Origin of the sequence: Propionispira arboris (assembly GCF_900109225.1) — a bacterium.
Classification (GTDB): Bacteria; Bacillota; Negativicutes; order Selenomonadales; family Selenomonadaceae; genus Propionispira; species Propionispira arboris.
In genome coordinates this window covers 230,685-422,799 of the sequence record NZ_FNZK01000001.1, presented here as the reverse complement: position 1 = coordinate 422,799, position 192,115 = coordinate 230,685, and the positions used below count along the sequence as shown (strand labels likewise).

167 protein-coding genes, 5 tRNA genes, 1 rRNA gene, 1 pseudogene and 3 riboswitches (1 of these 177 running past the window's edge) are annotated in these 192,115 nt (G+C 38.5%); of the genes and pseudogenes, 24 read left to right on the top strand and 150 right to left on the bottom strand.

Features of this window, described 5'->3' with window-relative positions; translation table 11 throughout:
- From BMY14_RS01895 to BMY14_RS01865, 7 genes are all read right to left on the bottom strand, one after another.
- A 16S ribosomal RNA gene (locus BMY14_RS01895) occupies window positions 1–298 on the bottom strand; the annotation flags it as partial.
- Between the two features lie 74 nt (window positions 299–372).
- A tRNA-Gly gene (locus BMY14_RS01890) sits at window positions 373–447 on the bottom strand.
- A gap of 549 nt (window positions 448–996) precedes the next feature.
- Window positions 997–1,082, bottom strand: a tRNA-Tyr gene (locus tag BMY14_RS01885).
- 13 nt (window positions 1,083–1,095) lie between these two features.
- Window positions 1,096–1,172 (bottom strand) — tRNA-Arg (locus BMY14_RS01880).
- 61 nt (window positions 1,173–1,233) lie between these two features.
- A tRNA-Ile gene (locus tag BMY14_RS01875) sits at window positions 1,234–1,309 on the bottom strand.
- A gap of 10 nt (window positions 1,310–1,319) precedes the next feature.
- A tRNA-Gly gene (locus BMY14_RS01870) sits at window positions 1,320–1,394 on the bottom strand.
- A 185-nt stretch (window positions 1,395–1,579) separates the two neighbouring features.
- A complete protein-coding gene (locus BMY14_RS01865; protein ID WP_245741207.1) occupies window positions 1,580–2,959 on the bottom strand; it encodes an amino acid permease in 1,380 nt (459 codons plus the stop codon).
- Between the two features lie 228 nt (window positions 2,960–3,187).
- Here BMY14_RS01865 and BMY14_RS01860 point away from each other — a divergent pair, with 228 nt between their 5' ends.
- Entirely contained in the window at window positions 3,188–3,817 is a 630-nt protein-coding gene (locus tag BMY14_RS01860) for a YigZ family protein (RefSeq protein ID WP_091828679.1), read from the top strand.
- A 56-nt stretch (window positions 3,818–3,873) separates the two neighbouring features.
- On the opposite strand, the gene BMY14_RS01855 is transcribed toward BMY14_RS01860, so the two are convergent.
- From BMY14_RS01855 to BMY14_RS01790, 14 genes are all read right to left on the bottom strand, one after another.
- Window positions 3,874–4,287, bottom strand: a complete 414-nt coding sequence (locus BMY14_RS01855) for a VOC family protein (protein WP_019552102.1) — start codon at window positions 4,285–4,287, stop codon at window positions 3,874–3,876.
- A gap of 116 nt (window positions 4,288–4,403) precedes the next feature.
- Window positions 4,404–5,813: an SGNH/GDSL hydrolase family protein gene (locus BMY14_RS01850; RefSeq protein ID WP_091828678.1), complete on the bottom strand. Its 1,410-nt coding sequence runs from the start codon at window positions 5,811–5,813 to the stop codon at window positions 4,404–4,406.
- A gap of 120 nt (window positions 5,814–5,933) precedes the next feature.
- Entirely contained in the window at window positions 5,934–7,193 is a 1,260-nt protein-coding gene (locus BMY14_RS01845; RefSeq protein ID WP_091828674.1) for an NAD(P)/FAD-dependent oxidoreductase, read from the bottom strand.
- A gap of 211 nt (window positions 7,194–7,404) precedes the next feature.
- A complete protein-coding gene (gene rpoN / locus BMY14_RS01840) occupies window positions 7,405–8,769 on the bottom strand; it encodes an RNA polymerase factor sigma-54 (protein ID WP_091828673.1) in 1,365 nt (454 codons plus the stop codon).
- A gap of 87 nt (window positions 8,770–8,856) precedes the next feature.
- The gene (locus BMY14_RS01835) at window positions 8,857–10,140 is read right to left on the bottom strand and encodes a hexokinase family protein (RefSeq protein WP_091828672.1); all 1,284 of its coding nucleotides are present in this window, start codon (window positions 10,138–10,140) and stop codon (window positions 8,857–8,859) included.
- Between the two features lie 118 nt (window positions 10,141–10,258).
- Window positions 10,259–10,639, bottom strand: coding sequence for a VOC family protein (locus BMY14_RS01830; protein ID WP_091828671.1), 381 nt, complete (start codon window positions 10,637–10,639; stop codon window positions 10,259–10,261).
- Window positions 10,640–10,710: 71 nt separating this feature from the next.
- Complete coding sequence (locus BMY14_RS01825) at window positions 10,711–12,597, bottom strand: ABC-F family ATP-binding cassette domain-containing protein (RefSeq protein ID WP_091828670.1); 1,887 nt, start codon at window positions 12,595–12,597, stop codon at window positions 10,711–10,713.
- Between the two features lie 107 nt (window positions 12,598–12,704).
- A complete protein-coding gene (locus BMY14_RS01820) occupies window positions 12,705–13,373 on the bottom strand; it encodes a cytochrome b/b6 domain-containing protein (protein ID WP_091828669.1) in 669 nt (222 codons plus the stop codon).
- Window positions 13,374–13,388: 15 nt separating this feature from the next.
- A complete protein-coding gene (locus BMY14_RS01815; protein ID WP_091828668.1) occupies window positions 13,389–13,700 on the bottom strand; it encodes an iron hydrogenase small subunit in 312 nt (103 codons plus the stop codon).
- Window positions 13,701–13,717: 17 nt separating this feature from the next.
- Window positions 13,718–14,932: a [FeFe] hydrogenase, group A gene (locus BMY14_RS01810; protein WP_281246410.1), complete on the bottom strand. Its 1,215-nt coding sequence runs from the start codon at window positions 14,930–14,932 to the stop codon at window positions 13,718–13,720.
- A 695-nt stretch (window positions 14,933–15,627) separates the two neighbouring features.
- Window positions 15,628–16,959: a hemolysin family protein gene (locus BMY14_RS01805; RefSeq protein ID WP_091828664.1), complete on the bottom strand. Its 1,332-nt coding sequence runs from the start codon at window positions 16,957–16,959 to the stop codon at window positions 15,628–15,630.
- 69 nt (window positions 16,960–17,028) lie between these two features.
- Window positions 17,029–18,189, bottom strand: a complete 1,161-nt coding sequence (locus BMY14_RS01800) for a DEAD/DEAH box helicase (protein WP_091828662.1) — start codon at window positions 18,187–18,189, stop codon at window positions 17,029–17,031.
- A 41-nt stretch (window positions 18,190–18,230) separates the two neighbouring features.
- Entirely contained in the window at window positions 18,231–20,513 is a 2,283-nt protein-coding gene (locus BMY14_RS01795; protein ID WP_091828657.1) for a DNA topoisomerase 3, read from the bottom strand.
- A gap of 28 nt (window positions 20,514–20,541) precedes the next feature.
- Window positions 20,542–20,916 (bottom strand): YkvA family protein, encoded by a 375-nt coding sequence (locus BMY14_RS01790; protein ID WP_091828654.1) that lies wholly within the window; start codon window positions 20,914–20,916, stop codon window positions 20,542–20,544.
- 227 nt (window positions 20,917–21,143) lie between these two features.
- Window positions 21,144–21,315, top strand: a riboswitch (Lysine riboswitch).
- Between the two features lie 95 nt (window positions 21,316–21,410).
- Here BMY14_RS01790 and BMY14_RS01785 point away from each other — a divergent pair.
- Window positions 21,411–22,664, top strand: a complete 1,254-nt coding sequence (locus tag BMY14_RS01785) for a diaminopimelate decarboxylase family protein (RefSeq protein ID WP_091828652.1) — start codon at window positions 21,411–21,413, stop codon at window positions 22,662–22,664.
- An 89-nt stretch (window positions 22,665–22,753) separates the two neighbouring features.
- Here BMY14_RS01785 and pfkA read toward each other — a convergent pair whose 3' ends face one another.
- From pfkA to BMY14_RS01685, 20 genes are all read right to left on the bottom strand, one after another.
- Entirely contained in the window at window positions 22,754–23,713 is a 960-nt protein-coding gene (gene pfkA / locus BMY14_RS01780) for a 6-phosphofructokinase (protein WP_019552087.1), read from the bottom strand.
- A gap of 278 nt (window positions 23,714–23,991) precedes the next feature.
- Window positions 23,992–24,807, bottom strand: a complete 816-nt coding sequence (gene manZ, locus BMY14_RS01775) for a PTS mannose transporter subunit IID (protein ID WP_019552086.1) — start codon at window positions 24,805–24,807, stop codon at window positions 23,992–23,994.
- A 32-nt stretch (window positions 24,808–24,839) separates the two neighbouring features.
- Window positions 24,840–25,640 (bottom strand): PTS mannose/fructose/sorbose transporter subunit IIC, encoded by an 801-nt coding sequence (locus tag BMY14_RS01770; RefSeq protein WP_019552085.1) that lies wholly within the window; start codon window positions 25,638–25,640, stop codon window positions 24,840–24,842.
- An 84-nt stretch (window positions 25,641–25,724) separates the two neighbouring features.
- Window positions 25,725–26,201, bottom strand: a complete 477-nt coding sequence (locus BMY14_RS01765) for a mannose/fructose/sorbose PTS transporter subunit IIB (protein WP_019552084.1) — start codon at window positions 26,199–26,201, stop codon at window positions 25,725–25,727.
- Entirely contained in the window at window positions 26,201–26,632 is a 432-nt protein-coding gene (locus BMY14_RS01760; protein ID WP_019552083.1) for a PTS sugar transporter subunit IIA, read from the bottom strand. Before BMY14_RS01760 ends, BMY14_RS01765 begins: the two co-directional genes overlap by 1 nt.
- 276 nt (window positions 26,633–26,908) lie before the next feature.
- Window positions 26,909–29,689: a sigma-54-dependent transcriptional regulator gene (locus BMY14_RS01755; RefSeq protein WP_091828651.1), complete on the bottom strand. Its 2,781-nt coding sequence runs from the start codon at window positions 29,687–29,689 to the stop codon at window positions 26,909–26,911.
- 21 nt (window positions 29,690–29,710) lie between these two features.
- Window positions 29,711–31,066, bottom strand: a complete 1,356-nt coding sequence (locus BMY14_RS01750) for a lipase family protein (RefSeq protein ID WP_091828650.1) — start codon at window positions 31,064–31,066, stop codon at window positions 29,711–29,713.
- 112 nt (window positions 31,067–31,178) lie between these two features.
- Window positions 31,179–32,441 carry a purple acid phosphatase family protein gene (locus BMY14_RS01745; RefSeq protein ID WP_177177438.1) on the bottom strand — a complete coding sequence of 421 codons (1,263 nt, stop codon included), beginning with the start codon at window positions 32,439–32,441 and terminating at the stop codon, window positions 31,179–31,181.
- Between the two features lie 152 nt (window positions 32,442–32,593).
- Window positions 32,594–33,850 carry an NAD(P)/FAD-dependent oxidoreductase gene (locus BMY14_RS01740; RefSeq protein ID WP_091828648.1) on the bottom strand — a complete coding sequence of 419 codons (1,257 nt, stop codon included), beginning with the start codon at window positions 33,848–33,850 and terminating at the stop codon, window positions 32,594–32,596.
- Window positions 33,851–34,352: 502 nt separating this feature from the next.
- Window positions 34,353–35,699 carry an MATE family efflux transporter gene (locus tag BMY14_RS01735; RefSeq protein WP_091828647.1) on the bottom strand — a complete coding sequence of 449 codons (1,347 nt, stop codon included), beginning with the start codon at window positions 35,697–35,699 and terminating at the stop codon, window positions 34,353–34,355.
- Between the two features lie 119 nt (window positions 35,700–35,818).
- Window positions 35,819–37,051, bottom strand: a complete 1,233-nt coding sequence (locus BMY14_RS20975) for an SEC-C metal-binding domain-containing protein (RefSeq protein WP_091828645.1) — start codon at window positions 37,049–37,051, stop codon at window positions 35,819–35,821.
- Window positions 37,052–37,194: 143 nt separating this feature from the next.
- Window positions 37,195–38,280 (bottom strand): N-acetylmuramoyl-L-alanine amidase, encoded by a 1,086-nt coding sequence (locus tag BMY14_RS01725; protein WP_091828644.1) that lies wholly within the window; start codon window positions 38,278–38,280, stop codon window positions 37,195–37,197.
- A 165-nt stretch (window positions 38,281–38,445) separates the two neighbouring features.
- Window positions 38,446–39,366, bottom strand: a complete 921-nt coding sequence (gene rbsK, locus BMY14_RS01720; protein ID WP_091828643.1) for a ribokinase — start codon at window positions 39,364–39,366, stop codon at window positions 38,446–38,448.
- A 13-nt stretch (window positions 39,367–39,379) separates the two neighbouring features.
- A complete protein-coding gene (locus BMY14_RS01715) occupies window positions 39,380–40,402 on the bottom strand; it encodes an aldose 1-epimerase family protein (protein WP_091828642.1) in 1,023 nt (340 codons plus the stop codon).
- Between the two features lie 25 nt (window positions 40,403–40,427).
- Window positions 40,428–41,738: an L-fucose:H+ symporter permease gene (gene fucP, locus BMY14_RS01710; protein WP_091828707.1), complete on the bottom strand. Its 1,311-nt coding sequence runs from the start codon at window positions 41,736–41,738 to the stop codon at window positions 40,428–40,430.
- Window positions 41,739–41,892: 154 nt separating this feature from the next.
- A complete protein-coding gene (gene deoC / locus BMY14_RS01705) occupies window positions 41,893–42,537 on the bottom strand; it encodes a deoxyribose-phosphate aldolase (RefSeq protein ID WP_091828641.1) in 645 nt (214 codons plus the stop codon).
- A gap of 210 nt (window positions 42,538–42,747) precedes the next feature.
- Window positions 42,748–43,680 (bottom strand): DNA-binding transcriptional repressor DeoR, encoded by a 933-nt coding sequence (locus BMY14_RS01700; protein ID WP_091828635.1) that lies wholly within the window; start codon window positions 43,678–43,680, stop codon window positions 42,748–42,750.
- A 218-nt stretch (window positions 43,681–43,898) separates the two neighbouring features.
- Window positions 43,899–44,663 carry an amino acid ABC transporter ATP-binding protein gene (locus BMY14_RS01695; protein WP_019552070.1) on the bottom strand — a complete coding sequence of 255 codons (765 nt, stop codon included), beginning with the start codon at window positions 44,661–44,663 and terminating at the stop codon, window positions 43,899–43,901.
- 12 nt (window positions 44,664–44,675) lie between these two features.
- A complete protein-coding gene (locus BMY14_RS01690) occupies window positions 44,676–45,320 on the bottom strand; it encodes an amino acid ABC transporter permease (protein WP_019552069.1) in 645 nt (214 codons plus the stop codon).
- Between the two features lie 185 nt (window positions 45,321–45,505).
- Window positions 45,506–46,291 carry an amino acid ABC transporter substrate-binding protein gene (locus BMY14_RS01685; RefSeq protein ID WP_091828706.1) on the bottom strand — a complete coding sequence of 262 codons (786 nt, stop codon included), beginning with the start codon at window positions 46,289–46,291 and terminating at the stop codon, window positions 45,506–45,508.
- A 188-nt stretch (window positions 46,292–46,479) separates the two neighbouring features.
- Between BMY14_RS01685 and BMY14_RS01680 the strand changes: the two genes are divergently transcribed.
- From BMY14_RS01680 to BMY14_RS01670, 3 genes are all read left to right on the top strand, one after another.
- Window positions 46,480–47,052, top strand: coding sequence for a hypothetical protein (locus tag BMY14_RS01680; protein WP_177177437.1), 573 nt, complete (start codon window positions 46,480–46,482; stop codon window positions 47,050–47,052).
- A gap of 202 nt (window positions 47,053–47,254) precedes the next feature.
- Window positions 47,255–48,319 (top strand): HD-GYP domain-containing protein, encoded by a 1,065-nt coding sequence (locus BMY14_RS01675; RefSeq protein WP_091828630.1) that lies wholly within the window; start codon window positions 47,255–47,257, stop codon window positions 48,317–48,319.
- Between the two features lie 122 nt (window positions 48,320–48,441).
- Complete coding sequence (locus BMY14_RS01670) at window positions 48,442–48,942, top strand: hypothetical protein (protein ID WP_091828627.1); 501 nt, start codon at window positions 48,442–48,444, stop codon at window positions 48,940–48,942.
- 181 nt (window positions 48,943–49,123) lie between these two features.
- On the opposite strand, the gene BMY14_RS01665 is transcribed toward BMY14_RS01670, so the two are convergent.
- From BMY14_RS01665 to BMY14_RS01650, 4 genes are read right to left on the bottom strand one after another with little or no spacing between them, the layout of a single operon-like run.
- Window positions 49,124–50,341, bottom strand: a complete 1,218-nt coding sequence (locus BMY14_RS01665) for an ABC transporter permease (RefSeq protein WP_019552064.1) — start codon at window positions 50,339–50,341, stop codon at window positions 49,124–49,126.
- Complete coding sequence (locus BMY14_RS01660) at window positions 50,331–51,029, bottom strand: ABC transporter ATP-binding protein (protein WP_019552063.1); 699 nt, start codon at window positions 51,027–51,029, stop codon at window positions 50,331–50,333. The genes BMY14_RS01665 and BMY14_RS01660 overlap by 11 nt, the downstream gene beginning before the upstream one ends.
- Window positions 51,030–51,048: 19 nt before the next feature.
- Window positions 51,049–52,176, bottom strand: a complete 1,128-nt coding sequence (locus tag BMY14_RS01655; RefSeq protein ID WP_091828704.1) for an efflux RND transporter periplasmic adaptor subunit — start codon at window positions 52,174–52,176, stop codon at window positions 51,049–51,051.
- Window positions 52,176–53,456 (bottom strand): TolC family protein, encoded by a 1,281-nt coding sequence (locus BMY14_RS01650; RefSeq protein ID WP_019552061.1) that lies wholly within the window; start codon window positions 53,454–53,456, stop codon window positions 52,176–52,178. The genes BMY14_RS01655 and BMY14_RS01650 overlap by 1 nt, the downstream gene beginning before the upstream one ends.
- A gap of 367 nt (window positions 53,457–53,823) precedes the next feature.
- On the opposite strand from BMY14_RS01650, the gene recQ reads away from it, so the two are divergent.
- Complete coding sequence (recQ, locus tag BMY14_RS01645; RefSeq protein WP_091828625.1) at window positions 53,824–55,980, top strand: DNA helicase RecQ; 2,157 nt, start codon at window positions 53,824–53,826, stop codon at window positions 55,978–55,980.
- A 204-nt stretch (window positions 55,981–56,184) separates the two neighbouring features.
- Here recQ and BMY14_RS01640 read toward each other — a convergent pair whose 3' ends face one another.
- The 7 genes from BMY14_RS01640 to BMY14_RS01610 all read right to left on the bottom strand — a co-directional run bounded on the left by BMY14_RS01640 (window position 56,185) and on the right by BMY14_RS01610 (window position 63,327).
- Window positions 56,185–56,757: a cob(I)yrinic acid a,c-diamide adenosyltransferase gene (locus BMY14_RS01640; protein ID WP_091828604.1), complete on the bottom strand. Its 573-nt coding sequence runs from the start codon at window positions 56,755–56,757 to the stop codon at window positions 56,185–56,187.
- 77 nt (window positions 56,758–56,834) lie between these two features.
- Complete coding sequence (locus tag BMY14_RS01635) at window positions 56,835–57,398, bottom strand: nitroreductase family protein (protein WP_019552058.1); 564 nt, start codon at window positions 57,396–57,398, stop codon at window positions 56,835–56,837.
- Window positions 57,399–57,549: 151 nt separating this feature from the next.
- Entirely contained in the window at window positions 57,550–58,050 is a 501-nt protein-coding gene (queF, locus tag BMY14_RS01630) for a preQ(1) synthase (protein ID WP_091828602.1), read from the bottom strand.
- A gap of 14 nt (window positions 58,051–58,064) precedes the next feature.
- Window positions 58,065–59,780, bottom strand: coding sequence for a bifunctional diguanylate cyclase/phosphodiesterase (locus BMY14_RS01625; protein ID WP_091828599.1), 1,716 nt, complete (start codon window positions 59,778–59,780; stop codon window positions 58,065–58,067).
- 247 nt (window positions 59,781–60,027) lie between these two features.
- Window positions 60,028–61,545 (bottom strand): glycoside hydrolase family 28 protein, encoded by a 1,518-nt coding sequence (locus tag BMY14_RS01620; RefSeq protein ID WP_091828597.1) that lies wholly within the window; start codon window positions 61,543–61,545, stop codon window positions 60,028–60,030.
- 36 nt (window positions 61,546–61,581) lie between these two features.
- The gene (locus BMY14_RS01615; RefSeq protein ID WP_091828595.1) at window positions 61,582–63,069 is read right to left on the bottom strand and encodes a UxaA family hydrolase; all 1,488 of its coding nucleotides are present in this window, start codon (window positions 63,067–63,069) and stop codon (window positions 61,582–61,584) included.
- A 51-nt stretch (window positions 63,070–63,120) separates the two neighbouring features.
- Window positions 63,121–63,327 (bottom strand): hypothetical protein, encoded by a 207-nt coding sequence (locus BMY14_RS01610; RefSeq protein WP_019552053.1) that lies wholly within the window; start codon window positions 63,325–63,327, stop codon window positions 63,121–63,123.
- Window positions 63,328–63,765: 438 nt separating this feature from the next.
- Here BMY14_RS01610 and BMY14_RS01605 point away from each other — a divergent pair, with 438 nt between their 5' ends.
- The gene (locus tag BMY14_RS01605; RefSeq protein WP_091828593.1) at window positions 63,766–64,785 is read left to right on the top strand and encodes a LacI family DNA-binding transcriptional regulator; all 1,020 of its coding nucleotides are present in this window, start codon (window positions 63,766–63,768) and stop codon (window positions 64,783–64,785) included.
- A 73-nt stretch (window positions 64,786–64,858) separates the two neighbouring features.
- Here BMY14_RS01605 and BMY14_RS01600 read toward each other — a convergent pair whose 3' ends face one another.
- The 4 genes from BMY14_RS01600 to BMY14_RS01585 all read right to left on the bottom strand — a co-directional run bounded on the left by BMY14_RS01600 (window position 64,859) and on the right by BMY14_RS01585 (window position 69,731).
- A complete protein-coding gene (locus BMY14_RS01600; protein WP_091828697.1) occupies window positions 64,859–65,818 on the bottom strand; it encodes an NAD(P)H-dependent glycerol-3-phosphate dehydrogenase in 960 nt (319 codons plus the stop codon).
- 65 nt (window positions 65,819–65,883) lie between these two features.
- The gene (locus BMY14_RS01595) at window positions 65,884–66,633 is read right to left on the bottom strand and encodes a tRNA threonylcarbamoyladenosine dehydratase (RefSeq protein WP_091828591.1); all 750 of its coding nucleotides are present in this window, start codon (window positions 66,631–66,633) and stop codon (window positions 65,884–65,886) included.
- Window positions 66,634–66,846: 213 nt separating this feature from the next.
- Complete coding sequence (gene ftsZ, locus BMY14_RS01590) at window positions 66,847–67,929, bottom strand: cell division protein FtsZ (RefSeq protein ID WP_091828589.1); 1,083 nt, start codon at window positions 67,927–67,929, stop codon at window positions 66,847–66,849.
- A 443-nt stretch (window positions 67,930–68,372) separates the two neighbouring features.
- Window positions 68,373–69,731 carry a diguanylate cyclase gene (locus tag BMY14_RS01585; protein WP_091828587.1) on the bottom strand — a complete coding sequence of 453 codons (1,359 nt, stop codon included), beginning with the start codon at window positions 69,729–69,731 and terminating at the stop codon, window positions 68,373–68,375.
- A 258-nt stretch (window positions 69,732–69,989) separates the two neighbouring features.
- Window positions 69,990–70,101, top strand: a riboswitch (TPP riboswitch).
- Between the two features lie 71 nt (window positions 70,102–70,172).
- Here BMY14_RS01585 and cytX point away from each other — a divergent pair.
- Window positions 70,173–71,396, top strand: a complete 1,224-nt coding sequence (gene cytX / locus BMY14_RS01580) for a putative hydroxymethylpyrimidine transporter CytX (RefSeq protein ID WP_091828584.1) — start codon at window positions 70,173–70,175, stop codon at window positions 71,394–71,396.
- An 18-nt stretch (window positions 71,397–71,414) separates the two neighbouring features.
- Here the strand turns inward: cytX and BMY14_RS01575 are convergent, their stop codons facing one another.
- The gene (locus BMY14_RS01575; RefSeq protein WP_091828582.1) at window positions 71,415–72,335 is read right to left on the bottom strand and encodes an RluA family pseudouridine synthase; all 921 of its coding nucleotides are present in this window, start codon (window positions 72,333–72,335) and stop codon (window positions 71,415–71,417) included.
- 203 nt (window positions 72,336–72,538) lie between these two features.
- Here BMY14_RS01575 and rsmH point away from each other — a divergent pair, with 203 nt between their 5' ends.
- Window positions 72,539–73,603, top strand: a complete 1,065-nt coding sequence (gene rsmH, locus BMY14_RS01570; RefSeq protein ID WP_091828579.1) for a 16S rRNA (cytosine(1402)-N(4))-methyltransferase RsmH — start codon at window positions 72,539–72,541, stop codon at window positions 73,601–73,603.
- A 119-nt stretch (window positions 73,604–73,722) separates the two neighbouring features.
- Here the strand turns inward: rsmH and BMY14_RS01565 are convergent, their stop codons facing one another.
- Window positions 73,723–74,604: a LysR family transcriptional regulator gene (locus BMY14_RS01565; protein ID WP_177177436.1), complete on the bottom strand. Its 882-nt coding sequence runs from the start codon at window positions 74,602–74,604 to the stop codon at window positions 73,723–73,725.
- Window positions 74,605–74,718: 114 nt separating this feature from the next.
- Between BMY14_RS01565 and BMY14_RS01560 the strand changes: the two genes are divergently transcribed.
- Both BMY14_RS01560 and purB (BMY14_RS01555) read left to right on the top strand, forming a co-directional pair.
- The gene (locus BMY14_RS01560) at window positions 74,719–75,675 is read left to right on the top strand and encodes a DMT family transporter (protein WP_091828574.1); all 957 of its coding nucleotides are present in this window, start codon (window positions 74,719–74,721) and stop codon (window positions 75,673–75,675) included.
- A gap of 109 nt (window positions 75,676–75,784) precedes the next feature.
- A complete protein-coding gene (purB, locus tag BMY14_RS01555) occupies window positions 75,785–77,143 on the top strand; it encodes an adenylosuccinate lyase (protein WP_091828572.1) in 1,359 nt (452 codons plus the stop codon).
- A gap of 692 nt (window positions 77,144–77,835) precedes the next feature.
- On the opposite strand, the gene BMY14_RS01550 is transcribed toward purB (BMY14_RS01555), so the two are convergent.
- Window positions 77,836–79,017: a YbfB/YjiJ family MFS transporter gene (locus BMY14_RS01550; protein ID WP_245741203.1), complete on the bottom strand. Its 1,182-nt coding sequence runs from the start codon at window positions 79,015–79,017 to the stop codon at window positions 77,836–77,838.
- Between the two features lie 94 nt (window positions 79,018–79,111).
- Here BMY14_RS01550 and BMY14_RS01545 point away from each other — a divergent pair, with 94 nt between their 5' ends.
- Window positions 79,112–79,990, top strand: a complete 879-nt coding sequence (locus tag BMY14_RS01545) for a LysR family transcriptional regulator (protein WP_245741201.1) — start codon at window positions 79,112–79,114, stop codon at window positions 79,988–79,990.
- A 145-nt stretch (window positions 79,991–80,135) separates the two neighbouring features.
- Here the strand turns inward: BMY14_RS01545 and BMY14_RS01540 are convergent, their stop codons facing one another.
- The 3 genes from BMY14_RS01540 to cuyB all read right to left on the bottom strand — a co-directional run bounded on the left by BMY14_RS01540 (window position 80,136) and on the right by cuyB (window position 81,933).
- Window positions 80,136–80,558: a helix-turn-helix domain-containing protein gene (locus BMY14_RS01540; protein ID WP_245741199.1), complete on the bottom strand. Its 423-nt coding sequence runs from the start codon at window positions 80,556–80,558 to the stop codon at window positions 80,136–80,138.
- Window positions 80,558–80,815, bottom strand: a complete 258-nt coding sequence (locus tag BMY14_RS20445; RefSeq protein WP_177177435.1) for a hypothetical protein — start codon at window positions 80,813–80,815, stop codon at window positions 80,558–80,560. The genes BMY14_RS01540 and BMY14_RS20445 overlap by 1 nt, the downstream gene beginning before the upstream one ends.
- A 413-nt stretch (window positions 80,816–81,228) precedes the next feature.
- The gene (gene cuyB / locus BMY14_RS01535; protein WP_091828566.1) at window positions 81,229–81,933 is read right to left on the bottom strand and encodes a cysteate racemase; all 705 of its coding nucleotides are present in this window, start codon (window positions 81,931–81,933) and stop codon (window positions 81,229–81,231) included.
- A gap of 130 nt (window positions 81,934–82,063) precedes the next feature.
- On the opposite strand from cuyB, the gene BMY14_RS01530 reads away from it, so the two are divergent.
- Window positions 82,064–83,014, top strand: coding sequence for a LysR family transcriptional regulator (locus BMY14_RS01530; RefSeq protein WP_091828564.1), 951 nt, complete (start codon window positions 82,064–82,066; stop codon window positions 83,012–83,014).
- Between the two features lie 125 nt (window positions 83,015–83,139).
- Here the strand turns inward: BMY14_RS01530 and rlmH are convergent, their stop codons facing one another.
- The 4 genes from rlmH to perR all read right to left on the bottom strand — a co-directional run bounded on the left by rlmH (window position 83,140) and on the right by perR (window position 86,227).
- Entirely contained in the window at window positions 83,140–83,619 is a 480-nt protein-coding gene (rlmH, locus tag BMY14_RS01525; RefSeq protein WP_091828561.1) for a 23S rRNA (pseudouridine(1915)-N(3))-methyltransferase RlmH, read from the bottom strand.
- Window positions 83,616–84,737 (bottom strand): S1C family serine protease, encoded by a 1,122-nt coding sequence (locus tag BMY14_RS01520; RefSeq protein WP_091828559.1) that lies wholly within the window; start codon window positions 84,735–84,737, stop codon window positions 83,616–83,618. The genes rlmH and BMY14_RS01520 overlap by 4 nt, the downstream gene beginning before the upstream one ends.
- Before the next feature lie 11 nt (window positions 84,738–84,748).
- Window positions 84,749–85,516 (bottom strand): MBL fold metallo-hydrolase, encoded by a 768-nt coding sequence (locus BMY14_RS01515; protein WP_019552032.1) that lies wholly within the window; start codon window positions 85,514–85,516, stop codon window positions 84,749–84,751.
- A 276-nt stretch (window positions 85,517–85,792) separates the two neighbouring features.
- Window positions 85,793–86,227 (bottom strand): transcriptional regulator PerR, encoded by a 435-nt coding sequence (perR, locus tag BMY14_RS01510; protein WP_091828557.1) that lies wholly within the window; start codon window positions 86,225–86,227, stop codon window positions 85,793–85,795.
- 421 nt (window positions 86,228–86,648) lie between these two features.
- Here perR and BMY14_RS01505 point away from each other — a divergent pair, with 421 nt between their 5' ends.
- Both BMY14_RS01505 and cobT read left to right on the top strand, forming a co-directional pair.
- Complete coding sequence (locus BMY14_RS01505) at window positions 86,649–88,826, top strand: Tex family protein (protein ID WP_091828555.1); 2,178 nt, start codon at window positions 86,649–86,651, stop codon at window positions 88,824–88,826.
- A 13-nt stretch (window positions 88,827–88,839) separates the two neighbouring features.
- Entirely contained in the window at window positions 88,840–90,804 is a 1,965-nt protein-coding gene (gene cobT, locus BMY14_RS01500) for a nicotinate-nucleotide--dimethylbenzimidazole phosphoribosyltransferase (RefSeq protein ID WP_091828552.1), read from the top strand.
- 66 nt (window positions 90,805–90,870) lie between these two features.
- Here the strand turns inward: cobT and BMY14_RS01495 are convergent, their stop codons facing one another.
- Window positions 90,871–91,458: a cyclodeaminase/cyclohydrolase family protein gene (locus BMY14_RS01495; RefSeq protein ID WP_019552028.1), complete on the bottom strand. Its 588-nt coding sequence runs from the start codon at window positions 91,456–91,458 to the stop codon at window positions 90,871–90,873.
- A 25-nt stretch (window positions 91,459–91,483) separates the two neighbouring features.
- Window positions 91,484–92,755, bottom strand: coding sequence for a DAK2 domain-containing protein (locus tag BMY14_RS01490; RefSeq protein ID WP_091828550.1), 1,272 nt, complete (start codon window positions 92,753–92,755; stop codon window positions 91,484–91,486).
- Between the two features lie 195 nt (window positions 92,756–92,950).
- On the opposite strand from BMY14_RS01490, the gene BMY14_RS01485 reads away from it, so the two are divergent.
- A complete protein-coding gene (locus BMY14_RS01485; RefSeq protein WP_091828548.1) occupies window positions 92,951–95,104 on the top strand; it encodes a cell division protein FtsA in 2,154 nt (717 codons plus the stop codon).
- 88 nt (window positions 95,105–95,192) lie between these two features.
- On the opposite strand, the gene BMY14_RS01480 is transcribed toward BMY14_RS01485, so the two are convergent.
- From BMY14_RS01480 to BMY14_RS01385, 20 genes are all read right to left on the bottom strand, one after another.
- On the bottom strand, window positions 95,193–96,350 hold the full coding sequence (locus BMY14_RS01480) for an ABC transporter substrate-binding protein (RefSeq protein ID WP_177177434.1): 1,158 nt from the start codon (window positions 96,348–96,350) through the stop codon (window positions 95,193–95,195).
- Window positions 96,351–96,527: 177 nt separating this feature from the next.
- Window positions 96,528–96,623, bottom strand: a riboswitch (glycine riboswitch).
- Between the two features lie 189 nt (window positions 96,624–96,812).
- Window positions 96,813–98,135 carry a glutamate-1-semialdehyde 2,1-aminomutase gene (gene hemL, locus BMY14_RS01475; RefSeq protein ID WP_091828544.1) on the bottom strand — a complete coding sequence of 441 codons (1,323 nt, stop codon included), beginning with the start codon at window positions 98,133–98,135 and terminating at the stop codon, window positions 96,813–96,815.
- A 75-nt stretch (window positions 98,136–98,210) separates the two neighbouring features.
- Window positions 98,211–99,185, bottom strand: coding sequence for a porphobilinogen synthase (gene hemB, locus BMY14_RS01470; protein WP_091828542.1), 975 nt, complete (start codon window positions 99,183–99,185; stop codon window positions 98,211–98,213).
- Window positions 99,186–99,225: 40 nt separating this feature from the next.
- Window positions 99,226–100,749, bottom strand: coding sequence for a uroporphyrinogen-III C-methyltransferase (gene cobA, locus BMY14_RS01465; protein ID WP_177177433.1), 1,524 nt, complete (start codon window positions 100,747–100,749; stop codon window positions 99,226–99,228).
- A gap of 92 nt (window positions 100,750–100,841) precedes the next feature.
- Window positions 100,842–101,771 carry a hydroxymethylbilane synthase gene (gene hemC / locus BMY14_RS01460; RefSeq protein WP_091828538.1) on the bottom strand — a complete coding sequence of 310 codons (930 nt, stop codon included), beginning with the start codon at window positions 101,769–101,771 and terminating at the stop codon, window positions 100,842–100,844.
- A complete protein-coding gene (gene hemA / locus BMY14_RS01455) occupies window positions 101,734–103,047 on the bottom strand; it encodes a glutamyl-tRNA reductase (RefSeq protein WP_019552020.1) in 1,314 nt (437 codons plus the stop codon). The genes hemC and hemA overlap by 38 nt, the downstream gene beginning before the upstream one ends.
- A complete protein-coding gene (locus BMY14_RS01450; RefSeq protein ID WP_245741197.1) occupies window positions 103,016–103,669 on the bottom strand; it encodes a precorrin-2 dehydrogenase/sirohydrochlorin ferrochelatase family protein in 654 nt (217 codons plus the stop codon). The genes hemA and BMY14_RS01450 overlap by 32 nt, the downstream gene beginning before the upstream one ends.
- 220 nt (window positions 103,670–103,889) lie before the next feature.
- Window positions 103,890–104,561 carry a response regulator gene (locus tag BMY14_RS01445; protein WP_091828536.1) on the bottom strand — a complete coding sequence of 224 codons (672 nt, stop codon included), beginning with the start codon at window positions 104,559–104,561 and terminating at the stop codon, window positions 103,890–103,892.
- A gap of 15 nt (window positions 104,562–104,576) precedes the next feature.
- On the bottom strand, window positions 104,577–105,944 hold the full coding sequence (locus tag BMY14_RS01440) for a secretin and TonB N-terminal domain-containing protein (protein ID WP_091828533.1): 1,368 nt from the start codon (window positions 105,942–105,944) through the stop codon (window positions 104,577–104,579).
- Window positions 105,945–105,980: 36 nt separating this feature from the next.
- Window positions 105,981–106,529 (bottom strand): hypothetical protein, encoded by a 549-nt coding sequence (locus BMY14_RS01435; RefSeq protein WP_019552016.1) that lies wholly within the window; start codon window positions 106,527–106,529, stop codon window positions 105,981–105,983.
- 105 nt (window positions 106,530–106,634) lie between these two features.
- Entirely contained in the window at window positions 106,635–108,089 is a 1,455-nt protein-coding gene (locus BMY14_RS01430) for a glucose-6-phosphate isomerase (protein WP_091828531.1), read from the bottom strand.
- A 108-nt stretch (window positions 108,090–108,197) separates the two neighbouring features.
- Window positions 108,198–109,109 (bottom strand): UTP--glucose-1-phosphate uridylyltransferase GalU, encoded by a 912-nt coding sequence (gene galU, locus BMY14_RS01425; RefSeq protein WP_091828528.1) that lies wholly within the window; start codon window positions 109,107–109,109, stop codon window positions 108,198–108,200.
- 31 nt (window positions 109,110–109,140) lie between these two features.
- Window positions 109,141–110,496 (bottom strand): phosphohexomutase domain-containing protein, encoded by a 1,356-nt coding sequence (locus tag BMY14_RS01420; protein WP_091828526.1) that lies wholly within the window; start codon window positions 110,494–110,496, stop codon window positions 109,141–109,143.
- Window positions 110,497–110,676: 180 nt separating this feature from the next.
- The gene (locus BMY14_RS01415; RefSeq protein ID WP_019552012.1) at window positions 110,677–111,321 is read right to left on the bottom strand and encodes a bifunctional 2-keto-4-hydroxyglutarate aldolase/2-keto-3-deoxy-6-phosphogluconate aldolase; all 645 of its coding nucleotides are present in this window, start codon (window positions 111,319–111,321) and stop codon (window positions 110,677–110,679) included.
- A 63-nt stretch (window positions 111,322–111,384) separates the two neighbouring features.
- Window positions 111,385–112,386 (bottom strand): 2-keto-3-deoxygluconate transporter, encoded by a 1,002-nt coding sequence (gene kdgT, locus BMY14_RS01410; protein WP_091828524.1) that lies wholly within the window; start codon window positions 112,384–112,386, stop codon window positions 111,385–111,387.
- 161 nt (window positions 112,387–112,547) lie between these two features.
- Complete coding sequence (kduD, locus tag BMY14_RS01405) at window positions 112,548–113,303, bottom strand: 2-dehydro-3-deoxy-D-gluconate 5-dehydrogenase KduD (RefSeq protein WP_019552010.1); 756 nt, start codon at window positions 113,301–113,303, stop codon at window positions 112,548–112,550.
- Between the two features lie 52 nt (window positions 113,304–113,355).
- The gene (kduI, locus tag BMY14_RS01400) at window positions 113,356–114,186 is read right to left on the bottom strand and encodes a 5-dehydro-4-deoxy-D-glucuronate isomerase (protein ID WP_091828522.1); all 831 of its coding nucleotides are present in this window, start codon (window positions 114,184–114,186) and stop codon (window positions 113,356–113,358) included.
- A gap of 60 nt (window positions 114,187–114,246) precedes the next feature.
- Window positions 114,247–115,191, bottom strand: a complete 945-nt coding sequence (locus BMY14_RS01395; protein WP_091828520.1) for a sugar kinase — start codon at window positions 115,189–115,191, stop codon at window positions 114,247–114,249.
- A 202-nt stretch (window positions 115,192–115,393) separates the two neighbouring features.
- Window positions 115,394–116,407, bottom strand: coding sequence for a LacI family DNA-binding transcriptional regulator (locus BMY14_RS01390; RefSeq protein WP_091828518.1), 1,014 nt, complete (start codon window positions 116,405–116,407; stop codon window positions 115,394–115,396).
- Window positions 116,408–116,648: 241 nt separating this feature from the next.
- Window positions 116,649–117,407: a YdcF family protein gene (locus BMY14_RS01385; RefSeq protein WP_091828516.1), complete on the bottom strand. Its 759-nt coding sequence runs from the start codon at window positions 117,405–117,407 to the stop codon at window positions 116,649–116,651.
- 193 nt (window positions 117,408–117,600) lie between these two features.
- Between BMY14_RS01385 and BMY14_RS01380 the strand changes: the two genes are divergently transcribed.
- Complete coding sequence (locus BMY14_RS01380; RefSeq protein WP_091828514.1) at window positions 117,601–117,954, top strand: cupin domain-containing protein; 354 nt, start codon at window positions 117,601–117,603, stop codon at window positions 117,952–117,954.
- 45 nt (window positions 117,955–117,999) lie between these two features.
- Here BMY14_RS01380 and BMY14_RS01375 read toward each other — a convergent pair whose 3' ends face one another.
- The 3 genes from BMY14_RS01375 to rfbD all read right to left on the bottom strand — a co-directional run bounded on the left by BMY14_RS01375 (window position 118,000) and on the right by rfbD (window position 120,466).
- Window positions 118,000–119,043 (bottom strand): hypothetical protein, encoded by a 1,044-nt coding sequence (locus BMY14_RS01375; RefSeq protein WP_091828511.1) that lies wholly within the window; start codon window positions 119,041–119,043, stop codon window positions 118,000–118,002.
- 106 nt (window positions 119,044–119,149) lie between these two features.
- Window positions 119,150–119,620, bottom strand: coding sequence for a VanZ family protein (locus BMY14_RS01370; RefSeq protein ID WP_091828509.1), 471 nt, complete (start codon window positions 119,618–119,620; stop codon window positions 119,150–119,152).
- A gap of 9 nt (window positions 119,621–119,629) precedes the next feature.
- Entirely contained in the window at window positions 119,630–120,466 is an 837-nt protein-coding gene (gene rfbD, locus BMY14_RS01365) for a dTDP-4-dehydrorhamnose reductase (RefSeq protein WP_091828695.1), read from the bottom strand.
- Between the two features lie 248 nt (window positions 120,467–120,714).
- Between rfbD and BMY14_RS01360 the strand changes: the two genes are divergently transcribed.
- Complete coding sequence (locus BMY14_RS01360) at window positions 120,715–121,275, top strand: sigma-70 family RNA polymerase sigma factor (RefSeq protein WP_091828507.1); 561 nt, start codon at window positions 120,715–120,717, stop codon at window positions 121,273–121,275.
- Here the strand turns inward: BMY14_RS01360 and BMY14_RS01355 are convergent.
- The 6 genes and pseudogenes from BMY14_RS01355 to BMY14_RS21105 form a co-directional block, all read right to left on the bottom strand.
- Window positions 121,258–121,776, bottom strand: a complete 519-nt coding sequence (locus BMY14_RS01355) for a hypothetical protein (RefSeq protein WP_091828505.1) — start codon at window positions 121,774–121,776, stop codon at window positions 121,258–121,260. The two genes, BMY14_RS01360 and BMY14_RS01355, sit on opposite strands and share 18 nt — an antisense overlap.
- A gap of 158 nt (window positions 121,777–121,934) precedes the next feature.
- Window positions 121,935–122,855 carry an NAD-dependent epimerase/dehydratase family protein gene (locus tag BMY14_RS01350; RefSeq protein ID WP_091828502.1) on the bottom strand — a complete coding sequence of 307 codons (921 nt, stop codon included), beginning with the start codon at window positions 122,853–122,855 and terminating at the stop codon, window positions 121,935–121,937.
- Window positions 122,856–123,129: 274 nt separating this feature from the next.
- Complete coding sequence (locus BMY14_RS01345; protein ID WP_091828500.1) at window positions 123,130–123,960, bottom strand: phosphoenolpyruvate hydrolase family protein; 831 nt, start codon at window positions 123,958–123,960, stop codon at window positions 123,130–123,132.
- A gap of 33 nt (window positions 123,961–123,993) precedes the next feature.
- Window positions 123,994–125,199 carry a Tm-1-like ATP-binding domain-containing protein gene (locus tag BMY14_RS01340; protein ID WP_091828498.1) on the bottom strand — a complete coding sequence of 402 codons (1,206 nt, stop codon included), beginning with the start codon at window positions 125,197–125,199 and terminating at the stop codon, window positions 123,994–123,996.
- A gap of 165 nt (window positions 125,200–125,364) precedes the next feature.
- A complete protein-coding gene (locus BMY14_RS21110; RefSeq protein ID WP_245741209.1) occupies window positions 125,365–125,628 on the bottom strand; it encodes a helix-turn-helix domain-containing protein in 264 nt (87 codons plus the stop codon).
- A 165-nt stretch (window positions 125,629–125,793) separates the two neighbouring features.
- Window positions 125,794–126,512: pseudogene (locus BMY14_RS21105) on the bottom strand (phosphoenolpyruvate hydrolase family protein); the annotation flags it as partial.
- A 390-nt stretch (window positions 126,513–126,902) separates the two neighbouring features.
- Between BMY14_RS21105 and BMY14_RS01330 the strand changes: the two are divergent.
- Window positions 126,903–127,748, top strand: a complete 846-nt coding sequence (locus BMY14_RS01330; protein WP_091828496.1) for a YihY/virulence factor BrkB family protein — start codon at window positions 126,903–126,905, stop codon at window positions 127,746–127,748.
- 56 nt (window positions 127,749–127,804) lie between these two features.
- On the opposite strand, the gene BMY14_RS01325 is transcribed toward BMY14_RS01330, so the two are convergent.
- The 19 genes from BMY14_RS01325 to BMY14_RS01235 all read right to left on the bottom strand — a co-directional run bounded on the left by BMY14_RS01325 (window position 127,805) and on the right by BMY14_RS01235 (window position 154,594).
- Window positions 127,805–128,887, bottom strand: a complete 1,083-nt coding sequence (locus tag BMY14_RS01325) for a class I fructose-bisphosphate aldolase (RefSeq protein WP_091828494.1) — start codon at window positions 128,885–128,887, stop codon at window positions 127,805–127,807.
- A 301-nt stretch (window positions 128,888–129,188) separates the two neighbouring features.
- The gene (locus BMY14_RS01320; RefSeq protein ID WP_019551993.1) at window positions 129,189–129,647 is read right to left on the bottom strand and encodes a chemotaxis protein CheX; all 459 of its coding nucleotides are present in this window, start codon (window positions 129,645–129,647) and stop codon (window positions 129,189–129,191) included.
- Complete coding sequence (locus tag BMY14_RS01315) at window positions 129,647–130,513, bottom strand: response regulator (protein WP_019551992.1); 867 nt, start codon at window positions 130,511–130,513, stop codon at window positions 129,647–129,649. Before BMY14_RS01315 ends, BMY14_RS01320 begins: the two co-directional genes overlap by 1 nt.
- Before the next feature lie 87 nt (window positions 130,514–130,600).
- Entirely contained in the window at window positions 130,601–132,184 is a 1,584-nt protein-coding gene (locus BMY14_RS01310; RefSeq protein WP_091828491.1) for an L-lactate permease, read from the bottom strand.
- A gap of 285 nt (window positions 132,185–132,469) precedes the next feature.
- The gene (locus BMY14_RS01305; protein WP_091828488.1) at window positions 132,470–136,060 is read right to left on the bottom strand and encodes a family 78 glycoside hydrolase catalytic domain; all 3,591 of its coding nucleotides are present in this window, start codon (window positions 136,058–136,060) and stop codon (window positions 132,470–132,472) included.
- Window positions 136,061–136,107: 47 nt separating this feature from the next.
- The gene (locus BMY14_RS01300) at window positions 136,108–136,407 is read right to left on the bottom strand and encodes a PTS sugar transporter subunit IIB (protein WP_091828486.1); all 300 of its coding nucleotides are present in this window, start codon (window positions 136,405–136,407) and stop codon (window positions 136,108–136,110) included.
- Window positions 136,404–137,732, bottom strand: coding sequence for a PTS sugar transporter subunit IIC (locus BMY14_RS01295; protein WP_091828484.1), 1,329 nt, complete (start codon window positions 137,730–137,732; stop codon window positions 136,404–136,406). The genes BMY14_RS01300 and BMY14_RS01295 overlap by 4 nt, the downstream gene beginning before the upstream one ends.
- A gap of 134 nt (window positions 137,733–137,866) precedes the next feature.
- Window positions 137,867–140,305, bottom strand: a complete 2,439-nt coding sequence (locus BMY14_RS01290) for a glycoside hydrolase family 3 protein (RefSeq protein ID WP_245741193.1) — start codon at window positions 140,303–140,305, stop codon at window positions 137,867–137,869.
- 38 nt (window positions 140,306–140,343) lie between these two features.
- The gene (locus tag BMY14_RS01285; protein ID WP_091828482.1) at window positions 140,344–141,753 is read right to left on the bottom strand and encodes a glycoside hydrolase family 1 protein; all 1,410 of its coding nucleotides are present in this window, start codon (window positions 141,751–141,753) and stop codon (window positions 140,344–140,346) included.
- A gap of 26 nt (window positions 141,754–141,779) precedes the next feature.
- Complete coding sequence (locus BMY14_RS01280; RefSeq protein ID WP_019551985.1) at window positions 141,780–143,135, bottom strand: prolyl oligopeptidase family serine peptidase; 1,356 nt, start codon at window positions 143,133–143,135, stop codon at window positions 141,780–141,782.
- A 138-nt stretch (window positions 143,136–143,273) separates the two neighbouring features.
- Window positions 143,274–144,800: a DUF1593 domain-containing protein gene (locus BMY14_RS01275; RefSeq protein ID WP_019551984.1), complete on the bottom strand. Its 1,527-nt coding sequence runs from the start codon at window positions 144,798–144,800 to the stop codon at window positions 143,274–143,276.
- Between the two features lie 42 nt (window positions 144,801–144,842).
- Entirely contained in the window at window positions 144,843–146,231 is a 1,389-nt protein-coding gene (locus BMY14_RS01270; protein ID WP_019551983.1) for a TonB-dependent receptor, read from the bottom strand.
- A gap of 79 nt (window positions 146,232–146,310) precedes the next feature.
- The gene (locus tag BMY14_RS01265; RefSeq protein WP_026329168.1) at window positions 146,311–148,221 is read right to left on the bottom strand and encodes a beta-glucoside-specific PTS transporter subunit IIABC; all 1,911 of its coding nucleotides are present in this window, start codon (window positions 148,219–148,221) and stop codon (window positions 146,311–146,313) included.
- Window positions 148,222–148,361: 140 nt separating this feature from the next.
- Window positions 148,362–149,198: a BglG family transcription antiterminator LicT gene (licT, locus tag BMY14_RS01260; protein ID WP_019551981.1), complete on the bottom strand. Its 837-nt coding sequence runs from the start codon at window positions 149,196–149,198 to the stop codon at window positions 148,362–148,364.
- Window positions 149,199–150,006: 808 nt separating this feature from the next.
- Window positions 150,007–151,917 (bottom strand): beta-glucoside-specific PTS transporter subunit IIABC, encoded by a 1,911-nt coding sequence (locus tag BMY14_RS01255; RefSeq protein WP_019551980.1) that lies wholly within the window; start codon window positions 151,915–151,917, stop codon window positions 150,007–150,009.
- A 519-nt stretch (window positions 151,918–152,436) separates the two neighbouring features.
- On the bottom strand, window positions 152,437–152,649 hold the full coding sequence (locus tag BMY14_RS01250; RefSeq protein WP_019551979.1) for a DUF2922 domain-containing protein: 213 nt from the start codon (window positions 152,647–152,649) through the stop codon (window positions 152,437–152,439).
- A 33-nt stretch (window positions 152,650–152,682) separates the two neighbouring features.
- Window positions 152,683–152,907 carry a DUF1659 domain-containing protein gene (locus BMY14_RS01245; protein ID WP_091828480.1) on the bottom strand — a complete coding sequence of 75 codons (225 nt, stop codon included), beginning with the start codon at window positions 152,905–152,907 and terminating at the stop codon, window positions 152,683–152,685.
- Window positions 152,908–153,045: 138 nt separating this feature from the next.
- Entirely contained in the window at window positions 153,046–154,413 is a 1,368-nt protein-coding gene (locus BMY14_RS01240) for a mannose-1-phosphate guanylyltransferase/mannose-6-phosphate isomerase (RefSeq protein WP_091828477.1), read from the bottom strand.
- 37 nt (window positions 154,414–154,450) lie between these two features.
- Window positions 154,451–154,594, bottom strand: coding sequence for a YvrJ family protein (locus BMY14_RS01235; protein ID WP_019551976.1), 144 nt, complete (start codon window positions 154,592–154,594; stop codon window positions 154,451–154,453).
- 254 nt (window positions 154,595–154,848) lie between these two features.
- Between BMY14_RS01235 and BMY14_RS01230 the strand changes: the two genes are divergently transcribed.
- Entirely contained in the window at window positions 154,849–155,184 is a 336-nt protein-coding gene (locus BMY14_RS01230) for a hypothetical protein (protein WP_019551975.1), read from the top strand.
- Between the two features lie 165 nt (window positions 155,185–155,349).
- Here BMY14_RS01230 and BMY14_RS01225 read toward each other — a convergent pair whose 3' ends face one another.
- The 3 genes from BMY14_RS01225 to BMY14_RS01215 form a co-directional block, all read right to left on the bottom strand.
- On the bottom strand, window positions 155,350–155,949 hold the full coding sequence (locus tag BMY14_RS01225) for a hypothetical protein (RefSeq protein WP_091828475.1): 600 nt from the start codon (window positions 155,947–155,949) through the stop codon (window positions 155,350–155,352).
- Window positions 155,950–156,193: 244 nt separating this feature from the next.
- Complete coding sequence (locus tag BMY14_RS01220) at window positions 156,194–157,072, bottom strand: hypothetical protein (RefSeq protein ID WP_091828473.1); 879 nt, start codon at window positions 157,070–157,072, stop codon at window positions 156,194–156,196.
- Window positions 157,073–157,077: 5 nt separating this feature from the next.
- Complete coding sequence (locus tag BMY14_RS01215) at window positions 157,078–157,962, bottom strand: LysR family transcriptional regulator (RefSeq protein ID WP_091828471.1); 885 nt, start codon at window positions 157,960–157,962, stop codon at window positions 157,078–157,080.
- Window positions 157,963–158,348: 386 nt separating this feature from the next.
- On the opposite strand from BMY14_RS01215, the gene purB (BMY14_RS01210) reads away from it, so the two are divergent.
- Both purB (BMY14_RS01210) and BMY14_RS01205 read left to right on the top strand, forming a co-directional pair.
- Window positions 158,349–159,698, top strand: a complete 1,350-nt coding sequence (gene purB / locus BMY14_RS01210; protein WP_091828469.1) for an adenylosuccinate lyase — start codon at window positions 158,349–158,351, stop codon at window positions 159,696–159,698.
- 26 nt (window positions 159,699–159,724) lie between these two features.
- On the top strand, window positions 159,725–161,134 hold the full coding sequence (locus BMY14_RS01205) for an anion permease (RefSeq protein ID WP_091828467.1): 1,410 nt from the start codon (window positions 159,725–159,727) through the stop codon (window positions 161,132–161,134).
- Between the two features lie 498 nt (window positions 161,135–161,632).
- Here the strand turns inward: BMY14_RS01205 and BMY14_RS01200 are convergent, their stop codons facing one another.
- From BMY14_RS01200 to BMY14_RS01175, 6 genes are all read right to left on the bottom strand, one after another.
- Entirely contained in the window at window positions 161,633–161,968 is a 336-nt protein-coding gene (locus BMY14_RS01200) for a type II toxin-antitoxin system PemK/MazF family toxin (RefSeq protein ID WP_091828465.1), read from the bottom strand.
- Window positions 161,965–162,213 (bottom strand): AbrB/MazE/SpoVT family DNA-binding domain-containing protein, encoded by a 249-nt coding sequence (locus tag BMY14_RS01195; protein WP_019551965.1) that lies wholly within the window; start codon window positions 162,211–162,213, stop codon window positions 161,965–161,967. The genes BMY14_RS01200 and BMY14_RS01195 overlap by 4 nt, the downstream gene beginning before the upstream one ends.
- Window positions 162,214–162,551: 338 nt before the next feature.
- Complete coding sequence (locus BMY14_RS01190; protein WP_091828462.1) at window positions 162,552–162,821, bottom strand: type II toxin-antitoxin system RelE family toxin; 270 nt, start codon at window positions 162,819–162,821, stop codon at window positions 162,552–162,554.
- Entirely contained in the window at window positions 162,818–163,033 is a 216-nt protein-coding gene (gene relB / locus BMY14_RS01185) for a type II toxin-antitoxin system RelB family antitoxin (RefSeq protein ID WP_091828459.1), read from the bottom strand. Before relB ends, BMY14_RS01190 begins: the two co-directional genes overlap by 4 nt.
- A gap of 242 nt (window positions 163,034–163,275) precedes the next feature.
- A complete protein-coding gene (locus BMY14_RS01180) occupies window positions 163,276–164,217 on the bottom strand; it encodes an Rpn family recombination-promoting nuclease/putative transposase (protein WP_091828457.1) in 942 nt (313 codons plus the stop codon).
- A 104-nt stretch (window positions 164,218–164,321) separates the two neighbouring features.
- Entirely contained in the window at window positions 164,322–164,666 is a 345-nt protein-coding gene (locus BMY14_RS01175) for a hypothetical protein (protein WP_091828455.1), read from the bottom strand.
- Between the two features lie 177 nt (window positions 164,667–164,843).
- Here BMY14_RS01175 and BMY14_RS01170 point away from each other — a divergent pair, with 177 nt between their 5' ends.
- The gene (locus BMY14_RS01170; RefSeq protein ID WP_091828453.1) at window positions 164,844–165,059 is read left to right on the top strand and encodes a helix-turn-helix transcriptional regulator; all 216 of its coding nucleotides are present in this window, start codon (window positions 164,844–164,846) and stop codon (window positions 165,057–165,059) included.
- 161 nt (window positions 165,060–165,220) lie between these two features.
- Complete coding sequence (locus BMY14_RS01165) at window positions 165,221–165,610, top strand: helix-turn-helix domain-containing protein (RefSeq protein ID WP_091828451.1); 390 nt, start codon at window positions 165,221–165,223, stop codon at window positions 165,608–165,610.
- A gap of 347 nt (window positions 165,611–165,957) precedes the next feature.
- Here BMY14_RS01165 and BMY14_RS01160 read toward each other — a convergent pair whose 3' ends face one another.
- The 25 genes from BMY14_RS01160 to wbaP form a co-directional block, all read right to left on the bottom strand.
- Window positions 165,958–167,946 (bottom strand): flagellin, encoded by a 1,989-nt coding sequence (locus tag BMY14_RS01160; RefSeq protein WP_091828448.1) that lies wholly within the window; start codon window positions 167,944–167,946, stop codon window positions 165,958–165,960.
- Between the two features lie 206 nt (window positions 167,947–168,152).
- Window positions 168,153–169,079 carry a transposase gene (locus tag BMY14_RS01155; RefSeq protein WP_245741191.1) on the bottom strand — a complete coding sequence of 309 codons (927 nt, stop codon included), beginning with the start codon at window positions 169,077–169,079 and terminating at the stop codon, window positions 168,153–168,155.
- A 128-nt stretch (window positions 169,080–169,207) separates the two neighbouring features.
- On the bottom strand, window positions 169,208–169,636 hold the full coding sequence (locus BMY14_RS01150) for a hypothetical protein (protein ID WP_091828446.1): 429 nt from the start codon (window positions 169,634–169,636) through the stop codon (window positions 169,208–169,210).
- 884 nt (window positions 169,637–170,520) lie between these two features.
- Window positions 170,521–171,636 (bottom strand): acyltransferase family protein, encoded by a 1,116-nt coding sequence (locus BMY14_RS01140; RefSeq protein WP_281246405.1) that lies wholly within the window; start codon window positions 171,634–171,636, stop codon window positions 170,521–170,523.
- Between the two features lie 474 nt (window positions 171,637–172,110).
- A complete protein-coding gene (locus BMY14_RS01135) occupies window positions 172,111–173,109 on the bottom strand; it encodes a Coenzyme F420 hydrogenase/dehydrogenase, beta subunit C-terminal domain (RefSeq protein ID WP_091828443.1) in 999 nt (332 codons plus the stop codon).
- Window positions 173,106–173,381 (bottom strand): 4Fe-4S dicluster domain-containing protein, encoded by a 276-nt coding sequence (locus tag BMY14_RS01130; RefSeq protein ID WP_091828442.1) that lies wholly within the window; start codon window positions 173,379–173,381, stop codon window positions 173,106–173,108. Before BMY14_RS01130 ends, BMY14_RS01135 begins: the two co-directional genes overlap by 4 nt.
- 6 nt (window positions 173,382–173,387) lie before the next feature.
- Complete coding sequence (locus tag BMY14_RS01125; protein ID WP_091828441.1) at window positions 173,388–174,923, bottom strand: lipopolysaccharide biosynthesis protein; 1,536 nt, start codon at window positions 174,921–174,923, stop codon at window positions 173,388–173,390.
- Window positions 174,916–176,025, bottom strand: a complete 1,110-nt coding sequence (locus BMY14_RS01120) for a polysaccharide pyruvyl transferase family protein (protein ID WP_091828440.1) — start codon at window positions 176,023–176,025, stop codon at window positions 174,916–174,918. The genes BMY14_RS01125 and BMY14_RS01120 overlap by 8 nt, the downstream gene beginning before the upstream one ends.
- 25 nt (window positions 176,026–176,050) lie before the next feature.
- Window positions 176,051–177,013, bottom strand: coding sequence for a glycosyltransferase family 92 protein (locus BMY14_RS01115; RefSeq protein WP_091828439.1), 963 nt, complete (start codon window positions 177,011–177,013; stop codon window positions 176,051–176,053).
- A gap of 109 nt (window positions 177,014–177,122) precedes the next feature.
- Window positions 177,123–178,019, bottom strand: a complete 897-nt coding sequence (locus BMY14_RS01110; RefSeq protein WP_091828438.1) for a glycosyltransferase family A protein — start codon at window positions 178,017–178,019, stop codon at window positions 177,123–177,125.
- A complete protein-coding gene (locus tag BMY14_RS21140) occupies window positions 178,012–178,134 on the bottom strand; it encodes a WxcM-like domain-containing protein (RefSeq protein ID WP_091828437.1) in 123 nt (40 codons plus the stop codon). Before BMY14_RS21140 ends, BMY14_RS01110 begins: the two co-directional genes overlap by 8 nt.
- A gap of 187 nt (window positions 178,135–178,321) precedes the next feature.
- On the bottom strand, window positions 178,322–179,269 hold the full coding sequence (locus BMY14_RS01100) for an NAD-dependent epimerase/dehydratase family protein (protein ID WP_091828436.1): 948 nt from the start codon (window positions 179,267–179,269) through the stop codon (window positions 178,322–178,324).
- On the bottom strand, window positions 179,266–180,270 hold the full coding sequence (locus BMY14_RS01095; protein WP_091828435.1) for a GNAT family N-acetyltransferase: 1,005 nt from the start codon (window positions 180,268–180,270) through the stop codon (window positions 179,266–179,268). Before BMY14_RS01095 ends, BMY14_RS01100 begins: the two co-directional genes overlap by 4 nt.
- Before the next feature lie 32 nt (window positions 180,271–180,302).
- Window positions 180,303–180,725, bottom strand: a complete 423-nt coding sequence (locus tag BMY14_RS01090) for a sugar 3,4-ketoisomerase (protein ID WP_091828434.1) — start codon at window positions 180,723–180,725, stop codon at window positions 180,303–180,305.
- A gap of 21 nt (window positions 180,726–180,746) precedes the next feature.
- Window positions 180,747–181,841 carry a DegT/DnrJ/EryC1/StrS family aminotransferase gene (locus BMY14_RS01085; RefSeq protein WP_091828433.1) on the bottom strand — a complete coding sequence of 365 codons (1,095 nt, stop codon included), beginning with the start codon at window positions 181,839–181,841 and terminating at the stop codon, window positions 180,747–180,749.
- A 29-nt stretch (window positions 181,842–181,870) separates the two neighbouring features.
- Window positions 181,871–183,325: a hypothetical protein gene (locus BMY14_RS01080; protein ID WP_091828432.1), complete on the bottom strand. Its 1,455-nt coding sequence runs from the start codon at window positions 183,323–183,325 to the stop codon at window positions 181,871–181,873.
- Window positions 183,326–183,814: 489 nt separating this feature from the next.
- Window positions 183,815–184,387: an LbetaH domain-containing protein gene (locus tag BMY14_RS01075; RefSeq protein WP_091828690.1), complete on the bottom strand. Its 573-nt coding sequence runs from the start codon at window positions 184,385–184,387 to the stop codon at window positions 183,815–183,817.
- Between the two features lie 134 nt (window positions 184,388–184,521).
- Entirely contained in the window at window positions 184,522–185,364 is an 843-nt protein-coding gene (locus BMY14_RS01070) for a glycosyltransferase (RefSeq protein WP_143063126.1), read from the bottom strand.
- Between the two features lie 44 nt (window positions 185,365–185,408).
- Window positions 185,409–186,371: a DUF6625 family protein gene (locus BMY14_RS01065; RefSeq protein ID WP_143063125.1), complete on the bottom strand. Its 963-nt coding sequence runs from the start codon at window positions 186,369–186,371 to the stop codon at window positions 185,409–185,411.
- 4 nt (window positions 186,372–186,375) lie between these two features.
- A complete protein-coding gene (locus tag BMY14_RS01060; protein ID WP_091828429.1) occupies window positions 186,376–187,416 on the bottom strand; it encodes a glycosyltransferase family 2 protein in 1,041 nt (346 codons plus the stop codon).
- An 18-nt stretch (window positions 187,417–187,434) separates the two neighbouring features.
- Window positions 187,435–188,337, bottom strand: coding sequence for an alpha-1,2-fucosyltransferase (locus tag BMY14_RS01055; RefSeq protein ID WP_091828428.1), 903 nt, complete (start codon window positions 188,335–188,337; stop codon window positions 187,435–187,437).
- Window positions 188,338–188,358: 21 nt separating this feature from the next.
- Window positions 188,359–189,462, bottom strand: a complete 1,104-nt coding sequence (locus tag BMY14_RS01050; RefSeq protein WP_091828427.1) for an EpsG family protein — start codon at window positions 189,460–189,462, stop codon at window positions 188,359–188,361.
- A gap of 46 nt (window positions 189,463–189,508) precedes the next feature.
- Window positions 189,509–190,594 carry a glycosyltransferase family 1 protein gene (locus tag BMY14_RS01045; RefSeq protein WP_091828426.1) on the bottom strand — a complete coding sequence of 362 codons (1,086 nt, stop codon included), beginning with the start codon at window positions 190,592–190,594 and terminating at the stop codon, window positions 189,509–189,511.
- Complete coding sequence (locus BMY14_RS01040; protein ID WP_091828425.1) at window positions 190,566–191,660, bottom strand: glycosyltransferase; 1,095 nt, start codon at window positions 191,658–191,660, stop codon at window positions 190,566–190,568. The genes BMY14_RS01045 and BMY14_RS01040 overlap by 29 nt, the downstream gene beginning before the upstream one ends.
- On the bottom strand, window positions 191,660–192,115 hold the 3' end of the coding sequence (wbaP, locus tag BMY14_RS01035) for an undecaprenyl-phosphate galactose phosphotransferase WbaP (protein ID WP_091828424.1). 1,002 nt of this gene lie beyond the right edge of the window; 456 of the gene's 1,458 nt are visible here — the last part of the coding sequence; its start codon lies off the right edge, out of view — the gene reads right to left on this strand; the stop codon is at window positions 191,660–191,662. Before wbaP ends, BMY14_RS01040 begins: the two co-directional genes overlap by 1 nt.

Below are 192,115 nucleotides of genomic sequence, written 5' to 3'. Positions count from 1 at the left end.
TGATCGTTGCCTTGGTGGGCATTTACCCCGCCAACTAGCTAATCAGACGCAGACCCATCTTTTAGTGACAGCTTATAAATAGAGGCCATCTTTAGTAGCTTTCCCATGTGGAAAAGACACAACATTCGGTATTAGCACCGCTTTCGCGATGTTGTCCCCATCTAAAAGGTAGGTTGTCTACGCGTTACTCACCCGTTCGCCACTAAGTATTTTACCGAAATAAAATACTCCGTTCGACTTGCATGTGTTAAGCACGCCGCCAGCGTTCGTCCTGAGCCAGGATCAAACTCTCCAATAAATTATATTAGAGAACCTTGATAGGCTCAATTAATTAAAATTGATGTTCCTCGTATAAACTTGGAACGAATATTATGGAGCGGAAAACGAGATTCGAACTCGCGACCCCCGCCTTGGCAAGGCGATGCTCTACCGCTGAGCTATTTCCGCATACCAACTTAATTTTGGTTTGAATAAATTCAAACCCGCACATCTGGCTTGATACATGTTGGTACATATATCTTAATTACATTGTTTAGTTTTCAGAGAACACTGTGTGATTTCTGTTAATCAGCTTTTATATAGTAACACAACCATTTGGTTATTGTCAATATATTTTCTAAAAAATCCTGTTCAAACACTTAAAAATCTCTTTTAGTAGTTTGCTCTATTTTTTCTTGTTTGTCGCTGTTGTTTGCATCAGCGACTTGTATTATATTACACTATACTTTTTACATTGTCAACATGTTTTGTAATTTTTTTCCCAAATTTACTGTTTATAATTTATAAAGTAAACCCATGTACCTTTTTAAATAAAAAGCAGAGCCCCATTATAAAAACGAGGCCCTCAAGTATGACAAATAAATTTAATTTTCGTTTTGGAATCTTTTTATATTATAACCGAAGCGCCTCATTTGGTCAACCTTATGTTTCATTAAAGTTAACCATTTAGTGAAAAATAAAATGTACAAGCAAAGGCTGTACATTTATGAATTACAGTGGTGGGCAAGGATGGATTCGAACCATCGTAAACCGAAGTTGGCAGATTTACAGTCTGCTCCCTTTAACCACTCGGGCACCTACCCACAATATAATTTTTGGTGACCCTGGCAGGAGTCGAACCTGCGACCCTTTGATTCGTAGTCAAATACTCTATCCAGCTGAGCTACAGAGTCATAATAAAACAACCATTAAGTTTCAAAATACACAATCCAATATCTTTCCACTTTGAAAATATGGTGGGCCCATCTGGACTTGAACCAGAGACCGACCGGTTATGAGCCGGTTGCTCTACCAACTGAGCTATAGGCCCAGAAAGAAAATGGAGCGGAAAACGAGATTCGGACTCGCGACCCCCGCCTTGGCAAGGCGATGCTCTACCGCTGAGCTATTTCCGCATGTATCCCACTAGGTTGTATTCCCTAGGAACATTTATATATTATACCTATCTATTGTATGTTTGTCAATAGTATTGTAGGTTTTCAATTAATATTTTTTATTAACCCTCATAGTAGAAGTTACTTATATAAAAACAGACAGTATCGGTCTAATAAAAACCGATATTGCCTGCTTCTTGTATGGCTTATTCTTTTTGTATGGCCGGATGATGTACCACGTGATGTTTCTTTAGTCTATACCAAATCATCGGTACCACCATCATTGGGATACCCGCATATAAAGTAGACCGAAGATCTGCTGTAAAGGCAATCACCAATAAACAAATAACTTGAACCCAAATACCAAACAACGTGACATACGGGAAAAACGGTGTTTTGTATTTAAGTGTAGATTCAAGTCCCTTTGCTATAATTTTATTACGGAAATTATACTGACTCCAACAAATCGAAATCCAAGCCATAGCTCCCGTAAAACCTGATACTGCTAATAAATACGTATAAGCTGTTTCGCTCGCATCCAAAGTATACAAAGCAATAACCAGCCAGCAACCACAAACTGAAACCAAAATAGAATTTTGCGGCATTCCATTTTTATTAAGAGCCCCCAGCCATTTAGGTGCCATATCAATTTTCGCCAAAGCATGCAGTGTTCTGCCACTTCCATACAATCCTGAATTTGAACAAGAAATAGCAGCGGTCAATACCACAAACGCAAATACAGAACTTGCTCCACTAAGCCCATATTGACTCAGCGCCGCTGCAAAAACGCTTTCTTCTAAAGTCGCCTGATCCCAAGGCAAAATCGAAATCAAAAGTGAAATAGGTATGATATAAAGCGCTATGATGCGCCAAGTTACATTGCGTACCGCGATAGGAATACTTTTTTCCGGATGTTCACATTCTCCTGCGGCCAAGCCGATAATTTCTGATCCTTGAAAATTAACCATTATAATAACCATCGTTAAAATAATGGACCAATACCCATTTGGGGCAAAGCCTCCATGACCAAGCAAAATGCTGGTTCCCAGTACGCCTTGGTCACCAATCAAACCAAGACAGATCAGTATACTTACAATGCTAAACATAACCAGCGCTACAATTTTAACAATCGCCAGCCAAAATTCACTTTCACCAAACTTCTCTACGTTAAAAAGATTAATGACCGTCACAATCAAACCAAACAGAACAGCCCACCAAACCTGACTTACTTCTGGTATAAATTTATTCATAATAATTCCCGCCGCAATCATTTCCGACGGTACATAAGCAATCCAATTCAGCCAATAAGCCCAGCCCACCCCACAAGCCCAAGTGGACGAAATATTGTCTTTCGCATACGTTACAAAGGATCCCGAAACAGGTTTAGCTACAGCGAGCTCTGCTAAACACAACATAACGCAAAGTACAATTGCGCCGCCCAATAAATATGCCAGAATTGATGCCGGACCCGCTTTCTCTAAAACATATCCGGTTCCCAAAAAATACCCACTACCGATAATCCCGCCAAGGGATATCAGTTGAAGATGTCTGTTTTTCAAACCCCTATTCATCGTTGGTTCTTTCATGACTGTATTAACACGACCTTTCTTTCTATAAAAATATTATTCTTTTATTAAGTACATACAGGATACTACAAAACAAAAATTTTAGCTATACTAAAACTTTAAATTCATATAAACCTGATAAAATTTTTTCAAAAAAGCTGCTTTCCAAGGCTATATTCAATGGACAATTGGTTACAAACAGAAGCTTTTCCTGTATAATCAAAGAAAACAAATAAACGAGAGGATTTTATGGATATAAACTACAAAACAATTGACAAAGGTTCTACAGCTGAGTATGAAATCAGTAAATCTCGCTTTCTGGCCTTTGTGGAACCCATTGCCGATGAAGCTGCCAGTATGGCATTCATCAATAAAATTAAAAAGCAATATTTCGATGCCAAACACAACTGCTCGGCTTATGTCATTGGGCAAAGCACTTTACAAAAAGCAGATGATGATGGTGAACCTAGCGGGACTGCTGGCAAACCCATTCTGGAAGTCATCAAAAAAAATGAACTCAGTGATGTGGTCATTGTTGTAACTCGTTATTTTGGCGGCATAAAACTCGGTGCTGGCGGTCTCATTCGAGCTTATGGAAAAGCCGCTACTCTAGGTTTAGAAAATTGCGATATTGTCCTTCGTACCCTATTCATTCGTATTCGCATCGATATCGACTACACATTACTTGGTATATTAGAAAATAATTTTCACAAAAAAGATATCTTTATTGAAGATAAAATTTTTACTGACCAAGTCCAACTTTTTATTCTTGTAAAAAAAGAAGAAACCGACACGTTGACCCAAGACATTACAAATTGGACTGCAGCTGCTTGCAAAATAACGAAACTCAATGAAACCTACAAAAACATGCCAATCTAAAAAAGGCTGCATTCCCTTAGCAAAAGGAAATGCAGCCTTTTTTAGACCAATCAGTTTTAGCGCGCTTCTTTAAATGGTGAATACAATGTTTTATATTCATCGGTCTGCTCAATTAATTTATATACATAAACGTGCACACCATTCGGATCATCCACTACAAAGCTTCGTTCTCCCCATGGTTTATCCTGTAAAACCTGGCAGATCGTAATTTCTTCGTCTTGAAATTTTTCATACTCAGCATCGACATCTTCAACTTCAAAGGATAATATCATACCCCTGCCACCAAAAATTTCGCCTTCCTCTCGCTGCGGTAACGTAAAACTAATACCAGCATCTTCTGTCTGCGTGGTCAATTCAATATACCAATCGCTTTCATAAGCGAGTTTGAAACCAAAATATTTCATGTAAAAATCTTTTGATTCTTGCATTCGGTCCGTACTAAATGTTGTATCTATACGCTTTATTTTCATTTTATCTGCCTCCAAAAGTAAATCAACTATCAATTTTCTAAGTTTATTCAATAATTTTCTCGCAAACCTACACAAAATTTTTTCGTGCACATGAGACTTCATTTTATTTTTTTATATTAAGTGATTTGAAATTTATTTTTAAAATAATCGCCGATAGTTTGTCCAATAATTTTTTTACCTTCCATGTCTGGATGTAGTCCATCCGTCGTCAAAGATTCAGATAGCCATCCCCGCCAGTCCGTAAGCCGAGGCGTCACATCCACGTAAGCTGGTTGCTGCCTAACCCAGTTATTGATTTGCATTTGTTGATACTCCCATCCCGTGGTTGGGCTCAGACCAGCAACAGCTGTCATCAGTCGAGGGTTAATTGGGGTAACCGTAACAAAAACTGGTGTAATCTTATTGATTAAACATTTATCACGAATTTGGCTCAACACCTGTATAACCTGACCTGCCGAATCTCCAGCACGAATATTGTTAACCCCTCCCATAATGACAAGGAACTGTGGTTTAAACGGAAGGACGTCGGCATCAAAGCGGGCCAGCATTGACTCAACAGTATTTCCGCTAAATCCAAGGTTCAAAATCGGCACACCAGTATACGTTTCCCAATTGTACATTGTATAGCTCGGTGGATTTGATACAGCTCCGCCGCCATGTGTAATGCTATCGCCTAAAGCAGCTATTTTTATATTTGTATTCGTAACTATAAAATAGCTTGCCGTTGACCAATCGCTAATCGGCTGAGATACTGCATTTTCAGCACGCACTCGCCACCAATATGTACCAGGTTTCGCATAGGCTGTATCATCATAGTAATCATATTTTTTAGGATCCGTCACCCAATCAGTCTTAAGTAATTGATCCGGTGTTTTGGGATTATTATCATCATCAAAAAAAACCTGTATTTCATATGCATTAGCCTTCAGGTAAGGTATCCATGAATATACTGGATACAATGGTGTATAAGCCATTTTATCAAATTGTGTAGTTACTTTCGGTGCCGTAGGATTTACTTCCTGCAGAACCAACGGTTTTAATTCCGTAAACCGTGAAATAGGAATTCCATTGATATCCATCGCTCGCACCTGCCAATGCAGGTCGTCCCCCGCTACATTAAAAACAGCGGTAGCTAGTTCATAACCATTTGTATAAATTTCATCTTTCGTTGTTACTATATGATCTTTTACTGGTGATTTCCCCTTGGTAATCACCAGTTGATACATAACTGCATCAGCAACCTGATTCCAAGTAATGCGGACTTTATCAATCATTTGTGGTTCACTCACTGGACTGTTTATTACCAAAGTTTTAGCAGAAGGTTTCGCCGTCTCTGCTAAAGCCTCGCTGTGTTTAAGTGTAACTTTATAAGCCTGAACCGTTGTACTTTTGAGTTTCACTGCTGATTCTGTCTGCACTACAGATTTCGTTTCACTATGTCGTGCCTGTGCTTCTTGTAAAAAGCCGCCTTCTATGCATATACAAATAAGCAGACAGCTCCACGCACAGTATACTCTTTTCATCATAAACAATACCTCTATAAATAAGAATGTGGAATAAGTCTATAACCCATTCCACATTATACCACAATCTTATACAATTATATCTCAAGTTTAAATATTTTTCACACTGCATTTTCGGCTTGTTTATTCTTTCGTAATAATCCTGCCCAAACGAGTGCCTGAAAAGAAATTCCACATCCATTTTAAAGCAACAGTAATATTCGTATGTGTGCCCGCCAAACGCATCAAATGAACCACCATCCAGGCACACCAAGCAAAAAAGCCTTTCATCTGCCATGTACCTTTAAACATAACCGCATCGCCACGACCAATTGTTGCCATACTTCCTACATCTTTATAAGAAAATTCATCCAATACAGTTTCTCCACGAATCAGTTTCATGATATTACCAGCTGTAAGAAGTGCTGCCTGCGTCGCCACCGGAGCAATGGTCGGCAAAGGGCTTCCATCCTGCATAAAACAAGCATTATCACCAATAGCAAAAACTTCTGGATGATGGATTAACTGTAGTGTTTTTTGTACGACAACCCGCCCAGATCGATCTAGGTCTTCACCCAGCTTAGCAACAATCGGTACCGCTTTTACACCCGCAGCCCAGATAACCGTCTGTGTCGGAATCACTTCACCATTTTTTAATGTCAGTTTTTGACCATCATATTCTAGCACCTGTGAATTAAGACGTACATCCACTTTTTTGCGTTGCAGAACATGGATTGTTTCTTCTCGAAGATTATCTGGCATCATCGGTAACACTTTATCAGTAGCTTCAATTAATTTAATATCTACTTGCGAAAAATCAAGATTATGATATTCTTTCGCCATCACATGGTAGATAAGTTCCGATAAAGACCCCGCCTCTTCAATGCCAGTAGGACCACCACCTACACAAATAAATGTCAATAACTGCTTGCGTTTTTGCGAATCTTCTTCTTTATTCGCTTCTTCAAATATATTCAAAATATGATTACGAATTCGCACGGACTCTTCCAATGTTTTCATACCCATACAATGTTTTTCCAGCGTATCCATGCCAAAATAATTTGTCATCGACCCAGCTGCTATCAGTAAATAATCATAAAAAACAGGGCCATGATCCGTGATAATTTTTTTTGCGCCAAGATCAAAATCAATAACTTCACCTAAAAAAAACTCTACATTGTTATTTTTTTGAAAAAACGCCCGAACCGGATAGGCAATCTCAGCCTCTGCTAAAATTGCTGTTGATACTTGATATAAAAGCGGCTGAAACAAATGAAAATTATTTCGATCTACGATTGTAATGTCTACGTTTTCATTTGCTAAACTGCGTGCTGCTTTCACACCACCAAATCCAGCCCCAATTATAACCACATGTTTTCTTTGCTTGTTATCATCCTGACTCATATAGATCCCCTCGCCATCCTATAGAATCTGGCCTTATAAAAAATTTTATAAGGATAAACAAAAGCTCCTGTACTCTAAATATTCTTATTTTTCCATTTATTAAAACGATATCCACTAAGAAACAATATACGTACAAAGCATGGAGCTTGCCTCTATTATATGTGAAAGTTCAAAAAATAACAATTGTTTTTTAATATACTCTATATAGGAATTAATACCTTTTTCGTTTCACAGATGACAGAAATCCAAGCTGTTCCCGATACTTCATCACGGTCCGTCTTGATATATTCATATTTTTCGCTTTCAGCATATCACTAAGCTGCTGATCACTAAATGGCTTTTTACAATTCTCTTCTTCAATCATTTGTTTTAGCATCATTTTCACTTGACTGGCAATAAGTTCTTCGCCTTCCATCACACTACCCAAATTTGCGGTAAAAAACTTTTTCAGCGGAACCACACCATGCGGTGTCTCAACATATTTATTGGCAACCGCTCTGCTAACCGTCGATTCATGAACATTAACATTTTCCGCGATCGTCTTCATCAGCATGGGGCGTAAATAATTTGTTCCTTTATCGAAAAATTCCTTTTGCAGTCGTACAATTTCAGTAACTACATTAAATAAAGTCATCCGGCGCTGCTCGATGCTCTTTATGAGCCAGGCTGCTGAATTCACTCTCTGTTCAATATATTTTTTCGTATCATGATCAAAATTCACACCATTTTTATAGGTTGAACTAATATTCAGTTTAGGTGTTCCATATTGATTCACTAAAACAATATATTCATCATCTATTTTTCGAACCACAACATCCGGCACAATATAATCCGATTGTCTCCCGCCATAAGAGCTCCCTGGCTTAGGGTTAAGTTTACGAATAATATCAACTGCTGCCTGCACATCATTTGGTGAACAATTTTCTTTTTCAGCAATCATTTTAAACTGTGCACTTGCAACTGCATCAAGATGTTTATCGATAACAGACGCAATAAGACCTTGATATATATCTTGCTGTTTCGCTTGGATCATTAAACATTCTTTTAGATCACGCGCTCCTACACCTGCCGGGTCAAAAGTTTGAATTATTTCTAATATAGTCTCCACCGCTGCTTCACTCACTTGCATAGCTATGGCAATTTCAGCGCATGAAATACGCAAATACCCACAATCATCAATTGAGCCTACAATATACTCTGCAATTTTATGTTCTTCTTTTTTCGAAAAAGTAAAATTTACTTGCTCAATCAATATGTCCACCAGTGAATTTTGTGAAACCTCCATCACTTCAAAACTTTGGTTGGTATCATCACGTACAACTTTTCCTGGTCGCTCATCACCTAAATAATTTGCTAAATTTGCTATATCTTCAATGCTATACCGATCTGTCGTTTTTTCATCTACATCCGTTTCAGAAAACGATTCATCCATTTCTAATGCCGGATTTTCTAAATATTCATTTTCTATCATGGTACATAAGTCTTGTGACGAAAGCTGCAAAATCTGAATAGCTTGTTGTAACTTCGCTGTCATTGCTAACTTTTGTCCAAGATTCAGACTTAAACTCTGTTCCATACTAACAACCTCAATCAATCCTTATACTATAAGAACCGGCCCGATAAAACCAAGCCGGTCCGTTTATAATTTTTAGTCTTAGAAAATTTAAGTCACGGGTTCAATGGCACTTGCAATAGCTGCCCCGAGACCTGATCCTCCATTTTCCAGCACCGTATCCAATGCCGAAGCCTGTTCACCAAGTATATCATATAAAGCTTTTTGAATCGACTCAACACATAAAGGCATCTTTTCATAAAGAGAACCATCAACCGCTATGTGCTGCTTTCGAACTGTATCACCATCAAGATGCCAAATGATACCAGCGAAAGTAGCCGCCACAAGTCTGGCAGATCGAACCACAATTGCTTCGGCGAGTGCTCTAACCCATTCACACTCTTCTTGCAGAATGGTTCGTTCCAGTTTGACTTCCATAATTTTTTTCACATCATCCAATGCGGTCGTTTCATCAGATAAAATCGCCGACAAATCAATACTCGTAAAATCATAAGATTTATTACTTGCTCCAAAACCATTGGCAATCACCAAACCAAACAAGACCCCAAGATAGCGTCCTGATACCATTTTTTCCAAACGCTGTTCATTCGGTTTTTCTGACTGCTCATCTAAAATCTTATCATATGTATTCGGCGCAATTTTATTGAATGCTCCTGATTCCAAATTAATGATCATCCGAGCCTTCGCTTCACCTTTATAAGGTTCCAAATAACAGGTATTATGACCTGTTGCATAAATTGAACCAATATACGTCGAACTTTGTTTATAGGCCGCCGCTAAAAGCACGGCAACCGTATCATTGATCACAGCCGTCGGGCGAACATTGCCCACACCATTTCGCACGAGTGCCTCAGACAAAAGATCATTGACAACTTGACCTTCTACACCTTTCGTGGCAAACTCTTTGGTCCAAATAATTAACTTGGCATTGTATAAATTGGTTTGTTCAGACGGAAAAGAAAAGGTATGCCCAAGCAAAAATTCCTGCTCATGATTTTCATCGATAGCCTCATCCACAAGTCCTGCAATAAAATCAAATAAATCTTCCGCTTTTGCCTGGGCATCAATAAAATCATAAATCCCCTGAACACGCAAAGGTTTAGCAACTTTTTTCAATATTTCAAATTGACCATGTCCATGCAGTTTAATCCGTAAAACACGAATATTCGTCCCCCCAAAATCAAGTGCCAAAAACTCACCTTGTTCATCGCCTGCTGGCAGACCCACATACGATTTAAGCATACGCAATGAAGATGTCTGCTCATCAACCAGTCCCATTTCTATATCACGTCTAAAAGCAGCCGAAATTTGCTGAAGTTCTTCTTGATTAACCGTAAATTCATCAATCATGCTCTGGAATTTTTGTTTGTTCAAAATAATAACCCCCTCCTTATCATGCAACCATTAAAAATAAAAAATCTTCTTATATTGTACCATAAAAAAGTCCGATGGATAAGTATTATCCATCGGAAAATCAATACTGCTAAAAAGACTAACTCTGTGACGTATGATCCTTCGGTATCACTTCTAACCAATATCCATCTGGATCAGCAATAAAATAAATCCCCATTTTTTTATTTTCATAGCAAATACAGCCCATTTTTTCATGCAAGGCATGAGCAGCTGCAAAATCATCCACACAAAATGCCAAATGAACTTCATTTTCACCCAAATTATATTTTTCCGTACGTCCATGAATATAGGTTAATTCCAATTCATGCGATGTAGCACCGTGATCACCTAAATACACTAAAGTAAAACCCTCACGATCAAGCCGTCTCACCTCTTCAAGTTCCAAAGCTTTTTTATAAAAATTGAGTGACTTATCTAAGTCCAATACATTAAGATTATTATGCAAAAATTTAAACTTCACGTATCCCGCCTCCAAGTTAATTTTAATTCGATTTTCTCTATTAATTTCGCTACCAAGTGCATTTATCCTGCTTATCTTTGTTGTTCTGCTATATCTTCTAAATACGCCCAACGTTCCATAAGTGCATCTAGCTTGGTCTGCAAAAGCTGCTGCGTTTTTGTAAGTTCATTTAATTTTCCATAATCAGCACCAGCTGCATTGATTTGCTGTACCACAACGGACAGTTCACCTTCTGCACTTGCAATGACTGCTTCAATTTCAGCATATTCACGTTGTTCTTTAAAAGTCAGTTTCCGGCTACAGATTACAGGCTGTTCTTTAACAAACTTCTCCTTCGCATCGGACAGTTTGTTTTTTTCTTCATGAACTGCGGCCGTCTCCATTGCAGCTTTATAATAAGAATATCCGCCCAAGTACTGTGTCAATTTACCACCTTCACCGTAAACAAAAACTTTATCGGCTAAACGATCAACAAAAAAACGATCATGTGACACGAAAATAATTGCACCATTAAAATTATCAATAAAATCTTCCAATATAGTCAATGTCTGCAAATCCAGGTCATTCGTCGGTTCATCAAGTAAAAGCACATTTGGCTCACTCATTAAGATCCGAAGCAAAAACAATCTTCTTTTTTCGCCTCCAGATAATTTGGCAATTGGCGACCATTGCAAATCACTGGGAAATAAAAATTTTTCCATAAGCTGTGTCGCACTAATCTTACTGCCATCGGCCATTGTAATAAAATTAGCCACTTCACGGATATATTCTACGGCTCGCAGTTTTTCATCCATTTCGATATTCGTTTGAGCAAAATAACCAATTTTCACAGTCTGACCAATGATTAAAGTACCAGTTGTAGGGATCAGTCTACCTGCAATTAAATTTAAAAGTGTTGTTTTACCTGAGCCATTTGGTCCTAAAATACCAACACGGTCATTACGCAGCAAAATATAAGAAAAATCATCTAAAATTGTTTGATCCTCTATCCTATAGCCTGCATGTTCAATCTCAATGATCGTCCGTCCAAGCCGGCTGCCACCAAGACCAATTTCCACTTTGCCCTGATCCAGGTCCACTTTATTATTTTTCAATTCTTCAAAACGATCAATTCGCGCTTTTTGTTTCGTTGAGCGAGCTTTTGCTCCACGCTGCATCCAGGCAAGTTCTGTCCGCAGCAAATTTTGCCGTTTACGCTCAGAAGCACCTTCACGATCTTCGCGTTCAGCTTTGAGTTCAAGAAACGCTGTATAATTACCTTGGTACGTATAAGCTTTTCCCTTGTCCAGTTCCAAAATTTTAGTAGCCACACGATCAAGAAAATACCGATCATGCGTTACCATCAAAAGAGCACCCTTCACTTTATGCAGATATTCTTCCAGCCAGCCAATCGTCTCACTATCAAGGTGATTGGTCGGTTCATCCAATATCAATAAATCACAGGGATGGATCAGTGCCGATGCCAAAGCCACTCTTTTTTGCTGCCCGCCTGATAATTCGCCAAGTTTCAACGTGAAATCAAAAATGCCAAGTTTCGTTAAAATAGCCTTTGCATCACTCTCGATCTGCCAACCATCCAATTCATCGATTCTTTGCGTAAGATTCATAAGCTTCGTTTGGACTGCAGTATCTTCCTGATTCTCCATTAAAACAATTTCATACTCTCGTAAAACTTCCATAATCGGTTGTGTTCCTTTGAATACTTCCATCAGAACTGTATGATCCAGTGCAAGATCATGATCTTGCGACAAATATTCCACCTGAATGTTTTTCATTGTAATAATATTACCCGAATCCGGTGTAACTAAACCAGCAACCGTTTTAATAAAGGTTGATTTCCCTGTACCATTTACGCCAACGATACCAATTTTATCACCATCGTCGATACCAAAACTAATCTTTTCAAAAAGTGTTTTTTCACCATATGTTTTCGTTAAATTTTCTATTGATAAAATCATAAAATATTAACCCCTAATTTCAATCTTTAAGCTTTAATTATACCTTGTTTCACACAAAAAAAACAGTCTGCTCAATATTTATCAAGCAGACTGTTCAATCTATGAATTTAGTTGGTTGTTTCTACAGGTTCAATATCTTCATTGACCCATAATTCATTATGATGTTTGGCATCATTTACCCGCATGGTTCCATCACCAAACATACAAACGCACTCTTTCCAATTATAGATACTAAGGACAATATGTCCACAAACAACACAAATCGTTAGTCCTAAGCCCACAATTAAATGAATTAAATCCGCATAAAAAGCAATTTCTTTTGGTACCATCGGAAGTGCTGCATATAAGATCCAGCCAGTTACAACAACAAGAATTGTACCAATAAATACCATAATACCCATCATCTTTTGTCCTGAATTCATTTTGCGCATAGGTGGAACCGGAACAATTTTACCCAAAAATATTTTTTGCGGATAACCACCGGAAACTTTCATCCACGCAACATCATCTTTCGTCCAAGTGAATATTTCTCGCCAAAAAGCCACAACACGTTTATGTCTAAAGATAAAAAAGAGTACGCAGGCTAATGATAAAACCCATGCGCCGACAATATGAACCATCATCAATACATTCATCATATCTCCACTAAACGGCTTCAACCATATTGCGATGCCTGTAAACGCTGTTGGCAAAAAGCCTAAGATCAGCCCCCAATGGAATAACCTTGTCCCTGCTTCATGTTTTAACACAACTGCATTGTCATCATATTTTGTCATCGATACATCCTCCTATTAGCCTAATTTCGTCCGATCAACATATTGGGTATGAAATAACTTTTCAGCCACCGGACTCAATGGTTTATTAGCCAGCTTCGCATACATATCCATTAAACTTTTGTTTTTATGGCTTTGACGAAGCGCACTTTTTTCATCATCTTTATAAAGACCAGCTGTACGCAATTTAATATATTTATTGCGGTCTTCGACCACATCTGTAATTGCATAGGCACCAGACCAAAGAATCGCAGCTGCCACACCGGTCAACGCGACAAACTCACGACGCGTTACTTGAATTGCTTTTTCAATATAATTATAAGTTGCCATGTTCATTTAACCTCCTATTAAGACCAGGGGAATATAGCTTTGGTTTTACCAAGCCATGACGTTCCCATTGGATTGATGGGCTGACCACCGCCATTGACACAGCCCGCTGGACAATTCATCACTTCGATAAAATGATAAGGTGAGGTTCCTGCTTTAATATCAGGAAGAAGTGCTTCAACATTTTTAGTACCATGCACCACAGCGACTTTAAGAGTGATTTCTTTATCCGTTCCTTTGACTTTCATCAAAACATCTGCATATTTCACAAACTCCAGACCACGTACTGGTTTATAGGAAAGATCTGCCATCTCTTCACCAGTCACCACAAAATAAGCCGTTCGAAGTGCAGCTTCCATGACGCCGCCAGTTGCACCAAAAATTGTTCCCGCACCAGTATATTCCGCTAAAGGATTGTCTTTTTCTGTAGCTGGTTCAACCGTTTGTAAATCAATGCCTTTTTTCTTGAGCAGCCGTGCCAAATCGCGTGTCGTTAAAACAACATCCGTATCCGGATAATCAGCACTATGACCATGTTCTTTCCAATACTTTGCCGCCGAATGAAATTCAGGACGTGAAGCCTCTAATTTTTTGGCCGTACAAGGATACACTCCAACCACATAAATTTTTTCTGGTTCGGTATGCCAAACTTCTGTAGCACCATATGTTTTCACCACTGGACCTGCCATCCCTTGCGGTGATTTAGCTGTTGATAAATGATCCAAAAGATCCGGATGATTTAATTCTATGTAACGTACCCAAGCTGAACAACAAGATGTGAACTGTGGTAATGCTCCCAGATGATGCGTAGTAGGAACCCCCAGTACATAATGCTTGATTTTTTCAACCAGCTCCATGCCTTCTTCCATGATCGTATTATCCGCAGCAAAATTTACATCCATAATTTTAAAACCTGCTTTTTTTAGTGCCCCATACATTTTTTCAGTCACCAAAGATCCCGGTTCCATACCGAATTCTTCACCCAAGGCAACACGTACTGCTGGTGCAATCGTTGCGACAACAGTAATATTAGGATCATCGAGTTTTTTCATGACTTCATCAACTGCATCCACTTGATCTTTGATGGACCCAAACGGACAATTCACTAAACACTGACCACACTGCAGACATTTTGTTGAATCAATATGATGTATTGCACCATATTTACCCTCAATCGCATCGGCTGGACAAAATGATTTACAAGAGTCGCAGCCCTTGCAAATTTTGGGATCAATCTGAATGATTTCAGTTAATTCATGTTCTTGATAAGATTTTATAATAATCTCCCCCAGTCTTAATAAGGACAGACATCAATAAAAAAATCACTTTAATAATCAACAATTCTATCAACAATCAAAAAATTTTATTACTTTAATATGCCCTAACACCTTGAAATAGGTAGCACAATTCACAATAAAATGCAGTTTACACTATAAATCCATCTCATTCCAATAAATACGCATATTAGTAGAAGGATATCATCACTAAAATATCCCTTAACATATCCATTAAAAATCAACACGCTCTCAGCAAGCTGCATAAATCATATGAATTGATATGATAAATTTTATCTTTTATACTGAAATATAAAAGAATGTTTTCATTTTTGAAAAAACACATGCCATCTCTATCAAATCAATGATCATTCGATTATGCACTACACTATTTATATTTATTATACACTACGATACCTTAGAAAGTACAGTGTTATATATAAATATGATGCATAATTTTCCCAATAATCATTAATAATATTTATTATATTATAATTAAAAATAAAATATGTACTACTTTTTTTACTTTTGTACAAAAATCCGCCTGCCATGTAAATTTTCACAATTATTTGCTTTTAATGAAAATCACCTACGCAAAAACAGACAGCAACAATCTGCTAAAAAGCAGACTGTGCTGTCTGTAAAAAAGTCATTTATCATTCAATATCATCGGAGTCTCGTTCCAATATATAATGCAATTTAATCAAAACACGCGTAATTCGCATGTGATCAACCTCTTCAACAAAAAACTGATCACCATGATAGATAACTTTATGACCGACTTGCGGTGGTATTTCTATTCTTGAATAAAGCCATCCGCCAATCGTATCAACATTGTCTGGATCAAGATCCATTTTCAACTCATCATTAAGCTCTTCAATAAGCAGCCGCGCATCAACCGAGTACGTATCCTGTGAGCGCTGTTCTATCATTGGTCGGTCTTCATCAAATTCATCCTGAATCTCACCGACAATTTCTTCAACAATATCTTCAATCGTTACAAGTCCGGCAGTTCCTCCATATTCATCAACCACAATAGCAAGTTGCGAACGAGTCTTTTGCATGAGTTTTAAAAGATTACTAAGTGACATGGATTCCGGTACCACCGATGCTGGTCTAACTAATGTACGAAGTTCTGGTTTTTCGCCGACATAAAGTCCGCGAAGCAAGTCTTTAATATGCAAAAAGCCAATAATGTTATCTTTATCTTCTTCGCAGATTGGATAACGCGTTAACTTTTCTTCCAAGGCAATTTTTACATTTTCTTCAAAAGAATCCTCTGTATAAAGACAAATCATATCTGTACGCGGAATCATAACTTCACGTACATTACGCTCCGAAAAATCAAAGACATTATCCACAAAAGTAAGTTCCGTTTTATCAATATAACCCTGCCTATGGCTTTCTTCCATTAATATACGTATTTCATCTTCAGTATGGGCAGCATCACCCGCATTCGAAACTTCAATACCAATGATTTTCCGCAGAACCCAGTTGGCCACATGATTCAACATCCAAACGATTGGGTACATCACTTTATGAAACAGAATCATTGGCAAGGCCACACCTAAAACAACAGCCTCCACTTTTTGAATAGCCAACGATTTTGGAGCTAACTCTCCTAAAACAATATGTAACGCTGTAATAAAAGAAAAGGCTATCACAAACGCTACTGTGTGCCCAACTTCAGCCGGAATTCCGATAAATACCAGCAGTGGATTAATAATTACTGCCACTGCTGGTTCACCTACCCAGCCAAGACCAAGTGAGGCCAGCGTTATACCAAGCTGCGTCACTGAAAGGGATGCATCTAAATGATCGACCAGTTCTTTTGCATATTTTGCCTTTGTATTTCCTTCTTGTATCAACATTTCAATTTTGGAAGAACGCACCTTTACAATAGCAAACTCTGCTGCCACAAAAAATCCGTTCAGAAACACCAAAAAGAAAACAATTGCCAAATTAAATACAGCCGTCAAAAAATCCAACCACGTCCTATTCGCTCCCTAAAATAGCTAGGGAGTAATAGGTTCACCTCCTAAAAATTCTCTCATACTTTATTTCCAATGTTTTGGTTTCACCATAAAATCAACAATTTTTCCATTCAGCATTTTTTTTGGCACAAATTGTAAATTTAACTTTTTACCAATTTCTACAAAATGGGTAACTTCTTTCGAATCCACAAGTGACACTGCAATGCCAGTGGCCCCCGCTCTACCGGTTCTACCAGCCCGATGCAGATAAATCCCCTCATTTTCCGGTATATCTAAATTAATAACATAATCAATATCCGGTATATCCAGACCTCTTGCCGCTAAATCTGTTGCTAGCAGCAATGTGACTTTGCCCTTTGTAAAATCGTCAATTGCTTTTTTACGAGATAATTTATCAGCATCTCCCGTAAGAGCAGCAACTTTAATATCATTATATGTTAGATTTTCTATAGTTTTCCCAAGATCATACATTTTATTAACAAAAACCAAACCGCGCTTCACTGGGAAAAGTTTCGTTAATTTACGTAATACTTCTATTTTATCACGAAATGTTGTAATAAAATAGAAATTTTCAATCTGTGGCTGCAAAATCAAATCATCGCCTAATTTTACGATCGTTGGATTTAGAACAAAACTCGCCCGTTTCATTGTTTTAGCAGCAATCGTTGCTGAAAAAAGAAAATGCTGGCAATCTTTTCCGATACATTTCAAAACCTGCTCAATTGACTCTTGATTTTGATCATCCAGCAAACGATCCACTTCATCCAAAACCAAAAACTTAACTTGCTGCATTTTCAGTTTTCCTTTTCTTTGCAGCTCATTAATACGTCCCGCTGACCCAATAACAATTTGTGGCTTTTTTTTCAGTTTTTCAATTTGTCTGGTAACATTCGCACCACCAATCAAAGATAAAGATGTAATCTTCATTTCCGCTTTCTGAACCACCAACTGAACCTGATGAGAAATTTGCATAGCAAGTTCATAGGTTGGTGCCAAAATAACCGCCTGCACGGCGGAAGATTCCAGATCGATTTTTTGCAGAATTGGTAATAAGTAAGCTAAGGTTTTACCAGTGCCTGTGGCTGAGCGCCCAACAATATTATCACCTTTTAATGCAGCTGGAATCGTTTGTTCTTGAATTGGTGTCGGCTGCAGAAAATTCATTTCATCTAAAGCCTTAACTAAATCAGGTTGTAATCCCAACGCCAAAAATTTTTCACTCATATGAATGATCCCCCTTATATATAAGTATCTTCTTTTATCTGTTACGTATTAAGCTTCGGTTTCCCATTTTCATCATCAAAAGTAGCGGTACAGCGAGGATACTGATTGCATCCCCAAAAAAATCCATTGCGCCCATTCATACGTCGCAAATTTCCCGTTTGACAACCAGGACAATGCACAGAGCTGACTGGTGCGGATTTTTCCATATGTTCTGGCACGTTGGCTGATTTTCCTCTTTTTTCCGGTTCATTCTTCATCTGTGCAATCATCGCCTGCGCGGATAACATAGACGGCAAACCAACTGTTGAATTATTCGCATTCACACTATAACTCTGCCGAACGAGTTTTGGTTTCCCATTTTCGTCATCACAACTCATATGGCAGCTTGGATAATTTGAGCAACCCCAAAAAGGACCATTTTTCCCCGTACGCTGTATCAGTACTCCCTTTTTACAACGCGGACAAGGATGATCTCCTTTTATGGGCAAATGAATATCATTTGCCTTTAAGCAAAGCAATTTTGTAAACTCAATCTGTGCCGTTAAAAAGTCATTTAATTCGCCATCACCATCCGCCATCGAATGTAAATGGTCCTCCCAAATTGCCGTTGAATCAGGGTAAGTCATTTCATCTGGTAAAGCATCGACCAAAAGATAAGCAGCAGCCGTGGGAAACAAATATTTTTTTTTGCCCTCTGAGTTTAAAAAATCACGTTTGATTAAATCATCAATAATCGTAGCTCTTGTTGCCTCGGTACCAATACCATAAACATCTTTAAGTTTTTTCTTTGCTTCTTGATCTTTCACATATTTATGGATTTCCTTCATACCAGCCAATAAAGTCGCTGCTGTAAAGCGTACTGGTGGTTTCGTGGCTCGATTATCGATTTTAGCATCAATATATTCTACCACGTCTTTTTTTTGCATAGCTGGTAGGGCTGAAACAGCATCCTCGCCTTTATCATCATCGTCTACCATCGAAGAATACAAGGTTTTCCATCCCACTTGTTTGATGACACGCCCACTGACAGCAAAAATTTCTTTTTTATATAGAACCTCAACTCTTGTCTGATCATAAACATGCAGAGGAAAAAACTGTGCAATATAAACTTGTGCAATGAGAAAATACAAATTTCGTTCCGTTTCACTTAAAGAAGCCAATTTAACCTTTACCTGGGTTGGTATAATCGCATGATGGGCTGATATTTTTTTATCATTCCAAGCACGACTCTTGATTTTCAAATCCGTACCTTTAGCCCACTGCGCTAAAGCAGAATCATCGATCTGAGCTAAATTAGCCAAAATAATTTTCGCATCACTCCACTGATTTTGCGGCAAATAATCACAGTCGGAACGAGGATATGTCGTCATCTTTTTTTCATAAAGTTTCTGCGCTGTATCTAAGACAAGCTGGGGTTCATAACCAAAACGTTTTCCTGCCAGCACTTGCAGTGACGAAAGAGAGAACGGTAAACGTTGTGCTTCTTTTTTTTCGGTTGTTTGATACAGTGAAACCTGTCCAATTGTTTCCGACTGTGCAAAACCCTCCACGAGTTTTTGCGCGACTTTCTCATCCAATAAGCGCCCTTCTGCATCAAGTCCAGCCTGCTCATCATTCGGTTTCCACACAGCTGAAAAGTTTCCATTTTCATGGGAGAACTCTGCTTTTATTGTAAAATAATCCACAGGAACAAATGCCTTTAGTTCACGTTCCCGTCGAACTACTAAAGCCAGTGTTGGTGTTTTCACCCTGCCAATCGGCAAAACCACTTTATGTCCAGCCCGTCGTGCCGCCAAAGTATAAGCACGTGACAAATTCATACCAATCAACCAATCCGCTCTCGCTCTTGCCAACGCGGATTGTTTGAGATTGAAAAAATCACGATTATCACGCAACGTTGCATTCGCTTTTTTGATACTTTTTTCATCAAGCGCATTCAGCAAAATGCGCTTAACGGGTTTATTATTTTCTACATAATCCAAAACTTCATCAATCAAAAGCTGCCCTTCACGATCCGGATCTCCAGCATGAATGATTTCATCCGCTTTGTCAATCAGGTTTTTAATAATGTAAAACTGTTTTTCACATGATTTATCAATCAATAATTTCCATTTTTGCGGAATAATCGGTAAATCTTCCGTTTTCCACATTTTATATTTCGCATCATATTCATCTGGTTCGGCCTGTCGTAAAATATGGCCGAACCCCCAAGTAACCACGCCGTCTTTCGTAACAAGGTACCCGTCATGTCTTGCAATTGGACCAGTAAGGCACTTTGCAATCTCAGCTCCCATGCTCGGTTTTTCGGCAATATATAATCTCACTAAATTTACACCTCATCAAAATCCCCTATTATTTCATTAGCAATGAATATATGACCCAGAAAATAAATACCATCCAAGTCACCAGAAAAACAGCCAAAGCAAAAAAAATATAGGGTAACTTCCGTCCTAAGCGCTGCGCCTTCATTTCACTATCGTGCCGCACACCAGGTGGAAGTATTCTCATAATAAAATAAAGCAAGGCTGGAACAATAACCATATCATCCATAAGCCCTACTACAGGTATTGTATCAGGAATAAAATCAATCGGACTAATCAAATAGCCAACTGCCAATAAAAATAAAACTTTTATGCTTCTTGAAGTTGCCGGATTTCGCACTGCAATAAATAAAACCAACAAATCTTCACGAAACATTTGTACCCAGCGCCAAATTCTCATCCACATAAAAATTTTCTCCTTATAACAATAAATATTACTTTTATTTTATCACAAAAAAACAGCTAACCCTAATTATTTCGTTAAAAATCAAATGTTTCTTCGTTTACCGCCTCGCAAAAGATCACCACTGAATCAAAAAGCCGTAAATATTTTTTAATGACGATTGATTCTAATTTTCAATTGACACTTATCTTGAATATTGTTATAATACATACCAATATAATATTTACATATTTACAGATAGAGGTGCGATAAATCAATAGTACCTATGCAGAGTTACCAACGTTGATGTATAGGAAAAGGGATTATCGCCGAAATAATTTTCGAATGGTAAAGGAGAATTATTGGTCTTGGGTTGAATAAACACCAGACTGTCATACAAACGTATGGAGTGCTATCTTGCATGCTATAAATACGTAGCGATTTGCGAGAAGCTTTCTTTCGAATCGCTTTTTTGTTTCCGATAAGTATGTAAAATCAATTGGAGGTATTATTAATTTATGGCTGAAAAAATCTTCCCAATTTCACAATCTCAACTTGAAAAAATTATTCAAAAATATCCAACACCTTTTCATATTTATGATGAAAAGGCTATTCGCCTCAATATGCGCCGCTTATTCAAAGCTTTTTCCTGGGCACCTTCTTTTCGTGAACATTATGCCGTAAAGGCAGCACCGAATCCGCGTTTATTGCAAATTCTTGCTGAAGAAGGCGCTGGTGCTGATTGCAGTTCCTTAGCGGAACTAATCTTATCCGATAAAGCTGGGATCCACGGTGAAAAAATCATGCTCACATCCAATGATACACCAGCGGATGAATTTCAAAAAGCAATCTCTTTGGGTGCAATTATCAATCTTGATGATATTACCCATATTGAATATTTAGAAAAAAATGCCGGGTTTCCAGAAGTATTATCCTTCCGTTACAACCCTGGATCCTTAATTGAAGGCAATGACATTATTGGCAAACCAGAAGAAGCGAAATATGGTTTGACAAAAAAACAATTGTTTGAAGGCTACCAAATCTGCAAAGATAAAGGCGTAAAACGTTTTGGTCTGCACACTATGGTTATTTCGAATGAATTAAACCCAAATTCCTTTATTGCAACAGCGGAGCTTATGTTTAATCTCGCTGTTGAAATTAAAGAAAAGCTTGCCATTAATCTGGAATTTGTAAATTTAGGCGGCGGTGTTGGAATTCCCTACCGCCCAGAAGAAACTGCTATTGATTTAGAATATATTGGTGCTGGCATTCATACAGCATACGACAAAATCATCCGCCCGGCAGGTTTGAACCTGGCCATCGCTATGGAACTTGGTCGTGCTATCACAGGTCCTTATGGATATCTTGTCTCGACTGCACTTCATGAAAAGAAAACATACAAAGACTATATGGGACTTGATTCTTGTATGGCGAATCTGATGCGTCCGGCACTTTACGGTGCGTACCATCATATTACCGTAGTGGGCAAAGAAAATGCACCCTTAGACCATACGTATGATATTACAGGTTCACTTTGTGAAAATAATGATAAATTTGCAATTGACCGTCAATTGCCAGCCATTGACATCGGGGATCGTATTGTGATTCATGATGCCGGTGCCCATGGTCATTCTATGGGATTTAATTATAATGGAAAACTTCGTTCGGCTGAACTCTTATGGAAAGAAAACGGTGATGTCGAACTGATTCGCCGGGCCGAAACACTAGATGATTATTTTGCTACACTTCACTATGATGGTTCCGTATTTTAAATACGAACTATAAAATTCAACCAAAACTCCTACTACAAGAAAACCCCCGCTGCGCAAACGCGCAGTGGGGGTTTTCTTTTCTTTTTCTTTTATGCTAATACACGTGCTAAACGAATCAATTCCGGATCCAGGGTTTTTTGATTATGTACCGCATCATTGAGATCAATGCTAACCACTTTCCCTGCATCAAAACCAAACACTACATTTGATAACCCAGAAATTAATGCCAAAGCAGCTTTTTCACCGAGCATGCTTGCTTTAATGCGGTCTTCCACACTTGGTGATCCACCGCGCTGGATATGTCCTAAAACCGACACTCTTGTATCAATGCCTGTCTTTTCGCCAACTTCTTTACCAATTTCAATAGCACTGCCAGCGCCTTCAGCAACAACAACGATGCTGTAACGTTTACCACGATCATAAGCTTCCTTAAGTTCCTGACACATATCATCAATATTATATTTTACTTCTGGAACCAGAACATATTCTGCCCCACCGGCAATCCCAGTTGTCATTGCGAGCCAACCAGATTTACGTCCCATAACTTCAATAAGGATAATGCGACGATGTGCTGAAGCTGTATCTCTAAGTTTATTGATGGCATCCACAATCGTATTGGCAGCTGTATCAGCACCAATCGTGTAATCCGTTCCCCATACATCATTATCAATGGTACCAGGAAGACCGACAATCGGCATCCCCAATTTGCTCAACAACGCACCGCCCGTTAAGCTGCCATCACCACCGATAATAACCAAACCCTGAATCCCATGTTTTTTAAAATTGGCCATAGCTTGCTTACGGCCTTCTTCTGTTTTGAATTCAGGACTACGAGCTGTCCCCAAAAAAGTGCCGCCTCTTTGAATGATATCTCCTACGGAACGAGATTCCAATTTATACATATCATCTTCAATAGCACCTTTATACCCGTTGTTAATTCCCCAAACCTCAACACCTTCATAAAGTGCCGTACGAACAACGGCCCGTGCTGCCGCATTCATCCCTGGACTGTCTCCGCCGCTTGTCATAACTGCAATACATTTTAGCATAGAATAATTCTCCTTATCTTTTGAAAAATATTTGTCCGTTTCCATTTTAATTGAAACAATTTACAAATAAAAAACTTATTTTTACTTAGTTATAAGGATTGAATATTTTATTTTGACTTATATTTGCTTAAATTTTATTAAACAATCCCCTACGTTTATTTTAAAGACTCTAGTGAAAAATGTAAACCCCTTGGGGTACAAAGTATATTTATTTTTTTACATCTTTAAATTTAAATAGACAAAAAAGGCTATTATAAATAGCCTTTTTTGTGGATTGATTATTTTAAAATACCTAAACCATAACCAATGATACCAACAGCAAATAAGCCGAAGATAATCCAAATTGCATTTACTTTATTTTTCATCAATCTCATGCAGATAAAAGTTAAAATCAATGGAATCAAACCTGGCATTAACTGATCTAAGATCGTTTGAACCGTAGTCGTAACTACTTTTCCATCCTGCATCGTAATCTGCGATACAACCAGAGGAACATTTACCGATGTCCATTTATTAACCAAAGCACCCATTACAAACAAACCTAAGATCGAAGCACCTTCTGTAAGTTTCTGCAATTTATTACCGGCAACATCTTGTACCACATCTGTACCTTTTGTATAGCCATATTTAATACCATACCATCTAACTGCTAAGCGAACTGCATTAAATAAGACAAAAAACAGAATTGGTCCACCAACACTGCCAGTAAGTGCCAAAGATGCACCAAGAGCCGCGGTAATTGGTCTTAAAGTACCCCAGAATATAGGATCACCAACACCAGCTAAAGGTCCCATCATACCAACTTTAATACCGTTGATAACACCATCTGGAATGTCTTTACCATTGGCTCTTTGTTCTTCCATTGCAGCGGTAATACCAATGATTGGTGCAGTTACAAACGGCTGTGTATTATAAAATTCAAGATGTCTTTTAATTGCCTGTTTAAGTTCATCACCTTCATACAGTCTTTTAAGAATTGGCACCATCCCAAAGCAATATCCTAAAGCCTGCATTCTTTCCATGTTCCAAGAACCCTGTGCAAAATTGGAACGGACAAACGCCCAGAAAAAATCACTTTTCGTAAGCTTTTTCATTATTAATCTTCCTCCCTTAAATTCTTCTTAAATTAATCGTCCAAATCGTCATCTGAATCACTGGATCCACCAGCTGCCGAAGCTGCTGCCATTACCTGATATTTAGGATTTAATTGGATGTATACAATAGCGATTACAAGACCAATTACACCAAATGCTACCAGGTTGAAGTTTGTGAAGGCTGCGAATACGAAACCCAAGAAGAAGAAAGGCATCAAATAAGATACGCCCATCATATTAATAACCATTGCGTACCCAACTACTACGATAAATCCGCCGGCTACCTGAAGCCCGCCAGTGATAACTTGTGGAATTGCCGCAAGCAAATCCTGTACAACTCCAGTGCCAATATACATAGCAACAAGAGTAGAAGGAATCGCCACACGAAGTGCCTGAATACCGAGAGCGCCAAGATGGCAAATATCAATTCCTCTTAAATTCCCCTGTTCACCATAACTATCCGCTTTATGCTGAAAAAACACGGTAAGTGTCCGGCAGATAATTGTCAGAACCTGACCTGCTGCTGCAAGCGGCATAGCAATTGCTATCCCGGCACCCACACTCTGATGACCTGCAACTACCAGAATGGTTGAAATAACCGAAGCAAGTGCTGCATCCGGAGCCATCGCGGCACCGATATTCATCCAGCCTAAAGCGATCATTTCAAGTGTACCACCAATAATAATACCTGTTGTCATATCTCCAAGAATAAGGCCTGTAACTGTGCAGGCGATCAAAGGTCTGTGTGTTTGAAATTCATCCAAAACACTACCCATACCAGCCACACAAGATACAATGAAGATCGCAATAATTTGCATACTACTAAGATCCATTATGTTTCCCTCCATTTTATGATATATATTTTTTGTGAAACCATTTTGAGAAAACTTGCCTAATCATGAAACGAATGCATTTTATTATTTTAAAACATCCATCAGCATTACCTTTTTATCTGTATCTACTTTTCTGATTTCAAGTTCAATCCCTTTTTCATTTAATTTTTTAAAGGATTCAACATCCTGATCATTGACAGAAACAGCACCCGTAATCTGACGTTTGCCTTCTTTGAAACTCATCCCGCCGATATTGATCGTTTTGATATCAACACCGCCTTCAACCATTTGCAGTACACTGGTTGGATTGGTAAATAGAAGCAAACATTTCACCGCTTCGTATTTAGGATTATTATAAACACGAATTGCTTTTTCAATATCTACTACACTCGATTTAACTCCCGGTGGTGCTACTTGTTTTAATAAGGTAGCACGAATCGAATCTGCCGCTACATCATCATCACAGACGATAATACGTTCACATTCAGTTCGTTTAGCCCAAACAGTTGCAACCTGACCATGGATTAAACGGTCATCAATTCTTGCTAATACGATATTCATTATAAATCATCCTCCTCATCTTCTTTGATTGCACTGGCATGAAATGTCTGTGCGCCGGCTTTTCCAGCTTCCACTGCTTTATCCATAACTTCTTTAATGTCTAAATGCTCATCCGTAAGCTGTATACCAACCAGTTCAATAAGCATTGGCAGACTAACACCTGTAACAATACCATATTTTTCATTGTTGATTACAAGCCGACAAGCTGCATTATATGGACTACCGCCAAATAAATCATTTAAGAAGATTACCCCTTCTTCTGTATCCATTTCAGCGATTGCAGTTTCATATTTTTTTACTACATCATCCGGACTTTCTCCCGGTACTAAAGTAATTGCTCGAACATTGGTTGTCGCACCGCAAATCATTTCGCAAGTTTTAACAAGTTCTGTTGCAAAATTACCATGTGTCCCTACTAAAATTGCTAGCATGTGAACCCTCCTCAATATAAGTTCCGTTATTGGTGAATAAAATATATAAATGCTAAAACACTTTTTTCTCCACGCCAATATATAATGCAAGCCCCGTGCCAACATTGTGTATCAAAACGAAAGTGATTGATTATGCTTACTTTTCCTTTCTTTTTTCAATAATCAATACTCTATTTATTTTTAAAATACTCTATATTTTATTATCAGATACACTATTTCCATTTATAAAAAAAATACACTACTTCGATTTTTAGCCAAAATAGTGTATTTTTAATACTATATCATATCTGTCATGTAATATATCTCATCCTCAGTAAGCTTGATTTTTAAGCTTCTTTCAAATACACTAGTGGCTTCTGTGATACAATTAAACTTTTGTGTATCAATATTTTGCCGATTTCCGGTATAAACAAGTCCATTATTGATCACCATCCGTTCCAATGCACAGCCACAATGGACAATAAGACGGATTTTAATTGGATTGCTAAACTTCTTACCCATTTTCTTTTCCAATACACTGTCAAATTCAAGTAATACACTCATTACCTTAATTGGATTTAAATACGTTAAGAATTTTTGCAAACTTTCTTCACAAAGTTTCTGCACCACAACATTCTTCTTTTCTTTTTCCACAAATTTAACATTGCTTTTTAGCAAACGGCGTAAAATCGTTTCACCATCACCTTCAATTAATTTTTCCAAAGGAATAAATGGTATATTATAATTGGGTTTGATCATACCGATAGCAGCAATGATTTTATAGTTAATAGCAAGTTCACGAATGACATGATCCAAGTTTTTTATACCAACCGGAATCACCTCAACCTTGCGGTCTACTATATGTAAGAGTATTTCTTCAATCATCTCTTTCAACTTAACAGCAGCCCCGGCACCAGATGTACAAATTGTTACAATCACCTCGCGTCCACCCTCATCTTTATTCCGATTAAACTCTACTACCTCATACCCTTTAAAATTCAATAACGACTCATAAATACTGCTTAAATCCATTCCTACAATATCAGCTTTACGCATCGCTTCCAATATAAGTGGAGTCGATACCATATCAATCGTCTTGACTTGTACTTTAAGGCGTTCCATAATCATAGAACCGAGATTACATAGTGAACCCATATCTGCCAATAATAATACACCCTGTTGATAATTCATTTCCTGCAGCCTTGAGATCATTTTCTCCAAAGTTTCCTGTGGTTTTACCTCTAGCGGCATATCAATCGCAATCAGATTCGGATCATTTGTACTAAAAAGTTTCTGTGCCACTTCCACCATGGATGTGGCTGTACTTTTTCCATGAGTCGCAACCATAATAATTACTTTTTCTTCTTTGTCCTCATCTTCCACCGACTCCAACAGAAGAGCAAAATATTCTATCTCCGCCCTTGGCACTTCAATATGATAATGTTCTTCAATTTTATCCTTAATCTCCACAGCTACTTGAAATGCTAGTGAATCACGTGGAATAGCACCTTCTATTTCACTGTAGGCCAAATCATCTTTGGATTTCACTCGTTTTAAAAAAGCACTTAAATGAAGGCTGAAGGCATATAAGAACCGATCTTTAAACCCACGATTCATCCTATTTTGCACTAGAAGGCTGATTTCTTCCGTAAAATCAACCAGTGTCTTATCGACAATCTTAAGCAGACGTTCTCTCGTTGACATATGTACATCCTGTTTATTATAGAAAGATTTGATATACACATTCACATCGGTTGCCACAATTTGCTTGATTAAATCATCACTAATGCCTTCACCTTTCAAAAGATCCACTTTATCTTCCACTATTTGATACAGATTAAATGGTTCTTTCTCCAAATCTTCCGTTCCCAGAATAACTTTATCCCCTGGCGGCGTAAGCAGCAGTGGTTCATTAATATATTTGCTTAATTCCGCGAGATCTTTGCGATTTGCACTGAGCGTTAAGAGTCCATTTTTTATTTTAGGTGGCAGCATCTTGAAATCAATCTCAATATAGTTTGGATTGTCGATCCCATTTAAAAAAGCTTTGGCACAAAGTAATTTGATATTCGATTTAAGCTGACCAACATTGCCATTACTAATACTACCAATAAGGGCTTTAATTGATTCCACACTAATCTTTACTGGTTTATTAATTCGCTGAACTTCGTCCGTCAACAACAATTTAATAATATCGACTTTTTCTTCCAAAGAACGTTCCATCAGCGGACGAATGGTAATGATATTCGGAATACGCCGCACAAAAGTCTTCGTAAGGGCGGAATTCGGATCTTCGGTCGTAGCACCAATTAACAGTACCTTTGCCTTTCGTTCCCGCGTAGTTTCCCCCAGCCGGTTAAAGGTTCCTGTGTCTATAAAGTAGAAAATCATTTCCTGCCCTTCCGGCGGCAAGCGATGAATTTCATCTAAAAATAAAACACCTTTATCAGCAGCTTCCACCAAGCCTTCTTTTGCTGTATCAGCGCCAGTAAAAGCTCCTTTAATATGTCCGAATATATGTGAAATCAAAAGCTGCGGGTTATTATAATAATCAGCACAATTAAACGTAATAAATGGGCCACCTGTGGGGAACCGATTCATCGTTTTCCCATATTCATACATCATATGCGCAAATAATGTTTTACCTACCCCCGTCTGACCAACAATAAGTGTATGCAAGCCATCCGGCGGATATAAAATAGCCGCCTTGGCTTGCTCGACTTGTTTTTTCAGACTCCGATCCGCGCCAATCAAACGGTCAAAGGGACCTTGCCCTTTGACACCAGTCATTTTTACACACTCTTCAATTGTATTAAATTGGCAAGGCCCCTCAATCACAGTCCCACAAAGTGATTCTACCGTCTGTTTATCAAAATATAGTACGGGACGTCCAATAATTTTAATAATTTTGTCCTGCCGATGCAGTGCATTGAGTTCCATGCTGACATTATTCCTCAATATTCCCAGTTCATCGGCAATTTCTGTTGCATCTACACCAATTCGTCCCTTAAGATTTTCTAAGGTATAAACACTCGATTTCTGTTTAATATATTCATAAATCTTATCAATTCGTTTCACCAGGATCAATCCTCACATTTTTTATCTACTTTCAAGCTTCACTTTTTTGGTATCCATACTATGTTCAAAGTCTGTTTTTATACTTGTTAAATTATGAAGCGTTGCTTGAATCGGTGTAAAATCGCTTGTATTCGTTGAACATATAAAGCTTCCTTGTAAATTTCCGTCAACTGAATAAACATCTTCTTGCAGGTTCACATGAAAAGTATAATGTTCTTTTTGCAACTGTTTCACACTAACAGCGGCAAATACAATACGATCACACCCCGCAGCGGCAGCTTTTACAATTTCTTCTTCAAACGATCCGCGTTTTCCCAGACCAAAGACACATCCCGGCAGCCGATGCCGAAAAACGTCTTTCACTGACTCTTCCATATAATGTCTATCCCCTAAAACATAATCATCCAGAGTCATAGAAAGCGGTGCAATATAAGCCTTTGATTTTGATGTTTTTTGTGTTGGCTGAGCTTCCACATCAAATCCCGCTTGCTGTGCCGCTTCTTTTTTATCATAAAAATTACGTAAAGCTGCATCAAGATAAACTACCATAGCATGTTTGAATTTATCTGAATTTCGATTTTCCTGCCATATTTTTGCCTCACCAAATTGAGTGTAACCACCCGCCAGACCTTGTAAGGAACTTTTCACCGGATCACCCTTTATAACAATACGATCTAGCGAAATTGATTTTCCATAAAGGTCAGCAAAAGCTTGATTTCCAATGGCAGGCGCACCAAATGTGATGACTGCTATTTGCGCAGGATTCACTCCCATAGACTGAAGCCGTGCTGCAGCAATTGTTACCGCTGCCCCGCCCAGACTATGGCCAATTAAATAAACTTTGCGATTTGACTTTTGCTTAAGTAGTTCCGCCAAATATTCACCGAATGTATTACCGCCTTTACCTGGCGTAAAAAATATTGATTGTGTATATTGATGAAACCCTCGATGAATCATCGGATCTGAACTAACCAAATCTGTTTTTTTTGCCGCTTCCTGAAACGATTCCGGTGAATTTCCACCAAAAAAAGCTTTATTAATATTCAAATCCATCGCAATATCTTTTTTTGACTCCGTTCCAGTAACGGCAACTAAATAAACCTCTTTGCCCGCTTCAAAATCATTATTTTCAATAAAAAAAACCTTTTCCGCATCTTTCCTGGACTGTTCATTGATAACCTTCATATCCCAGCCGGCATCGCTCAATTCACTCTGAACGATTCGTCCGATACGATCATTATACGTTCCTAAAGCTACCCAGGCACTAATATATTCAACCCTTGCTGTTTGATATGCTTCTAAGTCATTCGCATATGCAGGTGCCGTATAAAATATCATGGTTAATAAAATAAGACCTGCTAATAGGCTTTTTTTCATTTTGCACCTCTTTCAATTATAGTAATACAGTTTATTCTTAATTATACAAGAGTGTATTAATATCCTGCCTAAAAACATAAGTCTTGCTAAGCCTCGCCAAAAAGTTTTAGTTTTATTTTACCAAATTCCAGCTATCAATTAATGTTCCATCTTGTTGATACACGTTCACAGTAAACGTATTGCCATTAACTTTTACTACATTGAAAGTCGGCTGTGCCGGGTCCAGATAAACAGCATCCCAATCTTTTGCCTCCATAGTATTATAAGATTTTGTCCCACTGCGTCCAGCTGTCATATAAACCGTTCCAGGAGCTTGTACCATACCAGCTTTTAATCCCAGTGTATGTTTATTCACATGATCATGACCGGAAAAAACGACATCTACACCATACTGATCAAAAATTGGTACAAAGGCTGTCGTTTTCGGATCAGGCAGTGACTCTGCCTGGCGATTGTGATATGCCGGGCGATGAATAAAAACAAATTTCCACAGCTTATCTGTTGCAGCCAGATCTTTAGCCAGCCAAGCCTGCTGTCGTTCTAATGAATCTGGTAAAAACTTACGTTCCTCACCGATTTGGCTATCTAATATAACAAAATGTGCATTTCCATAATCAAAAGAATAGACTTGTCCCTTTAATCCTTCCGGCCCATTTTGCCCGACCTTGAATTGCTGCGTAAAATAAATTGGTAAAGAAAATTTTTTTTCAGGAATCAGTGTATATGTTTCATGATTCCCTACAACCGGAACGACAGGAATTTGATTTGAATATCCTGAAATCGCAGCAAACCACGACTTCCATTGTGTATATTGTTGACCATTATCGACTAAATCACCTACATTGATAAAAAATTTAGCATCCGATGTTTGCAATACTGCCTGTCCAAATGTTTTGCTCCATTCATTATAATCACTGCTTTGTGAATCACCAAATAATAAAAAAGTAAAAACATTCGTCATAGCAGTTTCTGTTTGAAAACTGCCTTCTTTATTCCAATTATCGCCATCACCTATATGATAAACATATTTATGACCCGGAATGAGATTGTCCAGCGTTACACTATGAATATAATGCAAGCCCTCATCTGTATAAAAAGGCTCCACTGTCCCCCGCACTTTATGCAGCATACTGGTTGTCTCTAAAACATCTTTATATTCTAAAAATTGCTTGTCATCCACAGTTTCTGTCTGCCATGTAATCGTCTGTGTAGTCATCGGATCCTGACTCCACGTTAAATGCAAAGCTTCCACCGCCTCAGACTCTGCTCCCTCGGCTAAATTACAGGAAAAAAGTAAAACCAAACTCAAAATCAACCACCAGGAAATATTGATTTTTCTCATTTGATTACATTTTGCAAAGAACCGAAACATCATATACCTTTGCAACTCCCTTACATTCAAAATTTTTGATATGTTTATTTCCTTCATTATACACTATCTGAATCGTTCAACTTATATATGCACACAAAAAAAGAACTGCACTCCATTTTGGAATTTACAGTTCTCTCTGTCAACCCTATATAAGTTTAATGTGCTGTAATAATTCTTCCCAAACGAGTCCCTGAGAAGAAATTCCACATCCATTTCAAAACAACCGTAACATTCGCATGAGTTCCTGCTAAACGCATTAAATGAACGACCATCCAAGCAGCCCAGGCAATAAACCCCTTGCTCTTCATAATTCCTTTAAACATTACAGCATCGCCAGCACCAATTGTCGCCATACTGCCGACATCATGATATTCAAAATACTCGAGATCTTTCCCTTCAATCGAGTTCAAAATATTGTTAACACAAACAACAGCCTGCTGTGTTGCTACTGGTGCAATCGTTGCCAATGGTCTTTCTCCCTGCATGAAATGAGCATTATCACCAATTGCATAAACTTCAGGATGATTTGGCACCTGTAATGTTTTTTCCACAATTACACGGCCAGCACGATCCATTGCAGCACCTAATTTAGCCATAACCGGAACAGCTTTCACGCCCGCCGCCCAAATAACAGTTTCCGTCGGTACGACCTCACCATCTTTAAAGGTGATTTTTTCACCATCATAATCCATGACCTGCGTATTTAAACGAACATCTACTTTTTTACTGCGCAGTACATTTACTGTTTCATCACGCAAATCTTCTGGCATCATTGGGAGAACCCGATCCGTTGCTTCAATTAATTTAATATCGACATCTGAAAAATCAAGTTTATGATATTCCTGCTTGAGCACAGAATAAATGAGTTCTGAAAGGGCACCCGATTCTTCAACACCTGTCGGACCGCCACCTACACAAACAAAAGTCAACAATGCCTTGCGTTTTGCCGCATCGGTTTCTTTATCGGCTCTTTCAAATAATTGTAAAATATGATTTCGAATTACAACCGATTCATCTAAGGTTTTCATTGCAAAAGAATTTTTTTCTACGGACTCCATGCCAAAATAATTCGTTGTTGCGCCTGCAGCCACCACCAAATAATCATAGCTTACCGACCCTTGATCGGTAATAACCTTTTTCTGTTCAAGGTCAAAATTCGTAACTTCCCCCAAGAAAAAATCAACATTTTTATTCTTACGAAAAAAAGCTCGAACCGGGTAAGCGATTTCTGCTTCGGCTAATACCGCTGTAGATACTTGATATAAAAGTGGCTGAAATAAATGATAATTATTGCGGTCAATTAAAGTAACATCCACATTCTTATTCGTAAAAGATTTAGCTACCTTAACACCACCAAATCCTGCTCCAATAACAACTACATGAGGTCTTTTTTCACTCTTTACATTTTTCATCTTAACTCTCCCTCTCCCCTGGATGTACCTTATAATACATCAACACAACATTCCATAATATGTGAACTAATTCACGTTTCTATCTAAACTTAGAACAATCAAATTGCCTCTAAGTATAACTTTCACCTCTAATATTATATAAGTCTTGAATTTAACTAAATTTTCGATAAATTAAAAAAACTATTCATTATAAATATATACTATCATTTTCCCCTTATTTCTTTTTTCAAGACTGTTTAAGTGATTCATTTCACATATATTAAGTTACTACTTTCACGTTCATTTGTCAAGTGAATTTTTTATCAATCTAAAAAAAAAACTACATATTGTTACAATATATAGTCCGTTAACTTGCAAAGGAAAATATAAGTCAATCACCATCTCGTGTAGACGCACTTACATTCTTTTAAGCAGGTCTGTTGTTTTTTATTTGCCATCCGTATAACGATTCAATTACACTTAGCAATACCTAAAAACACTATAGTGAAAACTTTTTCCCATTCTAACCAGCCAGTTTTCTTTGCACCAAACGAAGCCTAAAGCCTAATAATACAGCTCCCACTGCAATTCCAATTATAAGTCCCATCCAATAGCCGTATGGACCATATGAAAAATAATTTGCTAAAATATAACCAGCAGGCAGGCCAATAACCCAATATGATAAAACCGCTAAGAAAAACGTGATTTTTACATCTTTATAACCACGCAGCGTTCCTTGTATCGGTGCGCTCACTCCATCTGAAACTTGCAAAAAAATAGCATAAACTATAAAACTTTGTACGAGCTGATTCACAACTTCATCATTTGTATAAAGCATTGCAATCGCTCCCTTAAACTGAATTAAAACAATTGCCAGCGTGGATGCCACAAGCATCGACAATCCCACCCCCATATAACTGTATTTTTTGGCATCCTTAAGGCGCTTCGCCCCGATTTCAAAACCAACCAGAATGGTCAATGTCATACTGATGCTAAGCGGAATCATATATACCATCGTTGTAAAATTCAGTGCCGCCTGATGCGCTGCAATAACACCTGTACCATAAACCGTCATAAAAATTCCGACTGCACCAAAAATACTCTGTTCGCAAAACATCGCACTGCCAATCGGCAGGCCAATACATAATTGTCTCTTCCACTGGTTCAACGATGGTTTACAAAATCGAGAAAATATATGATATTCTTTAAATGGACTGAGTCTACGCACCACTAAAACATTAAGTCCAAGAACTACATAAAATGTAATTGACGTTCCAACCCCTGCACCAATTCCACCAAGCTCCGGAAAGCCAAATTTGCCAAACATAAATAAATAATTCATAAAAATATTACATGGTACTGCACAAATTGTTATGAGCATCGTAAAACGTGTATACCCAAAAGCATCCATGAAGTTACGAAAAACACCCGCAGCAAAAATAGGACAAACACCAAACGCCATCGCCGTCAAATACATTTTCGCTATATAATCAACCCTTGGTTCCAAATTCAAAAGTTCAAAAACAGGCTGTATAAAAGCAGCTGCCAGCAAAATCAAAACAATCCCAATAATTACGGATAAATACAGTCCCTGAATAATGACAAATGGAATTTCTTCTTTCTTTCTTGCACCATACAACTGAGAAATAATGGGGGTTAATCCCGAAATCACTCCCAGGATACTGCCAAATACAGGCATAAACAAATTTGCCCCCACTGCTACCCCTGCTAAATCCTGTTCGCTCACGTGTCCTGCCATAACCGTATCAAAAAAGCCAGTGGATATTAATGATATTTGTGTGATGAAAATTGGCAGCAGCACAATAAAAAATTGCTTTATTTTTTCCAACGAAGAATGTGTCTGTTTCATAAAATCTATAAATTTCCTTTCTTTAACAACATTATATACCAATAGCTTAAAATATAATTTGTTCAAACCCGAATAAAGAAAGAGACTGCTTTTATACAGTCCCTTGTTTAGAATAATTTCTATATTTCTTTATTTAAACAACACTTTTTATATTTCTTTCCACTGCCGCAGGGACAAAGATCATTTCTCCCTACGACTGAGCTGCGCGGCACAAATTTCACTACATTATTCGGCAGTTGCTTGGCAACAACAGGTGCTGCGGTTTTTTTTTCTACGGCAAGTTCACTCGAAACATGTCCTTTCAACAGCCACTGACGAGATGAACTATTGAAATCCAGTAAAAGCTTTAATAGAACCTCTGCCATCTTTTTATCTTCCATCGTTATAACGGACTCAATATACTCAATCATCTCACCGATTTTTCCACCATTTTGCAAAATAATATAAATTTCGCCAACAACATCGGCGGCTTCTAAAACTGGTAAGGAATGTACCGTCATAAAAAACTGTGCTAAAGCTTTGTATTGATCCGTAGCTTCAATATAATTCATTTCACCGGCTTCATAAACCTGTGTGTAAGACAACTCCACAAAATCAATATCCTTGCGCATAATCTGCTCACTTGCCAACTTTTCAGGATCCATAACTGTATAATAATGCATTCCTGCTTCAACGTTAATGACATTTCCCTGCCAGCAGCCTGCATTGATCATTACCCCCATAAAATCGACAAATTCGAGGTGATCTTCTTTATCCATAAGAGCCATAACTTTATCATAAAGCTGCTCATACGTTAAATAACCATAATAAAATAAATAACCTGTTGCTAATCGTGAAACTTCATCATTAAGCGAAACTGCTTTCTTATATTCTGCATTATCTAATTTTGTATAAACAGACAATAATTCATCCGGCAGATACCATGCTTGTTTACCCTCACGTTCGCCATTGAAGATGATTCCTAAACAGCGCATATAATCCATACGAATATCATTTTCATCAATATTCGTAGCAAGTCCATAATTTTTACTCAAATTCGTCAAAATATTATATTGTTCGATTCCAATCGTAACAAACCACTTATGCGAAAACTCTTCAATCACAGGAGCCAAAGCTTTGGTAAGTTCATCTTTTTTTAAAGAACTGATACCCTGCACACATAAATTATAACGAATATCATCGAGTTCAGCCTTCGTCATCGTTGCCAAAGCATCAACCAGCCTGCGGTTTTGGGGAATCTGGTGACGCAAAATTGCTTTACGACGCTTTTCCAGCTGCCCTTTCCATTCATGATTCATTTGTTGATTGAGTTGATCTCTTTCATTCATTTTACCATCATTCATCTTCTGCATACCTCACAATTTTACAAAACAAAGCCTTATTTGTGCATATTGCGACAAATAAGGCTCTTACTCATCAAAGTATATCTTTTCTTATTTTAATACGAAGTGTCCTCAATCGTCAAGGTCTTCATCCTATACTTTTTAATTATGATTCATTGAAAATAACGACGAATTCCATTATAAATTCCCTGTGCCGCTTTTTTGGTACCATCTGTAGAAGTTAGCAGCTGGCCTTCCCCCGGGTTTGATACAAAAGCAACCTCTGCCAGAGCCGCAGGCATAGTTGTATGTTTGACGACATAAAAATTGCAAGTTTTCGTTCCACGATCCTCCGTACCAAGCTGTTCAATAATTCCGGATCTGACAAGATTCGCCAAGCGCTGACTCGCTGGCGTGCCTTTTGCGTAATAATACGTTGATGTTCCTTTTGCATCACTACTAGAAAAAGAATCCATATGTATACTCAAAAACAGATCCGCCCTGGCCCGATTCGCTACATCGACTCGTGCCTGCAATTCTTCCACCGCCTCTGCCGATGGACGAGCTACATCAACATCACTCGTCCGTGTCATAATAACTTTGGCTCCAGCATCCGTGAGTAGCCCCTGCAACTGTTTCGAAATGGCTAAAGTTATATCTTTCTCCATAATACCTTTGGTACCAACCGCCCCTGAATCACTGCCCCCATGTCCAGGATCAATAACAATCGTCTTGCCTCTTATTCCCGGCATTGCATTAGGTATAGCTACCGTTGGAACTACCAGTGTTGATGGAGATTCTTCGACCACTGCGGGTAAATTTTTCTGTTCATCACCAAAATCAAACACAATTCGATAAATAGATGTATTTGCATTTGCTGGTAGAGAAAAAATCTCATAGCCATTTTGGCTAACATTTGTCTCAATAACAACTCGCACTGTATCTGCATCAAACTGTCGCACCCGAACCTTACCCACACAGGAACTATCAACCAGTGTTTCTTTGATAATATCGGGACTAAGCCAGGCTCCTTTGATATCAATCGCCACCCGATTTGGATTCGAAAGAACAAATGTTTTATAAGAAACCGGCTTTGATGCGTCTAAGACAATGCGAACTTTTTCATCCGCCGTACTGATACGAATTTGTTCAATTTTCGACATCGTATTCACTCGATCACCAAAACTCGCCGCCTGACCGATCACCGGGAATACAATGAAAATCAACAAACTAAAAAAAACAAATATATTTCTTTGCATAATATCCTCCATGCATTTCAGGTATCGCATCATATTTCTTTATATTATTATCACCGCTGCAGAAAAAAAATGCAAGTCCCAAGCAACTAATGAGCGAAAATTGATCTAAAAAGAATGCCGTCATAGAGCAATGACTCCACAACGGCATTCTTTTATATCTCTAATTTACTGGTGACGTCCCCAAAACTCTTCCATCTCTTGACGCGTTGGATAAGAAATTTGAGTACCACGTTTCATAACACTAAGTGCCGAAAAAGCACTCGCTTTTCGGATAGATTCCATTACATCTTTGGTCTTTACATAATGGTCAGCAAAACAGCCAATAAAAGCATCCCCAGCTCCAGTTGTATCGACTGCATTCACTGTGTAGGCAGGTATACACTCTGTCTGCTCTTTCGTCATCCACATAGCCCCACGCTGTCCCATCGTAACAATTACGTTTTTCAATCCCTGCTCTAACAAAACATTGGCTGCTTGTTGAATTTCTGCTTCTGTTTTGACCGGCATTCCTGTAAGAATAGCCAATTCCGTTTCATTTGGTACAAAAAAATCACATTTGCAAGCCATGGCAATATTGAGATCTTTTGTCGCTGGTGCCGGATTTAAAAGAACCGGAATCTGATAGGTATTCGCGAATTGAATCGCATAATATACTGTTTCCAAATTGATTTCTAACTGTAAAACAAATAAAGAACACTCTTTCAATGAATCTGCTGCCTTATCTATATCTGCTGGCAGCAAACATTTATTAGCACCTTTTATAATAAGAATACTATTTTGTGAAGATTTATCAACAAAAATTGGTGCTACTCCACTAGACATATGTGAAACTTTTTCCACAAACGTCGTATCCACTTTATATTTTTTAAAATTTTGAATTGTATTGTCACCAAACATATCAGCACCGACTTTCGTCAGCATAAGAACATCCGCACCAAGAGTAGCTGCTGCGACCGCTTGATTTGCCCCTTTGCCGCCACAACCGATTGAAAAATCCGGAGCTTCCAAGGTCTCTCCTGGTGCTGGCATTTTGTCAATATATGAAATCAAATCAACCATATTGGAACCAATTACTGCTATTTTCATAAAAATACATCTCCTATTTTTTGCCAGTTATCACTGAAAATACACGCTGTTCACCCGGTTCGAGTAAAATAAGTGACTTTGCTTTTTGTGCCGCACTAAAGCCTTCGGGACGACAAGTCCCAGGCAGAACAAATGCTGCGACCTGCTGATCGCCATTATATAAAATCCATCGCGTTGCATACTTAAATTCTTGCGTTGAAAACTTCGTAAAAAAAGCATAACCTTCAGGTGAGGCAATTTCAAACTCTGCAAAATCTCCATACTGCTCGATTTTATCAGCCATAAATACAATTTCAGGATCATACATATACGGCTGATCAAGTTTGCTTAACGTCTTGCCTGCTAGCTGCATTTTTTTAATTTCTTCATTATATTCCAGCCACAATTTTGTAGGTTTGACATGAGCCGGGATGCTTTCCCGCAGTTTAAAAGCCATATCAGGCAAATTTGATGAAATTATACCATCTGCTACATAAGCATAATTCATATGACACATATATTGAAGCGGCATAGGAGCAGAAGCTAAATTTTTGACTTTCATCCCGATCTGAATATTTGCCATCTTACTTGCTAAACGAACGGATGGGCTGGCAATATAATGATGACCAAAACCCTGTGCATACTCAACATCTCCACCAATGACAATTGCATCATCTTCAATCTCAAGCCAGGCATGATCCATCGTTTCGCAAGGCATTTCGCCATGCAACGGATGCGTATCTTCAGGTGCTGGGCAGCCATTTGCCAATAAGCCCGAATGAAAAGCAAAACAGCCATACGTATCAACGATACATTGTACTGGTTTAGGCTGACGAAACATATTTTTCATTTTCAAATTGACCGCATCAAATTCCAAATCCCATATCATCTGCCCCATAAAAGGAAGCACGGTTACCTTGCCACGCGAATTTTGGATTTCAAGCCCCTCAATATTTGATTCATACTTAAAAAGAGTTACCGTAAATTCATTATTTTTCAAAATAACAAATGGTTTTTCTGAAAAAAAGCTGCGTTCCAAATTTATTTTATAGTTCATAATAAATCCTCCTTAAATTTGACTCTTATCTTGCTTTTTCAATTTTCACTTCATCATAGAAATATTTACCAACTGCTAAGAAACAGAAAAAATTAACCATAAAGGAAAGCTGCATAGATCCTGTCAAATCAGAAACAAGCCCTTGAATTGCTGGAATACATGCACCACCAATAATTGACATTACAATCATTGCTCCGGCAGTTTCCGTATATTGTTCATCCACTGATTCCAATGTTTTTGCATAAATAGTTGCCCAGCAAGGACCAAACAAAATACTGACAGCAACCGCTAGATACACAGCACTGATATCAGGAACAAACGAAATATAAAGTAATAGCAGACTACCAATTACGGAGTAAAAGAATAATACTTTGTTTGGTGAAAACTTTGCCATTAAGAAATTTGCCACAAATTTCCCAACAAAGAAACAAATAAAGCTATAAATCATAAAGTTTGCTGCCAAACGTTCATTGATATTCGGATCAATCGTAAGCGCAAGCCGAATCGTAAACGACCAAACCGCTACTTGCATCCCAACATATAAAAACTGCGTAAGAATGCCTTTTTTAAAATGCAGATTTCCTGCCAAATAAGACAAGGTTTCACTAAACCCTGGAGTCTTGATAGCAGACTCTTCTGAATTTTCTTGCGCTGCAACTTTACATTTTGGAAACTTTGTAATCGCAAATAAGATAAACACCGCTGCTAATACATAAATGATCATATGATACGGTTCTAATGTATGCTGCAGCATCTCAAGCTTAAATGCTTTAGCCTCTTCGATTGTCATTTGGGCTAACTGCGAAGCTAAGCTTCCACCATCTTGAAAGACTAAATATTTACCTAAAAGAATACCTGACATAGCGCCAATCGGATAAAATGTCTGGCTGATATTCAACCGCAGCGTCGCATGTTTACGAGGACCAAGCATCGTACTATAGGTATTTGCTGCGGTTTCTAAAAAGCCTAACCCAATGGCAATAGAAAAGATTGCAAGCAAAAACATATTATAAGTTGCCATATGAGATGCCGGGAAAAATAGAGAACAACCCACTATGTAGAATAAGAGGCCCGCTAAAATAGCTGTTTTGTAAGTTGTTTTGCGGATAACCATAGATGCTGGAATAGAAATTAAAAAATAACCGCCGTAAAAGGCACTTTGCACCAAGGCACTGGCAAAATCACTTAACGTAAATACACTTTTAAATTGTGTAATTAAAATGTCATTTAAGCTGGCAGCTGCTCCCCATAAAGGAAAAAGACACGATAATAAAATAAATTGCATAATTGGCGTTCGGCTCAAATAGCCATCAGAATATTGTTCGATAACTCCCATAGCAGACTTTGTCTCTTCACGCACAAGTTCACCAGGCAAATCCGCTTTCTCTATTTTTTCCATAATACTACCTCCTATATTTTTGATTATTTTTAATATTTAATTTATTTTTTATAGTACATACATAAAGATGACGTATGTACTATAATTTTTATTATCCCTTTACAATTTCAATGCCATGACTTGTGCCAATTCGAGTTGCTCCAGCATGAACCATCGCAGCTGCATCTTTTTCTGAACCAATACCGCCAGAAGCCTTGACGCCAAAGCGACTGCCAACTGTTTGGCGCATTAAAGCAACATCATGTACTGTCGCACCACCAGTAGAAAAACCAGTCGAAGTCTTAACAAAATCAGCCCCTGCTTTAACAGCAAGTTTACAAACTCTTACTTTTTCCTCATCCGTAAGCAAACAAGTTTCAATGATAACTTTTGTCAATGCTTTTCCTTTCGCAGCATTCACAACACCACGAATATCATTTTCTACCGCAGCATCTTCGCCACTTTTTAACAAACCAACTGGAATAACCATGTCTACTTCCGTTGCCCCATTTTCGATTGCATTTTTGGTTTCAAATATTTTCACGGCTGTTGGAGTAGCACCTTGAGGAAATCCAATAACTGTACAAACGGCAACTTCTGTACCTGACAATTGTTCAGCTGCATATTTTACCCACAAAGGGCTAACACAAACAGAAGCAAATTTATACTGCTTGGCTTCTTGGCATAATTTCGTCAACTCTGCTTTCTGTGCATCTGTTTTCAATAAAGTATGATCAATAATACTGGCATAATCCATAATTTTTTCCTCCATATGTTTTAATTAAATTGTCTAATTATTCTTAGAATCTGACATGTCATTTCATGTTTTAAGAATAGCACCTCTGTGAACATTTGTAAATAGTATTTTGAGAAAATGTTCATAGAGTGTTAATTTTTTAATATTTAATTTTCAAGCAGAAAAACAGGCTGTCTATTTAAAATAAACAACCTGTTTTAGAAAATCAAATCAAAGCAATGCACGACCTGTATATTGATCCGTAATCAATACATTCGCATACTTACCAGCTAATGCTGCCTTAATTCCTTCAATTTTTCGTTCTCCACCAGCAACCAAGATACTTCTTTCTTTTTTTCTCAGTTCTTCTAATTTTATACCAACGGTACGGTCATCCAATTCTTGATTGCAAATTGTTCCTTTTGCATCAAAAAAACGTGAACAAATGTCACCGATTCCCGTTCGCTGAATTTTTATTTTATCTGCCGGACTTATATAACCTAAGCGAAACAATAACGCATCATCTTTTACTGAACCAACTGTAAACATAGCAATATTAGCCTGTTTGCCTAATTCCATAATTCGATTCATATGGCGATCCTGATCTACCATTTCCTTGATTTCTTTCGATTCAAAAATAACTGGAAGCGGCAGATACCTGGCAATTGTTGAAAAGGCATTCGCAAAGCGTTCTACGATTTCATCGGCATAGGTATTGCTTTTAGAATGTGTCACCCCTCCCTTAAGCTGAACAATCTGTGCACCCTTCAATGGTTTTGTTTTTAGCTGGCAGGCAACTTTGTACATTGTCGTCCCCCAGCTAATTCCAATGATATCACCATCTTTCGTTATATCATTTAGATACTCAGCACCTTTTACTCCCAACTGCTTCTTTATTTCTTCCGATGCATTCAATGGCGAATAAGCGATCCGTACTTCTTGCAGACCATATTTTTCTATTAGGTGTTCTTCCAGATCGCTCATATCATCAATCGGATCCGCAATTTGGATCTTCACATACCCTTGTTCTTTTGCATACTGCAAAAGTCTGGAGACTGTAGGACGTGAAATACCTAACTGTGTAGCAATCTGCTGCTGGCTATAATCAGATTTATAATATAAGCGTGCTACATCAATACACAACCGCTGCTTATCTTGCTCCATAAATACGTTTTCCTCCTAAATACAACCTATCAATTCTATATATATATAAACATTCGCCATAAAAATCGAATCTTCCTGCACATTTGTTCATGATAAAAATAGCATCGAATCATAATCATGTTTATTTATTGTACTATCGTAAGTTGCATTAAATATTCTATATGTCAATCGTCAGAAATGTGGTATAGGGAAAAGAAAAAGTCCCCGATGGGACTTTTTTATAACATGTTTTGTAAAAATGACTTGGTACGCAGTTCTTGCGGATTAGCAAAAAGCGACTGCGGATTACCTTGTTCGACAATCTCACCGTCTGCCATAAATATGACTTTGTTGGCAACTTCTCTGGCAAAAGCCATTTCATGAGTTACAACAATCATCGTCATATGCTCTTCGGCTAATTGGCGCATAGTTTTTAATACTTCACCTGTCAGCTCTGGATCAAGGGCTGATGTAGGTTCATCAAAAAGCATGATATCCGGCTTCATAGTCAGTGCTCTTGCAATCGCTACACGCTGTTTTTGTCCACCTGACAGTCGTGAAGGATACACATCTCTTTTATCCAAAAGGCCTACTTTCGCCAAAAGCTGTTCCGCTACCGGAATAATATCTCCCGACTTCATATTTTTAACCAGAATTGGAGCTTCAATCAAATTTTCCAACACTGTCATATGCGGAAATAAATTGAACTGCTGAAAAACCATTCCCATTTTCCCTAAGATCATTTTAGCCGTTACTGCATCCGTATAGGTAGTAATACTATTTTTTTCTTGAACTAAAAACTCACCTTCGACTTCAATCGTGCCCTTTTCAATCGTTTCCAGACGATTTAAACACCGCAGCAACGTCGATTTTCCAGATCCGCTTGGTCCAATAATAGCCAAAACTTCGCCCCGTTTAACTTCAAGATCAATCCCTTTCAATACTTCCAGCTGATTGAATTTTTTATAAATCTGATTCATACGAATCATTACATCATCACTCATCGTAAATCTCTCCTACTCATCATATTTGGCATAACGCGCTTCTAATGTATTAAACAGCCACGTTAAAACAAATGTCATCGCTAAATAAAATACCCCGGCAATAACAAATGGTGTCATATCGAATTCACGCTGCACAATCGTCCGAGCTACACGCAAAAGATCATTCATTGCCAAAATATAGATAAGAGAAGTATCTTTGACCAAGTTAATGGTTTCATTGCTGATTGGCGGTAAAACTCGTTTTAACATCTGCGGAATAATAATGCGTCGCATGGTTTGTATATACGTCATTCCCAAAGTTTTTGCCGCTTCATATTGACCGCGTTCAATGGATTGAATACCCGAGCGAAAAATCTCGGCAAAATACGCAGCATAATTTAATGTAAAAGCCAATAAAGCGGCTGCTAAATCAGGCAGCAAAATCCCCACCATTGGCAAAGCAAAATAAACAAATAAAAGCTGTAACATAAGCGGTGTACCACGCATCAGCCAAATATAAACCTCCATCGCAAATCTCAAAGGACGAATCCCAGATATGCGTGCCAAGGCTACCAAAAGCCCCAATGGCAGTGATAGTGCCAGCGTAATAAAAAAGATCTGTAACGTTATACCGCTGCCATCTAGCATAGGCATAACCATTCCTATAATTTTCTCCATAAATCCCTCTCCTAAACCTGCTCTTACTAAAAATACACGAAACTGATTATATTAGTGTAGCAAGTACACCTGTATTCTGCAATACATTTATAAAAACTCAATATTATATACATTCTATTTGTGATCACAACAAAGGATAAGACCGATTTTTCACCCTCAGCCTTATCCTTCATAGAAACATACGTTTATTTTATAATATTTTTGCCAAACCATTTTTCCGATATTTTTCCGCTTGTTCCATCAGTTTTCATGTCATCCATTACTTTTTGTACTTCATCGCGAAGTGCCTGATCGTCTTTACGGAAACCAATGCCAAATGAACTAACCGGTCCAACGGGTGCTTCTAAAGCAATAAACTTATCCGGGTGTTTACTCATATAATAACGGCCGGTAATTTCATCAGCAATAATCGCTTCCAGACGACCATTTTCCAAATCCATGAAAGCTGAAATATAATCGGAATATTTTTTCACTTCTTTCATACTGGATTTAAAAGTATCATTACCATCGATATATTCTTCGGCAGAACTGCCGCTTTGTGTACCAACAACTTTACCCTTTAAATCAGCATCGCCCTTAATAACCGACCCCACTGGAATGAAAATAAGCTGTTTGTTATCCATATATGGATCACTGAATAAAATGTTTTCTTTACGCTTATCAGTAATATCCAAACCATTCCATAAAACATCAATACGTCCGCTTTTAAGTTCGGCTTCTTTACTCGACCAGTCAATTGCCTTAAATTCCACTTCACGACCCAAGCGTTTTGATGCTTCTTTTGCTAAATCAATATCAAAACCAACAATTTCATTCTTATCATCTTTAAAACCCATTGGTGGATAATTATCATCCAGCCCAACAATAATCTTTTTCGCAGCACCATCTTTTTTTGCCGTATCACTGCCACAACCGGCAAAAACTACACTAAACATCAAAACCAGCAAAACAGCTGCTATGATTCTCTTCATCATAAAAAGCCTCCATCCGTCATTGTATTTCTTGAAAATATTATAAATATGATTATACTTTAGTTCGTTAAAATAGGAAACCTTTAAAATAGTGCATTTATAAATTATAAATTGATATTTAGCTTTATTTTCTCGTCAGATCACTGTTTTTCGCTTAAATGCAGACTTTTTCATAAAATGAACTTACTATGAAGAAAAACCAATTCTATTTGACTGAAAAACCAGCTACTGGTATATTTAAAGAAAGAGGTGTTTTGATGAAAAAAATTTTTATAATAACGCTATTTAGTCTTCTTCTTTTAACTAGCCCTTGTTATGCAACAATCATTAAAGGATATGACACCTTCCACGAGGGAATATCTATTGCAAGCGCTGTTAATATTGAAAATGAAAGCATCTTAAAAAAACTGTATTTTCAAAAAACAATTCAATTTGATTCTACTCTTTATGCGATATTAGCCTATAATGCAAATTTCAAAACCATTTTAACGCCAGACACAAAATTAACTTTAACCTTCAATAATACCGACGTAATCGAACTAACAACAACCGTTGTTTCCAAAAGATTGAATAACTATCCATTTGACCATTCGACGGTCAGACTCACCGAAATCCTAATTCCTCAGGAATTAGTTCCAACCATTGAAGATGCCTCCTCCATTTGTCTCAATTTTTATTTAAACGACCAAACGATTGCTGTCTATAACCTGCCTGCTTCTGCTTTAGCTGAATGGAAAAAAGTAATCCTTTTAAACAATTAAATATACCAATTCATCATTCCTTCTATGCCACAAGTCCTTTTTTCCTAGGCATATTGTTTCATATTACGTAACTTAAAACAATTTGGTAGGAAAATCTTTTCACTGTGGAGAACATAAGATATATTGACAAAATCTCGCTGCGTGAAATTTTGCATTTTTAATTTTCTTATAAAAAATTCTAGTACTTTAGAGGAGGGTCACGATGAAGAAACTCAATATTAGCAAATTACAGCCGGGAATGGTTTTGGCTCGGACAATTATCAATAGTCAACTAATTGTTGTACTCGCAGAAAATACGATGCTAACCAAAGCACATATTACCCGCTTAACATTTTTGGGTATTGATTCAGTCTTTGTTAAGGATGAATATGAACTTGATTCAACCTATCAGCATGTCGCATCTATTCTAAATCGCAGCAATGCGTTTGTGTCTGAATATGAAGAAGTCTTGCATGTCGCAAGTGAAATTTTTAATGCAGCCGCCAAAACAAAAGACATCCCCGTCGAAAAAGTTGAAAAAATGGTTAAAACATCTGTTGTTCCGCTTGTTAAAGAAAGCGGCGTCATAGATTATCTTTACAAATTAAAACATATGGATAATGAAGCCTATAACCATTCGTTACGTGTTTCAGTCTTATCAGGTGTATTAGGCAAATGGATGAATTTTTCTAAAAATAAAATTGAAGATCTTGTGCTCGCTGGGTTCTTACATGACATCGGAAAAACACAAATGGAACAACGCGTACTCGATAAGCAAATTGAAAACTTAACCGAAGAAGAATTCGATATTTATATTCAACATACTTTAAATGGCTATCATTTGCTCTCAAAAAAAGCCGAACTGTCCGAAGGAGTAAAATCGGCCGCCTTGCAGCATCATGAACGGATGGACGGATCTGGTTTTCCATTTAATGTAGCAGCAAATGATATCCATGAGTACGCCAAAATTGTTGCTGTGGCTGATTTATATGATACAATCACGACAGAACGTGAAGGATTCCTGAAGCAAACACCATTTTCTGCTATCGAAAAAATAACCAATGAAATGTTTTCCACACTAGATCCCCAAATCTGTATTCCTTTTCTAAATAATATACAACAAGTATTCATTGGTTCTCAGGTTTTATTGTCAGATCAGCGTAAAGGTAAAATCATTCAATATCCAAAAGATTTTGCCGCCTTACCGCTCATTGAAATGGAAGACGGTGAAATCCTCAATATGAATCTTCATCCTAAAATTAAGGTAATTGAATATAATCCTGAATAAAAGCATATTTAAACAAACATAGCAATTATATAGACTATTCGTCTCAAATTAGTTGTTTTCTAATGCAATTCAAAGAAAGATGGTTTATAATGGTGAGTAATCAAAAAATAGGAGGATTCTTCATGAAAAAAAGTATTTTAACACTCACCGCTCTACTCGCTTTAAGTGCAGGTACGACTGTATTTGCTGCTCCAATCAATAATCTGAGTCCAACTGGCACAGCTATTGGAATCGGTACAAATGAATCTTACATTGAACATAAGGTTTCTGATAATTTTACACTTGGGTATCAATACGTCGATCGTGATGAATATGGTGGTATGAACGACATTTATGGTCAGGTCAATGTGGTTGATCATGTTCGTGTTATTGTTGGGGATCGCAGCAAATTGCCGGGCGATAAGAGTAATTTTTATGGTGGTTTAGCTGTTAATACACCAAATGTAATGGGTGCTGAAGGTTATGTCTCGTATGTAGCTGGTTCTGATTTCAATGAAACTCAAGTTGGTGTCAATGTTGCTTTAGTTGCAAATGTTGATCTTAACATCAATTACCACTCTTTTAATCCAGACCATGCCCATAATGAAAACGGTATTGGTGTTGGCGCTACCATGAAATTTTAATAACTACATAACAAAAGAAGCCGACCTGTGAAGGTCGGCTTCTTTTTGTATCTATTATAAGTTTTTGCATTAAATATTCTATATGGCAATCGTCAGGAATGGGGTATAGGGTGAGGATTAGAAAGTCCAACGATGACCCTACAACAGACTGACAGGCAGATTATCGGCCTGTAAACCATTCTTATTCATAACGAAGTGCATCAATTGGATCTAAAAGAGCTGCTTTTCTGGCCGGATAAATGCCGAAAAACAAACCAATTCCAACCGAAAAACCAAACGATAACAAAATTGGAGCAACTGTAATTACCGTTGTAAAGCCGCCAAATTTAGAGATTGCCATCGCCGCCAGGCAGCCAAAAACAATGCCAATGATTCCGCCAATTACTCCGATAACTACCGATTCAATCAAAAACTGCATCATAATATTTTGAAATGTAGCCCCTAAAGCTTTACGTATACCGATTTCTCTCGTTCTTTCAGTAACCGACACCATCATGATATTCATAATGCCAATTCCGCCCACAAGCAGTGAAATAGCAGCAACACTTCCCAGAAGCAGTGTAATCATCGTAGTAGTCTGCGTCATAGTTTCCATAAGACTGGTTAAGTTTCGCACAGTAAAGTCATCGTCTTTATCACTAAGAATACGATGCCGTTGTCGCAGCAGTGTTTCAATTTCACTTTGTACCTGATCCATTTTCTCCGGATCAGATACCTGAATATTAATTGACTTCACATACGTAATTCCCATAAGACGCTCCTGCCCCGTAGTAAGTGGAACAATCACAATATCATCTTGATCCTGTCCCATGGAAGACTGCCCCTTGCTTTCGAGAACACCAATAATTTTATAAGGTGTATTGTTAATGCGGACATTTTGCCCAACAGGATTCATATCGCTGAATAAATTTGAAGCAACTGTTTTTCCAATCACGGCAACTCGATTTCTGGAAGTTAAATCCGCATTTGTAATAAAGGACCCCGATCCAACTGTCAGGGAACGAATCAGCAAAAACTCCGGTGTAACACCCTGTACAGTCGTGTTCCAATTCTGATTGCCATTTACCACCTGATAAGAACTGCTTACCGTTGGCGATACATAATCTATATTTTTAATTTTATTTTTAATCGCATCTGAATCATCTAATTTAAGTTTTACATTTGATCCGGCAGCACCTCGAACCCCACCCGAAGAAGAAGATCCTGGTGAGACAATCAACATATTGCTGCCCAAACTGGCAATGGAAGTCTGAACTTGCTGCCGGACTCCCATGCCAATCGATACCATAGCAATGACTGCACCAACGCCAATAATAATTCCCAGCATGGTCAATATAGACCGTAATTTATTCGCCAAAAGAGCCGTAATTGCTATGCGGATACTTTCACTAAACAACATCCATAACAACCCCCTTACCCTCATCGCGTGTAATTTTACCATCACGCACTAATAGCTGACGACTTGCATAGGTTGCTATTTCTGGTTCATGTGTAACTAAAATAATCGTTTTCCCCTCTGCATGAAGCTTGCGAAATATCTCCATGATTTCCGTACTGGATTTCGTATCCAAATTCCCTGTTGGTTCATCTGCCATAATAATCCGCGGATCATTTACCAACGCCCGAGCAATTGCTACCCGCTGTCGCTGCCCCCCCGAAAGCTCATTTGGTTGATGATCGCGCCGCGATCCAAGACCAACCGCATCTAAAAAATAAGCTGCCTTCTCCATACGTTCTTTTTTGGGAACGCCTGCATAAACGAGTGGTAACGCAACATTTTCCCAAGCACTAATTCTCGATAAAAGATTGAAATTTTGAAATACAAATCCGATTTTTTTATTACGCGTCACAGCCAGTTCATCATCACCAAGTTTAGCAACTTCTTCCCCGTCGAGTTCATATGAACCAACCGTTGGACGATCAAGACAGCCTAATATATTCATCAGCGTTGATTTACCAGAACCAGACGGTCCCATTAAAGCGGAAAATTCACCTTTTTTTATATGCAGATCAATGCCATCGAGTGCAGCTACAGTCTGATCGCCAATTTGATAAATCTTTTTGATGCCAGAAAGACGAATTGTCATAATTTATTTCTCCCCCCTACTACATTGGCGGCGGTCCTTGGCTTGATGACTTTTTTGTCGTTGTTGCTGCGCCTGCTTTATATTCGATCGACACCTGGTCGCCCTCATCGAGCCCATCGACAATTTCAACAAATTCATCACTGTAAATGCCTGTTGTTACCGTTCTATTTTCAGTTGAGCCATCTGGCTTTACCAAAACAACATACGAGCCGCTATTGTTTGTTTTCAATGCGGTTAATGGTACAGCCAATGTATTTTCTTTGTCTGCTGTATTAATTTCAACTCTGGCAGTCATCGCCGGTTTTAATAAATTATCTGAATCATCCACATCCAAAGTAACACTGTAATAAATTACACTGGCTGTAGTCGAAGATGACGAGGTTGTTGTACTACTTGATTCCGTATCCCAGGTATCACTCGTATCGGTTTGTGAAATTTTAGCCACCGTACCCGTGAATGTTTTTCCACTATACGCATCTACAGTAAAAGTTGCCTTTTGCCCAATTTTTATATTACCGATATCTGTTTCATCAACTTTAGCATTGATTTGTTTCTGTGACAAATCAGCAATCCTCATAATCACAGTTGGACTGCTATTGCCCTGAACAGCCATTGTACCTGGCGTTTTTGGCTGACCGACTACCATCCCATCCATCGGTGCTACAATAATCGTTTCATCAATATTATATTGAACACCCTCCAGAGCGCTTTGTGCCGTCTGATAATTATACAGGGCATCTTCGAGATCCTCATCAGACTTTGCACCAATCGATTGTAGATAAGAAATACGTTTATATTTTGCTCTTGTATTTGTCACTTTATATTCCGCTTCGGCTTTTTCCGTTTCGAGTTCTTTATCTTCCAGTATTGCCACCGTCTGTCCAGCGGTTACTAAATCATTTTCTTTGACCGGAACCGACTTGATACGAGCCGTAATCTTGGGACTAACCTCTACGGATTGAACTGGCTTTATAGTGCCGGTTGCCGAAACCACGGACTTCATATTCATTCGTGCAACAGCTACCGTTTCAACTGCCAAACTATTTTTAGCTGCCAGCTGCTGTTGATAATAATAATACCCGCCAGCACTTATTATAAGCAAAATGAAAACAAGAATAACAATCCACTTCAACTTTATTTTTTTCATCATTTTGTCACCCCATCACGTAATCCCATAACATTTTCCAACGTTGCTTTATATCGTGCATAATCATATTGGGCACTTATATAATTGAGTTGCGCTGTTGATAATGCCAGCTGCGCATCAATGATATCCAGCATTAAACCTTCACCAGCTTTATATTTTTCATTAGCAATATAATTGTCTTCTTGGGCCTGTTTTATTGCATTCGCAGTAGACGTGAAACGTTTTTCAGCTTCTTTCATATTTAGGTATGCCTGCCGAACGGCAAGATCCACATCATCTTGTTCTTTTTCCAGTTCAAGTGTTGCTTCTTCCACCGCAACTTTTGCTGCTTTTATATTTGAATTGGTTACGTTGCTATCAAATAAATTCCAGCTTGCTGATACACCAGCTGTATAATTATAATCACTAGAACTCGGCAAAACCTGTTTATCCCAGCTCGTGCTAACCGATACGTCAACTTGCGGCTTTTTATCCGCTGCGGCGATATCAATATCCCGTTCAGCTACACTAACTGCAAGCTTCGCCGCTTGCAGATCTTTACGATTTACCATAGCATAATCCAAACAACTATACAGGTCTTTATCAAAAACACGATACGAAAAGTCATCCGTAAGACTTAGCGGTTCATCGCGATCCATCTTGATTATATTTTTTAATGTACTTACAGCAATGTCATAAGAATTTTGGGCCTTGATCAAAGTTTGCCTGGCATTAGACAATTCTACATCCGAACGAAGTACTTCCACCCGGGCTTTACTGCCAGCCGCATAAAGCTGCTGTACATTCGTTAGATGAGCTTGATAATTGTCGACAGATTCTTGATCCACATCTACTGTTTTTTTTGCTTCAAGAATATCATAGTATGCCTTAATCGTATCAAGTACGATATTTTCTTGAGTACGCGCCGTATTTAGTTCACTGGTCGTAATCGCATCTTTCTTGCTATCAATATTTAGTTCATTTTTCCCGCCTGTATAAAGCGGCATAGATGCGGTAATGCCATTGCTATTTCCATTGGTATAAATTTGATCAGCACCATCGCTGATGCTAAATTTACTGCTGGCTGAAATAGAAAATCCATTCGCCCCTTTGGCAGCATTCAGATTAGCCGCTGCTTTTTCTTCCCCTTTGGCGGCAATCTTAATTTGTGGATTTTGATTCAATGCCATGGCTACCGCTTCATCTAATGACAAAGCTGCACATGCACCTAATGATATATTCCACAAAAAACAACCCGCAAATAACAGCACGACTCGTTTTAAACATGATTTCCTCATCATCTTTTCTTACACCCCTTCGCTTCCCGTTTACAATTACCAATACGCTACTATTCTAAAGCGCATTTCTTTGAAACGCCTTTGACTGTTATTAGAAATACTCATAAAAATTGCAATGTAAACTGAACGGATTACATTGCCTGTTAAAAATATTTGTTCTGCTCCTATCTACTCTTTCTTACAGTATAGTACAAAATCAAGCATCCGGCTACAAATTAGAAGGTTTCTGCTATACTAATAAAGAAATAGATACTGTAGAATGCATTTTAAAAAAATTGTGGCTAGCTTATCAGTCTGCCAGGAATGGGATATATAATATTTAATGTAACTTGTATATATACATAAAATAGAAAGGATGTTTTTTACATCTATGCTTAAACAAGCTCTTACAATCTTAAAAAAATTCTATGGTTATGACGCCTTTCGTCCCGGCCAGGAAAATATTATAGTCAATTTGCTGCAAGGTAAAGATACTGTAGCGATCATGCCTACCGGAGCGGGAAAATCAATTTGTTTTCAGATACCAGCCCTGATCCTGCCCGGCATTACACTCGTTGTATCACCTCTCATCTCACTAATGAAAGATCAGGTAGATGCACTCGCGCAGCAGGGAATCCCGGCAACCTATATTAACAGTTCCCTTGCCAGCAGCGAAGTCAGCCGTCGGCTTTACGATATCAGTGAAAATAGATACAAACTGGTTTATGTAGCCCCGGAACGCCTTTCTACTGATTATTTCCAATCCATTTTAAATAAAATAACAATCAGCATGCTGGCAATTGACGAAGCGCATTGTCTTTCGCAATGGGGCCATGATTTCCGGCCCAGTTATCAACAAATCACCCCCTTTATCCATTCCCTCAAAAGTCGACCAATCATCAGTGCTTTTACAGCGACAGCTACCCCTGAAGTAAAAGACGATATTATTATGCTGCTGGGTTTGGATCACCCTAACGTACAAGTTAATGGTTTTGATCGCCCCAATCTGTATTTCAGCGTATTGCGCGGTGAAGATAAAAAGAAATATATTATTAATTATGTCAAAAACCATGCCGATCAATCCGGCATTATTTATGCAGCCACCCGTAAAGAGGTCGACTCTATTTATGAACTTTTGTCGCAAAAAGGATTAAAAGCCGGTCATTACCATGCCGGAATTTCCGATATGGAACGAACTCGCCAGCAAGATGATTATCTCTATGATAATATTCAGGTTATGGTTGCAACCAACGCCTTTGGTATGGGTATTGATAAATCAAATGTACGCTATGTCATTCATTATAATATGCCAAAAAATATTGAAGCCTATTATCAAGAAGCAGGGCGCAGCGGGCGTGACGGTGAACCTGGTGAATGCATCCTGCTATTTAGTCCCCAAGATACGATGACACAAAAATTTCTTATTGATGTCTCAACTGAAAACGAAGAACGTAAGGCACATGAATTTGGCAAGCTGCAAACCATGGTGGATTATTGTCATACCCCTGACTGCTTGCGTAAATTCATAGTCCAGTATTTTGGCGAAACAAAAGCACCTGACACTTGTGATAATTGCAGCAATTGTAATGATGAATCAGAACTCGTAGACATCACCGTTGATGCCCAGAAAATTTTTTCTTGTATCTATCGGATGAATGAACGTTTTGGTATCACCATGATTGCAGATGTATTAAAAGGATCACAAAACAAAAATGTATTAAAATTTCACTTTGATACAATCTCCACTTATGGGATTCTCAGTGAACGCACTGTAAAAGATATTAAACTCATTATTCAGCGCCTCGCTGCCACACAATATTTAACCTTAACAGAAAGCGAATACCCTGTTGTCAAATTGACACAAAATGCCTATGCTGTCATGAAAGGTCAATCCTCTGTATGGCAAAAAATCAGTAAAGAACGCAAAGCCAATATTGATTCTTCATTATTTCAAACCCTGCGTACACTGCGTAAAGAACTGGCTGCCAAAGACAATGTTCCACCTTATCTTGTATTTTCTGATGCTACCTTGCAGGACATGTGCAGCCAGCTTCCCCTTACCTTACAAGATATGCGTCAGGTAAAAGGGATTGGCGAACGTAAATTAGAAAAATACGGCGACCTTTTTTTACGGGTTATTATAGAACAAACATCGTCTGAAACAGTTTCCAATTTGCAGCTTCCCCGCCACGAGGAAATGAACACCGAAACAAAAAAGAAAAAGACCACCACGAACAAACAGGAAAAAGTATCTACGTATGAACAGACTTATGCTTTATATAAACAAGGCTTCACGGCTAAAGAAATAGCCGCTTCCCGTAAGCTAAAACTCGACACAATCATCCAGCATTTTTGTCGATTATCGCTTGAAAGACCCGAAGAAAACATCAATCTCGATCAATTTATTCCTGAAGGATCAGAAATAAATATCCTCAATGCCATCAAAAAAATCGGCTCAATAAAAGCCGTATCCGCTATTAAAACTGCTTTACCCGATACATCGTATGGTGCGATTCAAGCAGTTATCGCAAAATATAAAATCCATTAAAAATTTCTTATATATAATGCATTAAATTCACGATAGTCTATTAGGCTGCCAAAAATGGGGTATAGGGCATCGCTTGCTTCCTCCGTAACGCCACTCAACCCTATACCCCATTTTTGACGATTTCCATATAAAATATTCAATGCAACTTATATAGTAAAAAATGAGGCGCGCTATTGTTATGCGCTCCTCATTCTTTTATGATTTTTAATTTTCAATTCCCAGGCGAGCTTGTATCCCTTTTGTATAATAATGCTTAATCTCCTGCATTTCGGTAACGAGATCGGCTCTAGCTATGAGCCATGCTGGAGCATTACGCCCTGTCATGACAATCTCTATTTCCGGCGGACAAATTAGCAAGAACTGTTCTACTGTTTTACGTGAAAGAAGCTTAAAAAAAAGAGCTACATTGATTTCATCAAGAATTAACATGTCATATTTCTTTGCCAGTGCTGCTTCAACTACTTCTTGAAAGCCTGCTTCCATTAACGCAATATAATCAGCTGGCGGTTTTCCTGCTGGGAAAATGACCACTTCATCACCCCAGTCCTTTTTTTGTTTCTCTGGCAGCATGCCTTCCTCGGCAATAAAAAAAGGTTTTCCCGTTGTCTTCAATACCAGATTTTTCGAAAGATTTTTTAGTATATTCTGTTCACTATAAGCCAGACCCTTCATGAACTGCATAAAAAAAATCCGTTTATCAGCTCCAAGAGCACGAATTGTAAGACCAATAGCAGCTGTCGTCTTCCCCTTGCCAGTACCGGTATAGATTTGAATCATAATTCTTCTATCTCCCCAAAAACGACGCTTTCTTAACGAAAACGTCGTTCTTTTTTTATTATGATACTTTATTTCCCCTAACGGATAATGTGCACAATATCATCATTTAAACAAACCGCCCCAGGTGAACTAATCGCTTCTTTATAACCAAAAACACCTGCACACAAAGGAGTATACAACGGAGGAAGACTAATTTCATCCACAATTTCTTTGCCTTCCTGCGAATCAAATAAAATTTTCAGCGAATGAGTCCAACACGAACCGATGCCAAATTTCTCAGCAGCGAGCATCATACTGCCAAAAACAGTGTTGGCGGCATCCTGCGCATATTTGATATCATTTTTACCAGAGATAATGAGCAAGGTCGGCGCATTTTTTAGAAAATTAAAAGGCTCTTCACTTTGCCTGTCTTTAAATAAATCATGCCCATAAGCCAAAAAAGCCTCACTATTTTTAGCATTGATTTTGCTGAGTACACTTTTATTTTGAATCACTGTAAAATGCCACGGTTGATTTTTTACTGCAGTTGAAATTAATTTACCCGACTCCAGGATTTCTGTAAGTTCCTCGTCCTTAATCTGTCGCGTATCAAAACTATGAATGCTGCGTCTGGTCAATACATTTCTCAATAAATTATTCATAAAAATCCAACTCCCATACTCTTCAAACATCCCATAATATGATGCAAGAAACCCCCGGCAATGTTTCACGTTCCTATAGAAACATTATACTATAGAGCTTATTTAATGAAAAGATGTATTCCCTATCCTGGCATGTAAAAGAAAAATTATTTCACCGATTATCTACACGATCCATCCCCATCAAATCATGCTGTTTAAAACGATCCCAGGCTAATGCTTCATACTTCGTTCCCATTTTTCCATAATTTGCATACGGATCAATCGAAATGCCCCCGCGCGGCAAAAATTTACCCCATACCTCAATATAACGTGGATCCATCAATTTAATCAAATCTTTCATGATAATATTCACGACATCTTCATGAAAATCTCCATGATTTCGAAAACTCACCAAATACAATTTAAGTGACTTGCTTTCCACCATTTTTCGCTCAGGAATATATGAAATATAAATCGTAGCAAAATCCGGCTGTCCTGTAATCGGACAAAGACTTGTAAACTCAGGGCAGTTAAACTTGACCCAATAATCATTCATCGGATGTTTATTGTCAAAAGTTTCTAAAATTCCTGGCACATAATCATATCCATATTGCACATTTTTTTGTCCTAATAACGTAATGTCAGACATCTCTTCTTTTTTTCTCTCTACCATAAGTCTCGCTTCCTCTAAATTACTTTTACTTTTAAATTTTCTTGATCAATAATAAATTTTCGGACAAAATCCGCTTTAGGTGCCGGTCGACCAAATAAATAGCCCTGAATCGTATCTGCCTTGCATTGATCAAGTAAGAGCTGATATTCCTCCTTCTCTTCTACACCTTCAATACAAACAGTCATACCAACACTATGACATAGTTTAACCGTATATTCAATCAACATTTTATCAAAATCATTTTGTAAGATTTTCTTAACAAATTCACGATCAATCTTCACAATATCCGTTGATAAATTTTTAAGATAACTAAGTGATGAATAGCCTGTTCCAAAATCATCCATCGCGATATTAACACCTTGTTTGCGAAAAAAATCAAACTCTCGATTCACAAATTCCCAATCCGAAACAATACAGCTCTCCGTAAGTTCTAATGTAATCGACTTTGCTGCTATATTGTATCGAGCCATACAGTCTTGAACAAATTCCTTGAAGGTAACATCCTTCAGTTGCTCATACGATACATTAATGCTCATCGTAATATCGGGCACTAATTCTTGCCACTCTTTGCAAACCTTCACAGCCTCTTCAAAAACCCATTTTCCTACTGGAATAATTAGTTTCGTCTCTTCCAGCAGTGGTATAAAATTCATGGGAGCCACCATCTTCCCCCGGCTATTATGCCAACGCAGCAAAGCTTCCGCACCTTTTAAAGTACGATCAACCGCATCAACCTGTGGCTGGAAAAATAATTCGAATTCTTTGCAGCCGTTTTCAACACTCACTTTTAGTTCATCCCTAAGCGAAATTGATTTAACCCATCGATTGTAAGTTTCTTTTGAGAAAAAGCACAGCTTGTTTTTACCGCTTTGTTTTGCAAGTTCCAAGGCCACCTCAGCATGTTTATGCAGTGATAAATAATTTTTTCCATCTTTTGGGAAAAATACAGTACCGGCTGAAATTGTACAAAGATATTTCCGTTTATCAAGCTCATGCTGACTATTGGTATAGCGTTGCAACGACTGAAACAAATCCACAACATCCACGTTGATGGCTTTCGAATAAATAATCGCAAACTCATCACCATCCAGCTTATAAAGTTTAACACCCGCGGGCAGGATATTTTCAATCTTACGACCAATTCGATTGAGCACCAGATCACCAAAAAAACGATTATACGTTTCATTAATGATTTTAAAATTATCAACACCAAATATCACCAGTGATCCACCTTCACCTGTGCTCCGAAAATTATCCAAGGCTGCCTTGACATCTATTTCAAACTGATACTTATTTAAAAGTCCGGTTACTATATCGGCCCGACTTCTCCGTACCAGCCGAGACAATGTCCCAACAAATAGGGCACGCTCTCCAGATGAGTCACAGATCACTTTACCATGGCAATGCATCCATACATATTCATGCTGTCTATTTTTAATACGATATTCCAGCTTATATTCATCCGTCTTATGTTCTAGAATTTCTCGCGTACTCGTTACGTAATTCGCTACGTCATCAGGATGAATCAACTGCGACCAAGACTTGATTATATCCGGCAAAATGTCTCCTGGCAAATCAAACTCTTGCACTAACTTTGGTGAAAGCATTGTAATATTTGCCTTTGCATCATAAGCGAAAAGATATTCTTCACAAGTTTCTTTTAAAATGTCAAATAAGAATTTACCTTTTCCCAGCATGCTTTCAGGCGGAATTTTTATATGCTGTTTCATTTTTTATTCCATCCATGTTCTGATTTTTTTCTAATCATTCAAACAAAATCAATTGATCCTATTTAAATAATATACAAAATCCAGCCTTTATTCAATCATATAATTAAAATAATTGCCATACAGCTTTAAATACAGCAAAAATAAGACTATTATCCTAAGACAATAGTCTTGCTTCGTATAGTATTATCAACTGTTTTCATAGAACTATAAAATCGCCTCAACAAATATAAGCCATTTTACCCATTATTTAAAATGACAAATACTCAACTATAGACCCATTGTCAACATTCATAAGAGAATCTTCTATCTTTTGTCCATTGATAGAAACATTTTTAAAGCGCAGTCCCTTTACATTACGCAAAACAGATTTTTTCTCAACCCCATTCAATACAGCATCTTCAATCGTAACATTTTCAATCGGTGACTTCGCAAAACCTTTTAAGTACAAAGCATTTTCAGCATCAATGCTGCCACCTGCGGCGGTTTTTATATTTGACAAGGTAATGTTTTTCAAACTTGGCATAAATGTACCATTTTCACCTTCTTCATAAAAGAAATCCGCATATACCACAGCAACTTTTGACTTATTCACTACACTGTTTTTTATGTAAATATTCTCCAGGCATCCGCCTCGTTTTGCATTGGTTTTAAAACGGATTGGATAATCAAGTTCCGTGCTATCAAAATAATTATCATGCGCAAAAATATCATGCACGCCACCTGAAATTTCACTGCCAATCGTGATCCCGCCATGACCATTACTAAAATGATTATGACGGATAATAATATTTTCTGTTGGCACCGCAATCCGTCGGCCTTCATTATTACGTCCAGATTTTATGGCAATGCAGTCGTCGCCAGTTAGAAACGAACAATTTTCAATAATCATATTGCGGCATGATTCAGGATCAACGCCATCATTATTATATAAATCTGTATCGATAGAAATATGTCTTATCTTGATATTTTCACATAATACGGGATTAATTTCCCAAAATGGTGAATTTATTATATTAATATCTTCGATTAATATATTTTTTGATTTATAAGGCTGAATAAAAGGCGGACGCAGGGTTGAAATACTCCCCTCAAAAATACGTTCTGTTTGCGTATCACGACCCAGTTCGCCCAGTTCAAAAAGACGTTCGCGTTGAATCTGTTGATCCGTTTGACCAAAGTAAGCAAATTTCCATGGCATCCAGTTAAATTCATCCGCCGCACCATCCAGCGTGCCTTTGCCGGTAATTGCAATATTTTCCTCTTCATAACAATAAACAAACGGTGAAAAGTTCATACATTCGACGCCTTCCCAGCGACTATAACGCAAAGGATAATATTCATTGGTTTTATTGCGGACAAATTTCAGCACAGCATGTTCTTCAATATGCAGCTCCACATTACTTCGCAGATAAATCGCGCCCGTATAATAACAGTCCTGCCCATCATCCGGCACTACGACAATGCCGCCCCCAGCGGCACTTGCTTCATCAATAGCTGCCTGAATGACTTCACCATAATACGAAATCATATGCGCATGTTTTTTTAACTTTTTCTGATTATAAACAAGATCGGTTTTAAGCTCTGCTTTCGTTCCCGGATAAGGCCCATCCGGATGTGTAAAATAAATTTCCGTGATTTTTCGAATAAGCTTTTTGTATTTAGCATCCGTTATGCAATATGTCTTTCTGTCTTTAAATTCCGGCATTGCCCGATCTACCTTATTGTCAATTCTTGCATACAAATCTTCATTCCACTCAAACTGCATCACTATTTCCTCCCCATTTATCTGCCAAACAACGAATCAGAGTGTCACACCATCTTTAAAAATTACCAGCTCATGCTTATCAAGCGCTTCCGATTTAGCCCGTTTTGTGCCGGATGCGATCTGTAAAACAAACTCAAAAAAGTCCGCTTCTACCTCCACCATTTTTTCACCTTGTAAAAGCACCCCTGCATCAAAATCAATCCAATTCTTTTTAAACTTTGCCAAAACTGAATTGCTGGAAATTTTGATCGTTGGTACCGGACAGGCAAATGGTGTTCCGCGGCCAGTTGTAAAAAGAACCATATGCGCCCCTGATGCAGCTAAAGCATTCGCTGCCACCAAATCGTTCCCTGGCGCCTGCAATAGATTAAGGCCCTTGCTGGTCACAGTTTCTCCGTAGCCAAGGACATCTTCAATCACGGCACTGCCGCCTTTTTGGACACAGCCCAGCGATTTGTCTTCCAACGTCGTAATCCCGCCTTTTTTATTTCCCGGTGATGGATTTTCATTGATTTTTTCACCATAACGCATAAAATATTCTTTAAAATGATTAATCAGCTGCACAGTCTTATCAAAAACGACTTGGTCTTTACAGCGATTCATCAAAAGTGTTTCCGCACCAAACATTTCCGGCACCTCAGTCAAAATAGATGTGCCGCCTTCGGCGATAATCTGATTCGACAGCTGCCCCACAAGCGGATTCGCCGAAATACCCGAAAAACCATCCGACCCGCCGCATTTAAGGCCAATAACCAATTGATCTACACTGCAAGATTCACGTTTGAACGAAGCCGCGTATGCACAAAGTTCTTTCATCAACGAAAGTGCGGCGGCAACTTCATCTTCATGTTCCTGACAGACCAGAAATTTCACACGGGTTTCATCATAATCACCCAGTATTTCCTTCATCGAATCAATTTGGTTATTTTCACACCCCAAACCCAAAACAAGCACTGCGCCAGCATTTGGATGTTTGATCAAACCACTTAAGATTTTTTGTGTATTATGATGGTCATCCCCCAGCTGTGAACAGCCATACGGATGACTGTAAGCATAAATTCCATCAATTGTATCGGTCATAAATTCCTGTTGCGCCGCTGTTTCAATACATCTGGCAATCGCATTGACACACCCCACTGTAGGCACGATCCAAACTTCATTACGGATACCCACACTACCATTTTTACGTTTATAGCCCATAAACGTATGTGACTTTTGTTTTTTTATCGTTTCAAAGTCAGGTGTATAATGATACTCTAAAATTTCTCCCAGTCCTGATTTCACATTATGGGTATGAACCCATTGGCCAACTCTGATATCCTTTTTGGCAAAACCAATCGGCGAACCATATTTGACAACCGGTAAACCCGCATCAATCGGCAGTAAAGCCATCTTATGCCCTGGCAAAACCACTTCTTCTGCCGTAACATGAAAACCATCCACCTCGATTTTTTCACCCTGTTCTACTGCCTGTAACGCTACAGCAACATTATCTTTGTCATGAATACGAATCATTTTTTTCATAAAGACATCCCCTTAAAAAACTCATATACTTGTATCTAGACTTTACATGACTTACTTTAGTAATCGGATATTAGCAAAAACCAAACATATTTTTTGCCGACAAATCCCCACTCTCCCAATGGTACATTGTTTCAATCGTTGTACGAACAAGCGTCTTTTTGCAATTAAAATAATACTTGAACCAAATGTGAGTCTCATGAGCGATAGTATTGCCGAAGGCTCTTGAAACTGTTGACGAAAATCATCAGAACTTTTCATAGTCAATCGACTCCTTACTAAGTTAAATTTGGATCTTTCATTTCATAAGGTTTGAAACCATAATAATGCCGCAAAATTGCTTTATCGCAAAATATTCTGTCATTGTTAATTCTTATATCAAACAAGAAATATGATAATGAATATTTATGTAAAATATATATTTATGTCTTGTTTGTAATTGCTTACAATTCATTTTAGCATTTGTAATGTATATGTCAACATAATTTGTATTGATTTGAAAGTTTTCATTTTCACATTCTTTTATAAATATATGATACCGCTTTCTTTTCCTTCGAGCTCAGTATTTATTGACTATTTGCTATAATTTTAATCAAATTTCCTTCTTTTATGTAAGCGCAAACAAGAATCTTACATTTTCTATTGCTATTGTATAAAAATTCGCTATACTTAAATATATACTAAAATCAGAGGTGAATTATGACTATTTACGATATAGCAAAATCCTGTGCCGTTTCGATTGCTACGGTTTCACGCGTTCTAAATGGCAGTCCAAAAGTCAGTCCTAAAACACGTGAAAAAGTCTTGGCAGCCATGAACGAGCACAATTATAAGCCAAACCCATTTGCCCGTGGACTTGGCTTAAATTCGATGAAAATGATCGGTATTCTCTGCACCGATGTATCCGATGCATTTTTTGCCAAAGCCGTGTCTTTAGTTGAACATGATCTCAGAAAACGCGGACTTGATGTTATTTTAGGCTGCACTGGCAATGAATTATCAGACAAAAAAAAATATTTGCAATTGTTTCTCGATAAACATGTTGATGCCATTATCCTAATCGGCTCACCATTTCGTGAAGAACAAGATAATTCGCATATTGAAAAAATCGCGAAACAAATTCCAATTATTACAATCAACAGTCTTTTGGATGTACCAAATATTTATTGCGTCCTCTGTGATGAAAAAGAGGGCATGCAAAAAGCCATCGAGCTTTTGGCGAAACAACACTGTGATAATATTTTATATCTGTATGATTCATTATCTTATAGTGGACAGCAAAAACTGGCTGGTTACAAAGCAGGGATGCAAGAATATAATTTAAAGCAAGTACCGCACTTAATCCAAAGAATACCACGAACACTCGAAGCAGCAGAAGCCATTACAACGAAACTCCTGGATAGTGGAGTCGAACTTTCTGCCATTACCGCCTCAGAAGACCTGCTCGCTGTTGGTGCACAAAAAGCTCTATCGGCACGTGGAATTATTTTACCAGTCATCGGCTTTAACAATTCAATTCTAGCTGAATGTTCTACACCTTCACTCACAAGTATCGATAACCGCTTAGATGTACTATGCCCAGCGGCTGTTACGATTCTGGCACAAATTCTCAATGGTGATTTTGCTGCTGCCCCATCAAAAACAATTTTTCCTTCCTTACTCGTTGAACGAGAAAGTTTTTCACACAATAAACCGAATAAAAAAGAAGCTGCCCTATAATAAATATGCAGCTTCTTTTTTTGTAAATTCGAAAATTTTAATTTCATTGATACAACCGTCTTGATCTCAGCCCTCATTCGGCTTTAACCGGACGTAAAAATAAAGAAAGCAGTTCGCCTTTTATATCTTGGCTACCCTTAATGATATTGTAAACAGCCTGACAAATCGGCAATTCAATTTTGTATATCCTTGCCAAATCCATCAAGGCTTCTACTGTGTATACACCTTCGGCCAGTGTATCCGAAACTTCACCTCGAACAAAGTCTTCACCAAAGCGTCGGTTGTTGCTATGCAATGAAAACAAGGTTGCCTCATAATCGCCCAGATGACTAAGCCCATAAACCGTCATAGGATCTCCGCCCATAGCTTCAATCAGATTGGATAGTTCTTTGGTCCCCCGTGCCATAAGCGCCCCTTTTAAGCTGGTATATTGAAGACCGTCTAACATCCCCGCTGCAATTCCCACGACATTCTTCGCTGCCGCACCAATTTCAATGCCAAGCAAATCTGTCCCATAATAAAAACGAATCAAATTACTGCTAAATTCATCAACAATCTGCCTTGTTACCGCAATATCATCCGAGCCAATTACCATGCAGTTTGGTATTCCTTTTATAAAATCCTGTACATGTCCGGGTCCCACCCAAACAGCCACCTTAATACCTGCTCCAAGTTCTTCCAATAATATTCTGGATAGCCTTTCTCCTGTACCAATTTCCAAACCTTTCATGCAAAGCACAAAGGTTTTATTCTCTATATTGCCTAATGCATGCAATTGTTTGCCTAAAGATCGCAGCGACTGCGAACTAATAGAAATAATCACAATTTCACCAAACGAAATCGTTTCATCCAGAGAATGGCTCAATGAAACCTGCTTTGGCAGCATCAAAAAATCATTTTTACGTGTATCTTGTAACCGTTGGTACCGTTTTGATGTTTCCCGACCCCATACCATGACCTGATTTCCCAAGGACTCCGTATACCATGCCAAAAAAGCAGCCCAGCGGCCACATCCCAAAACCGAAATTTTCAAATACTCAACCCCGTTCAAAAAGGATGGTGTGAACAATATTTTCCCACCATACCAACTTTCATATTTTATTCTGCAATCAAATCTTTGATTACTTCACCAGCGATAATAAGTCCTACAACCGATGGTACAAAAGAAACACTGCCAGGAACAGATCGGCGCGCATCACAATTGCGCGCACTGCCCGGCGGGCAGATACATTCTGTGCCACAACCGCCTGGCGCAGCCGTTTTAATTGGCTGTTCTTTTGAATATACCACTTTCAATGATTTTATGTGGCGCGCTTTTAATTCTTTACGCATCACTTTAGCCAGCGGACAGACACTCGTCTTATAAATATCAGCAACCTGAAAAGCCGCAGGATCCAATTTATTTCCCGCCCCCATGCTGCTGATAATTGGAATATTTTTTTCTTGTGCTTTTACCACTAAATCAATTTTCCCCGTTACAGTATCAATCGCATCCACAATATAGTCATAATCATCCATAATAAACTCTTTGGCATTTTCCGGCAAATAAAATTTTTGAATCGTAGTAACCTCAACATCCGGATTAATATCCAGTATCCGTTCCTTCATGACTTCAACTTTAGGCCGGCCAACCGTCTTACTTGTCGCATGAATCTGCCGATTGATATTTGTTAAGCAAATCGCATCATCATCGATCAGCACCAAATTACCGACCCCGCTGCGGGCAAGCCCCTCAACAACAAAAGAACCAACACCGCCTATACCAAATACTGCAACTTTGCTATGGGTTAATTTTTCTAAACCACTTACCCCCAGCAAAAGTTCTGTGCGTGAAAATCTATGTAACATAAAATGAATCTCCTCTATTTTTCAACTTAATCATGTGTCTCTATAACGAATCAAAACCTTTATACATTGGCAATTCTCGATAGCGATGTTTTTTATTCGTTCTATATATTTTAATATGAATAGCCATTATCTGCAACCATAGGTAAAAAGCATATCCATTCATAAAAATAAATTGAATGAATATGCTTGCTGCGGCAGAAAGCTTACGCGATCCTAGGTTTTAGAGCGATGAAAAATCGGAATTCTCTCTGCTAAATCCACTGAAGCAAATTTAGGCACATCCATTGTTTCGGCTTTTTGCACAAACAGCTCCTCCGGATTGCCCAATACTTTACCACCACCCACAAAATCTGTTGCTATAATTGTGGCTCGAACCGTATCACCTAAAGTATCATCAATGACTGTCCCAAAAATAATATTCACATCCGGGTGCGTATGTGCATAAATATATTGTGTGGCCTCATTCACTTCATACAAGCTCAAATTATCACCGCCACTGACATTCAAAATAATGCCGCGCGCCCCCTCTAAGGACTTTTCAATCAGGGGACTCGAAATAGCCTGCTGCACAGCTATAATTGGACTGGAATCCCCCTCCCCAATACCAATCAGTGCCTCAGGACTCGTACTTTGCTGAAAAATTGACTTCACGTCAGCAAAATCCACATTGATGACGCCGATTGTCATAATTAATTCTACAATGCAGCGAATGGCCTGTTTGAGTATACCGTCGGCTGCGGCAAATGCATCTATCAAGGATAATTTTTGACTGCCGGTCAGCCTTAATAAATTATCATTTTTTACAGAAATCAAAGCATCAATATGCTCCTGCAATTTTTCTATACCGATCTGGGCAATTTTTTTCTTGCGTGACCCTTCAAACGAAAATGGCATAGTCACAACACCAATTGTCAACGCACCCATTTTTTTAGCAATCGCCGCAATAACGGGCGCGGCCCCCGTACCCGTTCCACCACCCATAGCAGCCGTAATGAAAACCAGATCCGCCCCATTGAATAGTTCTTTGATCTGCTCTTCATTCTTTTGTGCAGCAAGTTCGCCCAATTCATGTTTCGCCCCAGTGCCGAGACCTTTCGTTAAGGAAGCACCAATCTGCAGCGTCTGTATATTAAATGCTTTTAATTTTTCTAATTGTTTCGCATCCGTATTTATACCAATCAATTCTATATTTAATAATTGTTCTTGGGCGATTCTTTGTAAAACACTATTACCACCGCCGCCGACACCGATTACTTTGATCTTGATAACTGCTTCATTTATTGCATTTTCCGCCATAAAACCGCGTCCTCTCTCGTTATATACTGGGATCTCCTTTCTCAGCATGTAATCTAAAAAAAACAAAGCATAATGATATTATTATTTCAAGATTCGTCGGAGTATTCCTTCTATTTATTTTCATATTATCTATAAAAAAAACACAAGGTCTTTATGGACATTACCCCACAAACCTTGTATTATAAAAATCCGAGTCAATTGGGGGAAGATAAAACTCCGCCAGCAGCAAACTGAAGGCCGTAAAACATCCACTATACCAAATTTAACTCTACATAATATTTAGAAATAATATAGATAGACACACGAGAATAATTTTGACACCATCACTCTTCAAAAAAAGCACTCCTTTAATTATCTATAAAACATCTATTTTTATTATACGCTCTTCTGCTATTTTTTCAATAAAATCGGAATGCAAATTATTCAGAATATACTTCAAAATTTTAAGTTTTTTTGCTTTTCATTTGAATGTAAGGAAAAAATTTAATATCCTCTCGTAGTAAATGACCAAGAACCACATCATCGACCAAAAAAGAAAAAAACACAGATGCTTTAATATCGCCCCGACTATAATGTTCCTTGACTTCCAAAACTTTTTTTACCAGTTTCTTATGCACCAAGGCATGCTCATGTGCCTTTCGATATGACATTTTTTCTAAAAGATGCTCTTCACAAGCAAAGTGGTAAACAATATGTTCAACTAACCGATCCAATTGCTGCAAAATATTTGACGACTGGAGTTTTGTAAGCAGCGTCATCGTCATAAGTCCTTGCGATATTTCCAATAATTTTTTATGCTGCCGATCAATTTCCAAATTACCACATTCCCAATCTTCTATCCATTCAATATGCACAGATGCAATTGGCTTTGAATTTTCACTAGAATGAGCCACCTGATTCCGACCTAGCTCTTTCGCACGATACAAAGCTTCATCTACCCTTTTATACCAGAACTTGAAAGACTCCTTTGCCTTTCGTTCCGCAACACCAAAACTTGCCGTAATACTTCCAACGCCATGAAACATCTCACCTTCTATCGCAGCACGAATTTGTTCAGCCGTTTCAGCCGCCTCCTGCATTGATGCATGCGGCATTAAGACGATAAATTCATCGCCGCCAAACCGAATCAACATTGCCGTATTAGGAATCGCTGCCCGCGCAATTTTAGCAGCCTGTTTCAAAACATCATCGCCAGCTGGATGTCCCCAGGTATCATTTATATCTTTAAAATGATCAATGTCAAAACTAATCATCGAAAATTTTTCTTTATGAAGATCTGCATAGTTCATCTCGTTGTCTATTTTTTGCTCAAAAAAGCAACGATTGTATAAACCCGTCAATTCATCCGTAATTGCCAGCAGTTTAAGCTTATCGTTTGCTTTTGCTAAGTCTTCATTGATTTGTGTTAAATCTGTCGCACTACTAATTGTTGAAAACATAGTCTGTTCCTGTTTGAGAAGAATCATCGCACAAGCATCTTTAATCAACGGAACAAGCAGGACCTTCTGTAATATTGGAGAAAAACCAAACGACATCTCAGAGTGCAAAATTTTATTACACAAAACAGCCTCACCGCAAAGCTCTATCCACTGCTGTATTGGTTCTGTATGCACCTTGTATATTTGCGTCAGCAGCTTATTTTTGACAGATGCAGCCTTTAATCCGGACGCTTTAGAAAAAGCTTGATTGATTTCTAAAATTTTTACGTCCTGCACCTGACCTTTTGCATCACGAAAAAGTTCCTGCACCAAATAAGGAACAGGTGATTTTATAAATAACGCTTTCCATAAAAGTGTATTCATTGCTCTGACTCCTTTCCGCCATAGTTTATATAAATTGCCAGCCCCGCAAATTTACCTGAACATTGCCATAATTAAACCAGCAACAAACAATACCAAGTTAAGAAACCATTCGACACGGCGTCCGTTCTTCCCTGTACCTTTCTTAAAAGATCATGCAAAAACACGTTACCTATAACAAATTAAAATTTTGACCAGTATCCTTGTGAAAAATGACTTAGTTGTAAACAACAAATAAATATGATACGATGAGTTAAATAAAAAAGTCACCAGGGGAGCTGGAAAAGCTGGCTGAGATATAGATCTGATGAAATCTATGACCCTTTAACCTGATCTGGATAATGCCAGCGTAGGGATGTTGCATGATTTTTGTGTCTTGCAAAAGCGCATCCTTCGGGGTGCGCTTTTATTTGTATAAATTTCAGTACAAGGAGTCGATTAAAAATGATACATAACAAAAACACAACCCTTGGATTTAATCATTATTTGTTTTTATGGTTTGGTGCCGCGGTTTCAATTGCTGAAATATTGACTGGCGGCTTGTTAGCTCCACTCGGTTTTCAAACCGGCGTAGCTGCCATCGTACTTGGCCATATCGTAGGTACGATTATCTTAATAGCAGGTGGCATAATTGGTACCGATGAGCGGATTCCCGCTATCGTATCAACACGTATCTCGTTTGGCCAATATGGCTCTTATATCTTTTCCATATTAAATGTATTACAGCTCGTCGGCTGGACAGCTGTCATGATTCTTGCCGCGTCCCGATCCGCAAATGAAATTAGTAAAGTGCTTTGGGGATTCGATCAGCAATCACTTTGGAGCCTTATACTAGGCGGATTAGTTCTTTTATGGATTGCCCTCGGACGCGATAGCGGCTTAAAAAAAGCCAATATGGCTGCTGTTTTCCTTTTATTTGGCATCACTCTTGTATTAAGCCAGGTTGTATTCAAAGACACAAGCCTCCTCAGTGCACCAGCACAGGGTGGAATGTCATTCGGTGAAGCATTGGAGCTCAGCGTCATCATGCCGCTTTCATGGCTGCCATTAATTGCGGATTACACCCGCTTTGCCAAGGACAAAAAAAGTGCTGCCTTAGGCAGCGGAATCGGGTATTTTGTCGGCAGCTGCTGGATGTATATCATTGGACTTGGGGCTGCCATTGCTGCCGACAACCCAGAACCATCTGCGATGATGTTAGCCGCAAATTTAGGACTAGCCGCTTTAGGCATCGTTGTGCTGGCAACCCTGACAACGACGTTTCTCGATGCCTATTCAGCCGGAGTGAGTTTTGCTAATATTTTTCCCAAGCTCAATGAAAAACGCGTTGCTTTAATTATGACCATAATCGGCACGCTCACTGCCTTATTCGTCGATATTGAACAATACGAAAACTTTCTGATCGCCCTTGGTTCTGTTTTTGCACCATTATTTGCGATCTTGCTCACCGAATATTTTATAATCAAAAATCGTCGTCTGCGCCCCGAACTGCTTGTGAATTGGCGTGCTTTAGCAGTTTGGCTGCTGGGCATCTACTTGTATTATCAATTTATGGACATACAATTTATCCTGGGTGCCACTATCCCTGTCTTCGTTATTACGAGTCTTCTCTATCGAAGTATTTGGGTTTATACAAAAGAATGGTCGTACTGCCTAAATAACAAATAAAAAAAGAAAAGACGATGCTTACTGATTGGGAAGTATCGCCTTTTCCTTTTTTTTGCAAACCTCCATAGCATCTATAAAATCCTGCGGAAGTGGAGCCTGCACCTTGATTTCAGTATCATCCTGCAATCGCCGAAACGTAATATAAGTTGCATGTAAAGCCTGCCTTAACATACCAGAAAAACGAACTCCATACATGCCGTCGCCAAGAATTGGATACCCCAGATGGGCCAAATGCAGCCGAATCTGATGCGTTCTACCCGTATCTAAGTTGAGTTCCACCAAAGAAGTATCCGTATAATGCGCGACGGTTCGATAATGCGTAATTGCCGGCTCCCCTAGTTGATTGATCGCACGTCGATTTGGTTTACTTGGATGAGCTCCAATGGGTGCATCAATCGTTCCTGAAGCAGGACCAACGATGCCGCTGACCAAGGCCCAATAGGTTCGTTTTAATGTTTTTTCCTTTAATTGCTGTTCCAATATAAATTGGCTTCGCGAATCTTTGGCAAAAATAATACACCCGGAAGTTTCTCTATCCAATCTGTGCACAGGACGAATTGTCGTCACAATATTACGTTTTTGCAGTTCACAGGCTAGATAATTAGCCAAAGTGCCACTCGTTGTTTGACCCGTAGGATGCACGAGCTGTCGTGCTGGTTTGTTGAGTACCAGCATATATTCATCTTCATACAGTATAGCAATATTTCCGTCTTCCGGCTCAACACCATAAGCAGCATCTTCAACATTCAGAATTCGCAGCGTATCACCAAATTTCACTTTTTTTTGTAAAAAAACAGCTTTTCCATTTAATAAAATGCCCTTTTTTCTGGTTAATTTTTGAATTTTTCTGCCAGAATACTGTAAAGTCTGTTTCAAATATGTTTCCAGTACAAAACCATCCTGTTCTTTTTCGATTTTATATGTTGTAAATTTTTTCATAAAGTACCCCGATCCTTACTTAACCACCTAAACATTTCATCCCGCAAAATGTCATAAAGTGCATAAGATCCATAATAAACTATATAAAGCATTTTGACAAATATCCAGAACTCACGTTCATGTCGTTGCTTTAATAGATTGCACCTGCTATCATATAATTTATAAGAAAAATACAAAAATAATACTAAAAATGAGGGAAAATCATGGGTCTAGATCATACATTGGATGAGCAAGCGCCCAAACATCAACGACGTATTCGCTATAAAGGCACTCACCCCAAAAATTTTAAAGAAAAATACAAAGAACTGCACCCTGATCAATATAAGGATGCTGTGGCAAAAATTATCGAAAAAGGTAATACACCTGCCGGGATGCACATTCCCATTTGTGTCAAAGAAATATTGGATTTTCTGCAAATAAAAGCCGGTCAGACTGGCTTAGATGCAACACTCGGCTATGGCGGTCATAGCTTGGCAATGCTTCAATGTTTACATGAAAAAGGACGCCTATATGCAATTGACGTAGATCCTATTGAATTACCGCGCACCAAAGAACGTTTAGAACAGCTTGGTTATGGTTCCGAAATTTTAGAAATCCAGCAAAGGAATTTTTCTCAAATAGATCAAATCAGAACAAAAACAGGTAATTTTCATTTTATATTGGCAGATTTAGGTGTTTCCTCGATGCAAATAGACAATCCAGACAGAGGTTTTTCCTTTAAAGCGGAAGGCCCGTTGGACTTAAGGCTAAATCCCCAAAAAGGGACCTCTGCCGCAATTCGTCTAAAAGAAATGACGCAAGATGAATTACAAGATATGCTGATTGAAAACGCAGATGAGCCACATCATAAAGCAATCGCACAAGCAATTGTTTCTCAGTTAAAAAAAGGCAATGCTATACAAACAACAACCCAGCTTAGAAATATCATTAAAGATGCTTTAATTAACATTCCACAAATCACAGAAGCCGAAATTAAAAAATCCTGCCAACGATCTTTTCAATCCTTACGTATTGACGTTAATAATGAATTTGAAGTCTTGGATTTATTTTTAGAAAAGCTGCCAAATGCCCTGACTAAAGGCGGTCGGGTTGCCATACTTTCATTTCATTCAGGCGAAGATCGGCGCGTAAAAAAATCTTTCAAACGTTTTTTTGGTGAAGGTGTTTACCGCGAAATAGCACCCGATCCGATTCGTCCATCAGCAGAAGAATGTCATGTCAATCCTCGTGCACATTCTGCGAAATTGCGGTGGGCAATCAAATCATAAATTTATTTGCCTGACGAATTCTACTTAAAAACAAAAGCCCAAAACCAACGAAAACAGGTTTTGGGCTTTTACTTATTTTCGGCAGCTGACAAATACTATATAAGTTGCATTATATATATTCAATGCAATTTCGAAAAAAATGTTTCCAACTCCTCCATAAGGGAAAGGGCCGCAGCCGACATATGACGACCTTTTCGATATACAATGCCAATCGTTCTTTTAATCGGAATATCCAATAGTGGTATTGATTTTATACTGTGCTTGCACATACTACGTACATAGAGCCGTGGCAAAACACTGACTCCAATATTTTTTTCTACCATTTCACGCAAATCGTCCATTTCGCTTAGTTCAATCGTTGGCGTAAAATCATACCCGTTTTCCTGACACGCCTGATCAAACATTTGTCGAACCAAATATTTTCGTGACATAAGAATCAACGGCACTTCTTTCAGCTGGGCAAAACCAATTCGCTTTAGCTGCGCCAATTCATGGGTCTGTGAAGTCACAAAAACCAAAGTCTCCGAATAAAGGGGAATACTCTCGAGCTCTTTATCAGCCAGAGGCAAAAATACAACACCAAAGTCCAATTCATTTTGTAACAGCTTATGCCGAATTTGTTCTGTTGACAGCTGCTCAACCGCAATTTGAATTTTAGGGTAACGTTGATGAAAATCCATAACCGTCTCCATTGCCAGATACGTCCCCAGACAAGCTATTTTTATATGACCGCGTTCCAGCCCCTTCAATTGGCTGATATCGGTTGCCGCCTGTTCCAAAGTATCAAAAACTCGCATGCTATATTTAAACAGAATCTCTCCTGCCTCGGTAAGCAAAATCCGTTTCCCAACACGATCAAACAGTGGCGTATTGACTTCCTGTTCCAGTACGTGAATCTGTTGACTGAGTGTCGGTTGCGCAATACCAAGGCTTTCGGCAGCTTTGGTAAAATGAAGATGTTTACAGACAGCAACAAAGTATTGTAAATGTCTAAGTTCCATTATTTCTCCCCCATTCATAGTCTATGCCTATTATAATAATCGAAAAATCGCAATTGAACAATCATTTTTTGCATGATATAGTGAATTTAAAAGTAAATCGAGGTGTTATATATTATGCAAACTTGGATATTTCTCTTACTCTGTAATTTGTTATGGGCGGGTAATTTTATTTCCGGTAAAATTGCCGCTGGTGAATTTCCGCCATTTTGGATAAGTCTGCTACGGTGGAGTATTGCTGTGATCATTTTACTTCCCCTTGCCTTTTGGGCAAAAAAAATAAATTTAAAATCAATTGACCGGAAAACCTGGTTGAATCTTGCTGGCATGGGGATTTTTGGCATTGATCTTTTCACCCTCTTCACGTATTCAGCACTCCAATATAGTTCTCCCGTCAATGTATCACTGATTAGTACATTGACACCAGCCTTTGCGATGCTGTTTACCGCCCTCTTCCTCAAAGTCCGCACATTCCCTCGGCAGTACTTAGGACTACTGCTCGCTATTATCGGCGTATTAACGATTATATCGCAAGGCAACCTTACAAGTATCGCATCCATCCAATTCAACAAAGGAGATCTCTTAATGCTGCTGGCTGATATGTCATGGGTTCTCTATACTGTAACCGGGAAAAATGTCACCACACTCCCACCGCTTATGACAACAGCCCTTTCTTCCTTGCTTGGCGTACTTTTTCTGCTTCCTTTTGCACCTTTTATCCCGCTTCCCACAGAAGCAATCACCAGCGCCGGTATTTCCAGTATTATCTATATCAGCCTTGGTGCTTCAGTTTGTGCTTTTATCCTATGGAATTTTGCCCTGCAGCGCGTTACAATAACGGCGGCAAGCATTTCAATGAATCTCATTCCGCTCTATACGGTCGTGATTTCACTGTTTCTCGGTCAATCCTTCCAAATGTCACAGCTCGTTGGTGGAATCCTCGTTCTCGGCGGCATTTGCTGCATTAGCTTGCCACAAAAAAAATCAATGCCATTACCGACTATTGAAGCAACTGGTAAAAACATCACGTTATCTTCGGTGAAAAATTTAATTCAAACAGACAATACCTTATAATTCACTTTAGAATGTGGCATTGTAAGCCTGTAATGTAGTATAATAAGCATAGCTTTTGCACAACAACAGCATAGAGACTGCTAAATTTTAAAGGATATGAGGTATAAAAATGAGTATTAAATCACTTACGCCGCTAGAAGGACGCTATGGAGCCATCACTGAACCTTTGGAAGACTATTTTTCGGAATGGGCTTTAATAAAATACCGGATTCATGTAGAAGTAGAGTGGCTTATTACAATGGCCAGCAACCCTGCTTTTGGTGAAATTCGTGAATTCACAACAGAAGAAATTGCTTTTTTGCGCAATATCGTCAACAATTTTGATGAAACCGCTGCCCTTAAGATCAAAGAAATCGAACGCACAACCAATCATGATGTAAAGGCAATCGAATACTTTCTCCGCGAAACCCTGGGAACCATGTCACTGTCTGATATACTCGAATTCATCCATTTTGCCTGTACTTCAGAAGATATCAACAATCTTTCCTATGCGTTGATGCTGAAACATGGTATTGAAAAAGTCTGGCTGCCAGAAGCAGAAAAACTGATTGAAAGCGTTACGACGATGGCCGAAGAGGAAAAATCCATACCGATGCTTGCTCATACACATGGACAATCCGCTTCACCAACCACTGCCGGCAAGGAACTCGCCGTGTTTGTCTATCGTTGGAACCGCCAGTTAAAACAGCTTCGTTCGCAGGAATATCTGGGGAAATTCAACGGTGCTGTCGGCAACTTTAACGCCCATAGTATCGCCTATCCAGAAATAGACTGGGAAGCTGTTTCTCGTACATTTGTTGAAAGTTTAGGATTGACTTTCAACCCGCTGACCACACAGATTGAATCCCATGACTATGTCGCTGAAACGTTCCACACGCTTACGCGTTTCAATAATATTCTGCTGGATTTTGATCGTGACATGTGGCTTTACATTTCCCTTGGTTACTTCAAACAAAAAGCTGTTGCGGGAGAAGTTGGCTCTTCTACTATGCCTCATAAAATAAATCCAATTGATTTTGAAAACTCAGAAGCAAACTTAGGTTTAAGTGATGCTATCCTGGATCATCTGGCAAACAAGCTGCCAATTTCCCGTTTGCAACGTGATCTCAGCGATTCTTCTGCTCTTCGCAATATTGGCACTGGTATCGCCCATTCTCTTATCGCGATCACCTATACTTTAAAAGGTCTCCGCAAAACAGGAGTGAATCGCGAAGCTCTTGCTGGTGACCTTAACCATGCTTGGGAAGTTCTCTCCGAAGCAGTACAAACTGTAATGCGTAAAAATGGTCATGCGAATTCCTATGATAAACTGAAAGCCATTACCCGTGGAAAAGGCATCAGTGAAGAAGATATCAAAGCTTTCATTAAAAGTGTCGATTTACCTGAAGCAGACAAAAAACGCCTGCTGGCCCTCACTCCAGCAAAATATGTTGGTTTAGCACCAGAATTGGTAAACCATATAAAATAAGTACACTAGAAGCTCAAAAACGGTCGGTCAAATTAAAATTTGACCGACCGTTTTTATTTATACCAATCCCCTGACTTTGTAAGGAGTATTAGTTTTTATTTTTTCCTGCATCCAGCAGAGAAAAAGCCGTAATCGCGAACGCCATTCCACCATCACCAAAAGTGACTTCTGGCAGGTCATCGATACTTCTAGCTCGCTTCAAAACTTCCAGATTTTTTCCTGAAATGCTTTTTCTTTTTCTAAAATAACATCCAGTAAGTATTTTTCATATACAGATTGATTTTTTTCACTATATATACTATCAGCTCAAGACGCTTCTTATACCCTTCGATATTTCCAGATTTTGTTGTAATACGATAATTAATAAGAGGCTCTTTTATAATGGAAACTCTCCAGCCCTTTGAAGTGACAGCAATATAAAGTTTCCATTATTATTATTTCGCCTTGATTATAACAACTAACTATGGCAATAACAGGTTTCATACTATAATTACTCCTTTTTTACGCTATTTTAGTTTGTTACGAACACTAAGATAACGCAGCTATGTTTCTAGTGTGTCATTTTTGTTTCTATATTTACTGCATTATAATTTTATTTTCCATTAAAAACACAAAACTCCTGCCAGCTTCGTCCAAAATTTGGCAGGAATTCTTTCGTTATGATAAATGATACATTGGTGCATAAGCATTATTTATTCACTTTTGCAGTCTTTCAATATAATATCTTTCACGCGGAGTACCATCAACGCACCTAATGCCAGTATTAAAACTGATACAGCAAAGAAGCTAGGAGCTAAAATATTGACGTTTTTTTGAAGATATGCTGCTACAATCGGACCGATAATCTGACCCAGAGCATATACCGTAGTTAATTCTCCGATAGCCTGCATTTGAGCTTCTGGCTTCATTTGGGATGCTAAGGTCATCGTTAGGCTGGTTATTCCCATAAAAGTTCCACCAAACAAAATACCTCCGACCAAGATACTAATTTGATTTGGTATTGCAACGGTTAATAAAATCCCCAATGCCTGCATTCCAAAAGCCAGCATCAGGCTCACTTTGATATCTGTCATTTTTGCAATTTGTGCCCACAGGAGTGTGGACGGTACTGCCGCCAAGCCAATTAATATCCAACTTTGGTTTGCAATATGACTGAGTTCAGGCATTGCTTTTATCATTTGTACAATAAATGTAGCAGTGATGATATAGCCAATCCCCTCCAGTCCATAACTAACGAGAAGAACATACCACCTGTAATCTCTAATAAGATGCTCTGATTTTCGCATTTTCGCTGATCCTTCAGCTTCCAAACGCAATGCCTTTGATAGAGTACACCACGCCGTAATTCCGAAAATACTTCCGCCTAATGCTAATCCCTGCCACGAGGCTTGCCAACCGCCTATACGATCAAACATCGGGGTAAATATGCCGCTAAATGCAATGCCAACACCAACTCCGCTATATAGATATCCAGCCCACTCGCTTCGTCCTTTCCCTAAAGTAACGCTTGATGCAACAACGAATAAAATGGCACTTAAGAATCCAGCAAGTAGTCTTAAAAACAGCCAAAATGTTTCACTTAGCGTGAGCGACATAGCTGCCAACGTAACTATGCTGGAAACTATTCCGACGCCTAACCAGATAAGCAAATTCTTTCTAATACATTGTTTTCTTGAAATATATGCTCCGATAAGATAGCCTAAATTGTTTGCAGAAGCAAGCACGGCTATAGACCATTCGGTTACCCCAATATCTCTTTGCATCAGAGGAATAATTGGCGTAAAACCAAATCGAGAAAGCCCCATTGCCAAGCTCAAGGCACAAACCCCACCGATAAGAATAGAAATACTACGCTGATTATTCAATGTATTCATCTCCTTGTCAAAGAATATAGTTTTATGTTACTATAAAGTTATTATTTATAGAAGCGATTACTTTCTATTACAGCAATCGCTTTTATCGATCGGAGTGGAATTAAAAATGGATTTTGATGATATAAAAGTATTTCGTGAAGTCGCTTCATACCGTTCTATGACCAAAGCTGCCGAAAATCTTGGCTATGCACAATCTAGCGTTACTACACGCATACGAAAACTAGAAGCAAATCTGAATGTGAACTTGTTCTATCGGAACGCAAAAGGGGTTCACCTCACCCCTGCCGGCAAAATATTCTTAGAACAGGGGGCAAAGATAACTCAATTGCTGGATGAGTTATCTTTTCTGTTAAATCCCGATGAATCTATGGGCGGTTTATTGCGAATTGGTTCTATGGAAACGACAGCCGCAATTCATCTTCCATCCTTGCTCAAAAAATATCATTCATTATATGATAAGGTTGAATTATCACTTCAAACCGGAACTACGGAATACTTAATCAATCAAGTTCTGAATTATAATCTTGACTTTGCCTTTGTTGCAGCGCCCATTAATCACCCCGACATCATTGAAATTGAAGCATTTAAAGAAGAAATGGTCTTGATTGCTGAAGGCGGACAACACCCAAAAAGCATGGAGGAAATCCTGAAAAGTAGAATCATCTTAGTTTTCCGTGCTGGCTGCTCTTATCGGGCATTACTGGAGCGATATCTATTAGAGAATAAATCGATTTCCTTAAAACGTTTTGAGTTTGGTTCATTAGAAGCTATTATTGGCGGAGTAGCTTCTGGTATTGGAATATCTCTATTACCTAAGTCCGTTATAGCGGAAAAGCTTCAATCAGGTGCTCTAACGGCTTATAAATTGCCCGCACATCTGCGAAACTGTACAACAATGCTGATACAGCGAAAAAACACAGTCCCAACAATAGCCATGGCTAATTTCATTGATATAATACGTAACTGCCACTAAATTTTATTATGTTGAATGAAATCTACAATTCCTGTTTTGCTAATGGATACCTCCTACAAAAATAAAATGCAGCCTGATCCCTTATTTTAGTAAGAGTCTAGGCTGCATTTTTAATTGACAAAATGACTTATTCATATACTATAATTCAGCTTGGTTTGCCTCGATACTGGGCCGGACTTATACCTAATCGTTTTTTAAATAACTGGCAAAAATAAGAGATATTGCTGATGCCAATCCTGTCGCAGATTTCCTGTAAGGACAGGAATGTTGTTCTTAGCAGCAGATATGCTTCGCGCAAACGATGGTAAATAAGATATTCAGTGATGGTACTACCGGTAGCTTTGTGGAACAGATGAGATATATGAAAACTCGAAAGATGAATTTCATTTGCTAGAGCAACCAGAGTAAATTCCTCATAGTAATGGGCTTCGATCCATTGCATGACGTGTTCCGCATAGCAGATATGGCGAAGTTTAGTCTCTTTGTCAGCTTGATTTTTGGCAGTCCATTGGTCCTTTAAGGTGCTTAAAAACAACATAAAGAATAACGCAAAAGCCTCTGTATTCATTAATTCTGTATCACGTGGACAGTAACGCTGAAAAAGTGTATCAAATTGTGAAACTGGATTGTTCGCCAGTCGCACCGCGCTATCTCATAGCCTTTCTGTTTATATTTCTCCGCTACGTCTGCATCAATAATTTCCAATGCTTCCGCTACAGATTGACTTAACTTATCTGTAAAATAACGCCATATACACTCTTCACGAGAAATTGCGTCTTTAGAGTCCTTCATTATTTTCACGATTTCTGCTACAATTGAATCCATAGGAAGACCTTCTTTGTAATATATTTGCCTGCGAAGCTTATATTATAATAAAGGTCTTCCTTTTATTTTGCAACTTCTACCGAGAACTATTTTACACTAAGATGTTTGTATATTAAATATTTCACATGACAATCGTCAAGAATGGGGTAGGTTTCAGTAGCGTTACACCTCTGGCAGACTGACAGGCTAAATGTAATCGCTTTCATGCATGATGTAAACTTAACCCTTGTATAATAACAAAAATCCTGTCCACTTGTTGTAAAACAAATGGACAGGATTTTTTCTCTAATTGCCAAGTAATATTTCTCTGCGTATCACTTCTAACCGTGCAGATTTTTGATTATCTTTCCGACCTCATTGTCCTGAAGTTTTGAGATTATATTCATGAAAACTTGAGTATAAATCTGTTTATCCTATAGCTTATTATATAACGATTTATCAACAAATCGAATTGCCGCTGCCGCCAATACTGAGGTTGGGTCAATTACCGGTCGATCAATATGAAATAGTTCAAATGCAACCGGAAGCTCTGTACATCCTAATACCAATATCTCTGCCCCTTCCTCAAAAAGTTCATCGACTGTTCCATAAAACTCATTAAGGTTGATATTCTTATTTGACGCCTTTATCCCATTATAAATTACATCCATTACACTCATCTGCTTGATTGGCGAAGGAATAACCAAATCTATTTCCGCATCCGCTAAGGCCATATGATAAACTCTTGACTCAATTGTTCCATCAGTTGCCAGCAACCCGATTTTTCTTATTTTTTTCTTTTTAATTTCTAGAACCGTTTCTTTCAACATATTTAAAAGAGGAATATCAAAAAAAGGCGTAATTTCACCATAAAAATAATGCGCGGTATTGCATGGCATGACTAATACGTCCGCCCCCATGGACTGCAATCTAATACCACTTCTCACCATTTCAGGAATGGGGCTCTCTCCCCCTCCTAATATGGCTTTCGTTCTGTCTGGAATATTGGTATTACAATCTATACAAATATGGATGTGTTCTTGGTCAGACTTGGCATCAGTCATATCTATAATTTTTTTAAACAAATCGTATGTAGCTGTCGGTCCCATGCCACCGATAATTCCGATTGACTTTTGCATTTTATCTTCCCCCCTTTTATAACAACACCTTACTCTTTACTTGATTTCATTATAAATCTCAAGTATAATAGAATCAAATATTTATATCAACATAAATGATATAATCATTTGGTTATATCATGGAGGCATCATGTTTAAAGGAAAAGAATATATTTATGAAGTATACAAAGAAAAAAGCTTTTCAAAAGCAGCACAAAATCTCTATATCAGCCAACCAGCTTTGAGTGCTGCAATTAAAAAAAATGAAAAACGCCTCGGGTGCTGTATCTTTGATCGAAGCAGTAATCCTATTCAATTGACAGAAGCCGGTTCAGAATATATAAAATCCATAGAAAAAGTTATGGATATTGAAAATCGATTTGAAAACTATCTCAGTAATTTAAATCAACTGAAAACAGGACACCTTTCTATTGGTGCAAGCAATGTTTTTGCTTCATTTATTCTTCCTGAAATAATCACAAAATACACCAATAAATACCCTTCCATCAAAGTAAATCTAGTTGAAGCCAATAGTGCCCATTTAGAAAATCAGCTATTTTTAGGCGCACTTGATTTTGTAATTGATAATTACCCCCTAAATGAAGCAATCTATGAAAAGCACTTATTCTGCTGTGAGAGTCTTATTCTTACCGTGCCTCGGAAATTTTCTTCAAACAGTTTCGTCCAAAAATATCAGTTATCAATCGACGATATCCGCCAAGGAATACACTTAAACCCAGCGACAGAGTCCGTGCCTTTGTCGATATTCGCCCATGATCCATTCATTTTCTTGAGAGCTGGAAACGATACGCGAATGCGTGTAGATAAGATTATACAAGAAAATGGCATAACACCAAAAATTATTTTAGAATTAGATCAGTTGGCTACAGCTTATAATGTTGCTTGTTCCGGCATGGGAATTACCTTCATTAGTGATACCCTAGCCCAAAAAGCAAACTATAATTCCAATATGCTATATTACAAAGTAAATAGTACTCACACATTACGCAACGTATTTTTCTACAACAAACAAAATAAATATTTCACCAAAGCCATGGAAGAATTTATTAAAATATCTCAAAAAACAGATAGCATACAATAACTAAAGCGCTATATTCCTAATCACTTTAAATCTTGCTAGAAACGAACCGCATCAAACCCCTGCCCCGTTGTCTAAAGAAAGCACCCTTAACCATTGTATTTGATGGGTTAAGGGTGCTTTCGCTATTACCAGTGATACTTCTCGCCTCGATTAATTTTAAAGGCTCTATAGATTTGCTCCACGAGCAGCAGTCTTACCATTTGATGGGTAAATGTCATGCGGGAGAAACTGAGTTTTTCGGCAGCGGCTTGGCGGACTTCTTCCGACAAACCAAAAGCCCCTCCGATTAAAAATGTAATATTACTTTGCCCTTTGAGCCCTAACTGAGCAATATTTTTAGCAAGGTCTTCTGATGAAGACTCTTTGCCATACACATCTAAAACAATGAGATAACTCCCCTCCGACACTTGCTTCAAAAGACGCTCACCTTCAATAGTCAGCGTCTTTTTCTTTTCTGCTTCGGATGGATTATCCGGCATTTTTTCTTCATGTATTTCAATGATTTTAAGATTCGCAAACGTTGTCATGCGTTTGGTAAATTCAGCGATTCCGGCTGAAAGATATTTTTCTTTAATTTTGCCTGCTGCAACAATGTTTATCTTCATTGGCTATCCGGCATTTCTTCAAGTGCCACATCAACGCTGTGTTTTTCACCATTCCGGGTGAATTCTACTTTCACTGTGTCACCCACGTTGTAGTTAACAATGGCTGTTCTGAGATCAACCACCGTGTTGGTTTCCGTATTTGCTATCTTGAGAATAATATCACCTTTTTGGATACCCGCTTTTTCACCAGGACCGCCTGCTGTCACTTGAGCAACATAGATACCTTTATCAATATTCAAAGAATAACCCTGACTAGCCGCTGTTGCTTTATCGAAAACACCCACGCCTAAATAAGGACGCACTACATGACCTGTTTTAATAATATCTTCAATAATCGGCCGTACTGCATTAATCGGAATTGAAAAACCCATGCCTTCAACACCAGCTGCTGAAACTTTTGCACTATTGATGCCAATTACCATGCCATCAGCATTCACCAGTGCTCCACCGGAATTGCCTGGATTGATTGCTGCATCCGTTTGAATCAATTTAAATCTACGTTCACCGATTTCCATGCTGCGATTCAAGGCACTGATTACCCCAGCTGTTACGCTGCCTTGAAATTCCAATCCCAACGGATTACCAATGGCAAGTGCTGGTTCTCCGACCATGATTTCATCTGAATTGCCAAACGTCACAGTTGGCAGACCTGTCGCATCCACTTTAACAACAGCAATATCCGTAACAGGATCGGTACCGACAATTTTCCCCGCCAAAGTCCTGCCATCAGAAAGTGCCACGGTGATTTCTTTTGCCCCATCGACCACATGATTGTTCGTTACAATATAACCATTACTGTCAAAAATAACCCCTGAACCGGTCCCCTGATTGATCATCACCTGATGATTAAACCAATCACGTGCCACAGCTTTATTCGTTATACCAACAACAGCTGGTCCTACACTTTTAGCAGCTCTGACAAGGGCTGTATTTCTTGCATCAGAAAGTTTATCATTCGCGGCCGGAGGCGTTAGATTCGATGTACTCTCCTGCACTTTTGCCGCAGATTCCTGTTTATTACCAAAAGCTGTACAGCCTGAAAACAAGGCTGAAACAACCAGCAGCATACTTATCATCACCACAAAATATGGATTCACATTTTTATATAATGCTTTCATAAAAAAACCTCCTATAGACTTACAATTTCATTTTGTTTTGTCAAACGTATATCCAAATCAATGCCCAGGTCATAACCTTGCTGCTCCACGATCCCGCAAACAGTAGCATGTGCAACATGCGGATCATTATTCTCAGCACTTAAATGGGCTAAAAAAACTTTCGTTTTTTGTTTTTTCATACGAACTAAAGCCCATGCAGCATCCTCATTCGATAAATGACCGCGATTGCTCAAAATACGTTGTTTAAGATACCAGGGATAAGCGCCTTTTTTCAATAACTCCGTATCATGATTGGCCTCCAATACCAAAACATCCGAATAATCCAAAGCTGCTTGTACACTGCTGGTAACAAATCCCAAATCTGTTGCCACCGTACATTTTATATCCCGATCCAAAATCGTGAAACCAACCGGGTCAGCCGCATCATGCGAAATATTAAATGCCCCAATTTTAAGATTGCCAATACAAAAGTCCTCACCAATCGCATTGCAGCACTGATCAGGAATTGTATCACGACAATACATGGATGCAAAGGTATCAGACCGTGTATAAATCGGCAAACTATATTTGCGAGACAACGTCGTTAACCCGCCAATATGATCACGATGCTCATGCGTAATTAAAACCCCATCTAATTCCTCAATCTCAACCCCAATAGCAAAAAGACTTTTTTTGATTCGAAGAGCACTAATTCCTGCATCCACTAATATTTTTGTGCCATTCATTTCAATGAAGATTGAATTGCCCTTACTACCGCTTGCCAATACCGAAACCTGCATATATTTTTCTACCTCATTTATATCCAATACATTCCACACGACACACATGAACTCTGCTCTTTTAACCAAACAAGTTTCTGTTTATAAAGGTAGCAAAGAATCCTGTAAAGCATCTGAAATCATAGCAAAATTCTATTTATATCATACTATTCTTTATCCCTAAAAACAACAATCCACTGCAACAAACACAGCTGAAATAAAAAAAAATCGCAAACACCCTGTATTCTCACAGAACATTTGCGAATTATCAACCGTTGACAACACATAAAAATAGAATTAGTGCATTTTCCCTGCTTTCGACTGGCACTCAGGACAAACTCCATAAAAATAGAACTGCTGCCCTGACAGGCGATATGCTGTTTTTTCACTGATCTGATTCACATAAGCTGATTCATCCACACCGTAAATATCATCAACCCGATTACAAACTAAGCAGCGTACATGCGGGTGTGTATCCGTATTCGCATCATAACGAAAACTTTCTTCACCAACATTTAAGATTTGAACCAATTCTATTTCCTTTAAAATTTCAATTGTTTTATAGACCGTTGCCAAACTCATCGTCGGATAAAATTCTTGCAGTTTACTGAATATCATTTCAGCACTCGGATGTTCCGTTGTGTTACTTAACACATTGTAAATTGCCAAACGCTGTGGCGTTACCTTAAAGCCTTTTTCTCTTAATAATGCTGTTACTTCTTTTGCATCCATTACAATCCGCCACCTTACATGAACATTTCTTCGTCTACTCATTCATTGGAAAATAAACTAGATTCGTTCTTTATTCTTATATATTCCTAACAAAGGATAAATATATACAGATACTTATTATCTTACTGATTAAAATGATTTTTGTCAATAGATCTATTACAACAATTAAAAACCAATATTCTATTAAGAAGCATTTTCCATAGTTCTGATTTTTAAAAAGGATTCAATATCAACAGTATCCAGTATATAGATTTAGATCCATCTTTGTCAAGATTCAATGAGATTTTTTTGTTTTTTCAAACTGCATCTTTATCCATTTTAGCAAACGGGCAAATTTATGCTATAATATTTGAATACGAAATGATTTTAAATTTACGTTAAAGATTATGTTTCTGAAAAATAAAGAAAAGTTGGTGACTTCATGATTTTAGAAGAAATTGGCGCTTATCTTGCCAATGAACTGAAAGTTAAAAAATATCAAATTGATGCAACGATAAAATTATTAGATGAAGGAAATACGGTTCCCTTTATATCTCGTTATCGAAAAGAAGTAACTGGTGAACTCGATGAAGAACAAATCCGTACGATTGAAGAACGCCTGGCCTATCTGCGCAACCTCATCAAAAGACAAGATGACATACTAAATAATATTGAAGAACAGGGAAAGCTCACGCCCGAATTAAAAACAGCCATTGAGCGTACGATAAAACTCCAGGATCTGGAGGATTTATATCTTCCTTATAAACAGAAAAAACGTACCCGCGCTCAGATTGCCCGTGAAAAAGGTCTTGAACCATTCGCCGATCTGATCATGGCACAAGAAATCACCAGTGGAAATCCACTAGAATACGCAGCACAATATATAAATGCAGAAAACGAAATTGATTCTACTGAACTTGTTTTTGCGGCAGCGATGGATATTATCGCTGAAATAGTCTGTGAACGAGCTGACATCCGCTCAATGCTGCGAAAATACCTATGGCAAAATGCCCGTATCCAGACCGAACTTCCTGAAGAAAATGAAGCCAGTCAGGCATTTTTAATGTACAAAGAATACAGTGAACCACTCAAAACATTACCATCTCATCGCATATTGGCAATCAATCGCGGTGAAAAGAAAAACTTTCTCAAAGTCCGGCTTGATACCGACCATGAAAAAAATCTCAGCTTAATTTTAAATAAAGTTATAACAAAGCCATCAATTTTTAGCGAAATCATAACCGCCGCCGTTTCTGATGGTTACAAGCGCCTCTTGTTTCCGGCACTGGATCGTGAAATCCGTTCTTTGCTGACTGAAAATGCAGAAACCCAGGCCATTCATGTATTTGGTATGAATCTTAAACAGCTTTTACTCCAAGCTCCATTATCGGGAAATGTCGTCATGGGACTTGACCCCGGCTATCGCACCGGCTGTAAAATGGCTGTTATCGATGCAACCGGGCATGTACTCGACCATGGTGTCCTTTATCTTACAATGAGCGATGACGCGAAAGCTAAAGCCGCTGAAACCACGCTGGCTCTAATCAAAAAATACAATGTTACCCTCATTTCAATTGGCAATGGTACGGCCTCTTATGAAACGGAAGAATTTACCGCAAACTTGATTGCTGAAAATCAACTCAATGTCCATTATATTATCACGAACGAAGCTGGTGCCTCTGTTTATTCAGCTTCAAAACTAGCAAAAGAGGAACTGCCTGACTATGATGTCACAATTCGCGGCGCGGTATCAATTGCCAGGCGCGTCCAAGATCCATTAGCCGAACTCGTTAAAATCGATCCACAATCCATTGGTGTTGGTCAATATCAGCATGATGTGAATCAAAAAGGACTAACAACAGCCCTGGATCATGTCATTGAATCCGCTGTGAATCATGTCGGCGTTGAACTCAATACCGCTTCGATTGAGCTATTAAAACATGTTTCTGGAATCAATGCCACCGTAGCCAAAAACATTGTTACGTACCGAAATGAAAATGGTGAATTTACCGCGCGGAAAGAACTCTTAAAAGTAGCCCGCCTTGGTCAGGCAGCTTTCACGCAATGTGCTGGCTTTCTTCGTATTGGTATGGCAAAATCACCACTGGACAATACCCCCGTCCATCCTGAATCTTACAAACTAGCCGAAAGTATTTTAGCAAAACTCGGTTTTACGCTGCAAGACTTGAAAGATAAACACCAGCTTGAAATTTTGCAGGCAAAAATGAAATTGATCGATATCAATCAGCTGGCCGCCAGCCTTGATGCTGGTGTACCAACCATCCGTGATATCCTTGATGCCTTAGCAAAACCTGGACGTGATCCACGTGAAGATTTCCCCGCTCCGCTTACGCGTAAATCGATTGTAAAGTTAACGGATATCGCTGTCGGCACAATTATGCGCGGCACAGTTCACAATGTAACTGATTTCGGCGCTTTTGTTGATATCGGCATCAAGACAGCCGGACTCATCCATCGCTCTGAACTCAGCTATAAACGAGTCAACCATCCACTCGATGTAGTATCCGTTGGTGATATTATTGATGTAATGGTCATCAGCATTGATGCCGACCGTCACCGGATCGGCCTCAGCCTAAAACAAGTACCCAAAGAAGCCTGACAGGGAGGATCGTATGAATTTACTGACACAAACCATAAAAAACATTAAGCCCCTCGATAAAAAAGCAATACACGACGTGCAAAAAAAACTATCTGATACAATGACCAATGTAGAAGGCTTGGGGTATTTGAAAAGTATTTTATTAAATTATGCCGGCATCAGTGGTGAAAAAATTCCCAGTGAGCCAAAAAAATGTACGATTATCAGCTGTGCCGATCATGGTGTTGCCGAAATGAAAGTCAGTGCCTATCCACCTGAAACAACCGTACACATGACAAAAAACTATCTGATTTCAAAAGGCGCAGTAGCCAATGCCCTCGCTAATTTCTCAAAATCCCATATGGTGGTTGTTGATATGGGTATCGCAGCTCCGATGGGTAAAATACCGGGGCTGCTTGATCGTAAGATTGCCCTTGGAACAAAAAATTGTGCCAAAGGAGCTGCCATGTCAAGGCTTGAGGCACTTCAGTCTTTGCACACCGGAATTGAACTTGTACAAAAATATACTGCGCAAGGTTATCATTGCTTTTTACCTGGTGAAATGGGAATTGCCAATACCACATCAAGTGCCGCTATCGTAGCTTGTCTATGCGATCTAAGCCCTGAAGAAGCGACCGGCCGCGGCACCAACATCTCGGATGAACGCCTTAAAGTCAAAATTGATGTCGTTCGTCAAACTCTGGCGGTCAATCAGCCCAATCCAGCTGATGGAATCGATGTCCTCATGAAACTCGGTGGATTTGAACTTGGTTGTATTGCCGGCATCATTTTAGGTGCAGCAGCAAATCGTGCTTTTGTTGTCCTCGACGGCTTCAATACTGGTGCAGCCGCCCTTATCGCAGCTACGCTCTGCCCCACGGTAAAAGAATACCTAATGGGGTCACATTTAGCAGCAGAACCCGCCCATCAAGCAATCTTAGAAAAACTCAACCTCCAGCCTTATATGGATATGCATTTTCGCCTTGGCGAAGCTACCGGTTCCTCCATCATCGTTAATCTTCTGGATGGCATGCTCCTCGCCTATACAGCACTCACAAAAGACCATATACCCGATCTTTTTTGCTGTCAGTCAGAAAAAGCTATGTTACCCCTAACCACACAGGAACTGCAAGAATACAATGACACCATCCGTCCCTTGCATCTATCTTCGATGGAAAAGTGTCAGCTTCGCATTGATAATCTCTGCAAACCAATTTACAGCCTGGGTCGATTAGAAGAAATTGCTGTAAAAATTGCCGGCATTACAGCCTCAGCAAAACCGAATATCTTGCAAAAAAGAATTCTGTGTTTTGGTTCAAAAGCCAATATGTCAAGCACGCAGCAAAAACTCACGGCAGCATTTGCCCAGCATGCAAATGCTAAGGTCACTCTGATTGAACTGCCTAAACCGTCACAAGATTTATTGACGGCGATCAAAGGCGGTATGCTTTTGGCTGAGAAAGAAATCCGACAAGGTACTCAAATCATTGGGATTGCCACAACTGAAAACCAGCGACATGATATATGTGGAACGAAAGTAAAACAAGCACTGCAAAAACTTTTGACCACAAATTATATAGAACTGACAATCTTCAAAGATCGTCTGCTTAAGCCTCATACCCCAGCTTCCGAAACACCTGCGGCCAACGATATAGAATTGGCATACATGATTGGTCTCATTTTGGGTGCAGCCCACGGTGGGGCACTCATCGTACTCGATAATTTCATTTCTGAAATTGCCGCAAAAATTGCGATTGATCTGGCCCCCAATGTAAAAGACTATATCTTACGTACGGAAACACCACCTGTTTCTGCCTTGGATTGGGATATTCCATCTTATCTAAACCTCAATATGACGACAGGTGGCGGCTGTATTGCTGCCCTTGGTATGAAACTAGTCGATGCCAGTCTACATATGCTAAACGATATGAAAACCTTCACAGAGGCTTCTGTAGCAGTTGCCAATGATGGGCCAGGAGCTGGACGGCAAAAAATATAAGAAGAAATAAAACAACCTATGACAAAAACTGCCAAATTACAGCAGCTCGTCATAGGTTGTTTTATTTTACTCATCTAAAATTAAATCAACAAGACATTTTGTTTTAACAAGCAAAACCGATACGCGCTCATTGAGATGTGCCTTAAGGTCACCCTGCTCACGTATTAAGTCAATATTCGTTTGATTGAGCATCATACTCCCCTGTAACGCAGTATGGCAGTTTAGCGCTGCAAACCGTATATCACAAACCAGATTAGGCTCAGCCAGTTGAATCATATCCTTGGCAATGCCCATTGCAGCAAAGCAGGCATCTGCTGTCGCAAAAGAAACCGACATTGCTTCAGCAAGTAAGCGATTCCACTCCTTCGTCTCAAGCTCAATAGGGCTCAGAAAAAGCGGTAAAACTCGTTCCATCACCACAGCATCCTCATCGATCAATTTCTCTAAGGTTTCTTTTATCGATGCCAATTCGTCTTGCCAACGCTGAATTGGTGGCTCACTATCATATTTACTGTTTGCTGAACATAAATGCAGTGCTAACATCAAAAGGCTTACACCACAAGCACCAACTAGTGCAGCGGCACTGCCGCTTCCCGGTGCTTTTTCACCCGATAGTTTACTAAGGAACTCCCCCACTGATAACTCTTTCAACATCACTTCATCCTCCTAAAAACTCAAACTATTTTACAAGTGGCTGCATATTTCTAACATTTTCAGCTAGAGACTGCTCTTTCTTATAGAGCTTTAGTGCCTGCAGACCCGACTGCATATCTGGTGTCTTCAAATTGGCAACTCGATCACCTAAAAGTTCTTGTACCTGTTCTACTACAAGGACGAGATTTTTACTGTTTGGCAAAATAATGTACTGCTTAGCAAAATCGCTATGCACAGCATTCACAAAATCACCAACAGAAGGATTCATGCCCTTGCCGCCAGTGATGATTAAACCTGCACCAGCTTTTTTCATTTTTTCAGACATAACTGCATCAGAGGCAACGGCAATAATCGCAAGTGCTTCTGCCTGTTCTGTCATAACAGATGATTCGTGGTATTGTGCCATATTATCAATTTTCACATCGTGCAAGTTTCCCCAGCCGACAGCCTGTTCAATAATCAAGCCGGGATGATCTGTATGCAGATGAACACGCGTATTATTGCCATGTTTTTGCACAATAACAGCATTACCTATTTTTTGCAGGATTCGCTCCACATCATATACATCCACTTTTGAATGTTTGACCAAAAAACTTACACAATATGGCCGCACCAAATCAACTTCTGGCTTCGGAACCTGATTAGAGGTTTTAAAATTCGTCGACAAGCTAAGGCTTGGCGAAACAAAATTACCATCAAGCCCCTTCATACATCCTGTAAGTAAAACCATCATTCCCTGTCCACCGGCATCGATAAAACCATACTGAGCCTTCGTTCGCTGGAGTTCTTTTTCACCTGCAATCAGGGCTGCTTCTAAAATTTCGGATATCGGCAGATTGGCCCTTACCGCATAATAGGCCCCCTTTGCCACACCTTTTGCCACTGTTATAATCGGACGCTCTTTTGAATCCGGAATACTGCGATGTGCATATAAGATACCATACTGGAATGCTTTACCTATATCAGAAGATCTCGCATCATATTTACCAGAAAGACCTTTACTTAAGCCGCGGAAAATCTGCGATAGAACAACCCCTGAATTACCTCTGGCCCCCAAAATAGCACTATCAGACGTACGTTTTGCCAAAGGTCCAATACCTTCTTCTTTGGCATCCACAAGTGCTGCCGCCGCCGCGCCCATCGTACGCAGCAAGTTTGTACCTATTTCACCACTATCGGATAAAGAAGCTGCATTCAATTGATTCAAATTTTCATATTCAAGTAAAAATTCACTATAAGCACCGGCAATCATTCTTCTAAAATCACTGCTGGTAATAATTTCTTTATTACTGGTCATATTTACCACTACCTATCTTATTTTTCCTGTTATTTACTATATTATACTCAATTTTTCAATAAAAAAGCAATTCGGTAAATTTTCTCTATAATTAAACATGTTTTTTCAGCCGGAAAAAGGATTCTTTCCTAAAACCAGCGAAATATTACAAGTAGTATTGTTTTATTGAATTCTTTATTGTTAAGGAGATTTCCTATGGCTACAAAAAATAAATTATTATTTTCTTTGGATATCGGCACCAGAAGTGTCATTGGTATTGTTGCCGAACAAAACGGCAGCCAATTAAAAATCATTGCCACCGAACGGAAAGAACATCGCACCAGAGCCATGCTTGATGGACAGATTCATGATGTACCACAAGTTGCAGCCATCTTGGAAGATGTTAAAAATGCTTTGGAGGTCAAAACCGGACCATTGAAACAAGTTGCCGTCGCTGCAGCTGGACGTGCTTTATATACAATGACTTCCGAAGCGGAACTTGAAATTAACGAAGTCATTACAGCAGAAACGGAACGAAGCCTTGATTTTATTGCTATCCAAACCGCGCAGCACAAGCTTGCCACCTCAAATACAGTTGCCGACCCGACTCTATATTATTGTGTAGGATATAGTACCGTCAAATATACCTTAGATGGTACCCAGCTTAAGACGCTAGTCGGTCAACGCGGCAAGCTGGCAACAGCTACTGTTATTGCTACATTTCTACCGCGTCAAGTCATTGATTCGATGCAGTCAGCACTTGATACAGCAAAGTTGGAAATGAGTGCACTTACATTGGAACCGATTGCCGCAATCAACGTATTGATTCCACCAACCATGCGTCATTTAAACCTGGTCTTAGTCGATATTGGTGCCGGTACTTCCGATGTAGCTGTAACAAAAGATGGTTCCGTGACCGGATATGGAATGGTTCCACTTGCCGGCGACGAAATAACCGAAGCCATCTCCCAAAAATATCTGCTGGACTTTAACATTGCCGAAACCGTAAAGCGCGATATTTCGGCTGACAAAGCAGGAAAAGTAACCTTCCAGGACATTCTGGGCGTTGAATATAAACTGAGCCCCAAAGAAGTCATTGACAGTGTCATGCCCAATATATTAGATCTTGCACAGGCGATCGCTAAACAGATTTTAGAATTAAATAGTGGTGCGCCACAAGCCGTACTTTTAGTTGGCGGTGGTTCCCTAACGCCTGAACTGCCTGAAATGGTCGCACAGGCACTGGATATTCCTTCCCCACGGGTGGCTGTCCGTAAGCCAGAAACAATTGAGGGAATCGAAAGTATACCCGAAGAACTAAAATCTCCTGATGCTGTCACCCCACTCGGTATACTCAAAATAGCTTCATTAAATGCCTTACACTTTTTAAGTATTTCCGTAAATGAACAGGAATTCCGTCTGTTCAACTTTGGTCATTTGACGGTATCAGATGCACTTTTGACCGCTGGTATCAATCTGAAAAAGCTCGGTGGAAAACCAGGCCTTGGTCTCATGATTACATTAAATGGCGAAAAAAAATATCTTGCTGGAACCATGGGAACAAATGCTAAAATAACGCTAAATGAAGAAATCGCCGCCCTCAAAGACCCGATCAAACATGGCGATAAAATAACGATTGAAAATGGCTGTGATGGCATGGCGCCTGAAGTTAAGCTGCAAACAATTATAAAACCAATGCCGCCAGTCATGCTTTTTATCAATGGCAGTAAAACAAGCATCCCCCCTACCGCGCTCATCAACGGTCAATCCGCTGATATGCAGCAGCTTCTAGTCGATCATGATGAAATCACTTGGCATGAAACAAAAACTCTCGGTGAAGTCTTACTAAAAGCTGGCTACACTCCCACTGCGCGCAAATTTAAATATCTTCTAAATGGAGCACAATCCATGTTCAGCGTATCACCGACCATCACCATCAATGGAAATCCAGCCACTCTTTCCACTGAAGTTTTTCCAAATGATGAAATTGATTTTATTGAACCCACATCCCCAAAACTCGGCGACGTTATAAAACTATCGGAACTCGATACGCATATGATTATCTACTTTAATAAATCAGAATGTAAAATGCCAGCGGCCAACTGCCAAATGACAGTCAACGGCAAATCTGCTACAGCCAATACAATTGTCTATGATGGCAGCGAAATAGAATACACTCTATCCGAACGCAAAACAACAATTGTCAGTGATGTACTGCTCGCGGCGGATTTTCATCCACCAAGTGCTTTAAGTCAAGTAACGTTTAAAATTCTCGTCAACGGTAAATCCGCTGAGTTTATCACCCCCGTCAAAAATGGTGACAAGATTGACGTTTTAATTACACCGATTGAGCACAAAGTGACTATTTAAAATAAAGTTCTTATAAAAAAACCTCCAAGCATAGATGTAAATCTATACTTAGAGGTTTTTTGTTATGTCATCTTTTAAAAAACAATTCTCAAGGTTTTACATTTGCTTTAAAAGTTTGTTTGCCATCAATCATTTCAATAACAACCGCGCTTTTAATTGCATCATGTGTTTCATTTAAAGTAATCGCTCCCGTTATACCATTGAAATCTTTAGTCACAGCCAGTGCTTCCGTTATTTTTGCCGGATCTGTACTATTAGCCCGTTCAATCGCATCAATCAAGACTTTCGCTGCATCATAACCAAGAACCGCTAACGCATCCGGTTTTTGTCCATATTCTTTTTCATAAGCCTCAGCAAAAGCCTGTGCTACAGGTTCTTTGGAATCAACGGCATAATGATTCGTGAAAAAAGTATGGTTCAGTGCATCAGCACCTGCTATTTCAGCTAGTTTAGGAGAATCCCATCCATCAGCACCAATCATGACTGCTGTAATACCAAGTTCACGAGCTTGTTTGACAATCTTGCCAACTTCTTCATAATACCCTGGGATATAAACAATGTCTGGATTTAATGTTTTTATTTTCGTTAAAATTGCTTTAAAATCCTGATCTTTTTGCAAATACGCTTCTTCACCCAAAATTTCGCCACCACCCTGCTTCATGGCGTCCTTAAAGAAATCCGACAACCCCTTGCTGTAATCACTACTATTATCAACCAGAACAACTGCTTTTTTTAAATGAAGATTATTCAAGGCAAAATTAGCTGCTACGGTTCCCTGAAAAGGATCAATAAAGCAAACCCTAAATACATAATCATTTACTTTACCCGTTTTTTCATCCACTGTAACTTTCGGATTCGTCGCTCCCGATACAAGATAAGGAACTTTCGACGCCGCAGCTACACTTGCAGCTGCAATTGCATTGGAACTCGAAAAAGTTCCGGTAACAGCCACTACTTTATCTTGCGTAACCAGTTTTGTCATAGCATTAGAAGCTTCAGCCGGCTCCGATTTATTGTCGGCCACAACTGCCTCAATTTGTTTGCCTAAAAGACCGCCCTTGTCATTATATTCTTTAAAGGCCATTTTCGCACCATTTGCCGAAGATGTGCCGAGTGTTGCATTGCCGCCTGTCATTTCATTTAATAGACCAATCTTAATCGTGTTTGATTCGCCGCCACAGCCAGCTAATGTTCCCATCAAACCTACCAGTATCATAACAATCATTGCTTTAAACGTATTACGCATAAAAAAACCTCTTTCCAACCATATCATTTTCAATCTCCAGTAAAAAATATATGACGAATTGAAAAATCTGCTAAACCCTCAATAAAAAAGAGTCAAATCATAAATGATTTGACTCTGGATATCAAAAATTGCATAGGCAAAACAGACTTCAACAATCGAAAATTCGCTTGTTAAAGCATGCCTGTCTCTGTCCATTTGCCTGAGAGATTTACAGATTACAATCCGCTTTCACCTTCGGCGTCTCAATTAAGAGCACTCTCCAGAGTCCCGTCCACTTGCGGTTCTATTCACACCATTGTGAATGCCTGAGAGTGTTACTCCTTCGGCGGGCCTTGGCCTCTCTTCCGCAAACTTCATTCGGTATACATATGTTTTTTTAAGGCGTACTTGAATGTACATTATTATAACTTACAATCTTTTAATTGACAAGCTTTTTCTTAGGTAAGTATTGCGTCTCACCTTTTATTTCGTCATTGCTGCCACTTTTGCGAAAGCAATGGCTGCAGCCTGTATTGTTTTTTCAATATCAGCATCACTATGAGCCCCAGACATAAATGCAGTTTCAAATGGCGATGGAGCTAAATATATGCCCTGTTCCAGCATCGATTTGAAATAAACCTTAAAAGCTTCCGCATCCGAAGCCGCGGCTGTTTCATAGTCATAAACTGGATTTTCATTAAAGAAAATACCAAACATAGAGCCAGCCTGATGAAATTGCAATTTTAATCCGGCTTTTTTCGCTTCGACTTGCAAACCTAAAAGTAGTTTTTTCGTTTTAAGAGTCAGCACACGACTATAATCCGGCTGACCATCTTCCGGTATTGCCGTCATAATTTTTAACGTTTCAATCCCCGCTGTCATCGCCAAAGGATTCCCGCTAAGTGTTCCTGCCTGATAGACTGGACCTGCTGGTGAAATTTGCAGCATGATATCCTTACGTCCGCCATAAGCCGCAACGGGAAGACCACCGCCGATAATTTTACCCAGACAAGTCAAATCCGGCACGATGCCATATGCAGCCTGCGCACCGCCCAAAGAAGCACGGAACCCACACATAACTTCATCAAAGATCAACAGAGCTCCGGCCTCTTCCGTCAAAACTCGAAGCTCTTTCAAATAGCCTTGTTTTGGCAAAACAAGCCCCATATTCCCCGCAACTGGCTCAACAATAATCGCCGCAATCTCCTTGCCGCTTTCCGCCATAACCTTACGGATGGCTTCAACATCATTATACGGAACCGTAATCGTATTTTCTGCCACACTTTTCGGCACGCCAGGGCTGTCAGGAACACCAAACGTAGCCATACCAGAACCGGCTTTTACCAGTAAACTGTCATGATGTCCATGATAACAGCCAATGAATTTTACGATTTTTTCCCGTCCGGTAAAGCCACGAGCCAAACGCAGCGCACTCATCGTTGCTTCCGTACCAGAATTTACCATGCGGATCATTTCAATCGATGGCATAAGATGTTTGACCCGTTTTGCCAGTTCTGTTTCCAAAAGCGTTGGCGCCCCATAACTTGTTCCCAGTTCCACTGCCTTTTGGAGAGCCTTAACAACCGCTTCATGCGCATGTCCAATGACCATTGGACCCCAGGACCCTACATAATCTATATATTCATTACCATCAATATCATAAATTTTACTTCCTTTTGCCTTCGCAATAAACGGCGGATCACAATCCACACTCCGGTAAGAGCGCACTGGACTGTTTACCCCACCGGGCATATATTGTTTCGCTTCAGCAAACGCTTCCGCTGATTTCGCTAAATTAAGAGCCATTTCAAAATCCTCCTTTTCTAATTATATAGAACGCATTAAACATTTTATATGGCAATCGTCAGGACACCATAACCCCTATTCTTTGAGCCATCTGGCAGCATCAATGGCATGATATGTAATAATGATATCTGCTCCCGCCCGTTTCATACTCGTCAACGTTTCCAAAACGATACGTTTTTCATCAATCCAGCCATTTGCAGCAGCTGCTTTGACCATTGCATATTCACCGCTTACATTGTATACAGCAATCGGATGATCAATATTATCGCGAACCTGACGCACAATATCTAAATACGCCAAAGCTGGTTTTACCATAATAATATCAGCACCTTCAGCAAGGTCGAGTTCTACTTCCTTCATCGCCTCGCGAGAATTGGCCGGGTCCATCTGATAAGAACGACGATCACCAAACTGCGGTGCAGAATCAGCCGCATCACGGAATGGTCCATAATATCCCGATGCATATTTTACCGCATATGACATAATCGATACATTAATAAAGCCCGCCGCATCCAGAGCCTCACGAATTGCGGCCACGCGTCCATCCATCATATCCGATGGTGCGATCATATCTGCCCCAGCCTCAGCCTGACTTACCGCAACTTTAGCCAGCAGTTCAAGCGTAGCATCATTATCGACATATTCACCGCACAATTTCCCACAATGTCCATGACTTGTATATTGGCACATACATACATCACCAATAATAACAAGTTTTGGTAATTCTGTTTTTATAGCTTTCATGGCTCTTTGTACAGGGCTCGTCGCATCCCAGGCACTGGATCCTATTTCATCTTTATATTCAGGCAGGCCAAATATTTCAACCGCTGGAATCCCTAATTCATAAATTTCTTTGGCTAATTTAACCGCATTATCGACTGATAAATGATAACAATTTGGCATGCTGGGAATTTCTGTTTTAACATTTTCGCCCGGCACAACAAAAATCGGATATACAAAATCTTTCGCCGATAATGTCGTTTCTTGTACCATGGACCGTACACCTTCTGAAATACGCATTCTGCGTGGTCGTAATGTTTGCTTCATCATTTTTTCCACCCCATATATTATATTTATCTAAAAATCCAGATCATGCTTTTGCTGAAAAATCGGCTTCGATCGCTTCCACAAGTCCAGCAATTGTATACGTTTCAGCAACAATTGCCGGATTGATTGTATGTTCCAGGCAAGTCTGCGCCGTAATTGGGCCAATACAAGCTGTTTTAACTTGATTGACCAACGCGGAACCATCAGTACCTAAAATATTGAGCAAATTTTTTACCGTCGATGAACTAGTAAACGTAACCAAATCAATTTCACCATTTTTTAACATCGTTTTGATTTCTTGACCATTCAAGTCACCTTCTATGGTTTGATACACTGGCACAACCGTGACAACAGCTCCCAGTTCACGCAATTTTTCTGGCAGGATTTCACGTGCTTCCTGCGCCCGTGGAATGAGTATCTTCATGCCTGCTGTAATCTGCTCTTTGACTGCCTCAATAATACCTTCAGCTCTAAACTCAACGGGTACCACATCCGCTATAATCCCGTATTCACGAAGTTTTTGCGCCGTTGCTGCACCGATCGCTGCAATTTTAGCGGTTCCCAAACGACGTGTATCAAAGCCCTTGGAAAAAAGTCGATCAAAAAAATGTTCCACACCATTGGTACTTGTAAACATCAGCCAATCATAACCTGCCAAGTCATCCATTGCCTGATCAACACCACGATAAGCATCGGCTGGTGCTGCCATTTTAATGGATGGTGCTTCGATACAGCGTGCCCCCAGTGCTTCTAATCGACTGGTTAATTTTGAGGCCTGCTCACGAGCTCTCGTTACCAATACCGTTTTACCAAACAATAATCGATTATCAAACCAGGCCAATTTTTCTCGCAAATTGACCACATCACCCACAATAAAAATGGCTGGCGGCTTAAGATTGTTTTTCCGCACCGCTTCAGCAGCTTCACCAACCGTCGTTACAAGTACACGCTGCTCTGGTTTGGTTCCCCAGCGAATAACAGCCGCCGGTGTGTCCGCACTGCGGCCATTTTCAATGAGCTTCGCCGTAATATGCGGCAGATTTTCGACCCCCATCAAAAATACCAGTGTATCAACCGCTGTCGATAATTTATCCCAACGCATATTGGAATTTCCTTTTGTTGGATCTTCATGCCCCGTAATAACAGCAAATGAAGTTGCAACCGCCCGATGTGTAACGGGAATTCCCGCATAAGCTGGCACAGAAATCGCTGATGTAATCCCTGGTACAATTTCAAAAGGGAGTTTATTTTCATATAGCAGTAATGCTTCTTCGCCACCACGGCCAAAAACAAATGGATCGCCGCCCTTTAGACGGACAACAACCTTACCTTCTTTGGCTTTGTCTACCAAAAGTTGATTAATATCATCCTGTTTCATGGTATGCTGACTTGATGCCTTACCAACATAAATAAATTCTGCGCCCTTTGGTGCATAACTTAAAATTCTTTCATCCGCTAAACGATCGTAAACAACCGTATCGGCATTTTTTAAATATTCACAAGCCTTCACACTAATCAATTGATAATCTCCAGGACCTGCTCCGACCAAATACACCATACCTGCCATTATATATCCTCCTATAAATAAGAGGCTGCCTCTCGTTTTCTGCTTTTACAAAACAGAAACTCGATATTGAAGCACCCTCTTTATAAAAAATTTTACAATAAAAGTCCTAATTCCTGCATAATCTGCCGACCACCAGCATCTAACAGGCGCTGTGCCAAAGCAAACCCAAGTTTATCGGCATCGACACCAGCGCCCGTAATTGAATCACGAAGCAAGCGTTTGCCATCTACCGAGGCAATAACTGCTTCAACATGCAGCTGATTTTCTTTCGTTTCTGCATAAACGCCCACCGGAACCTGACAGCCACCTTCGACCGCCGCTAAAAAAGCTCGTTCCGCCGTAGAATTTTGTACAGACTCTGCGTCATTTAAAAAAGCCAGAAGTTCTAAAACTGCTGCGTCTCCGGCCCGTGCTTCAATCGCCAACGCACCCTGTCCAACAGCCGGTAAACAAATTTCCGGCAAAATAATATCCGTAATCAAATCGGCAAGCCCCAGTCTTTTTAGACCAGCCACTGCCAGTACAATCGCCGCAAAATTTTCTGTTTCAAGTTTCTTTAACCGCGTATTAACATTACCGCGCAAATCACAAATATTGAGATCTGGGCGAACATGCAAAAGCTGAGCCTTACGTCTAAGGCTCGATGTGCCAACTTTGGCCCCTTGCGGCAGTGCCTGTAGCGTTTTATATTTTGGACTGACCAAAGCATCTCCTGAATCAAAACGTTTCGTAATAACAGCAAGACAAAGGCCATCCGGTATTTGCGTCGGCATATCTTTTAAACTATGTACAGCAAAATCAATATCACCCGCCAGCATTTCCGTTTCCAATTCTTTCGTAAAAAGCCCCTTACCGCCAATTTTAGCCAGCGGTGTATCAAGTATCTTATCCCCCGTGGTCATGACATGTTTCAATTCAACCGTAAGGCCCGGATATTGTTTTTTCAAGCAAGCTGCGATATGCTCTGCCTGCCAAAGCGCCAGCTTACTGCTGCGCGTACCGATAATGATGTTTTTCTTCACTGCTCTGCTCCCTTACCGTATCAAGTTTAAATAAATTGCGCATTGCATCAATATAATACTGCTCATTGGCACTACCCGCTGACCCATTGATTTTTGTCATCGGTTCCCGCAGCAATTTGCGTACAATCATTTTCGTCATATTTTCCATGACTTTGCGCTGATCTGGTGTAATGTCCGAAAGTTTTGCCATAGCTCGTTTCACTTCACGACAGCGAATCCGATCCGCTTTATCCGCCAAAAGTGCCATAACGGGACGAAATGACAAATAACGGAATTTATTGACCAATTCATATACTTCTTCTTCGATAATATCACGCGCCTGTTCTGCTTCTTGTTCACGAACTTTAATATTCTCATCAACAACGGCTTCCAGATCATCAATATTATAGAGCTGCACACCTTTGATATCAGCAACTTCTGGTTCCACATCACGCGGTACAGCAATATCGATAAACACGATTTGACGACCTTTCCGCTTTGTCATAAGCTGCTGAGTTTCCCAGGTATTCACAATATAATGCGGCGCTCCTGTTGATGTAATAATAATATCAACCCCCACAGCCTGCTTCATAGCCTGTTCAAACACAACTGGTTCGCCATGAAATTTCTCCGCCAGTTCTGCGGCTCTTTCATAGCTGCGGTTGGCCACATAAACTTTTTCAACGCCTTTATCCACAAGATGCTGTGCGGTAAGTTCCCCCATCTGGCCGGCTCCCAGCAAAAGTACCCGTGCCTTCGTAAGATCGCCAAAAATATTTTTGGCCAGTTCAACCGCTGCATAACTGACGGAAACTGCATTATAGGCAATCCGTGTTTCTGTTCGAACACGTTTACCAGTTGCAATCGCCCTATGGAATAATGTATTTAAAACGGTACTCGTTGTTCCCTCTTCACGTGCAATCGCATAAGCTTTTTTGACCTGACTCAAAATCTGGCCTTCACCAATCACTAAAGAATCCAGACTGGATGAAACTTCAAATAAATGTGAAATGCACTCTTCACCGCCATAATAAAATAAATAATCATCAATATCTTCTTCATTGCCCGCCAAATCAAATAAAAACTGTTTTAGCATCGGCAAATCTTCATCTGCATCTTCCACAACCGCATACACCTCACTGCGATTACAAGTCGAAAGAATGACTACTTCATTCATTGCATCATATTCATCGATATGTCTGAGCCCCCTCCGGATTTTCTCTTCCGGAATCGAAAAACGTTCACGCACATCCACTGGTGCCGTCTTATGATTTAGACCTAAAACTATCAATTGCATTTCTAACTTCAGCCTCCGCCTCTTCTAACTTTCCTTGTTTTACGAATGCAAGGATCTTGGTATTCATCGCTTGCTGCCAAAACTGTTCTCGCTCTTTGCTTTTGGGCAGAACCATTTTAAGTTCCAAGCGAACTTTTTCAATAATATCCAATAATATTCCATATGTATCGCCATATTCTTTTTCAAGTTCAATTCGCAGCTGACGCGCCAATGCGGGAGATTTGCCGCCCGTTGAAACCGTAAGCAGTAAATCGCCCCGGCTAACTTGAGCCGGTACTGTAAAATCACCAGGAAAAGAATGATCCACTACATTAACTAATATATGCTTCAACTTCGCTTCCTTCGCTGCCTCAGCATTTACAAAAGAAGAATCGGTCGCGCAGATGGCCAAAAAAAATCCAGTCATATCTCCAGACTTATATTCTTTTTGTTTGTAAACAATTACTTCCGCTTGTGCGAGCTCTACTAAGGAAGCAGCCAAACTCGGTGCAATCACGGTAACCTGTGCCTGTGCCTTCAGCAATGTCTTAACTTTACGCATTGCCACTTTGCCACCGCCGATAACTACACACTTTTTACGTTTTAAATCTAAATTAATCGGATATAGAGACAATTTTTGCACCTCTTTAAAACCTATAACCAACTTCGTTTACTCTATAAGTAAGAATGAAAGTTCATCAAATACGAATGACATTCACTTTCTCTTACCATTATATAATATTATTCTCCTAAATTCCATTTTTATCGTCATATTTTCAAAAAAACACATAAAATAATTATACACTGCTTCTAACACATTGCAAATCAAAAAAGCTCCCAAATTTAAATTTGAGAGCTTTGCCTTAATCTAATGTCATTATTTTATTTTTAAGTACATAAATTAAGGCTTGGGTACGATCATTCACATTGATTTTACGAAAAATATTCGTCAAATGATTTTTAACTGTTTTTTCACTCACAAAAAGTGCCTGTGAAATTTCCTGATTGTTAAACCCTCTTGCAATACAACGCAATACGTCCATTTCGCGTGTTGTTAATCGTTCTGGACGAAATTGCCGCCACATTTCACGAGCCTTCTCATTAACATCATCATCTGAATTCAAATCACCAAATAATTTTTCTTCCAATTTGGGATAAACAAAAGCATTGCCTGCATAAACGACATGAATTGCCTTTATCAGCATAGAAGGTTCTACATCTTTCAATAAATACCCATCCGCACCACTTTTTAAAAGTTCAATTACATAATTATCGCTATCATGAATCGTAAGCACAATGATTTTGGTTTTCACCTTAGCCATCTGCAATTGACGTGTCACATCAAGACCGCTCAAAATCGGCATATTCAGATCCAAAAGCAAAATATCCGGCTGTAAAACCATTGTTTTTGCCAAAGCATCCTGACCATCTTCGGCTTCACCAATCACCTCTAAATCCTCTTCAAAATTCAAAACTTTTTTTATGCCTTGTCGTAAAAGCGCATGATCATCTGCTATTAGTATTTTTATTGCCATTTTTACACTTCCCTGTCAATCTACAATATGTGCAGTCAAAAAGATCATCACTTCCGATTCACTTTTGCTCTGCTTTTCATTTCGAAAAAAACGTCCCAAAATTGGAATATCCCCTAAAAAAGGAATCTTACTGATTGATTTTGAGTCTTCACTGCCAATCAAACCGCCAATCACCATAGTTTGACCATCTTTAAGCCGGATGTTCGTATCTGCGGACCTTTTACTGAATCGGTAGGCTTTTAAATCTTCCACATACATCGGTGAACTCACCTCAGTATGAACCTCCGCTGTAATAAACCCATCTTTATTTATCCGCGGCGTATAACGTAAAATAATACCTGCCTCACGATACACAATCGACGTAGTTGTCGTCGAATTCGTTGTAGATACCGTTGGCACAGGAACTTCACCACCAATATTAATTACAGCTTCTTTTCCCTGAATCGTCATAATATTTGGCCTTGCCAAAACATTGGCTTTGCCATCACTAATCAGTGCATTGAGTGTCGCCGCATAATAAAATTCAAATGGATGTCCCTCCGGGCCATGACCAAATTTAATAATTCCCGGAATTGATTCACCATTTTTCCATTGTCTCTGCACATTCTGCTTAGGAATATCCTCCGTTATTTTCTTCAGTGTCCCATCAGGCAAAACAACCGTATTTTCTAAAGTTTCATATTCCGTCGTATAAGCAGGATATTGCGGCACTTTAGACCACTCCCACTCCACACCGAGGTTCTTCGCCGCATCTTTATTGATTGCAATAACTTTGGCTTCCAATGAAACTTGCTGTGCCGGTATATCAATTTTTTCTAACATCTGCATAATATTTGCTGCCTCTTCATCCGTTCCATAAAAAAGCAGTGAATTGGTTTGTTCATCAATCATTAAACGTTTACTTATTCGATTTTTTGCATTATCTACTTCATGCACATTATTTTTTGCAATATCTTTAGTATTCTGCATAATTGGATTGATTCCTGCTTCACCGAGTACTAAAGTTGCCGCCTCCCCTGCACAGCGCCAATCGATAAACTTTAACTTCATAACATGCAATGTGCCAAAATTATTTTGCATCGTATCCTTTTTGCCAATAAGAATAACATTGCCTTGTTTTTGATAGACCAAACCTTTCATTTTTGTAATAACATTCAGAGCCGTATCAAAATCTATCGACTCCATCTGCACCGTAATCTTTCCTGTCACTAAATCATCCGCTACAATATCAACATGTCCCAATATGGCCAATGACGTCAAAACATCGCGAACTTCACCATTATATACATTTAAAGAAATTGTTTCGGCAGCATAAACTGGACTGCCTAGCAAAAATAAACTAAAACAAAGCAGCAAAATCTGGATCTTATTTCCAGACAGCATCATGTCATCTCCTGTTTCTCTTTTTGGGGATAATTTTTATTGTTCAAGCTGCAGCAGCTGCTCTCCGTCAAGCCCTTTAAGTCTTACAGCTGTATCCGTAATTGCCAAAACTTCATAATTTTTAATGATTGTACCAATTTGGCAGGAAAAGCTTTCTTTACCTGATTCAATTAAAGCAATTTTTTGCTCAGATCCAGCTAAAATCCCTTTTAAGACAAGCTTATCTGCCATTACCTTTTTCTTTTCTATAATCTTTTTTATACCCGGCAGCTGCTCCATAACGTTTACCGTAGATTTACCTAGATTAGAAATTTTTGCTACATTGTCAACCAATTCCATTTTTCTGTCTTTTTCTGCTAAAGTAAAGGGATCGCGCCCCTGCATTTTTTCTTCACTGCCCTGCACGGCCTGCACCAGATTCTTTTGAACCTGACTATGTTCGCTATCTTTTGATCCGTTATATGTACTATTTGCTATCGTCTCGTCTGTATTTCCCCAGCCTGCATATAAAAGCACAAGCAATAAAACGAGCAGGCAGCCTTGATTTTTACGGATACCGAAAAATTTTTTCAATTCTATCTTCATATACAGTCCACCTTTTTTCAGATTCTCATAAAAATGATTAAGTATACTCTTCTCCTTAAATAAAAAAAATCCTGTCGAATTCCGACAGGATTTAAAGTATATATTTTATTTATTTTTAAGAGCTTGCAGTTTAGGTCCCATAATCCGTTTATACCCTTCAACCCCCGGCTGATTAAATGCATCAACATTGGCAAGTTCACCTTCATACGCAATGGACATTGCCAGCATATAAAGCAGTTCACCCAAATGATATGGAGTGAGTTCTGGTAAATTAAATACGGCACTAAAACGCTGATTCGACGCCAAAGCATCTGCATTAGACTGCAACGCTACATCTAAGGCTTGACTCATCGTAACGCCCGAAATATCGGATAATTTAGGTGCGGATGGAAAAGCATCCGGGATAACAGGATCAACATCCCATTTTTGGATACGAATAAATTGAACGATTTTATTGAGTTTGCCTTCTTGATGCTGCTGTGTTTGTGCATGCATATCCGTTGTTCCCACCGCAACAACTGGCGTTCTCCCATAACAAACTTCATTGCCCTGTTTATCAAACTGTTTACCAAGCGATTCAGCTAGCAGTTGAATATACCATTCCGAAACAGATTTCAGATAATCACCATATGGCATCATAACTTCAATATCACGACCATGTTTTTCTGATGCAATAAATTTAAGTGCTGCATTAAGCATTGCTGGATTCTGCCAGATATCATCATTTTGACAAACCTGGTCCATTGCTTTTGCACCAGCAAGAAATGCTTCAATATCAAAACCAATGCAAGCCGCCAAAGTGAGACCAACTTCACAAAAAATAGTGAATCTTCCCCCAACACCATCAGGAACACTATACGTAGGCCATTTTTGTTCCGTGGCCAATTTCTTTAAAAGTGTTGGCTGTTTTTCATTCGGATCTGTTACAGCAATTACTTCAACTTCAACTTCAGGATTTTTTTTCAGGGCTTCATAAATAACCATGAAATTAGACATCGTATCAAGCGTACCGCCAGACTTTGAAATCAAAAGCAGCATAACATGGTATGGACGTTTTTCGCCATGGCAGCTCGCCACTTTAGCCGAAGCATTAATATGTTCGATCAAATCGGTAGTCCTTCTTGGATCAATATTATTGCCACTAAAATAAACTCTTGGGAATCCGTCACGTTCTGCTTTTGATTTACTGTTCCAGAACTCACCGCAATGAACATCAAACAAAACTTTATTGCCGAGGAATGAACCGCCTATACCAAGCGACACAACCGCATCCACGCGATTTTGTACGGATGCAGTTAGCTTACTTAAGCGAGCGATTGATTTTGGTGAATTCAAATGACCTTCTTCAATATAAGGAAGTTCACTAAATAAAACTTTCTCCGGTTCCCCGTCTTTCGAAAGATGACCAGCAACAAAACCAGTTTTACGCATCACTTTCATTGCTTCATGGGCCTTTTTCAAATCTGCTTCAAAACTCTTCAGATCTGCTGCTGTTACTTTACCTTCACCAAATAAATTTTCATAATCAAACGAAAATCCAGATTTTAATTCTAAACTCATTTATTACACCTTCATTTTTAAAATTTATAAAACATGCAACACCTCAAACAATTGGTGGTATAAAATATTATAGCACGCAGACGTTTGACTGTTAAGTCCGATTTAAGATTATTCTTTGTGGTCGTTTTCAGCCAGTTCGGAATGTTTTTCCAGAAGTGGTCCAACCGTTTTGACCATATAGGCCAAAAAACGATCCCTAAGTTCTGGTCTTTTCAAAGCATATTCAACTGTTGCTTCGAGAAAACCTTCCTTATCGCCAATATCATAACGCCGTCCATAAAAATTATATGCATACACACGCTGAATTTTTGCCAATTCACCAATAGCATCTGTCAATTGTATCTCACCGCCACGACCTGGTTTTGTATGTTCCAGAATTTCAAAAATTTCCGGTGTCAAAATATAGCGGCCTAAAACAGCTAAATCAGATGGTGCTTCTTCGATCGATGGTTTTTCAATTAATTTAAGCGCCTGCCAAACATTTTGTTTAATAGGAGTCGGGTCAATGATTCCATAATTCGGCACCTGTGATTTAGGCACACGCTGTACGCCAAGCACGCTGCCGCCCAAATCATCATAAACATCGATAAGCTGCGCCAAACAAGGAACTTTTGCATCGACAATATCATCCCCCAGCATAACAGCAAAAGGTTCATTGCCCACGAACTGTTTGGCACAAAGAACCGCGTGTCCCAGCCCTTTTGCTTCTTTTTGCCGAATAAAATGAATGGTAATATTGGATATTTCTTCAATCGTACCCAGTAATTCATATTTTCCCTGCTCTTTTAACTGCATTTCGAGTTCAATTGAGCGATCAAAATGATCTTCAATGGACCGTTTATTACGTCCGGTAATGATGAGAATTTCTTCAATTCCAGAAGCAATTGCTTCTTCAACAATAAATTGAATTGCTGGTTTATCAACAATCGGCAGCATTTCTTTTGGCTGAGCTTTTGTCGCTGGTAAAAACCGCGTTCCCAGTCCCGCTGCTGGAATAATGGCCTTGCGAATTTTCTGCATAAAGTTTCATCCTATCTATAAATGAATTCATTCAGCCGCGAATAATTGCTAATAATTCATCGGTTTTTTCTTTTAATAATGCTGCATCTTCCCGTGTTTCAACATTCAAACGAATAACCGGTTCTGTATTCGACATGCGAAGATTGAATCTCCACTGTGGATATTCAATACTGAGTCCATCGACTTTTGTAACCGTACCACTGGGACCATATTGTGCTTCGATTTTAGCAATAACAGCTTTGGCATCAACGACCTTGCTGTTAATTTCCCCACTGATCGGATAACGATTCATGCGTTCTGACATCAAATGCGAGAATGGTTTGCCAGCTCGCGAAATCAGTTCCAATACCAAAAGCCAAGGAATCATACCACTGTCACAATAGGAAAAATCTTTGAAATAATGATGGGCTGACATTTCACCACCATAAACAGCGCCTTCTTTACGCATCCGTTCCTTAATAAAAGCATGACCGCTCTTACACATTACCGGTGTACCGCCATCGGCTTCGACAAGTTCAATGGTGTTCCAAGTAAGGCGTGGATCATAAATAATCTTCGATCCAGGCAATTTCCTTAAGAAAGCTTTGGCAAGGAATCCAACCATATAATACCCTTCGATAAATTCACCGTTTTCATCAAACATAAAACAGCGATCAAAATCACCATCCCAGGCAATGCCAATATCCGCTTTCGTTTCACGAATCACCTTAGCCGTTGCTTCGCGATTTTCTTCGAGAATTGGATTTGGTACACCATTCGGGAAATTGCCATCCGGTTCATTAAACACTTTAATAAATTGAAACGGTAAATGTTTTTCCAGTTCATTAATAATCGGTCCTGCCGCACCATTGCCAGTATTTGCCACAATTTTGAGCGGTTTCAACGCACTGATATCAACATATGTAAGCAAATGTTTGATGTATTCCGGCATGATATCAACCGCTTCAACGGTTCCGGCAGTAACACCGATCACTGGCTCAAACACACCTGTGATCGCACGTTCTTCAATATCTTTAAGCCCTGTATCACTGCTGATTGGTTTTGACTGTTCACGAACAAGTTTCATGCCATTATATTCTTTCGGATTATGACTGGCTGTAATCATAATGCCGCCATCAATTTTCAAATAAGCTGTAGCAAAATAAATCATTTCCGTACCACACTGACCGATATCCACTACATCGCAGCCCATTTCCGTTAAACCACGTACCAAAGCAGCTTGCACGCTTGGACCGGAAAGACGAATATCATGACCGACCGCGACTTTTTTAGCTTTGAACAATTCAACAAAAGAACGTCCGATACGATACGCCAGTTCCTCATTGACTTCTTCTGGATATTTCCCCCGAATGTCATAGGCTTTAAATGCATCCCGTTTTAATTCCATATAAATCACTCCATTTTTCATATTTTAAAATATTACACTTCTTACTATCTCATAAACTTATTCGTTATATAAAGCGATTTTTCCTTTTTTATGAAAAGGAAAAAAAGAGAAAGCACGACTAAATGAATTGCTCAAACGCAACATTTAATAATGCTTTCTCTAAAAAAGAGGGTAAATGATTTATTGTCTTGCAGCTTTCACTGCATTAACAAACTCAATGGCCGTTGCTGTTATTTTAGCAAAATCACCAGTTTTCGCAGCACCAGTCAGGCTGCCGCCGGCACCAACTGCCACACAGCCTGCATGAAGCCACTCGGCAACATTCTCAACTGTAACACCACCTGTTGGCATTAACTGTGCCTGTGGAAGCGGCCCTTTAATCGCTTTAATCATCTTGAGTCCGACAATCTCACCTGGGAAAATCTTAATAATATCCGCACCAGCTTCCAAAGCCATAACCACGCCATCTAACGTAGTCGTCCCCGGCATACAGGCTACACGATATCGGTTACAAAGACGAATCGTTTCTAAATTAATGGATGGTGAAACAATAAATTCAGCCCCGTTCAGCATAGCAATCCTTGCCGTTTCAGGATCCAGAACTGTACCAGCACCGATAACAACTTCTGGATTATCTTTATATTTATCCGCCAGCACCTTGATGGTTTCCTGCGCTCCAGGAGTTGTAAAAGCAACTTCAATCGCTGTCACACCGCCTTTGATACAAGCCTCTGAAATTTTAATGCCATCTTCTGCATCCTTGCCGCGAATAACCGCTACAACACCTAATTCTTTGATTTTTGCAATAATTTTTTCTTTTTCCATAAAAAAACCTCCCAATTTGTATTGATACCAAACGAAAACTACTTAGCTCAAACTTAGCTAAAATCAACCATGAGCCTGTTTCATCCCCGGCATCACCTTGTCTTGCCGATTTTTCGATTTTCCATTAAAGTGGTTACACCAATAGGCTGTAATAATTGGTACTATGATCGAAGTAATAATAACCGCCGTTGCCACAAGTGCAGTTGCCGCGGCTACAATCGGTTCAAACGCCGGAACCATCTGCGCAATAATAACTGGATTCGTAACAGCTGCCCCAGCCGTACTTGAGGCCGCCAGTCCCGCACCGCCATGCCCGCCGCCAATGTATTTATCTGCAAGTATCAAAGGAATACCTGTTACAATTATAACACCAATTCCCAAACAAATCCCGAGCAATCCGGTCTGCCCAAGTACTGCCAAATTAATTGTATTTCCTAAGGCAAAGCCAAAGAAAGGAATCATCGTCATCGATGCACTGCCAAAAAATACACGTAGTTCTTTATCCAGATTACCTAAAGCAAAGCCAATAACAAAAGGCAAAACTGCACCCACAAATAAGCGTGGTTCAAAATATGCCGCTCCTGTACTTCCTAAAATCATCATAGTCACCAAAGGACCCGATTCAATGGAAGTCAATACAAATGCACCAGCTTCTTCTTTTGTCCCATACTGCTGCATAATGGAAGCATACAGGCCGCCATTCGTCATATCCATCGAAGTAACAATCGCGAGCGTGGAGAGCCCCGCAAAAAATCCCGTCTGAATCATACCTTCAGGCATAAAGCTGACACAAATCATACCCACAAGCCAGGCAACCAATATTTTCGTCAAAACAATCGTTCCCGATTTACGTAAAACTACTCCGGTCGATTTGATATCGATACCAGCCCCCATACAAAAAAACCATACAGAAAGAATTGGCACGGTTCCCGTAATTAACCCATTCGTAAAAGAACCAAAATACTTACCGGCTTCCGGTGTAAATGTATGACATAAAGCTCCCAGAAATAATGGAACTAACATCAATCCGCCAGGAATGCGCTCTACGGTTTGTTTAATTTTCAATGGAATCGCCCCTTTAATTATTATAATTTTCCAACAATTAAGAATGTTATAATTTCAACTCACAGCTCATTTTAGACAATATGTCACCATTGGCAAAAATTTTTTTTAAATTACACTGACTGGTTTTCCCAGTCAGTGCCAAACTTTACTTTACGTTAACCTTACCGTGCCAGCCAGCCGCCATCGACTGCAATCGTATACCCACTCACGTAATTTGCTGCATCCGATGCTAAGAAAACAACCGGACCAGCTAAATCAGAAGGTGTTCCCCAGCGGCCAGCTGGAATACGATCGAGAATTTCCGCATTACGTTTTGCATCCGCCCGCAATGCTGTCGTATTATCCGTAGCCATATACCCTGGTGCAATCGCATTCACGTTAATGCCATGTTTAGACCACTCATTGGCTAAAAGTTTTGTCAGACCCATTACAGCACTTTTACTAGATGTGTAGGATGGAACCCGAATCCCCCCTTGGAATGACAGCATCGAAGCAATATTGATGATTTTCCCGCCATTACCTTGTTTTATATACTGTTTGGCCACCGTCTGTGACAAAAAAAACAAGGTTTTCAAATTGATATTCAGCACATCATCCCAATCCTTTTCCGAAAAGTCAATCGCATCATTGCGGCGAATAATACCTGAATTGTTTACTAAAATATCAATATGTCCAAACCGTTCAACAGCTTCATCGACAATTCCCTGAACCGGACTGAGCGTAGCGAGACTTGCTTTGATTCCATGAAACTGGCGGCCCAATGCTTTGACTTTATTTTCTGTATCCGTATAATCACTTGTAGCAACACTGACAATATCAGCACCAGCCTGAGCAAGCCCCAATGCCATGCCTTGTCCCAAACCTTTTGTCCCGCCTGTAACAATAGCAACCTTGCCTGTTAAATCAAACATACCCATTTTCTCTGACCCCTTTTCTATTTACTCTCTGCCTAAATAAAACAAAATGGTTTTATCGTAAATCGGGTATTTTAATATTGTCCATATCATCAAATTCTTGATTTTCACCAACCATGCCCCAGATAAATGTATAATTATGAGTTCCTACGCCAGCATGAATGGACCAGCTCGGTGAAATAATTGCTTCTTCATTATGCATAACCACATGGCGTGTTTCTTGCGGCTGTCCCATATAATGCATAACTACATCGGTTTCCGGTAAATCAAAATACATATACACTTCCATACGGCGTTCATGTGTATGACAAGGCATGCTGTTCCACATATTACCTGGTTCAAGTGCTGTCATTCCCATTACAAGCTGACAACTTTCCACGCGCCCTGGAATAATATACTGATAAAGATTACGTTCATTTGATGTTTCGATGCTGCCTAAATGACGTGGTGTGATTGAGCTGCGTTCGATTTTGACAGTTGGATACGTTTTATGAGCCGGTGCACTATTGAAATAGAATTTCGCCGGATTTTTAGTATCATCACTGGAGAAAACAACTTTTTTCGCTCCCATACCAACATACAAGCCATCCGTACGTACTAAATCATAAACGGTGCCATCTACATCTACTTTTCCACTACCGCCAATATTGATAATACCTAATTCTCTTCTTTCCAGAAAATATGAAACGCCCATATTTTCACCAGCTTTTACTTTTAGTTCACGCGGTGAAGTTGGTGCTACACTGCCTTGAATCATACGATCTACATGGCTGTAAACCATCTGAATTTCACTTTGGAATAACCCCTGAATCAAAAATTCATCTCTGAGTTCATCTGTTGTAAAACGTTTAACATCTTTGGGATTTACTGAATATCTTACTTCCATTTTGAATTTCCCCCTACGTATTTATTATTTTTATTTATGAAAGAATCTGAAATAACAAAATTAGTTTTTGTGCTCACGGAAGAATTTATCAAGTCCAGCCACAGTTGGCAAACCGTCATTATCTCCCGGTGACATGACCGCCAGAGCACCGATTGCCGAACCACGTCTAACTGCTTCCTGCAAGTTTTGTCCTTCGAGTAAAGCACTCACCACGCCTACAGCAAAGCCATCACCAGCACCGACCGTATCAACCACATGATCAACTTTAAAAGCCGGAATCATAAATTTTTCCATTTGGGTCTTAACAAAAGCTCCCTGGGCACCTACTTTTACAATAACTGCTTTTACACTTTGCTTTAGATAAAAATCGGCAATCGTTTCCGGATCATCTGACCCTGTCAGAATTTTACCTTCACTAACCCCAGGCAGAACAATATCAGCCTGTATCGCCAAAGAATTAATCACCTCTACCATTTCCGCCTTATCTTTCCACAGCGCCAAACGTAGATTTGGATCAAATGAAATACGAACCTGCTCTTTTTTTGCAGCTTCAACCAAAGCATAAATGCTTTGACGGCAGGATAAAGATAATGCTGGTGGTATGCCGGTTACATGAAGATGTTTAATTGTACTCCAGTCAATGGCTTCAATATCAGCCAGACTAAGATTCGCAAAAGCTGTATTTTTGCGAAAATTAACAACTTCCGGATCTCCAGATGCCACTTTTGCTTTAAGCTGCATCCCTGTCATATGCTCATCATCAAACCCTACATAACGATTATCAATCTTGTTTTCCACTAGAAAATCCTTGATATGTTTACCAAATGGATCGTTTCCAATTTTGCTGACATAGGCTACTTTGTGTCCAAGTCTTGCCATACCCACCGCAAAATTCACCTCCGCACCACACACATAACGCGTAAAATGCTCCACCTGCTCCAGCGGCTTGATTTCATCTGCCACCAATAGCCCCATGGGTTCTCCAATCGTAAGTACTTCAATCATGGCCTTACCTCCTCGATAATGTATATTCACAAAAATTAAAACTATATATAATGTATTAAAGATAGCTTATTAGTCTGCTCGAAATGAGATATAGGGCATCTATATCCCATCTGGTGATTTCCATATGAAATATTTTATGCAACTTATATAGCTATTTTAATAATATATAACCATTCCGTTTATCGGTTTCTATTATAAAAAATCAAGTTGAATTGCGAATCACCAGCTCACAGGGAAGTTCAATTCTTCGCGGCGCCGCATTATGATTGCGATGCAGCCTGAACATCATTCTCTTTACACACTCACGCCCAACTCTATAGGATGGCTGCGCCACCACTGTAATCCCGCCATCCACTAAATCTGTCCAATCCCAATTATCAAAACCACAAATACCAATCTCATCTGGAAATGAAATTTCCATTCGCTTCAATGCCTGAACAACATACAACGTTGCTATGCCATTACCAGTGTAAACGGCCATACGCTGTCCACGATTTTTCTGCCTGAATTCTTCTAATAGTACATCACCAGTTTGAGTATCCGTTTTATCGATAATATAAACTTGCGGCTCTATGCCAAAAATCTCATAACAGGCATCTTGATAAGCCTGACAACGTCTAAGCCGCGTACCATTTTCCAAAGGCTCAGAAAAAAAGCCCACGCGTGTAAAGCCACGCATTTTCAAATGCCGTAATGCCGTAAACGTGATCTCTCGATCCGCCGTGCGAATTACATCAAATATATGGATATCAATCGGACGATCTGCCAAAATAATAGTGACGCCAGACTGAGCTAATTGCTGTAAAAATTCATTGTTTTTGCCAGTTGTATTTAAGATAATACCTTCCACACGCTGATCCAGCATAGATAAGATATAATCCCGCTCTTTTTTCGGATTATCATCTGTATTCGTAATCAGCACACCATAGCCATATCGTTCACAGCAGTCACCAATGCCTTTCAGTAAAATTGCTGAAAAAGGATTCGTAATATCAGAAACAATAACACCAATCAGTCGGCTGCGTTTCGATTTCAAACTACGAGCCAAATTATTAGGCCGATAGGCGAGCTCCTCAATGACTTGCGTAATCTTATTTTTTGATTCATTCGACATAAATTCAAATTTACCATTTAGATATCGAGAAATGGTGGTTTTTGATACACCCGCTTTCGCTGCAACATCAACAATGGTAACATTCCTTTTTTTTTGATCCATAATCAAGACTCCCAGCATAAAAAAACGTATCAAACTATCTCAGAAAAGAGATTCCTGTATTTTAGGATTCGTTTTACGAAATCGTTTTACATATTTAAATAAACTTAACATTCACAATTCTTATTTTAGATTATCTTATATTATATGTCCAGTATTTTTTGACAATTCTTTTATATGAATAAATGGTTATTTTTGCAACTTTCATAAATAAAATTTATAAAAAAGAGGCTTTTCGCCCCTTTTAATTTTCTAGATATTTGGTCACCAACATTCGCAGTTTCTCCTGCAAAACCATTGCATTCGCCTGCAAAGCCCCAGCTGATGGATTCAATTTATTATAGTGAAAAGCATGTTCCCGATTCACCATATAATCTGTCGGGAATGGTTTCACTACAACATTTTCTTTTTGGAAATCTAAAACCGCTCGTTCCATATGAAACGCCGATGTCACTAAAATCGGCTCCATCAACATATTTTTTTTTAACATTTCATGCGAAAATTTTGCATTTTGTCGTGTATTGAGGCTCTGATCTTCAACCAGAATATCGCTCTCTTTAACACCCAGGCTCAAAAGCATCCGTTTGGCAATTACAGCTTCACGACCACTATCTGCATACACCTGTCCACCGGATACCAGTATTGGCACATGCAGCCGATTATATAAACGGACCACAGTCAGCAATCGATTTGCCGGGCTGCCAGACAGGCCCCCAGCTCCATCCAAATCTGGTGTATCCTTGGTCGCACCGCCGCCTAACATAATAATAACATCGCCTTTAGGATCAGATGGAGGATCATAAACACTCTCCAAATTCCCCAGCAAAGAATCGGCGACTAAATTTGTTGACAATAGATAAAATACAAAGGTTAAACCTATAAAAGCACTGGCAATTGCATGCTCGTTGCGACGCCATAAAAAAATCGCCAAAATTATAAAACTAAGAAAAAATATACCGGGCGGCAAAATAAAACTTGCACCAAATTTCAATAAATAAATCATTCTATACTCCTTTTTCTTCAAAGGTATTTTTTAATCATTCGCGAAATCTATACTATATAGAAGTTGCATTGAAATATTTCATATGGCAATCGTCAGGAATGAGGTATACCCCATTCCTGGCAGCCTAACAGGCTGGATGCAATTTCTTTAATGCAGCTTATATAGAATCAGAAATAAGGGAGATCGATTATAAATGGCATTACTCAATGAGAGAAAAATTTTAGATTGTGAAAAAAAATCTGGCGGCAAAGGACATGTTCTCATTGAACCACTGCTTGGCGAAAAAGAACGAGCAGGGCAATGCGGTCTTTATGCCAAGGTAATTCTTGAACCAGGCTGTTCACTTGGCCATCACTTTCACCATGGCGAAAGTGAAACCTATTATATTCTCGCCGGTCAAGGTACATACAACGATAATGGGAAGAATATACCTGTCAAAGCAGGGGATGTAACATTTTGCCCCGATGGTGAAGGACATAGTTTGGAAAATACCGAAAAAGCAGGGAATCTGATTTTTATGGCCCTCATTATCAAAAATAAAAACTAAAAACTGCTGAGCCGTTGTTTTTGATTGGAAAACAACGGCTCTTTTTTATTGGAATAAATCCCGCTGCGTCTCCACAGTTAACTTATGCCAGCACAAGACCAGTTGCTCTTTCGTCAGGCATTCCTGCGGATAATACGTATGATCCCGCAGCAGCATTCGGCGAATCCGCCTGGCATCCAGCTCATCCCAAGCTTCACAAAATGCATCCAGTGCCTGGCAATTCACGCTCTGCTCGACCTTGCCTGATGAACAATCCATGTTAAATAATTCTCGATAAAATGGCATAGCCAGCTGCACCGGCAGTTTTGCCTGCAGTCCATACCAAATTGCAATTCCCTCTAAATCCAAATTGCCAAAATAATAAAAAAAATGCTGCTGCCCGGTTAGGCCAAGCTGACGTGGTAATACAAAAAGATTCCCGATGATTTTCCAGCCCCCGCCAAAAGTAAGGGATGAAAATTCAGTTTCTGGTAAAATTGGCAGCAGCGCATAATAAACAGCTTTGTTTTCTACAATCAGATGCCGGTGTGCATCTTTTAAAAGAACCGACGGATTGATTGCGACCATAAGTGGATCAGGACAATTCGTAATTCGCATTTTTTCTCGCAAATTTAATTTTTCCAACAAAGTCATCCCGCCTTGCAATAAAACCTGTTCATCACCAAAAATCTGATAAGACCTTTCCTGCTCCGTCACTTCATCACGCGGAAACCCATACAATTTTAAATAATCAGCAATTTTTTTTAGCCGTGGTTTATCTTTTTTCCACTCAATCCAGCTGGCTTTAAAATAATAAGATAAATCCATCAAATGGGATACCTGCATTTGGATCATCTCACGCTGCAATTTTTCTCTGTCATCACGGATTAATCGGGAAAGATTAATTCGATATTTTTGGCATAAGACCCCCTCACGACAAGAACCATGTTTCGCTCCATAGTCTGATAAAATACCAGTCTTAACGAAAGATTGTATCACATCACAAAACTCCTCATACGAGTACGGAGCTGGACAAATTTTTTCTAACTCAGTCAACGAAATTATTTTTCTTCCATACGCTTTAAAATACGTCAAAAAACTTTCTTTCATTGTTTCCTCCAAAATCACACATCTTCACTCTGACCAATGCTCTCTATATTATTTTTATTCCATACAAAAAGGCGTTCTCCTCCATTGAGAAGAACGCCTTCTTATATTACCACCTATTTCGACGTCGAGACCGCTTCCGGCATTGCCAGCGCTGCCATATGGATTGCATCAGCAAAAAAAACAAAATACCGCTGCTACTTCCCTTGAAATCCAGAAGCACATCCGCTATTTCCGATGAACGTCCCGGCGAAAAAAGCTGTAAATATTCATCACAGACTGCAGTAAACAAACAAACAAACAAAACATACCCCAGATAAGTTCGCCGTTTTAAACTGCAAAGGCTAAAAGCAGCACATAAAAAAATTCCCTGCAAAAAATATTCTGTAAAATGAGCATCCTTACGAATGGGTGAACCATCCAAAAAATCAAAAGATACACCAAGCGCATGCGCTATTTTATTCAATTCATTAAAAACAAATTGACTGGTCTGCGTTGATACAGCTGAGGTCTCAGACGAATAATGAAAAATCATAAACGTTGCAGCAGCTGCTAGTACAATACATAAAATTCTTCTCATACAAAACCTTTAACTTTCCAGATAACGTTTAAGCGCATCCTGCCAAACTGGTAAACGATGAAAACCAGCTTGTACTAATTTTCCTTTTTCCAAACGAGAATTCAACGGGCGCAATGCCTTCGTTGGATAATCCGAAGAAGGTATCGCTTTGACATGAATCGGCCGATCGGCCAAGCGGAAAATCTCTTCAGCAAATTCTGCCCACGAGCAGATTCCTTCATTTGCAGCATGGTATATGCCATAAGCCTCTGTTGCAAGCATATCACACAACAGTACTGCCAAATCAACCGTATATGTAGGCGAACCAACTTGATCCCCCACAATAGCAAGCTCTGTATGATCTTGCGCTAAATGCAGCATGCTTTCTACAAAATTGCTGCCATTTTTACCAAATACCCAAGAAATACGAACTATAAAATACGCATCCAGTATATCCTGCACAACCTTTTCACCAGCTAATTTACTTTTTCCATATACATTCAGCGGTGCTGTTGCGGTTTCAATATCATGATACCAGCTGCCAATTCCCGGGAATACATAATCGGTGCTCAGATAAACCATCTTCGCATGAATCTTTTTACAGGCAAGTGCGATATTTCGCGTACCAGCTTCATTAATTTCCATACACTCAGCAGGTTCATCTTCGGCTTTATCAACCGCCGTATAAGCTGCACAATGCACGACAGCATCCGGAGCATATGTTTCGATGAAGTCCAGCGTTGCTGCTGCATCGCGAATATCAAAATCTTTACTTGACGTTCCCACACACTCAATATTTCGTTTTATAAGTTCTTGTACCACATCGTAACCAAGCTGTCCGGTTACCCCTGTTACTAAAATTTTTATAGTAACCACCTCATTTCAAAATTTCAAAAAAGCTCTCTACCTTTGTTAAGTATACCACATCTACGGATAATCGAGAATTGACTGCCAATCTATTTTTTACTTAGCCGCGCTACAGAGAAAATTCATTCAACTCAGCCTAATACGAGAACCATTTAGACCTTAGTCGAGTTTTGCCGTGAAAGAAACTCTATAGTACTCTATAACCAAGCGCTAATTTACGAGAAACCGGTCTCTCAAAAGGTGAGACTATGAAAACAGAACTTCTTGTTCAAAAAGCCCAAACAGGCGATCCACAAGCTGTCTTAAATTTAGTCGATCAATTCCATCCCTTACTACACAAAGCTGCCTGGCAGGCACATTTAGCCTCGATTCGTGAAGATGCTTTATCGCAAGCTTATATAAGCTTCTTAGAAGCAGTCAAAGACTACAACTTGTCACGCAATATCCCCTTTGCCGGTTATGCCAAAGCGAAAATCTATGGCGATATCCGTACTCTTTTTAAACAAAACCGTCGTAACTGGCAGCGTGAATTATCCACCGAATACGAAACAGCCGGTCAACCTATCTTAGATCAACTCGTCAGCCCCACGGGAAACACCAACAGCATCATCGATAAAATTGATATGCAAGCATTACTTACACAGCTCCCGCTAAAACAAAAGCAGGTACTCTGGCAAACGATTATACATGACAAAACACAAAAAGAAACAGCCTTGCTCATGCATCTTTCCCAACAAGCCATTGCTTCACTACAAAAAAAAGCATTAAACACGCTGCGCCAATGGCTGAGCTCAATTGAGCACGGATGACAGAGCCCAGCGTTTTTCCAAATAATGAATAGCCAGTCGATCCAAATAGCGTTGCTCCATCGCCAAAACCAATAAAGCGTTTCGCAGATGCTCCTCAACTGTCTGCCTATTCCACAAGACCTTAAACGAATGCCCATTTTTCATACAGAGAATCGTTCGGCGGCCATTTTCTTCTAAGTCGTTGATTTGACAATAATTAAAAAAACCTGCCGTCACATCGCCATTTATTTTAGGATTACGTACTTTAAGAGCTACCAGCACCAGGTCGGGGCCTAAAACAAGCGGCATCCAGTTTTTACCTTTTGTTAACTTTCGTGCCTGCTCCTCCAGTAAATAAATATCTTTACATTCACGCCGTACCAGGCGGTGTACTACTGTTTTAATCCGTAATGGCACAACGACTTCACTGCCATCACACGCATGCAAAACCGAACAATCTCCAAGTTCTGTGTAACGAGGCAAAATCGCCGCAATTTCTTCAGCTGCTACCATGTCTTGCATAATAAAACCCCCTTAAAATTAAGAACATTTGTTTGCTTATATGTATTAATATAACAGAATTTTGTAAATATTTCAATATTAGCACCCTAATAATATTCCATAAATAGAAAAAACTACCGAAATAAGAGCTCAAGTATAACTTATTTCGGTAGTTTTTTCTATTTTTGCTGATTAAATGAATGATAGGTTCGCTTAAGTCCCTCCGCCAGTGACATAACCGGTTTCCAACCAAGCCCAGTAATTGCTTTCACATTTGATAAAACCGAACGATAAATATCACCTTTTCTAGCCCTTTCATAAAGTGGTACGACATGGTTTCCTGTTATTTCATCAAACAAAGCAACCATTGCATTTACACTGACTTCCGTCTGGGTACTCAAATTATAAGCTGTATTCACATTATCAGTCTGAAGTGCACAATAAATCCCGGCGGCAATATCACCAGCATAGACAAAGTCCCTTGTCTGTCCGCCATCACCATAAATCGTAATGGATTTGCCACTTGCAATTCGTTTCGTAAAAATGCTGATGACACCGCCTTCACCACCATCGCCCTGACGTTCGCCATAGACATTCGCAAAACGCAGCACAACATAGTCTAAATTGAAAATTTCCTGATAAAGTGCCAAATAATGTTCAACCGTGACTTTACTCAACCCGTAAAATGATAAGGGCGAAAGAGTCGTCGTTTCGACAATCGGCAGTTCTTGCGCATCTCCATAGGCTGCCGCTGTCGAAGCAAACACCACCCGCTTAACACCGGTCTTTCGTGCCGCTTCCAAAACATTGATCGTCCCCTGGATATTCACTGCAGCATCAAATTTCGGATCATCCACCGAAACATTGACCATCGTCTGCCCCGCCAAATGAACGATCGCCTCAAATTTTTCTTTGGCAAATACCGTCAGGATATTTTCATCTCGCACATCCATTTCAATGAAAGAAACTCCTTCCGGAAGATTTTCCTTAAGACCCGTGTGTAAATTATCTAAAACCATCACCTGGCAATTTTCTTTCAATAATTTTTCGACTAAATGCGAGCCAATAAAACCAGCACCGCCCGTAATTAATATTTTCATTTTTTACCCTCCTATGATTATCTACCCGATAAAACAAAACCGTATATCTTTTTAAGTATAGCACAAAACTCCATCCAATCCTACATTTCAACAACAGGCTAACCGTCGTGTTATTTATAAAAAACAACAGGACTCTGGGTGGTTAATCCAGAGTCCTGTTGTTTTGTAGGAGTTGCTGAGGAATCGGGGAATGGTAAGAACCCCGCTCAGCCAGTGTTTAGCAAAGTGTAGGATATATAAAACGAAATAAATCGTTTATTAGTATTATAATGTATTACTTTTTAATTGCTTTAAAAGCAGCAGCTTGTGCCTTGATGCCCTTTTCAGCAGCAAAACGTTCAATACTGGATGCACCAAAAAAGCCATCGATATTTTTTGTATGCTGAATTACATAGGCAGCATCATCCGGTTCAGCAATCGGTCCACCATGGCAAATAACCATAATATCTGGATTTACTTTTTTACCGGCTTCAATGATTCCTTCAATTTTTTTGATACAATCATCCAAAGTCAATGCAGTCTTAGCACCAATAGTTCCCTTCGTTGTAAGCCCCATATGAGCCACCAGAATATCAGCACCGGCTTTAGCCATAGCTTTGGCCTGCTCAGCATCAAAAACATAAGGAGCCGTCAACAAATCAAGCTTATGTGCTTTCGCAATCATGTCTACTTCCAGACCATAACCCATACCTGTTTCTTCAAGATTCTGCCGAAAAACGCCATCAATCAAACCAACTGTAGGGAAATTTTGTACCCCGGAAAAGCCCTGTTCTTTTAACTGTTTCAAAAAAACATTCATGACTCTAAAAGGATCTGTACCACACACTCCAGCGAGTACCGGAGTCTTCTGCACAACCGGCAGTACTTCCGATCCCATTTCAACAACAATCTGATTGGCATCACCATACGATAAGAGTCCCGCTAAGGAGCCCCGGCCAGCCATTCTATATCTGCCTGAATTATAAATAATCAGCATGTCTGCGCCGCCTTGTTCACTGCTTTTCGCCGTGATTCCAGTCCCCGCACCAACACCAACTAGTATCTTACCGTCTTCGATTTGTTTCTTGAATTGCTGCATAATTTCAGTTCTTGTCAATGTATTCATATATATAACCCTCCTCAAAATTCGCCTGGCTTTTCACTTCATCAAATCAATAAGTTTTTGAGCTGCTGTTTCAGCGAACAGCTTATCATTGATATGCAAATTAAATTCTTCTAAATCTACTACATTTTTATCAATCGCACCACGTAATGTATCAAATAAAACCTGATCCTCAGCTGGTCCATAAAAAGGCTGATTTTCCATATCAATCCCGGAAACACCCAAAAGTGGCAGCATAAGAACAGTCGCCCCTGTCGCTTGATTTAGTTTTTCAGCAATCACTTTACCAAGAGCCAAATTTTCATCCTTCGATGTACGCATCAGCGTAACACTTGGATTATGTTTATATAAATTACGGTTCAAAAACTCAGTAGGAACCGTATCAATTGCACCAAAATTCACCATATCAAGAGCACCGACTGAAACAACTTGCGGAATACCTTTTTTCCCCGCCACTTCTAACCGATTTGGTCCCGCTGACAATACCCCGCCAACGATCTCATCACACCATTCAGTCGTTGTTAAATCAAGAACGCCTTGGATAAAACCAGATTCAATTAGATTTTCCATTGCTTTACCACCCGTTCCCGTAGCATGAAAAATCAAAACTTCATACCCTCTGGCTTCCAAATATTCACGGGCAAATGTAACACAAGGTGTCGTTACCCCAAACATAGTAGCTGCTACCAAAGGTTTTTTTTCAGCAATAATGTCGTGTGTGTAATTCACCATACCCAAAATTGCAAAAACAGCATTATCAAAAATTTTGGTTGAAATTACATTAAGTCCTGCTACATCGACAATAGATGGAATCATGACAATGTCACTCGTTCCCACATACTGTTCCGTATTGCCTGAAGCCATTGTCGATACCATAACTTTCGGCACACCGATCGGCAATTTTCGCATTGCCGGCGTAATCAGTGCTGTTCCACCTGAACCGCCAAAAGACAATATACCATCGAATTTTCCCTGCTCATAAAGTTGAGGAAGCAGTACTGCAATCCCCTTCGACAAAATTTCCGTCGCTGAGGCTCGATCCTTTTTCCGAACAATTTCATTTATATCCGCATCGACCGCTTGCGCGACCTCACAATTTGACACATCCGGCTTAAATTCCGGTTCAAATACGCCGATATGAATGGTAAACGTTTTTACACCAAAGCTTTCAATTAGTTTCTTAACATATAAATACTCTGTACCTTTTGAATCAAACGTCCCTGCAATTGCTATTGTTTTCAATAAAAATCCCTCCGGGCACTTTATTATTTGTTAAAACTACTTCGCTTTTGTTCTAAAACACCAAGTACATTCTATTATAATAATTCAAAAGTAATTTGAATATGTAATTTCATCATATTATAATGTCATTTTATGATATTTTATCAGAATTTTGTAAAATACCTTTTACGTTTTATAATAGTTGGGTGACACACCCGTATATTTTTTAAAAATCTTACTAAATTGTGCATAATCTGTATAACCAACAAAATTTGCCGCTTCTACACAAGCAGCATCCTGTTTCGTCATCAATTCAATCGCTTTGTTCATCCGAAAAGTTATCAGATATTCAGAGAAAGAAGACCCTGTATCCTTACTGAATAACCTGCTCAAATGCCCGGCTGAAACATGCGCTATTTCGGCCAATTCTTTAAAATGAATTTCATACATATAATTCTGAGCTATGTACTCTTTGACAAAACTCACATAATCATAATGCTTGGTTATCCCATCTAACATGTTTTGCAATAAATGATCTTCGTTGACATTCTCCATTTTTTTAAAAGATTTTGTCACGCGAATCAGCGATTCTTCCGATGGTATTCTTTCAAAGGCAGAGCCGCCAATATATCCGTCGATATTCGTATTATTATACATATACTGCACATCAACCGGATTCTTGATTGGACCACCATAAATCATCTTAATTAAAGCAGGATTCAATCTATCACAAAGCATAAAAATTTTGTTAACCTTATCTTTCGCCTTTTTTAAAGACAATACTTTTTTCGACCCTAATATCCCCCCTTCGGTCAGTCCCAAATGCACACACAGAATATCCGCCCCGGCTTCAATCATGAGTCTGGTCTGCACTTCATTAAAAACAAAAGCAATTGTCAACAGCTTTTTTTATGAGCCAGACGAATAGCTTCTACTTCTTGTAAAAAAAGTCCCCCTTCCTCTAGAGCTTCATAAAACTGGCCATCGAATAAACCGACTGTTGGAAAGTTATTAACTCCTAAAAAACCATTTTCTTTTATTACATCCAAATATGTCGGTAAATCAATAGTTGGATCGGATGCGTTTATACCAAAAAATACAGGAAACGGCTGAACCAGTGGTAGTATTTCTTTAACCCCCAGATCCATGACAATCTCATTGCTGTTAGCAAAAGGTAAAAGTCCCGCTAAAGAACCCCGTCCCATTTGCCGAAACTTTCCTGAGCTTAAAATAAGTAAAAAATCTGCCCCACCGCTTATTACACATTTTGCGGTCAGTCCTGCCCCCACAGCAACCCCAATCAGATATTCATGCTGCTGGATTTGTAATTTCATTTTTTTGATAAAAGCCTTATACATTGAAAATTCTAACTCCTTCATTCTTTATAATAGTGAATAAGAACCAGAAAACATGTCATCTTTCTTCAAAACACAATAAAATCAGCCATTTAATATAGAGCACGGCCCTTCATAAATGACTGATGTGTATTACAATCCATATATTACGAATAAATCCTTTTATCCATCTGTTATTATTTTATAATGTTACACTGTTATTGTCTACTATTATATTAGCGGCAATTTTTTTATGCTGCCAAAACGCATCAAAAAGTACACAAATTCGCATTTTTAAAAAGTTTTATTGGGAAAATACAAAAAAGCACGATATGATATAGATAGATATTATCAATATACAGCAACCAATTAAAACGGAGGAAAAATCAGATGCTCAAAAAAATAAAAAATTCTCTATTTTTTAAATATACTGCCGAACTCATCGCCCGCTATAGATTAGATGATTTATCTGGCATGAGTGCACAAATTACCTACTATTTGATCTTAGCATTTTTCCCATTTTTACTTTTTGTCATAAATCTACTCAGCTTCACCACACTTTCCAGTGAAGTACTTATTGCTAATTTTAATAATTTTCTGCCGACGGATACTGGCACTTTAATCAAAAATCTCTTAATCGAAACGGTACAAGGCAAAAGCAAGACATTATTGGTTTTGGGGATGTTTGGCAGCCTATGGGCATCATCCCAAGGGATCACCGCACTAATACAAGGTCTAAACAAAGCCTATGCCGTCGAAGAAACACGTCATTTCACGAAACTCTATCTGATTTCCCTCATTGCAACTTTCGGTGTGGCCTTAATGATCATATTTGATTTTACATTAGTTGTTTTTGGCAAAATTATCGCTTCCTATTTATTTGAATTAGCCGGTGTAAAAGCCTTCTTTTATACAGTCTGGGGAATAGTTCGTTATGCGATCCCCCTACCTTTAATGCTTCTCACGTTTTATTTGCTCTATGCTTATGTCCCCAATAAAAAATTAAAATCTACGTATATTATACTCGGGTCTATTTTTGCCTCAGGTGGCTGGCTCAGTGCCTCTTTATTGTTTTCTTTTTATGTAAATATGTTTACCAATTATGAAAAAATTTATGGGAGTATCGGTGGCATTATTGCCCTGATAACCTGGCTCTATTTAAGTACCCTGATCATCTTAATCGGCGGTGAATTGATCGCAATCCTGAGTCATTTTGAAAACAGAAAAAAAAGATGATTCCGCCCATTTGGTACTGGAATCATCTTTTTATTTATAGCAGCCTAAAAATTATATTAAACAATCGTAACAGCCTCATTTAGATATACATCCTGAATTGCTTGAATCAGCTTTACACCTTCAGCAAATGGTCTCTGGAAAGCTTTTCTTCCAACAATCAGCCCTGAACCACCGGCACGTTTATTAATAACAGCCGTTTTAACTGCATCCGCCAAATCGTTTTTACCAGAAGCACCCCCTGAATTAATTAAGCCAATTTTACCCATATAATTATTCACAACCTGGTAGCGAGCCAAATCAATTGGATGATCCGAACTTAACTCCGTATAAATTCGTTCGTCAAATTTACCATATGAAGGTCCACCCGTATTCAGCATTTTATAACCGCCATTATTGGTTGGCAGCTTTTGTTTGATAAAATCTGCTCCAATCGTTACCCCAAGATGATTCGCCTGACCCGTTAAGTCAGCCGATTCATGGTAGTCCTTATCTGTTTTAAAAGCAGAATTACGCAAATAACACCATAAAATCGTAAACAAACCTTTTTCATGTGCGTACTCAAAAGCCTCACTTACTTCAATAATTTGTCTGGCTGATTCCGGTGAACCAAAATAAATAGTAGCGCCAATTCCAGCTGCACCCATGTTATAAGCCTGATCTACTGAAGCAAACATAATTTGATCAAATTTATTCGGATAAGTCAACAATTCATTATGGTTTATTTTTACAACAAACGGTATTTTATGTGCATATTTACGTGACATCAAACCAAGCACGCCTAGCGTTGATGCAATACCATTACATCCAGCTTCTACCGCTAATTTCACAATATTTTCTGGATCGAAATATATCGGATTTTTAGCGAAAGATGCTCCCGCAGAATGTTCTATTCCCTGATCGACTGGGAATATGGACAAATAACCCGTACCGCCTAAATTCCCTTGATCATAAAAACGAGCAAGATTACCAAGGACTCTATTATTACGATCAGAATTAGCAAATACGGCATCGACAAAATTTGGATTTGGCAACGTCAATGTATCTTTTGCTATTTTTGGTGAATCAAACGCTAACAAGCTTTGAGCTTCCGCCCCCAGTAACTCCTCAATCTTATTTATGGTTAAACGTTCTCTTAACATATGTTTCATCCTCTTTTCTATTGCTATTTATTTAAGTAATTTGCCAATTATTCAAGTTATTATGGATTGGAAAATCGTATTGTTTTTATTATTGTAATATCACTCCTTCGTTAATAATATTTATCTTTTATTAATAATATTATACAAAACTCTTTATAATCCTTTATTTTTTTTATAAAACTAAACATTTCAGCCCCTCATCTTGCCCATAAAATTTACCTTATTTCAATCGATTTTACACACAAAAAAAACGATGCAGGCTGACTTATGCATCGTTTTAAAATATTCTTTTCTATCCGATTTAGGCAATTTTTATATTCACTTCCAAAATAGTACCATCGATATTCATCTCAATAATTAAATATTGATCCTCACTGATATCCACAAAAAAATCTTCACCAACGGTCAAACTCGGAGTTGAAATATCAACTGGATGCTGCTTTGAAGATAATTTCGTTGCAACATTTGCGCTCAGCATATTTGCAAGCTCTGAAATAGCACTTTCTGCCATTTCATCCAATTGCATAATTGGCATTCCCATCATCATCGTCGATGCAATATGACAAGCCGTCATATTTGTCATATTATACGCTACATTACCACAAATACTATTGCTGAAACCAACCAAGGCTGTAACACCTAAACTTTTTAAAGAACGCTGTCCCATGCCCATCTTACCTCTTGTGATCTTCTGAAAACCCATTTGTGGCATAATCGTTGCAACAGACTCAATAAAAGGATTCACCAATTTAATATCCATTATTCTTTTCCTCCTGCAAAACTAATGCTCAAGGCAAGTTCGCCAATGTCAGTCACTGCCACAATAATAAAAGAACGCATTTTTAGATTGACTATCTTCATCTTATGTCCGCGAATCATCCCTGGAGGAGAAATACGCATGTCTTTATCTTTCAAAGTATCATCAATCTGCGACACATAGTTTCCAACTATAATATTCCCCGCTTCAGCAAAAGCCTCTCTGGCATCCTCATCGTTAAGTTTTTCATCCGGTTCTATATGAAGCATCAAATGTGCCAATGCAATCATAACCGTATCCGCTGCATACAGAACAACCCTGCCGGTAGGATTTCCGGTTAAACCAATAATGACAGCCGTTCCCGTAATCGTATTTTCTTTTTCAATATTCTCATGAAAACTCATCTTACTTTCAATACCATATAATTGCATAATTTCATTTTGAAAAATCTTTAACAATGGATGAATATACGATTCGATTAAAAGATCCCCTGTATTAAACTCATTTTGATAAAGTAATAACAATGTATCAATAAACTCATAAGGCACCACCGGTTTCTGCAAAAAAGAACTGATCCCAACTTCACGCCCCTGTGTCATCAACTGTGCATCTTTCATAGCACTAATCATGAGGATCTTGGCTTGCGGATTTATTTCTAAAATTCGTCGGCTCGTTTCGATACCATTCTGCCCCGGTAAATTCATATCCATGGTAATCAGATCCGGCTTATGCTGTTGATATTTTTCAACCGCTTCATTACTATTGCGCGCATAATCACAAACCTTAAAGTTTGTTTTGGCCAATATGTTTTTCAACATTGTATAGCTAATTCTTGAATCATCCACAATTAAGACACTAACTTCCTTCACAGCCACTCACCTCTTCTGTTTTTTTGATTACAGTAAGTATATTAAGCATCTGTGAAAAAAAACCTGCCTATTTTTAATTTTTCTTATTTAAAACAGTTGGCATACACTAACAAAATAAACCCATACGCCTAATAACACGGTATAACAAAGGCAATAACCTATCGTTGAACGCAGTAGATTCCCTTCCATCCCAATCTGCCCAGTCGCCGATGTTGCGATAGCGATCGTTTGCGGTGAAATCATTTTCCCCGCAGTTGCGCCAGTTGTATTCGCTGCCGTAATCCAGGTTGGATCAGCCCCAATTTGCAGAGCTGTCTGTTTTTGGAGTGCCCCAAACAATACATTGGCATTCGTATCACTACCTGTAACAAACGTCCCCAATGCTCCAATAACCGGAGCAATAAATGGATAGAAACCACCCGTAACCTGTGCCAAAGCGACAGCAATATCACCGATCATCCCTGAATAACTCATAACTCTAGCCAATGCTACAATCGACACAACTGTAATTGTAGTTTTTTGCAGCTGTACACAAGTTTTTTTCAATACGCTGCCTACTCCAGAAAATGAAATCCCTTGCAAAAATCCACCAAGTAATGCACCAATCATAATCAGTGTGCCCGGTGTTAAAATCCAGGCAATATCGATTGGTTTTCCGCCTGGTCCGCTGTAAATAGAAAGCGATGTATGTACGACCCCTAACAAATCACTCACCATCGGACAAATAACATTACTCGTTCCCAAAATAAATACAAACAGAAAAATATAAGGTGACCATGCTGTCAATTGTTCTCTTACCGATGTCTTAAACCTAACCTGCTTATCATCTTCAGCCGCCTCATCCGGAAAACGCCATACTGTTTTGGGTGGTGACACTGTATTATAGACGACGACTGCCAGCATTGACATGACCGCACCAACAATAGCTGCTAATTCAGGTCCCATATAAATAGCCACCAAAAGCTGTGGCAACGCAAAAAATATACCCGCCGCCAATGCCATACCAAGTACACCTTTCAATCCAGCAAAACTTTTGGTCATGATTCGAATCAAGGCCACTGGAATAATAAGAATAAACGGTGTTAACTGAATCGCAACTGCCAAAGTCAATCGCATTACATCAAGATCAGCGACTTTCGCTAACGTAATAATGGGAATGCCCACCGCACCAAAAGCTACAGGAACTGTATTCGCTATCAAACACAACATTGCAGCAAAAAATGGATTGAAGCCAAGTCCAATCAAAATCGCCGCCGGAATAGCCACTGCTGTGCCAAAACCAGCTGCCGCTTCTAAAAATGCCCCAAATCCCCATGCAATCAACAATGCCTGCACACGACGATCTGAGGAAAAGCTCGCCATAAGACCCTCGATTTTCCCCATCGCTCCCGTTTGCAGCGTAATATTGTATGTAAAAATCGCTGCAAAAATAACCCATAAAATTGGCCACAGTGCTAAAACCGCACCATCTAAAGCACCAGTTAAAACCAAATCCATCGGCATTGTCCAAACTGCTAATGCAAGTGCCATACTAAAAATCAGAGCGAAAAAACAACTCTTATGGGCTGGCATTTTCCATACACCAAGACTTACCAATAACCATAATAACGGAAGAAAAGCAACGATTGCCGATAACTCAGTTCCAAAAGGATGTGTTACAATTTGCCACATAAATTCAACCTCCATCGTCTCGTTATAAATACCTATACAAAAATTCCCAATATTTAAAATTAATCAAATATTTAGAAATTTACATGTATCATTGTAAGTCTTGGCTGTTGTTTTAGAAAAAGCATTTTTATTGGTCGTACCAATTTATATTTTCAGTATAATTCCTCTTGAAAATCCTGTCAATAAGGAAATGTCCATGTGAATTATTTATCTTAATCCCCTACATACATAAACAAAACAAGAGCAGAAAACATCATATTTTTCTGCCCTTGTTTATATTTTAGATTATTTTTTTATCTCAAACCGATACGTTCCAGATTCCAGTTGATAAACCGCCCGCCCATTTTCATATTTTATAAAGGTAACACCGTTGCCTTTTTGTAACAGTTTACCATTTTCAAAAACACTTGTCTTTTTATCCATTGGCAAATAGAGAGTTGCCGTGGTATTAGCCGGAATGGCTGCATTGTAAGACCAACTATCATCGTCAATCTTCCAAGCACTTTCAATTCTGCCATAGCTGCTATCATAATAACCATGAGCATTTGTTAAGCCGCCCTTAAAGTCCGGCTGCGGCTGCAAAATAAAATGCTGAAAGCCTGGTGCAGCTGGATCTCGTTGAATGCCCAGCGAATAATTGCATAACCATGCCCCTACAGCGCCAAATGAATAATGGTTAAACGAGTTCATACTGTTATTGCCTCCGAATCCGCGGTCCTTCGTATACGAATCCAGACGCTCCCAAATTGTTGTTGCTCCCTGCTTAACTGGATAGAGCCATGAAGGATAGTCCTCGTTTTCCAGCATCTTATAGGCAATATCCGCATACCCATTATCCGACAGAGCTTTACCGATCCAGGCTGTACCAATAAAACCAGTCATCAGCGCATAAGGCTTATGCTCAATTTTATTATCGTCTGTATTTTTACGTATGCATGCCTCGGCAAGATATTTCGCTGCGTATGGAATATTTTCCTCACTAAATACACCTAAAGCTAAAGGTACTGCATAGGAAGTCTGCGTATCCATTAACAATCCATCTGTCTGAATCGTTTTATGCACTGTGCGATCTACAAAGGTTTCATTGAAGAATTTTTTTCTTTCATTATATTTCTGCCAATATATCGCTGCATCATCCGTATGACCTAAAACCGTGGCCGTATTCGCCATAATCCAGAGATCATACACATGATAGACCGTCCATAAAAATACTGGTTCATTTTTACTGTATTCCGGTCCCAGCCAATCACCTAATCCCAGTATAGTTGCTTCATCCAAAAGCCCTTTGCTGTTAACCTTCGTATCAAGATAAGAAATATATTGTTTCATAGCAGCATAATGATCTGTTAAAACGGACTTATCGCCATATTGTTGATAAAGCTCCCAAGGCACTGTCATGCCAACGCTCCCCCAAAGGAATCCGCCAAAACCATTTCCAATGGGAGCAATATCGCCAAAACGTCCATTTTTATCTTGCAAATCGCGCAGAGCCTGTAAGTGACGACGCAAAAACTGGTCTGTATCGGCCACATAACTTGCCGTACGTGAAAAAACGGAAAGATCTCCCGACCATCCCATGCGTTCATTACGCTGTGGACAATCGGTAGGAATCGATAAGAAATTTGCCCGACTTGACCATACGATATTCTGCCAAAGTCGATTTACATCGTCATTTGATGACCCGTAATCCGCTGTAATTTTCGAAATTGAACTCAGAACGGTCCCTTTTACCGCCGCAAGTGGCAAAGCCTTCTCAATACCCGTAATTTCGATATAGCGATAACCATGATACGTAAAATGCGGCTCAATTATTTCGTCACCGCCCTTTAAAATATACGTATCTTGCGTAAGCGCACCGCGAATGTTTTCCAGCATAATCATGCCTTTATTTTCGCCGGATTTCTCATGATCGGGATAGATCATTTCGGCATAACGCAAAACAATTTTTGTGCCAGCCTTGCCATTTTTAATCACAATACGCGGCACACCCGCCATATTTTGTCCCATATCATAAATAAACACACCGGGACGTACTTCATTAACCCCTTGAGCACCAAGCGTTAAAATATTTGTAACGCTTGGTCCCATTTGTCCAACTAAAGTAAAGTTATCATAGTTATGCTCCGTAACTGTACCTGTCATGCAATGCGCCCATGATCCAATAAATGCCGTATGCGCATCGACTGGAACAACGCTGGCCTGCTGCCATTTAGCATCCGAATAAGACGATGTAGTCCAAGCTTTCAGATCTTTTTCTTTACGTGCATCATAAACCTCACCCTGAAAAAAGCTTCCTAGAACTACCGGACTTTGCCCGTAAAACTTCCAATTTTTTGGATTCGTTGTAACAACATCTTTTGTACCATCACGATACGTAATTACAAGCTTCGCCATTAGTGATTGACGGTCACCAAAGTAATTCCAGTTTTCTCCCTGAAAAGTAATTGCACCACTCCACCAACCTTCGGCAAGTTGTGCACCCATGGCATTTTCTTTTCCGCCTTGTAAAAAGTTCGTGACATCATAGGTCTGATAAAGCTGTGTGATATTATATTGTGTCAATCCCGGAGAAAAATAATCATTGCCAACTCGTTTGCCATTTATATAAAACTCATAAATACCTCGTGCCGTAGCATAAAGACGAGCACTGGCAATTTCTTTGTTTTTCACGGCAAAAGTAGATCGAAGCAATGGCATCGATCCATGCGAAGGATCTGCTGTAATAAAAACACCATTTGCGCTGCCATTTAAACGATAAACACCATCTTGTACCGTGAATCCATTTACTGGCTTATGTGAAAAAATCCCCTTATAATCGCCTGTCGTTTCAGGTTCTGTAAACAGAGCATTTTGCGGTGCTCGATAATTCAAAATCTGCAAATTAGAAAAATTTGCTTGTTCGCCTTTGTTAACTGAAAAACCGATATCAGCAACCATCGGAAAAGAGATATAATCTCCCCCCGGACCAACCGGATTCACATTATAGCCCGTAGTCCAAAAATTTACGCGTGGCAGTTCAATTTGCGTACCATCGACCCAAAAATTAAAAATGCCAAAATTGCTGCTTACCTCGATATTGTGTTTCGCATTTTGATTTTCTGCACTAACAATTCCATGCGGTATCACAATCGAAGTAAGTGGTGTCAATGTATCCGTCTTACTATAACCTTGTCGATAAATATTTATGCAAGCTTCGCCCCCTGCATTCACTCTGCTTATATCAAATTCAAGCTTGATATAACTCTTATCGGTTGCATTTTTTAAATTGTAAAGATTTTTATTTTTATCCATTAGTCGGCTGTCATTTGCTCCCAGGATAAAACTAGCTTTTTGCGATCCCGATGAAATTTGTACGACATACTTCACACGAAATACCGACAAACTCTGCGAATGTAAAGGCAAGTCTTGGTCGTTTCCACCAATCCACGTGGCATTATCCCAGTTTCCCGAACCAGACCGCGCTAAATTCAGCCCCGTTTCAAACCAGGAACTTTTTTCCTGAACTTCATTTTTCTGATTCCAAACCTTTACGGTCCAGTTATATCTGCTTTCCGGAACAAGCGGTAGGCCTCCATATTTTATGCCTATGGAATCGGCATTCGCAATTTTTCCAGTATTCCAAACAATAGTTCCATGCTTATCCTTAACGACAATCTGATAAGCACTCTGCGAAATACCGCGTGCCGCCTTATCACCTTGCATCATCCAGCTGAATTGGGGCTCTTTTATATCGAGCCCCAACGGCTGAACCATATGCTCCACTTCTAGATTATTCAGTGAAAAATCTGCGGCTGAAACAATCGCTGTACTTGAAAAACAAAATTCACTGTAAATAAAGAAAGATATAAGTATAATCTGCCTCAATTTCATGCCCATCACACTCTCTTTGTATAAAATTGATTACTCATTATCTTCTAAACCAATTAACCGATTTTACTCTTAGCAAATTCAATAACACCCTTGCCATCCATCCGTCCATACATCCGCATATCAATTGCCTCAACCATAACACCGGGACATTGAGCTTGGATTTTATTTAAAGCAAAACGAACCTGGGGTCCAAGCAAAATAAGATCCGCATCACTTGCTCGTTTAATAGCCTCTGAAGTTGGATATGCTGAAATTTGACATTCATAGTTCATCTCCGCCGCTGCTTTTTCCATTGTTTTAACGAGCATACTGGTTGACATTCCTGCTGCACATAATAAGACGATCTTTTTCACAATAACTTCTCCCCTTCTTTTCCTTCTACTGCATCCAATTCTTCTTTAACATAAACAGTATCTTGTATTTTCATAAACGGGAAATAAACGATTGTCGCCATCAAAACGATCGCAATTTGAACGACTGCTCCCTGCCAGCCCGCCAATAAAAAACCAGCAATAATCGTCGGGGTTGTCCAGGGGACTTGTACCGCTGAAAATGGTGACATAAAACCAACTGCAATCGCTACATAGGTCATAATCATAGCAATAACCGGCACCCCGATAAATGGAACGATAAAATATGGATTAAATACAATCGGCAATCCAAAAATAATTGGTTCATTGATATTAAACAGTCCTGGAACAAATGCCAGCTTAGAAATAGATTTCATCTGCGCTGACCGTGCCGCAATAAATGCGGAAATCAAAAGTCCTAAAGTAATTCCACAGCCCCCGCTTTTAATAAATACATCATTTACTTGAATTGTTATAATTTTAGCTTGTGGATTACCAATTAGAGCCATTCCCGCATCTAATAAATGCTGGTTATCAATTGCATTTGCCGTAAGGATTGGTCCTACTACACCACCCACTATATTAGGACCATGAATTCCTGCCCAAAATAAAACACTCTGTATGCCTGCGATAATAATACCTGCCACTAAATTATCCGTTAAATTTTGTAAAGGTGTCTGCAATACCTGAAAGACAAGTTCAGGAAAAGTAAGCCCGCCCAGAGCCTGACAAAGAAAAAACACCCCAGCCGAACCAGCAAAGACAATCATCCCTGGTACTAGAGCCGCAAATGCTTTCGCTACACCATCCGGTACACCAGCCGGCATCTTAATTCCAATATGATTTTTTTCGCAATAACAAAAAAGCCAAGCTACCAATAAACTTACAATGATCGCCGTGATAACACCATTCCCGCCAACCCAGCCTTTTGGAATAACATCGTTTACGACCTCACCAGTTTTTGTCAGCACAGAACCTTTGGTAACGATCAAAAACGAAGCCAGGGCCAAAAGCGAAGCTGTAATTGCATCACAGCCTTCCGCCTGACAATATTTATAACAAATTCCCAGCACACACAAAATTGCTAAAATCCCAAAGGTAGATCCCGCCACTTGGTTTAATGGTGCCGCCCAGCCCGCGCCAAATTGCGCTGTCATAAAATCACTGTACCCAGCGATTGGCAAGTTGGCAATCAATAAAAACACGGACCCTGCTAATGTCAGTGGAAGTGTGAGAATAAACCCGTCTTTCAAGGCTGCCACTGCTTTTATTTCGGCAAAACGCACCATATAATCTAAAAACGTATCAAACAATTCCTGTTTACTCATATTTGACTGTCTCCTTTTTTCCCGCCGAAGCGGGTTTTATAAAACACTCGTCATAAATGATTTCTATTCGAAGAAATCACTTCTTCATATCAGTAAAAAACTAACTTGCTTATAAACATGCCATAAAGGAATTTCTATTTTGCCTTGAGCACTGGCACATTGTATTTTACACTTCTTGCATCCTTGATGATACCCTGCCAATTCATGCCGTACGCAAAATCATAGCTATGACCCTCGCTATCTTTATAGCAAGCCATATCCCGCGGCACATCCTCCAGTTGTGTTTCTACGGTAATCATATCCTTCGGTTGCTGCATCGGCAAAAGGCCCTGTGGTTGAGCTTTCCCAGTCAGAATATCAAAATATGCCTGATCACTGACGCTAAATCCAACAAGAATAACATCCGAGAGTGGTTCAATCTCACTGAAGACCATTGGTTTCGTTGCTTTGACCATCGTGATGACTGGTATCTTTTTACCAGACTTTGCAGCACAATCGCGCCCATAAACTACACCATCAAGATCATGTGAATTGATGGTCCGTGCCGTTTTTCCATAATAGGACCGGTTTTCGCCTTTATCTCCTGCAATAGAAGTCTTGCGTGTAGCAGCAGAGTTTGCCGTATATTTACCATATTGTAAAGAGATTGGAATATATCCATCATCATCAGCATAGCCAATGCCATCAAAATTGTTGCCCTCCGGAGTTGGAGTATCAACAACCGCTAGTACAGCATCACATTTTGCGACTTCAACAGGATTAAGACGTACAATATCCTGTACATCAGCCATTGGTTTTCCATCTTTATCTTTTGCACGAAGTGAAGGAATACTGTCTGTCACAACATTGAAATACTGCTGCGCAACTTCAAAATTCACTGGCAGACTCCAGTTCGCTGCAGTATAAGTGCCAAAACGTTTATTGATAATTACTGGTCGATAAACCATTGGGATATACACCGTTGGTTTCTGTATTTTTTGACCAGCTGCCGCATGAATCACACCGCCTTTATTTTTGAGCATAACGATGGATTTGAGCTGCGCATCATACCCAGCAGCTAAATCGGCTCCATTGCCAACTGTCGCTACACTCTGCTGTACATCAAGATACGGATTTTCAAACAGACCCAGTTGGAAAATATTGCGTAGTAAACGAGTTGCCGATGTACGGAAACGTTCCTGCATAAATCTTTCCCCATGTTCTTTTACACCCAGCGCATAGGCATCGAGTACTGGCTGCTTTGCATTATTACCACCAAACTGATCAACACCAGCCATAAGTGCTTTATAGTGACGTTCAGCTTCTGTATAACCACTTTCCACGCCCCAGGCTGTGGAAAGACCAGCTAACCCTTCACCCGGTGAATGCGTGACACACCAATCCGTACAGATCACTCCATCATATTTGTACGTATTGCGCAAAAGATCCAATTTATACTTACTATATGCGCTGCCGACTTTTTCTCCCAGCGAACCATCGTCGGACCAGGCAATCGAATACGATGACATCACAGCACTTGGCACTTTAGTCTTGCCCATAAGTTTCAGACCACCTTCAACAAATGGTATCAGCTGTGTCTGAAAATTATTTCCCGGATAAACGGCATATTTTCCATATTTCGAATGTGCTTCGCGGCCTCCTTCACCAACCCCATCACCTGGCCAATGCTTCATCATAGCATTGATACTATTTTTCCCCCAGCCAAGATCCTTTCCGGCTGCATCTACGGTGGACTGTGCACCGTCAATCGAGGCACGGGCCATATCCCGCGAAAGTGCCGGATCTTCACCGAACGTACCATAAAAACGCGGCCACCGTGGGTCAGTTGCTAGGTCAATTTGCGGCGAAAGTCCGGTACCTATGCCCATAGCACGATATTCTTTCGCATAGACCTGCCCGAAATGTTTGGCAATCGACGGATCAAAGGTTGCCGCAAGTCCCAAATTACTCGGCCAGCGAGACACTCCTCCCGTCGTGCCTTTAAGGTATACACCATCGCCGCGCGCATCGTTACGTGGGTCGGAGCTTGTGTTGACCGGAATCGCAAACGGCTGTGCTTCCACATAATTCTGCATTGCATTGTTCCATTTTGCCGTAGTTTCAACGCTTGCCCCTGTATCAGCATTCAGTACAGTGCGCACATTATCCTGGCTCAACATTTGTTTCTGCGCATCATTGAGTTCCGGCTGCAGATTACGCTGATGCATACTATAGAGCATAAGACCCGCAATCTGATCAATACTGATTTGCTGGGCAAGATCTTCGGCACGCTGTTGCGCTGTAAGACGCCAATCCTCGAATTTATCGAGCTTGCCATTGCGATTCATATCCTTAAAGTCTTTTCCATCCATGGTCAGAAGTTTTACTCCGGAATCTTTCGAATAGCCAAGTTCCGGTCCATTCGTATTCTCAACAAGTTCATAGCCGTCTATAGTGGCTTTCTCAACCGGCGCCTTGGCGGCCTCTGTACCTGTCCCGCCACCAAAAGCCAGAGCTATCATAATTGCCAATGCTGCTGTTTTTTTCATGAAATTCACCCCTATTTCAGAATTATCCATCTTTTCTTGTGCCATCAGGAGTATAGCATCAACGCCATACTCCTGCATGTTATTTATTTTTTTAACCCATCGCCATTCGATGCAATGATTTCTTTGTACCAGCCAAAAGATTTTTTCTTGTAACGTGCCAGCGTACCTGTCCCGTCATCCTCACGATCTACATAAATAAATCCATAACGTTTCTTAAGTTCCGCTGTCGATGCACTGACGAGATCGATGCAGCCCCAAGTTGTATAACCCATGACTGACACGCCATCTTCAATCGCTTCACCAACCTGCACAAGATGATCGTTAAGATAGCTGATACGGTAATCATCCTTAACCGTTTTACCGCCTTGACCGTCATCCACCAGTTCATCAACAGCCCCTAGGCCATTTTCAACGATAAACAAAGGTTTCTGCCAACGATCCCAAAACATATTGAGAACATAACGAATCCCCTGTGGATCAATTTGCCAGCCCCAATCCGATGCCGGAAGATATGGATTTGCTATTCCTCCCATGAGATTTCCTTCACCTTTTATTTTCTTTGTCGCATCAGCCGTTTCACAAACACTCATATAATAACTGAAAGAAATAAAGTCTACCGTGTTTTGAAGAATTTGTTCATCTTCTTTTTCCATTTTCAATTCAATATGATTTTCCTTGAAATAACGCTTCATATACCCCGGATAGGCTCCGCGAACGTGTACATCACCAAAGAAATAGTTCAGATGATCTGCTTTCATTACCGCAATGACATCATCGGGATTTGGTGTCAACGGATACGTTGGCATACTAAGAACCATACAACCAATTTTCGCATTCGGCATCATTTCATGCCCAATTTTCGTTGCCAAAGCGGATGCAACCAGTTCATGATGAATCGCCTGATAAAGATCTTGTTTTGATAATTGATCTTTGGGCGTATCAATCCCGCCACTCATGAATGGTTCATGTAAAACAGAATTGATTTCATTAAACGTAAGCCAGTATTTTACTTTATCTTTATAACGAGCAAAAACCGTCCGTACATATCGTTCATAAAAGGCAATAAGTTCTCGATTCACCCAGCCATCATATTTTTTCGCCAAATTAAGTGGTGTTTCATAATGTGATAAGGTAACCAAAGGTTCAATACCATATTTATGGCACTCATCAAACAGCCTATCGTAAAATTCTAAACCTTTTTCATTGGGCTCCAGGTCATCACCTTGGGGGAAAATGCGGCTCCAGGCAATCGATGTACGAAATGTTTTGAAACCCATTTGGGCTAAAAGTTTAATGTCTTCCGGATACCGATGATAAAAATCGATACCAATCAATTTCATATTATCCTCTGTTGGCATATCCGTATGCGGCGTTTTTATCCCGTGCGGCATAACGTCTTGAATGCTTAGACCCTTACCATCTTCATTATAAGCACCTTCACATTGATTGGCAGCTACTGCGCCGCCCCATAAAAATTCTTTAGGAAATGTCATTGTATCGAAACCCCTTTATAAAATCATTATTTTTTCTGTTTTGCAAGCCAATCCATAAGTTTTACAGTCTTTCCATTGATGGTATCATCGCATTGATCATTGTACACATAAATCCAGGACCAATGACCAGGATATTCAAATGCTGAACCATCTGCCTTTTTATACAAGCCAGTCCGGTCAACAACATTATCAAAAAAACTGAAATGAACATTTGTCGCACCAGCTGCCTGCAAACGCTGGAACGTCGGTATAACATAGTCTGTTGGTGGAAGCGTCGTATCTGTCTTCGCTGCCGTAAACCAAATCGGGGTCTTCTTAAACGCCTGAATATCCGCATCACTGATCAGTTTGTCCGCCAAGCCCTCGCAGGTTGGGAAAGCCGCAGCAAAATACTCCGGATAATCACGAATCATGAGCATCGTCATATAACCACCATTGGAATCCCCACCGATGTAAATACGACTCTTATCAACGTTTGGATGTTCAGCGGCATAAGCCTCAATGAGCTTCATAAGGCTTTCTTCATAGATGGACGTCCCATCCCCAAAATCCTTATAACCATGCATCCAGTAGGTACGTGCCTGCGGTACAAGCACATAAGCCCCGCCAAAATGCGACTGCAGAGAATCGTCAGCAAACATATCTGCCTTATTAGCTGAAATTGGAATTGACGGACTATCGGTTCCCCCTTCGCCCATACCATGAAGCCAGATAATCAACGGATGTTTTTCATTGTCTTTCGGCTCGTAGCTTGCATAACCATAAGACAAGCGGCCAAACATCTTATGTGCGTAGCTGAATTTATCAACGATTGGACGCACATTACCTTTATTATGATCAATTACCAGACCTTTGACTGAATCGACTGCCTTCATCTGTGTAATTGTATATTCCGGTTTTACCCAGTTATTGAAAAAACTATTCACGTCGAAATTAAGGGCTGAGCCGATAGCAATATTCGGACCGACCTTCAGCTCGATAGTCACATAGCGTCCCTTGTCAGCAGCTTTGCCATCAGCATCGGATACATAAGCTTTCGTGACATCACGATAGCCTTCAAGATCATTATCTTTCTGCGCTTCTGAACCTAAAGAAATCTTGTTTTTCGCCTGCATAGCCTGCTTCGGCGTCGTTGCACCTTCTGCCAGCACACGTTTCGCATAGACTTTAAATGTCCCATTATCCACCGCATTTGCGGTTACATTCTCTCCTAGGTCAACGATAACCTTGGAAACTGCTGCCCCCCAGTCATAGACCTCTGTGACCGTACGATACGATGGTGCTGCTTTGGCAGTCGCTTCAACGGATACACTTGAGCCGAACAGCATTCCAGCCATAAGCACGCTAGCTATACCCGCACAAAGAATTTTTCTACAATTCATGTTACATCTCTCCTTTGAAAACGCCAAAGCGGACAGCTTCCCTGTCCTGCTCCAGCGTTTCTTTATTTTATAAAACAACTACAATCAGGCACTCTTCTTTTATGGCCATTTCATGATTTTTTCATCTTCACCAGTCACTTACTCTACCGTCAGGATCACCCTGGCGTAACGAGTAAGTGGGGGCTGACCGCTATCGATTACTTCTAGAATAACATGAATGGTCTCGCCTTTTATGGCGTTAGCAGGCACTGTAATACTTGCCTCCTGACCTTTCCCATGAATTGCAACAGAAGCACGATAGGAACCAGCTTCCTCGTATGGATACCACTTATAGTTCAGCTTGTCTCCATCGGGATCACTAGCCGAGGCATGCAGTGTAACTTTTCCACCCGGCTTCACCTTAATGTCCAGACCTTCCTGAATCTTAATCGCCTGTGGCGCATGGTTAGCATGCTGATAATCATTCATCGTCCACTTCACACGTGCAGCAAAGTCATTCTGAATGGCATCAATCCATCGTGTCTGCGAATAATATTTATCTAACTTTTTCGTATACGGATTGTAGTCAAAGGAACCTTCGTTATCCTCCCAAAGATTCTTAGTAGAAACCGACGGTGAAAGCCTGCCACTCCAGCCGCCATAGGTCGGACTTTCCGTAGAACGCAGACCATTATTGATAAGATATAAGAAGGACGGAGAATCCCCTTCGGATATCAGGTCATATTTTCCGTAACCATTTTTCATGGCTTCTTCCATCGAGCCGAACTTGTCCTCTGGGTCACCTGCAAGCTTATGCCCATCGCCATAGGTCATATAGCCGCCAGCAAGTGGTCCTTTCATGATATTTTTCTTCATCCATTCGCCGCGGAAGTATTTTTGCTGTGTTTTTGGTACCGTTGCAGGCCATATATATGCCAGACTGCCAAACTGCCAGCTATTGTAATAAACCTTGATACCCGGCCATTTAATAGCAATATAGGTTTTATACGTATCATCCTGGTCCATGATATTATACAGTATAGCTTTTTTACTGATCTTCTGATATATACTGTCCCATTTTTCTGTTCCCTTATATTCCTCTTCAATAGACTTCAAAGATCGGGCAAAAGTATTGGCACCACCCCAGGTTTCAAAGTAAATTGGCGTTTCATCCTCAGAAAGAAGCTCTGTTTTAATGAACTCTGAACCTTCGGTGTCATAATCCATTTCGCCCTCAAAATCAATATTCCCCACACGCACCAGGCTTTGCAGTTTATCCGGAGACGGATAATTTTTATCATGCTGTAAAAGAGTCGGGTAAACTGTGCGATATTTATCAATATATTCCTTAATCCAATCCGTTCCACACCAACGAAGATTTGTGTGCCAGCCTGGATGATATAATTTGACAATATCCATATGGGTAGTAAACGGAGTTCCCCTGCCATCTCCCTTGTAATGCCACATGGAACTCGTATAAATGATGCCCCTTACATCCAAATCATTTGCATAGAGCATAAATCTTAAAAACGAATCCATATCATCAACTTCGCCATCCGTCATAACGATTGTTCTTGGCTTTACATCATTTGGCGCTGCACTTGCAATGCTGACAAATGAGCTAATCGCCATCGTTCCTAAAGCCATCATGCCCAATACAGCTTTAGCAAGTTTTTTCAATTTCATGCAAAGCATCCCCTTAGTATATTTTTGTATTTCACTGCTTCATCAAAAGAAGAATTGTGCTTGGAAACGGAACATGTCATCCCTCTTACCAGTGTCAATTTCGTCTGCCCATGTATAGAACGTATCTAGGAGGATGTTCTTCGCTGGCACATAGCTTACGCCAAGGCGGAAGAAGTGTTCATTGAGCCCACACCAATCTGTGACCGTTGGCCAAGTAAGAGCCGGTTCATAGCGATAATCAGCAGTAATACCATAAGAACCAGGAGACTGAAGATCACTTCCCTTATACTGGAGCTGTATCCAGCGACCCGGCTGCTTCGTCTTTGTGGCTGCCTTTGCGGCTGCAGCTGGCGTCGTATTATCTCGTTTTGCATCACTGTTAATGATGCCCGCGCGAAGATCCCAGTTCGTATCAAATTTGTGATGCGCATGGGTATAGTAATAGAATACACGTCCCTGACTAGGATCTTGATAGCGACTGGCCATAGCCGAACTCGAGGAAACGCCAAAATTGATGTCATTTTTCTTATCAAATGGATAGAAGAAGCGCAGACTGGTAACCTGTTCATACTCACGAGTACCACCCATGCCATTATCCCAAAGATCCATCTTGCCCGTGGTTAAATAGGTTTTGAAATCTTTTTTGCCATAATCAAGCTGCACACCAGAGAAATCGCAGTCAATATCCATACCCCATCCATAAATGTTCCATTCATTCCACTTACCGATTTTAAGACCGAGAGCGTTATCCGCCATGCGGCCAGTCACATAGGTATCCATGGTGGTACCCGTCTGATTTTCATTTGGTGACAGAGATTTCGTTTCATCAAAACCACTAAGGGAATTACGATAACCAAGATCGGCATGAGCCTGCCAATTCTCATCGATCTTATACGTCGTATTGACTTGCACATGAAGCATATTGGCGCGGGTGGTCCTTCCTGTTGTATCCTTCAAATAGTGATCATTACGCAGGCGAGCATAACCATTAATAGAAATCTTATCCGCCAAAGATGCCGCTTTCTTCAGCCCAGCTTTTTCTTCTTCCGTAAAAGTCGTACCGTTTACCTCATTTTCAGCCTTTTCCAAATCCGCATTGTCGAGTTTCGACAATAGGTGTATTTTTTTGATGTCATAGTAATATTCTTTATTCAATTTCTGAATCGTATCCTGATCAGCCGGTGCGAATGCTTTGAGGTTTTGCATGGCATCATCGACAACCAAGGCCATTTCCATGCGGCTCATAATACGGCCTTGTGGTATTGATTCGGTATAGTCATTCACATGTCCTGTGGCAATAAGTCCGTTAACGGCTTCATAAGACCAGTCACTCAGTGGTACCTCTTGAAAAAATCCCGGTGCTGCCTGAGCTTGTACACCGCCACAAAAAATTACAGTGGAAAGTCCTAATACTGCTAATGTTTTTTTCATTATTTTTTCCTCCAACATTATATTATTCAATTATTTCTATTCCCAAAACATAAAGTGTCCTATAGGTTAAATATAGTTATTATGCAATAACCGTAATAAGATTTTCCTTGTAATCTATGTTTCCCTTTTCTGTCACAATAATATCCAAATACTGTTGGAAGTTTGTAATCACTACAGGTGTCATCACAGAATAACCTGCTGCCTTTATCTTTTCCAAATCAAATTCAACAAGGACTTGTCCGCATTTTACCGTATCACCTTGTTTGACCTTTGCCTGGAAATACTGCCCATTTAATTTCACAGTATCAATCCCAATATGAATGAGAATTTCTGTACCTTTATCTGTAATCAATCCCAACGCATGACCGGTGGGGAAAACTGTCGTTATGGTTCCATCTGCTGGGGCAGTGACTCTGCCTTCGGAAGGAATTATAGCGATTCCTTTGCCTAATACCCCTGAAGCAAACGCTTCATCCGGCACTTCATCCAAAGATTTCACTTCACCGATCAACGGACTGGTCAATATTTCTTTTTCCAGAATTTTATTACCATCGTTATCAGCAGCCGAAATTTTTTCAGCCACCTTCTCATCATGGTAGAATGGAAGCGCTAATCCAAAGCCAATAAGAAACGCTGCCAAAGAAGCAATGATACCAAATTTCATGCCACTGATATCATTCGATACGGGATCAACAAAACATGGATAGCCAAAAATACCTAAACCGCCAAACATATACAGTTTTACACCAAAAAAAGCAATCAAGCCGCCACCAATTGAAGCGCCAATACAGCTGATGATAAACATTTTTTTGCGTGGCAGAGTAATCCCATAAATTGCTGGTTCCGTAACACCAAAAATTCCCGAAATAAAAGCTGGCACACAGAGTGATTTAAGTTTCTTATTTTTGGTCTTCAATAAGATAGCCAAAACGACGCCGATTTGGGCAAACGATGCGCCAAAATACGTAACGACAACCGGATCGAATCCTTGAACAGAAACATTATTCAGCATAATTGGGATAAGCCCCCAATGCATGCCAAACATGACAAAAACCTGCCAAAATGCTCCAATAAATAAGCCTGCTAAAACAGGGCTCAACTGGAAAATACCATTTGCCGCTGAACCGACCAACTGACCTGCCCATGTCGATACAGGACCAATTATAATAAACGTCAATGGAATGACAATTAAAATCGTAAAGAATGGCACCATGAAGCCCTTAATCACTGTTGGAATCGTTTTCAACAAGAAACGTTCTACTTTAGCACCAAAATATACGGCAACGATAATAGGAATAACGCTGGATGCGTAATTCATCAAGATAACCGGAATTCCTAAAAACTCCAGTTTTACCGAAGAAGCAAATATCGTCCCAGTAAATAAATTATAAAGTGCTTCCCCTTTGATGATTGCACTAAGCGATGGATACACCAGCGCTGCCCCAATTGTCATACCAGAAAATTCACTCATTTTGAATTTTCTGGCTGCTGTTAGACCCAAAAAGATTGGTAAAAAATAAAAGAATCCATCACCGATTGTTTGCAATATCTGATAAGTTCCGCCCTTGGCTCCAATAAAACCAAAAGCCACGAACATCGCAGTGAAGCCTTTGATCATCCCGCTGGCTGCCAGCATCCCCAAAACAGGCGTGAAAATGCCGGACACAATATCAATGAAGCGATCAATCACATTCATTTTTTGTTCCGGCTCAGCATTTTCAGCCTCACTGCTTGCACCAGCAATTCCTTGTGATCTTACGATTTCATCATAAACATCACCCACTTCATTGCCGATAACAACCTGATACTGACCTCCGCTTTGCACGACCGTAACAACGCCTTCCGTATTTTTCAATACTTCCGTCGCTGCTTTTTTTTCATCACGCAGTTTGAAACGAAGTCTCGTATAGCAGTGTGCTAACGATATAACATTGTCTTTCCCACCGACATTTTCCACGATGGATTTTGCTAATTCTACATACTTTTTCATAAATAAAGCCTCCAAAATTTTAATGAATTTCGAAGGTTTGGCCAACTTAATGTCACCATCCAAATAGAACTTTTTCCTATCCTCCTTTATTGTATATTAGAAAACAAGCTGTCACAAAGGCGCAACTTGGAAATCTTACCTTAATTTTTCCTGCTTACTTTAGCAATATGTATCATCAAATAGAATTTTTCATCCCGATTTAACTCATACTGATATTTCTGCTGAAGGAATTCTGCGATTTTCCCTACGCAACGATGTGCTAAAGCATATTTTTTCTGCACGATACCTTCCATTTCTTCATCTATATCACAAATTGTTTTTTCCTCCGTAAACATGCGCTTGGCAAAAAATTTTAAATGTGTAATAAAACGGTAATATTGCAAAGACTCTATATCATATTCCATCGAGCATGTATAACGAACAATATTTGTGATTTCCTGAATCAATTGGGTAATATCATCCGCTAAAGGCTGATCATTCTCCATCTGTGCATCAATAATATGTAAAGCAATAAATCCAGCTTCGTCGATTGGAAGCTCCAGTGAAAATTTCTCATTGATCAAAACCCTTGCTTTTTCACTAACAGCATATTCTTCGGGATAAAATCGCTGAATCTCCCAAATCATCATATTTCGGATAAAATTGCCTTCGCGAAACCGCGAAACCGCCATATGAATATGATCTGTAAGCGAAATATAAATACTTTCATTCAATTTTTTCTTTAGCTCTGCTTCCGCTAATTCAATAATCGCCGTAGATACTTCCATATATTCCATAGAAATATCCGTTAATAAAGTTTTAAACTTTTCCCAAGTATCTTTTTGAGACAGCGTATAGATCTTATCAATCTTATCTTCCGGAATGTCATCACCACAACGTTTTTTATAAGCGATACCACTGCCCATAGCAACAACTTCCTTATGCTGTTCAGTTTCCGTAAGAACGACATTATTATTTAATATTTTTTTGATGAGCATCTTTTGCAGCTCCTTAAACTTTGATTATTTTTAGTCTCGATTTTGGGAAATAAAAAAAACGAAAAAGAACAAATTTCCATTGTTTTTTCGTTTTACTTCAAACTATTTTTCATTTTTTCCACACTCCTTCAAAAAATTTCTTTTCGAAGGTTTAGCCAACTTAATGTCACTACCCTACATTCATTTTACTATAATTATATTAATATATATTATGGACTTTGTCAAATATTTTGAAAATTTTATTAAGTATTTTTTGATCGATATATGATAATGTTTTACTATACCCGGAAGTTTGACATTTATGTGAATAAAAAATTTAAGTTTACTAAAAGAAGAAAAACATTACTCAAAAACCGAAAAAAAAAGCGATTAGATCTCTTTATTTTCAAGGGTTCTAATCGTTTTTTCTTTCTCAAGTGTCAAACTCGGAATTATACATCGAATCGCTAATCTGCGTCCAACTTTATTCTATTACTGGCAATGATAGTCATTGTACCAGAAAAGCGAATCCTTAATTAGCGGCTATCACACTGCCCCATAAAAATGCTTCAGGAAATTTATTCATTAAAAATCACGTACCTTTGCCCTTTCAGTTTTCTTACCCACCTCCTATAAAAACAAAAAAACCAGATTTATGTTGGCTAAATCAATTTTTAATCAGCCAACATAAATCTAGGTTTTGCCTGTATTACCAGTCACAATCCTTCCTTGGTATTCAATTGTAAAAAACAAGCTCATCATAATAAGCTATCACTGCTGAAAAACAAAATACACGATCGCAGACTGCCAAGCAATCTGATCAGACTGCTTAATTAATAACCGTAATGAGGTTTTCCCCATAATGAATCGTATCCTTTTTCGATATAATAATATCCAAGTACTGCTGAAAATTCGTAATCAGTACAGGCGTAATCACAGCGTATCCAGCTGCTTGAATTTTTTTCAAATCAAACTCAACTAAAACCTGACCGCATTTTACCCGATCGCCTTGTTTGACCTTGGCTTGAAAATACTGCCCATTCAATTTTACAGTATCAATGCCAATATGAATCAGAATTTCCGTGCCTTTATCTGTTATCAAGCCCAAAGCATGACTAGTTGGGAAAAGTGTCGCTACCGTTCCATCTGCCGGCGCAATAACTCTACCTTCGGAAGGAAGAATCGCAACCCCTTTGCCTAATACCCCAGAAGAAAATGCTTCATCTGGCACTTCATCCAACGATTTCACTTCCCCAATCAAAGGACTAATCAATATTTCTTTTTCCAAAATTTTATTACCGTCTTTATCAGCAGCCGAAATTTTTTCAGCCACCTTCTCATCATGGTAGAATGGAAGCGCTAATCCAAAGCCAATAAGAAAAGCTGCCAAAGAAGCAATCATGCCAAATTTCATACCACTGATATCATGCGATACCGGATCAACAAAACATGGATACCCAAAAACGCCTAAACCACCAAACATATATAGTTTAATACCCCAAAAAGCAATCAAGCCACCACCGATCGAAGCACCAATACAGCTGATGATAAACATTTTTTTTCGTGGCAGTGTTACCCCATAAATTGCTGGTTCGGTAACACCAAAGATCCCTGAAATAAACGCTGGCACACAAAGTGATTTGAGTTTCTTATCTTTTGTCTTCAACAAAATAGCCAAAACAACACCAGTTTGGGCAAAAGATGCCGCAAAATACGTAACTACAACCGGATCAAACCCTTGAACCGAAATATTATTTATCATAATTGGTACAAGCCCCCAGTGCATACCAAAAATAACAAAGACCTGCCAAAATGCCCCAATAAATAAACCTGCTAAAACAGGGCTCAACTGGAAAATACCATTTGCTACGAAACCTACCAATTGTCCTGCCCAAGTTGATACAGGACCAATGATGATAAACGTCAATGGAATAACGATTAAAATCGTAAAAAATGGCACCATGAACCCTTTAACCATCGTCGGAATCGTTTTCAGCAAGAAACGTTCTACCTTGGCACCAAAATATACGGATGCAATAATGGGAATAACGCTTGATGCATAATTCATTAAAATCACTGGAATTCCTAAAAACTCCATTTGTACTGAAGAAGCAAACAGGGTCCCGGTAAATAAATGATAAAGTGGTTCCCCTTTGATAATTGCACTAATTGACGGATATACCAATGCCGCACCAAGTGCCATGCCAGAAAATTCATTCATTTTGAATTTTCTAGCTGCTGTTAAACCCAAAAAGATCGGTAAAAAATAAAAGAAGCCATCACCGATTGTTTGCAAAATCTGATAGGTACCACCCGCCGCCTCAATAAAACCAAAAGCCACAAACAGGGCAGTGAATCCTTTAATCATCCCGCTGGCTGCCAGCATCCCCAAAACAGGCGTGAAAATGCCGGACACAATATCAATGAAGCGATCAATCACATTCATTTTTTGTTCCGGCTCAGCATTTTCAGTCCCACTGCTTGCACCGGCAATTCCTTGCGATTTTACGATTTCATCATAAACATCACCCACTTCATTGCCGATAACAACCTGATACTGGCCTCCACTTTGCACGACCGTAACAACGCCTTCTGTATTTTTCAATACATCGGTTGCTGCTTTTTTTTCATCACGCAATTTGAAACGAAGCCTCGTATAGCAGTGTGCTAACGATATAACATTGTCTTTTCCACCGACATTTTCCACGATGGACTTTGCTAGTTCTGTATACTTTTTCATAAATAATTCCTCCAAAATTTAAATGAATTTCGAAGGTTTGGCCAACTTAATGTCACCATCCAATTAAAACTTTTTCATTACTCTTTATTTTGTATTAGAAAACAAGCCGGCAAAAAGCACAGCTTGGAAATCTCACCTTAATTTTTTCTGCACGATACCTTCCATATTATTTAATATTTTTTTAAGGAGCATCCTTTGCATCTCCTTAAACTTTGATTATTTTTAGTCTCGCTTTTGGGAAATAAAAAAACGACAAAAACAAATTTCCATTGCTTTTCCGTTTCACCACAGACTATTTTGCATTTTTCAACACTCCTTCAAAAATTTTCTTTTCGAAGGTTTAACCAACTTAATGCCACTACCCTATATTCAATATATAATAATTATACTAATATATTCTATAGAATTTATCAACTGTTTTTAAAATTTTATTAATTCACAAACATCCCTCATTTCAGTAACAGCAACAATCAAAAAAGGAGCAGAAAATCCTTACGATTTTCTGCTCCTCGTTTTGTCTTATGCTAAAGCCACTTCATCCGTGCTTTTGATACTTGTTTCTTTGATTTTCACTGGAGATCCATTGCTGCTTATAATCGCTTTTTTGTCGATAACAGCCTGCATCGCAGCTTCCACTTCGACTTTTGTCAGACCATCTTTCGGATCAGCCAGACTGTACGTCAAAGTTTTACCAGAATCTAACGTAAATACCATCTGCAATTTTTTCGTCATACCGTTTCACCTCCCCTTTTTTATTTACCTTGCTTAGGCTTGTCCGATTTGTGCTTCATCTTGACGATTCACAGAATCCACAGTATGCGACTGCAATGCGCCTAAGGCTGTACCGATTGCCAATAAATCTACATCGGCGAGAGCTGGATTCACATTGTTGAATGTTCTTTGGCTCAAAGTCACTTCCCCAGCTTTGTTTTGACCAGTCTGCACTTTCAAAATCAGCTTACTGGTTTGTCCTTTTTTTACTGCTGCCATTTATCTCATCCCCTTTCACTCTACTACATGCCCCAAGGAAAGAATTTTACAAGCACTAAGAAAATTTTCAAAATAAAAATGAGCTGTTAAAAAGAAGTCCCTCTCCTCTTAACAGCTCACTTACATTATTTACATATTTTATTGCGTCAGCAAAACGACATCATCGTCCTCCAGATATTCACCGTTTTCTACTTCAATCACAACCAGCGACATCTTCCCTGGATTTTGCAGCCCATATTTTGTCGTCATCGGGATAAAGACACTCTCATTACTATGGAGCATCTGCACAGCATCACCGATAGTGACCTCTGCTGTCCCCTGCGTAACGATCCAATGGACACTGCGATGATAGTGCATCCTAGTATCTAAACCTTCGCCAGAATTGATTACTAGGCGTTTCATCTTATAGCCGCGGCCACCGCCTAGACTCGTTGCACTCCCCCAAGGAAAATACATCGTCGTATGCTCGGTTGCTTCCTTACGACCTCTGGCTTTTAAAATATCCACCAGATCTTTTACTTTCTGGGATTCGCCTTTTTGAGCTACCAAAATCACATCGGATGTTTCCACAACCATGATATTATCCAGACCAATCCCGGCAATCAAGCGGCTTTGTCCCAGCATGAGGCTGTTCGAACAATCAATTGGCAGGCAATCCCCCTGTAAAGCATTGCCAAAATCATCCTTATCCAGCACATCATAAATTGCATCCCAGGACCCCACATCATTCCAATACAAATTGAGTGGAATCGTAACTCCTAGTTTCGACTTTTCCGCCACCGCATAATCAATCGAAATGTTTGGCATATTCGAAAAGTTCGCTGCTGTTTCTCTATAATTAGCTTTCAGCTCTTTATGAATAGCCGGTGCATATTGACGAATTTCATTTTGGTACACATCCACCCGAAAAGCGAATAATCCGGAATTCCAATAATAATTCCCTTTTGCCAAATATGCCTTAGCTGTTTCAAGATCTGGTTTTTCCTTAAAAGCACTCGTTTTATAAGCACCATGCAGATCTTCACCCGCTTCAATATAACCAAAACCCGTTTCTGGTTTCGTTGGTTTCACCCCAAACGTAACAAAATTCCCCTTACTCGCAAATTCAGCCGCCTTAGTCACGGCATTTTGAAACACAACGACCGGACGAATGATATGATCCGAAGTCGAAATAAACATCACTTCATCCTTGGCACAGCCCAGTTCATCCAGACAATATTGCGCAGCTAAGGCAATAGCCGGTGCAGTATTCCGAGGTTCCGTTTCCACCACAATATGAGCTTCACTTGCGCCACATAAAGCCAGTTCACTTTTTACATGATGAATATATTCCTGGTTCGTAACGATTACAATATCTTCTGGTTTAACCAAATTCTTGAAACGTTCAATTGTTTCCGCCAAAAGTGTCTTATCTTGATCAATTGCCAAAAACTGCTTTGGCATACATTTACGTGACAACGGAAAAAGGCGCGTGCCACCACCGCCTGCTAAAATAATTACCTTCATAAAATTCTGGCTCCTTTATTATTTCTTCAGTCATTTTCTAAAGTTTCTTTTCAATCACACGTGTCAAATCACGGATACTGCTGTCTAGTATATCCAGCTTCTTTTCAATCCGCACCAGCAAAAAAGCACTGACTACCATAGGAAAACCATAGCTGGACATATACATCAAAAGTTGATCCATAATTTCCACCCCCTCTCTAGGACTACATGCCCCAAGAAGGAGTTTCTACAATTTAATTATATAGCGATACTGCACGGTATGCAACAAACTGTCACGTTGATGCCCTTTTATATCCGCCCTCTGCAGAAAACAGACACGATAATAATATAATGCCTAGAACAATGCTATTAAAAAGGGAATTAAAACCAGTATAAATTATTTATTTTTGATGCTATAATAGAATCACTAACAAATAAGCAAGGGAGATACCATCTATGACCAATGAAGAATTTCAGGGATTGGTTTTATCTGAATTAAAAGGTATAAAATTTGATATTTCGGGAATAAAATCCGAAATCACCGATATTAAATCTGATGTTTCTGGCATGAAATCTGAAATCACTGATATTAAATCACAGCTGCAAGAAGATACGGATATTATTAAAGCTCTGTTGCACAATCAGGAAATCACCAATGCGAAGCTTGAAAATTTAGAACTTAATACGGCGAACAAAGATAGTGTAACGAGTATGAATGCGAAAATTGATACCTTGAATACACGGCTTTTTTATCAAGAGTCTGAGCTTACCAGACTTCGTGCTATTAAATAATTTTTATTTTCTCCGTTGCCTGTATCAAAAGTAGAGCCTGTATCGAAAGATACAGGCTCTACTTTTACATTATTCCCATGATAAGGCTTGCTTCAATGCATTAGATTCTTCTATCGTCATTTCACTTATGCGAAAAATCATTTTTTTGTGTATTTAATAAATCTATTACCAATGATGCCCATGTCTATATGGTCCAGGACCATATGAACCTTCAGGGAAATTCCACCAGCCAAAAAAAGGACTATCGCCTAGAACAATGACCGTATCCGTGTCACCCATCTCCATCAAATTATCATCTTCACTGATTGTAAATTTATAATTGTCTGGATGCCATCCCTTCTTACCGATATAAACATTCGTTGGCTCAATATTTACGCTGTCCATAGACAAACTAAACTTTATATAGGTTGCTCTGTGTAGGTTCAAATCAATAGCGTCACTTCCACCAGTTGTAATAAATTTAAAATCAATTGTATTATGATCTTTATTTAAATTGAAAGTGTTATTTGTCCCTTTTGAACTTTCAAATATATCCTTGAAAACACCATCCGTATGTATCGTTCCGGTAAACTCATGTTTTTCATTCGATGTTGTTGTACGCAAATGTAATCCATCTTTGTCCTGCCAAATAAAATATCCAGTGATATGACCTGGATTAAAAGAAGCCGGTTTTCCATCAAGCCTTGATGAATCTGAATTAGCAGCAAAGACGTAATTGCCAAAACAAAACAGCAATCCCAAAATTAAAACAATGGTTTTTTTCATATAGATCAAGCCCCTTTCTTCATCATGAATTATATATTTTTAATATTACACTTCAAGCGGGAACTCTGCAAGAAGAAATTTAAGATGATCCGCTACAAAAAAGCTGTACAATTCACATAATAAATTGTACAGCTTTTACATATTATAGAGTATAACTTTTATGCCTTGTCCATCATAATCTGCAATAAAGCAAAAAGATGACCCGAAAGGTCAACAACCGCCTTTTCATTTTACCGTCCTTGCATCATCGAGCGCTCGCTTCAATCAATTTCAATTTTTCCTGTAACTGTGCAAGTACCACCTGAAGTTCATCAATACCAGCAAGCTTTTCCTGAAGGCAAGTATGTACCGGATTCACCCAAGAATCAGTTGTTCCATTGGGCTGGATTGAAGCAGCTTCCGGTGAAATCTGGTTACAAACGGCCTTATTGATTGAATCACGAATGAGCTCAACCGCCTGCTCGGCATAAAGAAACAGCTTATCTGCTTCCACCTCTGCTGTATCTTCCCCTTCAATCTGGCAACGTTTAATGGCTATCGTCTGCCGCATCAAACCGGCAATCGTCCACAGGAGAAGACTTGCCGAATGAATCGCCGCCACACGCTGAGCTTTGATTAACACCACCTCTTCTGGCAAGCATTGCGCATACTGTTCATTTCCTAAAAGATCGCCATCGATAAAGCAATCGACACCAATTAAATATTTAGCCTTTTTCAATTTTTCTAAAACGACTTCAACAGAAAGATCATCATAGGGCAGCGGTTCAAAAATAATATCTCGAATTCCTAAGCTTTGGCAATATTTTTCGATAATTTGCGTATACCGCAAGTGATTGTTCCAAACATAAACCTTTTCACCTTGAGGGATTCTTCCTACAGAGAGAAAAAATTTTGATGAAGGCATAAGTTCTAGACAAACTATCTTTTCCGGCGATACAAGCGTGCAAAGACGTTCCATTTGAGTCGTTGCACAAATATAAAGATCGGCATCCATCTCAGCCGTCAAATTTTCTAAAGTGTATGCTTCTATATTTATATCTTTATAAAAAATTGATTTTACAGCTCTTTTTATTTCCTCGGCAACCAAAACGTTCGATCCGACAGCGGCAAATGCCAATTTCATTGAAATCACATCCTCTTTTTTGTATAAAGTTCTTCTGCCAACTGAATAAAGGCTTTAGCCGCATGCGACAAGCTTTTTTGCGTTTTATAAGCCAAAGCCAAATCGATATATAATGGCATCCTCAATTTTACGGTTTCAATTTTTCGGTCAACGGAGCACAAATCTTCGGGTAGTATAGCAATTCCCGCATTTTCAGCAACCAAAGACTTAATCGTCTGGATATGGTTCGATTCAAACTGAATCCGTGGCAAGGTGTTATTTCGTTCAAATTCATGCAACAGCAAATTGCGCAAAGCACAATCTTGCTTGAATAATATCAGCGGCTCTTCGACAAGATCCTCTAACCGTACCATTCCGGCCGTTGCCAGTGGATGTTCCACAGATAAACATAATGCCAACGCCTGCCGCCCAATCCATAAATAGGTCAGCGAACTACTTTTTATCTCCGGCAGCAAAAAAGCCAAATCAACACGATCTTCAAGCAACGCCCGCTGACCATCTTCATTATTGTTTTCCTCAAAAACGAGCTGAATCTGCGGATATTTTTCGCGAAATTTTGTCAAAAGTACCGTGAAATTTCGCACACCGGCCAAAGGCGTCAAAGCCAGCCTCAGTATTCCGCCATTGAGATTTTTGATATTGTTGATATCTGTCAACGTTTTACTGACACCGTGTAAGACATTTTCGACATGATTATAAAAAATCTTGCCTTCACTGGTCAGCAAAACCTGCTTCTGGCTACGATCAAACAACTGTATCCCTAATTCATCTTCTAATGCACGAATGGTGTTTGTTACAGCCGGCTGCGAAACATACAGTCGTTCGGCGGCCCGTGTAAAACTGTTGACCTTGCTAACCATCTGAAAGTATTCTAATTGACGGAGTTCCATATTCTAGCGTCCACTCCTTCTATCTTCACAAAACGATTTCTATTTAATTGTATCATATCTATTATACAATACCCTATCAAAATAGAACGCATCATCATAATATTAAGTTATCGTAAAATAACATTTTCTTATCATTTTTTGATTCCCCTTATAATATTTCTAAAAATTTATTTTTTCTTTAAAATATTCTGAAAATAATGCTTTTACATCTAAATAATTTCCGCTCCACAATCAAATAAGATTTTCTTATCAAACAATAAGATACCTGTATTCGTTTATTAATAAATCATATGCTACGATAAACGCATCACACAGATCTAAAACTTATTTGTGATATTCATAGGAATTATCTTACCAACGAAAAATAAAATTAGGGGGAATTATGTATGGCATCTACAGTAATCGACAGCGAAGTTTGGGGTTGCTTATTTAGCACTGACAAAATGAGAGAAGTTTTCAGCGATAAAAATCTAGTACAAAAATTTCTAGATACCGAAGCAGCTCTTGCTAAAGCACAGGGCGAACTCGGCGTCATTCCCAAAGAAAAAGCCGATGAAATCTGCGCAAAAGCGAACGCAGATCTTCTCGATATTCCACAGATCGGGGAAAATTATAAATCATCGATTACCATTGTTCCTGTATTGAAAGAATTCAAGAAAGTTCTCAACGACAATGCTAGTGAATTCGTTCATTGGGGTGCAACCAGTCAGGATATTGTTGATACAGGTATGGTCTTGATCGAACGTGAAGCTTATAAAATCATTCTCCAACAAATGAAGAACTGCCAAAAATTCGTTCTACAACAAGTAAAAAAACACCGCGATACAATCATGTGCGGACGAACGCATGTTATCCATGCCCTGCCAATCACTTTTGGCTATAAAGCTGCTGTTTGGGCAGATGAACTAGGCAGAGACATTCAACGCCTTGAAGAAATCAAAGACCGTCTATTTGTCGGTGAGCTCGCTGGTGCTGTCGGAACCTTGGCTTCACACCAAGTAAAAGGGCTTGAAGTTCAAGCTCGCACGATGGAAATTCTCGAACTCAATATTCCGACCATAACTTGGCATGTTGCCCGCGACAACCAAGCTGAATTTGCCAGTGTTTTAGCAATCTGTGCCGGAACGATCGGGCGTATTGCCCACGAAATTCTTTCCCTGCAGCGCACAGAAATCGCCGAACTCGAAGAACCATTCTTTATGGGAAAAGTCGGTTCTTCAACTATGCCGCATAAAAGGAATCCACAGGTCCTTGAAAACGTAATCGCTTGCTGTCGTTCCGTTAGAAGCATTGCTCCATCGATTGTCGAATCAATGATCAGTGAAAACGAACGCGATTGGGGCTGTTTCCTCACCGAATGGGAAGCAATTCCACGAGCCTGCCATTTAATGAGCGCTGCCTTAGAAAAATCTGAAGATATCCTTGAAAATCTCATCGTTTATCCAAAACATATGGAAGCAAATTTATTCAAGCTGCGTGGTCTCATGATGAGTGAATGCATCATGATGCATATGGCCCCTAAAATTGGCCGCATGAGTGCACATGACATCGTCTACAAAGCTTGTATGAAAGCTTATGAAGAAGAAGACACAATGGAAAATGCTCTCAAGCATAATCCAACCGTCCGCGAAGAATTTACAGATGAAGAAATCACGTATATGCTTGATCCTCATAATTACATTGGTCTGGCTCCACAGTTTGCCGACCGCGTACTGGAAAAATACGGCGCAAAATAAATGTTTTTGAAGGAAGTGTGTCTATTATGTCCAAACAGCTGCGTGCCGGTCTTATCGTACTGTTTATCGGCTGCATAATTTGGTTTATTCCCGTGCCCGCTGGTTTAACACCGCAGGCCTGGCATTTATTTGCCATATTTGCCTCAACAGTCGCTGCGTTGATTCTTCAGCCGCTGCCGATCGGCGCTTCAGCCTTTATTGCTATCACGTTTTCCGCCCTGTCAGGGACCCTTAAAGTCGACGATGCCATTGCAGGTTATGGTAATTCGACAATCTGGCTGATTATATGTGCTTTCTTATTTGCTCGCGGCTTCATCAAAAGCGGACTGGGACAACGCATAGCTTTTGTCATCATCAATTATATTGGCAAATCGTCATTGACACTTGGTTATGCAATTACACTCAGCGATTTCATCATCTCACCAGCAACCCCTTCTAGTACAGCCCGTGCTGGCGGAATCATCTACCCGATCATCCAGAGCCTTGCACTGGCGCTTGACTCCAAACCTGGACCTACAGCTCGGCGTTTCGGCGCTTATATTATGCAAATCGAATACCATGCCAACGCCATTACCTGTGCTATGTTTATGACAGCAATGGCGGGTAATCCATTGGCTGCCGAATTGGCAGCGAAAACGATCGGCATTGAAGTCAGCTGGGGAAGCTGGGCATTGGCGGCAATCGTGCCGGGCCTTATTTCACTGCTGCTCATGCCTTATCTGCTTTACAAACTCTTTCCACCAGAAATCAAAGAAATGCCTCATGCCAAAGAAATGGCTCAAAAAGAACTTCGCCGACTGGGGAACATGAGTCTCAGCGAAAAAATTGTTTCCGTAGTATTTATCGGTGCTCTTATCCTCTGGGCTACAGGCAGTATTACCAATATAAATGCTACCGTTGTTGGCATGCTCGCGGTCTGCGTTATGCTCCTTACCAAAGTTCTGACCTGGCAAGATGTCCTGAATGAAAAAGGTGCCTGGGATACCATGTTCTGGATGGGATCATTAATCGCCTTAGCCACGGCTCTTGCCAAAACTGGTTTTATTGCCTGGTTGGCTGCAATGGCTGGAGGCGCGATCCAAGGAGCGGGTATTTCTTGGTATTTAGCTTTTCCATTATTAATTATCGCCTATGTTTATTCTCATTATGCCTTTGCCAGTGTTACCGCGCACATCAGTGCCATGTACGCAGCCTTTCTCGCAATTTCCGTAGTGGTTGGCACCCCGCCACTGTTAGCGGCATTGACCTTTGCTGCAATGTCGAACCTAATGATCCCATTAACGCATTACGGCGGTGGTGCGGCTCCGATCTTATATGGAGCTGATTATGTTTCCATGAGCGATTGGTGGCGGCTCGGCTTCATTATAACAACGGTCAATGTCATGATTTGGCTGGTTATCGGCGGAGCCTGGTGGAAATTTATCGGTCTATGGTAAAACATTTAATGTGTGCAGATTCATAAATACCTTGTGGCATAAATCTAAGTATACTAAAAAGCTGTGCAATTCGTAATTTCACTACGAACTGCACAGCTTTAAATATACGCGTCATATTTTATCAATTTCAATAAAATCTCTTTCTATTATATTCTTTGCCTTTGCTATTTTTCGATAATCATATCTAAAATAAATAAAGCCCCCACCATAAAGGTAAGGGATTAAAAAGCAGCCGCCCCAGTCTCGCAAACTAAGCGGCTTACCATAAGCTAAATTTTCGGGGCTGACCGTTTATGGGTAGCACCTTTTTTCTTATCTTAATTATAACGCACTAAAATAAAAAAGTACAGTTTTTAATAAATGGAAAATCTTCTCATTTCCCAACAAAAAGCTGTGCAATTCGTAATTTCAATACGAGCTGCACAGCTTTAACTATATGCGACATATTTTATCAATTTCAATAGTACAAATCTCTTTCTACGCCATTTTTCATCTTTGCTATTTTCCAATAATCTTATCTAGAATAAATAAGACATGATCAAAGATGTCTTCTGGAACACATTCAATAAATTTCCAATCACGGGCATTATAATCCAATGATTTCAATTGTTCACATAGAATATCTCCATGCGTTTTCGTCCGAGCATCTAAATTAATATGCAACGGAAAATTCCGTTGAGTTGAAGTTATAGGGCAAACCATAACAAGTCCCGTCTTTTGATTAAAAGAACTGTTCGATATAACTAACGCTGGACGGTACTTCTGTATCTCAATACCGCTTTGTGGATCAAAGTTCAGATTAATGACATCACCGGCTGAAGGAGCAGATTTCATTCGAAAACCTCATTTCCAACCACTCTGCCGATACCGATTTCAGTGCAGCTCCAGTCACCTTTATAGTCACTAAAAGTTTCGTCAAAGGCTTCAGCTTTTGTCTGAATAACTTTTTTCAATATAATTTCTTCCCCATTAACCGTGATCTTAATTTTATCATTTGGATGGAGCTTTGCTTGTTGCATCAATTCTTTTGATAAACGGATAGCATGCCCGTTTCCCCATTTCGAAATAGTGGTAATCATGAAACGTACCTCCATAAAACTCTTTCTTTCAGTATATACTATGTATATACGCGATGCAACGATAAATGCACGTAATACTCAAATCGTTTGAATCACTTATTTCATAGTCCTTGCACTACAAACATGCACTCCTTTCTCAATGGCGATCAAACGAAAAAAGCTGTGCAATTCGTAATTTCAGTACGATCTGCACAGCTTTAAATATATGCGTCATATTTTATCAATTTCAATAAAATCTCTTTCTACTGCCTGCAAAAACGGCAGGCACATACTTTTCTCTCAATAATTTTCCTAAAATCAAATCATTTGGCTGCTTATAAATATCCCTATACAGCCAATCATTTAATGTATATATCTTTTCTATGCCCAATACTCAGAACTAATATAATGATTTTATCATCATCTATTTCTGCTATAATCCTATAGTCTCCTACACGATAACGCCATTGACCGGAACGATTCGCTGTAAGACTTTTTCCATGTATGCGTGGGTCACAACAACCAACTAGATTTTTTTCAATCCATCCGTATATGAGGCTTTTTGTATGCTTGTCAAGTTTTTTCAATTCTTTAACAGCTTGAGACGTATATTCTACCGTATAGATCATAAGCCTATTAACGCTCTGACTTCCTTGTGAGTATACGTTACAGGGTTTTTCTTATATTCTGCCATTGCTTCATTATACGTATTGAGGTCTATTTCATCCTCAATACGTTCAATAACGGATTTTCTGACAAGTTCAGATACACTTATTCCCATTAATGCCGCATAGTTTTTGACAAGACTTTCATCTCTATCATTTAATCTTAATGAAATCATTTTAATCACCCCTGTAATACATTGTATTACGAAAATAAGGTATTGTCAATACACCCTGTTAAAAACTCATTTCATGGTCCTTTAGCAATAGCACCCAATACAAAAAAAGCTGTGCAATTCGTAATTTCAGTACGAGCTGCACAGCTTTAAATATATGCGTCATATTTTATCAATTTCAAGAGTACAAGTCTCTTTCTACTGCCTGCAAAAGAATGACAGGCACTTACTTTTTTTACTATTTATTACAAAACGGATTTCTTCAATTCATTGATTTTTTCTATTGGCATCCCGCTCATTTTAGCTATGGTCTCTACATCCGTGTTTTTTTTCAATAAATCAATTGCCACAATAGCACAATTTAATCCTTCTGCGCGACCTTCCACTCGGCCTTCTGACCAGCCTACTAACTTACCTTCTTTTCTTGCCTCTACAGCAAGATTTGAAGTGCTCCAATCCAGTTTCATGTCCTCATCCCCTATCTTCAGTCTTTCACGAAATTCCTCGACGATCTCTTCATTTCTTTCTACTCCATTTATCTTTATTATACCATCAATATACAAAAATAAATCTCTTATTTTTTCCTTTTCCCACTTTTTTTCAGTAAGTAATTTTACCAGCTCTTTTTTAAAACGATATCTCTCATCTTGGTTTTTTTTGGTCTTTAATGTATAAAGTCCTGCTAATACCACCAAAGCAAATGGATTATCTTGCTTCATCAGATCTGCTTCCTTTTGCTTCACAATCTTATAAACTGGATATTTATAGACAAGCGACATTTTGTAAAAAGTCTCCTTATAATGATCCGGATGATTTGTTACAATTTCATGTGTATAAATTACCAATGGGTATATTTTTTCATGATACCGATCTCGAATTCTATAATAATATTCGAACATTCGTTCAGCAAAATTTTCATCCCGGTAGCCCTGCACTTCTAAATGCACGAATACCCACTTTCCACTACCACTCTTCATTTTCACTTTTAGTAATTCATCACAACGCCGATCGTGCCCTTCTGAATTTAACAGAATTTCTCCTAACTCTTTATCCAATCGCTCAAACCCGTTCTCAAATGCAATATCTTGACTAATATCTCCCGCAAAAAAGTTCATAAAATCCTCAAAAAAATTTTCAATTAGATTCTTCCAAATTTGATCACTGGTTAATTCTTTAAATTCACCCACGTACTTCGCTTCCTTCTTTTTTATGCAAAACAAGATCATACGTTCTGTTTATATTATAGAACAATTTGGAGTGCTGTTCAAGAACATTTGTTGCTCTCCCATTCTTATTGCTTCTCCGTTGCTTTTCGTTTGGCAGCAACTCTGGGACTAGCTAGAAATTTTGACACTTCTCTTTGAATACGATAGCTATCGCGTAAACCTTCTTTATAAGCCCATTCGGCTGACAGACCTCGTTCCAGGTTAACAAGGGGTTCAATTTTAGTGACTAGAGTGCATAACTCCTCATTATTTAACTGCCGACTCAGTTCTAATAAACGACCTTGCAGCCTATAAAATTCCTTATTGTAATGCATGCAGTCTTTATCCAGTTTGTCAGCCCTGTCTAAAACATCATCCATTCGTTCAAAAACATAATCATTAAAAGCTTTATACAAACTACTCTTAAACATAATATGCCTCCTAAATTATAAATTTATTTTAATAAACTTTTTAGTTTCTTTATACATTATATAATATCATATGAAACCATATTTGTAAACTATATAATTGCTAAAGATATTTTTAAATTGTCAATACTATGTTTTTAGTGTATATTAGTATATATATTATCTAAAGGATGGATCTACATGTCTTTATCTATGGCAGAAAAAATAAGAATACTTCTAAGACGAAAAAAAATGACGATCACCGATTTAGCTGATATTCTTGATACCTCTCGTCAAAACCTAACGAATAAACTCAATAGAGATAACTTCACCGAAAAAGAACTACAGCAAATTGCTAAAGTTCTTCAATGTGATTTTGAAGGTTTTTTCATTTTTGAGGATGGCAGCAAAATATAAATTTGAATAAAACGAATACGGGCACTATCCCGATATCTATTTCATTTATACTTAATATGTGATTTTAAATCACATATTAAGTATAAATCTGTTTAATTCTTATGTCAATAATTTTGTGATTTAAAATCACTATAAATAAAATTTATACAGGGAATGATTTTATGAGTATTGGTGAAAATTTAAGAAAACTTCGATCTGATAACAAATTAACTCAAAAAAATTTAGCCGATATTTTAAATGTATCAAGAACTACATACGTGAAATATGAAACGGATTCGATAAAATTAAGTTTTGAAAAAGCATCGAAGCTTGCTGATTTCTTTGAAGTAACAACGGATTATCTGCTTGAAAAACAAACAAAAACTAATCCCGCCATCTCTTTTTTAGAAAGTGAACCGTCTTATTCTCTAGACCTTGCAAAGATTATTAATCAAGCCGAAATTATTTTCAATGGTAATACCTATAAATTAAATGATACATATCGAAAAAAAATTCTTGCTTCGATAGAAGTTACATTAACGGATATGAAAAATAACAATCAAAACCTCTGAACGAAAAAAGAGAAACAATAAAAATCACAATGATTTTCTCTGTTTCTCTTTTTTTTCGTTATGATCACTTAAAAACCGCAATCACTTATTTCACAACGGGACCGTTTCCATTTTGTCAGCTTTTTTTGCAAGAATCCCCGTTGATATTCCCATTTCCCTCTCTATTTCGCGTATGGATAAGTCTAAATTTTTTAACTTATGTAAGATTTAATCTCGTTCTGCTTTTTCAAAAGACTCTATTTATTGTGGTTCAATATTCTGAATTGCATTTTTTACTGTTGGTAAATCTCTAGTTATGCCATTGCTGAATGAAAAAATTTCTCTATTTGATTTAAGATTAATGCAGCTCACTGCAATAAGCTTAAAACCCGAGACGGCATCTGGTTGGCCTGCGCCAGCATAGACTGTGATAACTTGGTGAGTGTATTTTCCTTCGTATAGGCAACCATCGCCGCTGCCATATCCGTATCACGAATTGTGGACTCGTTAGCTGTCTGGTTGAGAATTGAAGTATCAATATTCTCACCCGTATATTGCAAGCGACTACTTTGCGCGCCAAGCGTCGTATTCGAACGCAGTAAATATTTAACAGCCTGATCGACTTGCCCAAGAAACTTTGTCGCATTTTCCCGCGTACTTACACAAGTCTTCTCGTCAACTCCTCCATTTGTCGATGGATAACCCCACACGTCCGTCTGCCATTTTTCACGTTTTTGCCCATCAGTCAGCGTATCATAACCGCTTGGCCATTCGGAAGGATAGTCACTGTCCTTAGGCGTTATATCCCAGGTTGACTTATCTGAAGGAAACATAATCGATAATGTGGTATTCGGTATGGACATATTCGTATGCTGACTGCTTTCATCCCCCAGCTGCAAAATCAGGGTTTGCTTCGGTTTGAAATAATCCGTTTTCTCCATAGCCCCCATAATCCCATTGTTAAACACAAAATTCTGTCCGGTTTTTGACATTGTCATTTTACCGGTTGCAGCATAATAATTAAACTCTATATCATGACGTTCCGCAATCTGCGTTGATGTATCCGTTGCCGACGGCAGCGTTCCGCCCCCAGCCTTCGCCGTTGCCGTAACGCCATTGAACATTGCCCCCAGCAAATCACTGCTGTTCGTTACACTCTTTACCCCGATCACATAACAAAGCGGCGGCGGACTCATTGTTCCTGAAGTATCTTCATAGCGCTGCGGATCATCCGTAGACGCATCAAACTGAATTGTCACAAACTGACCGCAGCCATCACAGGCTGTAGAAAATCCTATTCCGTCCAAATCTTTCGATCCATTGGCTGATAATGGAAACAACCCGGAAAAATCCATTTCCATAGTCGCGTCCGACTTCGATGAATCAAAATATGATAAAATCCCGCTGCCAGGTGCATTTTTGACCGGATACGCACTTGGTGCCACAACAACTGGCGGCGTATTGCTATCAAAAGCAGGTGTTGCTGAAAGCGCCACTGAACTCCCAACTGCCGGACTCGTGGTTGGCGCATATACCGCAGTTGATACATTGCTTGCCGCAGGAGCAGGGAACGCTGCATTTGTAATGCCCTGAATCTCAATCAAAGTTTTCCCTGCTGTAGAATTCACATAAAAAGCATGATCAGTTGCATCCTGCTCTACCCGTCCATAAGTTCCGCTGGCATCATCCCAAATAACCGTATTGACACTTGGCATTGCGGTAAGCGCTGCGCCTTTCACAACCGCTGAAAAATCATAGGTATTGGGCGGCGTAGTTGTAATCGCCGTATAGTCTCCAAAAGGAACTCCAGTACCTGTCGTATTTCCATCAGCAGACACCGTAGCTATTTTATCTGTCGGAAATGTCAACACTTGTTCATGATTCGGATTAGCCCGGTATGGAACCAAGGCGTTGAATTTTTTGTCTTCACGGCTAAACTCTGCCTTGTTTAAAAGAGCCTTCCCATTAAAATTCGTCGACTGCGCAATATCCTCGGATTGATCCAGTAGCTGCCCGACTTCCGACTGCAAACTTTCTCGATCCTTATCGGTACAAGTATCATTGGCCGACTTCATCGCCAGCTCACGAACTTTCTTCATGATATTGACTTGTTGATCTACTGCGGCAGAAGCACTGTCAAGCATACTGATCCCATTTTTAGCATTATCACTGCATTGTGTAAGCGCACGAATTTTGACTTTCATCTTTTCTGAAATTGCATAGTCCGATGCTCCATCGCCTGCGCTATTAATTCGCTCACCAGACGAAAGCTGTTTAGCAAAACCATTCGCCTTTTTTGTATTCCGATCCAATTGATTCATGGTCTGTAGTGCCAATAAATTGTTTGCAATAATCATGTATAAACCATCCTTAGTTTTTTATATGATATATCATCCTAATATCATCTTATAGGAAAAAAGTTTCATCTTTATTTTTATTCTAAAACAATGGTTTTTGTATGTCAACCGCAACTCGTGCATCAAATCAAAAAATTACGAAGGAAAAGGCAACATGAGAACTTCCCCGGCAGCTGCACTGTGCTAACAGGGACGTTTCCACTTTGTCAACTTTTTGCAATAATCCCCCTCGATATTCCCGTTGCCCTCTCTATTTCTCGTATGGATAATCCTAAACTTTTTAACTTATTTAAGATTTGATCTCGTTCTGCTTTCTCCATAGACTCTATTTCTTGTGGTTCGGCATTCTGAATATTCTTTTTAATTTTTCGTCGAATTTCTTCTTCGGTTAGTTTTAAACGTCCTTCTACTTCAAAATTCTGTTCTATCAATTGTTCATGCACTTTTATCCAGTTTTCTTTTCCAATCAAATCAAAGGCCAACTGTACATCGACAAAGTTTCCACCATTGATGTATTCCCTATAGCTGCTATACCGGTAATTTATTGGATTTTTCACAATTCCAGCTCGCATAGGATTCTGATGAATATATACGATTAAAGGAATAAAATATTCGTCTAGCTCCACAGCCTTACTTTTATATCGGCTTCCTATCAGTGCACCGCTTCGTTGATACTTTCGATTGAATTTCATGACATATTTTATCAACAGCCGCTTGAGAATATTTGAAACATCGCCTATTTTCTCTTCTTTCAACAATAAATGTACATGGTTACTCATAAAACAATATGCCTGAATTTCAAATTTCAGTTCCAACTTTAAATCCTTTAATATCTCCAACATATAGGCAAAATCTGCTTCTTCTTCAAATATATTCTGATGATTGATTCCACGAAACATAATATGATAAAATCCACTTTCACTTAATTGTCTAGCTTTTCTTGCCATCTTGATTCCTCCCTTTCTCACAATATAGCACTTTGTTGACAAAAAAGACACGTCCCCCTTGTCTTCATGGTAGGTTCTGTTGATTTGCGGAGTATACCAGTTACTGCGATCAACACCCGTTTTTAAATTATCTGGAATCAGCATTCGGGCTACTCCACCGAAAAACCGATACATATAGTAATCCAACTTTCCATATCAGTTGAAGGAAAAGCTTCTGCATAAGCATACATGCTGAAAGGAAACACACCGACAAAAATATAAGCTGGAATAAATTCACCCGTATCTCTATCGACGGCACGTGCCGGATTTCCAGCTCAGTCAACTTCGATTTGTTCGCCTGGTTTTCTTGGAGTATGCATGGTTGCACGTTTTTTTTCAACAAATTCTCTGTAATGAAAACAGAATTGAGAATACATTAATAGCAGAGCTTGCGCTTGATGACATTCTTCACAGAATTCTTTCCAGAGAAGCTTCAAGGTTACGCCATTACGCATCATTTCTTTGTCGATGTATGCATAATCTGGATATCGACGAGATGATTTGCGGGATATTTTTTTGGGATATAGTGATTGTTCAAGGACAGGATCTGTTATCTTTGGATCTAAGGGCCAGCATATTTCCGAAGTTGCCGCTTTGGTGATTACTTGAGAAACTCGGTCATGAGAGCACTGGCAACTACGTGCAATGCTACGTTGACTGATACCTTGAGAGTGAAGCCGAAGAATTTCACGATACTGGGTCATAAAAATGACCTCCTGTACAATATATTTACACAAAATTCGTGTATGATTTTATTGTACAGCGAAATAGGTAAAATGGCCGACATTATCCGGAACTATGGCCCTGAAATCCCGGATAGGTGGCTGAAGTTAACCAGACCGATGGTCTTTTGGCTCTGGAATATTCATCCCTTTCTCACAATATAGCACTTTGTTAACAAAAAAGACACGTCCCCTTTGTCTTACAATTGTTTTCCTCCTCGTCATCTAATAGTCTCGCGACATTCGCCAATCCAATGGAACAATGATTTCCTCTTACCAATTTTATAAATATTCTCCTACTTTTGGTGGGAGGATATTTATTTTTCAAACAGACAAATTGGAAATTCGCGAACGATATTTTTTTGTTATTTACCTGATTTAATTCTAAAGCTTACTAAAATACTTGACTTTTTCAAAACGTCCCCATATTTGCAAAGAAGAGAATTTTATTTTTTTTACTACACAATTTGGGGTGATTTACTTGAAACCTGTTTTTATTCCACATCATGATAACCAAGATTCTACTCTCCAGCGTCTCCGCCAACATTATTCCGGCAAGATCTTCATCATCGGCAAAGATGACTGTTCTCTCCTCACCAAGCTATGGAGGACTGATTTTTCTTACCTGACGACCACTTTTCTTCAGGATGTTTACGATGTCAAAGATCCTTTTCTTCGCAATCCAACTTCGATGTTACGTTCATTTATTCTCTTTCTTCATTTTCTGCAATGTGGAAAGGGTTTCAATAAAATTCAATATCTAAAAATGCCTATTTAATTTGGTCTGTTTAATACAGATTTTTCTGGGAGCTGTTTTCACAATAACGATCCCATTGTACTCGCACCATTTTTGATTTATTGTACCATTACAATTTATTTATCTGCTCTTTTATTTTTAATGACCATGTAGTCCAATGAAAATTTAACCATTCTTCAATCAGAGGATCTAAAAACCGAATCTTCAACTGATCAATAGCCAAACAAATAGTAAAAACTGACAAAACTTTTACAAACATAAACAAAAAAAACTCTTTTCTATAAAGATAATCTATATTAGGAAATAATTCTATCCAGATAAAGTGCCGGATAATGGGGTTATCATGAATGAGATATATTCCTAATACAGATTTTGCTACTGCATTAATAGCTTGATTAGTAAAACTTCTCTGAGTAAGAAAACTCATAAATAATGTAATGGCAATAAATATGCTAAATAACGAAACAAAATACCAAGAATTTTTCAGAAACATATTTATTTTATAAAAATACCCTATCAAATTAAATCCAAAGATTAATAAAATTAAAATGCTCGTAAACAAGACTACGGCAATCTTCCAAAATTTATCGCTGTGTAAAATTTGTTTATTAAATCCAAAAAGGCGTATATATCCTCCTATTGCATACATAAATACAAACTGGATAAATGCATTCCCCATAAAAGTCTGTCCACCAAAAGTAGGTATAATAGCATAAATGACCAATGTCAACAATAATAAATGCAAATATGATTTTTGTCCTAAACTATTCAAAAACGGGTTGATAAAGGGAATAAAGCAAAAAAGTATAATATAGCAACATACAAACCAATTATATCCAAACAAAATCGGTAGAAACGCTTTCATAATGTCTTTTGTAGAATAATGTTCAATACCAGACCCATAAAACAGAATCGCTATTATCCAAGAATAAAAAAACATTGTTGAAATCAACAGTATAATTTTATTCCATTTTACTTTTTTTGATACCGTATAATATCCAGAAATCAATATAAAAACACTATTTGCAAGAGAACCGCCCCAGCCCAATAACTGCACCATCAGAAAATTCCAGGTGTAATTTTCTGATGTAATAGGTCCCATAGCAGCCATAATTCCATGAAAACAAAAATGATGAATAATAATAATAAACATACATAATATTCTCAATAATTCAAGAGACGAATTCCTCTTCCTGCCTAGAAAAACACTACTTTCCGTTTTCATAATGCTCATCCCTCGCATAATACGTTTTGTAAGTAGATAGCCGCCTGACTTACAAAACTTATTTTTTATTTTACCTATTAGATTTGGAACTCCTAATGCTACAATAAATCTACTGATCTATAGCAAAGGTTACATTTTTTCACCCCTAATCCATAAGGATTGAGGCAACCACTATCAATATCCGCTGCTTACAAAAAAGCTACAAAAATGAATAGGAATTATTCAATAATTATGTATCTCCCTAATCAAATGTGAATGATTGAATCGGTATAAAATTAAAGACTATCATCAGCCTATCACTTAGGGTTTGAATATATAGAAACATTTTATAATACGGTAAAGATTCATAGTCATTACGATTATGGTCTCCCCTGTAAGGCTGAATGGGATATACTGTAAATTAAGATAATTTCTCTGTTAATGTGTACTTTTTCTTGACATAGTAGCACTCTCTACACTTGGAATATTTAAGCATTATGAACGATGAAGAATATATCTCTTAATACCAGTTTTGATACGTTGCTTCAGTCGTTGCCAACAAACTCGACATCTTACTTGCCAACTCACGGTTCCATACTTACTCGCTATTCTTTTAAACGGATACCGAAAATAATCTTTCCAAAACTGTTCCCGCTTATCTGGACACTTGGACGGTTCATATAAGCGCGGTTGCAACCAGCCTAAAAGATTACTCTTCTCATAATCCAACGTTGATTTTATTATTTCAAAAAGTTCCTGCCCACTTCGCGTATGAATTAACACAATAGAATTACCACTTGAACTATAAAATTCCGGCAGTTTACCTTCAATCCCCCAATAATCACCGATCGTCATATCTGTTTCCCGCTCAATCGCTGTATATGGACATTTATAGCAAGAAGGTCGTGATGCATATTCATTATAAAAAATTTCAACATATTGATCAATGGGACATTCCCGCCCATTAATATATGCAAAAGCCGTTGGTTGATTCCATCCTTTTCGCTTGTCCTTAAAGGTAACAAAAGATACCTTTCCTTTTTCTTTTTCCTCTAACCATTGAATAGCATCTTTCCATATAAGTGGACTTGGCGACCCCATACAGATAATATCCACAACAAAAATGCGTGAATCCATATCTTTTGCCTGCATAAAATGTCGAAATCCAGCTGCTTGACAGCCCATGCCAATAAAAAGCAATTTCTTGTCTAGATGACTATTCAACCAATTCATGCTTTTTATAAATATATTTCCTGGAATACTTTGGATATATTTTGAGCCACGTGCCTTCTCATAGCTTTCCTTATCTTCACAAAGCTGATATTCTACTTGATGTGTAGTATAATTGTAAATAGCGCACACCACGGCACCGCCTCGCGACAAAACGAAGTCAGACAGCGGTGTAAGCATTCCCCCAGATGAACTTTTCTTTAAAACTTGTTTATCTTTCACACGTGCTGCATAAACAAGTGTATCATTCAGTTTTTCGCTCATAGATACCCCTTCTTTTTCTGATCCTGTTTAAATACACATACATCAATGCATCGATAGCAACGAATGCATTGACTAGCATCTACGACTGGATAAAGGAACCCTTCTTTGTCCGGCTTCATTACTATAGCCTTTACCGGGCATATCGCATAACAGGCCGTACACCCGCAGCAATTTTCACGCTTACTATAGATTTTTGGCAAAGGCTTAGGATTATTATCATTAGATTGTCCAATATAACAAGTTGACTCTATAATTTCGTTTTGACTAATCATTAAAGTTCATCTCCTGAATTTATTTATCAAGTTTTTCCCTGGAAAAGCATTTTTAATGATATTCTTTTCTCGAGCGTTTAAGCCAATACGATAAATAATACTCGCTGAGAAAACCATTGTGCCAATGCTGTTTCCTATAAAATGAGGAAAATTATCTGCCTGACTAAAAAGGTAGCCATCAACACAAACCATAAGTAACGTCACCAGACAAATTGGGAAAAAAACTTGACAGCAATAATTCATAATAGAAAAATCATACAGTCGACGAAACGTCACTAAACGTGACAATGCCATCACTACTGATATCACTATACTAACAATAAACGGCACTAATGGATCATTATAAATAACCAGTAAACTATAAGCAATTGGCAGATTTAATATAGCTATAACACCAACAGTAAGCTGATACACTTTTACCTTGCCTACAGCCTGTACCGCCGTACAGATAGGATCCGTGATGCTTGCAACCAATGCATCTACCAATATAAGTATTGTAAATATTGATGTATATTGAGGCGGTTCTACTAGCCACAAGTTCAACACATAGTTGATATTCAACATAAATGGTAAAGCAATAAAGAAGAGTAAATAGTATGATATTTTGGAAGATGCTGTGATCAAAAAAAAGAAACGTTCCTGCTCTCCCTTTGCATAACTTTTGATAATCTGCGGATCAATTGCTTTCATAAAGTTCTGTGAAAATGACATAATAACATTATTTATCTGAAAAGCAATGCCCCGTGCTGCATTGATAACTGGACCAAAGAAAACATTCATAACCATATTAATGCCCTGACCTTTTAGGACAGAAGCTATCGCACCAATAAGGTTCCAGTTCATAAAAGATAAAACTTCTTTATAGCTATTTTTGTCACGATAAACTTTAAGTTGTAATGCAGGATATTGTATTTTACAATAAATTACATAAAAAACATTAACACTGATACTAATAAGACAAAGTAACACTGCATAAGTAATTAATTTATCAGAATTAGAAGTAAGCAGTAGGTAAACAATGAGCAGTTTGCTTATTCCCTCAAAAATAGAAACAACGGAATAAATAGATAAATTCTCATCTGCTACTAAAAGTGCCATATACGGTGCTACAATTAATGCAAGCAAAAAACTAACGATAGACAATTCATAGACCACAAAAGCTGCTGTCATACGTTCCACTGGTATGACAAGTTGCGTGCTGACAAACCACAGCCCGATCGTTTCCGAAATTAAAAAAAGAATCATTCCGAATATAGCATTCACGACAAGATTCACCGAAAACAATTTACTTAGACTATCCCAATCACGAGAAGACAAACTGATTGCGAAATATCTTTGCTCTGCTATTGTAAGCGTACCAGTCAAAAATCCAAACATGCCAACAAATCCACCAACAACATTATAAAGACCATAATCACTCGCTCCCAGCACCTGAAACACGACACGTACAGTAAAAAGTGAGATAAACGTCAATACAATCATACGAAAATAAAGAGCCAATGTGTTTTTGAGAACGCGTTTTACATTGGAATTCTCACTCATGATTCACTATGGCATTCCTTAAAAATAAATATGATTTATCTCGCAGAGCATCAATACGTTGATCGATCGTCTTATAGTTCCAGGACCAGTCAGCTTTCTCTTTGAACGCTTGATATTTTACCAATACATCTTCCAGCTCTAAATAATCAATAAGTGATGAGGCTTTATCGAGAATAAACTGCGTTGGACTAAAAATAATACGTTTATTGAAAATCAGGCCAAATATCAACCCATGGTAGGTACAAGTAAAAACTGCCTCAGCGTGCTTAAAATAGCCACACCATTCAAATGGTGTCATATTTTCCTGGCTAACATTAATGTCGCACCAATCAAATGTATCATCAAGACTATTAAGGCAGACAAGTTGCAAATGATGTGTATGGGCATACTCTCGCGCACCACAGATAAGTTCATCCGTAAAATTGCTGCCGTAGACAACAATGTAATCATCAAGTTCCGGCTTCTTAATATTCTCATCCTGCACGAAATCAACAAGAAAAGTCGGGTCAAGAACGACCTCTGCCTCACGATCTGCAATTTGCTGCACAAGATTGGCGGAATTTTCATCACGCACCGATATAGCATCAAGATTTTTAAGCCCTTTCGTCACATAACTCGGCACTTTCATCCCCGATTTTATTGTACCAAAACTAGGCGCATAAGCAATAATCTTTTTTGCATTGAAACAGTTACCAAAAAGATGAACATCATGATTAAAAATATCAATTGAATAGTCCCAAATAATATCACTTCCCAATACTATAACATCAAATGGTTCCTTTTCTATTTCCTCAAGAGAAGAATTTTTCGTATGTGGTATCTGTTTATAGTAATAAAAAAAAGCTTTAAGTTGCTGAATCTGTTTATAATTTATTACACGTTTCAATAAATTTTTATAAAAATGAACATTTATTGCCCACAACCGATAGTTCGTATTAATAATGCCATAGTACGCACTATAATGGACTTTATCTAAGTATGCAATCTGCCGTATATCTGCTGATACATCCATTTTAGCAATAGCTTTTTGTAATGCATAAGCCTGCATAAAAGCACCATAATTTGGTATATTCCAAAACGTCAAAACGCCTATTTTTTTCATTCAACATCCTCCGAAACTTATTTAATTACTTATCCTGTATTGCCTTCTTTAGCTTTATCAAATATTTATATGCGTGATAATCAACATCTTGACAAAGCATCTCATGTGCATAAAAATACTCTTCATCTCGTGGATTTTTTTTAAAATAAGCATCACCACGCGATACTTTTGTCAAATATTCCTGATAGGATTTTGTAAAATAATGATTAATTTGTATTGAAAAATCACCGTTACTAATGGAATTTCTTCCCATAATACATGCATTATCATAAAGGTTCACAGGAGGTAACGCAATACCGTTGTACATTCCCCACATAGCATGCATTGTTTTATTCCTTTTGTCTTGAGGATTAAATTCGTACTTCGTATTAAAAAAACACTTACCAATACTGTCATATTTAGACCAGCAAACTGTGAAATCTTCTGTAACAAGTCCCGTTATATCACGCTCAATTCGCCCTGATGAACCAAAAACCCGCCAATACATCATCACAACAGGTCGATTTTTCTCAAATTTCTGTAAAAAAGCATAGACCGTATCCATCTTATTGGGCACAATATATTCGTCAAGATCAATAAATCCTATCCATTGCACCTCATTACTGAACCGCGCGATACTATCCGCATAAGCCTGCATCTGCGCCTGTTTATGCGGCCAATCAATAAGCGTTACATCTCCAGATTCTACATATGGAGCCAAAATCTCTTTGTATTTATCTTGAGAAAAATTATTGTACAGATAAAAATGCTCTATGCCAACAATTTTATGAAATTCAATCCATTCTTTAAGATAAGGTGCCTCATTCTTAAAAATCGCACAAATAGCGACTTTATATTTCTTTGTTTGTCCCATATGTGGATGAAAGAAATTCATGAAAATTTTATAGTAACTTGATAGTAAGCTTGCCGCTATGGATTTAATAATGTATTTTAAATTTAACTGTATTGGGGTATCAAAGATAAAATACTTATTTTCTGAAATATTCACTTAAAACCTCCTAAAGACATACATTGCTTTATTATCCAAACTTAAAATGAATAATATTTTTTCTATAATTCTAAAGTTCTATTTTTTTTAAGACGGTATATTTTTCTAACTACGCGCCTAAGAAATCGGAAAAATATTTTTTTTGTACCTCATATAACGAATAATATACAGCTGATGATTTTTTAAACCCTGATAAATCATATGAACAATACTTATGAAAAATTAGAAAATCTATCGCTAAATCTGCTACAAATCCCAGATTTTTTTCTTTCAAATTTTTAAACGTATCTAGTGTAATATCTCCTGTACGTAGTAAATCACACAAAATTGACAAATATTCCACTTCGAATGCGTAAAATACATCATACTTTCCTTTTGGCGTTTTCCCCTGAGGCAATTCATCTAATAAGACAGTCTCATCTATAATATAATGACCGCGCTTACGTTGACTAAACAATAATGTTGTATGTGGAAAAAGACTATTATATTGAATATTCTTTGGCAATACATCAAAATCTTCTTTCCAAATCCCCATACCAGTTGACCAGGAAGACCAGTATGATAACTTTCCTACAAATTGATCAAATGTAAGAAAAAAAGATATGGTTGATTTAGAATGCAAAACTCCATTTGAAAAATAAACGATAGGCTTAACCTTTGTATCTTTATAAGTTTTTACAAAAGATACAAAATATTGCAATGCTCCCGGAACAAGTTTCGTGCGATGATTAATAAATTTTATAAATACGCCATTGGCTATTTTATATGTCTCCGGTGCAGATAAGAATCCATCGGCTTTCGTTTCACGATAAAGAATATTTGAGTGTTCATTCGCATAGACCAACATTATCTTTTTGAATTCAGGATTATTCCCATTATCACTAACAACGACCTCAAAAAGACTATTGTCTAATCCTTGAGAAAAAATACTATCAAGAACAGGGAACACCCAATGAACAACCCCATTTGTTGGTATACAAAGTGAAACTAATGGTCTATCAATCATAGTATTCCTCATAATTGCGAGTATACTCTTGCGAATCATACTGCTCACTTGCTAACACCAATAAAATAAAATCTGTTCTAAAATAAAATATCTTTACCAAATTTAAATTATACATGAAAATCCCCCCACTTATGTCTAAAATTGATTACTTTCACGGATTGCTACTGCCTGTTTCTCATCCGTGATACAATTCTGCATCAGCAAACTTAGCATCTCATCGACATATTTCTCTATAATCGGATAATCAGTAGATGTTCTTTTAAATGAAGGAGTCAATTATAGTTGATATTACTACACCTAGTTTAATTATCATCGTTCTCCTCCAAAATAAAATCATAAAATTTTAAAATTGATTTATCTAAAACAAATTTATCAACATCCATAGTTCTTTTTAATTTATCAATATTTAGTATCACTTTATTTAAATCGACACTTCTTGCTTCTTTATATTGTATTTTTAATTTAATTTTAAGAGATTTTTCAACTATTTGTATTATTTCATTTACAGAAAGCCCTATTCCACTACCTATGTTATATATTTCATTTTTTATCTTTAACTCACTTAATTTAATAATACACTGACATAAATATTCAATAGGTATATAATCTCTTACAACACTACCGTCTCCCCAGATCTCTATTTCTTGTTTAACCAGTACTTTTCCTAAAAGAACAGCAATTAAACCCTGTTGTCCATTGATATTTTGAAATTTCCCAAATGGATTAGATGGACGTAAAATTAGATAATCTATCGTACCTTTTCTTCCTTCTAATTTGATTATCTCCTCTAAATTACATTTACTTAATCCATAATAATTGATAGGTTGTAATAGATCGTCTTCTTTATAACATCCATTTTCCCTATAGTTTCCATAAACTGTACCACCGGATGATAAATATATAAGTTTTCGTACATTATGCTTATTCATAATTTCGATCAGCTTAATAGTAGGTATAATTACCTCTTCATATTCATTTAAAAATTCTTCCAATAAACTGGATGGTTTTAAGCCTGAAACTAAATGAATAACTTCTTCAATTTCATATTGCTCAAAAACTTTATTCAATAAACTTATATTACATAATCTCCCGTTAATAATAGTTATTTGATTAACAATATCATTAAAGTGTTTATTATAAGTAGTATAAGATGTACCCAATATAATAACGTTCTTATCCCTTTTTATATATTCATAAACTAAATTAGAACCTATAAAACCTGTTCCTCCTAATATCAAAGTGTATCTCATATTAGTTCTTTCCAATAAGTCCTATTTAGCGTATGCTTACCACCGAACGCTTCTTTGCTTTTGGTCAATCCAAAATTCAATTTTTTACCATACTGCTCTGTACTAATTCCAAACGAAATTTTTTCATATCCTTTTTCCCGCATTTCCCTGATCATTTCATAATATAGAAACGTCATTGGACTAAGCGTATAATAACTTTGTAAAGCACACAAATATTGTGTATGTGCTACTTTGACATTGGCGAAATAAAACATCATCGCACCAGCTAACATTTTTTCCTCATCGTAGATACCATAAAAACCACACTCTTCGGTCAACCGTGAATTATTAAATTCTAATAACTCAGTAAGCGTATGTACAGGCGTTGAACCGAATTTTTGAAGATTCTCGCAAAGTATCTGATAAAATTCAGCAATCTGCTCATCTGTATTTAACTCACGCAGTACTAGTCCTGCTTTGAGACAATTATGAACATTTGTACGCTTGCCTTGCTCAAAATTACGCAGAATATCATTCTCATAATACTTATAGTCTATATATGTGCTGACCTCTACATAATCCTGATACCCACAATAATACAAGCCATATTCCAACGCTGCACAATTTTCTTGTGAGAAAAGATCTGGCGTTATTCGCAACTCTACACCATTGATCTTTTCGCACTTCCAAAATTCCTCTAAACACTTGATGATTTCTATAATTTTATGTTCACAATAATATTTTCCCCCGAAAATAATTCCACCAAATGTGCTTCCTTGATGCGAAATGAGCATCCGCTGATTTTCATTCACAATAAGACAAGCTGGGCAAACTGCAGCTATATGACCTTTTTTATCATAAACTATATAGGAATAATCAACAAAACGACCTTTGGGATGATATTCCAAAAAATTTCGTGACTGTAAAAATGTTCCATTAACCGTATTTTGCTGCAAAAACTGATCCCAAATATGCGCATCCTTATCGAAATATTTTTCGATATTATAATTTAATTCTTCCATATTATGTAACTCCTAACTATATCATAAAACCATCATATTCCCTGCGAAGTAATTTCTTTGATATATTCGTCATAATTGCGGATATATTCGTCAGGCTCATAATGAGCATTAGCAAAAACTAACAAAACTGAATCAACACTAAAATCGTACATTTCTTTCCAAACCATCGACGGAAGATAAATCCCACTATGTGGCTGATCCAGGCAAAATACAGCCTCACTACCTTCGCCATCCTTTACCTTTACCTTACTTGTTCCCGCAACATTAATAAGAACAAATTCTGATCTACGGTTCGCGTGCTGACCTCGTATTACATCCATAGTTGAACCATAAATATAGAAAACACGCTTAATTTCAAAAGGTATGTCCACCTCCCCCTCCACGACGACTAAATGCCCACGTTCATCGCCTTTTTGCGGAAAATCGATTTTTTTTACCTTATTTATATTATGCATAAAAGCATCTCCTCTTCGCATTTATCTCTTAAAGGCATTAATTGTTATAATAACCTTACTCTGTTCCTCATCTGTCATACCATTATACATTGGCAAACTTAACACCTCATCCGCATATTTCTCTGCAATCGGATAATCCCCCGATTTTTTCCCAAGATATTGATATGCCTCTGAAAGATGTGGTGGTATAGGATAATGGATAAGCGTACTAATATCATTTGCCTCAAGATACGCTTGTAATTCATCCCGTTTTTCTGTATGAATTACAAACTGATGCCACGTCGAATCAGCTTCTGGTCGAATTTGGGGTAATTGAACCATTGGATTCGTTATCTCTTTTAGATAACGATCTGCAATCCTACAGCGCTCCTCATTAAACTCATCAAGGTGCGACAACTTTACACGCAAAAGTCCTGCCTGTATCTCATCAAGACGACTATTGCTGCCTACCACCTTATTTTGATAATGTTTTTCACTCCCATAATTACGGAAAATACGGAATTTCTTTGCCAACGTTGCATTATTTGTAACAATGCAACCAGCATCTCCAAAAGCCCCACAACCTTTTGTTGGATAAAAACTAAAACAACCGATGTCTCCAAACGTACCAACGGTTTTTCCGTGCCAATGGTTCCCATGACTTTGTGCACAGTCCTCAACAATTTTCAAATTATATCGTCTAGAAATATCCATTATTTTTGTCATATCACACGATTCCCCGTAAAGGTGAACCACAAGAATCGCTTTTGTTTTCGACGTAACAGCCGCTTCGATTTTATCTGCATCAATATTATCATACATATCGGGTTCCACAAACACGGGTGTTGCTCCATTAATCGTAATGCCCATAACACAGGCGATATAAGCATTCGCACTAACGATGACTTCATCTCCTGCCTTAATTTCAAGCAAGCGAAAACTAATCCACAGTGCATCTAACCCGCTTGCAAGTCCAACACAATACTTTGCTCCGATATAATCTGCCCATTCTTGCTCAAATGATTTTACTTCCTTTCCTAGGACATACCAGCCCGAACGAAGAACCTCAATTGCTTTTTCCTCATACTCATCAGCATGCAGTGAAAACTGCCGCAATAAATTATTTGCCATAATCATAAATAAACACACCTCCCATATTTACTCTTTCAAACCCGCTGCTTAAATTTTTTTATCAACTTAAACATAATTCCTTTAACAAACATAGCAGGAAAATAACGCATAAAACGCAAATTATTTCGTTTTACTAACGCCATTTCAAAACCATATTCACCAAACTTTTCTCGATAATTTTGCCGAAAAATCATCGTATCAATATCAATACATTTTATTGGATAAGCCGATGTAGACGTCTGCATGATACGCGATAAATTCTCCGTAAACTCGCTTGCACTGATAATTGCATTGTCCATGCGCGCATCTTTTTTATCTCTATAATCTTTATCTTCAATGTAACGAACAACTTCTTTCTTAAAATCATCAATCATATAAAATTCAATATCCAAATTTTCCTGCCCAATTAAAATTCCTTTCGCATCATCGTCATGAACAAGTGTTAGTGGTGCTTTTTTCGCTAAAGCAGCATATTGGACCATCAATCCACCTGAAACTGGATAGGTATTAAGATACATATCTATATTTTTCATGATTTGAAATAAATCTTGTCGTTCCCTCGTATGATATACTCGCGTCGGATATCTTTTCATCAAATCCACCAACTCAACATTATCATCGTTACTTGCATACCAAAATTTCACTTGGGAAAATTTTTGCAGACAATATTCAATTAACCGATAATACGTATGCGCTTTATCAACCGTCTTGTAAATTGAACCACCCGAGAAAATTATAAAGTCATCCGCTGTTCGTTCAAAAGGAAATCCTTCAAAAAGAATATTCTGATTGACAATCGGATAATATGGCTGTTTCAAAAGCTTATTAGCTAGAATCTGTCGGTATTTTACAGAAATTGATGCTCCATAATTACGAAATTCCAAACAATAATCAAAAGCATTTCGTCCAAGCCAAAAAGTATGATCTGTCAGATTAATTTGGTATCGTTGCATCTGACCTGCAAAATGTTGAAATGCCATAATCCCCGAAACATCCGAAGGTGTAGTATAAAGAAAAGCATAATACGGATTAACACGAGCTATAATTGAGCATAATGCTCGATAATTGGCTACCCTATATGAAGATGAAGCGCTTGCTAAATAAACAACCTCACCATTCCCTATATTTAACAAAGACTCTATGGTTGGAATATTTCCCTTAGCTTCTAAAATTGTAACGTACACAATGTGAAAATTCAACTTCAGCAATGCCGCCAAATAAATCTGAGTAAGACCACGATTATTAAGACCGAATGCATCATAATAAAAAACTGTATTTTCCCCCACCGAATCAATAACAGCATCCACCGAAAGTGTATTTTCAATATCGTAAAGCAATTTTTCTAGGTCATCATCCGTATACCACTGATTATAAGTATACATAATATCCGCCTGCGAAGAAATGAGTTGCAAAGCATCCTCATATTTTTCCTCTTGTATTAGCCTTTGTATGATAGCTTTTGCTCTATCAAATTTGTCATTAATTGTCATACAATTTCTCCTATTATAAATAGCTAACATAAAATAAGACATTTTTTGATATGATTATAATAAATCTACTAGACTGCAATGAACACCGAAAGAAGTTTCAGTGTATTATTGCTTACAAGAAAACGCCTCCCCGCAAATTGCAAGTGTAACTCAAAAGTACATACTTTGATTTCTAACTATTTATGAGAACGTTCCATTTTTTACCGTTTGTGAATGTTTCGGGGAGTATAGCAACTCACTTATCAAGACATAAGTACAAATTTTTTATAATGAATCTGACGTTTTAGATTTTTTCACCAATCATAATATGGTAAGCTGAAAAATTTCTTCTTGTACGCAACATATAATGAACCATCCTTCTTTATAGCAGATCACATTATAATTGTGTTCAGAAAATGTCTTGATTTATTGTAGCATTATATATTTTCCAACCTCATCAAAATTTCATTAATGCTATTGCTATATTATATTTGTACTTATAGTGTCATCTTACACTCGCACCCATTTTTTGTTTTTAAAATCAAATTGTTTAATTACACGCGCTGGTGCTCCCACCGCAATAGAATACGGCAAAATATCATGTGAAACCACACTATGTGTCCCTATAATACAGCCTTCGCCGATATGTACGCCGGGCAAAATAGTAACAAATTCACCAATCCAAGTATTAGAACCAATAACTACTTCTTTATGCTCATCCAAACTACGTCCTGCTGGTGGAGTTAAAGGATTACTTTGAATCTCCCCATTATAAATCCCATGATTATGGTCTGTAATATATATCTTGCTTCCCATAAGAACATTATCACCTATTTCGATGTGATTAACGCAACCTATATGCACAAAGTCTTCAACGCTGACATTGTTCCCAATAATTATTTGAGGCGCAAAACGTTTAAGCACTCCATGACTATAATGTATATCTATTGCAGATAACCACAAATACTCTCCAGCACTAAAATTATGACCAATTTTCATATACTTAGTCCCAGATATGCGAGAAGTCCATTTTATTGCTATTCTCCTTTGAAATATTCCATACCCATACATAATATCCATCATATGTAACACATAAAACAAAAATGTACAAAATATTCCTTGTTCACAAATCCGCACATGTATATTCTTAAAAATGTTCAACATATCACCTCAATCACATATTCATTATATATCTTGTACTATTCTTTTCGCAAATATTACCTTTTATATTTTCCCATATTCCCAAATAAAAAATCATACATTCCTAAAAACATATACTTCAATTTTTTACACTTATCTTTTTCTGCCAAGAGAACTTTTATAATAATCTTTAATAAAGATATACCATACGCTCTTCTAATTTTAGGATATTTTTTCATCATATATAGTCTGTTACGCATCATATAATATCTGCGTATAGGAGAATGATTGCTTGTATTATAAGAAAACCATAAACACTGTTCTTTTGAAATATCTCCTATTAAATGGTTAATAAACATATTATTAAATCGTAATATTTTATAACCACACTGCCTAATTGCTAAACTAAAGTCACTGTCTACCTCATCAATAAACAAATCATTATTATACCCACCAACACGCCTTGCAGCACTAACACTAACTATATTTCCTGATGTTATCGTACAGTCAATATATTCAGGGCTCTTTGAGTATTCATCTACCATGCCATGTTTAAGCATAATCCTCACTGAGTAAATTGCCACCTCATTTGGATTCAATTTCTCCCACATTTCAACCTGCGCTATATACGCTTGCGTCATACCTGTTGGAAAAGATGTATCCTGATCCATAGTCAACAAAAACTTTGTATCTTGCCCCACATCTAAAACATAATTAAGGGCCTCTGCTATGCCTTTATTTTTATTAAATGAAACATATATCACATTGGGTTTATTTTCCAAACATTGTTTAATATGTGTATTTACATTTTCTGAATTATCAAAAACATACAAATTTCGCAGACAGCCAACATAGCTCTCTATATTTCCTAAAACATCCAGTTCTGGATTATATAATGTCACTACACCATCTAAAACCATAGAAATACTCTCCTCTTTTTCATCACAAAAAGCCTTCCACACATTTATTTATCTCTTATTCTAATTCTCTTTATTCTAAACAATAGTGCACCGTTTAAAATATTTTCCAAAATCTCTTTTATTCGCCCAATTTTTCGATTTAGATAAAATTCATCAATTCCATACATATCAATGAATTTTTCCATATGACCTGCTTCACTATACGCTATAAACTTATTAGGAACAATCCAATATTCCATATTATCTATACTGTCTTCCAATATCATTTTTCGTTTTTGTAAATGTATGTAACACCATTCATCCTGATAGATTTTACCATTCTCAAGATAATACCTACTCAAAATACCATCACGCCACAAATAAATTTGTTTATTCTTCTTATGATTTCCATATTCAAGAACAAAGCGATAGCTATCACTAGAAATATCTGCAAATATAGGTACAACCCACTGCCTAAGCTTCATATCTTGCATAACCTGATTCCATGGCTCAAATTCATCAAAATGGCAACAATACTTAGTCGTAAAGGCATATCGATAATCAATAAATAGTGCCTTATGATCGTTCATAAACAATTTGTTAATCTGTTCACAATTCCTAAATAGCGTCAAATGACCACGCTCTAGTATTCTATCATTTTGGGTTAATATCTCATCTGTAATAAATTTAGAAATTCTTCCAAAAAGCATATCGATATCACAATAGCCCCAAAATTCATAGTCTCTTATATATTCACGAAAAATATATCCATACGCTATTTTGTAATCACAAAGTTTATAGGGTTGATGCAATATAATATCAAAATCAAATAAATGTTTTATTCTCTCCTGAAGTAACTCAAATGTTGTGTAATACACATGAACATTCGATGGATAGTTAAATGCGCGTTTATCATCCGTAAAAATCAACCAATCAAAATCAGGATTCTTTTCACAAGAATTCAAGAACAACTGAAAATAATTATTAAACTTTCCAAAGTAAGGAATTATAAACACACTACGATTCAATCCTTCACGCCCTTAATCTTGATTTCAACTTCTTATCCTTTTTTTCATAACAAGAGTCTTTATATAAATAATACCATGATGAATGCAAAATCTTACTAATCCATTTTGCTGCTAAAAAATTCTTTTTTTTCAATATCAAGAAAAAAATCTTTTCTTTGACAGATTGAGGGGACACATCCTGCAGCACTCTTGAAAAGGGTCCATCTAACCAGTACTTTCTTACCGCTTTCTCTGGCATCCCCTGAGCCATCATAAGGCCTATTGTCTTAATATAATTTCCTATTATAGCAAACTTAAATTTATCTTCAAATTGCTGAAACCCGCTCTTTATCATAAAATCAATTCCGACATCATACAAAACTTTTATTTCATCCAGCCGCTTAATAGGGACATCATTCTCGCATACACTTGTCGGCGAATTCAATATGTGTATATAAGCAGCTGTATCTTGCACATAAACCGATTTCACACCTTGAAGATATTGTAAGTTAATATACACATCCTCACCATAAGTAATAAATTTATCAAATATAATGTTCTGCTCATTTAATACAGATTTTACATACACTTTATCCCATACTGCACCAGCCATTGAATTCAAAATCCAGTAATATGCCTGCTCTAAATCAATATAACCATTTCCCATAAAATTTTTTTCAATATAAAAACCATCATGCATAAAAAAATTCCGTTTATTATTTAAAATATAATAATCGGCCTGATGCTCAATAGCCATAAGTATAGCAGCTATATAATCTGTCTCAACAAAATCATCACCATCAACAAACGTAATATATTCACCTTGTGCACGTGCTATTCCAAACTTTCGCGAATGCACACAGCCTCCATTTTTTTTATGATAAACATAAACCTCACTATGGTTCTGTGCATATTCATCACAAAGATCACGAGAACAGTCCTGTGATCCATCATCAATCAAAAGGATTTCATATTCACACTTCTTTGACTGATGTAATAAGCTATCGATACATCGTCTCAACAATTCTCCTTCATTATAAACTAAAACAATAATACTTAACATCATAATCTTAATCTCCTAAAATCAGCAATCTAATAAGATCCAATCATCTTGCATGATATCACAAGGGACTGCGTCTGCATACCATTTAGACGGTGCAATAACCACCTTATCTTTGTTATCAGATAAATATTGTGCCCACCAGCTAAAGCTGCTATTAGATATTATAAAATGTTTGCACTTTGACATAATATCCAATGACATATAGTCCTTTGACGTGCCCGAGTCATAAATAATAGAACCATCATCACCTAAAATAGTTTTTAATTTCTCTACTTCATCGGAAAATGCAAAAAATATGCAGTCCGGGTGAAGCTCCCTCATTTTTTGCATTGCATCTAAATAATATTTTTTAGTGCAAACCTGATGTGTTGTATTGTTTATATAATCGCCTAATCGGATTGTTAAACAAACAGAATTTGTACTCTCAATCTGCCCGATAAAATCTTTTTCTGTCTGCCTGTGCTCTTCTTTTGGTTGTAATTCCAATAACAGCTTATCGCGAATACAATCAAAAAGCTCTGCTGATTGAAAATACCCATCACAATATAATGATTTTGGAATTCGATCTGGTAAGTTAAACACCCCATCCATACACAATAAAAGACCATGCTGCGTATAATATTTCAATTTCCATTCCTGAAATCTTTTTTTCTGCACAGGATTAAGGGCTTTTATACAAAAACGATCAAAGACGAAGAGTAATTTTTGATATAAGTCCATCTGCATAAACTTTTTTTTATCTGAAGAAAATCCCACACTCGTATGCAATTTATATCCATCCAGATGTGAATGCCATATCGAATCTTCTTCATCCTTACGATCGTATATCACAACATGGTCTTCATATTTTTCTGCCAGACACCTGGCAAACGCATAAATAAACAGCTGATTGCCAAGTCGCCCTTTCAATCTTATCTTAATCAAGTAATCTCCTCCAACATAATATTATAAGATATCCGCCAATATATTATTTTCAAAAACAGGCTGCGCCATTTTTTCAAACGTCATATTTCCAATCCCGGCACAATACCAAACATAGAAGTAAATAAAAGTTCCTAGCAATAAGCCAATTGTAGCAATAATATTCTTACTACTATTGTTAGAAAATTTCCAGGTCATATACCCGCTAAGATACATATAATCATAGATCAATACTATACGATAAAATCGCATAAATACCGGATCAATTGTATATAACGGAATAATAATCAATGAATAGAGATTCAATTTATAAGTCAGGAAACCCAACTCTGTTTTATCACTTTTTCTATATATATAACAAACCAATCCAACAAAATATAAGTGTAACACGGCCCAGCAAATAAACTTCAGCCAACTTGATTTCTCCGCATACGTTGAAAAATACAATTCAATTTTATCAGCTGCAAAAAGCTCCCCGGCAATCATGGGTACTAACTGCCCGCCAATAAGTTCCACTAAAAAAAGGATTATTATCAATTTTTTTAGCAATTTTGTATGCCGATCCGAAAAACGTGATAAGAAAAAAAATAAAATATAAAATATCAGCGAACTATGTAACCCCACTGCAATTACCAGACACGCTAAATATTTTATACTCGATTTAAGATCACATTTCCCTAGAAATTGTGTTGCATAAAGCATTACTGCCATACCAGGTAAAAATCGTTTTTGTATGACCATTTCAATAACCGGATAAAAATACAACAATGACATTACCACATTATAATTATATGTATTTTTCTTAATTACATAACCAATAAGCCCTATAGAAAGAGCTGACATGATAAAATTATACTCTATAAATCCAAAATTCCAATCATTAGCACTACCGGTTAATATAGCATATAGCCAACCCAATAAAGTTAATTGATCCCAGTCCCAACCATTAATTCCGCCAAAATACAATAAAGCATTAATATCATAATCTAAAGAACCTGTATTACCCCCTACTAGCAAGATAAGCCAAATAAGCTGAATGAGGAATACAATTTTTGATCTTTTTATAGCAAATCCCATGAATACAACAAATATTGTAATTAGAAACAACAACCAGCCCTGCGTTGACATACAATTCTCACCTTTTTCTGCATAACAGCACTATAAAAATTTATACTTATTTATTTAAGTATAAATTTTCTAAAATACCTGCTGTATACTCTATATTAAAACCTGCTTTTGTAATACATCCAGTTGTATTATTCCTGAAGTAAGTTCTTTTATCCAATATAACTCTAGCCCAATATTGAGCGGACTCACTCAATGGTACATTACAATAACTTGCTAATATATTAGTCTGCTTGGAAACTGTATCCGATGCAATAACAGGCAATCCAGCCCCCTGTGCTTCAATTGCTGCAACAGGTAAACCTTCATAAAGACTAGGCATAACAAAAACATCCATCACCTGTAATATTTCATTTATATCTCGTCGAACACCAAGTAAAAGCACATCATCAATTAAACCAAGACCAACAATTTTCTCCTGTATTTTCTTTTCCAATTCACCATTTCCACATATAATTAATTTTGATTTTTTGTATTTTGTTCTCACTTCATAAAAAATATCTAGCAAAAACAACTGATTTTTCTGTTGCGTCATTCGTCCAACATTTCCAAGAATAAAGTCATCATTAGTGAAGCCCAATTTTTCCCGCTTTTTTTTACGAATTGCTGAATTATATTGATATTTATAAATTTCAATTCCATTATTAATAATCATTGCATCTGTATTATTGCCAAATAACCAGTGTGCGGCTTTATCTGAGCAAGCAAGCCTTCTCACATTGCACCTATTTAATATAGGGCGATTTATATAATGCAATACCCTTGCTAAATTTCCCTTCGATGGATTTGTATTGTGGGCATGTACGATAATCTTTTCTATCCCCACATATTTACAAACAAGCAATGGTATGATGTTTGCCGCAGAATTTTTATGAATGTGTACAACCTCGTATTTATTTTTAATCAATAATTGCTTTATTTCTAAAAAATACGTTAAAATGTTCTTCCGTTTGATATAATAAACTTTTGCCCCCATCTTTTTAAAGTCGTCTTCTAAAGCAGCATGTTCAACGCTAGTCACAAAATCAAACTGTATTTTCTTTCGATCAATATTGCGATAAACATTATAAAGAAAAGATTCTATTCCGCCTAATTTACTAGATAATTCAAAATGTAAAACTTTTACTGGTTGCATTTTTATATACCTCTATTGTTTCTTTTAACATATGTTGATCTGTAAAGTACTCTTCAAAAACTTGTCGTGCTTTTTCCCCTAAAGCATGTAACTTTTCTCGGCTTAAATTTTCTAAAATATATCCAAGACTTTTATTCTCATCCATTGAAAAAACATAACCATTAACTTTATCCTTTACTAATTCAGGTAAAGCTCCTCGATCACTAACTATAACAGGCTTCATATATTTCATAGCCTCTATCGCAACCAATCCAAACGCCTCCCAACGTGATGGCATAATAACAGCATCACAGGCTTTATAATAAGCTGCAACATCGTCATGCGAAATCCAGCCTAAGAACGTCACTCGATCATTATTGATTGCCTGAATACCCATCCCATCAGAAACGACGTTATCTCCAATAACGTAAAGATGAATATCTTTACGTTTACATTTTTTTATTTCTTTCAACAGATAATCAATTCCCTTTTGCGGATCAAACCTACCCACAAAAAGCAAATTAATCTTATTAGTATTCACTTCAAAACAGACCTCATTACAATCTTCCTTAGAGGATATTCCGCTATGAATGACTATCAACTTTGACTTGAATAAACCATAATTCATAGCACTTTGATATTCATAATCAGAAACATTTATAATTGCATCTGTTGTCAAACTTAACCCCCATTCAATCAAAGCATATATCCACTTCTTCCATCCACTTGTATCCCTAAGAAAGGACCACCCATGCGCATTATATAAAACCCTTACATTTTTCTTTCTGAACAAATATGGAAACCTTGCCAATACGCCGGCCCACGTACTATGTATATAAATGATATCAGGCTGTAATTTAGCAATATGTTTCTGTATCGCGTACATTGCTGGTAATATATCTTTTAGCCCTCTCTTATAATGATAATAATTCACCTTATCTGAAGGGATATTCCATTGATGGTCCGATTTATACTCCGAAACCAATAAATAATTTTCAATATTATCTTTGCCATCATAACTAAACAACGTTTTAATATACGTCGCAAGCCCTCCCTGGGCATATTCACTAATATGCAAAACCTTCATTAATATGCCCCTTTTCGCTTTAACACGACACCAATCGTCTTAAATAACAATACTATATCCTGCCATAATGACCAATTTCGTACATACCATGAATCTAATTTCAATCTACCTTCAAATGATATTTCATTTCTGCCGCTAACTTGCCACAGCCCTGTAATCCCTGGCACTGTCATACAAATCACATGCATATAATGTCCAATTTTTTCTTTTTCCCTCGGTAAATACGGTCTCGGTCCAACAAGTCCCATACTTCCCATAAGTACATTAACAATTTGTGGCAATTCATCCAAACTATATCTGCGCAAACATTTCCCCACTCTTGTCACTCTAGGATCGACCGTTCTTAGTTTTGCAAACTTTTCCCACTCTTCCTTATACTGCGGGTTTGTCTGAAAAAATTTTTCTAAAATCACATCTGAATTTTCATACATCGTACGAAATTTATAACAATAAAA

Coding starts and splice junctions, on each gene's coding strand:
- BMY14_RS01240 (WP_091828477.1), bottom strand. CDS start 154,413: ATGAAGGTAATTATTTTAGCAGGCGGTGGTGGCACGCGCCTTTTTCCG.
- rbsK (WP_091828643.1), bottom strand. CDS start 39,366: ATGAAAATAGCAGTAATTGGTTCCAATATGGTTGATTTGATTTCATAT.
- BMY14_RS01140 (WP_281246405.1), bottom strand. CDS start 171,636: ATGAAAACGGAAAGTAGTGTTTTTCTAGGCAGGAAGAGGAATTCGTCT.
- BMY14_RS01235 (WP_019551976.1), bottom strand. CDS start 154,594: ATGGATCAACTTTTGATGTATATGTCCAGCTATGGTTTTCCTATGGTA.
- BMY14_RS01635 (WP_019552058.1), bottom strand. CDS start 57,398: ATGAATAATTTATTGAGAAATGTATTGACCAGACGCAGCATTCATAGT.
- BMY14_RS01245 (WP_091828480.1), bottom strand. CDS start 152,907: ATGGCAGCAGTAAAAAAAGGACAAACCAGTAAGCTGATTTTGAAAGTG.
- BMY14_RS01620 (WP_091828597.1), bottom strand. CDS start 61,545: ATGCAGTTTGAGTGGAATGAAGATTTGTATGCAAGAATTGACAATAAG.
- BMY14_RS01060 (WP_091828429.1), bottom strand. CDS start 187,416: ATGATGTTAAGTATTATTGTTTTAGTTTATAATGAAGGAGAATTGTTG.
- BMY14_RS01750 (WP_091828650.1), bottom strand. CDS start 31,066: ATGAAAAAAAGCCTATTAGCAGGTCTTATTTTATTAACCATGATATTT.
- BMY14_RS01610 (WP_019552053.1), bottom strand. CDS start 63,327: ATGAAAAGTTCTGATGATTTTCGTCAACAGTTTCAAGAGCCTTCGGCA.
- BMY14_RS01715 (WP_091828642.1), bottom strand. CDS start 40,402: ATGAACTATAAAATAAATTTGGAACGCAGCTTTTTTTCAGAAAAACCA.
- BMY14_RS01665 (WP_019552064.1), bottom strand. CDS start 50,341: ATGTTGTTTAGTGAAAGTATCCGCATAGCAATTACGGCTCTTTTGGCG.
- BMY14_RS01120 (WP_091828440.1), bottom strand. CDS start 176,025: ATGAAAAAAATAGGCGTTTTGACGTTTTGGAATATACCAAATTATGGT.
- BMY14_RS01130 (WP_091828442.1), bottom strand. CDS start 173,381: ATGATTAGTCAAAACGAAATTATAGAGTCAACTTGTTATATTGGACAA.
- kduI (WP_091828522.1), bottom strand. CDS start 114,186: ATGGAAGTAAGATATTCAGTAAATCCCAAAGATGTTAAACGTTTTACA.
- BMY14_RS01385 (WP_091828516.1), bottom strand. CDS start 117,407: ATGATTTATTTATTGAAATTTGGTGCAAGTTTTATTTTGCCGCCCGGT.
- BMY14_RS01565 (WP_177177436.1), bottom strand. CDS start 74,604: ATGGAACTTAGACATTTACAATACTTTGTTGCTGTCTGTAAACATCTT.
- BMY14_RS01150 (WP_091828446.1), bottom strand. CDS start 169,636: ATGACCCAGTATCGTGAAATTCTTCGGCTTCACTCTCAAGGTATCAGT.
- BMY14_RS01825 (WP_091828670.1), bottom strand. CDS start 12,597: ATGATTTTATCAATAGAAAATTTAACGAAAACATATGGTGAAAAAACA.
- BMY14_RS01310 (WP_091828491.1), bottom strand. CDS start 132,184: ATGTGGCAAATTGTAACACATCCTTTTGGAACTGAGTTATCGGCAATC.
- BMY14_RS01605 (WP_091828593.1), top strand. CDS start 63,766: ATGACTATTTACGATATAGCAAAATCCTGTGCCGTTTCGATTGCTACG.
- BMY14_RS01085 (WP_091828433.1), bottom strand. CDS start 181,841: ATGATTATGGCAAATAATTTATTGCGGCAGTTTTCACTGCATGCTGAT.
- BMY14_RS01255 (WP_019551980.1), bottom strand. CDS start 151,917: ATGAAAAAGTATACAGAACTAGCAAAGTCCATCGTGGAAAATGTCGGT.
- BMY14_RS01735 (WP_091828647.1), bottom strand. CDS start 35,699: ATGAAACAGACACATTCTTCGTTGGAAAAAATAAAGCAATTTTTTATT.
- BMY14_RS01440 (WP_091828533.1), bottom strand. CDS start 105,944: ATGCTGTCTGGAAATAAGATCCAGATTTTGCTGCTTTGTTTTAGTTTA.
- BMY14_RS01110 (WP_091828438.1), bottom strand. CDS start 178,019: ATGATTGATAGACCATTAGTTTCACTTTGTATACCAACAAATGGGGTT.
- BMY14_RS01270 (WP_019551983.1), bottom strand. CDS start 146,231: ATGAAAAAAACATTAGCAGTATTAGGACTTTCCACTGTAATTTTTTGT.
- BMY14_RS01090 (WP_091828434.1), bottom strand. CDS start 180,725: ATGCATAATATAAATAAGGTAAAAAAAATCGATTTTCCGCAAAAAGGC.
- BMY14_RS01745 (WP_177177438.1), bottom strand. CDS start 32,441: ATGATGTTTCGGTTCTTTGCAAAATGTAATCAAATGAGAAAAATCAAT.
- BMY14_RS01160 (WP_091828448.1), bottom strand. CDS start 167,946: ATGATTATTGCAAACAATTTATTGGCACTACAGACCATGAATCAATTG.
- BMY14_RS01800 (WP_091828662.1), bottom strand. CDS start 18,189: ATGAGTGAAAAATTTTTGGCGTTGGGATTACAACCTGATTTAGTTAAG.
- BMY14_RS01660 (WP_019552063.1), bottom strand. CDS start 51,029: ATGACAATTCGTCTTTCTGGCATCAAAAAGATTTATCAAATTGGCGAT.
- BMY14_RS01550 (WP_245741203.1), bottom strand. CDS start 79,017: ATGAATACATTGAATAATCAGCGTAGTATTTCTATTCTTATCGGTGGG.
- BMY14_RS20445 (WP_177177435.1), bottom strand. CDS start 80,815: ATGGATTCAATTGTAGCAGAAATCGTGAAAATAATGAAGGACTCTAAA.
- BMY14_RS01790 (WP_091828654.1), bottom strand. CDS start 20,916: ATGTGGATGAGAATTTGGCGCTGGGTACAAATGTTTCGTGAAGATTTG.
- BMY14_RS01690 (WP_019552069.1), bottom strand. CDS start 45,320: ATGGAGAAAATTATAGGAATGGTTATGCCTATGCTAGATGGCAGCGGT.
- rsmH (WP_091828579.1), top strand. CDS start 72,539: ATGGGTCTAGATCATACATTGGATGAGCAAGCGCCCAAACATCAACGA.
- BMY14_RS01695 (WP_019552070.1), bottom strand. CDS start 44,663: ATGAGTGATGATGTAATGATTCGTATGAATCAGATTTATAAAAAATTC.
- BMY14_RS01560 (WP_091828574.1), top strand. CDS start 74,719: ATGCAAACTTGGATATTTCTCTTACTCTGTAATTTGTTATGGGCGGGT.
- BMY14_RS01485 (WP_091828548.1), top strand. CDS start 92,951: ATGGCTACAAAAAATAAATTATTATTTTCTTTGGATATCGGCACCAGA.
- BMY14_RS21110 (WP_245741209.1), bottom strand. CDS start 125,628: ATGTATGAAATTCATTTTAAAGAATTGGCCGAAATAGCGCATGTTTCA.
- BMY14_RS01135 (WP_091828443.1), bottom strand. CDS start 173,109: ATGAGCGAAAAACTGAATGATACACTTGTTTATGCAGCACGTGTGAAA.
- BMY14_RS01785 (WP_091828652.1), top strand. CDS start 21,411: ATGGCTGAAAAAATCTTCCCAATTTCACAATCTCAACTTGAAAAAATT.
- BMY14_RS01220 (WP_091828473.1), bottom strand. CDS start 157,072: ATGAAATTGGCATTTGCCGCTGTCGGATCGAACGTTTTGGTTGCCGAG.
- BMY14_RS01075 (WP_091828690.1), bottom strand. CDS start 184,387: ATGATGGATATTATGTATGGGTATGGAATATTTCAAAGGAGAATAGCA.
- rlmH (WP_091828561.1), bottom strand. CDS start 83,619: ATGAAGATAAACATTGTTGCAGCAGGCAAAATTAAAGAAAAATATCTT.
- purB (WP_091828469.1), top strand. CDS start 158,349: ATGGCATCTACAGTAATCGACAGCGAAGTTTGGGGTTGCTTATTTAGC.
- BMY14_RS01100 (WP_091828436.1), bottom strand. CDS start 179,269: ATGAGATACACTTTGATATTAGGAGGAACAGGTTTTATAGGTTCTAAT.
- BMY14_RS01280 (WP_019551985.1), bottom strand. CDS start 143,135: ATGAATTGTAGAAAAATTCTTTGTGCGGGTATAGCTAGCGTGCTTATG.
- BMY14_RS01430 (WP_091828531.1), bottom strand. CDS start 108,089: ATGAGTTTAGAATTAAAATCTGGATTTTCGTTTGATTATGAAAATTTA.
- BMY14_RS01345 (WP_091828500.1), bottom strand. CDS start 123,960: ATGAATACATTGACAAGAACTGAAATTATGCAGCAATTCAAGAAACAA.
- BMY14_RS01040 (WP_091828425.1), bottom strand. CDS start 191,660: ATGAAGGTTTTGCATATTAGTGAATATGCCCAGGGAGGGCTTGCGACG.
- BMY14_RS01320 (WP_019551993.1), bottom strand. CDS start 129,647: ATGGATATTAAATTGGTGAATCCTTTTATTGAGTCTGTTGCAACGATT.
- BMY14_RS01435 (WP_019552016.1), bottom strand. CDS start 106,529: ATGAAGATAGAATTGAAAAAATTTTTCGGTATCCGTAAAAATCAAGGC.
- BMY14_RS01330 (WP_091828496.1), top strand. CDS start 126,903: ATGCTCAAAAAAATAAAAAATTCTCTATTTTTTAAATATACTGCCGAA.
- BMY14_RS01845 (WP_091828674.1), bottom strand. CDS start 7,193: ATGAGTCAGGATGATAACAAGCAAAGAAAACATGTGGTTATAATTGGG.
- BMY14_RS01190 (WP_091828462.1), bottom strand. CDS start 162,821: ATGATCTATACGGTAGAATATACGTCTCAAGCTGTTAAAGAATTGAAA.
- BMY14_RS01540 (WP_245741199.1), bottom strand. CDS start 80,558: ATGAATACAGAGGCTTTTGCGTTATTCTTTATGTTGTTTTTAAGCACC.
- recQ (WP_091828625.1), top strand. CDS start 53,824: ATGCTTAAACAAGCTCTTACAATCTTAAAAAAATTCTATGGTTATGAC.
- BMY14_RS01380 (WP_091828514.1), top strand. CDS start 117,601: ATGGCATTACTCAATGAGAGAAAAATTTTAGATTGTGAAAAAAAATCT.
- BMY14_RS01285 (WP_091828482.1), bottom strand. CDS start 141,753: ATGACATTTCCTAAAGAATTTTTATGGGGCGGCGCAGTAGCTGCCAAT.
- BMY14_RS01290 (WP_245741193.1), bottom strand. CDS start 140,305: ATGGCACAAGAAAAGATGGATAATTCTGAAATAGGGGTGAATTTCATG.
- licT (WP_019551981.1), bottom strand. CDS start 149,198: ATGCTCATCAAAAAAATATTAAATAATAATGTCGTTCTTACGGAAACT.
- BMY14_RS01700 (WP_091828635.1), bottom strand. CDS start 43,680: ATGGAGCAAGATAAGCAGCGGTTGTGTATTGATGTAGCACGCTTATAT.
- BMY14_RS01495 (WP_019552028.1), bottom strand. CDS start 91,458: ATGTTGAAAGAGTTATCAGTGGGGGAGTTCCTTAGTAAACTATCGGGT.
- BMY14_RS01170 (WP_091828453.1), top strand. CDS start 164,844: ATGTCTTTATCTATGGCAGAAAAAATAAGAATACTTCTAAGACGAAAA.
- ftsZ (WP_091828589.1), bottom strand. CDS start 67,929: ATGGCGGAAAATGCAATAAATGAAGCAGTTATCAAGATCAAAGTAATC.
- BMY14_RS01490 (WP_091828550.1), bottom strand. CDS start 92,755: ATGACCAGTAATAAAGAAATTATTACCAGCAGTGATTTTAGAAGAATG.
- deoC (WP_091828641.1), bottom strand. CDS start 42,537: ATGGATTATGCCAGTATTATTGATCATACTTTATTGAAAACAGATGCA.
- BMY14_RS01415 (WP_019552012.1), bottom strand. CDS start 111,321: ATGGAAAAAGAAAAAATTATTGCAAAAATCAAAGAATTAGGTGTTGTA.
- BMY14_RS01205 (WP_091828467.1), top strand. CDS start 159,725: ATGTCCAAACAGCTGCGTGCCGGTCTTATCGTACTGTTTATCGGCTGC.
- BMY14_RS01595 (WP_091828591.1), bottom strand. CDS start 66,633: ATGTTACATAGATTTTCACGCACAGAACTTTTGCTGGGGGTAAGTGGT.
- BMY14_RS01395 (WP_091828520.1), bottom strand. CDS start 115,191: ATGATTGAAGTACTTACGATTGGAGAACCCATGGGGCTATTGGTGGCA.
- BMY14_RS01740 (WP_091828648.1), bottom strand. CDS start 33,850: ATGAAAAATGTAAAGAGTGAAAAAAGACCTCATGTAGTTGTTATTGGA.
- hemB (WP_091828542.1), bottom strand. CDS start 99,185: ATGATGAAGCAAACATTACGACCACGCAGAATGCGTATTTCAGAAGGT.
- BMY14_RS01225 (WP_091828475.1), bottom strand. CDS start 155,949: ATGAAAAAAACCATTGTTTTAATTTTGGGATTGCTGTTTTGTTTTGGC.
- BMY14_RS01530 (WP_091828564.1), top strand. CDS start 82,064: ATGTTTAAAGGAAAAGAATATATTTATGAAGTATACAAAGAAAAAAGC.
- BMY14_RS01760 (WP_019552083.1), bottom strand. CDS start 26,632: ATGCTAGCAATTTTAGTAGGGACACATGGTAATTTTGCAACAGAACTT.
- perR (WP_091828557.1), bottom strand. CDS start 86,227: ATGGATGCAAAAGAAGTAACAGCATTATTAAGAGAAAAAGGCTTTAAG.
- BMY14_RS01675 (WP_091828630.1), top strand. CDS start 47,255: ATGAAGAAACTCAATATTAGCAAATTACAGCCGGGAATGGTTTTGGCT.
- BMY14_RS01650 (WP_019552061.1), bottom strand. CDS start 53,456: ATGATGAGGAAATCATGTTTAAAACGAGTCGTGCTGTTATTTGCGGGT.
- BMY14_RS01050 (WP_091828427.1), bottom strand. CDS start 189,462: ATGTCAACGCAGGGCTGGTTGTTGTTTCTAATTACAATATTTGTTGTA.
- BMY14_RS01325 (WP_091828494.1), bottom strand. CDS start 128,887: ATGTTAAGAGAACGTTTAACCATAAATAAGATTGAGGAGTTACTGGGG.
- cobT (WP_091828552.1), top strand. CDS start 88,840: ATGAATTTACTGACACAAACCATAAAAAACATTAAGCCCCTCGATAAA.
- BMY14_RS01480 (WP_177177434.1), bottom strand. CDS start 96,350: ATGCGTAATACGTTTAAAGCAATGATTGTTATGATACTGGTAGGTTTG.
- BMY14_RS01125 (WP_091828441.1), bottom strand. CDS start 174,923: ATGAGTGAGAATTCCAATGTAAAACGCGTTCTCAAAAACACATTGGCT.
- BMY14_RS01360 (WP_091828507.1), top strand. CDS start 120,715: ATGAAAACAGAACTTCTTGTTCAAAAAGCCCAAACAGGCGATCCACAA.
- cobA (WP_177177433.1), bottom strand. CDS start 100,749: ATGGCAGGTATGGTGTATTTGGTCGGAGCAGGTCCTGGAGATTATCAA.
- BMY14_RS20975 (WP_091828645.1), bottom strand. CDS start 37,051: ATGCAGAAGATGAATGATGGTAAAATGAATGAAAGAGATCAACTCAAT.
- BMY14_RS01250 (WP_019551979.1), bottom strand. CDS start 152,649: ATGACGAAAAAATTGCAGATGGTATTTACGTTAGATTCTGGTAAAACT.
- BMY14_RS01045 (WP_091828426.1), bottom strand. CDS start 190,594: ATGCAACCAGTAAAAGTTTTACATTTTGAATTATCTAGTAAATTAGGC.
- BMY14_RS01070 (WP_143063126.1), bottom strand. CDS start 185,364: ATGGTTTTAGATGGTGTAGTGACATTATATAATCCAGAACTGGATGTT.
- BMY14_RS01080 (WP_091828432.1), bottom strand. CDS start 183,325: ATGACAATTAATGACAAATTTGATAGAGCAAAAGCTATCATACAAAGG.
- BMY14_RS01615 (WP_091828595.1), bottom strand. CDS start 63,069: ATGAAAAAAATGATTCGTATTCATGACAAAGATAATGTTGCTGTAGCG.
- BMY14_RS01265 (WP_026329168.1), bottom strand. CDS start 148,221: ATGAAAAAGTATGTAGAATTAGCAAAATCCATCGTGGAAAATGTCGGT.
- BMY14_RS01350 (WP_091828502.1), bottom strand. CDS start 122,855: ATGAAAATATTAATTACGGGCGGTGCTGGTTTTATTGGCTCGCATTTA.
- BMY14_RS01375 (WP_091828511.1), bottom strand. CDS start 119,043: ATGAAAGAAAGTTTTTTGACGTATTTTAAAGCGTATGGAAGAAAAATA.
- BMY14_RS01855 (WP_019552102.1), bottom strand. CDS start 4,287: ATGAAAATAAAGCGTATAGATACAACATTTAGTACGGACCGAATGCAA.
- BMY14_RS01200 (WP_091828465.1), bottom strand. CDS start 161,968: ATGAAATCTGCTCCTTCAGCCGGTGATGTCATTAATCTGAACTTTGAT.
- BMY14_RS01305 (WP_091828488.1), bottom strand. CDS start 136,060: ATGGGCATGAAATTGAGGCAGATTATACTTATATCTTTCTTTATTTAC.
- queF (WP_091828602.1), bottom strand. CDS start 58,050: ATGGTAGAGAGAAAAAAAGAAGAGATGTCTGACATTACGTTATTAGGA.
- BMY14_RS01670 (WP_091828627.1), top strand. CDS start 48,442: ATGAAAAAAAGTATTTTAACACTCACCGCTCTACTCGCTTTAAGTGCA.
- BMY14_RS21140 (WP_091828437.1), bottom strand. CDS start 178,134: ATGTATAATTTAAATTTGGTAAAGATATTTTATTTTAGAACAGATTTT.
- BMY14_RS01725 (WP_091828644.1), bottom strand. CDS start 38,280: ATGCAAAGAAATATATTTGTTTTTTTTAGTTTGTTGATTTTCATTGTA.
- BMY14_RS01175 (WP_091828455.1), bottom strand. CDS start 164,666: ATGTTTAAGAGTAGTTTGTATAAAGCTTTTAATGATTATGTTTTTGAA.
- BMY14_RS01295 (WP_091828484.1), bottom strand. CDS start 137,732: ATGAGTAAACAGGAATTGTTTGATACGTTTTTAGATTATATGGTGCGT.
- relB (WP_091828459.1), bottom strand. CDS start 163,033: ATGATTTCATTAAGATTAAATGATAGAGATGAAAGTCTTGTCAAAAAC.
- BMY14_RS01445 (WP_091828536.1), bottom strand. CDS start 104,561: ATGGCAATAAAAATACTAATAGCAGATGATCATGCGCTTTTACGACAA.
- hemA (WP_019552020.1), bottom strand. CDS start 103,047: ATGCAATTGATAGTTTTAGGTCTAAATCATAAGACGGCACCAGTGGAT.
- BMY14_RS01520 (WP_091828559.1), bottom strand. CDS start 84,737: ATGAAAGCATTATATAAAAATGTGAATCCATATTTTGTGGTGATGATA.
- hemL (WP_091828544.1), bottom strand. CDS start 98,135: ATGGCTCTTAATTTAGCGAAATCAGCGGAAGCGTTTGCTGAAGCGAAA.
- kduD (WP_019552010.1), bottom strand. CDS start 113,303: ATGGGTATGTTTGATTTAACAGGCAAGGTTGCTATTGTTACAGGCGGG.
- BMY14_RS01575 (WP_091828582.1), bottom strand. CDS start 72,335: ATGAAAAAATTTACAACATATAAAATCGAAAAAGAACAGGATGGTTTT.
- BMY14_RS01370 (WP_091828509.1), bottom strand. CDS start 119,620: ATGAGAAGAATTTTATGTATTGTACTAGCAGCTGCTGCAACGTTTATG.
- fucP (WP_091828707.1), bottom strand. CDS start 41,738: ATGGGAGTTATCGAACAATATTCTGATGGCTATTTGAGCCGAACGCCA.
- BMY14_RS01195 (WP_019551965.1), bottom strand. CDS start 162,213: ATGATTACCACTATTTCGAAATGGGGAAACGGGCATGCTATCCGTTTA.
- rpoN (WP_091828673.1), bottom strand. CDS start 8,769: ATGGAACAGAGTTTAAGTCTGAATCTTGGACAAAAGTTAGCAATGACA.
- BMY14_RS01865 (WP_245741207.1), bottom strand. CDS start 2,959: ATGAAAGAACCAACGATGAATAGGGGTTTGAAAAACAGACATCTTCAA.
- BMY14_RS01390 (WP_091828518.1), bottom strand. CDS start 116,407: ATGGATCAAAAAAAAAGGAATGTTACCATTGTTGATGTTGCAGCGAAA.
- BMY14_RS01680 (WP_177177437.1), top strand. CDS start 46,480: ATGAAGAAAAACCAATTCTATTTGACTGAAAAACCAGCTACTGGTATA.
- purB (WP_091828572.1), top strand. CDS start 75,785: ATGAGTATTAAATCACTTACGCCGCTAGAAGGACGCTATGGAGCCATC.
- cytX (WP_091828584.1), top strand. CDS start 70,173: ATGATACATAACAAAAACACAACCCTTGGATTTAATCATTATTTGTTT.
- BMY14_RS01275 (WP_019551984.1), bottom strand. CDS start 144,800: ATGAAATTGAAAAAACTTGCTAAAGCTGTATTGGGCATGATGGCTTTA.
- BMY14_RS01230 (WP_019551975.1), top strand. CDS start 154,849: ATGACCAATGAAGAATTTCAGGGATTGGTTTTATCTGAATTAAAAGGT.
- BMY14_RS01765 (WP_019552084.1), bottom strand. CDS start 26,201: ATGAATATCGTATTAGCAAGAATTGATGACCGTTTAATCCATGGTCAG.
- BMY14_RS01215 (WP_091828471.1), bottom strand. CDS start 157,962: ATGGAACTCCGTCAATTAGAATACTTTCAGATGGTTAGCAAGGTCAAC.
- BMY14_RS01165 (WP_091828451.1), top strand. CDS start 165,221: ATGAGTATTGGTGAAAATTTAAGAAAACTTCGATCTGATAACAAATTA.
- BMY14_RS01355 (WP_091828505.1), bottom strand. CDS start 121,776: ATGCAAGACATGGTAGCAGCTGAAGAAATTGCGGCGATTTTGCCTCGT.
- cuyB (WP_091828566.1), bottom strand. CDS start 81,933: ATGCAAAAGTCAATCGGAATTATCGGTGGCATGGGACCGACAGCTACA.
- pfkA (WP_019552087.1), bottom strand. CDS start 23,713: ATGCTAAAATGTATTGCAGTTATGACAAGCGGCGGAGACAGTCCAGGG.
- BMY14_RS01655 (WP_091828704.1), bottom strand. CDS start 52,176: ATGAAAAAAATAAAGTTGAAGTGGATTGTTATTCTTGTTTTCATTTTG.
- manZ (WP_019552086.1), bottom strand. CDS start 24,807: ATGAAAAAGCTTACGAAAAGTGATTTTTTCTGGGCGTTTGTCCGTTCC.
- BMY14_RS01685 (WP_091828706.1), bottom strand. CDS start 46,291: ATGAAGAGAATCATAGCAGCTGTTTTGCTGGTTTTGATGTTTAGTGTA.
- BMY14_RS01420 (WP_091828526.1), bottom strand. CDS start 110,496: ATGGAATTAAAACGGGATGCATTTAAAGCCTATGACATTCGGGGGAAA.
- BMY14_RS01815 (WP_091828668.1), bottom strand. CDS start 13,700: ATGGCAACTTATAATTATATTGAAAAAGCAATTCAAGTAACGCGTCGT.
- BMY14_RS01515 (WP_019552032.1), bottom strand. CDS start 85,516: ATGCAGGTTTCGGTATTGGCAAGCGGTAGTAAGGGCAATTCAATCTTC.
- BMY14_RS01625 (WP_091828599.1), bottom strand. CDS start 59,780: ATGAAACAGCATATAAAAATTCCGCCTGAAAGCATGCTGGGAAAAGGT.
- BMY14_RS01850 (WP_091828678.1), bottom strand. CDS start 5,813: ATGATGAAAAGAGTATACTGTGCGTGGAGCTGTCTGCTTATTTGTATA.
- BMY14_RS01095 (WP_091828435.1), bottom strand. CDS start 180,270: ATGGAAGAATTAAATTATAATATCGAAAAATATTTCGATAAGGATGCG.
- BMY14_RS01820 (WP_091828669.1), bottom strand. CDS start 13,373: ATGACAAAATATGATGACAATGCAGTTGTGTTAAAACATGAAGCAGGG.
- BMY14_RS01860 (WP_091828679.1), top strand. CDS start 3,188: ATGGATATAAACTACAAAACAATTGACAAAGGTTCTACAGCTGAGTAT.
- BMY14_RS01770 (WP_019552085.1), bottom strand. CDS start 25,640: ATGGATCTTAGTAGTATGCAAATTATTGCGATCTTCATTGTATCTTGT.
- BMY14_RS01505 (WP_091828555.1), top strand. CDS start 86,649: ATGATTTTAGAAGAAATTGGCGCTTATCTTGCCAATGAACTGAAAGTT.
- BMY14_RS01640 (WP_091828604.1), bottom strand. CDS start 56,757: ATGATTCAAATCTATACCGGTACTGGCAAGGGGAAGACGACAGCTGCT.
- BMY14_RS01585 (WP_091828587.1), bottom strand. CDS start 69,731: ATGAATACACTTTTATGGAAAGCGTTATTTATAAAATCACCTGTTCCT.
- galU (WP_091828528.1), bottom strand. CDS start 109,109: ATGCAGAAAATTCGCAAGGCCATTATTCCAGCAGCGGGACTGGGAACG.